The organism is Legionella massiliensis (assembly GCF_000756815.1).
Lineage (GTDB): Bacteria > Pseudomonadota > Gammaproteobacteria > Legionellales > Legionellaceae > Tatlockia > Tatlockia massiliensis.
In genome coordinates this window covers 230,686-461,371 of sequence record NZ_CCVW01000003.1, presented here as the reverse complement: position 1 = coordinate 461,371, position 230,686 = coordinate 230,686, and the positions used below count along the sequence as shown (strand labels likewise).

Genomic DNA, 230,686 nt, shown 5'->3' with positions numbered 1-230,686 from the left:
TCATTATCTGGCACTTGCTGCCAAACGAAAGGGGTCCAAATGGAATATTGTTTATCATACTCAGTATAAGGAAGCTCGGTTAGATTCCCAGTCACACGATCGTTATATAGCCCCATTAAAAGAAGGGTTGGAATAATAATTACTAACAAGGAAACACGCATATTTTTGGCCAGGAGAGGAAGCTTTTCTTTATACCGTCCATGCCATTGAGCTAATACATAGCCAGCACATCCTAGTAAGAACACAAGTCCCTCAAAAGGACGACTATTCGCTAAGATACAACTTCCTAGAGAAAAAATAGCCAACATGCCAGAAGTTGACTTCTCTACCAGACGCTTTACAGAACCTAATACTAAGGCACCACCTATCGCTGCAGCCCCTCCCCCCCAATAACTATCGGTCCAATAACTTACTATGCCAATTTTATAAGTAGCTAATAAGGCTCCTAGCATTGCCCAATTTACTGTAGTCCATGCTCTGAATACCCAGGGAAGCAACCCGCAAAAAATAGCCATGCTGATTACTACAGCTACCCATGGTGAGCCAAAAACTAACTGTCCTAGAGCTAAGATAAGGCCTTGCATAGGTGGATATTTAGACATATAGCTAGGTTTCACAATAAGATGAATACTCTCGAAATGTTCCCAAAAAGCATGCATAGGATTTGTCATCCGAAATGATGCAAAGGTATCTCCTGCTAAAAGATAACTAAATTCATCTTCAATCAAGGGCTGTGGTGTTGGAATATCGCTAAAAATGACGAAACGCCCGATTAAAACCATTAAAAACGGAATGAGAAAACAAAGAACAAGATTGGAGGTAAGCTGATTAAGCTTAGAGCTAAAAAGGTATAAAAATCCTCTAATTCTTTGCGAATCCCAGCGACTTGATCGCGGGGTCGATGCAGCTTTATCAACACCGGATCCCGCGGTCAAGCCGCGGGAATTCGAGTCTTTTATGGGATTACACATTTTTGTCCCGTACAAAGGCTAATTTATACGCATAAATTAAATTGATTTTTACTGCTAATAAAGATAATTTTATCTCAGCACTGTAAATTGGATATTTGATGATACAACATTTTTTCCCTGATACTCATAGAGCAGACAATCCATTAGTAACCTTACTCATACCCGCCCTCAATGAAGAGCTCACCATTGGTGAATTTGTCGACTGGTGCAAAGAAGGCTTATTAAAAGCAGGTATACCAGGTCAAATTCTCATCGTTGACAGCTCCACGGATAAAACCAAAGATATCGCACTTGCTCATGGTGCTGAAGTATTGAGCGTCCCTCAAAAGGGCTTAGGCAGAGCCTACATCGATGCTATTCCCTATGTTCAAGGACAATACATCATCATGGGCGATGCTGATTTGACCTATGACATGCGTTTTATCCAGTCTTTTGTGGAAAAATTTGAGCAAGGCTATGAGTTTATTATGGGATCACGATTTAAAGGGACCATTGAACCTGGGGCGATGCCTGCACTACATCAGTATTTTGGGACACCGGTAACTACTTGGATGTTAAATCGCATCTATAATTCTCGTTTTTCAGATATTCACTGCGGCATGCGAGGTCTAACCTTAGATGCCCTAAAAAGAATGAAACTCCAATCTCAAAGCTGGCAATATGCCTCTGAAATGATTATTAAAGCCATCCATCTCAACCTTAAACAAACAGAGGTTCCTATTGTTTTTCATAAAGATAGGGATGGTCGCCAAAGCCATCATAAACGAGTTGGTTGGTATGCACCCTGGCTCGCCGGTTGGGTAAATTTAAAAGCCATACTTACCTTTGGTGCAGATTTTTTCTTGTTTAAAATTGGCATGATCATGACCTTTATTGGTTTTTGTAGTACAGCCTTGTTATATGGCGGCCCAGTCAACGTCTTTAAGCTAGGTTTGCATTTGCACTGGATGATATTTTTTCTACTTGTTTTTTTAGTGGGATTACAGTTTTTTTTCATGGGGATACTTGCCAAAGGCCTTTACGATGTGGAGTTGCAGCGATCTGAAAAATGGAAGAAATGCTTGTCGCTTGATCGGGTTATTCCTAGTTGCATCCTATTGATATTATTAGGGCTATTCAGCATGTTGCCCATAGTAAAAGAATATATCAATACGGGCTGGATACTCTCAAGCACCATCAACCAATCCTCATACCATGCAGTTGGTGGTGTAGGATTAGTTCTATCTGGGGTTATTTATTTTACTTCTGCGCTTTTATATAACGCGATTATCCTAAATCATTCTTATCATAGTGATAATGCACAATGAACTACTCTCAAAAAGACGATTGGAATCAGCATTGGCAAGATTTCGGTCATGCGACAGCTTTCAATCCAGCTCATCATTATCGAACATCTCTCATCATTAATGCCTTGCAAAAAATATACAAACCCTCAATAAAAATACTGGACCTCGGCAGTGGCCAGGGTGATCTGGTGATGGAGTTAGAGTCTTTATTTCCTCAGGCAATTCTTTACGGCGTAGAACTAAGTCACGAAGGCATTAAAAAAGCGAGCGAAAAAGCCTTATTTTCCCAATTTTTCCAAATGGATTTATTGGATATACATATTCCCGACACATTAAAAACTGGCGTTGATGCTGCAATCTGTTCAGAGGTATTAGAACATTTAGACGACCCTGTTTTATTTTTAAAAAACACAGGAAAGTTACTTAAAAAAAATGCCAGCTTGATTATTACTGTTCCCAGCGGTCCTCGCTCAGCCTATGATAAATATCTGGGACATAGAAAGCATTTTAATGCAGCGGAAATGCGAGCTCTTTTAGAGAGCGCGGGCTTTGAGGTCGATTCTATTTTTCGTGCGGGGTTCCCCTTTTTCAATCTATACAAGCTACTTATTATTTTAAGAGGCAAACGCTTAGTCAAAGATATTAATCAATCCGACCTATCGTGGCTTGCTAAGTTTATTATGTACTCTTTCTCTATACTCTTTAAAATTAATCTTAAGAACACATCCTGGGGATGGCAATTATTTGTTATTGCAAGAGTAAAATAAATGGTAATAGATCACCCCTGCCACCCTAACATAGCCCGTCATCCTGAGCACCCCAACCCCTTTGGGGCAAACATCGATAAAGACCACGTCATCCCGAACATAGTGAGGGATCTCCGGGATTAGCACAGTGCTACACTCAGGAGATGTCTCTCTACGTTCGACATGACGTAGGTCTTTGGGAGCGCAGCGAAGGATCTCCTAAATGAGGCACCGTGCTAATCCCGGAGATCCTTCGCTGCGCTCTGGATATCGGCGTAAAGAGACGAATTGCGTGAGAGCTACAGACTGATCTATTTATTTTCTAACTACAGCAAACAAATTTAATCCAAATTTGTGATATTTTAATTTGATTTTACTGGGTATAAAGCCTGCCTTAACTAGCAAAGGCCACAGGTCGCGCTTATCGTAATACATTTTGTGATCATCCATCTCCGAGCGTGGACTAAGACCTAAATTAAATGCCGAAAACTCTAAAAAACCCTTCCCGCGCCAAGTTGGTACATTTATTAAAAACACCGCATTCGGCTTTAATAATTGAAAACATCTTTTCAATATCCATTCAGGCTCAGGTAAATGTTCCAACACTGAAATCAACATAATCACATCAAAGGTATTTTCATTAAATTGATTGATCCCTTCTTCAAGGCTTGACTCTACAAACGCTAGATTGCGGTTGGCTTTTAAGGCTGGATTAACTTCATAATCAATACCAACTCCTTGCTTAATCCTATGCTGGAATGCAGATAATAAGGTGGCGTTGTAGCCACAACCTATATCTAACAAAAGGGATTGATTATCTTTGAGGAGAAATTTTTGTATTGCTTTATACGATAAATACACACCAAATCGATCAACTAGGCTTACACCCTTTTTACCAAAAGGCAGTCTATTTTGTATCTCTGTCATTCTGATCCTAAAATCACATTCTATAATATTGGGTGTTAAGTATAACTTAAGAATAACGGAGTATTATTTTAATTGTCTTCTTAAAAATAAATAGAGAAGGGGTACTTAGTATGCAATATAAAAAATTAACTAGTATTACGAGTCCTTTGTTACTACTACCAATACTTGGCTTTACTCAACCTGCAATAGCCGATCCCAACAACCACCAAGTGATTATTTATAATAATAGTGATACTACCATTTACCCAATTGCCGAAGTTAAACACGGTCCTGGTTTGTACCATTCTTATTTAAGCACAAGCAATCCAGTAACTTCTAACGCTGATGCTGGCTTAGCACCTAATACAAGCTGTGTGTTTACCTTACCCACTGCTGAATGGGACAGGGGAGGGCGTGTTTATTTGTATGATCAACCACCTCTATCGATGCAAAAAGAGCAATTAGTCCCTGGTAGTCAAAATACACCTGTTCAACCAGTGGACGGCGTACCTGCTTGTTTCCCAAATGTCTACTACGGAGAAGCCTTGCCCTTAGATAACCCTAGCCAGTTAGTTGAATATACCTTTGACCCTGGTTTTGTTGATTATGATATTTCATCAGTGGATCATATGTATTTACCTGTTGCCGTTGAAGTATCGGATGGCAGTATTGGTTATAACGGTACTGGAATGGATATTCAAACATTCCAAGGTGACATAGCGGACTTTATTGCTGATTATAATTGGCCTACTTATCGTCTACCCCCAGGTTCTACTAATATAAAAATCCCTGGATCATATAATGTCTTTGTGCAACAACCCAGTCGTTCTAGCTTTGATCCAAGTAACCAACAGTATATGGAGCAAGGCCAACGCGATGCTAACAATAATTTAGTCATAGCAGATACGTTGTTTAATAGATGGAATGCATGGAAAACGGGCAAACTGAATGGTAAGGACATTTGTACAAAAGATGATGCAGAATGCTTAAAATTCCAATCACAAGTCAAAGAAGTTTGGGATGAATTTGCTGCTAATGCAGAAGCCTATAAAAACCAATACGAAAAACCAATCACGGATGAAGATATAGTTGCGCATATTTTAGGTTGGGTAACCTTTGATAAGAGCCAAGTACCCCAATGGGCAGGGATAACAGGCAAAGCGCAAACAACATACATGGCCTTGGAATATGCGTATAAAACTCATCCTGATGATCCTAAATATAACCTTAATCCCTATGTGCAATTCATACATGATCAACTGAATGCCAATGTATACGCCTTTTCAGTGGATGATGAAGTGGGAAATGCTAGAAGAAAGGGAAATAGCTTTACAATTGCAGTTGCTGGGTTAAATGGAATCAAAAATAAATCACAGTATACCCCGCCGCAAATGAGTAATTTTATGACAAATTATGGCCCAGGATGGACAAGCTTGAAATTTTGCCAATCAAATGACTCTACACAGTGTCAGGATAATAAATTGGATCCTGAGACACCTCAGTCTTATCCAATTCCTTATGACAATAGCACTATTATCTACACAAAGAGTGACGGCACAAACAAACCGCAAACCTTATCCTTCAATGTAACCAAGTTAACGGACTCTACGGCTGAAGTTAAAAATTGCCAGCAAAACGGTGCGGCGGTTCCATGCTCGGGTTCGGATCCTACAAGTGCGCAAATCAACGTGGACTTTAACAAGACCTCGTCTATCTTATACATTGATGCCCCCTCTCCAGTTAATTTACCACCTGCTGGTAGTAACGCCTTAAGCATATATACTGGAGCACAATCAGTGATAGTAAATGGCCAAACGATTAATGCACATAATCACGCCAAAGTCCCTGTGCAAGCAAATGTAGCGACAACCATACAATTGCCAGCAGCAATTTGTACGGTTACCGTAACCGATCAAGGCATTTCTCAGGGTGCAAATTGCTCAGGTAGCGGTGTTTATGTCTCTGGTAATAAAGATGCTGATGGTTGGCAGATTAATACACCATAGGCTAAGCAGGCTGGGCTTTTCCGCCCAGCCTACTTTTCTTAGGCAAAAGCCAATAGTTTTACTCTTTATCTGATAAACGAATTCCTGATGATTCAATAACGATTTTTCCATGCTTATAAAGTTGCCCAATTGCACTTTTAAAACTTTTTTTAGACTCGCTAAAAATACGGGCAATCTCTTCAGCAGGGCTTTTGTCATGCAGCGCTAAGAAGCCTCCGGCGCGCGCCAGCTCATCAAGGATACGCTGAGCCAGATCGCCAATTTTTTCTTGACCCATTTTTCTTAGGGCAACATCAATTTTTCCATCATCTCGCAGATTTTTTATATACCCCACTATCCGCTTGCCGTAGCTAAGTGGTTGGAAAATATCATCAGAATGAATGAGCCCCCAATGCGCATTATTAATGATTACTTTAACTCCAAGCGTAGTACGTTCGGCAATTAAAAGCCCAATCTCATCACCCTTCTTGTAATTAGCAGGGGTTTTATCCAGAAAATGTTCAATCTTTGAGCTCGCAATAATCCGCCCCTTATTATCTAGTTTCAGATAAACAAGATAGGACTTACCATTCTCCATAGGACGCTGTTGTTCTGGTCCAGGAACTAATAAATCTTTATCCAGCCCCCAGTCAAGAAAAGCACCGACGCGATTGACGTCGATAACCTTTAAAAATGCACAATTGCCTACCATTGCGCGAGGAATCTGAGTTGTTGCAATCAACTGATCTTCAGAATCAAAATAAACAAAGACATCAAGCATGTCAGTGACTACAGTGCCTTTAGGTAAGAATTTTTTCGGTAATAAGATTTCACCTAAATCACCGCCATCAAGATATACACCAAAGGGAACCTCTTTTTTTACCATTAGCCGGTTAACTTGCCCAATTTTAATCATGACTTTTCCCGCTCATAATATCCAAAATTACTGCCTCTTTATCCTAGGAGTGGCTACTATGGTCGAAGTTATAAGAACTTTCAAGTAAACCTAACCCAATACTAGGGAGCCATAGGATTCTGCTCTACATCAGGTTGAGTTAAGTAGGCCATGGTAATTTCTCTCATTACATCCGAATTAAGTAAATAAGAAGAATTTGCCTCATCACTCCCTAATGAAGAAGAAAATAAACCATGAGCTAATAATGGTTGTGATTGAACAAGTTTTTTATGCAAGAATGCGATCAACATCTTTTTTATTTCTAAGCTCTTTTCTTCCTGAATAAGGGAATAAATTTCTGTCGAAGTAACGCCTGCTTCTATACGCGGACTGCCCGATAAAAGTTGAACTACAGCGGTATGACTGTTTTTACAGGCCTTGTTTAAGGCGTCATAATAAGAGTTGGAGGGATGTTCTATACCGTCACTTAAAAGAAGTTCTACAACGCCTAAGTATCCTTTTTCTGAAGCATTCTCAAGAGCCGTGGAATTACTACATTCGAATCCTTTAGATAACAAAAATTCTACAATCTCCTTATTTCCTTTGTGTGATGCCCATGCAATGGCATGCATCTTTTCAACTACTTTTGGAGCCTCAGCAAAAGCTTTTACTGAATCTAAATCATTCTCTCCAATTGCATCAAAAAGCTTGCAATGTTTACTATTCATAACCTTCTCGCGATTAATTAATATGAAATATATGAGTAAATTCGATACAAGAACTGAGCCTGAAGACTAAGATCAGATGACTTTACTTATTTGAAGCCGCGCAAATATTCAACGAATGCACGGTTAGAAGTGGGATATTTTTGAACAGTTATTTAAATAAATCCAACCATATATATCGATATGTCATATTCACTTATTTAATATCAATATATTATTCAATCGGTTATATTCAGGTATTATTAGCCAAAGAGTTAGACCCCATTGATATTTAAAGAATTGAAAAAATTTAAGCAGTAGTCTAAATTCAAAATGAACAGTTTCGGTGGTTATTCCGCACACCCCCTTTTGGCGCCCGATCAGTTGTTACTGGAGTGGAATTTATTTTATGAAGATATTACTTAGTTTGCTTATCTCTTGTTTGATGAGCTCAACCTTATATGCTGAAAATCTTGTAATTGGTACCTCATCCTTTAATCCCCCTATGGAAACACAGGTTACGAAGAATGATGTGTTTACAGGGTTTGAAATTGATCTTATGAATGAGATTTGTCGGAGAATCAATGCTAATTGTGTCTATGAACCTATGAGTTTCGCGGGAATTATGGAAGCAGTGGCTGCAGGAAAGGTTGATTTAGGTATAGATGGCTTTTTTATTACGAAAGAAAGACTAGCTTATTATTTGTTCAGTTCTCCTTATTTGAGAGCAAAGGCTCAGATGTTTTCTGCAGCTGACTCCGATATTAATAGTGATAATGTTAATACAGGTAAACGCATTGGTGTTGAGGCCGGTACCGTATACAAGTCTCTTCTCCAGCAAATGTACGATAATGTTAAGGTGGTTGAGTACAATAACCAACCAGATATGCTACAGGATTTATCCGATCATAAACTTGATCTTATTATGTTTGACTTCATTGGCGCATCGTATTGGGTTAATGACAACCCTAAAGAGTTTAAGCTAGTCGGCAAGCCAATATCTTTTGACATGGGTTACGGTGTTATGGCTAACCTCAACCGACAGGAACTTATTACTCGGGTTAACAATGCCTTGAATTCTATGGAAAATGATGGGACCTATTTAGCTATTTACTCTCGTTATTTCGAGGGTTTTCAGCATTAACAAAAATCAAAACAAGAACAGGGATAGTTCTATCCGATTAAGTAATAATGCTAAGTAGTCTATAATTAGTAAGCTGCCTATTTGAGAGACTTATGACTAATACAACTTTTCCATGGTTCCTAGCTTTTTTGTTCTTGTCTATTAGCTCATCTACTCAAGCTGAAGAGCCTACCCTTCCTGCTCCGGAGCCATGTGCATCTTGTCCTTATCAGATTACACAGGATGTAACCTGGAATTATGTACTTAAAACATCCCCTGAATTCTCGGTCAAAGCCGCTATCTATAACATTGATGCCTTTGAAAATAGTGAAGCGAAGGTGGCAGAGATTCATAACCAAACTGCAAAAGCAATTTGCTATATCGATGCAGGAACTTGGGAAGAGTGGCGTCCTGATGCAGCTAATTTTCCTGAAGCACTTAAGGGTAAAACGAATGGCTGGCCGGGAGAGAAATGGTTAGATATTAGGCAGCATTCAATCTTAGAGCCTATTATGCAAGCTCGAGTTGATCTCTGTAAACGCAAGGGCTTTGATGCAATAGAGTTTGACAATGTCGATGGTTATGACAATAAATCCGGGTTTCCGCTCACAAAGACCGACCAGCTAAACTATAATATTTTATTGGCTAATATGGCGCACCGAGCAGGCCTTGCAGTTGGTTTAAAAAATGACCTCTCCCAAATAGAGCAATTAGTACCTTATTTTGATTTTGCAATTAATGAGCAATGCTTTCAGTACAAAGAGTGTGATAGGTTAGTCCCCTTCATTAATGCAAATAAAGCTGTTCTAAATGTTGAATATAGTCTTAGCCCTGAAAAATTTTGTTCTAAAGCAAATTCAATGCATTTTAACTCGATTAAAAAGAAGACTAGCTTAAACGAAATGCCAGTTACCTTTTGTAAGTAATTCAGGTGAAAAATGACACTTTTTGATGAGATTAAAACGCGATTAATTATTATTGCTGCAACAACCTTTGTAGTTATTGCCATCATTCTTCTTATTTACTCAATTCACTTAAAAAACCAACTCATTGATTCTTATCAATTATCTTTCAAACTTTGGGAATCTCAGAAACCTAATAACTATTTATTAAATTACAGTAGTCGTGGTTGCGAATATACAGTCAAGGTGACCGATGGAGTTCCTAAAATTATCAAGCCAACTGCCCTGAATAACATCAATTGTGTCTATACACCGCAATGGTTAGAAGCAAAGCAACCGATGACTGCTTTGTTTAAGGATTTGCTCCAATTAAATTATCCAAACTGTGGTCCTAATGGTTGTATTTGCGACAATATTAATTATTTAACCCTTAGTTTTGATAAGAGCTTAGGGTATATTCAGTCCTGGAAAGAAACTAACTCAGGTCGTTTCAATCCTTACCTTACTGCGGGTTCCCTAAGCCTGGCATGCACGTTAATCTATGCTGAGCCTATTGATTTTTCAGTCGATATAAGGCCCATATAATGAAAACTAACAGTATATTATCGGTCCTTTTCTGCAGAAAAAACTTAAGCACCATAGATAGCGGGATTATTCTATTATTGCAGCTTGTATTGCTTATAGAACTCCGCCTCTTCCTTCTGGCACACCAACAGCAATTATTTGATAAGGTACTAATTTTTATCGCTTTTGTTATTTTGTTTAATCTAATTTTGGTTTTCTGCTCCAAAGCTCGTTATTTTTTTGCCTATAACAATGCTTTTTTTATTAGCCTTTGGATATTTACCCTTATTATTGCTTTGGAGCAGCTATTGTTAATGCTCATTTCGCCCTATCTCATATCAGAAAAAATAATTTCCTTATGGACAATCTACTTTTTATTTTACTCAGCCTTTGCTTTTATATGGGGAATAATGATGTTTTTTAATATTTTAGTCTTTTTTATTTCCAAACCACCTGGACGTTAAAAGTGAAATCCGTAACAAGGCATGTCATAATAATTGACTGAAATGATGCGAAATTATTCAAAAAATTTACAAATAGGATCTAGGATAGCCAATGAGTACCGCTAAAAAAAATATTCTTATACTTATAGTTGAAGATAATACGATAGCTGCAAGAACAGCCAAATTTATTTTTGAAATGCTTGGATGCCAAGTTGAGATTATCGAAAATGGTGATAATGCAGTCGATATGGCCAAAATAAATCATTACGACGCTATTTGTATGGATATTGGATTGCCCACAATATCGGGAATACAGGCTTGCTCAATGATTCGTGAATATGAGGCAAAAAATAACTTACATTCTGTGCCCATTATTGCTGTTACTGGGAATTGTAGTCCTCATGAAATAGAAGAATATATAGCAGTTGGTATGCAAGAAGTTATCGCTAAACCTTTGACAAAAGAAAAAGCGGAGCATCTGCTGTCGTTTTGTAGGGAATAGATCCCCCAAGCATAGTCCGTCATCCAGAGCACAGCGAAGGATCTCCTGAATGAAGCACCGTGCTAATCCCGGAGATCCTTCGCTACGCTCAGGATGACGGGTATCCGTTCAGGTAATGGCGTCAACTTAAGTATTTTTGCCGCATCTCCCCCTCTCTAACTCTCTCCCCAAGGGGCGAGAGGACATACTGTAATAGGTCACCCCTCTTCCGCCATCCTGAGCGTAGCGAAGGATCTCCGAGATTAGCACAGTGCCACACTCAGGATGACGGAAGGGGGGTGACCTATTACTTGCGACTTAACTATGGGGCTTAATTGGTATAGTGAGCGTGAAGATTGACCCCTTTCCCTCAGTGCTCGTTACGAAAATTTTGGCATCGATTAATTTAGCCCGTTGCTTTGCAAGGAATAAGCCCGCACCAACACCCTTAAAATCAGCGCCATGCTTTTGAGCCCGTGAAAGCATAGTGTATTGCTCAAAAATATAATCTGACTTATCTGCTGGAATACCAATTCCTGTATCAGCGACCTGAATACTATAGCAATTGTCGTCCTTTGAAATAGAGACGGTAATCTTGCCTTCTTCTGTGAATTTAATCGCATTAGAAATTAATTCTATTAAAATCAAATGAAATTTTAGAATATCTGATTCAATCAAGTCTTGATTGATAGGCTTAAAAGGACGAATAACTAATTTTAAATTTTTAGCCCCTGCTGATGGCTTTAGAATACTCTCAATTTTTTCAACTTCTTGATTAACAGAGAAAGATTCAATCTTTACTTCGATTTCGGCAAGTGAGGTTGCTTTGATGACTTGTTGATATCCCTTTTCCCAAGCCGCACAACCATGCATAAGTTCTTCAAATAGTGGTTTTAATTCAAGATATCTATCAGCATAGCCATAGAGAAGCATAGTTGCGATACCAGTAATCGTTGAAAATGGAGTGACAAGAATATGTCCCATATTCGATATAAATTCCGTCATAACATAACTAGCAGCCTCAGCCTTTTCCTTCGCTAAGATGAGCTCTTTTTCTATTTTTTTCCGTTCGGTAATATCCGTCGCAATGCCAAGAATACCAATCACTTCACCCTTGGAATTACGCAAAGGAACCTTATTCGAAATAACAGTAACTTCCTGCCCATTACTTAATAATACGGTATCCTCAATATTAATTTTTGGCTTTCCAGACTGAATAACCTCCGCATCATCAAGATTATATTTTTCCGCCCTATCTCCCCAAGCGCAGTCATAGTCTGATTTACCAACCATTTCTTCGCGATTGTTAAAGCCAGCAACTCTTGCAAATTGCTCGTTACATCCTAGGTGAATGGAGTGAATATCTTTCCAATAAATCCAATCGGGAGCATATTGGAGAATATTATCCAGCATAAGAAAATCGGATGAGGTTTTATCCTGATGGGTAGCCATTCATTAACGCCTGATAAAAATAGAGAAACTTAATAACGTCAGTTATTACTGGGTTTTGCCGGTAATGCCCTAATTTTAACCTTAATAGAAGAAATATGCTATAATGCCGCATTTATCCAATTGAACTTTTATGAAACAGATAAAGCTTCAACATCTTACTGAATTATCCCAATGGAACAGTACCCATCAGGTCTATCCCGAAGATAATCTAATTCAGTTATTGGAAAAAAAAGCAGCTGAATATCCTGATAATATTGCTTATATTTTTCAGGACACAGCTATTAGCTTTGCTGAGCTAAATCAGCGCGCCAATCAACTCGCGCATTTCATTTTAAGTCAAGAAAAAAATAATCCTTCACCGATTGCAGTTTATTTTGAACGCTCAATCGAGTTAGTTATTGCTTTTTATGCAGTGATGAAACTGGGACGTCCCTACATCCCCATAAATAAAGAAATTTCAACACTGCAATTAAAAAATATTCTCAAAGATGCTAAAGCAAATTTAATACTTACAACTGATCGCTATGCTGAAAACATAAGGCCGTCTTTAAATGCAATCAGCGAATTAATTGTTATCGATGCAAAAGACAAGAAAATTCAAGACGCAGCTGATTCGAATTTGCCCTCTTTTCCAGCCACAGCAACCGCCTATATTTTATACACTTCAGGAACTACGGGAAAACCTAAGGGTGTTCAAATTTCCCATAAAGCCATTACTAATCTGCTCTTTTCAATGAGCGATATAACAAATATCAGTGAAAAAGACGTGATTTTGAGTATCACTCCCTTCACCTTTGATTTATCAGTCCCCGATATCTATTTACCCCTGGTGATGGGTGGCACTAGTGTTTTAGGCAGCCCAATGGCTCGCTTTAACCCTCACGAAATTATGCAATATATTGCTAAATATCATGTCACACTCATGCAAGCCACACCGACAACCTGGCAAATGCTCGTCGCCTGCGGATGGAAAAATGAATCAGATATCAAAATCATTACCGGCGGTGAGGCATTAACAAACCAACTGGCGAGCAAACTGCGATTACTTTCAGAAAACGTATGGAACTTTTATGGCCCAACAGAAACCACAGTGTGGTCAACCTATCATAAAATTGAAGAGATCGATAAAAACAAACCCTATATTCCTATAGGGAAACCCTTGGCTAATACCCAGATTTTTGTTTTAGATGAAGACTTAAACCCCCTTTCAGCGGATATGCCAGGGGAATTGTATATCGGTGGTACAGGCGTCTCTTTAGGCTATGTGAATAATGATGAATTAAATCTTAATTATTTTATTGAAGATCCTTTCAACTCTGGCGCAACTAAAAAGAAACTATATAAAACAGGCGACCTTGGAAAATGGAGTCCTCAGGGTGATCTCTATTATTTAGGCCGAATTGATACGCAAATTAAACTGCGTGGCTATCGTATTGAAGTCGAGGCTATAGAAAATGTGCTGCTTGATTACCCAGGCATTCATGAGTGTATAGTCCATGATCAAACACCAGAGAATACCAAAGAGCTTGTCGCCTATATAACGCTAAAAACAAAGTCTATCTCTCCCTCTAAGGTTCAAGAATATCTAAAGAACCATTTTCCTGACCACATGATCCCTAGTAAATTCATCGTGGTTAATCAGTTTCCCTTAACCTTCAATGGAAAAATTAATCGACAAACGATCTCGTCTATTCGCGAATACACCAATTTAGCGGATGAAATTATCTCTTTACCCCATCAAAACCCGGTCGAAGAAATCATTGTTGAGCAAATTAAGTCACTAGTGAACAGGGATATTATTGATCCAGAAATTAATTTCTTTAATTTAGGGTTTCATTCACTATTACTGATCGATCTCGCTCATAAGCTCAATAAGACGATGCCTCAAACGATTAGCGTTGTCGATTTATTTACCTACCCTACTGTACGTTCCTTAGCCCAATTTTATGCCCAGCTCGATGATAGAGCCTATGAAAATAACCTAACGACTCCATCTGAAAAAAAGCTAGAAACGAGCATTGCTCTAATAGGCATGGCCTGTAAATTACCAGGAGCTAACAACCCAAATGAGTTTTGGCAAACTATTTTAAATAAACAAGAAAATATCCATTTTTTTAATGAAGGGGAATTGCTTGATGCCGGAATCCCGCCTGAGCTAATCAATCATCCTGATTATGTTCCGGCTAGAGGCGTACTAAAAAATATTGATCAATTTGACGCCTCATTTTTTGGCTATACCCCCTTAGAAGCAGCTCTGATGGATCCCCAACATCGCATTTTTTTAGAACAAGCATGGATTGCACTCGAAGACTCAGGTTATTCCACCGATAAATGCAAGGGTAGTATTGGGCTTTTTGCTGGAATGAGTGATAGCACTTATTTGACGCAGAATATTTTAAAAAACCCGGCCTATGCAAACTGGGATCAGCAACAATTATCCTTAGGTACTAGCAGTCATTATTTATGCACCAAAGTAGCCTATGCAATGGGCTTAACAGGACCAGTAGTGACAGTCAACACAGCCTGTTCTACATCCTTAACGTCGATAGCTTCTGCATGCGATAGCTTGCTCAATCATAAATGTGATATGGCTCTAGCGGGAGGTATCACTGTTATTGTTCCCGAATGTTCAGGCTATTTATATCGTGACATGGGGATTTTATCGCCTAATGGCCACTGTCGTGTATTTGACAAAGAATCAAAGGGAACGGTCATGAGCAATGGCTGTGGCGTTGTGGTCCTAAAACGATTAGCTGATGCCTTGAGAGACAATGATAATATCCTTGCAGTAATTAAAGGCTGGGCAATTAATAATGATGGGGCTAACAAAACAGGCTTTACTGCACCCAGTGTAGCTGGGCAAATCTCTTGCATACAAGACGCATTAAGCAATGCCAATATAAATCCTGAAGACATCAGCTATATTGAAGCGCATGGCACAGGTACTTTCTTAGGCGATCCCATTGAGATTGAGGCACTTTCTAAAGGCTATTCCTACAATAGTCATCAAAAAAATAGCTATTGTGCTATTGGCTCAATCAAATCCAACATAGGCCACACCGATGTAGCCTCTGGTATCGCCGGATTTATTAAACTTGTGCTGGCCTTACAGAAAAAAACGCTTCCACCGCAGATTCATTTTTCTTCTGCCAATGAACGAATAAATCTTAACCAGTCTCCTTTTTACGTCAACTCTGAAATTAAATCATGGGAAAGTAAATCAAAACGGCTTGGTGCAGTCCATTCGCTTGGCTTTGGCGGCACCAATGTTCATATGATTCTTGAAGAAGCACCAGCTGTCAAAACCTCAGAATCAAAACCGGGTAATCTATTTTTAATCTCAGCAAAAACGCCCTACTCCTTAGAAGCTATAAGAGCAAAATTACAGGATTATTTAGAAAATAGTTTGACGGATTCAGACAGAGAAAAATCCTTAGCGGATATAGCTTACACCTTACAGGTCGGCCGCAAACATTTTAAGCATCGAATGGCCGTGACTTATTCAGATTATACTGATCTCTTAAAAAACCTAGTAAATTCATCGAATAGATCAGTCATGCACTCTGATGCAAGTCCATCTAATCATCGAATAATCTTTGGTTTTAGTGGTCAAGGCAGCCAATATGTCAATATGGCTTTGGACTTATATCAAAACCAACCCCTGTTTAAGAACATTATCGATGAGAGTTGTGAAAAGCTAAGAAACCATCTTAATTTTGATTTACGCGAGCTTCTGTTTCCCAAGCAAGCAAGTTCTGAGACAACTGAAAAATTAAACAATACCCTCTATGCGCAGCCAGCCTTATTTATCATTGAATATGCATTGGCACAATTATTAATCGAATTAGGCATAAAACCCGATGCAATGATTGGTCATAGCTTAGGTGAATTTGTGGCTGCAACCCTATCTGGCATTGTTAATCTTGATGAAAGTTTGCAAGTCATTGCAACCCGCGCCCACTTAATGGCTAGAACAAAACCAGGCGCTCTTTTTTCAGAAGACGTACTTAACTTAAAACTATCCGCGAATGATATTTTTATAGAAATTGGGCCGGGCTCATCCTTAACCCAACTAATAAGGCAGCACCCTTTTCATGGAGAAGAACCAAAATTCATCAATACAGTTCCTAGCGCTATCCAGGCATCACAAAATAGTTATTTATATTTTTTAAAATCGCTTGGAACACTTTGGCTTTTAAAGCAAGAAATCCAATGGGAACGTTTATATGTGAAGGAAATTAGAAAAAGGGTTCCTTTACCAACCTATCAATTCGAGCCACAAAGCCATTGGATTCATCCTATAGAAAATCAGGTCTTAGGAAAAAATAACCAAGATAAATTAGGGCTGTATACACCGTCTTGGAAAAGGGATGCGACTTATATCTTAAATACAACTAGAGATAAATCGCCTAAAACCTGGTTTATTTTTGCAAATGAGCAACAGCCTTATCTTGAACAATGCATTAGAGATGCAGGGCATTTCTTGTATACAATCAAATCAGGCAAGGAATTTAAGCAATTAACAGATAGTTCCTTTGTTATTGATCCCACTCAAAAAAGCCATTATGGAAAATTATTGGGATTGGTAAAAATACGAGGAGAACAAGGCGTTATTCTGCACGCTTGGTTGCTTGAGAATGGAAACTCCAAAACCACACTCTTCGATGGGCCCTTTAGTATTTTATATCTATCGCAACTGCTGTCTGAATTGCATCCTAAGATCCAATTCAATTGTTTAACTCTAGCCTCTAACCTTTACTCCGTCTTTGGAAATGAGCAAATCATCCCTATAAAAGCCGCTGTATTAGGTCCCTGCAAAGTCATACCTTTAGAGCAAGAGAATCTTTTTTGTAAAGTCATTGATTTAGATCAAAAGGAAAAGATAACAGCAAAACTTGCAAACGCCCTTTTCCATGAAGCACTAGATATGACTCGCGACTGTGCTAAAGATGAAATCGCTTACCGTGCTGAAAATCGGTGGATTAGGGTTTTAGACCCCTGCTCTGATTACCTCGAATCGCTTAATAGCCCTCGCATTAAAACCAAAGGCGTTTATCTCATTACCGGAGGCTTAGGCGGAATTGGCCTTAGTCTGGCACAGCATTTAGCTACAAATTATCAAGCAAATATTATTTTGCTATCCCCCAATCTTCTGTCCTTAGAACAGGATGAAAAATTAAAATTATTGGCTGACATCAGGTCTAAGGCAGAAAGCTTAACTATTGAGCAGGCTTCTGTTGAAAATAAATCACGAATCAGAGGCATTGTTAAGTCAATCTTAGAAAAATTTGGCCGCTTAGACGGTGTCATTCATGCTGCAGGTCTAGCTGGTGGTGGTGTTGCTCAACTAAAAACCCTGGATGAGTACAATCGTGTCTTAGAACCTAAATTACAAGGCACGGAAACCATTTTGAAGGCTCTATATGATGTTCCGCTAGATTTCATAGTATTCCTCTCATCGACTACCTCAATACTTGGATACCCAGGGCAAATCGATTATTGCTCTGCGAATCGAGTTTTAGATGCTTTTGCAAATACTAACCCCTTTAAACATCCTGTATTTTGTGTATCTATGAATTGGCAGGCCTGGCGTGATGTCGGTATGGCAGCAGAATCTGAGACCAAGCTTTTTAGTTTGAATGAAAGCAATAGTTATACCGCTCGCGAGGCTGTTATCCTTTTTGAAAAAATAGTAAATAGTGATCTCAACCAGGTTATTATTTCGAAGTCAGACCCAAACAAGCTTCATATCAGCATAAATTCTCTTGCGAAAGACCCCCTTCCATCTATTGAATCTAGTGTTGATGACAATGGGATTACCTCCCTCGTTCTACAGATATGGCGTGATATCTTAGGCATTAATGATATTGGACTAGATGATGATTTCTATGAGTTAGGCGGCCATTCATTACTGGCGATAACTTTGTTAGCAAAAATAAAAAAACAATTTAATACCAAGATTCCGACCGCTGCACTCTTTGAGGCAAAAACTATACGTAGTTTGTCCGAGCTTATTCAAACCTATACCCAACAAAGCCTTTCTCCCTTGGTTGTTTTAAAGCAAGGCAAATCGAATAACAAACCACCTCTATTTATAGTTCATCCTATTGGTGGAACGGTGTTTTGCTACCTGCCTTTAGTAGAAGCCTTAAACGATGATAGAACCTATTATGGATTACAGGATCCAAGTTTAGAGCTGGAGAAACCACTATTCTCTAATATAGAGGAAATGGCCACAGCTTATCGAGAAGCGATACAAAAAGTGCAGCCCCAAGGCCCTTACTACCTTTGCGGAGCTTCCTTTGGCGCAACTGTTATTACTGAAATTACTTATCAATTGTTGGAATTAAAGGAAGAAGTGCAATTTATAGGACTTATTGATGGATGGGCCTCATTCTCAGATAAGCAACTTGCATCAAATTACGTTGAAACCTTACAACAATACCATCAGGAACATTCCGAGATCGCCGCAATTATTCCTCCTAATCTTGAAAATACCCAATTATGGGAAACCATGTTACAGCATCGCTTAGATATGATGAGGTCTTATCCAATAAAAAAAATAAATGCCAAACTCTCGTTGTTTAAAGCCTCTGAAATTTTACCCGAATATCAGGAAATTGACGCAGGCGATAATCATTGGCTTGACTATTCAACCTCTTCAATCAATTGCCACACGATACCTGGAAACCATAATTCAATACTAGAAAAACCTAACGTATTAGTCTTAGCCAACAAAATGCAAGAATATCTTACAGTAGCATCAACCCCGTCAGTAATAGGTCACCCACATCACCCTAACATAACCCGTCATCCTGAGCGCAGCGAAGGATCTCCGGAATGAGGCACTGAGCTAATCACGGAGATCCTTCGCTGCACTCAGGATGACGAGGGATCGAGCTAAAACCGCCCCTCATCCGTCGCTTCGCTGCATAGCAACTACATTCAACCCACGCAACAAGGCCTCGTGAAAACGATATAATAAAGAATTTAGAGTTTTTATAAGAAACTCTACCTTCCTAACTTATCAATCAGTGGATAAATTAAACATCCCCATAAGACGATTCCAATAACCAAGGAAAACTGAATAGAATACCGATTTCAAATTATGAGTTTTTGGTTTTTTAGAAACAATTAACCTCTCAAAGGTACTCTCACAGACTGGCTTCGCGCCGCGTGTTTCAAAATAGCTTAGTGGGGTAAGAATAGCGATATCCACATTTAAATTGGGGCACAAGGTTACCCACTGGGCAAAACATTTTGCGTCCACTTCATTTTTACCATAGCCCTTCTTTGCATCACCTACTGTGCAATAAGCAATACTGGCCATAGCCTTTCTCAGTTTTCCCTGATTTGGGGGGGTATCAAACATAAATCGAGTACCACAATATAAAACAGCCATTCTTAAACCTTCTAGGTATCGACTATTCAGCTCCGGTTTATAAAGTTCTCGTTGATGAATGCGCTCCATAGTTTGCGAGAATCGGCCTTGAGTAAAGTCCTGGTAAAACCAAATTAATCTTCGAATTGCAATTGCTGTATTTAGCTTTACCCTTCTTTGCGTTAAGGAACCTTGCTTTCCTTCTAAAAATTCCGTATTCAGATCCTTGTTCTTTTCTATTTGAAAGGAATTAAACAAGCGATCAGATGAGGTTTGTGTTAGCCCAAAATTCGTTTGATAGTTTAATTTAATTCGAGTTTTTGCAGTGAGCTCTAAGATAGATCGCCACTGACTTAAACTGGTTAGCGATCGATAAGTTGATTTTGAATGACCTTTCATATCCGTAATATTTGCTGCATCGCCGCTGCTTTCTTTAAGAATCATCGCTAGAACATGAGCCCATTTACGCGCTATTTTTTTATTAAAATAAATATTTTGCTCATTAGCCATATATTGATGTATGACAAAATGTTGGAATACCAGCATTCGCAGCCGGGGATTAATTGCCCTGCATTGCTTTTCATCCTCATTAGCAACCATGCTAACTAAAGGTTGTGTAAGTTCTGTAACTATTTCTTCTGAAGGCAAACCAGTAAGATTTGGGAGCCAATGACCGTCTACATGATCTTTTTTTGTCCCATACAATTCAATCTCATCGATTCCTGCCGAAGATGATGCTGTGGCTATGCTAGGAAAGCTAAAAGCCATCAATAAAAATAGTGATAAAGTTATCACTAAATGACTAAGATCTTGTTTTTTCATATGCACTAACAACTGCTTTTACTTAGATGCGGAGGTATAAGAGCAAAATCCCTAAAGCGGTTTCAAATGACTCATAAAATAGTATAGACCCCCGGCCAAAAATGCTCAATTTTTTTACAGACAATGCATCTTGATAGCAACAATTAAAAAACAATCTAAACAAATAATAATCTCTTAATTTATCGTTTTTATAATGATTACTAGTACTTATAGATCGGTAGTAATCATGCCTAAACGAAACGCCCCTGACTCATTAGAAGAGAACTCAAAGAAATCTAGGACTCTCGCAGCAAGTTCCTCATCCAGCTCCTCAGCAACACAGGATAATGACGAGCATCCCTGGGAAGCGCTTGTACATAGCCATTTTCCGGATCAGTACGAGCTTGATGATCAAAAAACTGATATGGAATGGCGAGATTTTTATCAAAGCCAAATTAACAATTTGCTAGACTCCTTCGCTGATCCGAGAGCAAAAAAGATTGGCCGTAGGTTATTTTCCTCTATGACTATAGGCTCGATAGTTGACCTTTCAGATTCGGAACAAGAGATACTTCTAACCACAATAATTGAAATGCTTGAAGGACTAATGAGGAGTGATGATTATCAAAGCACCAGAAATTTAGCAACGCTTCTTTATCAGCGATTGCCGATGGATTTAGCAACGACGTTGTATGAGCGGGCAATACAAAAAAATACTAGCTTATCCAACTTGCATTGGGCGATGATTTGCCGCCAACCTCTTAGCAGTGACCTAGCTGCCAACATCAACGAAGTTTCATGTACTCCAGCGATTCATCTGGCCGCCTTTTTCAATAGTGCTCAGCTAATACATGCCTTAAAAAAGTTTGGCGCTAATTTAGATCTTAAAAACTCAAGGGACACAACAGCTAGTTATCTTGCAGCACGAATGGGGCTTGTTAACGCAATAAACGCATTAATTACAGAAGGTATAGATGTTGATCTAGGCATGGAGGAGCTTAGCCCACTTTATATCGCTGCTGCCAAAGGCCATCTTAAAGTTGTTAAGTCTTTGATTAAAGAGAAAGCTGATGTTGACCAGCCTGATGTTGATGGTCTAAGCCCCCTTCTTAATGCAGCTGCAAACGGCTATTTTGAAATAGTTAAGTCTTTGTCTAAAGCAGGTGCTAATGTTAAAAAACCTGATAATAAGGGTAATACTCCCCTTATTTATGCCACCAATGAGGGACATTGCAATATAGTTAGTTTCCTGTTGCAAGAAGAAGGGAGTATTTACACAACGAATAATGATGGCGCTACTCTACTTATAATAGCCTCAGTGTATGGCCATTTGGATGTAGTTAATGTCTTATTAGAAAAAGGAGCAGGAGGGCTTATTAACAGAGCCGTTAAGAATGGCGCTACTGCGTTATTTATAGCAGCTAACAATAACCACCCTGCAGTAGTTGAACGCTTATTGCAAGTAAGAGGTATAGATTTTAACCAACCTGATAGTAATGGCTCTACTCCCCTCTATACCGCCGCCCTTCGTGGCAATGTTAAAGTTATTGAGCATTTGTTGAAAATAAATGGGATACAAGTTAATCAGCCAAATAACAATGGCGCTACTCCGCTTCATGCAGCCGCTCAAAATGGCCATTTTGAAGTTTTGCAATCGTTATTAGCGGCAGGAGGACTGGCTAACCAGCCAGACAATAGAGGTCGTACTCCTCTGTGGATAGCTGCCGCAAACGGTCATCTTAAAATTGTGAATCATTTATTAAGGGCTGGGGGGCTTGTTAATCAGCCAGATAATGATGGATTGACCCCGCTTCATATAGCAGCCAGAGAAGGCCGTATCGACGTTGTACAGGCCTTATTAGGTTCTGGGGGAAATGCTAACCAGCCAAACAACAGAGGTAATACCCCGCTTCATTTAGCAGCTACAGCAGGCCATACTGAGATTGTAAAGGCCTTACTAGGTTCAAGAGGAGATGCTAACCAACCAAACGATAGAGGTGATCTGCCGATTTTTAATGCTGCTCTGAAGGGGCATTCTGAGATTGTTAACCTGTTGTTGCATGAAGGGAACTCTTATAATCGCCCCAATAATAACGGTGAGACCCCGCTTTATGCTGCCACCTGGAAGGGACATCTCGACATTGTAAATTCTTTACTGCAGGCAGGAGCGCTTACTAGCCAAGGTGATGATCTAAAAACCTCCCCATTGCTCGTAGCAGCTAGAAAAGGACATATTGCGGTTATAAAAACATTAATCGCTCATGGTGCAACCGATCCTGGGATGCGTGTCTTAGAGTATGCAGTTAAAGCAAAAAAGGCAGATGTCATTGACGCTTTTTTTGAAAGCGGCCTCAATGTTTTTCCTGCCAAGCTGGATAGAGCTCCATGGTTAGCAGAAGAGTTATCCAGCCGCAGCCAAGCTAATATTAAGGCTCCCAAGTCTTCCCTATTAGGTCTTTCCTTGTTTGCTCATATGAATGGATTGCGTGCCCCCAATGAGATTCCCAAGGAAATTCTTGCAGCCACCCCTAAGCTTAATATCATGCCGATGGGCTACGCCCCTGACGGGAGGTGGCTTATTAATGAGGCGATTAAGGGCGACAAACATGCCCTAGCCTATCTGCAAGCCTACGACGATAAAACACCAGGCTCATTGGCTAGCTGGTTTAAGCAACTAGGTTCAGGGGTTGGCCCTTTTCGTTTAGCCTTAAAGCTGGTAACCGCAAGAACAACTCAAACCATTGAGCTTAGTGATGAAGAGCAGCAAGCCTTTTATTCAGGCCGCATAGATAATTTGGACGACCTCTGCAACAGGTATGATTGCGAATTACTGATAGACTGGATTAATAACCTAATTGCTGCGCCGGAAATGGCTGCTTTTGATAACTCTTGTTTCAAACTATCTAACAAAATTTTGCGGCATCAACTAAATCAGAATGAACTTCGAATAACTGCATTAGAGAAAACTGTATCTCAGCTAATCCCTGCTAAGACAGAAGAAAAGGCAATTCGAGGTCAACAACAAATTACTGATTTTTTCAAGCCCAAGAGGTCTGAACTTCGCTTTGCATCTAGTAGCAGTAGTTATTGTCCACAGACGGAACCGTTAGGCTGGGCTGACAAACCCAATGGCATTTAGAAGTGCTCTGCCATTAAGTGGTTTTATAACCGTTCGCGCTGAGCAGCTCAGCCTCTTTGGGGCAAATATCGGGAAAGAACTTCGAACCAGCAACCTCTCTCCTTGTAAGGAATAGTCCCAATCCTTTTGTGGTATGCATCATGACCTTTCTATAAAAGTATAGAAAAGTCCCGATTTTCCGCAAACCTGCTTCCTAAATTACTAACCAAGGGGGCAGATTCAATTGGTTTTTCTTACTATTGAAGCAATTGATTTTGATCTCATTGATATTAAAAAAACAAATATCCAAACAGATCGTGTTGTAATATTTTTAATATCAATGTACAATAATCAATCATTTTGCGCATACATGATCTTTCCCGCATTTATATTGCGAGATTTAAAAACGCAGCTTTTACAAGCTAAATTACAGGGTGTTTTATGAATATACAAAATTTACTTAACGAACTCGTTTTATATACGAATACAGGAGATTCACCTATTAGTCGTGAAGCCAAATCAGTATTACGAATATTACGAAATGAATTTGAAAAACTACAAAGAGGTACTGAAGCTGATAAACAAAAAAAAATGATAACCTTGTTTTTAGGCGGGGTTATTTTGGCATTAGCACAAGATGAGATGAAATATCACGATAAACTCGGTGCTCTCGAAATCACTCAAGAAGTATGGAAAAACATCGAACCGTCTTCGGAGCCAGGTGAAGCAGGTATCTTAGCTAACATTTACCACATCGGAAATCATATACTGATTAAGCTACCTGATTCTCTTTCAAGCGATATTTTTGACAGGGAAATAAAATTCCCTTTCGGTGGAACAAAACCTTTTTTCCCTGAACTGTCTGCAAATAAGAATAGAATTAATTTGCTCCTTAAATTTTGTGAAAAAAACACTGCTAATCTAGAAGACACTTATTATTTGCCTGGGCAGCACGCTATAAGATTCCTTTTAACACTCAATAACAGAAACACCAAAGCTTCAGAAGCAACAGTCCCTACCGAAACTAATGGAGTTAGTCTTGGGTAGAATCATAACCTCCTCTCTCCCGTATTGAATTCCCGCGGTAATTCGAGATGGGGGAGGCCTATTACGTTATAATGAACAGTAAGGGGATTATTTGGAGACAGTTGTAAATCAGGCGGGCTCTTACCCAAGCTATTTCGATCAGATAAAAATACGGCCTTAACACAATCAGAAAGCTTTTTGTTTTTCCATGCACTAATATCTGAACCACTACTACTTATAAAAACAATAGTGCCTTTAATCCTGGCATGTTGGTTTAGATAGTATTCTGAATAAAGAGTTATTCCTGGTTCGATGCTAGTCATTGTTCCAACCGCAAAAACCTTAAAAGAAATTAGAAAAATAAAAAGATATAAATGTTTTCTCATTGGCGCATTCTTTTTGATGCGCATAGCAAAGCCATCTGGTCGTTGACAATTAAATGCAGCAACAGCATAATATTTGCCCAACTCGAGCAAACGCAAGCAATTTAAAAGAGATTAACCCTATGAAGATAAAGGCTGGATTTTTTAAAAAACGTAATACTCAGCCTAATCCCCCAATACTTTACCTGCCTCTAAGCCCCTTAGATAATGAGGATAACCTAATCTTTGAAGTGGCAGTGATTGGGTACACGCTTAAAAGCTACTTATATGAAGACTATGAAGAAAAAGAAAACGCCTTTTTAAGGCAGATAAAAAGAGATTACTCAAGTGAATATTACATATCAAAAACCTTCGTAGATCTTGCTAAAGATGCCAAGGTAACTCTTAATTTTTTATCTGACATGGATCCTTTAAGACGGTATGAATGCTCTCGACCCAATGGTATAAGTATTCATTCAAAGGCCTGTATTATTTTTTACGATCCAACACTAGATAACTGTTTATCTAATTTAAAGAAGTATTTTTGCAATTTGCTATATCTCAGAAAAGGCCACCGCGCTGAGGATGCAATCATGTGTTTTGTCGGAATCAATGGGGATAAACCAGAGAAACATAAGTTCAAAAAAACTGAGCTCTTAGACCTAGTAGCAAAACACTATGATAGAAACAAAATATCAATCTATTCGCTAAACTTAAATCCTTCCCCCAATTGCGCTGAAAACATAGAAATCATCCTTAGAAATCTGACAATAGCCTGTCTTAAAGAGTATCAGAAAAGACATAGTGATCCATTTACGATAACAGCAACAGAGAGCAAATTACGCCCTTTATCACTACCTAAATCATGGGAAACGATATATACCTTCTATACAGCGCTAGGAGAGGGAAATAAAAGGTCTAAAGAGATTTTTGGCAGTTATCTTCCTAATGAAATAATAAAATATATGACCCTAATTTTTATGACTAGCATTTTTCAAGACTATGAGAATCCTCAACTACAATTTGATATCTATAGAGAAATATTTATGGATGAAAGTGCTCATCTATCGGAAAAGCTATTAATAACTTCAAAGGAATCAGCTGTTACATGCAATGAAAAAACAAAAGGCTCAAATGAAAATTGCTCTATGATGTAGCCTATATTGGTGGTTATAAACAATGAAAAAATTAATTCTAATCAGCCTGTTAATTACTCTCAGCGCAGCAGCTTTCTCTAAAGGCACCTTAGTTACTATCAACAACGAACGAAAATTATTTTTGAATTGCCAGGGACAGGGCTCACCCACTGTATTGCTGATTTCAGGCTACCTTGACCGCGGTGATGCCTCATGGGAAACGCCCCTATCGGGCTCCCTCTTCTCCAAAGTGAGCCAGTTTACAAAGGTTTGTGACTTTGATCGCCCCGGCACAATAAAAGTTAGAGATAACCATTTCTTAAAAAGTCGCAGCGATCCGGTTCAGCAACCCGTTACAGCTGAAGACCAGGTTAAGGACCTACAAGCCTTAGTTAAGGCTGCAAAAATTAAAAAGCCCTTTATTATTGTCGCCCATTCCGCTGGCGGTTTGAGTGCTAGGCTTTATGCCTATAAATACCCAAGTGAAGTATCAGGACTCATCCTTATTGATGTAACCAATGAAAAATTATTGGATACCTGGACAGATAAGGAAATTGAGATTTTTAATTTCAGCACAGAGAAGGGTTCTAAGGAAATTCGATCACTGTATAAAAATGTTGAGCGGATTAATTTCATAGAAAGTTTTAAACAACTCCAGCAATATAAGGATCAAAAATTGAACCTGCCCGCCATTCTGCTCACAGCTGGAAAAACTCCTGATGCAAATCAATTAATTAAGGATGGTCTCTGGCCAAATTTTGCTACTCAAGATCTCGCTAAATCAATTATGAGCGGAATCTATCAAGCAAATGAGTTAGTTGCTGAATCCTTTGTTCCAAGAGCTAAGCTACTTAATGTAAAAAACAGTGGGCACTATATACAAAAAGAACAACCTGAATTAATCCTCGAGTTAATACATACGATGGTTGAACAGCAAAGATCGTAATAGGCCCCCTTCCGTCATCCTTCGCTATGCTCCCAAAGACGTACGTCATGTCGAACGCAGAGAGACATCTCCTGATGTGTAGCACAGTGCTAATCCCGGAGATCCCTCACTATGTTCGGAATGACGGGCTATGTTAGGGTGACGGGGGTGACCTATTGCCAAAGATCGTAATACCTAAGCAAAATCTAAAATGACATTTCCATCGATGAAACTACGTCATCTAATTCGTCAAAAATACCTCCTGCACACAGCCCTTGTTCAAAGGCTTCTAAAATTCTCTATTGCACTGAGACAACTTCGTTTGAAAACATCATAACTTTATCGCGAAACAGGATTATTGAAAAAAGTATTACGAGATCGATGGGTACTCTCTCCCTTATCAATCAATCCAGGCAACTGCTGAAAACATGCATTTTGAAGTTACTTGGGTATACACTAAGAGTTAAGCCTATTAACCCTAATATTAAATCATGCTTCTCTTATCCCTGGCATCATTGATATTTGTAGGATTTACTTTATTTTACCTAAGAAATTCGTCTGTTATTTACTTTGAATCAGCCTTAGTTGTTTTCTTATCGTTACTCATGGTTACAATCTTTGTTCTTTCAAATCAATACAGTATGCTCGGAGAAATTTACTACCCTCACTTTTATTGGGCTCTCTTAAGTGCACCACTGATTTTATTTTCTCGAGTACGAGTGGTAAGTTTTATCTGGGGCTTAGTTTTTTTTGTAACTCTTTGCTATTGGCTTCCTGACCAAGAGTGGTTTGAAAATAATTCACTGATTGAGTTAAGAGCGCTGCTTATCTATTTAATGCCCTCTCTGCTTGGACTAATTTACTTAGGGTCTAAACGAGCAAAAGTTGATATATCAATACAAAAATCCATGCAAGCTTTGCTGTTTTTAAGTGTCTTAACTTGTTTTCTTCTGATTTATTTTTCTAATCTTATACCGCTGCTCCCCCTAGGCCAGTTTAAGCTCTATATAATACTCATTAATATTGCAGCCGCTGTTGTCATTATGTTTTTAAAAAATCTTAAGCCTAAACAAAAACGCTTTTTAATCCTTGCAATTGTGACGGTGGTTTCTGCTATATGTTTGAAGGCTCTTGTGCCCATTGGCTATCTTGGCCTACAGAGTTTTATTTTGATCCTAGGGCTAATCAATTTATTACTCTTCTATGCCTCTAAGCAATTTTTTTGGACTGCTGATGCGTTAGCGATTGTTTGTAGCTTTTTGCTAAGCCTAACCTTATCTCTTTATTTCTATTCACCCTATCTATTGGTTTTTTCTCAAAATACAGGTCTTATCTTTGTTTTTTTCACGATCTTTATAGCGCTGTATTTCCTTATTTTACGAGCGAGAATCAAATGAGAAAGAATACCTTCCTTGCATTCGCAATTTTAATACCCATAGTAGTCATTATTATTTACGGACTACAAAACCAATACGACTATAGACATCGCCAATCTATAGTTCTGCCAATTAGTTGGAAGATGGATGAAAAGGGGGAAATTTTTGGCTATGACTTGGATTTTGGTTTCAACCCTTGCAGCGAGCTAGCAAACACAAATTTTCAAACACTCGCTGTCTGCCTTAAGCCTGAGCGGAGGGTCTATTTCATGAGTCAATTACCCTCTAGCTGTACTCTGTTCATTAAGGGCTTTTGTGCTTGGAATTATTTTTATGCCCGCTATTCTCAAAATCCCTCTGTCGATTTAAGTTTAGCAAAAACAACAAAATCAAAGGTAGAGGCTGTCGTTAAGGTTAGCAATGGGGGTTTCGCCGAGATTATTCAGTTACGTTAAGTTAAGGGCATTTGTCATTCCCGCGAAGGCGGGAAACCATCTCTACATTGGCACTATACTTAGCTAGAAATAGTTTCCCGCCTTCGGGGGAATGACAAAATCTTCCTTAACTTAATGGCAGTGCCGCAAGCCTGGGGCAAAGGGAAAAATCGAGGCTGATTATAAATCCCTTCCTAGCGAATCAATCGAGCCCGCTCTCCTTGATCCTCATCTACATCCTGTGGTTGACTAATTTTTTTCTGTTCCTTCTCTATTTTATAAGCAACCATAGCCCATTGTTTCATAAATAGCCTTGGCTCGTCGTTAATGAGGAATTCAAAGACTGCATCTGCTTCTGCACTAGGAAGAGTAACTATTCTGGGTTTAGACTTATTTTTGTGTTCTGCCCTATCTGCTAGTTTTATAAAATACTTTCTGTCTTTTTCCTTTAACCTTTCGTTCTCCGGCAAATTTCTTTTAAAGAATTCTTCACCTAACATATTGCCGTAAAATCGTCTAAGCTGTCTTAAACCTTCATGGGACTCTTTAAATACTCTTATAACGCTTCTGGTTCTATAGGCTGCGATAATCGTTTCACCCTCAGCAAGATATTGTCCTGTAATTAAAGAAAAATGCTCCTTTTTGGCAGCCATTATATACCCTCCAGTTTTATTAGAAGGCGGTAATTTAAAGGCAGTTTATTAAGAAAAGCTTAAGATGAACTATTAAATCTTAATTGTTGGTATTAACAATCTGCCTCACAGACGGAAATCAATCGATAAAACAAAGCCTTACACCCCTGCTCGCAAGGCATTGTTGCGTGAATCTCGTTGCTGCTCCGATTAGTCCGTAGCCTGGATGCAGCGAAGCCGCGCAGAAGTAAGGCAAAAAAGCTTGAAGCAAAGAAACCACTTACCCCAATTTTTAACAACTACCTTGTTTTTAGTTTCAGATCGCTGTCGGTTATGTCGGTTATGTCGGTGCTAGCCGATGGTTTCTTCAATTTTGCCCAAAACTGACCTGAGGCTTCATACTGACTTTTTTCAGGCATAGTCTTAAACGCTTTATCTTCCTTTTCTATTGTAGACAACATACTGAGACTAGAACTTGCTGTTGATGGCTCCTCCTGCTTTTTAGCTAGAGGTTTACTCTCATTAGCCTCTTGTTGCATGCTAATTTTCGGCGTATCTAAACTTCCCTCGACCAATAGAGATTGCTCATTTTCTAGCTCCACTATCGATTTATCCTCTTGAATAATTCGGTCAAGATAAAAAGCTATCCTATCCTCTCTCTCGCGTTGTCTTGAGGGTATAGATGTCTTATCTAGAATTAGCAGCAATTCTTGGCGTGTTTTGCCAAGGCGAGACAGGAAAGAGTCTGGAATCCAGTAACTAGGGTAGCCCGAATTATAATGCTCACCCTGGAAGACTACGAAATTTGATGATTTGGATGCCTTATAAGCCCCGTTAAATCCTTCAAAATTTAGTTCAGAAGATCCAGAGACTAAGGCATGACACTTTTTACAATTTTTAATGCCACTAGCCACATAAAGATAAGGGATTTCTTGCTTATTTTTATTAAGTACCGGTAATTGATCAACTAATTTCTCAGCAAAAGTAATTAACGTTATTTCAGGGTGCGGATGCGCGTTTTTTAGATCTTCGCTATGCACCTCTCTATTAGCAACATAAGAAATATCTCCCTTAGATAACAGCTTAACCAACTCTTTTTCAACACTTGAATCTTCTTCAATAAGGTAGAGGGCGATTACAGCAATATCGAGGTCATCTTGAATAGCTGTTATTGTCCGCTCGAAGAATTTATAGACATCATCGAGTGTACAATGCGAACCATCATTACGTCTTTTATATTTCCATTTATTGTTAAACTCCCTATGAACATTCTTGTGAGAAAATGACTCAATACTTTCTTGAAAACGTTTCCTTTTTTCTTCAATGCACGCAGTTAACCACTCGCTACCACGTGAGGTATAAGAATCTAATCTGGCAACTATAGATTCCCTCACTTCTTGGATAACACTATCCTCGATATGATTTTCAGTAGCAAAAAACAATCTATCGCCTACAGCAATTACCGCTGTAGAACCAGGTTGTTTTTTTTTGAATGCTACTTCACGATGTATTAGCCTCGCAAATCGTTGCAGTAGAACCTCATGTTTTTCAAGGGGTTTAGTGATATCAAGTTGTGGATTTTCATTAGTGTGAAGAATTTTAGGCATCGGAGTGATCTCAGTGAAACAACCGCGCAATCATAGCAAAGCTTATCTTAAGGGAAGCTTAACACTTATACGTTTCAAACATTAAAATATCGCTAACCACATGTTTTTTTTAATGCGGATTATAGTGAAGTTGTACGCTGGGCAGGGAAACCCAATGACACTTTCATCTATTGAGATAGGGCTGCTTGACCTAAGTTTAAATCGGTAACTCTCATCTTGCTCGAGCCATTCATGACTTGCTCATTAAAAAAATGGGGCGTTTTAGAGTTTGTAAACAAGAATGGTGGGTCTTCCAAGTCAAGATAGCCATGTTCGGCTATGATTTCTAAGGAGGCTTTTAGTGCAATCTTGGATTTTGAGCTGAGTCTTTGTTGAACCTGGTTCATCACTAATAAAAGATCGCCTGACAAATTCGCCTCCTTTTTTAAGGCGCTAGCTAAGCACTGAACAAAGTTGAATATGATTTTTTCTTTTTTAAGTGCTATTTCTTTGTCACTATCTAGGGTATCGGTTAAAGCAATACTTAGAAGTTCAATCCCATCTCTTAGTTCACCAAGATTTTTATAACAGAGCATTAAATTGGAAACCAGGGTCAGCCTATCCAAGGTAATGGCGTTTTCTGGGATAAGTTTTAATGATTTTATATAGGTCGCGGCGGCTTCTTCGTAAGATTTTTTTTGGAAAAAATCATTCCCTACTACTTTGTAATATTGCGCTAACTTTGCCCTCATTTCAGGAAGTTCTGCTCTTAAACCAGCATAGAGTTCAGTGAGGTGCTCCTCAGCATTAGCAATATCCGCTTGAACTTTATCTAGCAACGCCAAGTCATTTGCACCAAGTTTCTTAAATAGGCTACTACCGCAGAGAGCTAGCGCATCAATCGCAGCCTTATGTGAAATTCTAGCCTCAATAATAAGCAAAGTATCATGTAGGTTTAGTTGCGTGTCGGCATCAGCGGCAGCATGAAAGGCTTTTGTATAATGCGCCTTTGCCGAACTAAGGATATCTTCGGCTTTTGTTTTCTGCCGCTTATAGTGTCTGACCAATTTCTCTTGGTGAGCTGTCAACTCAGGTTCTACACTAGAAGCGAAAGTAGATCCATCAAAGTAGATAACACCATCAATGATATCGAGATCCTTAAGAAAGGTTTCCACACGCTCAAGTCCATCCTCAACACCATGTGCCAATCGATGATTAAAATCGATTTGGGCATCACCTTGGGCTACAACTGTGGGTAGTTGCCTGGATCCCGCAAATGAAAGTGGCGATAGCACCTTAGGATCGACGGTAAAGGCATTAAAACGAGGCTTTTTCTTATCCCCTTTAGGAACACAGAGCTCATATCTAATCGAGGGATCAATCGAGTGAAACTCAAGCACCGTTTGCAACCATTGACCGTATAGCTCGGGCGCTAAAGAATCGGGCTGTTCGATATACATACAGACTTTATTATTGGTAAAATCTTTTTCATAAAAATAGGGATGAGTAAATTCCTTCCATCCCATCGCACGAAATTTTTCCATGTATTCAACATATTGTTCAGCGCTATAGAACTCGAAATTAGAGTCTCTTAAAGAACGATAATGTTGGGGTTGCATTTTAACATAGGCTAAAAAATGCCTTTTTATTAGCAGATCTTTTTCTTGAATAATTGGTGTTAAAGTAAATGCACCAGGTTGGCGAATATTAAGGGCATGAACAGCCTCGCGCCGCGAGCCGGTACAATCAAAGGTGATATAAGATTCAACTTCTGTCTGATTTTTATCAGAATCTTCAACAATAACACCTTTCTTACCGGGCTTATTCATATATCCAACAAAACGCTTTTTCTCGATCTTTATACCTAATTTGCAGGCTTCTGCATAAAGTGTCTTTTCCAGATCTTTTATGTGCCCTGTTTTACTATGATCCCAAAGGGGTATCTTAAGACCTTGCTCTGCAGTGATAAATACGGTCCTGTTTAAATGCCCAGGCCGTACATATTCACCAGCTCTGAGATCATAAACAACAATGTCTTTGACTCCCATTTGCTTAAGACGGATCGCTAAATACAAACCTATAGGCCCGGCACCACAGATAACTACTTTATTCATTGATCTACACATATATTTTGGAGTGATGGGGCAGAAATATAGACTAGAAAGCTTAAAAGAATATTAAGAAGCATGTAAATTGATTTTGTTCGCGATATCCTCCACCACTTCTGAATCCCCGCAGTCAAGTCCATAGGTATCTACACAGGTGTAGCCTTGATGCAGCGCAGCGTAATCAAGGTTTTCATTAGATGAGTGACGTTTGCTTTTTTTGTGTAGATACTTATGGGTCATCCGCCCAACTAATATCAAAATCATTAATAAGGTATATCAATATTTTTAGTTTGGATTAACTATGAAAAAAAGGTAAATTCGCGCCTGCTCTTTGATTTTCCAATGACGTAGACGGGAGTATGAGATATTAGATTCTCCTAAGGTTAATAGAGCTAATATCTTTATGCTACGTCATTATTTTTTTCTATTTCTTAGAACTATAAATAATTAATTTTATGCCATCTCATTTATCAACTACTCTCATCACTCTAACTTCAATTATCTCTGTAAGGGACAAAACATAGGAATCCACTAACTAGCTCCGAATCCCCGTGACCAAGCCCATAGCTATCTACACAAGTGTCTGTAATAAGGTCACCTCCTTCCTTGTTTCGACACTACGTCATCCAGAGCGCAGCGAAGGATCTCCGGGATTAGCACCCTGCTGCGCTCTGGATGACGTGTCTTAGGGGGACGCAGGGCTCATCTATTACAGACACTTGTGTAGATAGCTATGGGCTTGACCGCGGGAATTCGAGTTTTCTCTGAGATTACACATTTTTTGTCCCGTACAAAGTTCAATTATCTCTGACCAATAAAAACATAATAATGCCTTAATGTTCATGTTTTAAACTTAATTAAGCAACTTAATAAGGTTTACCATGAACTATACTGAATTTCTTGAATGGTTATATAAATTAAAAATAGCTAATCCTAAGAATGAAAAACTGCTAAAACAAATAGAACGGACTAACAAGTTTCTTGATACCGCAAACTTCCAAGAAGCTCGTCCTCATATCTTAGAGTTGCTTGGGGAAATGATTAAAGTTGATTCAAGTTCGATAAGAATCTCTTATCCAGATGGCCTAACCGCGGGAATAGTCCTTGAAAACTTAAGAGACAAACCATCTAAACAAAAGAAATTTGAGTCAAGTTATAGCCAAAGTCGGAAAATAGAATTTGATCAATCTCACCCAACTGTTCAAACTAGTCCAACTGTTCAAACTAGTCCAACTGTTCAAACTAGTCCATCTGTTCAAGCTAGTCCATCTGTTCAAGCTAGTCCATCTGTTCAAGCTAGTCCATCTGTTCAAGCTAGTCCATCTGTTCAAGCTAGTCCATCTGTCCACACTACTAGTAACTACACATTATTTAAAGAAAATTTCAATAAATTAAGAAAAACTATTGATCAAAGTGAAATTGCTAATCCAAAGGAATATGCTCAATTATCCCCTGAGGGAAAAAATGATTGCTTGGTCAATCTAGCCTGGTTAATTGCAAATGAAGCTGTTATTAACTGTAATAAGCAACCCTTATTTAGTCCACAGTTAATAGAAGATATAAAGGGATTTAAAACTAAAGCCATCGAAAATGTAGAGAACTTTTTGCTAGCACAAGAAGATGATGATAGTGAAGAATCATATGATGATTATGATGTGCTCGTAGCAAATGAATTTAAAAAGTTATTAACTACTGAACCTGAGATAGGTACGGGTATTTTGCTAACTGGACCACATGTAGTAAGGCTAATGGACGCGAGCCTATTAGGCATAACTAACGGAAATCAGGTTTTATCTAATGAGTTTTATAAGTTATTCCGTGAAAATAGCCTCATTGGTGCTGGTGAGCGCTCCTTTAGTAAACTTCTTTTAGAAAATCGAAACATCTCTGATGAGGAACAACCCGAGATTCAAACAGAAATTAATATTTCCTTAAATCAAAGTGGTAACGAAATTTATATCGAAGAAACAAATAAACTAATGTCCTATTACTTTGATAATGACATAGACTCTCCAATTGAAATGGAAAATGATGGTGAACCCTATGCTAAAGCGCAAACTAAATTTCATCTACGCATTGAAGATAATCATTTGGCCTATACAAATACAACAATGGACATAGATATCTATGACGATTTGACAGCAAAAATTATAGATAAGCGCAATTTCTTTGAGAAAATGTGGGACTGTATAAAATCGATTTTATTTGAGAATGATATTCCGGAATTAAGCGAGGAACAGGAACAAACTTTAACTCTTTAAGCATTATAAAATGTCGTTCCTGCGTGATGACTTCTACATTCTATCCACGCAGGAATGACACAAGGTTATCCCCCTTTAATACCCAACAATTCCTTATAGAAAACAGGCTCAGGATAGCCTTAGCTGTTAGTGCTCCCGTATCAACTCAATAATTCGTACTTGCAGAGGCATTAATAAGCCTTAGGCGAACTGTAGTTCCAGGGGTGACCTTAATTATTTGTGGATCTTGTAGGCTATGGCGATTCGCTAGGTAAGCATCAAATTTAACATCATTCAGATCCATTCCATTAACCATCGACATACCTTTCATATCCATAGGAGGCTATTCTTGAGCCTATCCCTGCTTTCATAATTGCTATCCTTATAATATTGCCTCTCTACCCCATGTAGCGTGACGGAGAGGGTTAATTTTATAGCCGTTCGCGCTGAGCAACTCAGCCCCTTTGAGGCAAATATCAGGAAAGAACTTCGAACCAGCAACCCCACATCTATCCTTCAGATAGCTATTACCCAATTTTACGAACAAAAGTCTTGCGCCCTTTCAGTTTTCCATTTTGTAAGTATTGCTGAGCTTTGTCGGCCTGGCTACGGTGAATTGCAACATAGGAGTGCATGGCAGTGATGTTAATTTTGCCAATAGAGCTCCCTGCTAAGCCTGCATCCTTAGTTAATGCACCAAGAATATCTCCGGGTCGAATTTTATCCTTTTTACCAGCCGCAAGGCATAGAGTAACCATTTCGGGGACTAATGGACTAGGAGAGCTGTTTTCAAATTTATTTCTGTTTCCCCAGATAATGGGCTGTGACAAATTATCTTCAATAGCGCAAATTCGTTGGGCATCTGCTGGTGTTGTAATACTTAAGGCAAGGCCTTTATTTCCAGCGCGCCCAGTTCGGCCAATACGATGAATATGAGTATCTTGATCAAAGGCAAGATCGAAATTAATAACAGCAGGAAGCTCTTTAATATCAAGCCCCCTCGCCGCAACATCAGTTGCAACCAAAATTGAGCAACTTTGGTTAGCAAAACGCAAGACCGCCAAATCACGATCGACTTGTTCCATATCCCCATTTAAGGAAATCGCACTAAAGCCTTCATGGATGAGTTCCGCGGTCACATCATTTGTCTGCTGCTTGGTATTACAGAAGATTAAGGTTGAAGCGGGTTTAAAGTGAAACAATAATGATTTAAGCAAGGAGAATTTTTGGGCTTGATTGGTTACTTCATAAAAACATTGCTCAATATCAACTTCACTATGAGGGGTTTCAATCAGGACTTCTTTGGGGTTAATCATGAACTGTTTTGACAATTGCCTGATTTCCTCAGGATAGGTCGCTGAAAAAAGCAAGGTTTGTCGTTGCTTAGGGCAAGCCGAAATAATGCTTGTGATATCTTCAAAAAATCCCATATCTAACATTCTATCCGCTTCATCTAAAACTAAGGTCTTTAGATGGCTTAAATCTAAGGAGACGTTATTTAAATGCTTAAGCACCCTCCCTGGCGTTCCTACAATGATATGGGCTCCATGCCTTAATGAATCCAGCTGAGGCTTCATTGGCATACCGCCAGACAAGTTAATAATTTTAACATTGGGCATCAAACAGGCTAATCGACGGATTGCCTGACTGACTTGTTCTGCCAGTTCGCGAGTAGGGCAAAGAACCATGCCTTGTACCGCAAAAAACGGAATTTTTAAATTATTTAAAAGGGATAAACCAAAGGACGCAGTTTTGCCACTTCCAGTTTTTGCTTGAGCAATAATATCTTCACGATTAAGGATTATTGGCAGACTTTGCATTTGAATGGGCGTCATACTTTCATAATTTAATGAAGCAAGGCTTTTTATCAACTCTTCACGTAAGGGTAACTGGTGAAATGATAATGATGGGCTGGTGGGTTCAGAGTGAATCATTGAAAAGGCTTATATTTGAGAATAGGCGGGTAGATTAACATTTTTTAGTTCAATATTGAATCAATTGTTTGGGCTCCAGTTTTAATTCATATTTAGGTGAGCCCTGTCACCTTAAGGCACGTCATCCAGAGCGCAGCGAAGGATGACGTAATGTTAAGACAAGAAGGGACTTGACCTTTGTGTAGCTACCTATGGGCTTAACCACGGGGTCTCGGATCTTTTTTGGGGTTTTTATTTTATCCACTGTTAAGAATTCATATAATCCCCCCCTTAAGCTCAGTGTTATTTAATCTAAATGTGTTAATATTTCACCAAAATATAAACAACCTGGGCAAAATATTTATATTCTCAGGGTTAGCTCTAAGGTAAGACGAGGCAAAATCGATGTTAGATGTAAAAAATATAAGTATGCAGTATGGACCAAAATCCTTATTTCAAGAGGTAGATTTGATCTTATTGCCTACACAACGCTATGGCGTTGTTGGTGCTAATGGCACAGGAAAATCTACTTTTTTGAAAATTTTATCAGGCGAAGAGCAAGCCTCGCATGGCTCCGTTGAAAAAGCCAAAAATCATAAGATAGGCATTCTGAAACAAGATCATTTTCGTTATGAAGAGGATCGTCTTATTGATGTTGTTATTCGTGGAAATGCTGTTTTATGGGATGCGCTCACTGAAAAAGATAGCTTATATTCTAAGGAAACCTTTACCGAGGAAGACGGTTATCGCCTGAGTGAATTAGAAGAAATAGTGATGAATCAAGGCGGTTATGAAGCAGAATCGACAGCAAAAAATTTATTACTAGGCTTAGGTATTGCCGAAAAATTTCATTATGGTCCACTAAGCGCCCTATCCGGTGGCTACAAATTACGTGTTTTATTAGCTCAGGTTCTTTATCAGCAACCTGATATTATGTTGCTCGATGAACCAACCAACCACCTGGATATTTTATCCATTGCCTGGTTGGAAGAGTTTCTGAAAACCTCGTTTAAGGGTCTGCTAATTTTTATCTCCCATGATAGAAGCTTCCTCAATAATGTCTCTACCAACATCCTCGATATTGACTATGATACCGTCCTGGACTACCCAGGAAATTACGATAAGTTCTGTTTTGCTAAAGAAGAACGATTGCGACTCAAACAATCTGAGTTAAAAAACCAGGAAAAGCGAATTGATGCCTTGCAAAGTTTTGTTAATCGTTTTGGTGCAAAAGCAAGTAAAGCTGGTCAGGCTGCTTCACGCCAAAAAATGATAGATCGCATCGAGTTGGTTGAGATCAAGGATTCAAATATTTTTAAGCCCTATTTTAATTTCCAGCAGAGGAAATCATCAGGTAAATCAGTAATTAAAGTGGAGCAGTTGCATAAAAAATTTGATGAACGAGTACTCTTAAAAAACGTATCTTTTAGCATACAACGCGGTGATAAATGTGCCATTGTTGGACCCAATGGCATTGGAAAATCCACCTTACTGAAAATTTTATTAAGCGAATTGCACTCAGACCAGGGCCAATTTGAATGGTCTGATACAGTCAATGTGGGTTATTTTGCTCAAGATTATCGAACTCAGTTAGAGCCAGAACAATCTGTATTGCAATGGATGGAAGATAATATCGCTGCAGCTGGGCAAGAAATCAGGAAAGTGCTTGGGCAGGTATTATTTCGTGGAGAGGATGTAGACAAAAAGATTGGGGTTTTAAGTGGTGGAGAATCTGCCCGGTTAATTATGGCCAAGCTAATTTTAGAAAAACATAATGTGCTGATCTTTGATGAACCAACCAACCATTTGGATCTTGAGTCTATAGACGCATTAATCGAAGCAATTCAGCTGTTTCCAGGAGCCGTGTTATTTGTCAGTCATAATCGCTATTTTATTGATGAAATTGCATCCCGGGTCATTGTGTTAACCGAACAGCATGGTGTGCAGAATTATCTTGGTAATTACAAGGACTACTTAGAGCAGTATGGCGAAGATTACCTGGCAAAAGCATAGAGAACTCGTAATAGGTCCCCTCCTTCGCTACGCTCCCAAAGACATACGTCATGTCGAACGTAGAGAGACATCTCCTGATGTGTAACACTGTGCTAATCCCGGAGATCCCTCACTATGTTCGGGATGACGGCGTCTTTATTGATGTTTGCCCCAAACGGGCTATGTTAGAGAGACGGAGTGACCTATTACTGATTGAAACTCAAACAGATTTTAATATTTCCTTAAGCTTCCAAAACTAAAATATAAAACCGTTTAATCTGCCAAGACCACTCTTATGCAAGACAAAACCTTCGTATTTTTTTCTAGAACAAGCGCTATTAAAGATAACCAGCAAGAAGCGCCAGTCGAGAGAGTCAAAAAATATATAGATGCAGAAATAGCCTATAAAAAAGTCATAGCCGAACGATTACTTAAGGGCAAACAAGACGAAATCTGGGAAATTATACTTTCCAATACCGTGCATTTATATGATAGGCCCTTACAAATTCAAAGCAGACTTCAAAACGGCGAACTGATTCAGAGTGCCAAAAAAGAATTTACTACGAAAACTATTGACGATATAAAAGATTGCACTCGGCTTAAAAATTCTGCAGAAAAGGATAGCACTGACTATCTTTATTTGAATATTTATTTTCAATACTCCATTGGCTTGATTGATATTGAAACCACAGCGACTAAAAAAAATATCCAACGCTTATTAAATAATCTTTATAAAAAAACGGATGCGAAAAGGTTACTAAGAGACATTACTAAAGACATTAATACTAAAAATATAAAATCACCTATTATGGCTAGTACTCACCTAAAAAAAGAAATGCTAGCTATTCTAAAAACGGAAATTAGCCCTAGTTGCTTAAGGTTTTTAGAGGATGTGGAGATCAATTGTGTATCCGACAAGTATGCTTGTTGCCTAAGCGCTGAAGCTGACGCAAGACTTAGAAAGAATAAATTAGTTAACCAGCTAACGAAAACCTTACCAAATAGTGAATCGCAAAAGTTAATAGACGAATATTTTGCTGCTCAAGATGCTCTGTCGCAAGACTCCCTGGTCTTTGGGCATATGATTTTGAATGATAGCTATCTTAAGATTTTTGAGCGCATGAAGGTACTGTATCAGCTGGAAGATAAGATGACTGATTTCTTGCATAACTTAGAAAAGTCAAAGCATGAAGCGAAAGCTCAATTAGTAACTCAGTCGCTTGAGTTAGTCACGCCAGTTGAGATAACAGAGCTCCCCACAGTAGACCTTGATGACAGCCAACATACACAGACTTTAGCAACTGTGTTAAATACTGCTAACGATGTTCTTGATAGCAATACAACAACTCAAGAAGCTGAAATTCCACAACTAACGCCTAGATTGCCAGACGACTCTTCTTCAATACCAACCGCAGGTATACAACAATCAATAGCAGACTCAATCGTTTTTACAGAAACTTTAGAGTTGCAAACAGCTTCCGCTCCTCTGGAAACCAATAATTGTGCAAACGCTGAAGAGGATGAAGCAGAGACAACATCAGTCTATACCACTATTTATGCCCCTTCAAAACACAAAAAGTCAAAGAAAGAAGAGGATGGAAGACCAAAAGCTGTATTAAGTAAAGCAGAGTATGGAATGGAAGAGAAAGAGGAGGGGGAAGAGGATGAAGCAGAGACAGCATCAATCTATACCACTATTTATGCCCCTTTAAAACACAAAAAGTCAAAGAGACAAGAAGCAGCACAGCCAGAAAAACCTCAAGAAAATACGCTAAACCTCAATAAAGATCATCTAGATACTTTTATGAAGGTATTTGGTTTAATTCCTTATGATTCAATCAATTTGAGAGCCTTAGTTAACCTCACTCTCGAATTTGGTGGTGTAATTAAAAAAACAGGCGCCAATAGATGTCGTATTGAGATGAAAAATATTTATGCCTTTATTTTGGCTCCCATAGAAGAGGTAGCCCCTTCCACCACAGCCACCGTTACCATGCATGGCGGAGGGCATCGCAGTACTCGCAGTCAGAATCATGATAGAAACAAAGCACCTGATTATCTTATTGAACAATTTAGGGAAGCCTTTACTCGTGCAGGATTTACACCAGCTAATTTAGGGTTGGAGAACAGTGCGAATTATGTGAGCTCTCTCTAACCTATTACAACTTAGTTGATGATTATTCTTCTCTAAGGAAAACCTTGATTGGCTGCGCTACATCAAGGCTACGATTTGTCAAATATGTGTAGCCTTGATGCAACGCAGCGCTGAGTGATCCTGACATTTTTTTAATCAAAGTATCATTTATATACCTATGTGAACATTAATCAGTTACTTTGACTTATATGTGTGTCGTTCCCGCGTAGGCGGGAATGACACACAAAAGAACAGAAAGAACTTATATGGCACATGCTTTCTGTTTAAAAAAATGCCAGGACTCCTCAGAGCGCAGCGTAATCAAGGTTTCTTTTAAAATGCAACAAGGTCTTGCAAGCGAATGTAGGCTCGGCAAGACGCCTAATCTATAACCTTTATCAATTATCAAAGCTCAAAGAATGAGGGGTAGGAAAGGCCTCTTCGTCCAGATCCATCAGTACAACGTTTTCATTGGCTGAGAAAAAACCAGGGGAGTGCTTAGCCTGTACTCGTTTTTCAGGCGCTAGCTCTTTCATCATTGGGAGATAAAAGACATTATCCCCAAAGACATCTTTGCTTAGACGTTTCACCATTGATGCAAATTTATAATGCTCAGTCAGATTTAATAAGATGGGATTCCCTTCTTTGGTCTCGCCATTGTAGGCCTGAGCATCTACATAGACTACCTTATCCCTGGTCGCATAATAGACAAGCATCGGTTTTATTTACTTTGTTTTATCAATTAATTGCCGAGGTTTAAGAGAGGAGCTGCGCCAGAAAATGCCGCCTTGTCCAAAGTCATCAGCAAATTTGATTTATTCGATTGAAAAACACAGGAGCGTTATTGGCTTGGTTATTTCAATAGGGGATCTATGTTAATCCGTTCTAACTAAGGCTTTCTTGAATCAACTACGTAAAAATTGCAATAACCGGTAGTGTTTAAATGTTAGGTGCTGTATACACTGCCATTCAGTTAAAGAAGGTTTTGTCATTCCCGCGAAGGCGGGAAACTATTTCTGGCTAAACACAGTGCCAATGTAGAGATGGTTTCCCGCCTTCGCGGGAATGACAAATGCCCTTAACTTAATGGCAGTGGGTACTGTATAGATGTCTTGCCTTTTTCTAATCAGTAAAATAGAGGTGTTTGGTGAGAAAATTTAAGGTTTTTATAATAATTTCTTTATTTGTTATTCATTCTTCCTGCTTATTTGCCTTGAATAAACAGGGAAATTCATTAAAAAACTTCAAATTATCACATACTCATATTGATAGTCTTATCTCTCATTCCAACGGAGTTAATTACAATTTATATATCCATCTCCCCCCAAATTATGAGAGTAACAATAAGCATTATTCTGTTATTTATTTACTTGATGCTGATTACAGCTTTTTATTAGCAAAACAAATTATTGGACATTTATCAGAAAGGAAACGCCTTGATGAGTACATTATAGTTGGGATCGCTTATCCTGATTTTGAATATAAAAAAAATAGAACAAGGGATTACACGCCTAGCCATGTAAAAAATGGCGGGTACGGCCCAGAATATCAGCAGTATTCAGGCGGTGCTTCAAAGTTTTATCAGTTTATACATAGAGAGCTGATGCCATACATGGCAAGTCATTATCAAACAAATAAAAACTCTACCTTTGTTGGTCATTCTTTTGGTGGACTATTTGGTATCTATCTATTATTAAATCACCCTGAAACCTTTAATAATTATATCGTTGTTAGCCCTTCACTTTGGTACGATAATCATTTACTTTTAAAAGCAGCTAAAAACAAACAAACTTTTTCTGTAAAAAAGCCTATTCAATTGATGATTTTTATCGGAGAGAATGAGAATAAAGGTGATTATAGGATGGTTGACGATGTAAAAGATTTGAATGTCATTATCAACCAAAAATCGCATCCAAATTTGAGAAGTACTTTGAATATAATCCCGCAGATGGATCATGATACTGTATTCCCTAGTGCTTTAACGTTAGGGCTTATGTCTAACCGTTCTTAAATTGAGGCAATTGAGCCTGAATCGCCCCTCATCCGTCGCTTCGCGCCACCTTCTCCCCTAAGGGGAGAAGGGAGAAATAAGAACATTAGGAGAGAGAATGCTGTTTAAAAGTGAAAATATTCCTACTATTAAGGTTGTGCTCATTGGTGATTCAGAGCAAAAGAAAAATTTCAGAGGTGAATGCATTAAGCAGAGCCCTTCTAATCAACCACCTGCAATTGGTTTAGACTTCATCATAGTGCCTGGAAAATCTGAGAAACTAAATTTTCAAATTTGGGGTACAGGTGGTCAAGAACGTTTTCAGACCTTAAGCGAGGGTTATTATAAAAATAGCGATATCTTTATTCACTTTGATAATGCTAATAATTACGCTAATCATGCTGAGAGAATAAAAAAGTATAAAATCAATGTGTTTGAGTTTAATTTATACAATCTAGGGCCTATTGAGTTTCTAGGTCAATTAGAAGAGTCTCTTATAAACTACCCTAGCTTAAAGGCAGGGGCCATAAATCAGGCCATTACAATTCAAAAAGGACTCCTTGATAAAGACTCCCCGCTATCCCAATTGCCTAAAGAGATCTCCTATGTCATCGCTGCAAAGCTATTTAATCAATATGCTTTTTTTGCCTATCCATTGCGGCTTGCTAGGGAAGGTTTGGCAGTACAAGAACCTCTACTAGAGTCAAGTACAGCACGTCTTTAGATGTCTGGGGAGAAGGGAAAAATCGAGGTGCTCTGCAATCTTCTATACTTGAATCAAAGATATAATGACAAACAAAGGAATTTCTCAAGGAGCCAGGGGTATTAGATGAACATCTTAGATCTAAAAACATTCCTTAAAGTAATTGAGTACCGCTCTACTCTCTTAGCTTCAAAACATATGCATGCTTCGCAGCCAACGATAAGCAGGCGCATCAAAAAAATAGAGCAAGAAGTAGGAGCGCAACTCCTTTTTAGTAATCATTTAGGTCTAGAGTTAACTGAGAAGGGCAAAGCTTTTCTTCCCTATTTTCGACAGCTAGTAAATATTTATAATGAAATGATGAAGGCTGAGCACAATGACCGAAAAAGTCAGCCTAAATTAAATATTAATGTCGGGGTTAATCCCTATGTTTCCTTCTCAGTATTGCCTGAATTTATCAACCACATGCATGAGCATCACCCGGAGTATTTTATAGTAAGCAAAATTGCTCCGGGTAAAGATCGTCGGATCAATTTAGAAAATGGCAATTTTGACCTCGTTATCTTACCTAAAGCGGGCGATAGTTCTGTTGACAGTATAAGCACCACCGCTTTATGGCAAGAAAAAATCTTACCCGTTGTTTCCGTAAATCATCCTCTTGCCAAGCAAGACTCGCCTATTTCTCTAGCTGAATTAGTCAAATATGATGCGATTTTGCTAGGAGGCCAAAGCTTATTGCGCCAAAATTTTGACGCCCTGGTCGCACAGAAGGGACTTTCACTGAAAATCGCTGCGGAAGTAAATACTATATATAACAATATTAAAATGATTGAGTTTGGCAAGAGTTGGGGCTTGATTAATGAACGTCTGCTGAATGAACAACTTAGAATAGTTCAGCTTAGTGATTTCTCAATGGACCTTGAGTTTCACGCTTATTATCAAAAAAAACGGAGTGAGGAGCGTTTGATTTGGATGTTTGTTGAACATTTAAAAAAATGGCTCCACAACTCACCTGATTTCAGAAAGTATTTGATTAAAACGAAGAGTTTATCAATTCAAAATGATTCTTAACATAGCCCGTCATCCCGAACATAGTGAGGGATCTCCGGGATTAGCACTCTACTACACTCAGGAGATGTCTCTCTACGTTCGACATGACGTAGGTTTTGGGAGCACAGCGAAGGATGACAGAATGTGGAGCGTGACTTATTACTCAGCACTAGCTACAACTTGCAGCTTGGTTGTATTAACTCTACTATTTAATCAATACTTAAAATTAAATATTTCCGTTCAGAGTGTATGTTGAAAGTTTGGATTTGAGCACAGATTGCAACTAATGCAGACTTTCGGTGACTAGAACGTGAACGCTTAGAATTAAATTTATAAAATGGATGAATACCAATTAATCTATATCAGCTCTTTAGACCCTGGCTCTAATAGCCGAGAGTTCAATGAGATTTTTGAACAGCTTAGCGCTTATTCCTTAGAACATAATCTCAGTGGCTTTTTATTGTACTCTGAACACTCTTTTCTCCAGATCCTCGAAGGAGAACGTAAAGATATTCATATAGTATTCAATTCCATCTCAAACTATCTAAGGAAAAGTGAGCACTTAATCCTATCTGAAAAACCAATAAAAAGAAGAAACTTTCAAAACAGCTTTATTCGTTTTAAGCAGATTGAGCAATCGGTATTTAATGACTTATACAGACTCAGTTTATTAGGCATCGAAAGTTTCATAAAAAGATTAGTGACTCTTGCGGAAGAATCAACTGCTAAAAAGCCTGCTCAGAGTTCAAAATTTGAGTCTAATATACCGATTAATAATAAGTTTTTTCATTATTCAACAGAGGTTTCTTCTGATGAGGTTTTTTTGATGAACGATGAGTCCCAAATCGTTTATGCAAATAATGCAGCTTGTGAATCATTGGGTTATACCAACGATGAATTGGTTGGGATGTTTGTATGGCAATGGGATCCCTTTTTTCCACAAGAGGTTTGGCCTGCATTTTGGCATGAATTCATCGATAAAAAACAATTACATTTTGAAACGCAGCATAGGAAAAAAACTGGTGAAGTTTTTCCAGTTGAAATTCGTGCGCATTTATTTGTTAAAGACAATGAAAATTATATACTTGCCTTTGTCAATGATATCACTCATCGTAAGAAAACTGAGTCTGAATTACTTGCCCATAAAGTTCATCTCGAGCGAATTATTGAATCAAAAAATGAAGAGCTAAAAAAATCAATTGAACTACTAAAGCTTCATAAAGAATTAGTGGATATTCACAGTAGTCTATGCATCACCGATGCCTCTGGAAAAATAACTTATGTTAACAATCTTTATTGCCAATTAAGTGGCTATACGAGAGATGAGCTCCTTGGACAAAACCACAGAATCCTTAAATCGGGTTTACATGATAAAGCCTTTTATCAAAACCTGTATCAAACGATTGAAGCCGGCCATGTTTGGCGTAGAGAGCTCTGTAATAAAAGAAAGGACGGGAAACTCTATTGGGTTGATGCCACCATTGTTCCAAGAGTTGATGCTAATGGAAATCCTATCGAATACTATTCAATTAAGACCGATATAACATCCCGAAAATACACAGAAATAGCATTAATAGAAAAGGCTGAACAAATTAGGACTATTTTAGAGCTAGCAGGCGATGGGATACACATACTGGATGAAGATGGCAATGTGGTTGAATGTAGCCAATCTTTTGCAGAATCCCTCGGTTATACAAAAGCAGAAGCCTTAAAACTCAATGTAAGAGACTGGGATGCCTGTATACCCGGTGATGAAATGGCAGCCATATTAGAAAAATTATTGGCCTCCCCAGCAACCTTCGAAACGAAGCATAGACGCAAGGATAACTCTATCTTTGATGTTGAAATTAACGCAAAAGGCATTAGTTTAAAGGAGAAAAACTATATTTATGCCTCGTCCAGAGACATTTCAGATCGACTAGAAGAACAAAGAAAAATAAAAAGAATGGCCTCAACTGATCAACTCACTGGACTGGCTAATCGATATAAATTTGTTGAGCATTTTGAACATAACCTTAATTTAGCTCAGCGAGAAAAAGAAAAATTGGTTTTAATCTTGGCGGATCTGAATAAATTCAAAGGAATCAATGACCAATATGGTCATATGACAGGAGATGAGGTACTAAAGCAGGTTGCAGATTTGCTGACTGAAAACTGCAGGCAATACGACCTAGCCGCCAGGATTGGTGGAGACGAGTTTGCTATCTTGCTTATCCATACTGATGCAGCCAGTGCAATCCGATATATTGAAAAAATCTTATTATCCTTGCAAAAACCACTTAAAATCAATGAAGATGAAATCTTCGTTGGATTGAGTTTCGGGATTGCTTTGTATCCTAAGCAGGCGCAAACCATAGTAGATTTATTTAAAAAAGCAGATTTAGCACTTTATAATGCAAAAAATAAAGGCAAATCTGGATATTTCTATTAAGATACATTCCCGTAATAGGTCAGCCCCCACCCCAGACTGGGGTGGGGGTGACCTATTATATATTCCCGCCGTTACAGGAGCATTGAATGAAAACTTTGACTAAAAAAATGCAAGAGGCGATTACGCCTACACTCGCCTTAGAATTATTACAAGAAGGAAACAAACGATTTATCAATAACCTAAAAATTAATCGCAACCTCTTGCAGCAAGCCAACGAAACCTCTGATGGGCAACACCCCTTTGCCATTATTTTGAGCTGTATCGACTCACGTACCTCAGTGGAGTTGATTTTTGATCAGGGTCTAGGCGATGTTTTTAGCGTACGCATTGCAGGATCGATTATCAATGAAGATATCTTAGGTAGTATGGAGTTTGCCTGCAAAGTAGCAGGTGCCAAGATAATAGTCGTTTTAGGTCATTCGAAATGTGGAGCAATAAAAGGTGCTTGTGATCATGTAGAAATGGGTAATTTAACGGCCCTACTATGTAAAATTCAAAATGCTGTTAGTGCCGAAAAAACCGTAACTGAAAATCGTACCTCGACTAACGAGGACTTTGTTGAAAAGGTGACTAGTATCAATATCCATAGAGCCGTCCAGGCTGTTATGGAACGTAGCCCTATCCTGAAAGATCTTATAGAGGCAGGGAAATGCGGAATTATTGGTGGTCATCATGATATCTCAAGCGGTGAGGTTATCTTTTATGAAGACGCTAAATTCGGTTTTCACGCTGAAGCTGAGGACATGGGTTAATTGGTAACAGCCCGATAGCTCTTTATCCTCACAGTAATAAGGTCACCCCCGTTACCAGTCATCCAGAGCGCAGCGAAGGATCTCCTGAATGAGGCACTGTGCTAATCCCGAAGATCCTTCGCTGCGCTCTGGATGACGGAATGCAGAAGTAGAGGGCGCGCGACCTTAAACAAATCGGGTGCAAAACAAAAAAAAGGCAGTTTATGGAAACCTATATCTTTACCTTTAATAACCTAAAAACTTTTAGAAAATATGAGGAGATAATTAAAAGACGAGTTCGAAACTATGGGCTTCCTCCAGACCTAGTCTCCTTTGATAGTAATCAGCTGCAAATGAAATTTAAATTTCTTTCCTTAGCTGAGATCCATTACATTTTTGATTTAGGGCATCCTCCAGGAAAATCAAAGGCGCTACAATTCGCCACTACCACAGGGTCTTACCAAGAAACGCGAGACTATAGAAACTACAGAGAATCCAAAACTGATGAAATAGCCGATACCTTTCAACACTACAAAACTCGTTATAGCCCCCAACAAGCACGCGTTGCGGAAATAGACTTAAAAGAAAACTGGTCCTTGCAGGCTATTGCGGAATTCCTAGAGGCCTCCAATGAAGAACTACCTTCAGATTGGCTTATTTCCGAAGATCATGCTGCCTTCGAACCTAAGAAAATAATTATTAGTAGTATCGATTTCTTAAGAGAGCACAAAGGTATTCTATTACTGGAGCACTTATGTTTTGAGTCTATGCAAGCAGAGCTTGATGCATCTTTGAAGCGACTCCAAGTCTCTGCTGCTTTGAAAAAATATCTAAACAGCCTGGATCAATCCTTTTATCGGCCAAACAAGAATGGAGAAGGTCCCTTTTATCAACTTGTTAACCAATTAATTACTAATGGCATTAAAGTGGTAGCACTAGACTCTCAAATAACCTATGCAGCTACACCCAATCCTAATGGGCGTGAGGGCATTTCAGCCGAACGCCGCATGGCAAATATCGAATGGAAAAAAAGAAGAGATACTATTCGAGAGGCATTTCCAGATAGTTTAATCCTATCTTTAGTTGGGGACGCGCATACAAGCCAAATTAGTTCTGGGCATGATGATGGTATTATGCAATACAATGAATTAATCGGTGGTCTTCACCTTCCAATTCGATATGGTCAATGCCGGTCTTTATACTTACAACCTGTACAGCCCTCTTTCAACATCGTTGGTCCAGAATCCAGCAGCTTCCTCTTATCATCCTTAGAATATCAAAAATACTCCATCTTCTTTGCATTAATTGAACAGCTAATTTTTACCAATCTAAAAAATGATACCCAGGAAGAGGCTAAGTTTGATATTTTGAATTATCAAAATATTGATAAAGATGAATTTAGTCTTGGTCGAATGCCAGCAACACTGCTCCCTACCTTTCTGCAAACCTTCAGTTTAGTCCCCGACGAAATAACTACTCTACCCTCTAAATATAAGGGTCCGTTTAACAATGACTGCTATCTAAAAGTGATAATCAAAAAAGAGGCTTTGCAAAAAATACTTTCTATGGACATCGAGAGTATTTACCTGAGCTCTAAAAACTTTGTATCTAATTTGCAAGATAGACTTAAGGGCCAAGAGAATGTGCATAAGGCCTCCCATAGTCTAGGTTCTCAGCAGAGAGCATCTTCGCAAAAAAAGGAAGATTTAAGACAACCCACTTTGCTAAGCAATACTAGTTCTAGTAATAATGAAGAACCTGCCCAAGCAGCAGTAAACACCGAAGAAAGGAAAAAACATAAAAATAGAATGCATCGTTTTTGGTCATGCCTTAGCTCTAATAATCGACCCGAGTCCGAAGAAGATAAAGAAGAACAAAGACAGGGTTTAATTAAAACGACCGCTTTATGAGCTGGCTTGTTGAAAATAGGAATTGGTGAATTATTTTGAATGATGAAAAAAGCGCAAATCCAGAGGAAATCCTAAAGCTCTTGTATCATACTTCCTCGCCATCCTATTTTAGGTTGCTTCCAAAAAAAGCGTTACAGCCGTCCTTATTGAAAGCGATTGAAGAAATCGATGATCTAAATATACTCTTCCATTTTATTCCGCTTTTGTTTGTTAAAAATCAACAGGTTAGCGAGATTGCAAGACAGAAAATTAGCGAATTATTAGAGTGCTTTCCTCTTAGTCGCCTATCAGGTTTGGATGAAAAAATACGCAAGCTTTATTACTCTAATTACTTTAAGGTCGCCGAAAAATATTGGTTTGATTTGAGCCCACATCTCTTAGATGAACTTAGCTGCGATTCTATGAAGAATTTAGCCGCTATAAAAATTCTATGTTGCCATCCTAATGGCTTTATTCGCTCAAATGCGATTAAGTCCCTGGTAAATCTAAGCCTTATAGATGCCTTGCCATTCCTCATTTTGCGAGCCAACGACTGGGTCGATGAGATAAGAAAATTTTGCTCTGCCACTTTGTTTAATCTCATAGATAATAATAAGGCTTCTCTGTTAATTGAAAACCTCCCTTTGATAAAACAACTGAAAAACAAGGGAAGATATGATCAAATTAAATTAATCCAGAAGATAGAATCAGCCTTGATAACTGATTGCCAAGCTGTGCTTTTTGAGACGCTTGAAAGTCGAGAAACCATCGTTTCTCGTTATGCCTTTTCTATTCTTGAAAACTCCAAAAAACTAATAGAAAAATTATTGTCAGAAACGATAAACAACAAAGATATTATTATCAAGTTTAGTGCTTTTAATCTTGCAAAAAACGAATTAAATTCCGAACAGTTTTTTGTTTACTTAGTCAAATTATGCAATGATAAATTCATGCCTATTCGCAAAAAAGTACTTTATGAAATGATAGAGCTCTACCCTAAGCAAGCAATAGGATTTTTAGAAAAAGGGTTATTAGATCGCAGCTACTCTATCAGAAGTTTATGCCGATTTTATCTTAAGCAAAGAGGTATTCATGCATTCACAAGTTATTATATTAATGCCTTAAACAACCAGGAAATCACAGCCACCCTATTAGTTGGGCTAAGTGAATCTGGCAATAAAACAGACTTTGAGCTTATTCGATCATTTATGGGGACAAAGAACCCTAGTTTGCAAGCCGCCATCATTGTTGCAGCATTCAAAATGAAGCCTGATGATTGGGAAAATATTATAAAAAACCTACTAGAAAACCCGAGCCCCCTAATATTGAAAACCTTTGTAAATTGCATGACAGTCTTTCCAGAAAGTTATTCTCTTACTGAACTCATAGAGCTTGTTTACAGAAGGAAGGTTCCCTTGTATGTTCATTATTTTTTAAAAATAATTTCCTGCCTTAGCTATGATAGATGGATAGTCTTAAATTTTATACTTGATGAACTAATTCTCATTGAAGGCGATGAAACTAAATTATTATTTGAGAAATATCTTGTTCAGTGGATAAATCATAACTCCCCTAATAAGAATTTTGTGCATTTATCAGTAGAAGAGTCTGTAATAACCAGTGATAAGCTCTCTAAAATTATTGCAATGAATCCAACACATTTAATTTATCAGAACTTAAAGGCAAATATTAAAAACTTTCTTAGTCCCTAGCCTTGATGCAACGCAGCATAATCAAGGTTTTCCTTAGATAAGGATAATTATCAACCAAACTTTTGCGGGTTGGATTTTGGTGAATTTTAAATAAAACCTTGATTACGCTATGCTGCATCAAGGCTACATTCAATCCATGCAACAATCTAATAATTATCAGTAATTACGGCTGACAAGCCCAATACTCTCCAATTTGTTTGCATTCAAAATCACCTTATGGCAACTTTTATTGACCTACTGTTATTAAGGCATAAAAGAAAATCATATGGATAAACATCTTTTGCTTGGTATTTCATCCTGCTTGCTTGGTGAAAAGGTTCGTTTTGATGGTGGACATAAACGAGATAATTTTATTTGTGATTTTTTGGCGAATTATGTCGATTTTTTGCCTATCTGCCCTGAGGTTGCTATTGGTTTAGGAGTTCCTCGCCCCGCACTTCATTTGCGAGGTAACTGTGAACATCCCAGGCTTGTTGAAGCAAAGGATAGCAGCCGAGATTACACGAGCAATATGGTTGAATTTTCTATTCAATGCATGAAGGGGCTCAATGAGATATGCGGATATATTTTAAAGAGCAAATCGCCTTCATGCGGTTTGAAGAATGTCAAGGTTTACCAGGACGAAGGACAACGACCTCTTGCAGGGCTAGGATTATATGCGCGAGTTCTTAAACAAACCTTTCCCAATTTACCTATTGAAGAAGAAGGACGGCTTAATGATCCCCGGCTTCGCGAGAATTTTGTCGAGCGTATCTTTATTTATAATGAGTGGAAAAACCTAGTAAAAACTGGGCTAGATGCGAGTAAATTAGTTGAGTTTCATACTCGTCATAAGCTTACTCTCTTAGCGCATTCGCCCTCCATCTATAAAGTTTTAGGGAAAATGCTTAGTAATATAAAACTGCATAACTTAGAGCAACTCAATGAGGCTTATATTAGTATTTTTATGCGAGGCATGAGTTGTCTTGCTACGCCTAAAAAGCATGCTAATGTACTTCAACATTGTCTTGGTTATTTCAAGAAGCAGTTAGATTCGCTTGATAAACAAGAGCTAGTCCAATCAATCGATAATTATCGTTCTGGTTTACTTCCGCTAATAGTTCCTGTTACTTTATTTAAACATCATTTAAATCGTTATCAGCAACCCTATTTAAGTATTCAGAGCTATCTTGATCCTTATCCTCAAGAATTAATGCTGCGTAACCACATTTAGAATAAAAGGATACTATGACTACTGCGCTTATATGGTTTCGCCAAGATTTAAGGTTGGTAGATAATCCTGCGTTTATTGAGGCTTGCTCTCAGCATCAATTTGTAATTCCCCTCTATATTTATGATAAGCAAAACAGTGTATTAGGTGCAGCGCAAGCATGGTGGCTTCATCATAGCCTCATTGCTTTGCGTAATTCTTTATCTAATCAAGGATTAGATCTTGTCTTGCGCAAAGGGAATCCCTTAGAAATTATTTTAGACTTAGTTAAACGACTGTCTGTGGAATCAGTCTATTGGAACCGCTGTTATGAGCCACTGGTCATTGAACGTGATAAAAAGATCAAAGCGGCCTTACTGGAAAGTGGGATTAACGTTCAGAGTACCAATGGAAGTTTACTTCATGAGCCCTGGACTATTAAAAACAAAAGCGGTGATTTTTTTAAGGTGTTCACTCCTTACTGGAAACAATGTACACAGATTCTTCATATTCCATCGCCAATGCATTTGGCGAGTCGCCCCAAAGGCATTGCAATTCAAAGCGATGAGATTCAGCAATGGGGGTTATTACCAAGTCTTAATTGGGCTGCACGATTTCCTGAGTTTTGGAGCCCAGGAGAAGAAGGGGCGCAAAAGAAACTTAATGAGTTTATTGATTATCATCTTAAGGGTTATAAGAAAAATAGAGACTTCCCAGCAAAAAACGCGACCTCAAGGCTATCACCACATTTGCACTTTGGTGAAATCAGCCCATGGATGATTTTAAGGGCTGTTGAGATAGCCAAATTAGATCCCAGCTGTGATTTAGCATCAGCTCAGCATTTCATCTCAGAATTAGGGTGGAGAGAGTTCTCCGTTTATTTGCTCTATCATTTTCCAAAGCTTGCATCTGAAAATTTTAGAAAAGAATTTGATGGCTTTCCCTGGCGAAATGATGAGCATTTCTTAGCTTGTTGGCAAAAAGGACTGACTGGCTACCCAATAATCGATGCGGGGATGAGGGAGTTATGGGCTACAGGTTATATGCATAACCGTGTTCGCATGATTGTTGCCTCATTTCTTACTAAGGGAGGGCTAATTAATTGGCGTTTGGGAGCAGATTGGTTTTTAGACACGCTAGTTGATGCGGATTTAGCAAATAACAGCGCGAGTTGGCAATGGGTAGCAGGATCTGGCGCAGACGCGGCACCCTATTTCCGTATTTTCAATCCTGTCTTACAAAGTCAAAAATTTGATTCTGAGGGTACTTATATTCGTCAGTGGGTTCCCGAGCTTGCTAAATTAAAGGGGCAATCCATACATGCTCCTTGGGAGGATGGGGATTCTAGCCAGGTTTATTTGAATAAAACATATCCTAGACCGATTGTTAACCATCAGGAAGCAAGGGCAAGAGCATTGGCTTGCTATCAGCAACTTCGAAAGTAATAGGTCAGCCCTATCACCCTGATGCAACGCCATCCAGAGCGCAGCGAAGGATCTCCGGGATTAACACTGTGCCACATTCAGGAGATCCTTCGCTGCGCTCTGGATGACGTAGCGCTGAGACAAGGAAGGACGCGACCTATTACATTTTTAATGATTAGGCGTCACAATATTGAACCAAAAATCGAAATTATCGATAAAGCTGAGTAACTGCTTCAATCCCTCTTGATTGCCATCAATTTTCAGCTCTTTGTTTTCTTGTACACTCGCTATTGTTTTTTGTTTCATGATAATTTGATTTAAGGTTTCCCTATCTAGGGTGATTGTTGCGTCAGCCTTATTGACTTGATATCCCTGGATATGGTGCAAGCTACCATTGTTTAGTTCTACGACATATTTTTCATTAATATCAGGGAAGACAAAATTTAAGCTAAGTACCGTGTTAGCTGCCTTTTCGCCATTGAGCTTAACTGCCAGAAAATCAAAGAACAAATCAGTGCTCATCGCTCGAATTGTATCTGCGCTTGCGGTATGGGGTGTTGAAAGTTTTTGTACTCCATTACGTAATTCTTTAGCTCCACTCAGATAAAAATTACGCCAAGGCCCTGATTCAGCTTGATAACCTAATTGTTCTAAGGCATCTGCTTCAAGATTACGTGCTTCTTGGTTCTCTGGTTCAGCAAAAACAACACGATTCATTACCTCTGCAACCCAACGATAATTACCCTGCTCATAGTCTTTTCGAGCTTGTTTTATAATTTTTGTAGCGCCCCCCATGTAGTCAACATATTTTTTGCTTGATTCTACCGGCTCAAGAGGATGCAAGGTTGCCGGATTACCACTAAACCAGCCTAAATATTTTACATAGGTTGCTTTGGTATTATGATTCATCGTTCCGTAATAACCTCTATTTGACCAGTAATGACTTAGGGGCTCTGGAAGTTTCACCTTTTCTGCGATTTCATCCATAGTGAAACCTTGATTTGCATAATGCAAAGTTTGGTCATTGATAAAACGATACATATCCCGCTGTAATTTTAAATGTTTAACAATGTTGTCTTTTTCCCAAACAGGCCAATGGTGGGGTGCAAATAAAACTTGAGCATCATTACCCCAAAGATACATGACTTCATTTAAATATTTTGACCAGGCTAAAGGATTTCTGATTGCGGCGCCCCTTAATGAATAAGTATTATGCAAGGTATGAGTAGAATCTTCCGCAGTACATAGAGCATGATACTCTGGTATGTAAAAGAACATTTCAGAGGGTGCTTCCGAATCAGGCGCCATATGAAAAACAAAATCTAGACCAGCAAGATTTAAATATTGTCCGCTTGTCTTGATGAGATCGGTAGGTGGTATAAGTGATACTGTTCCCGAGGAAGTAGTCATACCCAAACCAGCACCTACCTGCCCTGTTGCTGACATTGGGAGAAGATTTCCATACATGTAACTAGCACGCCTGCTCATCGCATTACCAGCCATCACATTCTCTGCTACAGCCGCTTCTATAAACCCAACTGGCGCAATAATTTTTACCTTCCCTGATTTCACCTCGTCTTCAGAGACAACGCCTTTAACCCCACCATAATGGTCTACATGGCTATGCGTATAAATGACTGCAACAATTGGTTTTGTAGGTCTGTGCTTAAAATATAAATCAAGGGATGCTTTGGCTGTTTCAGTAGAGATAAGCGGATCCATAACGATAATACCTTGGGGTCCTTCAATAAAGGTTATATTGGAAAGATCTGCTGTGCGTACTTGATAGATATGCTCGTGGACTTTAAATAACCCTCCCATCGCAACTAATTGCGCTTGACGCCATAAACTCGGGTTTACCGTGTCTGGAGATGGACTATTTTCTTTTATAAAAGAAAATAGTCCTAAATCCCAGATAACCTCGCCCTCAGCATTTTTAATCACTCCATTATCGGGTAAAGGGGCTATAAATCCTTTAGATGCATTGTTAAACGATTCCTTATCATTAAAGGGGAGTTCAGTTAATAATTGATTATTTAAGGTTTTCGTAGCTACAGAAGCCTCTTTGGGGGATTCACCTGCCTCAGCCACTTGAGAAAAAAAAACCGGAGAAGCGGCTAAAATGCATAAAGCAAGTTTCTTTAATTTCATATCCATCCCTTGATTATGTTGTTATTTAGTTGAATCAGGGTACAGTAAAATATTTATTGCTTAAACCCCTTTGAAAGAACACTCTATTATCTTTTATCTTTGCCGATAACTAGATGGATAAACAATTATTAAGGAGACTAAAATGAGATTGTTACCAAGTATACTCGGTGTTGGGCTTGTGCTGGGTTCCCTTTCTGCCTTTGCGGATGAAACTAAATCCTGTAATGAGCAACAACAAACAAGATGTTCTGAGTTTTGTACAGGACACCAAGGCATGAGCTCTTGCGTTCTCGATGAAACAACGCTATCTGGAACTTGTACCTGCACCGATGGCACATCGCATACCAAGCAGAAATAAAGCACTGTTTTCCTAGGTTTTGCTATCCTTCGCGCACTCTCAAAGGTGTATATCACCAGTGCGCGAAGCTGGCCTACTCAACCCTCATATAAAATTTATCTCCTAGCTTGGAGAGAATTCGCTTGCTGATTAGAAGGCGAGGAAGTATTAGCTCCCTGTACTGAATTATTCTTATTCGCAGCCTCTTCATAAGAAGATAAACAGTTGATACTAGTGTTTTGGCTGGTTTGACTTCTTCCATTGGATAACGATTGGTTATGGGCATTTGAGGCTTGTTGATAGTTTTTATCAATAACAGCATGCATTGGCCTAGAAGAATCTGAGAAACTGATTATCCTATCAGGTTTTACTTGAAAATTTTCTCTTAAACTGTCCATCTTCTGCTGAGTTGTTTCTTTGACTTCTGCAAGTTCCTTATCTAGACTTTCCAATTCACTTTGTAGAGACTGAAGACGCTTTTCAAAAGGAGTAATGTCATGCCACTTATCCCTCCTTTGAGAGAGCTCCTTATGAGCATCCAAGTCTTTCTCGTAAACGCTGATTAATTTTAATAACCCCTCTTTTTTAGCCATTAACTCTTGTCTTTCAATTTCACCATCAAGCTCTATCAAGCTTAGATTTTGATTTAAGAGCTCATTTTCAGCCTTATTCTTTTTGTGTTGCCAGGTATTAGGTTTGTTTACGCGATCATCAGAGTCTAGCAAATGATTAATCTTTTTCTCAGTATGTTTAATATCGCGCTCAAGGTTATGTCGCTCTTTTTTAGTTTTTCAATAGATGTAGACATCTTGGATCCCCCGACTACAGTGCCACAAGTTAAATATAGAACAAAAATCGAACAATTTCTGCGAGGACTTGTATTGACCGCTCATCGGGTACCTTTTTCTTAAAGGAGGTTTTGAGTAACTGACGTTAAATACTTCGAATTACCCCCCCTTCCGTGCGAATTGCAGCACCATTGATTGCAGAAGCTAAAGGACTGCATAAAAAGGTTGTAAGATTAGCGATCTCACTAGGTTCTATTAATCGTTCAAGTAGAGAGCTGGGGCGATTTTCTTTTACAAAGCGTTTTTCAGCCTCTTTAAAGGAAAGCTCAGGAAAAATATCTTTTACAAATTTTTCTACCCCAGGAGTCTTCGTTGGACCTGGCAGAATGGTATTCACAGTCACCTCGGTTCCCTTAGTTAACTCTGCAAGGCTGCGAGAAATGGATAGCTGCATTGTTTTTGTAGCGCTGTAATGAGCCATTTCCGGGGCAGGCGTAATACCTGACTCACTTGATACAAAGAGTATTCTACCAGTATTTTTTTCCAGCATTTTTTTCAGATAATGGCGGCTCAAGCGAACACCACTCATAACATTTACTTCAAATAGCCTTTGCCAGTCCTCATCAGTTTCATCAAAAAAGCCCACGGCTTCATAGATACCAAGGTTGTTTACTAAAATATCAATCTCTGGATAAATAGCTATAGCTAATTTTGAACCCTCCAGTACTGAGTTATCAGCAACCAGCCGTTCAAATTTTCCATTGGGAACAGCCGTTTTTAGTTGCGATATAGCCTTAGAGACATTCTCTTCAGTGCGGCCATTAACGATTACAATTGCGTTCTCCTGTGCAAGTGAACGAGCAATTTCAAAACCAATACCCCCTGTTGAGGCTGTAACAAGAGCCAGTTTGTTATCAAGTTGCAGATTCATTATTATGTCCTTATAAAATTTCAAGCTGTAATAACTATAGACCACCTAGGAATTTCTAATGTCATCTAAACAAAGTACAGTCGATTATATTCTCGAACAAATCACAAGGGCAGGAACAATTCGCGCAAAGAAAATGTTTGGGGAATACGCTATTTACTGTGAGGACAAAGTAGTTGCTTTAGTCTGTGATGATCAACTGTTTGTGAAGCCTACCCAGGCAGGCAAGGCCTTTATTAGTAATTATATTGAAGGGACTCCCTACCCTGGCGCAAAACCCTATTTATTAATTTCAGGAGAAATGTGGGATGAAACTGAGTGGCTAACCGAACTCATTAAAATTACTACCTCAGAGTTACCCTTGCCCAAAAAGAAGGCGCCTAGTCGGAATTGAATGTAGCCTGGATGCAGCGAAGCGAAATCCGGGAAGTCGGATCACTACTGCTCCCGGACTTCGCTTCGCTCTGAGGAATCCTGGCATTTTTTTAAACAGAAAGCATGTGCCATATAAGATCTCTCCGTTCTTTTGTGTGTCATTCCCGCGTAGGCGGGAAACCATTTCTCAAAGTGGTTCCTCACTTTGTTTGCACGATGGTTTCCCGCCTACGCGGGAACGACACACATATAAGTCAAAGTAACTGATTAATGTTCACATAGGTATCTAAATGATACTTTGATTAAAAAAATGTCAGGATCACTCAGCGCTTCGCTGCATCCAGGCTACGGATTTTGTTAAAAAAGTGAGCAGCAACGGATGTTTATAACTATCGTTTCTGTATTATCTTCCACTGAGTTGCCACCCTCTTTAGTTTGAGCCGGCAAATTACTGTTTTCATTTGACTGTTTTGGACTAAAAAAAGTTGCAGTTCCATTATCAACACTGGATGCTCTTGAGCGACTTTTCTCAACAGGCTCATCTTGACGGGACTCACAGGAACCAGAACTGTTCTCGGTAAAGTTAGTTTTTTCCTGCATCTGATTATCCTATTTATTTAAAACTGAAGGGCTTCAAATGTTAATGTAGAAATTTAATTCAATCAATATGGGCCCCTAAGCTTATTGGTTGCCAAAGCCATCTCTGATTGTGTAGTATCAATTTTTACTTCTGGTCAGCTATAAATGAACAGCCTCAAATCACGTTTATTGGCAAATACTTCCCTTAAAACAGAGGTATTAGCAGGTATAACAACCTTTCTAACGATGGTTTATATTGCCTTCGTCAACCCCTCGATTTTGCATGAAGCCGGTATGGATCAGGGCGCAGTTTTCACTGCAACCTGCCTGGTTACCGCCTTTGCCTGCGCCCTCACCGGACTTCTGGCTAATACGCCAATAGGGGTTGCTCCGGGCATGGCGCTTAATATTTATTTTACCTATTCAGTTGTCCAAGGGTCGGGGATTGCCTGGCAACAGGCCTTAGCAATGGTTTTTATTTCAGGCTTACTGTTTTTATTTTTGAGTTTAACCCGCCTGCGTCGTTTGTTGATTGAAGCGATTCCCCATAACTTGCAAATCGCCATCTTGATTGGCATAAGCTTATTGATTGCGCTAATCGCCCTACAGACCAATCAGATCATCATAAGTGATAACCATACCCTAATGCGCTTAGGCCAGTTAGCAAGACCTGAAACCTGCCTATTCTTTCTAGGTTTTTTGCTGATCCTTGTTCTCGATTATTACAAAGTACCTGCTGCAATAATTTTAGGCATCCTAACTATAAGTATTTTGAGTCTAGTGTTTGGACTTACAAGCTGGAAAGGCTTGATAGCGCTACCGCCCTCATTAGAGCCAACCTTGTTTAAACTGAATTTTTCCCAACTGGACCTAGTGCCTGCGCTGAAAGCAACCTTCACTTTCTTCCTTATCGCAGTCTTCGATGCAACCGGCACGCTCATTGGCCTCTTAAACCCCACCCTCTTTCCACATTCCAGTGAATACAAGCAGACTTTAAGTAAAAGCTTAACTGCCGATGCTGCTGCTTCTGCCTTGGCCGGTTTATTAGGAACAGCAAGTACCTCACCTTACATCGAATCTGCTGCTGGTATCCAAGCTGGCGGCCGCACGGGTTTAAGTGCCTTAGTCATTGCCTTAGGCTTTATTTTAATGTTGTTTTTCTTTCCACTCGCACAAATGATCCCCAACTATGCCGTAGGTCCGGCTTTACTTTATGTTGCTTGCTGTATGATGAAACATCTAGGGGAATTAAAACTTGAAAATATTGGCGAAACTGCACCAGCTATGCTAACCATCATGCTAATTCCTTTCACAGCTTCAATAGCGAACGGCATTGGCGGGGGCCTTATCCTCTATACCCTGCTCAAGTTATTTGCAGGTCAGCGGGTCAATTCTCTCCTTGTTAGTTTAAGTTTGGTTTTTATGGTTTTCTTTGTAATCAGCTAGGAAGGAAAACCTTAATCACTCAGCGCTGCGCTGTATCAAGGCTACGATTTGTCAAATAAGATCACCCCCATCCCGAAATTCCGTGGTCAAGCCCATAGGTATCTACACAAGTGCCTGTAATTGAACGCCACGTCATCCTGAGCGCAGCGAAGGATCTCCGGGATTAGCACGGTGCCACATTCAAGAGATCCTTCGCTGCACTCAGGATGACGTAGTGTTGAGACCAGGAGGGACATGACCTATTACCAAATAAGTGTAGCCATGATGTAGCGCAGCGTAATCAAGGTTTCATTTTAAAATCAACTATTGTGAATCGCTTTCTTTAACCGTTTCCATATTTCATCAATCCAATCCAGGTGTTCAGCTTTCATTAGCGCCGAGCGTAATAAGGTAACATGGTTATCCTTCCACTCCACTTGCTTCCAGTAAGGTTCTAACACCACTTTTGGTATCTTTGTCAGAGCTAAATGTAAATCTAATTTTGCGCTTTGCTCAAAAATTTTTTGACTCAGTGCAGAGATTTCTTTGCTAGTTGCCGCTCGTGGTGCCCAGACAAGGACGTCTAATTCAGGGGGCATTGCTACTAAGAACTCAGCATCATTGGCTAGCCTGTTATATAGCAAAATAGCGGCTTGTCGGGATTTTTCCAGACCTAAGGCAAATTCTCCGCCTCTTACCAGGGGTAATAACTGATGTGTTGCCCATAAGGCCACGGCAGCAGCCCCAGGCCTTGAACATTCTAAGCTAATTTCGCCAAGATGCAGTTCAGACGAACTGAAATAGGTATAGGGTGATTCATGTTTATAAAATTGCCCTACTGAGGCATCCTTAAATAAAACAGACCCACAACCATAAGGTTGTAATCCATGTTTATGCGGATCGACCACAATCGAATCAACTTCTAGGAGATGGTCAAAATTCTTTCTCGCTGATTCGGATAAATTATTACAGAGTGTAAAATAACCACCATAGGCGCAATCTGCATGGATACGAAAAGCATAGCTCGATCTAAGTCTCAGAATTTCAGCTAGGGGATCGATAGCCCCTATACTCGTAGTTCCAAGCGTAACAACAACTGTTCCGACATTTCCCATTTTTAATTTGTTTTCAAGATCTACCAGATCCATTTGTCCCTTAGAGTTCACCGCTACAGATTCATAGGGAATTTGCAGAACTGAACAGAGGCGATTATGGGTATAGTGTGCCTGGGAAGAGGCTAGAATTTTTTTCCCAGGATTAAGTTGTCTTGCTATCCATAATGCCTCCAGATTAGCTACTGTTCCCCCACTACAAAGATGGCCTAAATGGGTTCCCCAGCCAAACATCTGCGCCAATTGGGAGACCGCTTCTCTTTCCATGTGTGAACTGGCTCTGCCACCATCCAAGGCATGGTTATTCGGGTTTATCCATAAGGCGATCGTGTAAGCTAAACGAGCGATAGGATGCGGTGGTTTAAGCATTTGGCCAGCATAGAGAGGATGGGGATAGGGAAAATTATCGTGCAATTTATTAGCCACTTTCAGCAACACATCTCGCATTGCAGCTAGATTGATTTGTTGTTCGGCGCTCGGTAAATGATCAAACCCAGAGTCAAGAGAATTAAGAATTTCTGACAGGAGTAATAGCGATTTTTTTTCTAGCATGCTGTATCCCTTTTACAAAACCCTATTAAATCTTATCACGCTTTTTTCTAATGAATGACGTGGTTTTCAACAGTTCTCACTAATAGTAAAGACTACCGTATTTCCTACGGTACTCACCAAAAATAGATTAGATAAAATACAAACCGTTTTCATTATTATTTTACAGAATGACCAAATATAAATCGAAAATTAATATAGATGGAAAAGAGTTCAACCTAGCATTGAACATCGGCGTGGAAAAATCCACCTATCCCCTGACACAGAGTAAAGTATTGGTTGCTCCAAGTGTCGAATTTCAATCCTTATCAGGTCCAGAAGACATGGACCTATTTATTGTTTTAGATGTCAGTGGAAGTATGGGAGCTGGCGAAGGCTCTGCTAAACACACTGCACAAGTTATTTTTAAACCCACTCAACTAGTGAATATTAACAAGGCAGATATTTATTCCAAGCTTGACCGAATAGCCCAAGAGAGCGGTGGCGGTACTTCGCTGACAAAGGCAACGAATATTATTGGCTCAGCAGAGCTACCCTTCAAAGGCAATCAAGACTTAAAAAATACCTTTGTCCTATTTATAACTGACGGTCAAGACAATAATTTCGATGCAGAAGTAGCGCTTGAGGGATTAAAAAGCCGAGCAGGTGGCAAGTCCTATGTGTCTATTATCCCCTTTAGACTTCACATTTACAGATATTAATGATCCGGCGCTTTGTATGATGCAATTTTTTTCACAATCTCAAATAGGTAATGTTGTTTTGATACCCCTAGGCTTAGAGAACGCTGCCGTGAAACATTTCGCTGGGTTAGACTCCCAAGAGCTGGTGGATTCAGAGATGAGTTATACCTACTAGAACTACCTCAAAGTCGTTCTGTCTCTTGTGCACAATTCAGGGAAAAGTCAGTATTAGGTCATTCACACTTCGTCATTGCGAGCAAAGCGAAACAATCCAGGGTTCGAACCACGGCACTTGGATTGCTTGACTGCGTTCGCAATGACGGCTGTTCTTTGAGAGGAACTCAACACGCACAGCTATTCCAAATGAGAATAAAGCATTCCGATTTTTCATACATCGCTAAGAAATCTTTAATACATGGCTTCTAAAATAAGGTCGCCTTTTAGGCTGGAGTTCTAGCAATGACTGGAACCTAATAATTGACGTTAACAAATAGAGGCAAGTTAATAATGCAACATTTTATTCTATGGGGTTATAACATTGAAGATGGCCTTGGTGATTTTAAGCACCTTATCGATTTTTTCAAATTCACTAAGGCGCAGCTTTCGTCTAGTACTCAAGAATCAAAATTAAAAGCCTTTGCATTCGTAAATACCAAACAACTTCCAGCTATAAAAAATTTAACTACCTTATTAGATAATGAGGATGATTGTTATTTTTATGAAGGCGCCCCCTTTGATCGGGATAGATTTGAACACTGTTCTCTATTCGTATATGCACACCAAGATGAGCACTTCCTATCATTTCATCAGGTTATTTTAGATTTAGGGATTCAAGATTATTTTGCAAGCGCCAATTTTTTATTAAATATTTCAACGCCTATTGATGAAACAATTAATAACCCCTTAGCCCTTGTACCTCATACCTGTCATGTTCATTCATTAGCCGAATATGGCAATCTTAAAAATGAGTATTTCGACGCGCCCCTATTCAAAGGCTATACTGCCGCCGCCATGGGTGTTGGGACAAATATGGTGGGTATTAAGTTTAATGAGGCATCTTTCCCTGAAACACTAAGGCCAGACCATGACGAGTTGCTAGCTTCCCTATTACAGGCTAGCGATAATAAAGGCGCTAAATTTGATAGGCAAGCCTATTTAGACAATCAAATACTCAGCTTTTCTTATTTTAAAACACAAGCAATAACAACGCTGTTTACTCTTTTTAGCCTTTCTCTTTGCGAAAGAAAAGATATAACAAATCTTGATATGGTAATAAAGCCGAATACTTTCGATGCCTCATTGTTAGATTTGTGTAAAAAAAGATTTACACAAATTGAATTTGTTAAACTTAATACTGAGAATAAAGTTGCAAGCAAACTCATAACCCAACATCCAAGCAGTAGTCATGACGCTATGAAACGCTTACGACTTATCGATATCAATACGCTAACCCAACCACTTAAATTATTATTATTGCCACTTTCTAGCTTAAGAGGCGGCTGTGGCGATAACTCCTATTCCGAGCTTATGATTCCAAGTGAGTTAAACCCCAATTTAGGTTTTCCATTATTTGAAATACCTGGCTATAAATTGACATTTTTCTATTATTTATTACAAAACCTACAAGAAAATTTCCCTGATTCACACCTACTCTTACAAAGGTATCTTCATCTCTTAGTAGAAATTTCATTTTTGGATTATAAGGTTATCAATCAAGCTAATTTGCTTGCATTAAACGAGTTGATGACTAGGCCTGAGCTCTATAATGAAATTTTATGTTCCTGGCAGACTGTAAAAGTCTATTTGTTTGAAAACTATAATGTTCATGATTATTTTCAAAAGACCATCCAAGCTATATTAGCAGGCGACCCATCTAATCTATCAAGCCAGACACCTACTCGTCTTGCTCATAGTGCATTACCATCAAGCCCAATAAGTCCCTATCAACAATGGATGCTGCAAAAATTGAAACCGCTTTGTCTTGATGAAAATCTTCACAAGATGTTACAACTAATAAAGTTTAGAAAAGAACTCAGTGAGGATGAATTTCTCAAAGTAGGGAACTATTTAGATAAAAATGGCTGGCTTAGGCAAGGTTCAGCACAAATTATTAGCTTACTTAACCCTCCCCTATTGCCAACTGATCGCTTGCCTAATATCCATGGATTTTTTAGTGATTCGAAAGATCCCCATGCTTTATTGCTCCAAGAGATTAATTCCTTATTTAAATCACCTTCGGAGAGCATTAAAAATCTTATTCAGCAAATTGAAGGAAAAAACTATTCCCTTGCCCTGCGTAATGCCTGTAATCGTGGCGAATTCCAAGTCATACAGCTACTGATGAAGTATCAAGCTCAATTAAATATAAATATTAATGAACCCTCAAAGAATGGAAATACTGCGCTGGATTGGCTAAATGCTTTTCAGGGTAATGGGCCGGAAAAACAAAAGGCTATCGAGTTATTACAGGAGAGTGGTGCTCTTTGTAAACTAGCAAAAAATGAGGAGCAGTCTAGTAACTCTTTATAAACTCAAATTAATAATTCTCACAAGGTTCTGTCATCCAGTGCAACCTGGTTTCTGGAAGGAACCACTGCCATTTATGGATTTTATAACCGTTCGCGCTGAGGTCTACCCTAGGTATCTACACAAATGAAACCTTGATTACACTGCGCTCTGAGTGATCCTGACATTTTTTCAATCAAATGATTGTTTAAATGTCTATATGGGCATTAATCAGTTACTTTGACTTATATGTGTGTCGTTCCCGCGTAGGCGGGAAACCATTTCTCAAAGTGGTTCCTCACTTTGTTTGCACGATGGTTTCCCGCCTACGCGGGAATGACACACAAAAGAACAGAAAGAACTTATATGGCACATGCTTTCTGTTTAAAAAAATGCCAGGATTCCTCAGAGCGCAGCGTAATCAAGGTTTCATTTAAATTCACTACTCTGGGATTTCGCTTTGCTAATGAAATCAAAAAGCTAAACCATTCATTGCCCTCTGCTCTTCACGCTGAGCTTCCTTTTCCAACGGTAATAAAAAATCAGCCATATAGATAATACGCCTTGCTAAAGAACCCTTAGGATTTAGCAAATCGATTTGACTCAGGCGTGCTAACAATTCTTCCAAGCTTTTATACCTACTTTGTAAAATAAGAGACACCTCATCAACGTGATGCCTGTTCCAGTGCCCTGTGAAAAACCGTTTTATTGCTGAATCCGATTTAGTGTAATCCTTCAGAATAGCCTGGGCCTTAAGTAAGGGGAAACTTGAGTATGAAGAAACCTGCCGATAGTCTTTAAGTGCCTTGAGTTGCTCAAACCAATCAACAATAGGAGCATGCCCATTTTCTCTTGCAAGTTGCTTATAGTTATCAACATTGAGTGCCTCGGGTGTTCTGGAGGCAACTGCAGACACAATTGCCTTAACCTGCTCTAACCTACCCTCGGACAAGACCTGTTCTAATTGCGGAGTCCAATTGGATACCAATCTAAATCGTTTAGAATGACAAATGAAATTTACAGCAGATGACTTATTTAACTCTACGGCCTTTTGAAAGGACCACGTCCAAAGCTCAGGATCAGCTCTACAAAATTCTTGAAGCGTTTCATATTGTTCATTATCTATTAAATCAGCTAAAAATCGTATGTTCTCTTCAGAAGACAGGGTGTATTTCTTAGCAAGTTTTACAATAAATTTGTTTTGTTTCTGCGGTAATGCAAACTCAAAAACTGTTGCTATAAGGCCCGGTTTTTCTTTAAGTTGAGGCGAGTCAATCAAGATAGAAGCCATACCAAACTGCCCTGTGACTGCGCATTCATAGAGAGCAACTTCGACTTGATCTGCTGTTAAGGCTAGTTGACCCTTTAGTTGAAGAAGTGTGGATAGCCCCGCCTTATTTTTGTCATCTACATAACCTTCAAAAATACCGCCTACCTCAGTACCCACAAGCTGCTTAACGTCTACAGCCCTTGTCAGCGCCTCTCTAAGCTGTGACTCAGGCTCCTGTTGCTCTATAGCTAAGAGCTTAATCAGAACATCATTATCTAAGTCTTGCGCAGAACGATCGCATAAGAGCTTGATAATTTCAAAAAATTTACCTCCTGCTGCAAGCCTAAATATTTCCCCCACCGTGGTCGAATCAGGTAGTAAATCTGCGCGAAAATTATCGTAAATGAACGTCAGCATTTCATGATTTGATTCGGGGACAATAATTTCAGTAATTGCTTCTGCCACTGCTTCTCTAGTAAGTGCACCAGGTCCAGTAATTTTACTCAGATAGAGAGCAAACTCAGGCCAGGATTTGTTAGCCACTACAACACGAAAAACTTCTACTAAATCTGCGGCAGTGACCTCTGGTTCGCCTTTTATCTCAAGCAATAATGTTATGCCGGGTAAATTCGCATTATCCATATAATGCTGCACAGCCTTCCAAATCATCTTTCTGGTAAAGTAATTGGAATATAATTGAATAAACCGCTCTTGTTCTTCCCAGGTATACTTCTGTAAAACAACTATCCAGCCATCCAAAAGCCCATCGAAGCTTGGTCCTGCAACTTGAATTAATTCATCAATACATTTCCAATGTTTATTCTCAATAGCGAGCATTAAGGCTTTATCGATTAGCTCTGCATCGGCATGAAAAGGACTCTGAGGACCACATAACTGGGAAAGTGCTTGTCCGAACCCTTTTTTAGCAGCCTCTAAGATTAATGTAGAATGCGTTTTTGGTCTTAGACTGAGTAGCTCGTGTTGACTCAACAAAAATTCAAAGATAAGCAAGGTATCTTTGTTTAATGATTCGGTGTAAAGCTCCCTAAGCTGGCCTTCATTTAATTTCGAAATGACTTGTGGTCTAACAAGAAGCTTGAGCATTACCAGGTTTTTAGCCTTAATTGCAGACATTAGAACCTTGAAATACACCTCATCGTCAAAGGGATCCAACTCTAGCTGATTCATTAGCTCTTGGGTTAAACCAAGATTATTATGCTTTACGGCTTCTTCGAGTATTGAAGTCCCTTCAAGTATTCGCCAAGAAACAAGGAACCAATGGCGGTTTGTTTGCGTGAGTACCTTAATTATTTGCTCTCTAAGTGGTGGGATATCCAGTTTGAATAAAACTCTAATCAGGACTTGTTGACAGTTATACAACTCCTTGTCTTGGGATAAATCAAACAAAATGAGGAGAAGCTCATCCAGAACTAGCTCGTAGTTTCGCAGGCTAAATCGCTTACTAATAATGAATTCTTCTAAACTAGGCTCATTATCTTCTGTTTTATCAAAACGTCGAGCCAACCCCCTTTTTTTCTCTACTTCACGCCAACCGTCTTTTAATTTTTGATAATCAGAACTATCAACGGTTTCCCCTGAAAGCAAATTAGATGAGAAAGCCTCCCAATTATTTTCAAAATCAAGCACAATGTTGGTTATAAAATCAACAGTGCTTTGGCTATGGTTTACCTCCATATCAGAATCAGAATCTTCCTCAACAGTGTCTTCCGCAACGTCTTCAACACCATCAGCCTCGCTCTCACTACTCTCCTCTGTGCTAATAATTTGTTTATATTCACGTGAAAGGGCTTTTTCATATTCATGATTAAACACCTCAGGAGGGGCTTGATAGTACAAAGCCACTAATTGACGAAAAAGGTAATGTATATGGTAGGGTAATTCGTTTACTTTGGCCCACTGTAGTAAAAAAAAGAGGAGTCTAAATTTATTAATGGGATCGACAGCATCTAGGCTAATAAATTCTTGTATGTAAAGTATAAACGCGTCTAGAGTAAATACCTCCTCCATCTCCTTAGAGCATAATAAATAGAACATCAGCCATTGCTTATTTGTTACTAAATGTCTTAACAAGGCTTCACGAGAGACTAATTCGGCGAGTGTTTCTAGACGACGCTCAAGCGCTCCTTCACTATGAGAATTTAATAATAATCGTATCAGCTCAGGCAAGGCTTCAAAGGCAATCCCCTCCAGATTCAAAGCTGCTTGCAAAACCCCATCGTCTTGCCCTTGATGATCATGACAGTTTTGAAAGGCGCGATAGAGAAAGGACATCCCAAATAGATCATAGAGATGCATAAATAAATCTGAGTCGTAATCTGCTGTAAAATCTGGACTGGATATCGGAAGAGTTTCAAATTCTTTATCAACATCTACTTCCGCTTTGAGGTTATATTTTTTAAAGGTAGGATCGTCGACTCTGATAGCGCTTGCTAAGTTAACTAACATCTCTGCTTCAGGTCGCTCTGCCAAGCAGTCATAAAAGTCTTTAATGGGATTTTCTGTTTCCGTCACAAGATGCAAGTTATGCAAAAAAAATTTTTGCAAGACGCCACTTTTTAGAATGGTAGATTCACAGACCCCTCGCCTACGTAGCCAGATAATACATGCAGCAAGCGAGTTAATATCCGTGTAGTCCATATATAAAATCAGGGACAAAGGGTTTTTCAGCTCGGCCAGTTTTTCTGTCATTTGACCGATATAATCATCGATTTTGCGAATCTCAGAGGTAGCTTTTCTTTCTTCCTCAAAGGATTGAATTATAAACGTGCCATTGGGATTGATTTGCTGTAATTGCAACTCGGTTCTGTAGAAACTAATTGCTTCATCAGGCTTAGAATCCAGGTAATTTTTAAACAAAGAGCCTATTTTTTGCTTGGATCTGTGCTGATGTATCTTAGAATTGTTTAAGGAGGGATAAAGGTCAATAAGCCAATGGATAGACGATTTATAAACATTAAAGGCTTCGTTTCTCTCACTGAGTTGCTGTAAAAACTTACTAATATCGCTGAGAAGCTCCTCTGGTTGAGGGGCTTCTGAGGAAAGATTGGCTTGTATTTCCGCCTGCAGTAAGGGGATTTCTTTATGAGGAAGATCTAGCTCGGAATTAAGAGGGAATGGTTCACCATTTTTGTCAAACCAACGAAATAGCTTAAGTAAATCCGCTAAGGTCATTCTTGTAGTCACTAAGGAAAGCTAAAAAGACAATCATTGTACATTATGTTTTTCAAAGTGCTCAATATAGCTGCGGCACTGGTTTTTCTAATTATTTAAGTCCTTTTATTTATAGTGACGTTATACAAAAAAAATCAATAACTCATCAACGGGTTAAAATTTCCTGTAAAACCAGAGCCTGGTTATGCTCAGTATCTTTAGCGCTATAAAACAAAGTAACTGGTGATTTCATCGCCATTTTTTTTATTTCGTTAACCAGTTCCTGTTTATCAGCCAACTCATCAACATAGCGTTCTTTAAATTCAGGCCATTTATCAGGCTCATGATGAAACCATTTTCTTAACTCAGTGCTTGGTGCGATTTCCTTAAGCCAGCTATCAAAGGGAATGCTCTCTTTTTTAATACCACGCGGCCATAATCTATCAATAAGAAGCCATAGCCCTTCTTTATGTGCGGGGGGATTGTATACTCTGGCAATTCTTATATCTGGTTTGTTCATGCTTATTATTCCTTTTGTTTTACTTGATACCGCACGAGGCCCCGAATTCCCGCGGCTTGGCCGCGTGCTCTGTTTTGCACCACCAGCAGCCCCCGCGGTCGATGCCATACAAGTGTCTGTAGTAGGTCAGACCCTCCTTGTCTCAGCACTACGTCATCCTGAGCGCAGCGAAGGATCTCCTGAATGTGGCACCGTGCTAATCCCGGAGATCCTTCGTTGCGCTCAGGATGACGGGGCGTTAGGGGGACTGGACTGACCTATGCACCGAATTCCCTCGGCTTACCGCGGATCTAAACCTTCAACTTAGGTAATATTTAATTAAGTATTAGGTGCTAATATTAGAAATAATAGATTGAAAATTAAGCTTTAAGTACAAGACAGCTGTCTATACTAAACTTAATAACGCGTTGCCATAGTGAGGTTTATCATGGCTATTAAACTGCGTAATGTTGATAGTATCAATCGAGCAATTCAAGCAGAGCATAAATCTTGGGTTAGTGAAAATGCTCCTTCTACGCTTGACCGTTCAAAAATAACAGAAAATCAATATAGTATCCTTGATTATCCCGAGCTCTGGTCAGGTGCTCGACTTTTTGAAACTAAGATTGAAAAAGCTGGCAAAGGCAGTCCTGCCAATGAGCAAATAGAAGAACTGATTAAAAAAGCCAAAAAAGAAAATAAGAAAGATCCTGAGAAACTCAAAGAAATTGATGCCTTTGAGAAGAAATATACAAAATATCTAAATTCATTAAAAGAACGCTGTTTACTACAAACTATCAAACAAATCTTAGATGAAGAACTTGCTGCGCCCAAAGATCCAAAGGCTAAAGACGAATTCATGCGAATTCAAAAGGATTTTAACGAAACCCTAAACACCTCTTCCCTGCTGAATATGCAGACCCGCCAGGATTGTCTTGTTGCCCATCGAAAAATTACCGAACTATCATATAGCCTGAAAAATAAGGTAGGCGAAGACCAACATGAAAAGGTTGAGCTGCTCTCTGTTCTATCTAAACGCCTCCTTGATGTGCACTATGAGGGCGCAAAAAAAATGACAATGACCGAGGCTATCAGTGGAGATCTTGCCTCTACTACCTCCTTTATTGGCTTAGCAACAGGGATTCCGGCGGCAATTTTGGCGATTATAGGGATTGCTGTTCCTGTGCTAGCCCCTGTATTACTTCCTATCTCAGGTATTTTAGGTAGTATCAGCTTCATTTCTTATACGGCGACCGCCGTTTCTGCTGTGAAAATGGCTAATGAAGCAATTAAATATGGTCGTGGCCCAAGTCCTGGGGATGTTAAATGGATGGTTATTGATATTGTTTTATCACCTTTGTACATTTTTGGTGGACAAATTTTTGCAGGCATAGCGAATCTGGTACGCCCACTGAAACATGGTTTCTTTGTTGCTAATCTAATTGGAAATTTATGGAACAATGCTGGCTCCAACGTTTTTCCAGATATTATCGATACAGCTGAAGTGGGCAAGGACATGCTTAGTGTAGGTTCAATCCATACAGCCAAAGGCATGCTAAAAAATACTCAGTCTGCTACCTCATGGAATAAAATGAGAGGTGCTCTGGCCGCTCATCATGATGATGCTCATGAAAAAGTTTCTCAGGTCAAAGAAGAAATTAGTCGCTTAAATAAAAGCAAACCTCGCCCTTCTCTGAGTAAAGAGCAAAACGGGGATTATCAAGAATTAAAAGAACTGGCTATACAGATTGCTGATAAGCCACTAATGAAAGAGATTGAATTAGCCTTGGCAGACTATTTTAAATTGCAAGACAACTTAGATCATGAAAAATTTGTTACACCAGAAAAGTATGAACGAGAGATCTATAGTCTTGATCAGGCACTAGATAAGGTTGAGCGTGCTTGTGAGCAATTTAATAAGGCACATAAGGATGGACCACTTCATGAGCTCAGCAAGAAGATTCATGATCTAACAACTAAGATGGATGTGCACCATATTGATAACTATATTGAGTTTAATAATTCCATCTCCCAAAACAGTGTAACTGCTTTAAATGGCCGAGATTTCGCCTATACAATAGTTAATAAAGATGGCAAGGCAAATAGCTCACTTGCTGTGACTAAAAGTTTTCATGCTCATATTCTTTTGTGGAAAAATGGTTTCATAGGCACTGGAACGTCTAAAGAAGCGCAAAATATTATTGATGCTGTTGGTGACTATGAACAACTAAAACCCGATGAAAGAGCGGATAAAAGAGTCGACACCTTGCTTCAGATTCAACATCATTGCAATAGATACTTGACTGTTTATGAAGGTGACAAATCTAAAGGGCGTTATAACTATGTAGATAATCTCGCCAGAAATGTTCAGAAAGAATTGGCTGTTTTATTAGATTTTGTAAGTTCAGCGGAAAAGGCTGAGCAGGCAATACCAGTGTTGGTGGGTTTTAAAGCGCCTTAATCAAGGATGAAATCATGCATCTTGAAGTTACTTGGGTATACTATACTCAGACTGATTCTTAATTAAAAATCCACGTGTTAAGATCGTTTGCTTGGAATAAATCGTTGAGTGCTGAAATGCCTTTTAAACTTTTAAATCAATGGATTGCAGAAGAAAAAGATGCTGGTGCCCCCAATCCACAACATGCGGTTCTGGCGACCGCCTCACTAAAGGCTGTGCCGAATAGCCGAGTTATTGCTATTCGGGAAATTAGCGCACATGATTTAGTCTTTTTTACACAAAAGGGAACCAGGAAGGTAAGCGAATTAACTGATAATCCTCAGGCCTCCCTAACCTTTTGGTTTGAACTATTGCAACGGGAAGTCATGCTTGAAGGCCAGGTTAAATTATTATCAGAGGTGGAAACGAGCGATTATTGGCTTAGCTATCCGCATTCAGCCCAGCTCAGGTTTGCTGCTTATGCGCCTACTTCTATGCAAGTGATCAGTTCAAAACAAATTTTAGAAGATAAAAAAATAGCCATAGAAACTGAGTATATGAATAAAAAACTACCCTTAAACCCCTATTATTGTGGTTTTCGCTTCCTTCCTAAGCGATTTGTTTTTTATGCTTTTCGCCTTGATGAACTATCTGATGTTAACGAGTACTACCTAAATGATTATCAATGGAACATGAGAGTTCTATCTCCATGAGCCAGGGAATTAACAGGAGATTGTAAATGACCGATTTAAAGGACAAGATTATTTTAATTACAGGCGCCTCGAGTGGTATAGGGCAAGCCTGTTCACGGCTTTTCGCCAAACAGGGTGCAAAACTTATTCTTTGCGCACGCAGACAAGAACGTATAGAACAGCTTGCCAAAGATTTAGAGGAAACACATGGTACCCAATCCATCCCCCTCATTTTAGATGTACGCGATAAGGCTCAGGTTCACTCAGTTTTAGGTAAGTTGCCTGAGGGCTGGCAAAACGTTGACATCCTAATCAATAATGCCGGGCTTGCCCTTGCCAGTGATCCTATACAACAGGGTTCTATAGATAACTGGGATACTATGATTGATACCAATCTCAAAGGATTGCTCTATGTCACCCGCACTATTTTGCCAGGCATGCTAAGCCGCGATCGGGGTTATATTATTAATATTGGCTCGATTGCCGGACAAGAGGCCTATACAAACGGTAATGTTTATTGTGCTACCAAACATGCTGTTCGGGCGCTAACAAAATCGCTGCGCTTGGATTTGCTAGGTAGTGCAATTAGAGTAACGGAAATAGCGCCTGGCGCAGTCGAAACAGAGTTCAGCGAAGTGCGTTGGAATGATAAAGACAAGGCGAAGGCTTTTTACGAAGACTTTAATCCCTTGTTTGCAGAGGACATTGCTGATGCGGCGTTGTATTGTTTAACCAGACCACAACATGTTGATATTGCCGAAATGACAATAATGCCCACTGCGCAAGCGGCTGCAGCACACATATATCGCTCGGGTAAGCGACTACAATAATTCTCGGCTGAATTATCACCGCCGCGCTATTCTGACTTATTGAATTCCTCTACTTCGCTCCAAATCCCCGCGGCTTGACTGCGGGGTATATCGAGCTTTACTACAGCCAGATCCCACGGTCAAGGCCATAGGTATCTACACAAATATCTAAAAGCCCGTAGCAGTGAATTTTAAATGAAACCTTGATGCAGCGTAATCAAGGTTTTCCTTTCTGTTAAGGCTTTTAGACATTTGTGTAGATACCTATGGGTCAAGCCACGGGAATTCGAGTTTTCTTGGGATTGCCTGGTTTTGTCCCGAACAAAGCTGCGACTTCCCTCACTAATGCAAGAAATATTTTCCTTAGTTTCTATAGTTGTCACAGCGAAACATAATAAACCATTTTGTTTTATATTTGACTAATCATCACTATTGAAAAGTCAATAAGAATCTTAAAAATTAGTTAAGTTTACATTGAGATAATTAATGAAATTGCAGGAGTTACTGCGATTGAATTAGAGCTATCACTTTGACTCTAAGAGACTGGCATAAAAACCTTGTGTTGGTTTATATCTTATCAATAAAATGGAGTAGTAAATGTCAAAATTTAAAGTTGCTATTGTAGCAAATGTAGTTGAAGAGCCGGTTTATGAATGTTTTCTAGCTACGGCTGAAGTGGATGATCAAGAGGATAGTTATAGTTACTATGCAATGCAGAATACTATTGAACAACATTTTCAAATGGATTATTACAAATTAACAGCTTCATTATTAGGTCTCGCATTAGTAAAAGAAATTGAGTTGGATGCTGATATAGAACCAAAATATGAGGACTTGACAAATTATAAGCTCGAACAACTCCTTTCTGAAGATGAAGATATAAGACAAGAGCTTGGGCTTCAGGGCAAGACAGTTGTGGATGTTACACAAGTTGAAGATGGGTTAATTATAATGGCTATGGATAACGGATATTTAGCGAAATTGGAGGAGTATAGAGCAAGAGCTACAGCAAGCTCTATTTCTTCAACAGAAACTAATCAAGAACCTAGAGAGGAAAGTCGATTGGCTATGTAGCAGGTCGTCAAAGATCCCGCGGTTAAGCCCTGAGGGTTCCTCACAAAAAATAGAGATAAGAGCTGATTTATCCTAATTTAAAAAAGAATGCCTACGTACCGCGCTTTATGCGCGGTATCCAGGCTACATCTATTCACACAACAATCCCAAGCAAACCATGGAAAGGCTTCAAGATCAAAGCCGGTAACTTGCCTCAGTTGTTGACTCAGCAATAGACTCTTCTAATTCCCTTTTTTCCCTAATCTTCCGAAACTTGTCTGATAATTGAGTTATCTGACTTTCGGCTCGCACCATATTCTCACATAAGACATGAGTGGTTCGAGAGCGCGGTGTTTGATGATTACTCTTCCTCTTGATTTTATTTTCTTGCAATAAAGTCTCATAAGCGAGATTTAACGTTGCTATTCCTTTGCTATGTTGATTAAGCATGACTTGCTTCCACGCCTCAGAAGGCATAGTTTCCAGCAACGAGACAATATCAGCATCGATGTTAGCCTTCGCAATGGCGCCTGAGGATTTAAACCAGCGCTGTCGATCACTCTCACTACATCGTTGGAGATACTGCATTTCTAGTTCCTGTTCTTCTGCTACAAGCACCAAAAGGTCAAAATCATTCATTATTTTTCCGAGGTTGGGAAACTTATCAATAAAGTCTTTTCTAGCTCTAATATCTTTGAGGTACTTCCTGCCAGCAGCAGAGGTTTGCATATATTGAGTCCAGTTAGCTGCTGTTTTCTTGAGAAAATAGAATTTAATTGAGGCTTCCAATGACTCTCTTTCTTCTTCACTCATTTCTGGATGGCTATTGATAAAAACAGTCAGTGCACTGATCAAATGATTAAAAAATGCAGGGCAATAATAGGTACTATCAGGATAGCGATCCAATGCACCCATGAGCGTCGACTGTTTCCTAGATAAAATAATATGGCCAATGGGTAAGCCATTATCAAATCGTTGCAACATGGATGCCCCATATTTTACTAATACAGCCAAACAATCCTGCATGGGGCTGCTCGATTTATCCAAGCCGATACAGGCGTGAACGGACGAAGGAAAAGCAAGATCCTTAACTTTTACAGGTCTTTTAAGTAGAGATTTATCACCGTATTGCAGGACAAACTCTAATAGAGGCGCTTTTCTTAAGTGCAAGGCTAATTCCATATATTGGTCGGATAACAAATAGTGAAACATCGTCATTGTTGCGGCCGCTTCAAAATATCCCAGCAGTAGAGCTCTCTTATACACCTGCTCACCAAAAATCCTCATGTCCTGATAAAACTGATGCAACCTTGCCAAGGTATTTCCTCTAGCTAAAAGAGCTAAGGAATTTAACTTAGCAAACAAATAGGTAAACTGCTGAGCCTGCTCCTCTGGTTTTGCAACTTTCAGATTAGCAAAACGCAAGGATAAATCTTCGAGCGCCTGCTCATCTAACTGCCGCCCTTTCTTTGGTTTTATAGGTGCCTGAGAGAAAAAAGACAGGGATTGATGATCAGCTGAAGAGGAAGAGGAAGAGGAAGAGGAAGGAGAGGACATTGATATAGGTTCTTCCTGAATAGGCTCTAGCGGAGATAGGTCGGTTTTTATGCTCCCCAATAAGCGCTCTATAAATTTCTGAATAGCCCAATAATTAGAATGCCTGACCAAAGGGTCGAGCTCTTGAAGCACCTCACAAATCTCTGCAAGCTTTGTCGGATAATGTGGACATCGCGGGTCCTTTGATAGCTCAGCTGCCTCTTGCTCTAAGCGCTGATAGGCCTCGCAAAGCGATGATACCTTGTGATTAAACCTGGCTCGTATAATGCTCATTACTGGCTTACAGACTGATTCTACCAGTGGGAACATTTCTTCATCTCTACATGGCAACTTTGTTGGTTCATGACTAATGGTGTCAGTAGAAGAACTAACCACCGAACTCTTAACCGGAGTGTAAGAACTGTGAATTATCAGATCCTCTTCGTTAAAATAAAGATGCGCCTTCCATGTATGGCCGTGCTCATCCATAAACATCCCGGTATAGTGATATTGACTCAGGAATGGATTTGATTCACTTTCACTCGCATAAACACTGATATGATGAGCTAGTAACTTCAAGGGTGTGCTATCTATTTCCGGTAGAGAGATTCGAAGATAAGGAACCTGTTTTCTATTGCTATCCTGTTCAATTCGAATGCTACGTTCCGCCGCTTCTTGTTTAAAGCTAAGGAGAAACTGATACAAGGTATTTTTTGCCACAATGACCACTAAAAGATTAAATATTGCACGGAAAATATCACTTTTAAATATTATGAGCAAATAAAGATCTTTTTATACCTGGGTTTACAACTGATTTTACGAGCTCTCTTGCTGAACCTTAGTTGCTTTGAAACCTACAAAGATAACTTATTGTTATTAAATGGTTATATTTGTATGTCAACTCTTAATTTATACATTATTTCTTTCCTATCTCTTACGAAGATATCAGGCTTTTTTTCTATTTTTTTAATATTATCTATTAATAATTACCCCTCAAGTCAGAGAATTGTCATCTTGAACAACCGTGAGGTTTTATGAATGCCTAAACGCTTGTTTGACTGAGTTTAGTTTATCTATGCCACTTATCATAAAGCCACCTCTTAATATCATCGAGGATATAGGCTAAATTAATGGCCTGTCTTGGTCACGCACTCTTCCCGCAAGCTCAGGGTACAACCTAATATTCTTAGATTTTCTCTGCTCATAATACTCTTTTAATAATCACTTTGTATAATTGTTATTATTATTAGCTATAGATTGAGTGGATTTATGCAAAAGAAAACTGATTCTTCAATAGATCTTCAATACCAAAATGCAGTTCATTCTTTGGTGCATTCTTTTAGAAAAAACAAGATAGCCAATGTCGTATCTAGTGCAGGAAACTTTGAATTAGTTAATCGAACTACTTTGGAATGGCATAAAAATGCCGTTTACAAACTTCGTTGTGAACTCGGTGAATTGGCTGATCTGATGGATTCCACAAATGAAGATAGCAATGACTATAAGGAACTTCTAAAAAGAAAGACGGCACTTAGAGCTGAGATACAGGCTTTAAAGCCTCAGGATAGATCTACACCAGGATTTGTATTCGCCAGTGGTGGATGTAAACGAATATATTCAACTACTGCGGGTGATGTCATTGCCCTACCTAATTTAGATAATTTTATTGACGCTTACTCAGCAAGAACTAATTTCAATTTTGTCTATGATAACTGGCAACGAGTTGTGGCAGATGAAATGCAAATGACAACAGCCCTAGCCGGGCTTGGTTTAGAGACACAAACACTAAGAGAAGTCACTCTTAGCCATGAAGGTCATCAGCTATCAGCCTTAGTGATGCCAAGTTTCCAAAAATTGGCTATAGAAGGTATTCAAGCACGGGATAAAAAAAATGAAGATTGCTTTGGCAGCTCTATGCTATTTGCTCGTCTTGACAATGTGACTGATGAAAAGCATTTAAAGGGACTAATCAAGAAACCTTGTGATGATATTATTCAGCTTTTAACCCATGGCATTATCCTTCCAAGTGATTCCTTTAATCTTGTAATTAAAGATAGTGCTGATACACCGGAGCATGATCGAGCTGCACCACAGTTATACTCAGATCTTAACCAAAGGGTATCCCTGTTTTTTTATGACTTTAGCGATAAAGAGTCTAGTCTAAGGCCTAGAGTCGAGTGGAAATTTGCCAATGACAGCTTTGCTGATGAAACTAAATTAAGAGGCTATGCCAATGAGTACCTGGAAAGTGCAATCCAGGCAATTGCCGCAGCTCTAACTCCCGTTGAAATCGATGCAATCTGCAAAGATTTAGGGGTAACACCTTCAAAACTTACCGTAGATAGGCTGATAAAAACACAATTTAGCCCTTTAAAAGAAGAACTTGTTGAACATATTGTTTCGCAAACTCGAGCACAATTAAGCTCTCGGTTTGCTCATGAGACGATCGATCTTGAGGTGCCAGTGATCTCAACTGAAAAACTGGCTAGAAAAACCGAGACACTGAGTAAGATAGGTCTATTTAAAGAACCAACTCTGACACCTATTAGTGAAGAGAAGATTGACAGCAAAGTCGATGGGGCTAAGATTATAGTTTCCTAGACTCTGGCAAAGAATTATCATTGGGCTCATGTTGAATCCAGTCAGTTAAAAACTTTATAAAAGAGTCAGGCATAAGTTTCAATGAATTGCTTTCCTCAAGCCCCTTCCCGAAACTAGCATTATGAATTGAAAAGACACTGGCCTCAGAAAAGTCATCGGCTGCCATACAGCATGTTAAAGCAGCTTTGACCATAACTGGGACTAGATCCTCTTTGCCCTGAGCCCTAAGCCACTGTGCATAATTATAATAGGTCTCTGCTAGCATTAGATAAGCATAGCTTCCATATAGTTCAAGGATTGATTTACAATTTTTAATCATATCCCCAAAATAAGCTGCTGTTTCGGCTGAAGAAAATACATTGCTTTCAATTTGTTGGTTAAGATAGGCATGATAGCGTTGGATGGCATGCACTGATTTGTATTGTATGGCCTCTTGAAGAAATAGCCGTTCATCAAGTGAAAAATCTTTCTTCGACTTTATTAGCTCAAGTTGAGAATAATAAAAAAACAACTCCCCTCTCAGCAAATCAAAGCAATCGGAGTCGTGTGTATTAAATGATATGGGTTTTTCACTATTAATTGATATTAAATTACCAAGTATCTGATATTGTTCATTCCAGCAATCGTTGTATTGTTCTTGTCTGCAAATTTCTTCAAATTTTTTAGATGCTTTGGCAATTTTTACAATAAAATTTAAATCACAATCTACTTTAAATTTTTTTAAATAATCCTTTTCACTATAGAAACCACTATTGACCCGTGTAATGAAAAGATAGTCGGCACTATTGAGCTTTAATAAATTATCAAGCGTAAAAATCCGATTGAATTGATACATAGGCTCAAATCCATTTTCTTATAAGCCGGGCCGACAAGCCTAGCCTACGATGGTTCAAAGTTAAAGCACGTGATGATATAGGATCGTTAACTTCAATACAAATATAAAACAGCTTTTCCCAATGAACCTGAAACATTTTGTATTCGCATGGAGCGGATATTGAGAATGCTACAGAATCTGCTTTTAAGTGGTTTCAAAAACACCTAGTGGAATGTTCTGCAAGCAAAGAACTTGATCGCTTTCAATGACAGTATTTCCTAACTCAAAGTGTGACGGAGGTATCATATTTAATGCGAGTTAAACAAAAATTACTTCTGAAGGACTTAATGTTAGGAATATTAACAAAAACCCGCCGAATGAATTCATTATAGGCAGAAATATCCTCAACATGGACCATTAATAAATAGTCGACTTCTCCAGAAATAAAGTAACATTGTTTAACCTCCTCACACTCATTCATCTTGCGTTCAAAATTAGCTAAGAAATCATCCCCCTGCTTTTCTAAAGAAACGCTAACAAAACAAATCAGATGTTGCTTTACTTTAAAAGGATCAACCAGAGACACGTCATGTGAAATTACTCCTTGCTCCCTTAGCCTGCGTACTCGCCGTAAACAAGGGGGAGGAGATAAATTTATCAGAGCTGCTAATTCCAAATTAGTTACCTGATTGTTCTTTTGTAAGATGTTAAGAATTTTTTTATCTGTACTATCCAACAGTGTACCTTCAGCGCTTTCAATTTGGTTTCCATTCTTTGTCTTATGCGAATTCTTTTTCATATATTGCTCAAAAAATTAAAATTTAAGAAATCCATGAAATTATAACAAACAAAATTAGAAATTTCTTTTTGATTTTAAAATGCTAGCATTTTCACTCGGTTAAAAATCTGGTGAGAATAAAATTGAAGAAGAAAACCAACCTGGAAGAAAATTATCCTCAACATAAATTGGTAATCATTGGCGGCGGCATTGTTGCAGCGATTGAAGCATACTTTGCTTATCTCGACGCAAAGGATAAAAATACACCTATCCGAGTCATAATTTATGAAAAAAATAAAGCTCTGTCGGAAACCACAACTAGCCACTTGGTACCCAGTTTAACGCCTGATGAAATATTTGTAGTCCCCAGAGGCCAAGAACTTGTCAAGTTATTACAAAGTAACGAGATCTGCGTTGATGATGAAGAAGGAATATACAAGTCAGAGGTGGCAGAGCAATTTATAAAAAAACTAAAAGAATATAGTACTGATGAGGAAGGCCATCAGATACGTACAAAAACCCTGCTCGAACTTGGAAAAATGAGCATGAAACTATGGCAGCACATCTATGATAATGCTGACAGTAAATTAAAAGCTATTTTAGAGGAATCGAATTTTAACCCTTGCCGTGAATCCAAAACAGTGGAAGGAACTTTACATGATGGATATCGGATTGACCTTATTTACAAAGATCCGAATGCTAAACGTAAAGCAAGTACCATGATAAGTAATTATCAAGAGCTAGGTTATATAAACAGCAAGGTACTATCTCCAAAAGAAGTGATGGAAAAAGACCTCTTCCTTACCGATTTTTGTAAAGCAAATTCAACTATTGGGGAACACCAATGGAAGGAAGATGTTATTGCACTATGGCGCCCAGGTGGATGTATTGATACTCAAGTATTTTTACCAAAGTTTTATGCCTATCTTAGCGATGTAATGGGTAGGTACACCAATCAACATGGTGAGCTTAAACCTTGTTTCCATTTGAAATTTGATAGAAATGTTACAGGAGTAACCTATAGTTCTCCTAATACAATATCTGGTGTCTTATTTTTTGATAGGCCTGCGAAGGCCCATAAACACCAATATGATAGAGAAGAGTACGTTTTTTGCCCAGGAGAATCTGTAGGTACCTTAAAGAAACTTGGATTTGATGAACCCGCTTATTCTGGTTTTGCTGGTGTTTCTCTAAAACTTAATATTAGGGTTAATGAAAAAATTCTAAGTAAGTATAAACAATTTAATCACTATATGGAGATCCATCAAGAAGGGCTGACGCTTGCTTGGCAAGGAAGAGTTATAGACAACATGATTTTTATCGGAGCAGCAGGTGCAAAATCCTTCTCTAGTGATCAGAAACCGCATAAGGATCAAGCCTTTGCAAGAAACAATAATTTATTACAACTTAATGTGATGAATGAGATCTTGCCTCAAATCATTTCTATCGCATTGGGCAGAAATACTGAAGGACAGCAGTTAACAGCCGAAGATCTGATCCAACTAGAGCAAAATGGCATTGCTGAACGTTGGGTTGGCATACGTGCTGTAGCGTTTGATGGGTATCCAACTATCGGGGCGATATCCAACTCAAATGGACTAATTTCTAATGCACGGTGCACAACCCATCTCGGTTCTTGCGGTGCATCATTTGCTCCTGCTGCAGTTCATGTAAGTCGCAGCATATTTAGTCAGCAAGCTGATATAGAAGATTTAACCAACGAAGTATTAAGCTTTGGAAAAACCATGCGCTGAGTTTCCAAGGAACCTATCAGCTAACTTATGCATCCCTGAAATACAATTAATTTGTCTGAGCCTCTGGGCTCGGCCATAGGAGTAAATAAAGTGATTGATAAAACAAATCTACGAAACGAAGTAAACCGCATTCTAGATCAAATGATTACAAGATTTTACGAGGTTGCCCCTCTAGGAAAATATCAAAAGGATTCGGAACAAATCAATTTAGACTATTTTGTGAGACATACGATTGAAACAGTTTTACGCATACGACATAAACGTTTGATAGACGCTCTCGTTATTCACTATTTTGCGAAGCATCAGCCCAAACTAGCAAAATATTGGGCTAGGTATACAGAAGATGAAATGCTTCATGGTCATATGTTCGCACGGGATTTACAAAAATTAGCTGGCATCAACCTGGACGATATCTATACGAAATATACCCCGTTTTTCTCTACCAAACTTTTAAACGGCTATTTTCACTATACCTTAGAACATGAAGGCCCTATGGCTGCTATTGCTAGCGCTTACTTTCTGGAATATACCACGGGTATGACTCAACCTGTCTGGCTAGATAATTTGGAAAAGGTTTTTGGGAAAGAAAATCTCAAAGGAGCCAGAAGTCACGTGAATCATGATATCAAAGAAAGCCATAACGATCTTGTCTGGGAAGTTCTTCAAGCCCTTATTGAAAACGAAGAGGACAAACTAGTTTTGTTCCAGCACCTACACCATATCTATGGTCTTTTTTTAGCCTATTTCCAGGAATTATTTCATTGTACATTTGGCAAAAACACCATCTGTGAATTTGAGAAAGTAACCAATATTGCAGTTAATGAATCAAATAATATTAAATCTATGCAAAGGAATGGGATATGAACAGTGATATTGCATTATTTAATCCTATGTATACAGAGAGAAAAACGCTGTCTTTGACAAGTGATACTATGGAATCAATTGCAAAAACCATCTCAGGATATAGTGATCCCGGGATGATTTCCTTCAGTAAAATCAAAACAACTGAAGAGTTTGAGCTTTTGGGACGCTTTAGACTGAAAAACTACTCACTAAAAAGAACATACATGGTCGCGGAACTTGATAAGAAAGGCTTAGATTATCTTGATAAGAGCTCAACAAGTTACGCTGCCTGGTTCGAAGGTGAAATGGTCGCTACAGTAAGGCTTACGCCTGCACCGTTCGAGAGCCCTCAACTTTTTGATTCAGACATACTTAGAGATTTTCTTGGCAATAACTATGATTTGCGCTACCTGGAATGGTCGCGCCTCCTCATTAAACATCACTCAACATCATTACAACTTCTTCCCGCCCTCATCACATACGCGGGTTTATTTACTTTAGCTTCGAGCCCCTATCAGCAATACTTTGGTTATTGTACACCTACTGCTAAAAAGCTGTTTTCACGCTTTCTCATTGTGAACTGCCATCATCCTTTCACTATTCAGCGTCGTAGAGGGAATATCTATCAATTGATAAAAGGAAATTTTTTAGAGGATTTTCTGAATCTAACGAACCATGGTTTCAATTTTGAAATAGCGAATAGTTAACGAATTTATAGAGACAACCTAGGAGAATAAATGATAACTTCCCCATATCCTTGGCATTATACTTTGCGCTGGCCACTCTATTATAATTGGCCAAGTACTCGTAATCATACGCAACTTCAATCAGCTCCTGATAGATTCCAATTTGTTGACCCAAAACCAGATGATCTTAATTTACTTTATTGTGGTGATATTATGGTTCAGCCCGGTGATCAAATTCCTGAATTGCATACCGAACTCTCTAATCTAATTCAGTCTGCCGATCTATTCATAGGAAACTGTGAATCGCCTCTCAGTACTGATGATTTAAATCCAAAAGCCAGATATAAATTTAACTTCAAGATGCCACAAGCTTATCTTAGAGGCATCATGGAACAAACCAGCTTGCCAACTAGTCAATGGTTACTTTCCATAGCCAACAATCATTCTGGAGATCAGGGTTATCTTGCTTATTTGAAAACCTATGAACTATTGAAAGACATGGGCATTAAGCCGCTGGGACGATATGAGCCAAATAAAGCACCTGTTCATATTATAAAAATTAAAGAGATGAATATAGGTTTTACTGCTTGGACTGAATGGATGAATTGCGAGGTTTTTCCCTCACATGATCTCGGTACGCTTCGAAGTGAGCACATCAAATATTATGACTGGGAACAATTCAAATCATCTACCAAGATTGATTATCTATTTGGTATCCCACACTGGGAATTTGAATTTCAGCATTTTCCATGTCATATGACCAGAAAATCGGCAAAAAATTTGATCGATAAATTAGGTATAGATTTTCTGGTAGGTACCCATACCCACATATTGCAACCGATAGAATGGTTTAGTCATGGAATTTGTGCTTATAATCTTGGTAATTTTTGTGGGCTTGGTCATGCCTGGCCAGTGAAGTTAATTTCTCTATTAGAAGTTAGACTCAGGCCAGATAAGCTACGTGCAAAGCTGGTAAGTTATAAAATGCATTACTTCTTCCAGTATCATAACAAAAATAAAGTAAGCATCATCCCCCTTCATCTGGCTCCCAAACAAATGAGAGAAAAGCTGATGCAACGGATTAATCTAATCTTTCAAAATCATACCCCTGTACTTGGACTAAGTTCTTAAATTTTCTGGAAAAACAAATTAGCTGAATCATAGCTCCTTCAAGACATTAACTAAGATATCAACAGAGTTAGCGAGATTTATTTGTTCGTATTCAGCTAAATCCTGAAGGTTATCATTAAGACGATTATGCAGAAGATACGGTGAGGAACAAACAAACTCTGTCCCTTTTTCTGTTATATTAATAAAAATCATACGCCTATCTTTAATATCCCGCGTACGTTGAACAAATCCTTTTTCCTCCAGCCTATCAATGACACCTACTAGAGTACTCATTGATAAATGAACGTTCTTGGATAATAGAGAAATCGTCATGACGCCTTTTTCATAAATTTCATATAAGCATATAAGCTGTGGCACGGTAAGGCCGTAACATTTATTTAAGCGCCTTGAGTGATTATCCATATGCTGCATTATTTTCCGCAGAGCAAGTAGAATCTTCTTGGCTCGTTTTTCAGACTGCGTATCATCGGTTATTTTTTTTTCAAGCTGGCTTTGATCAGTAGAGTTCATGACTAAGGTCTTATAATAATTTATTGAAATTGATTACTATTGCTATTAGTATAACAAAATAGTTCGTGTACAAATTATATCTGTAGATATGAATTTACTAGAGACAATTACAATTGTACTTAACTATTTGCAGCAACTGTAGAGGCCTTTTTAAATTTTGAGATGACCTTTTGTAATGAGAGGGATTTTTTGAAACATTAATTTAATAGCAAGGGAACTGCCGATAATAAAATAGAAGGATTAAATGATGCCAAATCAACTTAATGCATCCTCATTAATATCTAATAGTTATACTAATTCAGCATTATTAACTCCATTGTCAAATGAAGAAGAAATTTCTTTTCGAAGTAACGGTGTTCTTACTTTAGGAGTAGAAATTGAACTGCAATTGATTGATTCTTCAACCTATAATTTATGTTCTCGAGCAGAAGAAGTATTGCAAGAAACTGCTCATCTTAAAAAAATTAAACCTGAGTTTTATTTAAGTACTATAGAGATTAATACTGATATATGTAGCTCTGTGCGCCATGTTGAAGATGATCTCTATCAAACACTGAGATCATTGCAGCTCGCTACAAAAAATATGGGTATCCAATTTGCAACTAATGGTTCCCATCCTTTTTCCAGTTATTCTGATTGGATTATTTCTCCTACGGAACGTTATCTGGATCTAATTGATCGTAATCAATGGCTAACTCGCCGGATGAGTGTTTATGGATTACATGTTCATTTGGGCATGTCTACTGGTGAAGAGTGTATTCGTTTTAATAATTTTTTTATGTACTTTTTACCCCATTTATTAGCCCTGTCATCAAGCTCCCCGTTTTGGCAAGGAATTGATACGGGCCTTTCCTCCTGCCGCCCGACTACCTATGAATCGTTACCAACTGCTGGCCAACCTTATCATGTACGTAAATGGCAAGATTTTGAGCATTTATATAATACACTAAAATCATGCGGCTCTATTAAGACGCTTAAAGATTTATGGTGGGATTTGCGACCAAGCCCTGGTTTTGGCACATTGGAAATTCGGGTATGCGATGGAGCAGCAACATTATCTGAAACCGTAGCCATAGTTGCTTTTATTCATACTCTTGCTTATTGGTTTAGTGACAATGGGAGTTGGCTTGAATCAGTAGCCTACCCGCCCTATTGGCTGTCTCGAGAAAATAAATGGAGAGCGATGCGTTATGGTTTAAACGCTGAGTTAGTGATGAATACGGATGGTAAATTAAAGTTAATGCGTGAAGATATTCAAGAATGGTTTGAAAAATTACAACCATATATCGAAAAGCTTAATTATCAAACCTATTTTTCAACTCTTAATACCATTATTGATAAAGGCACAAGTTCTGAACGGCAACAAAAAGTATTTGAACGGGCTGGCTGTCTAAAAGATGTCGTTAAACACAATGTCAGTGAATTTTTACTACAAGTACCGCTTTATAGTTATGAACAAATGGCTACATGAGTCGATAAAAGAAGAAAAATAAGAATTTTTATGCTTACTACCTTGAAGATTAGAAAAGCGTGCCGCAATGGCAATTTTCATATTGTGCAATTACTTACAAACGCTCCTTTATAGTTGGTCCCCTCATCCCGAAATCCCGCGGCTTGAGCGCGGGATCTATGGGCTCAGAGTGAACACCGGATCCCGCGGTCAAGCCGCGGGAATCCAATACTGGGGGGAGGATGACCTATTACTTTTAATCACGTTTTTCTCTCGACCTGGACTCAAAGTTGAACTTTCTCCAAAATTTTTACATCCCACGTGAGCTATTACAAGTTGTATCTTCAATTCAACTTTTTGCATACAGTTTAGTCAACCCTAGCACCCTAATGCAACCTCATCCAGAACGCAGCGAAGGATCTCCGAGATTAACACTGTGCCACATTCAGGAGATCCTTCGCTGCGTTCTGGATGACGTTGCGCTGAGACAATCTATAAACACTTATTAGTTTAAAATTCAAAACTCACCTTGTAATATTCCATCTTTATTCATTTTTTATATATCATACATTAAATTGTCAGCACATTTTAAGGCATCATCACCTGAGGTATTACTCCTTAAGTTGATGCCATTGCCCGGTCACTACCCCTTATTCTGCATAACCTCTTCATGAACTAATTTTATCTGTTGCTGCAAAGTTGTCTGCACTTGTTTGATTTGATTTTGTGCCATTGTATTCACTTTTTGAATTTGATCCTGCAATTGGCTTTGCATTTGTTTTAGTTGATTTTGAACTTGGGAATTAAGCTTATCTATTTGAGCTTGCTGGTCAGCCTGCATTTGTTTTAGTTGAGTCTGTATCTGAGAATTTAATTGTTGAATTTGATTTGATGAGGAACCTGATAACTGCTCGGGTGATGCAGCAATAGCGGCGAAATTTGCCGAGATACAAGAAGTAAATAATACAGCAACCAACTTTTTCATACCCAACTCCATTTTTAGTAACAATTTAAATATCTAACTTTAATCAATTTTTAGTTGAATGCAAGCATCTTTGCATCTTAAAGCCCGATCGACTACCAATAGATCCCGCGGTCAAGCCCATAGGTATCTACAAAAGTGTCTGTAAAAGTCCCGTTCCGCCTTGTCCCAACACTACGTCATCCAGAGCGCAGCGAAGGATCTCCTGAAGGTGGCACAGTGCTAATCCCTTAGATCCTTCGCTGCGCTCTGGATGGCGTTGCGTTAGGATGACAGGACTGATCTATTACAGACACTTTTGTAGATGCCTATGGCTCAAGCCGCAGGATCTAGCAGTGGTGCAAGAACTAAAGGCTGTTTTGAATAACCTGCTCAGTAAACCCAGCTCGTAAATAAAACCCACGTGGCAGGGTTAAAATTTTTTCCCCTTCACTATTAAAGCCATAGCACAGTGATTTTGCATTTGCTGCCTTAGGTCTAACCTGTAAATACTGCCCAATGCTTGCGTTAATTTCCTCTAGATGTCCTGTTGCAATCATCATTGTTAACTCATTCCAATCTTCGGCAAGAATAGTTGCCTCAGACTCCTTGGGTGACCATAAGAAACCCCTGCCAATACGCCGATGTTCGAAAGGAATAGCCTTATCGCCTTCAATTGGTAGCCATAAGACCCGTTTTAATTTTGCGTAGCATTGCGAGGATAACCAATTTTGTTGATGAATAGTAAGCAAAGGAATGGAGGTTACAAAGGTTGATTCCGCCGGTTTGCCATTTTCATTAAGGGGCAAGGTCTTCAGCTCAATACCAAGATTGGCAAAATCAGGAATGGCTTTGTTGCCCGCCGTGGTTCCCAAGGCCATTTCAATAGCCAGCCCTGTCCACCCTTTTCGTTTCTGGCTTTCTGCGGGAATTGATAATTGCAAAGAGGCTGCCAATTGAAGAAAACTTACGCCCTCAATCATCTGACAGTTGGCTAAGAGCTCCTCTTCATTGCTCAGTAATTTTCTTGGCAATGACAGGTTCATGTTGATCCTCTTTTAATTCAATACTGATTGGCGGTATCGGTGGTTTCACTCCTGCGGCCTTAAATTGCGCCATAATTGCAAACAAAACCTTTGAGCGAACCTCAAAACGGGTATGAATTTGTACATTGATAAAATAACGAACCTCAAATTCAATAAGCGCGTCATCAATTTGTTTGAGAAAAACCTGTGCCGGCGGATCAGCAACAATTTCAGGAATAATGGCCAGCACATCTAAAATGAGCTGCTGGATCATCGCTGGATCATCTGCCCTGCTTACCTTAATAGGCACAACTGTACGGACAATGCTGTCTTGATGGGTCCAGTTAGTAAACGGTTTATTAAAGGTTTCAGCGTTGGGTACCAGTACTTCCGTATTATCCCAGGATGACACCCTCATAGAACGAATACCGATATGGGCAACACGCCCTTCATGCGTGCCAATAGTAATTAAATCACCCTCACGTACTGGTCGTTCAATGAGGAGCATAAGTCCGCCTACAATATTTGAGGCGAAATCACGCAAACCAAAACCCAGCCCGACAGCAAGACCGCCAATAACCATTGACATGCCGCTAAAATCAAGACCTAGCACACGCAAGGAAATAAAACCGCCAATAAGAATAACCGCATATTGTGTAAAAACGGAGAGACTATTACGAATACCGGCATCACGGGCGTCGCGATAGAGGCGGCGATAACTAAGCTCTCTGGTCCATTTTGAGGCCCAAACAAAAACAGAGGATAAGATAAGGAATTCAATAATGCTAAGCACAGTAATATAAATTCCAGACATATTGACCAAGGGATATTCGGCAAAATCACGTAAGCCGATCATTACTGCAGAATCCCAATGCCAACCAAAAAGCTGGAATAACACATAAAGACTGGCAGTAAATAAAAATACCCGCAAAATCTTATCTAAGGGCTTTAATACAACCTCAATCCATAGCCAGCCATTTGAGGAACTGGAGATCATCCATTCACAAACAAGTTCCAGCGCATCAATAAATAAACCGCGAAGTAAAACATAGCCTGAAATTATCAATAGAATCTGAACCTGATAGCGGCTCATCGTCCATGCCAGATTAATATAACCAATCAAACCAATAATTGCTGTGGTAAACAGGGTTAAAGGGATGAGTACCGCTAATAGCATAACCGCATTGCGAAAATAGCGTTTCTTCGTTTTTAACAAGGGATGTAGTAAATGGGCGATTACATCTCTTGACTGCCAGAGAACAAAGGAGACCAAGACTAAAAAGAGCATAAATAAACGGCTAAAAATGTCTTGTAATAATGAAGACAGCGGTAATTCATCAGAAATTACCATTAATGCGGTTGTCCATCCTCCAGCCAGGAAAAGCCATTTAAGTCGATAAAACAAGGAAACATCATAACCTGTAGAATCACTTACGCGCTCAAATAAGGCGAGGCTTGCAATTTGAATCAGCACGCGGAAGGTAAGCCAAACAACGATCAGATTAACGAGTAATTGATAATTCGCAAAAGCAACATGATTTAAGTAGAGCGACAGGATTAAGGCCGTTGCTATTGATAAATGAGTAATATTACGACCTATCAAAGTTAGGGCAGCGCCATAGAGATGCCCTGCTAAACGGGAACGCTCTTTATTACTGGTTAGCCGTTTAAGAATTTTATGCATACCAAAGGCGATTAGCACTACAAGACCTAAAGATAACCATACAAACATTGCAGGTAAGAGGTCTTGCCATAAATAATTGTCTTTGACTTTTAAAACAAGCGATTTGACATAGCTATAAAGTTGGCTAGGAATATGGGAAATTTGCTCGATAATAACAGGCCAACTATCAAAGCGGTATTCAGATAAGCTTTGTCGGACAGACAATTGTTTTTTCAATTCCTGCTCATGATTTTCCAGATCTTCCTGCAGTGTTTGTTGCTGAATAGTAATCCCTTCTAACCTGGATTTGACAATACGCAATAAGCTTGTAAATTGACGTTTGACATTAGCATCTGTCACCTGCTGCTGCTCATCGCTCAGCATGGTCATCATTTTCTTTAAGGATTGCTCCATTTCTAATAACTGATTAATCGCATCTTTGTAAGTTTCGGTCACAGCCTGCAAGGTACGTATATCAGGGCTTTTTTGTAATAAATAATCCGCTTTGACTAGCTTTTTCTGTAAATCAATTTCTGCAATTTTATGCTGAGTTAAATTAATAACTTGGTTATTTAATAATAGTTTTGCTTCCAGATTAAAATTCGGTGAGGTGCTCAGATGAGCTTTTGATTCTTCCTGAATTTTAATGCTGTACTCATAATAGTTATCCAAGGAGGCTTTGAGCTTATCATCCTGAGTACGTAATTTTTCCAGCTGTCCATGCATTAAATCCTTGGATTTCCACAACTCCAATTGCTGATTTTGTACCGTTAATGCCTCTTGATATTTAGAGGCTAAAGACAGGTTTTCATTAATTAACTGAATGGTTTTCTTATTAATATCACTCAGGGTATTAAGCTGGCTTATACGCTCTTGCGAACTGATATCTGAGACCGGTTTTTGCTGTAGGCGTTTTAAGCGCACAATATAATCTTGCTGTTGCTTATTCTGATTAGTAAGGAAATTATCAAAGCTGATGATTTTTGCCTGATTTAAGATTGCCATCGCCTTATTTTCACGCATAAAGCGGAGATATTCCTCATAACTAGCCGGGTTTTGTTGCAATTTAACTTCATTTAAAGCCAGGCTTAGATTATTTTTTTCCTGAACCAGGTATTCGATTAATTTGTTTGCGCTAGCATCAGATTTGGCAAACAGAAGCCCTGAAGCCATCATGAGTGCAGCTAAAAAAAAGATTGAGAGCCAACCTAAAGAACCCGCGGTCAAGCCGCGGGAATTCGAGTCTGTTTGGGGGTTAGACATTTTCTCCCCATACAAAACTATTTGTTTTGTGTTGTCGGTGCAAGACGGATTCCTAGCTCATTAAGTTGGGCATTACTCACTGCTGTTGGCGCATTTGTCAGCAAGCAAGATGCAGACTGTGTCTTTGGAAAGGCAATGACATCACGGATTGAGCTTGAGTTGGTTAGCAGCATAGCTAAACGATCCATGCCCAAGGCGATACCACCATGCGGCGGACAGCCAAATTGCAAAGCATCCAATAAGAAACCAAATTTTTCTTTTGCTTCTTCTTCGCCAATACCCAATAAATCAAATACGGTTTGCTGTAAATCAGGATTATGAATCCTGATTGAGCCCCCGCCAATTTCATAGCCATTGATTACAATATCGTAAGCCTTAGCAAGTGTCTTTGTTGGATTTTGCTTTAAAGAGTCTATTGATAACTCTTGTGGTGATGTAAAGGGATGATGCATCGCCATTAACTGGTTTGTTTTCAGATCCCGTTCAAACATCGGCCAATCAACAACCCACAGCAAACGCCAGCCTGGTTCTATAAGATTTCTATCCTGTCCTAATTTAACTCTCAGGGCACCCATCGATTCATTAACGATTTGTACATGACCAGCACCAAAGAAGACAACATCACCGGTCTGAGCAGAAACCCGCTCGAGAATTGCTGTAACAGCTGATTCATCTAAAAATTTAATGATAGGCGATTGTAACCCCTGCATACCCAGGGATTTATCATTGACTTTGATGTAGGCCAGACCTTTAGCACCATAGATACCAACAAATTGGCTATAATCATCTAATTCTTTACGACTTAAGCTGCAACCCCCTGGTAATTTTAAGGCAACAACCCTGCCCTCTGGATTTTCAGCGGCATCCGCAAAGACTTTAAACCCGCTGCCCTTCACTAAGTCAGCAATATCCACCAGCTCTAAGGGATTGCGTAAATCAGGCTTATCACTGCCAAAACGACGCATTGCCTCGGCGTAGGTCATACGAGGCAAAGTATCGGGTAATTCAACCTCTAAGATCTCCTTGAAGACTTTTTGCAGCATCCCCTCGATAATAGTCTGAATAGTGGCCTCATCAATGAAGGACATTTCCATATCAAGCTGGGTAAATTCAGGTTGTCTATCGGCACGTAAGTCTTCATCACGGAAACAGCGCACTATTTGATAGTATTTATCAAAACCTGACATCATTAATAGCTGCTTAAATAATTGCGGCGACTGCGGCAGCGCATAAAACTCCCCAGGATGTACCCGCGATGGTACTAGGTAATCACGTGCTCCTTCGGGAGTTGCTTTAGTCAGCATCGGCGTTTCGATATCTATAAAGCCCTGCTCATTGAGAAACTCGCGTATGCAGCGAACCAAATTATGGCGAAGTATCAGATTGTGCTGCATGTCTGGTCGTCTGAGATCAATATAACGATAGCGATAGCGTAAATCTTCATTAATGGATTGATGTGCATCAGGTAAAAAAGGTGGGGTTTGTGACTGATTGAGTATTTCCAGTGCTGTTCCCAGTATCTCAATGCGACCTGTCGCCATTCTATCGTTGATCATACCCTCAGGACGTAAACGAACTACTCCTTTAAGAAGCACAACAAATTCATGACGTAACTTTTCAGCAATGGCAAAAATATCGGCAAACTCTGGCTCATAAACAACCTGAACTAATCCGCTACGATCTCGAATATCAAGGAATATAACACCGCCATGATCGCGACGATTATGTACCCAACCGCAAACCGTTACCGATTGTTCAGCCATTGTTTCATTAACATTTGCACAATAATGTGATCTCATAAAGCCACCTGTTTTTTAATTAGACTTTTATTTCTCAATCTGCAATTGTGGCGCAGACTGCATAACTCCTAAGGAGATAATAAATTTTAACGCTTCATCAATCGTCATAGACAATTCAACCGTTTCGCTTTTAGGAATCATCATTAAGAAACCAGAAGTCGGGTTTGGGGTTGTAGGTACAAAAATCGTAAGCATCTCTTCCCCCATTTGCGATGCTAACTCAGGATGTGGTGAGCCAGTAAGAAAGGCCAACGACCACAATCCTTTTCGCGGATACTCTACTAACAAGACTTTACGAAAGGCCTGGCTGTTCGTTGCAAATATAGCCTGAATAACCTGCTTTGCGGTGTTATAAATTGAGCGGACCAAGGGAATCCTAGCTAAAAACGCTTCTCCCCAAGCCATTAGCCGTTGCCCCAGTAGGTTTGTTGTCAGAATGCCTGTTCCCAATAAGAGCACAAGTGAAATAACAACGCCAACCCCAGGAATTTGCACGCCTAAAAGCTGCTTCGGCTGGTAGGCATAAGGCAACAAAGCGATGGTTCTATCGAGAAGATCAACGATAAAACTTAAGACACCAAAGGTTACCAAAACCGGTAACCACACGATCAAGCCAGTTAAAAGATAACTGCGCAGGGATTTAGACTTCACTCTTTTTCGCCTTTTGTACTTGTTGATGAGCTACTTGATTCACCTGATTTACTACTGCTGTCCCCGCTATTTTTCGCTTCTGGCTTAGACTTATTTTTAAAATCAGTCGCATACCAACCACTGCCTTTCAATTGGAATCCAGCTGCAGAAATAAGCCGTTTTGCGGTATCTTCAAAACATTTGGGGCATTGTTTTGTAGGTGGGTCACTGATTTTTTGCATTAAATCAAAATGGTGATGACAACTTGTGCATTCATATTCGTAAATTGGCATCAAAAATCTCCGTGCAACTGTTTGTTCATAGTGTTATCAAAAAAGAACTAAGGATTATATCTAACAAGCCCTTTGTGAACAATGGTTGTAGATTAGGGGATATTTATATCCGTTCGCGTTGAGCAACTCGGCAAATATAGGGAAAGAACTTAGAGCTAGCAGCTCCTCATCCGCCCTTCGGGCACCTTCTCCCCGCAAGCGGGGAGAAGGGATTCTTAGATCTCCCTTCGCCCCTCAGGGGAGATGGTAGCGCGAAGCGACGGATGAGGGGCAGTTTTAGCACAACATCCTCTCCAAATTATCCCCCTCAAACTTCCCCTTATAAGGCAAAACACCAAGCAAAGGGATCTGCATTTTATCTGTTAATGTTGCCAGGTTCCCTTCCAAAGCCAGCATAGAGCTATCGAGGCAATTCGCTATCCAGCCAACAGTTTCAATATTATTCATTTTTAATACGGCATCAGTTAACAAAGCATGATTGATACAACCTAACTTCATACCAACAACAACGATGGCAGGTATTTTTGTAAAGGTTAAAAAATCCACCCAGGTTTCCTCATCATTAAGAGGAACCATCAAACCGCCAGCCCCTTCAATCAATAAGGGGGAAAATGATTGATATCGCTCATCTAAGCAAAAGCTTGCGAGCTCTTTAACTGATAGCGAGCTATTGACTGCCTTAGCAGCCAGATGCGGGGAAATGGGTGGAGCATATTGCCAGCCATTGATAGGATAGGCAGTGGGGCTATTGTGTTTGGTCAGATGCAAAACATCCTCACTCTCCAATTGCCCGTTATTTTCCCGGCATCCACTAGCTACAGGTTTTAAAGCTAAAGCAGGTTTTTCTCTGTTTTTAAAATAATCTAGCAGCTGACAAGAAACATAGGTTTTTCCGCAATCAGTATCAGTGCCTGTTATGAAATAAGGTCTCATTAAAAAATTGTTCCAAAATTGTTAAAAATTCATCCTGGTGCGACAAAAAAGGCATATGTGCAGCCTTGTTAAACATGACATAGTCGAAGGTCGGATACATTTTTTGCATAGCAGTCATGGTAACACGCGGAGTGATTGCATCCAGGCGGCCAAACATGAAACAGGCGGGTTTCTTGAATTGATGCAGCTCTTCTCTTAGATCCCAGCTAGCCAATATGTCCAACCCGGCCTTTAAACTGGCTGTCTCAGGCATATGTTGATTTTGATAGCGATTTGGTTGTTTACCTAATTGTAGGGTCACAAACTGTGAAATAGTTTCCCCTGGATCGATGGCCAGGTTACGGAAAAAATTATCAAAAATGGCTTTATCAACACCAGGCCAAGACTTCTCTTTAATAAAACGCGGTGAGGACGCAATATTGACTAGATGACTTACCCGCTGCTGCTCTTCCAAGGCAAGGCGGGTTGCAAAGAGCCCTCCCATAGACCAACCAGCAATTGCAAAATCAGGAGGGAGCTGCCTTAGCAATTTTTCTTTGAACTTCTCCCAACTCATCAAAGGACTCATGCCGAAGCCAGGTAAATCGACCAGGTAAAGTTGATAATCCTTGGCAAGAGCAGAGGCAAGGTCTAACCAAATGCGGTGATCAAAACCCCAGCCATGGAATAAAACTAAGGGAAAACCTTGGCCTTTAATTTCAATGTGCAGATTCATAGCGTTGCTCTAATGTCCCTGCAGCAATGAGATTCAAGAAATAAAACAATTTATCCAGGTCTTCCGGCTCATGCTGATAATTCAAAATCACCCTTAATCCCGTGTCTTTCCTAGAGACTGTTGGCTCGCGCATCGCCTGACAGAAGATCCCTTTTTCACGCAGAAAACTCGCATAACTAAGTGCTTTATGAGGGCAGCCGAGTTGCAGTTGCTGAATAGGTGTTTTTGAAGCCCGCCAGGTTAAAGACGATGATTCACGCAGCTTTTGAAAATAATCGATTAAATGAAAAAGCTTCTGCCGTCGTTCATCAGCAGATCGAATAAAGGTTAAAACCTCTGTCATACCATAGGCTAGCGCGGGACTAACCGCTGTTGAATAGCGGTGTGAACGGGCAAATTGCAACAAGGCATCAATCCACTCTCCCCTACCCGCAACAATTGCACCTTGAAAGGCGAAAGCCTTGCCCAGAGGAAAGACTCTTAAGGGAATTTGCTCCTGCCCCAAGCCGTGTTGCATCACAGCCCCTAAACCCTGGGGGCCAAATACGCCAAAGGCATGAGCTTCATCAACCAGGCAATCCGCTTCATAACGCCAACAAAGCTCAGATAAGGCGCTAAGATTGGTTGTCTGACCACTCATACTAAATACGCTTTCTGCGATTACAACGGGATTTACCGGTCTTTCATCCAGCTTAGTTTGCAAATTGGCTAAGTCATTATGTAGATAACGGCTATAACTAGAGTCGTTTAAGTGCAAGCCATCATAGAATGAAGCATGGGCAGCCTTATCAATAATGATGTGGCTGTTAAAATGGGCTAATAAAGAAACAAGGCCTAGATTCGCTGCATAGCCTGAACTGAATAAAAGCGCATCATCAACACTCAAGGCCTCCGAAAAGGCCTGCTCGAGCGCTCGATGGCTCTTGTGATAACCACAGATTACCATCGAACCTCCACTGCCGGAGGGGTATTTGCTAAACCCTCTTTGAAAGGCTTCTCTAACCTGTTTCTCTTGGGTTAGGGATAGATAATCGCTTGAACTAAAACTAATGCCTCTATCAGAAGAATCAGCAAGCATGCGTTCTCGATGCAAGCCTTGCTTTTTTAATAGAGACAAATGCTCAGAGAGTGCGGAACTTATCATGCTTCGGCAAAGGCCTTTAATCCTAATTTATCGAAAAGCACCCTATCCTCATCACGCTCAGGATTAGCTTCAGTTAACAGTTTCGTCCCGATAAATACAGAGTTAGCACCGGCGAAGTAGCAAAGAGCCTGTAACTCATCACTCATTTCTGTACGCCCTGCAGTCAGACGAATAACACTGGATGGCATGGTAATACGCGCAGTAGCAATTGTACGTACCAATTCTATTCCCTCAACCTGCTTAGAATGCGCAAGCGGTGTACCCTCTACAGGGATTAAACGATTAATAGGAACGCTTTCAGGGGGCGACGACATGTTAGCCAGAGTATGGATAAACTCAATCCGATCGTCACGAGTCTCACCCAAACCTAAGATACCGCCACAACAAACGCTTATCCCTGCCTGACGCACATTTTCTAGTGTTTCTAAACGATCTGAAAAGCGACGGGTTGTCACGACTTTGTCATAGTAGGAGGGTGAAGTATCAATGTTGTGATTATAAAAATCCAAGCCAGCTTCTTTTAACTCCTTTGCATGCTTAGGCTCAAGCATTCCTAAGGTCATGCAGGTTTCAAGCCCCATCGCTTTGACACCGGCAATCATTTGCTTTAACTCAGGCATCGCCTTATCGGGTGGACAACGCCAGGCGGCTCCCATACAAAACCGTTTTGCACCATTGTCTTTAGCTTCCGCGGCTTTGGCTAAAACCTGATCGACAGCCATTAGTTTTTCTTTTTCAACATGGGTTGAATAGTGCCCGCTTTGTGAGCAATAACCACAATCTTCGGGGCAGGCGCCAGTTTTGATACTTAGCAATTTTGCCAACTGTAAGGCATTGGCATTATGGTGTTCTTTATGAATACTATGTGCGGAATAGAGAAGCGTATTGAAAGGTTGTTCATAAACTTCTTTTATTGCATTCAAGGTCCAACGTTCGGTTAAATTAGTCACTTCATACCTCTTTTTTTTATTATGTCGAACATGATAGAGTCACGTCATTTCTTGTCAACCAAAATTTGACGTAGGGTTAACAGAATGGGCTTAATAGAAAAAGATTTAAAACACATCTGGCATCCATGCACCCAAATGAAGGACCTTGAACTTTGCCCGCCGATTATTGTCAATCATGCAAAGGGTTCTTATCTTTATACCGATAAAGGTCCCTTAATCGATGCCGGTTCGAGCTGGTGGTGTAAATCGCTAGGCCATGGTCATCCAGCGGTTATCGCTGCCCTCAAAGAGCAATTGGATTCTTTTGAACATGTGATAGCTGCTAATACAACCCATTCCAAACTGGCTGAATTTGGTGAAAAGCTGATGGAAATCAGCAGAAGACAACATGTATTCTTCGCCTGCGATGGCTCATCTGCTGTAGAAATTGCCATGAAAATGGCTTTACACGCGAAACAATTACAGGGTCAAGCCGAAAGGAATGAATTTATTTCCTTAGAAAATGCCTACCACGGTGAAACCTTTGCAACTCTAAGTATCAGTGACCTAGGCCTCTTTAAGAAGCCTTATGAGGGCTATGGTGTCAAATGCCATTTCCTAAGCTCTCTTCCCTATGTCGCTGACCAAAGCGATCCCCTATGGTCCGATGCTAGCGCCTATTGGCCCCAGACTCTGGAAAAACTGGAAACTATTAAGGCAAAGGTCTGTGCACTGATTGTCGAGCCTATTGTCCAAGGGGCAAATGGCATGCGTTGCTACAGTGCTGACTTCTTAAAAAGATTAGCAAATTGGGCAAAGGCCAATGATATCTATTTGATTGCTGATGAAATTATGACCGGTATTGGACGAACTGGTGAATGGCTAGCCTGCGATCATGCGGGTGTTGATGCCGATCTAATCTGTTTATCAAAGGGCTTAACTTCGGGTTCTGTCCCTATCAGTTGTGTCCTGATTGATCACCCAATTTATAGGCTTTTTTATGATGACTATGACAAGGGAAAATCCTTCTTACACTCCCATACCTTTAGTGCAAATGCCATGGCAGTCAGTGCGGCCTTAGCAACAATCAAGGTTATGGAAACTGAAAAAATGAATGAAAAAGCACAGAAACTTGGCTCATTGATGTATCAGAATTTTCAAGAAATCGCTGAATTAAGCGGCAAATTTAGCAATCTTCGTTCAATTGGCGCCATCGTTGCCGCTGATTTAATCCCCAATGGCAGCAAACGCCTTGGTTATCAGCTTTATCAGGCAGCCCTTGAGCGTGGTGCCTTGCTAAGACCTCTGGGAAATACCCTATATTGGCTACCACCTCTTAATACAGACAAGCAGACAATTGAGAATTTAGCCGAAATTACCCTAAACTCTATAAAGGCGATTTATTAAAATCAGAATTCAATGAAGAAAAGCAGAAACTATAGAGAATATATCAATGCACATTTGGCATTAGATCTAATCTGGCTATCTCTTACGATTTTGCTATTAGTCGTTACACTTCATTATCAATGGCAGCTCTATCACCAGCAAAAGAAAAAGCTGATGCAACTCAGCGCTAATCAAATAGAGCTGCGTTTTGCCGCAGTTATCGACTCCTTTCTTCATGAGGTTTATTCCCTGCCCTTGTATGGCCGGGAACTCAAGACCTGTGAAGGTGATTTATTACCCATTCTACAAAGCGTATCGAAAAAAAATCCGGCTATTTTAGGCGCTGTTCTCTCAGATAATAGCAATAAGATAATTTGCTCGACTATCCAAACTGGCTATCCTCTGCCCCCGCCTTCTGAGCAAAATCCAACACTTTATGGACCTATGGCAATTGGCTCAAAGGATAAGAGTGTATTTTTGTTAGAGCAACAACTTGGGCAATATTATCTGGGCGTCTACATCTTGGAAAATGTATTTCTCGATATTCTAAAATCATCACTGACACAAGATCAACTAATCGCTTTATATAAGATAAAACAGCATGAAAATGCGCTGATTGTCGGAGATAGTAATCTGGTTGTGTCTTTAGGCAATATTTACTCTACAGAAAGCGTCAATTCACCAATAAAGAATTTAAATAACTATGGGATAAGCATCAAAACACTACCCTTAAGACCCAATGCTTCCTTTTTTTATCATGAGCTTCCCTTTATTCTCGGCATTTCACTGCTTTCCTGTATTCTTTATCTTAAATTTAGATCGATTCTAAACAATCGTTTTTCCCTGCACTATGCCTTGGTCAATGCATTAAAGCGTAATCATTTTCAACCGGTTTATCAGCCTGTAAAGGATCAAGCAGGAAACCGATATTGCGGTGCAGAGGTTTTATTACGCTGGCAAACGGATGCTAATGAAATTATTATGCCCGATGTCTTCGTTGCTGATGCTGAAGAGTCTGGCTTAATTGTGCCGATTACCTTGCAACTTATCGAAAAATCCTTTGTAGAATGCTCTGATTTACTAAAAAAATATCCCAATTTTCATTTAGCCTTTAACTTATCAGCAGGTCATTTTGTTGATAGGGATTTTTTTAATCAATTTTACGAGCTCTGTGCAGCCTACAAAATTCCTGCCAGACAGCTTATGCTTGAACTGACTGAAAGGCAGCTTTTAGATCAGGATGATCCCAAGTTAGTGCAAAAGATGAATGACCTGAGACTTAGAGGCTACTCTCTGGCTATCGATGACTTTGGGACAGGACATGCAAGCATAAAATATTTGCAACATTTTCCCTTTAATTATCTTAAGATTGATAAAATTTTCGTGCAGGCGATAGGCACAGGAGCGATTACAGAGACGCTTAATCACGCTATTATCCATATGGCGAGGTGCTTGGAGTTAAACATTATTGCTGAAGGTGTAGAAACTGCAGAACAATTGCATTTCCTAACCACCAGAAATGTCAATTTTGTGCAAGGCTGGTTTTTTGCAAAAGCGATGGGCTATGAGCAGCTAACAAGGATTGTGGAGGAGGATTTAGGATGACTAATAGAAAACTAGGGACAGTATTTTTTTTCATTGCCTATCTTAGTTCCCAACTTAGCCTTGCTTCAACAGATGGCTTAGCAAGCGGCAATTTTTGGCGTTGCTCTACAAGCGATGCGGAACAGAAAGAATGGACGGTAGATAGCAGTTACGAAATTTCAGCAATCAACAAATCCTACGACGATTGCAAAAAATTAAGTAATGTTCCAACCAGCTGTAAAAGCTCAAAAGAAGCCTGCGAAATGTTTCTAAATGGTCTCACAACCCGTCCTATGTGGCGCTGCACTGCGCTCGACCAGATGGCCAAAGTATGGGCAAGCAACATATATAAACATCGTGACGACGCAGCTATTGCTGCAAAGGCCTTTTGCCAACAAGGCAGTTCCTTTCCAGATACCTGCTATATCAATCTGATGACCTGTAAAAATTTAAACTCCAGAGAGTAGCTATGTTCTGTATTGGCCTAACCGGCACTATTGCTAGTGGAAAATCAACTGTCAGTCATCTATTCCAAGAACAAGGTGTCGTGGTTATCAGTGCAGATGAGGCTGCCCGCGCATTGACCGCCATTAATCAACCCGCCCTAAATGCTATTGCCAAGCATTTTAGCCAAGCAGTTATTAGCCCCTCTGGTGAACTTAATCGCGCAGCTCTGCGTGAAATCATCTTTAGAAAGCCGCAAGAAAGAATATGGCTAGAACAGTTATTACATCCGCTGATTAGACAATATATGAAGGATAAAGTAGTCACTTCAGTTGGTCCTTATGCCCTCATTGAAATCCCCCTGCTCAATAGCCGCAGCGATTATCCCTATTTGGATCGTGTTTTACTTGTTTTAGCTAATCGCGAACAACAAATTGAACGTGTTATGCAACGTGATAATTGTAGTAGAACACAAGCCGAGTCAATTCTAGCTGTACAAAGCAATGAAGAGGCTAAGAAAAAATTGGCCGATGATATTATTCTTAATGATAGTACTTTGGATGACTTAGCAAAAAAAATTGAAATTTTACATGGTCAGTATTTACAATTGGCAAGTCAAAAGTCATGATTAACAAAACTTTTTTTGATTACAATACCAGCTAAGGACAGCAATTTTAATGCGCGATGACACAATTACTTTCGAGCTAGCCACACATTTTCTACCCAAAATTGCTTTGCGACTGGAATGTCTTTACCAAACAATCAATCAATCCTGTGAAGAGATTCATCCAGTTATTCATCATTATGCCTTAAAAAATCTTATTGAAATCCTAAGCTTAGTTGAGAAACCTGAACTTAAAAGTCGTTTTTTAAAAGAGTTACTGCGAATTGAGCATGCGCTAATTAAATCTGGTGCAAAGACCTCGCCTGAGCTTTTCAGCCGTCTCCATATTCAAATTCAAATTCTCACACATTTTGTTGGCCGTTTTGGAGACAATATTCACACCAACCCCTTTTTACAATCAATAAAACAAACCCAGCAAACGCAGCTTTTTGATTGTGATTTCCATTCACCACAACTGCTTTTATGGTTGGAATCTGATCCCAGATTAAGACAAAATGACCTTATTAGGTGGTTGGAAACGCTAAAACCCTTGCAAACAACTGTTAGCCTTTATTTAACTCTATTAAGAGATACAGCTGAATTCAACGAGATAGAAATGTTTAATGGCTACTATCAACGCTCCTTACCTCCCAAAACATCCTGTCATCTGATTCTTTTAAAAATTGAGAAATCGTTCGGAATAGTTCCGCGCATGCAATTGGGTCATCATGGTTTAAGCTTGAGGCTCTGTGAGATTTCTTCAATGCGTGAGGTGCGTGAGACAGAAGCAAGGCTTGATTTGGCTTTATGCCAGTTGTAAGGGTTGCCCCTCATCCACCCTATGGGCACCTTCTCCCCGCGAGCGGGTAGAAGGGACTTTTATTTTCCCTTCGCCCCTCCGGGTAGAAGGTGCCCATAGGGCGGATGAGGGGTTTCTAAATTCGAGAAATAACAACAATTCTGTTAAAATCGCCGAACCCTATTTTCAGAGGCTATCCCCTTGTCATTAAAAAGCAACGGCGCTTTTTTTGCAGCACTATCAGGTTTGTTTTTTGGGCTAATTGGCTATTTTGGTATTAGTGTAATAGATGCCAATATTTCTGTGCCAAATATGTTGTTTTGGCGTTTTATGGTGTCCAGTCTTTTTATATTTATCCTATTAATACCCCAACTAAATAAGCCCAAAACAAAACCCATTGAATCAGTAAAAGTAATATTCTACGGGATTGCCTTTTATGGCACGACTTCTATCTGTTATTTCATCTCAGCACAATATATCGGTTCAGGGTTAGCCATGGTTGTTTTTTTTACCTATCCAGCAATTGTCATGCTTATTGATTTTTTACTGTATAAGCAAAAAATCTCTAAGGTTTACTATTTGGCACTTGTCGTGATTTTAATCGGCATGATCTGTCTTGCGAGCGGTAGCAAATTAACCTTTAATTTCATTGGGTTAGCTGTTTCTATCTTGTCAGCGCTCTTATATGCCCTTTATATCATTGCCAGTAAAAACAGTCCTGTGAGCCCCTTAGTTTCAACCTTTTGGGTTTCTATAGGTTCTGCCTTAACCAGCCTTATAGCTGCCTTGATCTATCATTCCTTTACTATTCCTCAGAGTCTATCTGTTTGGCGGAATATTTTAGGGATAGGAATTATCTGTACTGCTCTGCCTATTGTCTTGCTGCTTCAAGGACTGAAACACATCAGTTCTTTGCAAGCTTCAATCATGTCTGTCCTTGAACCTGTTTTTGTAGTGATCTTCGGCATTCTTCTCTTAGGGGAAAAAATTAATTTAATGCAAGCGCTAGGTATAGTTATTCTATTATCTGGTGCTTTACTTAGCCTATTAAGTAATCGTTTTGATAAGTAAGTGCATTAAAATTTTTATATTTTCTTAAGATTTCCTTAACATAAGAAAGTTATATTGGTGCGATAATCCAACTTGGTAAAAATAAAAGCATGAGCCTGAAGCTAAAACAGAAAGGTATTTTCGATGGAAAAATTCTATATAAGGACGTCAATAATCCAGGGGAAAATGATTGTGGATTTTATTCCTTTGCAATGGGTTTAATTAACATTATCCAAAGAGATCTAGCTAAAGGAAATAATGCTCCTGAACAGCTTAGGATCTTAAATGCGGTTAGTAACGCAAAAAATAAATACACTGCTGATGATTTTACAAATTTTAGCTACAACTTACGCAATAGAGCCGATCGAGCCCTGTTATCGAAGCTCAAATCTGATTTAAGGCAAATATTACACAATCAATATCTGCAAGAAATTTATCACAACAGCGTCTATATTGAGGGCCGTGCTGATGGCTTGAGCTCCAGCATGCCTTTTGTACAGTTTTTAGAAGTCTTTAACAGTTATCATCATAAGGCTCGTATCGCAAAAAAATGGAACTTGCTTTATCAGAATGAAGAACTCAAGCATTTTGCCAAACAACTTGCCTATGACTTAGCCGATGAGCGAGATCCCTTCCTGCTTAATCGTGCTGCAGAACGAGCTTTCTTAGAGGATCTCTATGGTGAAGATTACCTTGACCAAACGATGGTTCCTTGGAAAGAGACTTTAGCTGTTCAACCAAATGAGCAATTAGAATTAGCTCAAGCAGATAAAGATCTACTGGCAAAATTCAAAAAATTTCAAATGGTTGTGGAAGACTTTTACACTAGCCGCCTCTCACATCGACATTTAGAACAAGGCTTTCCGTATAAGCGAGAAGCTCTTCTTTATGCCAGAGAATTACGTGAGCGTAAACGAGCACTAAAACATCAGCAAGTCAAAATCCTCCTTGGTGACGAGCTCTTAGATCAAGACGATCTTGAAGCTGAAACTCTTTATTATCAGATTGTCGATGCTGAAAATAATGTGGTCCGAGTATACTCGCCCTACTTCGAACAAAGCTATCAATTAGCTGACGCCAAAGCACAGGATTTAATTAAGCAAGTAAGTGCTCACTTAAGCGTAGATGAAGAATTAACTATTGATAATGATATTCCTGATTTATTTAAACAACTGCTTGCTAAAGCAAATGATACGATTGATCAAGAAATTATACTTAAAAGTGTTCCCGACAAATTCCTTGAACTTTATGCTAAGTCAGAATTTAATTTAGGCCTCGACCAGCTTGATGACGAACAACAACTTCGTATTGGGGAAGTTTCTCGCTTATTAAATCTAGGGCTAACTGTTCCTCTCAGCTACCCTGCTAAAGAGAACCTGCGCAGCCTCAAGGCAGTAGAGCTTCAAATACAAGAGACGTCAATCATTGCCAACGCCTTAGCCTATATAAAAGAAGACAGAGAATGGTTAGCCACGGATCATGATCTGAAATATCTAGCAGATCTTTTCAAAGTACATTTAGAAATCCTTGAGAATGGCCGCAATACAGAACGCTCCCGGGGAGCTAATCCCTTTGCCAGACCGAGGATAACAATTAATAACTTAGGCAATTATCATTGGACCACCCGCCTTAGTGTTGGCTACCAGACATCTAAGGATAGTTTGAAATATGCAGGCTGGGTTTATAAGAAAGCAACTCTTGATAAAGAGGAAATAAAAGCCTTGCTGCTAACCTATACCACTGGCTTTATCTCGTTTTTTGGTAGAGCCCATCTGCAAAAGGCGAATGAGCTTATCGCCAGATGTAATGATGAGCAAAGCAGTGTTGCAGATATCATGACAGATTTTCGTGGGTACATGTACGCCCAGGAATATATTCCAGGCGACAGCTTTTTAAAACGATTTGAATACCTGGATGCTCGTCACCGTACTATAGAAGATGTTCTCTTGACTAAAAGAGATATTGAACGAGTTTTTGCAAATTATATTCATAGTGGCTACATTAGAAACCACCTGGTTGAAGCACGAAGAATCATTGGTGATTGTAGGGATCCAGAAATGGACATTAATGAAATCTGTTTAGCAATAGAAGACTATGTTGAAAAAACTCAATTTAATAGCGACAGCAGCTTTATGGACTGTGTCAGAGAAGTCCGAGACTTAAAACAATTCGCGGATAGACATGAGGTTGATGATGAACACTCTCTACCACTAAATTCGATATTCTAATAGTACTGTAGCCTACATCTCGTCATCCTGAGCGTAGCGAAGGATGACGGGCATTGAGTGAAGTTTCTGTAAGCTTACAGAAACTTCACTGGGTTATTTGACTCACCGTAGTTGTGCCCCTCTTAGAGAAGGGAAATCAGGTGCAAGTTTTTGCATGTCTCCTTTTAAGAGTCGAGCCGCACTACAATAAAAACCTTGAGCATTATCTTGGAAAAATAAGGAGGTTTTATTAGTTGAATTAGTTTGAGCCTCTTGAAGAGTCGAATTAATTGTATTAATTAGATCCATGTCATAGGTATCTGATTTTTGCGCCCGGTCAATAAGTTTGAGAATTTTACTAATTGGACAAGGCAGTCTTAACTCCTCTTTATTTGCATCAATAATAAACTTAGAGTCTTTATGTTGTTCTTTTAGTATGGAAGTATTTTCTGAATATATTCAAAAGAAGAATCATCTATAACGCTATAAACTAAAATAAATACTTCATTACCATTACGCCCCTCATTCTTAGTGTTCTTCTCGATGTGATCCTCTTGTGCTAAAATTGGGCGAATTTGGATAATTTCTCGTTGCATTAGGATCATTTTCTTTGCGTCTTAAATAGTCTTCTTCAAGTACCCTTAAGTGCTCTGACCATTGAGGTTTTTTTACTAAGGTTCATACCCCAACACCATCTTGGCCTACAAATCTTACACTTATTGGTTGTGCTTCAGTTTTGTTCAACATAATTAAGTCCTTATCAATAAACTCTCGTTTATCATGACAAGGCTAGCTTAGAGAAAGCTTAATAGGCCTGCACATAGTTACTATGTTAGAGATGGCGCTTGTGAATTTTTAATAATGCTGAACACTCATGATTTATTCAACAAAGCCCCTGAAGGGCAAAAGGAGGAAAAAGAGTCCCTTCTCCCCGCGAGCGGGGAGAAGGTGCCCGAAGGACGGATGAGGGGCTGTTGGTTCGAAGTTCCTTTCTGATATTTGCCCCAAAGGGGCTGCGTTGCTCAACCTCTTTGGGGGCATGTCTAGCCGCAGTACGTAGGCATGAGAAACTTAGCCTGACGGCTATGGCTATTAAGCCCAGCATGTGTGTTTAGATTAAAGGCTATAATACAATTCAAACTCAAATGGATGTGGCAGCATGCGTAACATTTGAATTTCCTCTTCCTTCAGTGCAATGTAAGAATTAATAAAATCTTTCGAGAACACATCGCCCTGTAATAAGAACTCATGCCCTTCTTTGAGATATTGCATCGCTTGTTCCAGAGAATTACAAACAGTCGGTACATCAACTAATTCCTCTGGTGGTAAATCGTATAAATCCTTATCCATCGGTTGACCAGGATGTATTTTCTTTTGAATTCCATCTAGTCCAGCCATCATCATTGCCGAGAAAGCCAGATAGGGATTAGCCATTGGGTCAGGAAATCGGACTTCGATACGGCGAGCTTTGGGGCTACTAACGTGTGGAATACGAATGGCAGCTGAACGATTACGTGCTGAATAGGCTAATAAAACAGGCGCCTCAAAACCAGGAACCAAGCGCTTATAACTGTTAGTTGCAGGGTTAGTAAAAGCATTTAATGCCCGCGCGTGTTTAATAATGCCACCAATATAATAAAGAGCAGTCTCAGATAAACCTGCATATTGGTCGCCGGCAAAAAGATTCACGCCATCTTTCATTAGCGATTGATGGCAATGCATACCATTACCATTGTCACCAACTAAAGGCTTGGGCATAAAGGTCGCAGTTTTGCCGTAATTATGCGCCACGTTTTGCACAACATATTTTAAAATCTGTAATTCGTCTGCTTTCTTGGTTAAAGAATTAAAGCGGGTGGCGACTTCACATTGGTTAGCTGTTGCTACCTCATGATGATGAGCCTCAACAACCATTCCCAAAGCTTCCAGGGTCAAACAGATAGCTGAACGAATATCCTGTGAAGAATCAACGGGTGGAACTGGGAAATATCCCCCTTTGACGCTAGGTCTATGGCCAATATTACCGCCTTCCATTATTTTCCCTGAGTTCCAATGCCCTTCTGCAGAATCAAGCTGGTAAAAGGCACCGCGCATGCCGATTTCAGAACGAACATCGTCAAAGATAAAGAATTCTGGCTCAGGACCAAAAAAGGCTTTATCAGCAATCCCTGTTGACTGCAGATAAGCCTCCGCACGCCTTGCAATAGATCGAGGGTCGCGATCATAGCCAAGGGTTGTTTGGGGATCGACAACATTACAACGGATGATCAGGGTATTATCTTGATAAAAAGGATCAGGAAGAATTGTATCTAAATCAGGAATAAGTGCTAAGTCTGACTGATGGATTTTTTGCCAACCTTTGATTGAGGAACCATCAAACATTTTGCCATTTTCGATGAAATCATCATCAATAGCCGATATAGGAACCGTAATATGCTGTTCTTTTCCACGCGTGTCGGTGAAACGTAAGTCAATAAATTTAGCATCATGTTCTTTAATTGCCGCATGCACTACACTGTTACTCATTGATCATCTCCAAGATTGACTAGTAAGCAAGTCTGGCCCAAGTGACTTGTGAAGTTTAATAGATTAAACTAAATCTTATTAAAACTGAATGTAATTCTTATGGGTGCCTACCAGTATCAAGCGTTGAATAAATCTGGCAGTTCTAGCAAAGGGGTCATCGAAGCCGATTCCGAACGACAAGCACGACAACTATTGCGTGAACAAGGTCTCGTTCCTACTCATATTCGTCCTCTGGCTAAGCAACAACAATCCCGTAAAAAAGATAAGATCTCAGCACAGGACCTGGCTTTGCTAACTCGCCAATTAGCAACCCTGCTCGCAGCAGGTATTCCTGTTGAAGAATCTCTTCGCGGGGTGAGTGAACAAACAGAAAAAGACAGGGTTCGTGGTTTGATCATTGGTGTTCGCTCAAAAGTGCTTGAAGGTTATGCTCTGGCGCAGGCTATGGGTGAGTTTCCCAATGCCTTTCCTGAATTGTATCGGGCTACAGTTGGTGCTGGTGAACAAACGGGGCGCTTAGATTTAGTCTTGGAAAAACTTGCTGATTATACGGAAAACCAGCAAGGTACAAAGCAAAAAATTCAACAGGCACTAATCTACCCTATTTTAATGATTGTTGTTTCAACAGGCATTATCAGTTTCCTGTTAGCTTTTGTAGTACCAAAAATCATTGAGGTTTTTAGCAGTAGCGGCCAATCGCTTCCGGCGATGACCCAAGTTCTTATTACCCTGAGTGACCTGATTAAGTCTTATGGACTCATCATCCTAGGCGTTTTTGTTGCCTTGCTAGCAGGCTTCAAAAAAAGCCTGGCTAATCTAAAAGTACGCACCGTCTGGCATAAGATTTTACTCAAGCTACCTATCACTTCCTACCTGGTACGCTCGGTAAACGTCGCCCGCTATATCCATACCTTTGGAATATTATTTGCTGCAGGTGTGAGTGTTCTTGAGACGATGCGCGTTTCCGCAAGCCTGCTTACCAATCTAATAATGCGCAATGCCTTTGACATCGCAGCTAACCGCGTTCGTGAAGGTGCTGCAATCAGTCAGTCTTTAAAGGATACAGGTTTCTTAAATCCAATGGCGGTTCATTTGATAGCCAGTGGCGAGAAAAGCGGACAAATTGCCTCGATGATGGAAAAAGCTGCTTCCCACATGGATAATGAAGTGAAACGCTTGATCGACACGGCCTTAACCCTTCTTGAGCCGTTAGTCATACTTTTCATGGGGGCTGTCGTGCTGTTTATTGTTTTGGCTACACTCTTACCTGTTTTCTCCATGGAACAACTGGTTGGATAGTAGTAGAATCGACAGCGATATTATTTTTGGATGAGGTTTTTAATGAGTAAGCAAAGTGGTTTTTCTTTAATTGAAATTATGGTTGTTGTGGTGATTTTAGGAATTCTTGCATCCATCGTAGTTCCCAAGATTATCAGTCGTCCAGATGAAGCGCGAGTTGTCAAAGCCAAGCAAGATGTTCTCGCTATTCAGAACGCGCTCGATCTTTATAAACTTGATAATGGTGTTTATCCCTCTACCGATCAGGGTCTAGTCGCTTTGGTAGAAAAGCCAAACTCTAACCCTGCCCCACGCGATTGGAAGCAATACTTGAAATCCTTACCTAAGGATCCCTGGGGACGTGATTATTTATATTTGAATCCTGGTGAGCATGGTGATGTTGATGTCTTTACCTATGGTGCTGATGGTCAGCCTGGTGGAACCGGTATTAATGCGGAAATAGGTAATTGGGATGCGCGCTAAGCGTGGTTTTACCCTGATTGAAATTTTAGTTGTAGTGATTATTATGGGCATTACCGTTGGTTTTGCCCTGCTTGCTTTCGGTGATTTCGGAGCAAGCCGACGAGCTACTTTAGCAGCAGAACAATTCTCATCGTTTATCAAGCTCGCCCAGGAGCAGGCAATCATTGAGGGAAGCACGTTGGGGATTGATATCAATAATTCTGGATATTCAAGCTATCGTTTTGTACAAGGTCGATGGCAGCAAATATCCGGCTCTAATGTTTTCCGCAGCCATAATTTTCCTGACAATGTGACAGCCAACTTGAGGCTCGGTATTAGAAAATCTAATAGTAAAGACCCTAGTATAATTATTAGCGCCTCGGGCGATGTATCTAGCTTTGTCATTGATTTTGGCACGAACAGAAATTCAGTCGTTACAAGCTTGAGCAACCGAGATGGCCAATTAAAACTACAACAACCGAAAAATTAAGATGACTAACCAGCAAAAATTAAAGGGATTTACGCTTATAGAAGTTTTGCTAGCCATGGCCGTTATCGCAATTGCCCTAACCGCTTTATTGAAAGCAACCGCACAGAATGTGGTCAACACCCAACGAATAAAGGAGAAGGCGATCAGTCATTGGATTGCTATGCAAGGGGTGGCCATGGTTCAACTAGATGTAGTGCAGATTCGCTCTAATCAGGAAGTAACAAAACTTACCTCAATGCTTGGCCAACGATGGTATTGGCGTGCCAAACTCAGTCGTACCCCTATAAAATCTTTAGAACAAATTACTATCACTGTCAGTAAAAATCAGGCTGGCCCCTTCCAGGATCCACTGATTGCCTTTAGGTATCATCCATGAAGAAAATAGCGGGTTTCACACTTCTGGAAATTTTAATAGCCCTTGCGGTTTTTGCGATTATTGCAACGATTACCTCATCGACCCTTTACCAAACCTTCAATACCAAGACCCGCCTTACCGAACAAACAGAGCGGCTCAATTCTTTGCAATTAGCCCTCATCTTGCTTGAACGGGATACACAACAAATTATTTTAAGAGATGTCCGTAACGATGAATCGCATGTCTATCCAGCCTTTATCGGCGAGTCGCAGTATTTTGAATTTACTCGAACGGGGATTGCTAACCCCGGTAGCATTAACAAGCAAAGTATTCTCCAACGGGTAGCTATCTTATGTAAAGGGAATAAACTTGTTCGACGTAGCTGGCCTACTCTCGACACGACAAGCCGTAATTCCTATGAGGATAAGGTATTAATTGATCAGATTTCAGGCTGCGATTTCGCTTATCTAAATAATAACTTACAGTCTTTAAAAGAATGGCATGCGAATGCCGTTCAAGCTAATCAAAAAGTAGAACCCATGCCCAAGGCTATTCAAATGAATCTTAAGTTGGAATGGGGAAAATTGAACTATCTCTTTGTCATTCCGGGGGCCTTATATGCAGGTTAAAAGAAGAGATAAAGGAACAGCCCTCATTTCGGCCTTATTCATCATGACGCTGGTAGCCATCGTAGCAACAGCGATGAGTACCCGCTTGCAATTAGATATTTATCGCACAAGACTGACTATTAACGGTGATAAGCTGAACCTTGCCTCGCAAGCTGTTGCATTTTGGGCTCTAACTGAGATATCGGCTCCTAAGCTCAAGTTTACACATAGCGATAACTCAGGGAAGTTAGCTGATTTTCCCAAAAAACTACAAGGCATTTATCCTGATGCTACTATAGATGGTGCACTTTACGATTTACAGGGGCGCTTCAACTTAAACGATGTTAGTGATAAAAAATACCAATTTACCTTTCAAGAACTCCTTAAAAATATTGCCGCAAAACTGGAACAAAATCAGCGGAATGCATTGACTGCCTCCCTGATTAGTTGGATAAGCCCTTATCAACCAGGGCAGGCTGATGTCGATCTTAGCTACTATCTAAAACAAAAACCGCCCTATTATCCTGCTCATCAATTTATGGTAAATATTTCTGAGTTCAGACTGCTTTCAGGGGTAAGTGCCAAACTTTATCTGAGCTTAAAAGATTATCTGACCACCCTACCCGAGGTAACACCGATTAATATTAATACAGCCTCCAAACCTGTTTTGATGTCCTTAGGGATGGGTTTAACTGGCAGTCAGGTTGATGAGTTAATTGCCGCTCGCGGTAAAAAAGGCATTCAGGATCTCACTAAAATTAATCCTCTGTTAGAAAAACTGCATATCCGTAGTGAACAAGTCACTATTGAAAGTAAGTACTACCTGAGTATTTCCAACGTCCACACAGAAAATTTAAGTCTTACTAGATACTCAGTACTCAAGCGCGAAAAAGATAAACAAGGCAAAATTACAGTGAGTTTAATTAGTGAAGGTTTGAATTCTTTTGAATGAGTAGTTGTTGAATGAAGCTTTTATTAACCCCTCATCCGCCCTTCGGGCACCTTCTCCCCTCCAAGAGGAGAAGGGAAAAATCTGGGGACTTCGACTCCTTGGAGGAGAGTGAGGGCGATGGCAGAGGTATTCTTAAAAGTCGTAGAAATTCGGATTAGGATGATTTTAGTTTATTCTATTTAAAAACAGTCATAGGGATGATGAAAAATGAGACATGGCATACAAGTTCTATTAGCCTCAATCCTGTTAACGCATAACTGCAGCAGCTATTCTGAGGACGAACCTGTAGTACTACCAATGTTTTTAGTAACTCCGATAGTAAAAGCCCCAGCAGTAATTTATTCTGGGCAGATCGTTACAGCAAGTTATCGCATATCTAATAATTCGCCTAATCTTCTAAAAAACAGTGGTTTGGTTAATGCCCCCTTTGGCTTAACTCAGGCTACAGGACCCGGTTTATGTAGCAAACCCTTTACTCTAAAACCAGGATCTAGTTGTTTACTTAAATTGCAAATTGTGGCTAATGAATTAAAGACCAATCTAATTGGGGGGCCTCTTATTTGCAGCAGCCCAGCCAATCCACTTTATTGCGCAGGCCCATCTGCTGGCAATGAGCTCAATATTATAAAAGAGAATAATCCTCCGCCGTCCACTGTTAGAATAACTGTTAGTGGTGATGAACATGAGCATTTCTTGCCTAATACCATACAAACTGTCTCCTATGGAGCGACACAAACTTTCATAGTAACTGCCAATCCAGGTTATACCCTTGACCAAGAGACTGGCGGGAATTGTATGAAAGGCTCTTGGTCTGGTAACAATTACACCACCGGAGCAGTGACTTATCCCTGCACCTTGAATTTCAAAGCCCTAATAAACAGTTATGCTCTATCAACCTCTGGCGAGAATCTAAAAGTAAGTCCATCATCAGTCTTAGTCCAATATGAGGGGAAACAAGCATTCACAGTCAGTGCAGACTCAAAATACAATTTATCGCCAGAAGTTAGTGGCAACTGCCCTGCCGGCTCTTGGCATGAGAATACTTATACTACTGGGGCGATAACAACAGCCTGCTTAGTGATCTTTAGCGCAATTGCTAAGACAGTACCTAATGCTCCAACCAATATTACTACTCAGCCAGCAAATTCAACTGTAACCCTAAGCTGGACACCGCCGGCAAATGATGGCGGCTCTAAAATTACAGGCTATATTGCTACTTCATCACCAGCAGGCCTAACCTGCTCAGCAAAAGATGCTACTAAGTGTGCAATTACAAACCTAACAAATGGCACAGCTTATACGTTCACAGTTAAGGCAATAAATGAAATTGGTATGGGACCTGACTCCTTTCCTTCTGGTCCAACAACCCCCGCAACCCGGCCAAGTGCTCCTGAGAGTGTAACTGCTGCAGCAACTAATGCTGCGGCTCTTCTCAATTGGACCAAGCCAACAACTGATGGCGGCGCAGCGATTACTAGCTATCTAATTACTCCCTATATCGGAACGAAAGCTCAGGTAGCAATAACCTTCAAGAGCAATGCTTTAACCACTACTATAAAGGGGCTTAACAATGATACTGCTTATACCTTTACAGTCTCTGCAATTAATGCAATGGGGGCGGGGGGGCCCTCAACTCACTCAAATGAGGTTACTCCTTTGGCACCAAGTACAGGAAAAAATAATTAGTTTAATGCTGTCATTGTGCCGAATCTGGCAAGATCGAGGGGGTAGACCAGCCATGCTTAAGTTGTAATAGTTCAGCCCTATCACTCTAACGCAGCGACATCCGGAGCGCAGCGAAGGATCTCCGGGATTAGCACGGTGCCACATTCAGGAGATCCTTCGCTGCGCTCTGGATGACGTAGTGCTAAGACACGGTTCTATCTAATCATCGTCCTCTTCATTCTCAGAACCAGGAGCAGGTATTTTAGATTTCAATTGATTAAAATAAGCATCGCCTGCTTGAACATCCTCCAGGCTTAAGGTCGGTTCAAGTTGCGATAGCTCTTTAGCGGCCTGCTCATTTTTATTTTGAGCAGCGATTTTTAACCAAGCATAAGCCTTAGGTAAGTCTTTACCAACACCTAAGCCTGCCATATACAAATAGCCTAATTTGCCTTGAGCAAGAGGATTACCCCGCTCTGCTGATTTTCCAAACCAAAAGGCTGCTTGCTCATAATCTTTATCAACACCCTGACCTGTCAGAAACAGTTGCCCTAGCTCTTCCTGAGCAATATTATTGCCCTGTTCTGCCGAAGCCTGATACCAATATGCTGCTTTCTGTGCATCAGCATCTACACCTAAGCCATTGAGGTATTGATAGGCTAGATAAGCCTGAGCATTTTTATGTCCTTGATTGGCGGCATTTGTAAACCAATAGGTTGCTGCGCGTTGATCGGGAGCAACCCCGTATTTGCCTGTGTATAAAAGTGCAAGACTATATTGACCCTTTGCATCGCCTTGCTCAGCCGCTTTTTGGTACCAGTACTGAGCTTGTTCCACATTCTTGCTGGTTCCGACACCCATCATATATTGATAAGCGAGATTAACCTGAGCCCTTGCATAACCTTGTTCTGCGGATTTTTTAAACCACTCATAAGATTTAGGGTCATCTTGTGTTACCCCATCACCAACCGCATACATGAGGCCAATATTTCTTTGGGCAATTGGATTACCCTGTTTGGCCGCCTTCATGTACCAATCAAAAGCCTGACGCAAATCACGTTTGACTCCCTCACCATTATCGTAAAGAAATCCCAAACTTAATTCTGCCAAGGCATTGTTCTTATCGGCTGCCTTACGGTACCAATCAGCAGCTTTAGAGGTATCTTTATTGACACCATAGCCATATTGATACATTCGCCCAAGCACATACATTGCATCATTATTGCCGTCTTTTGCAGCCTGTATGAGATGAGGATAAGCAGTTGTGTAATCACCGTTTTCGTAAGCTGAAAAACCAACTATTACATCCGCGAAAACTGAGTTAATGTAAAAACATGCAGCGAGTATTAGTATCCGCACGTTTTCCCCTTAATAATCCCTTCTACTTAAAATAGTAGGATATTTGCACAGCAAAGCAAATAAATAACCATATAATTTTTAGGAAAATATTCGTCTTATACACTAGATTACATCTTTGTACGGGACAAAACATAGAAATCCACTAACTAGCTCCGAATCCCCGCGGCTTGACCCATAGGTATCTACACAAGTGTCTGTAATAGATGAGCCCTGCCCCCCTAAGCCACGTCATCCAGAGCGCAGCGAAGGATCTCCTGAATGTGGCACGGTGCTAATCCCGGAGATCCTTCGCTGCGCTCTGGATGACGTAATGTTGAAACAAGGAAGGACGTGACCTTATTACAGACACTTGTGTAGATACCTATGGGCTTGACCGCGGGGTCTATGTATCTTTAGCCACAGGCAGATCCCGCGGTCAAGCCGCGGGAATTCGAGTTTTCTCTGAGATTTCACATTTTTTGTCCCGTACAAAGAGGTTACATATTTAACGTCAGTTATTTAATAATGTAATCGATGGAATTGAAGTGACACTGTTTTTTTCTCTTATGTTGTTTATAAGCGTTCTTAATTCCTGTTTATTATTGAGTAACCGCTCGTATTTGACATGTGAGACTATCTCATAGGGTAAGTAAATGTAATCATCAGTTCCTACAATTTTGTGACTAAGAAAAATTAAGCGTCGGCCCCCAGCTTGCTTGCATTTTACACTTAGGCAATTCAGGCCATATATTTTTATCCCATTTTGACCAAGACTGTCTTGCGTTAGAATTTTTTGCCTTAACGCAACTTCCTTAAAAAGATCAAATTCTTCTTTAGGCTCTATTTCAATATCCAAACTAATATATAAGTTACTGGTATTATTTAAGCAATATGCTGAAATATCAATCTCTTGGCTGTTATATTGAACCCTTAAGGAAAGTGAGGTTTGTTCAGAAGGATATGTTGCAACGGTATTCTGATGTTCGTTGCTATGTGTTTCTGAACTCGCACGATTTCGATGTTGTTCTAACCGTTTGTTAGCCGCTTCTATTTGTTGTTTTGCCCTGCTTTTATATTCAGCAGTAACATCATCTTTATTCGGTAGTGTTTCTTCAGCAAAAAATCGAGATGAATAAGTTTGGATAGTTTCTGAGGAGTTTTTAGAAGATGATAAAGAGAGGGCCGTAGTAGTTTTATTTGTATTATCAACAGAACTGCTATTGTCTTGAGGAAAGACAGAAGAGGAATGGGATTGGGGAACAGAAGATAAGGATATAGGTACTGTATAACTCGGTTTCGACTGAATGGATAGCAACTCAAGTTTTATCTTCAAAGAGGCGCAAGCATTTGTGAGGGTTTTTCTATTTAATGTGTAAATTTGCTCAATCTCATCCCCCTCTTTAAAATGATTTTCTATATTATGTAAAAAAGTTGAAACTTGATGAGTTATTATTAAGTTTTCTGCGTGTTCCTTTCCCATTAATAATTGTTGAGAAGTTTCATCGATTTCTAAGAATGCTTCTGAAATTTTATTAAGCAAAACAATGACTGTTTGACCGCGCGCGAATAACTGTTTATAGAGAGGTAATTATTCCTCAAATGAGTCTAATGCATCTTCAAAAAGGCTGAAACAACTTGAGTACAAGTTCCAAGCTTTAATAGGGGAAAGTTTATTTTCCTTTATCTTTTCTTCGATTAATTTCAAGTAAAAATCTACATCCACTCGTAAGGTATTTATCTCATCTGCTATCTCAAGTTTCGCAAAATCCGATGTTAAATAACTTTTCCTTGAATATTTACCAATTATGAATTGGTTCATTCTATTAGTAAGTGTGATGAAGCCAGCCTTATCCTCAGATTTTATTTTACAATATTCAGCTTCTAGGAAACTCATTAGCTGATTTAAAATAGAGAACATAGGCTGCGAATAGTCAATAAAAGGGAAAAGCTTTTTAAATTCATCATGAAATAGTACTTTATCTATAAGATAAGCACGTAAAAATACTATTTTTTCATTCAAATAAGGCTTAGGCTGTATTGCTTCAATCAAAGAATTATTGTCACTTAAAGCCATTAAATTGCTGGAAAATTGAAACACAATTCGTTCGTCAGACGTTTTTTTATCTGAAATGTTGAGAACCTTTTTGAGATCAGTTTCAATTGTAATCACAGGGATTTTTGGTTTTTTATCAGCTTTATACCCCATGTTTTTTTTGGCTGCTTTAGTAAAAAATTCCTTTGCAGTGCTCTGGATCCATGCTCTTGTATTATTCGGAATCTCTACTTCACATGAGACGATGATAGTAACTTTCTTGCCACTATCCTCAACTAAAGATTGGAATTTAGATGGATAGGGTGCCCTGGTGTTTTTTGTACAGGATAGGGCTAATCCAGTGCAAAGTTCGTCTGCTAATCTGACTATCTCATTGAATGTGTTTGCTGGGTTGAAGGAATCAATCGATCTCTTATTTTTCATTAAAATTGTTCCAAATTTACTAAATGGTTATCGTATTAGTGAAAAGGGGTAGGAAAACAAAATCTGTCACAATCACGAGCATGTTGCCCGAGCAAATATAAATTGAATTGAGCATAGATTAACAGTGAATTGTTTTCATGGGCTATTCCATGATGGAATGAGATTAGTGGGAGGGATGATTCATTAGGTTAAAACTGGAATGACTCATTCCTAAAATTCAACGCGTCTTAAATTGGTCTGGGCTGGTGAACTCCCGAATAATAAAATAATTGATGAGCATTTCATTAATGGGCTTAGTCTGCTGTATAAAATATATATTTCACGAAGAGTGGACTTAATCGTGCTCTAGAATCTATTGCGACAATGATTAGTGATTCTGAAAACCAACATTCTAGGTCACTACAAAATAACTAATAAGTCTGGTAGGAGTCTAATATGTCGAAACCCTATTGGGAAAGGGTATATAATCGCAAATTTTAAACCGTTTAAGGACAACTTAATGACTAAGCTCCCACAATGCCCACAGTGTAATTCAGAATATACCTATGAAGATGGTGAACTTTATATTTGCCCTGAATGTGCTCATGAATGGACAAAAAACTCAACTGAAACGATGGATGACACAGGATTAGTCATCAAAGATGCGAACGGTAATCTTTTACAAGATGGTGATACGGTTACGGTTATAAAAGATTTGAAGGTAAAGGGTTCATCACTTGTCGTAAAGGTAGGTACGAAGGTTAAGAATATTAGACTGGTTTCTGGTGATCATGATATTGATTGTAAGATTGATGGCATTGGCCCAATGAAATTAAAATCAGAATTTGTGAAGAAGACTTAAGGGTTTAAGAACCCTCATCCGCCCTTCGGGCACCTTCTCCCTAAATTCCCTTCGCCCCTATGGGCTTTAGCCGCTGCCATTAAGTTAAGGGTATTTGTCATTCCCGCGAAGGAGGTAAACCATTTCTACATTGGCACTCTGCTTAGCAAGAAATAGTTTCCCGCCTTCGCGGGAATGACAATACCTTCCTTAACTTAATGGCAGCGGGGGCTTTAGCTACCCCACAATGCTGGATTAAATATGATCAACATGATAATGTGCCGCCCGTTTTTAATCCAGGAACGAATTAATGCTCTCAATCGAAATCATAATCAACAAGATTATTGCTCTCTCTAACACAGATACATCCCTTGATCTAAGTCAAACTGACTTTTATGCTGTGGCGCATGCAGATTTATTAGCAACCTTGATCACTATTTCAGAAACCATCACTGATTTGGATTTAAGCTGGAATTTTCCTGGCGATAAAAGCCTCGCTGAATTAAAAGAATTATTTCGATCTCTTCCTAAAGGACTAAAACGCATTGACTTAAGTGGTCAGTCCCTTCATCTTCGCCCCTATTCAGATTTAATCCAACTCATTGAATGCATTTCACCTGAAATAGAGATTAGAGTGGAATATAAACCCTTACAACTCTTTATCCGCTTTCTGAGGAATGATAGTAACTTAGGCAACGCAGAAAAAGCCCGTGCATTTTTAAGCGCTCTGGGTATAAAAGACAACGATGAGGTATGGGTGTTTTTTAGTAAGCATATTGATGGCCTAACTCAAGCTAGTCCAGTTGCTCAACCCTCTTCGCCTCCAGAACATCAAACCAGCCAACAATGGGATCAGATGTTAGAGGAGCTCAATATCCCCACAGCCAAGGTCTACGTTCCAAAGAAAATACAGTCTGAAACCCCAGTCAAATTAAGGCAATTATTGGAACAGTATAAGGCTCAGCCCAACATGTCTCAGATTATTGATTTAATGACTAGTATCTGCGATGAAATAGACTATCTGTCTCAGGATTTGGTTTTTTATCCCTCAATTGACAGCATCTATATTATTAATCCCCAAGAAATTGGTTCGAATAATCCTTTACAGTTTCGCTTCTGCCCTTCAGCACGGAAGCTGACAACTGAGTTAGCCTCAGGTATTGAGCGCCATGTCGTTCATCGTCGTATGCTTGCCCAGCTCTTTTTACTAGTTGGCGCTCAAACTACCCAATTAAATGACCCTAAACTCGCAGCCAAAATAAAGCATGGCTGGTCACATTCACCAGCATTTATGACCCTCTTTTCTGAACTTTGGAAAGCAGGTACCCACAATGGCACAAAAAAAATAATAGAGCTTTCCCCTAGCCTTCAAGCCCTAGCTCAAATCAGATCACAAGAGAAAAATAACTATAAGATAGAGCAAGTACCCGGCTTAATTTCTGGGCTCACTTGCCATGGCAGTAGTACCATGCATAAAAATGCTGTAGATGGTTTATGGCGTTTTTTCCTAAGCGCGACAAAGAAGGAAAAAGTACAAACCATTTATCTGCTTAGTCATTGTATTGAGCTTCTTGTTCCCCAAGTATCAGGCCCTACTTCAATACCAGATCCAGCTTCCGCAACCCGGAGTGCATTTTGGATTCAGCGGATGCTACTCATTGCAGCGGTTTTACAGGGAATAGAACAAAGCGGTGATTATGAACTCTTACAACAAGTCCAACAACGCTTGATAGAAGCCGATATCGGCAAACAACTGGATGGCAGAGTTGCTAGCAATAATAGCAAGTTCAATCTAAAGGTCCTCTTAGCTATGACCCTTGTTACTGTGCGGATGGCTTTGCAAAATAACACCATGCGCTCAAGATTCATTTTCGACTACAGTGTTCGTAAAATGTCATCATTTCTCTTGCAAGCCATACCTAAAAGCTATATCCAAGAAAATGATGCTTATCGCTATATCCTAATAATGCTGGTTATGTCTGATTTTAGTTCTTGGTTAAACATCAAGGATCCTATAGATAATAAACTGCAAGCAATCTGGTCCAAGGCTAGTGAAGAGCTATTTTTGCAGGATGTACTGCCTGCTTGCCCCACATCGCTTTCACCAGGCACAGCCAAAGCTATTGTTTCTAAACTGGAAGCGATTGTAGTCAGAATGATTCAACAGAAGGAGTATGGAACTGAACAAGGCCTGAATAAGCTACAGTACTGCCTGGATCATCTCTCCACTTTTGCCTGGAATGGCCAGGAACAAGCTGCTCGCCTCTCATATAAGTCCCTCTATCAAAGCCATTTTACGTCCTTAATATTTAGGAATCCGCGGCATACGCTTTTCTATGATGGCAGCCAACAGCAGTTTCCGGTTTCACCTAGCTTAAATTTTTTATGTGAGTGGATGGATAGCGCAGCATTTCAGCCTAATGTTTTGCAAGCACCGGTAGTGCGCCGACAATTTAAATCTAGTCTCAGAACACATGATTTTGTCGGAATTGTAGAAAGCCATAAGCTTTCAATAATGAGCATGCCTGCCCCCTTCAAAGCTGGCGCTCCTCTGAATAAGGATGCTGTCTTCTTAGCGCTTCCAGCAAATAGTGGCGTGGCCTATTACGCACCAGCGGGGGTGCCAAATCTCAATTTAGTGCAATCCTTAGGTGAAGAAGAACTCCGAGCCCGAGGTATCCAGTTTAGACCACTAAACTTAACTACAACTCAACGTATCTGCTCTGTTGTCGATCCTAAGGAACACATAGGAACCCAAGGTTTATTTGAGGTGCGTGTTTTCGATGCAGGAGAGCATCGAAAACTGCTGATTGGTTTAACCTGGGACAAGGGCTTAGATGGAGACCCTTGTTTGCCCGGTAGCACCGCTACCTCCCTTGCTCTTGATTGTGCAACAGGGCATATCAAATACCTGGATGACGCAGGAAAACAGCTTGAGTTGCCTTATACAAAGCCAATTCATAGCGGCGATAAGGTTTGGATAGGCATCTGTAACAACCAAGTCTATTTTGCTGTTAACGAAACCTTTTATCCGCCTATCCCCAATTTAGAGCTTCCTCTTGGTGCCGACGTTCATCCTTTAATGCGTTTTGCTGATCTTGGTATCAAAATTTCAACCGAGGTAATGACTTCACCTTGGGATCTGAGGGTTGATGCGAATAAGGTTTCAATCCATGCAACTACAAATCCCCTTGCCTATGCCTTTTACTCAGCAGGGATTAAAGTCAAATTTTGTCCTCATTATCATGCTAAACAGAATCCACGCCAGCAAGAGCCATCTCAACTAACCAAGCTCTTGCAAAGTCCTCAGCAACTTGCAGACTTGCCTGATGAAGCCTTGCGAGTGATTTTGATGATTGTTCTTGCTCATAAAGAATGTATTAGGAATAGCTGCCCTGCAACAGAGACTCTACGGGTTACAAAAGCGAATATTATTGCCGCAGCTCAACCTAATAAGAACTCTTCTGCTAGGGACTTTCGTCAAACTCTCGTTACTCTGGCTCAAAAGCTTGATTTGCCCGAATTAGCGACTCTCTTGCAAGCTGAACCATCGACAAGCTCCTCATTTTTACCCAATTTTTCTATGTTCAATGTTAAGCAAGCGGATACTCATCCTAAGGCTGCACCTTCAAATGCCCATGCTAGAGGTCAGTCGCTCTCTTAATCATTGAGAAACGCGGTTTCTGGGATTGCCCAAGGTCAATTCTATTCACAGATAGGATATAATTTCGCGCACTATGTTTTATTAATGGAAATAAAGAATGCGTTACAGCGATTTTCGAAAAATGCTACAAACCATTGTTGCGGTACAATTAAATGACAATCAATGCCCTCAACCCTTAGTTGTATTAAAGGAACTACTTCAAACCTATCTTGCCCGCCTCCCTAAAGGCCAAACACTTTTTGCTCCCGAGATTAGGGAAATACTAGTTTTTAAAGCGCAATTAACCGATAAAACATCTCTTGAAGAGCTGTTTAAATTAATTGAGGACTACTATCGAAGCCAGGATAATCCGCGAAAGCCCAATGCCTTAAAAGCCTGTCTTATGGCTTTTTTTCATTACTATCGCTTTTCTTTTGATAAAAAATTACTGCTAGAGTCGGAAGTTATAGCGAAATACATCCTGCTTCCTTTGAGTCTGCATAGCAGGGATAAAAGAGACAGCGTCATCAATGCATGGCTCGATACACAAGGAATGTTCAATATTGGGCGCTTTATTATTCCAGAAACTAGCCGTAAGGCTGTTATGGATAGATTAGGTGAGGAATTGGAAGATATAAGGTCATTGCAGGGTACCTTTCCTACCTTATCCGATACAGAGCAAGAAGCAATTATCAAGGCCTTAATTACAAAATGCGAAACAGGAAAAAACAAAGATAGCAATTACATTTATCGTAGTATTTTAAGTGAAATAAGAATACCTACTAGATGTTTAGAAACAGTAGCTCAGCATCTTCTCAAAACTTTGCGTGACCATAAAGAGGTTAAATATATAGATAAGGTTCTGTTTCGTCAGGATATCTTAGCCATCGTTCGTGAAGAGTTAATTCAGTTTTTGCTAGACGAATTGGATAGTAGAGATCATGAACGACTAAACTCTGCAGTGAGGTTATTAACACAATTGCGTTCTAAATCCCCTCTTTTGCCAATCGAAGTTCATGCTAAGTTGCAAGAAAAATGCCTCGCGCTCTTGCAAACTTATAAAGAACTTGAACCTAGTGAACTGATAGCCCAAGCAGATTCTGCGACAAACCTATTCCTGCTAATGGAGAAGCTTAATTTTTCTGAGCCTCAGTCTCAGGAGATAGTATCCACTCTTTTCACTATGCTTAGCATAGACTCTCCAGTACTAAAAGCTTATGCCTTACGGCTTCTAGCTGCATCTATGCAAGGCCGTTTGCTTTCTTCAGAGCGATGCCAGTTGCTCATCGACCTCTATTCAATTGAACCAAATGGCTCGGTTAGTCAAGCTCTAGGAAAGGTTTTGGTTTCAGCAATAATACCGGACGGCATGAGTAAAGAACTTCTAGCTGTATTGATCAAATCGCTTGAAGAATTTGAAATTGGTTACTCTCCTGCTAAGGTTTTAAATAATTTTTTATCATTGACGAGAAATACTAAGCTTAAGTTAGATTTCTTAGAAGAATGGATAGCTTGTTTACAGTCAGAGGATCAATCTTTACGAGCTAAGGCCTGCACCATCATAGAAGATATGGTTGATATTCCTGCCTCACTAACCCAGCCTTTGCTCGATATCGCAGAAAACGAACTCTACCCGGATGCACAAGACGCTGCTCGTGAAGCTTTGACTCGTATAACCACAGTTCCAAACGAGTTGCGCCCCAGTGTTTATCATGCTGTAGTTATTGACCAAGCTGGTATTCCGTTGAGCACATTAAGTCGCTTAGTTATTCCTAAAAACAGTCATCCTTTTGTTATTAAATATTGCATGGAACAAATAATAAGGGGTATCAAAGCTCGGCATTTTAGCTCAAACACTGAAGATGGCTGGTCGATTTTCACTCAAATTGCGAATACTACTAGAGATGAAAATGTGCAGAAAGAGATCGTGGGAGCTCTTTTCAAGATTATAGGGTTCTTTGATCTTAGTTCTACCCTAGACGCCCTAAGTTGTCTGAGTTCTATTCAGCCTCTATCTATACAATTGAGATACGATACTATTTTTGCACTGTTAAAATTAATAGAACATAGTTGCGACGATCCTAAGCTAAGTAAACTATTAGAGAGTCGACTTTTATTAGAGCATCAACTTGAGGCTTTAAATATGTCCTTATTACAGTGTAAAGATCCCGCCATGCATGCCTTTGTCTTAGCTTCTCTCGAAAGAATTCAGGCTAGCCTAGAGCAAAATTCAGAGTTGTGGTTTGAGCTGGAAACATTCATCCAAGGGATTGAAGTTGAAATGCCTATCTTACCGGAGATGTTTCGTTTGCTTCCTGATGAGGTCAACGAGAGAATCATCGCGTCTCCAAGTGGGGCTTAGCAAGGAACCCTCATCCGCCTTGGGCGGATGAGGAGTTATAAAACTCTACAATTACTTCTTATCAATAAATTTTAAAATGAAATCCGCAACCTTTTGCGGCTGTTCCACCGGGCTGGCGTGCCCCCCTGGAATAATCTCAAGTGGTGTATTATGACCAATCTTTTCTTGAACCTCTTTAGCGCCAGCTAAGGGAGCAATAATGTCATCTTCCCCTGCAATAATTAAGGTTGGCGTTTTGATTTGGTTCAACCATGCCTGTGAATTAAACTTTTTTAGGGCATCTAATTGGCCTTCATAACCAACTAGAGATTGGGGATAAGGGTTTTGTTCCGCTAGTTTAATTAGGTTTTCCAATTGATTGGGTTGTGAAAGAAAAGCGCTTGAAAATACCCAGGGAGCAATGGATTGAACTCGATAGCGAAGAGGCAAATTCCTACTCTGTAATTCACCAGTTAATTCAAAAGCCATTTCTGGTGCCTTTGTTAACTGATCAAAGGTATTAATTAAAACAATTTTTTGAATTTGATCAGCGTATCTTTTGGCAATATTCTGCGTAATTGCTGTGCCCATTGATTGGCCAATGATAATTGGATTTTCTAATCCCAACTTTTTACTCAACCCCATGACATCATCAGCCATCATTTCGATTGAATAAGGGGTCTTAGGGCTATCTGTTTGGCCGATGCCGCGGTTATCAAATATTAGGACCTTATGATTTGCGGCTAATTGCTTGAGAATTCCAGACCAAAACGTATGGTCACAGGTAAATCCGGCAATTAAAATCACCGGTTTCCCTGTACCATGGATTTCATAGTAGATATTAATATCATTAACCTTCATCTTTCCTGAATCTGCCGCAAGGGCTGTTGACGAAAGAAAAAATTGACTAAGAATTAGCAGACTTATCGCCTTTACCAACTTATTTCTAATTATTTTTTTTAACATTTTGTAATTTCCCAAATATAAATAATAACTTTTATGCAGAATAATCTTTTAAGATATTTAAGGCAGGAGCAAAAAATAAGCTTCCCGTACGCGCCGTACTAAAGTCTAAGATCCTATCGTAATTACCAAGAGGTTCTCCTAGAAACATGCGTTCTAGCATCTTTTCAGTCGTACTAAATTTATTGGCGTAGGCAATAAAATAAGTGCCTAACTCGTTGGTAGCTGAGTTTCGAAAAGGCATATTATCTCTGACAACTTTGAGCTCGTTGCCATCCTCATCTTCAATATTGGCCAGCGCGCTGTGGGAGTTATTGGGTTTTATCTCATCTGGCATTTCAATATCACTCATCTTATGGCGACCAAAAACCTTCTCTTGCTCCTCAACTGTTAAGTTTTCCCAAGCCTGCATATTGTGTAGGTATTTTTGCACAAATAGATAACTTCCTCCCTCATAAAAGGAATCTTCTTGTCCGACAACACCGAAGCGCTCGCGCGCTGCACCACTAGGGTTTTCAGTGCCATCTACAAAGCCCAGGATAGAGCGTCCATCCCAATATCTAAATCCATGAATCTCTTCCAAACAATCAGCAGCTAAAGACAATACCTCATTGATGGCAATTAGCATGTCGATACATATAGAGACATTGGGCGCTCGTAGATGAAAGTGCAAGTCAGCAGAAGTAGCGACTGCTGTATGCTTCTGCCCCACAATAGGTTCAAAGTTTTTTAACTCTTTGGGAAGAGGACTAGGTAAGCCTAGTTTTATCCAAGCATCATGACCAACACCTAACACGCAACTGGCTTTGCCATCTGGGATTCGAGTGCTAAAAGAATTATTAAGATTAATGACCAAGGCACAGATTCGTTCAAAAGCAGATTTTATTGTTGCGTCACTCGCTTTAAACGTCCAAACACTAAAAATAGAATGGATGTTTGGATAGTCAGTGACGTTTTGTGATCGATTCATCTTAAAGCGCTCCAAAAGCAAATTAAAAGAAAAGATACCGTAGATCTAACTTTTTATGAAGCACTTAAAATTGCAGTGGGAATATTATATAAAAATCCTAAGTCTATTGATTTTTCAACTAGTTCAGATTTTTTACTGCAACCTAGTTTGTTTTTTAATTGTTCAATATGGTATTCAATAGTTTTAGGTGATAAGCCAAGCCGTTGTGCAATTTCTTTCGCGGTGTAGCCGCGCATTAAATAAAATAAAGACTCTGTTTCTCTTTTATTTAAATTGTATTCGCCATATTGCCTGGCAATCGTGTAATACAGAGGAAATTTGATATTTAGTGATTTATCCAATAGTTTTTTTAGAATGGATGATTTTAATTCAACTCTTGAAAAAGCGGTGCCAATAATCGCTTGATTGGCGGCCAAAATGACTTTTTTAGTGCTTAGGGTCGCTCGTAACAGCCCATCGTTATAGCGTCCGATATCAATATGTTGCCGTTCTCCTGTTAACATCACCTCTTTGTCTTCTTTAACAAACTTGTCAGCAAAGACAACCATTTCTGATTTTATATCAGTATCTTTCATACCAACGATATCCTGCGGTTTGGCAAAACCCATGGTGCTGGCAAGCAGTTGATTTCCCCCAAGATAAACTGAGTTCTTATCTTTAAAGCCGATAGCTCCGGGGATCATATTGAGTAATTCAAAATCAATAATCATTAGATAGTGTGCTTTTATTTTAAATTTTGATTATTTATTTTACCAGAAAGACTACGCCCTTAGGAATTTTCCCGGGGTTTAGGGCTAAGCCTTGGGCAATAATGAGGTTTTAGGAGACCTTCAAATGTTTAGATTTATTGCCATCCTTATTATTGAGATTTTATGCGGTACGGAAATCGATTTATTTATTCCAAGCCTACCTGAATTGCAGACGATTTATTCGCTCTCCCCTGCGTTGATCCAATTAACCCTCAGTGTCAACTTTATTGCCTTCTGTATTTGTGGTTTATTTACAGGAACTTTGGGCGATCGCTACGATCGACGGCATGTCATTTTAGTCAGTTTATTCATCTTCGTGCTAGGAAGTGTTTTCTGTGTAAGCGCAAGCAATTTCCCGCTACTTATCTTCGGCCGTTTACTTCAAGGTATAGGTATTGCGGGCCCTTCAATCCTTGGCTATGTGGTGTTAGCCGATGAATACCCCGTTGATAAGCAACCCGCTCTGATGGGAATACTGAATGGGATTACTACCTTATCGATGTCCTTTGCGCCAATTATTGGAAGCTTTGTGAACCTTTATTTCAACTGGAGAGCAAATTTTATCCTGTTATTAGGGCTAGGTCTTATCACCTTCATTAGCTCTTATTTTGCTATTCCGCATAAGAAAGGCGTTCCCACAGTTTCAATCTCTCTCAAAGCCTATATTCCGCTTCTTTTCTCGCCAAAATTGCGATCTTATTTGCTTTGTATAAATTTCTTAATTGTTGCTTGGTGGGTTTTTGTCGGTATGGCGCCTATTTTGTACATGGAAAATTTAAGCGTTTCGTTAAAACATTTTGGTTACTATCAAGGAAGTGTCGCGCTTGCCTTTTCTGTGGCAAGTATTATGAATTTAAAGCTCATAAAATTATTTAAGCAAAAAAACATCTTTAATTTTGGCAAATGGCTATGCTGCCTCAGTGCAATACTAATAGGCCTTATTTCGCTATTGAGGTTGGCAAATCCGCTATTAATTACCATGTCCATTATTTTATTTTCTATCGGCCTAGCATTTACCTTTAATATTCTATACCCCTATTCTCTTGAGGTGCTTGAGGATGCTAAAGGGAGAATAGCTGCCTTGCTACAATCCTCTCGTCTGCTTATGACCGCATTTTTACTGGAAATTGTCAGTTACTACTATCAGGGGCAATTCCTAACCATCGGCATAACTATGTTTGCCATCATCTTGTTTTCGTTTATTAGCATGCAGAAGCTTTTAGCGAAAAAATGGCTGGTGCTGGGTTAGGCTAATGATGAACACTGATTGCCTACGTACCGCGCTTTATGCGCGGTATCCAGGAGATCTTGCTATGAGCAATGAGCTCTTTGTGTACTCTAGACTCCGCATGGATACCGCGCATAAAGCGCGGTAGGTAGGCTTTAGGCGCCTATATGCTTAATAGCACAGCTTATGTTCGTTATAACGGGGATGAGCTATTACAAAAATACTTCAAAGGCTGCCGTAAAGCCGCAATTTTTCTACGATATCGTTTTGCTTGTCAGTCAAATAACAACGACTCATTAAATTAATGAGCCCCTCTTTTGAATAAAGACTTAATCCTTTGGATTTGAAAAGCGCCAACTCTTCTGCCGTTGGAAATGAGTAAAATCCCTTTTCAGTGGCATTTTGAGTTAAGACCGATAGTTGTTCTTTTCTAGATATTTTGCGTAAATTGTCCGTGATTAGTTCAACCCCTGCAGGGATCAAATCCAGCGCATTTTCAATCATGGATTTAGAGTAATCCAGCGTACAGGTCCGTGAATCAATTATGGTGCCTTCATCAAGCTTTTCGGATACTCGAAGCAGGCTAATACCATAGTGTTTTTCTTGGTTAAACATGGCGCCAAATATCGGCATAATCCCCCTGTATTGCGGCAATAGACCAGGATGAACATTCCATAAATAATTTTCCTTTTCCCGCGTAAAATAATGAATAAGCGGGGCATCAAGTTTGATAATGCATCTTATCGATATAACAACATCAATCGCCCAATCCTTGGCCTGTTCTGAAATAAATTGTGATGCTTTTTTGTTATCGATGGAGGGGCAAAAGGCATAATTGCAAGCATATTTTTGAGCTAAGGCATCTACGCCTAGATATTTGCCTTCATTAGGATGATTTTTGAGGAATTGGAGCAAAATTTCGCTAAATAGCGTTCGCTCATAAAAAATTAAGCGCTTTACTTCCTCTTGTATTTTTTCTGGATTAAAGGCCATTTCGTTCTTAAACACCAAGAAAGACGCTTTAAAAGGATGTTTTGCGAAATTAAGGCAGATCTCATTTGCCATATTATAAGAATATAAATCGCTGCCTATTAGAAAGAGTATATTCATCGGCTTCTCTTTAAAGGGTCTATACTTGGGCGGATAGACTATAATTCATCCATAACCAGAGGGATTTGCCCATGGATATTGCAGCATTAAAAATATATAGGCTGAAATACAAATTGGCACAACCCCTTTCTATCGCAACACATACTTGGACTCACTTAGAAACGATTATAGTTCAACTTCATTATCATGGTTTGGTTGGTATTGGCGAAGCAGCACCCTTTGCACTGATGACCGGTGAAACTTACGCTGAGGTTGTTTCTCAGTTACAGAATTTTAAACACCATCCAATTAATCCCAATGCTGCACCACAGGTTTTTTATCAGTTAGTTCAAAACCAGGTTAAGAGTGTTCATGCCTCCGCAGCCTTAGATAGTGCTTTTCATGACTTATTAGGAAAGATAAGAAATAAACCTGTATACGCGCTTTTTGCTAATGAAAAAAAGTGCACAGCAAACAGCTTAACCATTCCTGTTTTAGATGAAGAACAAACCAAAGAATTTGCCTTGGACATTGTTAGAAATCATCCAGAGGTTCAACTCATAAAAATTAAATTAGATAAGACGGTTAATCTCAAAATAATAAAAACAATTAAAAGTCTGTTTGCTAAAGAGATCGCTTATGTGATTGACCCTAATCAAGGTTTTAACGATTCACGCCAAGCGATTGAAACTTTAAAAGAAATACAAGCGATTTTGGGAAACGTAATTGCAGTCGAACAACCCGTTAAAAAGGATGACCACCAAGGATTATTGGATATAAAAAACCAGCTTAATGGCATTCATATTTATGCTGATGAAAGTATCGTTAGTATGGCTGATCTAGAAGAGTTAGTTCGTATGAAAGCCGTCGATGGAATTAATATTAAAATCCAAAAAGCCGGTGGAATTTGGCAGGCAAGAGTTATGGCACAAAGAGCTTATGAAGCAGGATTAAAGGTGATGGTAGGATGTATGATGGAAGGCCCTTTGGGTGTAGCAGCAGGGATTCATTTTGCAGCATCAATGCCGAATATCGCTTTTACTGATTTAGATAGTGATTTATTTTTATTTCAGGATTTAAAAGAACCTATTTTTACTCAATCTCCTTATATTAAGGGCATGAGACTACCCTTTGAAAAGCCTGGTTTAGGTATAGAGATTCATGAGTCTATTCTCGAGCATTTGGTGAGAGAAAATGAGTTGGTTTATGAGGAACTGTAAGCTGTATTGCGAACAGGTATTGTTGCATGGCTCTGGTGAAAGCTACATGGCCCCCCGCGGTCAAACCCACAAAGCTTAATTAATGATTATCCTTCGAGAAGAGGCATAGGTATCTACACAAGTGTCTGTAATAAGGTCACGTCCCTCCTTGTTTCAACACTACGTCATCCAGAGCGCAGCGAAGGAGCTCCTGAATGTGGCACGGTGCTCATCCAGGAGATCCTTCGCTGCGCTCTGGATGACGTGGCTTAGGGGACAGGGCTCATCTATTACAGACACAGGTGTAGATACCTATGGGGCAAGCCGCGGGAATTCGGGAGCACTTAGAGGCTTTCTATTTTTTGTCTTGCGCTAGGTGCATTGTTATCAGCTGTGCTTTTTTCAAGCTAAGGAAGTCTTCATAGAGCTCATCAAAACTAGGATTACTTAAGATAATTGTCGCCGCAATATGAGAGGGTTTTACCAAAATATCGTATTCACCTCTGGGCTCTAGTTGAATTAGATCCCCAGGCTTTATATTCCATTCAATACTTAAACTGCTGTTAAATTTAGGTAAGTCCATGCTCAAAACAGTGCCATTTTTTTTAGGAACATAACAGAAAAAAGAAAAATCTGTGATTAATTTGCTTTGAAAACTAATTGGCCTTTGGAGTCTTAACTCAAAATGGGCTAATTCAATATTCACTCCGGTAATACGTTCAATCATGGAAACAACCAAAGCGCCGGAAGGCCTTGCCGCTATTTCCAAAAAAACAACTTCATTGTGCTTTGTAAGAAACAACTCACAATGAGTGGCGCCATCAGGTGGTTCTAAGGCTGCGATGATCTCTTGATGAACAGCATTCAATTGATTCCAGCGCGAATCATATTCAGGCAGCACAATGCTGCCTATAGGATAGCCCTCTTTAAACAATGCCATAGGCCATAGGTATTCTGAAATGGAGATAAAGCGAATTTCCTTATTTTGCACAATCGCATCACAATGAAATAAGGTTCCCTCAATAAACTCTTCAATTTGAAAGGGGATTTCAGAATCGGCTATTTGCTCGGCATAAGCAAACCAGTCCTGTCTATTATGAATTTTCTTAAAACTGGCAGAGCCATATAAGGCAATTGGTTTGACAGCAAAGGGATAGTTGAATTTTTTTTCGAGCTCTGTCGTGTAAAGCACTTTATTTCTGTTGTATTCATTTTTATTAAAACTTTGGTGATATGGCGTACGAATCCCTTGAGCGTCTAATAGTTTTTTCATGACGATTTTATCAACAAATTTGATTAAGACTTTTTCTCCCTCTCCGTCCAATCCTAAATAATCAATTAGTTTTCCAACAACAAGGGTACATGCTTCATCATTGGTTACTAATCTTAATTGGTCGCGACTTCGATTTTTCAAATAATATTCAGCTAAGGGCAAGGCTGTATCGAAGGTTAGCGGATCAATCACATGAATTTTTTCAAAAAAATCTTTTTGCTTTTCATCCAATTGAGAATAAATAGTTGAATTGATGAATAAAATATTTTGTGTATCAGAGCGCTTTAATAAATTCAAATCACTTTTGAAAGGCGTTATGGCATTAAAAAAAATGGCTACTGAGTTCATTTGAGCCCTCGAAGACTGTGCGCCTATTTTAAGTATATGAAAGGGTTACTCACTTTCCATATCTTCAGGTGTTCAGTTTCAATAAATTGTTGAAATTCATCTAAGATATGACAAATACTTATCCATGAAAATTAAGGTAATTGTCTTTTAAGTGTTAAATGGGACAAAAATGTGTAATCCCAGAAAAACTCGAATTCCCGCGGCTTGATCTTCGGGGATTCGAAGTGAGCTGGAGTTTTGTCCCATGCAGAATCCTTTAAAAGAGAGCTATTTATTATAAAAGCAAAGGGAAAATGGTATGTCTGCTGCAGTCTATATTCTTCTGATTGTACTCATTGCAGTTGCATTACGCAGAATGGCGAGAGTTGTTATTCCTATATGGGCAATTATGGCTTCAGGTGCTATCACCACTATATTGTTCCAACAAATAACTCCATTAGATGCTCTTTGCGCCATTGAGCCGGATGTAATGTTTTATTTATTTGGTGTTTTTCTTATTTCTCAAGCAGCAGAAGAAAGTGGTTATCTGGAACATTTGACGGATCAGATTTTTTATTACGCCGACACCGGGAAACAAGCATTACTAGTGATTATTTTTATACTTGGTCTAGGTGCAGCACTGTTAATGAATGATACGATAGCCATTATTGGTACCCCCATTATTTTGCAGCTCTGTAAATCACATAAAAATCTAATCAAGCCCTTACTCTTTGCATTAGCATTTTCAATAACTATTGGAAGCACCTTAAGTCCAATTGGCAACCCACAGAATTTGTTAATAGCGATCAAGGGGGAAATGATCTCCCCCTTTGTTGTTTTTATTAAGTACTTGAGTATTCCAACCTTATTAAATCTGGCAGTAACTTACCTTTTTATTTATTTAATCTACAAAGACAGCTTAAATACATCTATTGAAAAACCTACCCCTGCACCAATCAATGATTCTCATACCGTTAGGCTCGTTAAAATAAGTTTGGCAATGATGATTATTTTAGTGCTCATCAAACTTGTAATGGATTTTTTTCATTCAAAAATACAAATAAATTTTAGCTACATTTCCCTTCTATCAGCTATGCCTATCTTATTGAGTAATCAACGATGGATTTTTATAAAAAAACTGGATTGGGGAACCTTGGTTTTTTTCTTAAGCACATTCATATTAATGCAAAGCGTATGGGATAGTGGTTTTTTTCAAGTGAATATGAACCATTTCCACATTTCTGTGACACATATTGCGGTTATTTTGCTAACTAGCATTATTCTTAGTCAGTTTATTTCAAATGTCCCATTAGTTGCATTGTATTTACCTATGCTAATGCAGCATTCACATTCTAATTTGAGTTTATTATCTTTAGCCGTGGGTAGTACTATTGCGGGTAATTTATCTATTTTAGGTGCAGCTTCTAATATCATTATTATCCAAAATAGTGAAAAGCGAGGGATTAGAGGCTTTGGATTTTTTGAGTTTATAAAAATAGGAGTCCCACTTACGTTAATTAATTTTTTAATCTATGCTTATTTTCTTCAAGGAAAATGATCATAAAACTCGGTGCTACCTAAAGCGAATTGTAGGAATAAATACAATTCCTTCCCTTAAGTTTACCCTCGTAAAGCGCCTTATCTGCGTACTCAAAAATTAATTCAAAGTCATCTTCACGTGCGGGGATCATATTGGCAAAACCAATAGTAACAGTTAGCTTATCGGAGATAGGTGAATAACCATTTTTAATGTTCAAATTATTAATAGCATTCTGTAAATTTTCGGCAAATTCTTGTGTTTCTTTCAGGGGTGTATCATAAAGAATAATAACCATTTCATCACCGCCATAACGCGCAGCTAGATCGGTTCTTCGTTTAACAGTTTCTGAAATTACTTTAGCAACTTCTCTGAGACATTCATCTCCATATAAATGACCATAATGATCATTGATAGCCTTAAAATAGTCGATATCAATTATGAGGAGAGACATAGGTAACTCAGCACGTTTGGCTCGTATCCAATCAGCGATTAAACGCTCTTGAAAATATCGCCTATTCGCTAGATTTGTGAGCCCATCGGTAATAGAAGCAATACTCAAGCGATGATTGAATTGCGTGAGCTGCTCGTTTAACTCGCTTTGCTTAATCCACAATTCAATATTTGTTTTCAGCATTTGTCGATTTATAAGATAAATCATACAAAGAAAGCCCATGTAAATAATAATTAAAAACGCAACAATTTTTGAATCATGTGTTATATCTAAAAAATTCCTACCTATTATGGGAAGATAAATAGGTAGTACAAAGGTTGAAAAAGCGAGGGGCGAAGCTGCCATCGAGATAGTACTTCCCGCTGTTAATCCAACAAAAAACAATAAAATTATCATTCGTTGAAACAAGCTCATCTCGTAATAAAAAGACCAATAAAACAAGCCAAAAACGCCGCCTAGAATGAAACCACTAGCTATTAGTAAACAATAGATAAGCGATCTATTGGCGTTAGGTTTTTGGCCTAAGGTTGCAATAATCAGACGAAAACAAAGAATGCTGAACAAGGCAATTTCCCAATACAGGGTTGTTCCAAGGGAAATACCATTGAAATTTAAGTATCCCAAGGTAAGAAAAACAAGAAACATGGTAAAGAATATAGCTCTTGCGGTGTTAACGAAGAGGTGCTCCATCAATCCATGATTTATTTTTTCTTGACGTGCTTCCATAACATTCTTAAGGGTCTTTTATTCCATACTAGACTCTGAAAAATAGGACTTCAAGTTAATTTACTTAAACCTGACGCATAACTCCTCACTATCTTCGTCGCCCCGAACGCAGTGAGGGATCTCCAGAATGTGGCTTTGTCCCGGCTTTTGGAGATCTCTCACTGCGCTCGAGATGACGTTTAACTGGGAGTACACTCACATAAGGTGCCTAATTGTTTTTGATATAAAACCGTATCAATTAATACTCTTTTTTGCTGACCATTCAAGACAAGGATTCGATCCAATCCCGCTTTTAAGGAAGCGATAATCGCTTTAACCTTCACGAGCATCCCACCACTCACAACCGCCTGATTAATTAGTAATTGCAGATGAGCCTTACTAAGCTGGGCAAATAACTGCCCTTGCTTGTTATAAATTCCATCCTGATCGGTAAGATAAATTAATTGATCAACATCTAATGCATTGGCAATATGGCAAGCAGCCATATCAGCATTGATATTCAGGGCATGGCCTTCCTTATCAATACCTAGTGTTGCGATTACTGGTATAGCACCCTCTGATAAATTCTTTAAAAATGTTGTATTAACCGATTTAACTTCGCCAACATAACCATGTTGCTGACTATATAAATCACAAAATAACATCTGATTTTGCGCACCTGATAAACTAATTGTGCTGAGCCCAGTTTGATTTAATTTCCTAACCAGCAATTGATTAACTTGGCCACAAAGAACCATTTCTATAACCTTTATTGCCTCTGAAGAAGTGACTCTCAAGCCCTCGATAAATTCAGATTTAATGCCATAAACAGCTAAGGCTTCATTAATTGCCTTGCCCCCACCATGTACGACAATGACCCTATGCCCTGCTGAGGCAATCGCTTTAATATCCATGCATAGAGAGGAAATGAGTGTTTCGTCTTGCAAAATTGATCCCCCTGCCTTTATAAGGATAAGTTTGCTGTTCATGATAAATACTCCGCGTTGATTTTGACGTACTTCTCAGTTAAATCGCAGCCCCAGGCTGTTGCAGTGTGCTTGCCTTGAGGGAACAGGATTTCAATCAGGATATAATCCTTTTTTAAAGCCTCTTTCAGATTTAAGGCCTCCAGATCATGAACAGCAGTTCCCCGGGAAAAAATAGTTATCCCTTGAATGACTATTTCACAACTATTCAACATGCTGAGGCTAAGATTTTCATTACCAATTCTTGCAATAATCCGTCCCCAATTGGGTGATTCTCCGTATATAGCTGTCTTTATAAGAGGGCTGGTAATGATTGATTTGGCAACCGCTTTAGCCTGCGTCAAATTTTCTGCCCCAGAGACCTTTGCCTCAATAAGCTTAGACGCGCCCTCTCCATCTCTGGCGATACTTTTAGCTAGAATGATTGCTACCTCTAATAAGGCTTCATAAAAAATGGCTTCATCCTCAGCATTATTGAGAGACACGCCACTCATCCCATTGGCCATTATGAATACGCAGTCATTGGTTGAGGTTTCACCATCAACGCTGATCATATTAAAACTATCATCACAGGCTTGCTTTAACAGGCTTTGCGCCTGATCGCTGTGTAATTGCACGTCGCTAAGCAAATAACCCAACATCGTAGCCATATTGGGATGAATCATGCCTGAGCCCTTGCAAATGCCTGTAATACAGACTTGCCCACCGGAGAGTTGTACATCTTTATAGACTGTTTTAGGAACTAGATCGGTCGTTAAAATCGCTGTTGCAAAATTTTCTGCAATATCCGTTGTCTTTGCGACTAATTGCGGAATAGCTTCCTTAATTTTATCTATGGACAAAGGCTTGCCGATCACGCCGGTAGAGGCTGTAAGTATTTGTTCTGGTGCACAGCCCAGAGTCTCTGCCAAACAAGAAGCCATGGCTAAATTTGCTTTAACTCCTTCTGCACCTGTTGCTGCATTGGCTTCACCACTGTTAGTGATAATTGCCTTTATCTTCTCAGAAGGAAGTATCTTTTCACAATAAAGTATAGGGGCAGCCTTATAATGGTTTTGGGTAAACACAGCTGTAGCCACAGCAGGTTCTTCAGAAATAATGACGCCCAAATCAGGACGATATTGTCTAACACCACAGTTAATTCCGCCGGCTGTAAAGCCGATAGGTAGCTTTGTTCTAAAAATTCCACAACCTAGGATCATCATGGTGTCTCCTTAACAGCGATTAAACCTGTATGCAGGGGTAATTGATAAATGGCATTAATATTCTCGATTGCTTGGCTAGCAGCACCTTTAAGCAAGTTATCAATGCAAGAATAAATGGTGATTTGCCCGTCTTTAACAAAATAGGCAATATGGCTAAAGGGAGTTTGCACTACATTTTTTAAGGACAAGATAAATTGGTCATCCCCCTTCCCAACTTCTTTAACCTTAACTAAGGGATATTCTACATAGGCCTGCTGAAAGGCATTGCCGATTGCCTGCGCAAGCTCATCATCTGAGTCCCAGGCTTGTTCTGTTTCGAGATATATTGACATCGCAATGCCTCTGATAATCGGGATAATCGATGTTGTTAATCGGAGTTTCGCAGTTTTTCCACTCAGATCGTTTATAGCTTTTAAAATTTCCGGAATATGCTGATGTTTACCAAGCTTATAGGGATAAAAGTTGTTTGCGATTTCACAAAACATCAAATCAGCGTTCACTTGCTTGCCGGCACCAGATACGCCTGATTTTGCATCAATAATTATCGAATCAGTCTTTATTAAATCTGCTTTGCATAGGGGTAAAATTGACATGAGCACACAGGTTGCATAACAACCTGGATTGGCAATTAAGCGATAATTAGCCTGTGTTTTTACCCATGGTAATAAACCATAACAAGCCTCAGAGATATATTGTGCTGCGCTATGGTTGCTCTCATACCAAGTGCTAAACTGCTCTTCGGGCAGACGAAATGCGCCGCTAAGATCAATAATCAGAATATCTGCCTCAGCCAGTGCTGAAACGATTTCCATCGATGCAGCTGCTGGTGTCGCCAAAAGTAAAAGATCAATTTGATTAGCGTTATCAATGAGATCACTTAAAGAAAAAACGGGTATTTGTTGTAATTGTTGTTCTTGTCGGTTGTGTACTCCGAGCAAGTTCAAATGAGGATGATGGTTAACAAGACTCAGTAATTCTTTACCAATATACCCCTGGGATCCAGAAATAACGACATTATAAAACTGACTCATGGATTCTTATCCAAATATTGAATATAAATTCATAATAACTTGGATAGTCAATTTTCTCAAGGTATTTTTGGCTGCAAATTCAAAATATGCATTACTATATTCATATTATGGAATATTTAACGCTTGATCCCGCGGTCAAGCCGCGGGATTTCGAAAAAAATAGATGGAAAAGAGCGGCTTCGCTACAAAAACACTCATCCTTTGATCTATCAATATATTTTGAATAATTTTACTTTGCTCGCAGACTTATCAAATCCAACCTTCCAGATTTATAGGGCTAACAATCCCGCCTCTTTAGCGAGCCAGGGATAAAGGTACCCGAAGCCCTATCACCCTAATGCAACGTCATCCAGAGCGCAGCGAAGGATCTCCGGGATTAGCACTGTGCCACATTCAGGAGATCCTTCGCTGCGCTCTGGATGACGTTGCGCTGAGACAAGGAGGGACGTGACCTATCAATGGCGTCAACTTAAGTATTTTTACGCCGCATCTTCCCCTCTCTCTAACTCTCTCCCCAAGGGGCGAGAGGACATATCGTCTTCGAACTAGGGGTATTGCTCCTTAAGTTGACGCCATTGTGTGACCTATTACGCTTCTGGCTCGAAGTACTTTCCTGATATTTGCTCCAACCCCTTAGAGGCTTAAAATACTTTCCCCCTCCTGTTCAAGTACATGAGAAGAATTAGGTCTCTGGCCTGAACTCCCAGATAAAACACCAAAATTATCCATACCTCGAACCATCTCTCTTGAACTCGCAGGCTTTGTTTTCCAATTGGCAAGTGGAACCGGAGTTTCTTCGAGCGTTCTGGGCGGTGTTGGTATTGGACGTCTTTGTGGGTTAAGTTCAAATTCTTCTCGTTCAATCGCCTCACGCTCTGCTTCGCTCAAGGGTTGAACTTCGCCTTGATAAATAAAGGATAGCAACCTTAATTTACAGACTAAAACAAAGGCTTCCCATGTAGAGCTTAACTCTGTGTAACCATTTTCCAGTGGCGACTCATAGGTTGTCTTCCATTGGCTTGGTGAAAGGATACGTATTTTACTTAGCTCGGTACGATAATAAACTTTATTATCTGCCCCTAACACAAACAGGGGCTGATGCTGCCGATAGTTCTCATCGATATCTGGTAAATGAGCTAGGCCCGCATATTCAGTTTGATTCGGCAGAGGGGAACCACCAAAGACTCGTCGCAAATCGCCGACCGAAGACTGCATTCCGGCAACACAAGCTTGTTTGTTGTAATAATTTCTAGACTCGTCAAAATCACCATCACCGGTCATTTCAACCGGAGGATCGTTTTTATCGAGATTGGAATCATAGGGTCTGGTGGTATAAATCGACACATTATTGCATTCATCATGAATATTATTCACAAGAATGCTACCCCAGGTACCGAATTTTTCAGGTAAGACTTGGCGCAAATCGCCAACAGGTTGGCAATGACCCGCAGCATAGTGGTCGGAATAATAGTGAAAGCAAAAAAGTTCCATACCTAAGGCTAAGGCTTGGTAACGATGGGCAAGATCACGACAATTATTTGCGCTCAGACCACCTGGTGTTAACTCAATATATGCTCTTACCTTATTAAACTCTTCGTTATTTGATTCATAGTCTGGATTTTCAGCTAATTGTCTAAATTCATAAGAGAAGGACGCATATTGCAGGGCAAGATGATGTCCAACAACATAAGCTCTCACAGACCAGGGGGTAAAATGCGATAAATTACGCGTTAACATATCGCCGTAATTTTTTACACGAAGGGCATACATTAACTCTTGTGCGTAACCATTCAACGTATTAGAAAAAGGAATGTAATTGGCTCCATCAATTTCGTAGATCAGATTGATCTCGTCTTGTGAAACCTCAAGATTAGCCAGTCGTCGATAAGAAGCGACGAATTTGTGCTCATCTTCGGGGAAAACAGGTTTATTAATCAAATAATGCCCAAGGCTTATCGAATCATCATAGGCACCAGGATTCCCTCTGAATTCTGTCATTGAAGGCAGATCAAACTCTACTTCACGACCACCAAAATAATCGCCGGACATGGCTACCATGTTGCCGCTGGTGAGGCGTAAGTTGGTAGACTTTGGCAGATTGTTTTCATCAATCCTTTGTAAATCTAAGGATAAAATCCCCGTTTCTTCATCGATGTGTATATAGGGATTGTCCTTTAACTCTAACCAATCACCAAAACGCAACTGATTACCCACTTCCGTATGTTCTTTTGTATCCACGAAGATCTCCTTATGCATTAATTTTGTCAATATTAATCAATTACCAAATAAATAGATCAAATTTAGCACCACCATTAAATCATGCAGTAAACGATTTGTATATATTGAGATCATACCGGACTGGAAATTCACTGCTGTTGTTTACTGACCCTAAGTGTTTATAATTAAGCCCATAACTCACTGTTTTATAGCGACTATGAAAAAAACTGACCTGACGGTTTACCTGTCAAAAATTCAAGCACCCTCCCCTGATTTAGAACCATTATCTGCTGAAGATTATTTGAAAAATTATATTTTGCTCATGTGAAGACTTTTGCTTACACCAACTTTGAGTTACGGCAAATTGCCCGCCAGCATCGTATTCAACGAGAAGCTTTATCCTTGTTTAGTTATAAAGACCTTCTCAGTCCCTGCCAAGCATTGGACTGTTGATTTTCCCCTTGATTATGATGAATTGGAAAGAAATTTGACCTCCTCGGGCCAGCCCTTTTTTGCTATCCTCAATAAAGAGAGCCCTTAAATCAGTCTGAGATTTTCATGCAACTTTCAACGCTGTTAAAACTAATACGATTTTGGCCTCCCTTCTGGGGAGCTGGCATAAGTGTCAGAGAATTTAATAAGGATTATTCCCGTATAACAGTGCAACTGAAAATGCGCTTTTGGAATAAAAATTATGTCGGTTCGCATTATGGCGGGTCGCTATATTCAATGACTGACCCCTTCTATATGCTCATGCTAATGAAAGCCTTAGGCAGGGAGTATATTGTTTGGGATAAATTTGGAACTATCCGTTATAAAAAACCGGCACACGGCAAGGTTTTTGCTGAGTTTGAGCTTAGCTCTGAACAAGTAAAAATGATTAAGCAGCAAGCGGATGAAAATGAAAAGTCTGAGCCTGTTTTTGAAATTAAAATAGTTGATTCTTCAGGTACTATCGTCGCTGAGATTGTTAAGACCTTATATGTGAAGAGGAAATAATCCCCCTCTCCCCCAAGAGCACTGCCGTTAGGTTAAGAAAATCCTTACGTCCCGCGGTCAAGCCGCGGGACGTAAGCAATGGTGTAGGGCTTAACTTAATGGCAGCGTCCCCCAAAGGGACAATATTTAAATGCTTATCAGCATATATGCTGCGATATGAAAATTAAAAAACCGGCACCATCATCTCTTCTTTGGCAATATTTAATAATTTCTCAGACTTTGTCTGATGAGAAAAAAAGAACTGTCCTGTGAAGCAATAATTTGCAATTAGTGGTATTCCAAGACAACAGATGGAGACTAGATTTAAAAGAGCCATCCCTGCTTTAGTAAGAAGGTCTCGCTCTGTTCTAAGATCTGGATTATCTAAGGCATCAGTTAGTATTTGCTCAATTTCTAATTTTTTATTATTGAAAATTACTTGGTTATTTGAAAAATCAATATGTGTTGCCGCTGCAATTTTTAGATCAAGGTAGACTTTAAATAGTGCGTTGATTTTTCGATTTTCTAGAGAGTCATTTGAAATTACTAGTTCATGATTAACTATATCAGCACTTAACATTCTTCTAATTACATCATCATTTAAAACTAATTTTGGTGAGACATAGTGGACATACAAATCTTTTGCATGATTATATATTGGTATTAATACATTATTTATTTTTTGATTTAAGTCATAAGATGACTTAAAAAGTCCCGCATCAACGATGATTTCTTCTTGGGATAGCAAATTTGATAAGGATTGATAAAAAGTACCGCTGGAATCAAAATTTTCCCTTTCTAAAGTAAAGGTATAATCCCTAGGACCTCCTGTCATAATTTCTAATCGATTTAATGCCGTAGGGAAATCTAAACAACAAAAATCTAATGGAGTTTGGCCATTAGAATCCCCAATATCCAAACTTGCACCATTCTGAATTAAGGTTCTAATCGCATCCAGATTTCGGTGGAGGCAGGCATAGTGAAGAGCAGTCCGACCATAGGCATCCACAGCATTTACTTCCGCTCCTCTCTCCAATAGTTTGGTTGCGATTGCTCTTTGAGCTAGCTTCTCGTTTCCCGAGGTAGGAAAATGGTTCCAACCTTTTGAAACTGAAAGGATTAAAGGGCTGTTTTGCCTATGCTGATCTGTTGACTTAAAATTAACCTGCTCTAGATCAGGTAGGTCTAACAACCTTAGAGTAAAAGATACGCTACTATTAGCAACGCCCCACATTAAGGGACTATTTCCAAGATAAGTTGCGAAGAGGTCATCTGAAGTTATAGGGGTGTTCTCAGCATAAGAGATATCATTTTGCATTGCTGCTTTGTGCAATCTTGTTTGATTTTCGGGCATATTTTCTATCGCTTCGTTGATAAATCTTTTCCTGCCATCATCGGAAAGAAGTTATCATCTGTTCTAAAAAGCAGCAAGTTTAGTAAGTTTGAAACTTAAAATCCATCAATTTGTCCAAGTTCTTTATCATTTGCTCGAATTAGATGAATTGAAGCACCATGCTAATCCCGGAGATCCCTCACTATGTTCGGGATGACGGGGTCTTTATTGATGTCTGCCCCAATGGAGCTGGGATACTCAGGATGACGCGCTATGTTAGAGTCATGTAAAAGAGACTTATCCTCTCTCTCGTTTTATTTTGCTCTAGTTTATTAGAGCAATTTAATGCCTTATGAATTTTTATCTTTAATGAAAAATAATAACTCAGCCCCTTTTCACTCATGATATTGAAATACCAAATATGACTTAGCAATATAACAAATTGGTAGGCATTTAATTTGTTGTATATATTTCTCTCATTTTATGTTATTTGGATTCAAAAAGGCTTACAGAAAGCCCAACACTGACCACCTTAAGCGTACTTTGAATTAGGAAATTATTTATGCAAATTATTATTCAGAAGTTAATCAAAGAGCTATTTTCATATACTGGTCTTCTCGGCCCTACTAGATATGAGGATGTTGGTTTATATGATACAACTATCTATTCGGGCTCAAAGACGATCTTGATCGCTGTTCATGAAGAATATCAACGTTTAGAAACAAGTAACGACCCCGAAAAGCAAAGAAAAATGATATCTTTGCTTCTTGGAGGAACCGTTTATACGATGTTACAGGATGAGCTAAGATATGGCTATAACATAGGCGCACGTGCAATTGCCCAAGAAACATGGAAGCATGTAGAACCATCCGATGTTCAAGACAATGGAGGTTGGTTACACAATATCTATGCCATTGGTGATTACACTTTAGCTAATCTATCAATTATCCCAGAGGATTTTTATACACGAGGAAGAAAATATCTAAGGCGAAACACCGATCCCTTTGCCGCTCCCGAGCATGAAAGAGCCTATTTCTGGCCTCTCGCATCAAATATAGAAAAAATGAAGCTCTTGTTACAGTTTTGCTTTAAATATAAAGATAATTTAGAGCTTCCTGAAATAGACTCTGAAGATGTGGCTGATGTACAAAAAAGAGATACTCTTGCTAAAACTGAGGGGAATACCTCAAGTAAAAATAGACCTGTTGGCAAGCCTCCGCTAACACTAAATGATATATACAACAACCCTACAGCAACTGTAACGACAAAAGTTATTCGTTTGGAAGAGTTTAGCAATTCCTCCCCTCGCTTTTTCCCTTCTAGCTCAGAAGAAGAACAAGAATCACAAAGCTGGGATTTTGCTCATCCCTCTACTGGAATGATAATTCTTGCTGCTTGTGTACCAGTAATTGGTTGGGCTTATTTAATATACGTGCTTTTTAATGCACTTGCTGAGTCTTGTTGTGTAAACGAAGAAAATTCTAATAGTTACAGAACTTTCCCCTAAAGGGGAAAGCCCTTTAGGGGCCGGGTGTCAGCGATGACCTCTTAGACATGTAGCCTGGATGCAGCGCAGCGGAATCCTAGAGCAATGATTAGACCGCTCGGATTCCGCTGCGCTGCATCCAGGCTACGGTTTTTTTAAACAGCTTCAAAAATAGCCGCAGCACCCATCCCTGTTCCAATGCACATAGTCACCATCCCATAGCGGCCTTTGGTGCGCCTTAAGCCGTGGAGTAAAGTCGCTGTACGAATCGCTCCTGTTGCACCAAGAGGATGACCAAGAGCAATAGCGCCACCTAAGGGATTAACCTTATCGCGTGGCAAATCCAGCGTTTTGATAACAGCTAGCGCCTGGGCGGCAAAGGCTTCGTTAAGTTCGATCCAATCTATTTGATCCAAAGTTAGACCTGCTCTTTTAAGGGCTAAAGGAATCGCATTAATTGGTCCTATCCCCATCACTTCAGGAGGTACTCCGGCAACCGCATAACTCAAAAGCCGACCCATAGGCTGTAAATCATATTGCTTAAGCGCTTGCTCTGAGGCTAATAAAGCGATACCAGCACCATCACTAGTTTGTGAGCTATTCCCTGCCGTCACTGTTCCCTTTAAGGCAAAAACAGGGCGCAAACGCGCAATCACTTCGTAAGAGGTATCTGCACGTGGGCCTTCATCTTGGCTGATTACTTTCTTAGTCGAAATGAGCTCTGAGGTCTCCAGATTTGCTCGACGAACATTAATTTCAACAGGGCTGATTTCCGCATTAAAATCGCCACGTTGTTGAGCGGCAACAGCTCGGCGATGGCTTTCCGCCGCAAATTCGTCCTGCTGTTCACGAGTTACATCCCAGCGCTTTGCTACATTTTCTGCAGTGATCCCCATACCATAGGCAATAGCAACATGCTCGTCATTAAAGATTTCTGGATTAGCCGTATATTTATTGCCTCCTAAGGGAACCATCGACATACTTTCAACGCCACCCGCTAAGGCAAGTGACATCTCCCCTTGCTGGATAGAGGCTGCTGCTGTTGCAATACTCTGTATGCCTGAGGAGCAAAAACGATTTATCGTCATTCCTGGTACAGATTGTGGCATCCCGGCAAGCAGCGATGCAATTCGCGCGACATTCATCCCCTGTTCGGCCTCTGGCATGGCACAGCCGATTACAACGTCACCAATAGCCTGCCAATCAACCTGTTGATTGCGATTTTTCAGCGTTCTTATAGTGTGTGCCAACAAATCATCCGGCATGGTGTTTTTAAATACCCCTTTTGGCGCTTTTCCAACAGGAGTACGCAACACATCAACAATATATACATTTGTCATAGCTAAAATCTCCTATTAATTGCGCAAGGGTTTACCAGTTTCTAAAAGATGGGCAATCCGAGCCTGCGATAAGGGCGTTGCCGCCAATCTCACAAAGGCTTGTCTTTCCAGATGAAGTATCCAGTTTTCATCGATCAGTTCACCCTGATTTACCTCGCCGCCACAAATTACCTGGGCAATCTGTTGGGCTATAAAATAATCATGCGGGGAAATAAAACCTCCTTCTAACCAATTCACCAAGCCAGCTTGGAGACGAGCAATACCCTCTCGGCCTGCCGCTTTGAAACGGGTTTTTAATGGAGCCTGATAGTTTGCTGCTTGCATCGCTTTGATTTTAGCTAGCGCAGCATAAAGGACTTCGTTGCCATGCATAACCCAATAATCGTTCTCACGTAGATAACCCTTTTGTTGGGCATCTGTTGCACTACCAGCCACATAGGCCGTCGCGACTTGTTTGTAATAAGGCGCTAGGAAAACAAGCAAGTCAGCATCCTGAGCCTTAGCTACAGCTCGCATCGCCAGTTCTTTACAGCCACCGCCAGCAGGCAAAAGGCCAACACCAACCTCAACTAGGCCAGGATAGGATTCAAAGGCAGCCACCACTGAGTCACAATGCATCATTAATTCGCAACCACCACCCAGGGCACGTCCACGAAGGGCTGCAATCACGGGAATGGGCGAATATTTCAAACGCATTGCCGTATTTTGGAATTGATGAATCATCGCATCCAAAGCGTCCATCTTATTGGCCTGAATTAAGCTGGCTACACCGCGTAAATCAGCACCAGAACAGAAATTGCTAGGGTCATGTTGATAAATAATTAGTCCCTGACATTCTTTTACAGCGATGTCGATTGCCTGCTCAAGGCCGTCAAGAACAGCTTGTCCTACAGTGTTTGCTTTTGATTTGAAATTAACCACTGCCACATCATCTTTAAGATGCCATAAATGAACACCCTCATTTTCAAAGATTGTTTTTGTAGGATGGCTTTTTTCTTTTAAAACTCGGTCAGGAAAAAACTGACGATGGTAAACCGGCAATGCACTGCGTGGGCTATATTCATTTTTCAATGGCGCATAAGCCCCTTCAGTCGTGTAAAAATCACTAAGCTTAGGCAGCCAATCAGGTAGTTTTGCCTGGCTCAGACTTGATTTGTTAGCCATAGCATTTTCAATGATCGCCTGCATCTCAGCTAAGCCTGCTATTTGCCAGGTTTCAAAAGGTCCTTGCTGCCAACCAAAACCCCAACGAATTGCCAAATCCACATCACGAACATTATTGGCAATACTTTGTAAATGGTAAGCGCAATAATGGAAAAGATCGCGATAACAGGCAGTTAAGAACTTAGCCTGCATATCATTGGATTTAACCAAGAGTCTCATTCTCTCAGAGGGGTCGGCGGTTTTCATTATGCCTTTCAATTCATCACTAACCTCACCCTTAGCTGGTCGATAGGTCGCAGAAGCAAGATCAAAGACTTCAATAACCTTCCCGTTCTTACGATAAATACCCTGACCACTCTTCTGTCCCAAATGCCCTTCTTTGATGAGATTTAACAGCCATTGGGGGAGTGTATAAAGTGCATGCCAGGGATCATCTTTTAGTTGTTCTTCCATGGTATGAACCACATGTTGCATCGTATCTAAACCAACAACATCCATCGTTCTGAACGTTGCTGATTTTGGCCGGCCAACCAAGGGTCCTGTTAAGGCATCAACTTCGTCCAAGCCAAGCCCCATTGCCTCAGCATGGTGAATAATAGCCAATAAGGAGAAAACACCAACCCGATTCGCAATAAAATTGGGTGTATCTTTGGCGCGGATTACCCCCTTACCTAGAGAGCTGGTTAGCCAGGTTTCAAGATAATCGACAAGCTGTGGCGCCGTTGTTTTAGCTGGAATCAGCTCAGCTAAATGCATATATCTGGGGGGATTGAAAAAGTGGACACCACAGAAATTCTTATGAAGTGACTCGGGTAAAACCGTGCATAAGGAATTGATGCTTAGGCCGGAAGTATTGGATGCAAGGATAGTATCCTTTCTCAGATGAGGAGCTATTTTTTTGTATAAATCTTCTTTCCAATCTAAGCGCTCTGCGATTGCCTCAATCACTAGATCACATTCAGCCAGATCAGCTAGATTTTTTTCATAATTTCTTGCTTTTAAAAAAGCAGCTGTTTGCTCTGTCGCTAGGGGAGCGGGCTTTAATTTGCCAAGATTTGCGATGGCTTTGTCGACCAAAGCATTAGCTCCACCCTCTTTAGCAGCTAAATCATATAATAAGGTTTCAATCCCTGCGTTCACGCAGTGCGCCGCTATCTGTGCCCCCATAACTCCAGCACCGAGAACCGCGACTTTCTTGATGGAATAAGTTTCCTGCATGATCCTTGCCCTCTGTAATTTTCTAATCCTAGATCCCGCGGTCAAGCCGCGGGAATTCGATTGTTCGTATACTCTTTATTCCTCTCCACCGCGCACAGCGTGGGGGAGAGGGTTAGGGAGAGGGGGTTAAAATTAACTTGCGTAAGCAACCCTATTGGTTTTGTAGTCGCTACGCAACACGCCTATATCCCCCTCACCCACCCTCACTGCCATTAAGTTAAGGAAGGTTTTGTCATTCCCGCGAAAGCGGGAAACTATTTCTAGTTAAGCACAGTGCCAATGTAGAGATGGTTTCCCGCTTTCGCGGGAATGACAAATGCCCTTAACGTAATGTCAGTGTCCCCCCACGCTGCGAGCGAGAGGGGAACCTTAGATAGCAGCAATGCTTACAAACTACGACAAATTAAAACGTATACCCTGGGCTAAAGGCAAAGCATCGCCCCAATTGATAGTATTAGTTTGCCGTCTCATATAAGCTTTCCATGAATCTGAACCTGACTCACGACCACCACCAGTTTCCTTTTCGCCACCAAATGCACCACCAATCTCTGCACCAGAAGTACCAATATTGATATTTGCAATACCACAATCACTTCCAATCGCACTTAAATAACGTTCAGCATTCTTCAGGTTTTGGGTAAACATGGCTGACGATAAGCCTTGAGGCACGCCATTTTGTAAGGCAATTGCTTCTTCCAGACTACGATAAGACATCACATAAAGAATAGGAGCAAAAGTTTCTTCTTGTACAATTTCCCAGTCATTTTTTATTTCAGTGACTAAGGTAGGTTGTACAAAATTTCCTGGCACAGAGATCGCTTCTCCACCAAAAACAACCTGCCCCCCCGCTTCTTTGATGCGCATAATGGCTTGCTTGAATTGTTGCACGGCCTTTTCATCAATTAGCGGTCCCATTAAATTTTTATTATCTAGAGGATCCCCGATAGTTATTTGTTCGTAAGCATGCTGTAAGCGTTTGGTCACCTCGTTGTACATTGATTCATGTACGAAAAGACGCCGTGTTGAAGTACAACGCTGTCCTGCAGTACCTACTGCACCAAAAACAATAGCAGGAACGGCCAGATTTAAATCGGCTGACTCATCAAGAATAATCGCATTATTACCACCAAGCTCCAGAATGGTCTTACCAAGCCGTGCAGCAACCTTGGCAGCAACCTGTTTTCCAACTGCTGTTGAACCTGTGAAGGAAATGAGTGGTGTACGAGGATCATTGACCATTGCTTCCGCAACGTCGTGCGAATTAGGAATTATCAATGAGAAAATTTCTGGGCAATTATTCGCTTGTAAAACCTTATTACAGATATGCTGTACCGCAATTGCACAAAGAGGTGTTTTTGCCGAAGGTTTCCATAAGGTTACATTGCCACAGATGGCAGCAATAAAAGCATTCCACGCCCAAACAGCAACAGGGAAATTAAAGGCAGAAATTACCCCTATAATGCCATAGGGATGCCATTGCTCGTACATGCGATGATTGGGGCGCTCTGAATGCATGGAGTTACCATAAAGCATCCGGGACTGGCCGACAGCAAAATCAGCAATATCGATCATTTCCTGGACCTCGCCATCCCCTTCTTGTTTAGACTTACCCATTTCAAGGGAAACTAAACTACCCAGAACATCCTTATGCTCTCGCAGGGTTTCACCCATTTGTCGGATTATTTCACCACGCTTTGGAGCAGGAACTTCCCGCCAAGCAAGGGCGGCCTTTGTGGCTCGCTCCATAATACGTTGATAGTCTTGCATGGAGCAGGTTGCAACTTCAGCAAGTCGCTCACCATTTGCGGGGTTATAGGAAACCAGCCTGCTTGACCCGATTTCACTATGCCACCCCTGTCCACTAAATGCTCCGGGGTTTAAATCACTAATATTTAAACGCGTTAATAAATCCATTAGCTTCTCCTAAGCGTAATAACGACCAAAACGGTTCACCAGTACATCGGCTAAACGGAAATTCTCTTGTAATACAAGGCCATGATATTCATTCGCTTGGCCTAAGACCAAATCAACAACCGCGCAGACACCCGCTGCAGTACTTACCTGGATCGCTGACCATTCAAGATCGCGAATTGTTGCGGGATAGACTTTTTTAACATAGCTTTTCTCGGTTAATTCGCCATGCTTGATACCTTCAACGGTCACATAAACAATGACTATGTCCTGATAGGTTTTGGGAATAGCTCGTTCAAGAATCCGCTTTAAAGTTTCACGATCCTCGTTCAGCTTGAGATCATTCATCAATAAGCGCATTTTTTCACAATGGCCTGGATAACGCATGGTCTTGTAGTTCAAGCTTTGAATCTTACCGGTATAAAGCTCAGCTAAACTTCCCAGACCACCAGAAGTGTTAAAGGCCTCATACTCACAACCATCAATTTGAATAGCTTCTCTACCCTCTAAAGGCTTGAGAACTATGGGTTTGCCAGCTTCAATACCATAGCAAGGATTGCCATATTCATTAATTACGCCATCAGTCGACCAGGTTAAAGAATATTGCAAGGCATTGTTTGCTCGTTGTGGTAAGGCGCCGACACGCAATTTTGCATGATGACAAACCTCAAATTCCTTCATCAGGCTATTCGCTGCAATGCTAATAAAACCAGGAGCAAGGCCGCATTGAGGAACGAAGGCTGTTTCAGCATTGTTGGCAATAGACTTTACTGCTTCGGTAACTGAGGTATCCTCGGTTAAGTCGAAATAGTGGGCTTTGGCAGCTTTGGCGGCTTTGGCAACATGAACGTTAAGAAAATATGGCAGGCTTGAAATAACTGCAACAACTTGATTTTCAAGTAAATATGACTGAACTGAGTCTTGATCTTTGACATCAAGAGCAACTGTTTTAATTGTCGGTATAGCCTCTAATAAACGAGTTACGTCTGTGCCTGAGAAATCCAAATCGGCAAGATGAACCTCATAATCCCCTGTATCGGCTAGTAAGCAAGCAATTAAACTCCCAATTTTGCCTGCACCGGTAATCATTACGTTATACATATCTTCCTTTCTCCATTGTAAAACAAGACGTCATCGTACACTAAAAAAATGACCCTTTAAAAGACCCTAATGTTTTTTGTAGGAATCTTGACCTTTTTTAATTACTGCCTTATTGTCCATTTCATTTGATTGCTTAATAGTTCAATGACCCGCACAACCACTGTTGATACGCTCACTCTGAATTCGGCAAAAACGCTAAAATATAGCTATATATTGCGCGCCTTTTTATCTGGTTTGCTTTTGCCTCTGGGCTTCGCTCCCTTTCATCTTCCCTGGGCAACAATTTTGGGTCTTGCTCTTTTTTACGCACAATTACAGCAAGGGCATAAACGCCATGCTTTCCTAAATGGCCTTTTTTTGGGCTTAGGATATTTTGGTTTGGGAATCTCTTGGGTCTTTGTCAGTATTCATGAATATGGGCATCTCAACTCTTTTCTTTCTGCTTTGATTACCCTGTTTTTTTTACTATATCTCTCCTTCTTTCCTGCGCTAATGTCTTTCATTTTTAGAGTAATTAGCAAAAGAGAAAGTAAAATTTCCTCCTGTTTACTCTTTAGCGCGCTGTGGATTTTGTTTGAATACCTGCGTTCAACCTTTCTCAGTGGTTTTCCCTGGCTGCAATTAGGCTTTGGGCAATTTGATGCACCTAATAAATACCTCTTACCCATCATTGGCGTATACGGTGTTGGTTTTTTAACTTGCCTAGCAGCAACCTTATTAGCTTACGCGGTTCAATCAAAAGTTAAGCGCTTATACTTTATTGCTGCCTTTGGCTTTCTTCTCTTTTTCCCTTTGGTGTTCAAAACCGTTGAGTGGTCAAAAGCGAGTACAGAGCCTTTATCAGTCGGCGTAATTCAAGCCAATCTGTCCATGCGGGATAAATGGGATGAAACCTTATTTTGGCAATTACTTGAACGTTACAAACAGGATACCGAACAATTACTTGGCACTAGTCTTATCGTCATGCCTGAATCGGCTATACCACTTCCTCCAAGTTACATTCTTGATTTTCTTACAGATATAGACAACCGTGCTAAAGAGACCGGTTCCGCGGTAATGTTAGGTATACCAACACCAACAACCGTTGATGAAAATTATTATTATAATGCGCTAATCACCCTAGGCCAGGCAAAAGGCTCATACCAAAAACAACATCTCGTTCCTTTCGGTGAATACATCCCTGAGCCCTTTCAAGCGATTAGTAATTTGCTGGATATTCCAGAGGCTAATTTAAAACCAGGCAAAATAAATCAGCCTTTGGTTAAAGTCCAGCAATATACTATAGCCACTTTGATTTGCTATGAACTTGCCTACGGTGATTTGCTACGCCGCCAACTTCCGAAAGCACAGTGGATAGTATCTATTAGTGATGATGGTTGGTTTGGACATTCTCTGGCCATGTATCAGCAATTGCAAATGGCTCAGGTTCGTTCACTTGAAACGGCGCGTTATCAAGTTGTTGCAAATAATGACGGTCTATCTTCGATAATAAATTCTCGTGGCGAAATTACCTCTACTCTCCCTGCTTTCACAGCTGGAATCCTCAGAGCAGAGCTATTCCCAGCAACAGGAATGACTCCATGGGTTTATTGGGGAAATTCACCTACTCTTATATTTTGTGCATTAATTGTACTGATTTATACCGGATATCGTATCATCAAACAGAAAGTAAGCGATTAACCTATTGCTGCAAAGCACGAGAGGCGCTATTCTTACCAGCCTTACTGAAATTTAACTTATGACTATGGATAACAGCTATATACCACGTGAAATTGAAGAACAAGCCCAGCAATATTGGCTTAAAAAACAATCCTTTAATGTCTCTGAAGACCTAAACAAGGAAAAATTTTACTGCTTATCCATGTTCCCCTATCCTAGTGGCACTTTGCATATGGGACATGTCCGTAACTACACCTTGGGTGATGTTATCGCCCGCTATCAACGTGCATTGGGGAAAAACGTTTTACAACCAATCGGTTGGGATGCTTTTGGCCTTCCTGCTGAGAATGCAGCTATTAAACATGGAATCCACCCTGCTGAATGGACGAGAAAAAATATTGCTTCAATGAAGGAGCAATTCCTGAAGTTAGGAAATGCCTATGATTGGCGACGCGAAATCGCTACCTGCGACGCTGATTATTATCGCTGGGAACAATGGTTTTTTATTAAGCTCTTCGAAAAAGGCTTAGTCTATAAGAAAAATGCCGTTGTAAACTGGGACCCTGTTGACCAAACTGTTCTTGCGAACGAACAAGTTGTTGATGGCCGTGGCTGGCGTTCAGGAGCGCTTGTAGAGAGGCGTGAAATTTCTCAATGGTTTATCAAAATAACAGCCTATGCTGACGAACTCTTAGACGAGCTTGATAGACTCGACGAATGGCCCTCTCAGGTCAAACAAATGCAACGAAACTGGATTGGCCGCTCAGAAGGCTGCGAAATCAATTTCAAAGTGGCAGGCTATAACAAACGTTTAAAAATATATACAACCCGTCCAGACACCTTTATGGGTGCAACCTATCTTGCCGTAGCTCCGGATCATCCTTTAGCTAAAGAAGCCGCAAGCCATAGTGTTGATATTCAGGCTTTTATTGACAGTTGCCAAGGCGTACGCATGGCAGAGGCTGATATTGCAACCATGGAGAAACGTGGAATAGATACGGGGATGAAAGCCATTCATCCTATTAGTGGTGAAGAGCTTCCTGTATGGATAGCCAACTTTGTTTTGATGCAATATGGATCAGGTGCAGTTATGTCAGTTCCTGCCCATGATCAACGTGATTGGGAATTTGCACAAAAATACGAATTATCTCTTAAAGAAGTCATTAAACCCGCAGATGGCTCTACCCATGATTACTCAAAAGCAGCCTTTACAGCTGAAGGAATCCTGACTAATTCAGCTCAGTTTGACGGCCTGACCTCGGCAAAGGCAATGAAAGAAATTGCTTCTTATCTGGAAAACCATGATGCAGGTAAGGTAACCATTAACTATCGTCTACGCGATTGGGGCGTTTCACGTCAGCGCTATTGGGGAACCCCTATCCCAATGATTCACTGTGAGGAATGCGGTATTGTTCCGGTTCCAGAGCACGAATTACCCGTTACTTTGCCTGAAAATATTGAATTCACCGGTAGCGGATCGCCTTTAGCTCAATGTAATGAGTTTGTGCAAACCTCATGTCCAAAATGTGGTCAGGATGCAACTCGTGAAACAGATACCTTTGATACCTTTGTCGAATCGTCTTGGTACTACGCACGTTTTGCCTGTAAGGGACAAGATAACGCGATGCTAGATGATCGCGCAAAATACTGGACTCCTGTTGATCAGTATATTGGCGGGATTGAACATGCGGTTATGCATCTGCTTTATGCCCGTTTTTTCCATAAATTAATGCGTGACGAGGGTCTGGTCAATTCCGACGAGCCTTTTAAAGCCTTATTAACTCAAGGAATGGTACTTAAAGATGGCCATAAAATGTCGAAATCCTTAGGCAATGTGGTTGATCCAAACCATCTGATTGATACCTATGGAGCCGATACAGCGCGTTTATTTGTGATGTTTGCTGCCCCACCAGAGCAATCACTGGAATGGTCAGATACAGCTGTAGAAGGAGCGCATCGCTTTTTAAAACGTATTTGGGCCTTTGCTCACCAGCATCAACAAACAATGTGTGACATTAATGACCTTATTCTAGGTGGTAATGGACATATTGACTGGCAAAATACCGAAAATCGCTTGAAAAAGTCTCGCTTGGTTGTCCATCAGACTCTTATGCAGGCAAGCAATGATTATGAGCGACATCAATTTAATACTGTAGTTTCTAGCTGTATGAAGCTTTTTAATGAAATATCCGGCTACGAAATTATTACCGAAGAAGACAAACATTTCCTTCACTCGGCCCTAAGTATTTTGCTGCGACTTTTAGCACCAATTACACCACATATTTGTCACTACCTATGGCAAGAGTTAGGCTTTGATAAAATTATTATCGATGCACCTTGGCCAAAGGTTGATAAAAGTGCACTAAAAAGCGATGAGTTAGATTTTGTCGTGCAGATTAATGGTAAGTTAAGAGCTCAGTTTACGGCTGATAGCGATACAACTGAAGACGTTCTAATAGAATTAGCTAAGCAACATGCAGCTGCTTTCTTAAGTGATACATCGGTCAAGAAAGCTGTTGTGGTTGCTCATCGTCAATTGATTAATTTGGTTGTTGGCTAATGATTAGGAAATTGCTACTCCTTGGATTGATAACTTTACTTGCCAGTTGCGGTTTTCACCTGCGCGGTTTTAATGATATGCCCAGATGGTTGAATAACATCTCAATTGTCATTGAGAATGCGCATCGCGATTTGGGTCCGATAATCAAAGATCAGTTAGAAGCATACAAGATTCAAGTTAATCCTGCCCCTGCTCGGGCAGACTATATTCTTGTTATCGAATCAGATGGCATCCAACAACAAATAACCAACATTGCAGCAAGCACTGCCCCACGGCAATACCTGCTAATTTACGTAGTGCAGTTTAAGCTTATAAAAGTTAAAGGTGGCGTGATTATTCCACCGACCTCTGTTTCGGTAACCCGACAGTTAACAGTAAATAACGATAGAATCTTAGGCTCTAATTCAGAAGAAACCTTACTGAGTAAGGAAATGCGTAATGATGCTGCCATGCAGATAATGAATCGTTTGAGTCGAGAGAATAAGAGCCTTTCGGCGGCTTCGTAATTGTGCTAAAACAGCCCCTCATCCGTCGCTTCGCGCCACCTTCTCCCCGCTCGCGGGGAGAAGGTGCCCGAAGGGCGGATGAGGGGTTGCTGGTTAGAATTTCCTTTCCATCTAAGCCGCAGGGCGTTTTAAAAATTTTTAAGGCGAGTCAATGCTTATTAAACAACAAGCTCTGGCAGTACATCTTCGGCAAAAACAAGCCTCAGCTTATATTCTTTTTGGCCAGGATCCCTACCTTTTAAACGAAGCAGCAGAGAGCATTAAACTAGCATGGAAAGAAACCTATGCATCTGAAATGGAACAGGCATTATTACACCTTAATGCCCCTTCAGATTGGGCTTTGGCTTTTGAGCAAGCCAATAGTTATTCCTTATTTGCCACTACCGTCTTACTCGATCTCCGCTATGAAAAAAAGACTCTCGAGACAGCTGGAAAAGATTTTTTAAACAAGCACTTACAAGACTCTGCCCCCTCAAGCCTAATCTTGCTGCGTGCCCCTAATTTAACGCTAAAGCAATTGCAAAACTTCAGCAACCATCAAAATTTACATCTTGTGCAGGCAATACCACTTCAACCGACTGCCATGCAACATTGGATCGCTGAAAAATTACAAAAGAAAACCTTAACCTTTGTGCCAGAAGTTCCAGCTTTAATCCATCTTTATACCCAAGGAAACATGCTTGCTTGCGCGCAGGCCATAGATAAGCTGGAATTGGTCGCTGAGCCAGGGACAAGATTAACAACTGAGTTGGTTAAAGAGCAATTGGTCGATCAGTGTGATTTTCAACTCTTTGAGTTAGCCGATGCCTGTTTATCTCAGCAGCCAGACAAGGTGATTCAATTACTACGCCACGCTTATCACTCTAAGGCAGAACCAACCTTGGTATTATGGATCCTTAGTCAAGAAATACGTATAGTTCTGCAGTTGATTGAATTGACAACCCAGCAAGCCCTGCCTTTCAATACAGCCTGCAGCCAATTAAAAATATGGCCGCAGCGAGCCAAACTATACCAATCAATAGTAAAAAAGATACAAGCAAAAACCTTATTGCACTTACTACAATTTTGTAAAACTATCGATGAGCGCATAAAATCAACTCAAAATAATCAAATTTGGCTAGCACTAGAGCAGGTAGCACTTTCTCTTTGCTTAACAAAACAGGTAGGTAGTTTTGCATAACTTTATTATTTATGGCGGAACCTTCGACCCCATCCACTATGGCCATATAAAAACTGCTTTAGATGTCCAGGGCTTTTTCCATTTTGAGCGCTTTGTATTCTTACCCTGCAAAATTCCTGTCTTAAAAAATCAGGCTCTAGCAACCCCAGAGCAACGGGTTAGTATGATGGAGCTTGCACTTGCTCCCTATCAACAGCAAGCTAGATTTTCAATTGATTTATCGGAATTAAATCGTGATACCCCCTCATACATGGTTGATAGCTTGGAATATTTCCGTAAGCAATTTGGTGAAGAGCTCGCAATTACACTCTTAATGGGAATGGATACCTTTAGTCAGCTCCATCGCTGGTATCAATGGTCCAAACTTATAACACTTTGCAATATTCTGGTTATTGATAGAGCAGGCTTTGCTAAACAAGCCCTTCCTGATTTAGTTCAAGACCTATTAGATAAGCAACAAACCTTTGATGCGAATGCACTAAAGCAAAAGTCGCATGGGCTTATTTATCGCTATAATGCGGGGCAATTTGACTTTTCATCCAGTTGGATAAGAGAACAACTTAGTAAAAACAATGAGTTAGAAAATTATCTACCAATCGCCGTTCTCGAATATATAAAGAAAAATAATCTGTATCCCTGAGACTCTTCTCAAAATTTAGAGTAATCTGTTTTCTGTGATAGGCCTATCCGGATAAAACTATAGTGAGTATTTATAAGCTTTATAAAAACTTGTTTAAATATCAAAAGAAACAGCCTCTGCTGTTTAGCCTATTGTGCCTCGCGGTTATTTTTTCTGTGATATTTCAATGTATCCAACCCCTGCTTGTGGAATGGCTAATTAATGTTGTATTGAAGACTCAGCAGATTTCATTGTTAATCTGGGGGTTGTCTCTTTTGTTGATCAACTTTTTATTGTTTGTTTTCATCTACTTGATGCGTGCAAAAATCCTATCTTCTCTAGGGGCAAAGATAATTGCTCACTTGAAATATCGATTATTTGTCACGATTCAAAACTTAGATCTGAATAGCTATTACAAGAAAAATAACACCCCGTTGATATCCTATTTTAGTGAGCATATTTCTCTGGTTGAAAGCACGACCCTGTTTGCAGCCTGGAACCTTATAGGTGATATATCACTCTGCCTGGCTGCTGCAGTGCTTTTCTTTTATTTTAATTGGATGATTGCTTTGATTATTCTGCCCTGTCTGGCACTCATTTTCATCTTGCCCCGGTATTTTTTTAAAAGAAGCAAATCGGATATAAGTGAAAAACAAGAGCTGGATGCACAACTAATAGAATGTGTTCAGGAAAACATTGCGATGCAAGATGTCATTCGCTTAGGCTTGCTTAAAAACTATAGAAAAAATCAATTTCAATCGCTAATAAATCAATCGGCCAAGATCAATTATCGTTATAACTTTGACTTGGGCTTTTCCAGTGCCTCTCTATTATTGGGTATAAATTTTTCTTTGCTTTTGATTTATATCCTGGGTGGAATATTGATTTTCTTGAACTTACTAAGTCTCGGCTCATTTATAGCATTTATTATACTCTTCAGAAACTTTTTATCAGCGATTAATAGTATTAGCAACACCCTACCTCAAATTATGCGCTGCGCCTTCAGTTTTAATCTAATTGAAGATTTATTAGAGATGGAAACACCAGTGATTAAAGAGTTTGATCTCCCCAGATTTGCAAGGGAAATTTGTTTTAAGAACGTCTCATTTAATTATAATAATGTCATGGTGCTTAAAGCACTCAACTTTAAGATAAAAGCAGGCCAACTTGTTGGGATTGTTGGTTTAAGTGGCTCCGGAAAAAGTACCCTCTTAAAGCTTTTATTAAAAGAAATTTCCTCTACTTCAGGTAGCATTTTTTTTGATGGTTATAATTATAGTGATTTCCCGCAAACATCGCTGCTTTCTCAAACCTCAGTGGTCATGCAAGAGCCTAAATTGTTTGAAGGTAGCATCATGGAAAATATTGAAATGGGGTGTTTGGGAGCCTCAAAAAATGAGATTTTTGAGGCCGCAAAAAAAGCCGGAATTCATGATGAAATTATGCAACTTCCTGAACAATACGACAGCATAATTGGTCATAAAGCTACAGATTTATCAGGAGGCCAGAAGCAAAGAATATGTATAGCCCGTGCTTTAATTGCTAATCCCGCCATTCTTTGTCTTGATGAAGCAAGCTCAGCCCTGGATCCTTTTGCCACATCAATAATCGATGAAACTGTTAGAGCCTTAACCAAGGATCATACTGTTATTTCCATTACTCATAGACTTGGCTCAGTTATCAATGCCGATTTAATTTTGGTGATGAATCACGGTGAAATTGTGGAAACTGGAAGTCATCTTTCCTTAATAGAGCAAAATGGATTTTATAATCAGTTGTGGAATAAACAGCAAGGATTTACATTAATTCCAAAACAAGGTTTTATAAGTGTTTCTCCTCAGTGGCTTAAGCAAATTCCCTTGCTTGCAGAGTTTGATAGCGACTTAATGCATGAAATAGCAGACAGTATGATTACTGAAAGATGGGACAAAGGTGAAATTGTATTTAAAAAAGGGGATCCTGGAGATAAATTTTATATCATTGCCATCGGAATGGTTGAGGTTTTTTCAGCTAATACGGGCACAGAAACAGCTATTGCAAATCTAAGTGATGGAGACTTTTTTGGCGAGGTTGCATTGCTCTACAATTGCGAACGAAATGCCACTGTTAAAACAAGTTCAACCTGCTTGTTTTTATCACTTGCTTCTGATGTTTTTTATAAAATAATTCAACGCTTGCCTAAACAGCAAAAAAGCGATCTACTTGAAAAAGTTTATGCTCGTTTGAGTGAAGAACAAAAGTTAAAAAATTATCAGACCCGCTTTATAATTTGATCTGAGTTTTGTGAATATGTACTTCCCACAATAGCATGCTGTTACCATCAGTATTTTATTATTTTTCAGAATTGATTCGTCAGACTATTTGTACGGAACAAAAAAGTTTAATCCCAGGAAAAATTAGAACTCCCGCTACTCGACCCTGAGAGATCCTCACAAAATTTTTCCGTCTACGTACCGCGCATAATAGGCATTCTCTTTTAAACCAGTTTTTGTCCCATACCAAGCATCAGCATCACGACTATTCCCCAAATTCAAAGAACAACTCACTTAGCCTAAATTCATACAAATAGTAAATTTACGTATTAGGTCCAAGAAATCCTTAAGCCATGAGCTGCATAATTCCAGCGCAAATGACACAGAGGATAGACTCAATGAAAAAAGTTAATGGTAGGTATCAGTCTCTATTTGAATATCTAGTTGAGAAAAGGTTCCCCTTCGCCCGTACCATAGATGCTTATCTGTATCCCGTGGAGCATGCAACTTTAAATTCGAGCTCACCTTATAGTCGTAGATATGACGATGTATCACGGGGATTTTGGGCTGATCATTTTATCGGATCCGTACAGCCCCTAGCGTCAATGCTGAATGACGTTGAATATACCTTTAAGCCTTATAAATCTGGTTGGGAATTGCTAATGGATTTTGCGCAACCCTTTCGTGGAGTTAGCAATATTCTACGAGGGCTAGCTAATGTTATTGCTGCACCAATTATCTTCCTTGGGAATCTCTTTAGATACACGTTTATTGAAACAAATAGTCCCCTTGACGATATACAACAAGAACTAGGGCAGCCAATATTCTGGTTTATTGATGGCCTTTCTAGTCTATTAAGAGGTGCGACTCAAATTATTAGTACCCCCCTAACCTGGTGTATAAGAACCCATTTGCGAAGTGTTATCACCAACATAGTCGGCTTTCCTGATATCAGGGAAAACGAAGAGATTCAATATTTAGTTAGCCGAGGTACTGAGGCTTTTGACGAGAGTGATGCTAATACCATGAATTGTATTAAACATCGATTGCATGAAGAGTATCAAAAATCCTTAGCTAAAGGACAATCCTCGGTCATTTCTCCTAAGCGTGAAGAAGCAGTTTTCAGAAGTACGGAGGTTAGCTATAAGGATTATTTCGGTTTATTCAGAAAACCAGAAGGGCCAAGAGCAACGACTATGGTTGTGGACCAACCAACAAACCTTGTAATAGGTGACGTCCCCCCACCTCTTATCTAAGGAAGACCTTGATGCAGGCTACAACTAACTCATTAAACAACTGCAAACTCTAGCCATCCGATAACTCATAATCACCCGGCATATAAACCATAGAAGTATTCCCCACCTTTTGAGGAGTACTCTTGGTTGGGGTGGCTGCAGTGGCAGGAGTATGTTCTTTTTCAAATAGTTTAGCTTTCTTGATAAAATCAGGCATTGAAGCTGAAAGCCAACCAACAAGCGGATCAAATTTGGCATAGAGCTTTGATTCTTTCGAATATTCTTCATGTGGAAGTGAAGTCAGCTTAATCACCACCATAATTAGAGCAACAATAAAAACTCCACGCACAAAGCCAAAGCCCATACCCAAAATTCGATCAGTTCCACTTAAACCAGAACGCTTTAAGATAAAACCAAGTACAGCATTGACAATACCGCCGGCAATTAAAGTACCAAGCAGGACTAGAATAAAGGCTGTAGCCATTATCGCAGTTTTATCTTGGATATATTTTTGTAACCAGGGATAAAGGCCTTGCGAATATTCAAAAGCCAACCAAAAAGCTAGAATCCAGACAGCTAAGGCGATTAGCTCTTTAACAAAACCACGAACCAATCCGGTGAGTACTGATAAGCCAATTATCGCCAGAATAGCAAGATCAACCCAATACGCCATCTAAATTAACCCTCTCCAGTGGTAACAATAAACCCTCTTATCTGCACTGCACTGGCTAATTGTTGCTGTAATCTTTGTGCCTGCTCTTTTTTGTTAAGTTGACCAACGAGAACTTTATAGACAATGCCTTCATTGGTTTTTACCTTGTTATAGGTCGCTTTATAACCTTTGTTTTTCAATTTTGAAATTAGAGAATTGGCATTAATTTGACTACTAAAGGTCGCTAACTGTACTGCATAACCATTTTTTGGAGCTTTATTGACAACCTTTTTGGCTGCAGGTTTAGCGGCTGGTTTTACCTGTACTTTAGTAACCTTGTTCGTTTTAGCAACTGCCTTAGATTTGGAGCTCGCTGGCTTAGTGGCTAAGGATACACTTTTTGCTGCTTTATTCGCTGGAACAACATCGACCGATTTACTTGCCGGTGCAGACACTTCCTTGGCGAGATCAGTGTCTGAATCAGCAAAACCTGCAGAATCAAAGTTGGGCTCTTCGTCAGCCAAAGCCAAGGTTTCCCCAACAAGCTCACCAGTTTTAGCTTTTTGATCTTTGACCTGGCTAATTGATTCAGCCTTGGCAAGGGTCGTTAGAGGTTGTTGCTCAGAAACTTGCGGCAATTCAACGTGCGCCACTTTTACAGAGTCAAACATTTCTTTCTTTTCAACCAAATCAACGTCAGGTTGCTCCGGTTTCGGAGGTAGTTTCACAGCGACACTGACATTACCATCGAAGCGCTGATTGGATTTTTTCATAACTGCCGGTGCAAAGATAGCAGCTATAGAAAGGATAACAGCAAGACCTATAAGCCGGTGTTTAACCCGCTCATCTAACACTATTTTCATATTGTCTCCTCAGAACTGTAAGCCTTTCGCAATAAAACCTCAGCAGCTTAGGCTTCAAACCAACATCTTGTCAACATAACCGTAATAATTTTAACCAACTAAAATTAGATCGCTCACTGTAATAAATGAGCCATAAACAACAATTAAATCATCCATACTTGCCTCTTCACAGGCCGACTGATAAGCCAGAAGCGGATTATCATAGCAACTTGTATTTATCCCAAACTGGTCGAAAGCCTTAATAAACTGTTCTTTTGAAGCAGCACGCTTAGTTTCTAATAATGCAGGGTACCAATTTGTTACACAGCTCAACAAGGGAGCAATCAATCCTGGAATATCTTTATCCTTAAGTGCTGAAAAAACAGCATGAATACGCTTTTGAGGATAATGATTACCTAAATACTCAGCAAGGTGTCTAACTGCTTGCGGATTGTGTGCAACATCAAATAAGGTCATTCGCTTTGAATTAACAACTTGCAGTCTGCCTGCTAGAGAAAGAGTTTGTAGCCCCTGCTGCCAATGTGCGTGAGTGAGTGGCAAACCTTCCCCTAACAAAATGCTGGCTATTATAGCAGCAACAACAGAATTTGGATGTAACTTAGGTTTCGGCAGCTCTGTCCGCTCACCTTGAAAATGAAGTTCAATACTATTTTCACCTAAGCTGAACTCATAATCCCGTCCCTGAATAAAAGACGAGGTTTCAAGTGATATTGCTTGATCAATGATGGATGCTGTTGGGTTTTTATCAGCATAAACAAATAAGCACTTAGGCCGTAAAATCCCAGCTTTTTCAAAACCAATCTCTTCCTTCGTATTTCCCAGATAATCTTGATGATCTAAATCAATGGTCGTAATAATTGCCAGATCAGAATCGATTATATTGGTTGCATCAAGACGCCCACCAAGGCCAACCTCAAGAATGATTAGATCCAAAGTATGTTGCTTGAAATACCATAAGGCAGCCAAGGTTGCCATTTCGAAATAGGTTAATGGCACCTCTCCTCTACTCTCTTCAATTAGTGAAAATGCCTTACAGAGATCATTATCGCTAATCAGCTTTTTATTAATCTGGATGCGCTCATTGAACTTTAATAAATGAGGTGAGGTATAGCTTGCTACCTGATAGCCTGCCGCAGAATAAATTGCTTCTAAGGTTGCAACGGTAGAACCCTTACCGTTGGTCCCAGCTACTGTAATAACTTTTGCTTGTGGTGAGAGTAAATCAAGAGATTCAGCCACTTTCTTGATACGTGCCAAACCAAGCTGAATCTCTTGTTGATGACGATTTTCGAGAAAATCTAGCCATTCTGTTAGGGTAAAATCACTATGCTTCATCAGTTTCGATCAATAGTTCGCGGTGAGATAATTTTGCCACTAATTCAGCAAGGGTTGATCTTAAGGCTTTGCGTTCCACAATCATATCGATATGCCCATGCTCAAGCAAAAACTCGCTACGCTGAAACCCTTCAGGCAAGGTCTGTCTAACAGTCTGCTCAATAACACGGGGACCAGCAAAGCCAATTAAGGCATTGGGTTCTGCGACAATAATATCACCGAGGCTTGCAAAGCTAGCAGAAACACCACCCATTGTCGGATCAGTAAGCACAACAATAAAAGGCAGTTTCGCTTTGGCAAATTTAGCCAAAGCCGCTGCGGTTTTCGCCATCTGCATAAGAGAGAACAAGCCCTCTTGCATGCGCGCCCCACCGCTTGCAGTAAAGCAGATATAAGCTCTTTTTTCGGCAATAGCAACGTCTACAGCACGAACAAACTTTTCACCGACTGTTGCGCCCATTGAGCCACCCATAAAATTGAATTCAAAAGCGCTCACAACAACAGGTAGCTGTTGTAAATTGCCTTTCATAACGATTAGTGCTTCCTTTTCACCTGTCGCTTTTTGCGCTTGACTGATTCTATCCTTGTATTTTTTAGAGTCCTTAAATTTCAGACGATCGATAGGCTCTAACTCTTCGGCAATTTCTTCTTGTCCTGCCTCATCAAGAAATTGAGCCAGACGCTCCCTTGCTGATAAGCGATGATGGTGATTGCAATTCGGACAAACAGAGAGGTTTTTAACAAGCTCAGAGCGATAAAGCACAGAGCTACAACCTAAACATTTAACCCAAAGCCCCTCAGGAACCCCTTTTTTTTGAGAGGTCTCGGTTCTAATTTTCGAAGGTAATAATTTTTTCAGCCAACTCATACACAAGGATCCATTAATGCCAAGGCGAAATAGTATAACCTGAAATTTATCTCAGAGCTTGTTTTATTAAAATGAATTCGTCGTATTTTTGCTAAAAAACTACAAATTAAATAACCAATACCTTTATATGTTTATTCGAATAGACAAATTACAAATATTTTGTTTATTTTAAGCACATAAAGAGCTAAAAAAGGTCCTTTTTGAATGTTAGATGATGATTAAAAACCAATAAGTGATTTATTTTTATCCATTATGACTTATTTTGCAAGATTGTGATTAATAATGATATTTATTCTGCCCTATAAGTGTTTTTTTCAATAAAAATCGCCTCATTCTCTAAAGTTTTTTTGCTCTTCACCGATAACTAGTTTGGGTCCGATAAATTTAACAAAAATTTCTAATTTATCGATAACAAGGTAAATCCCACTACCAGGGATTCAGGTCGAGGAGATTTCAGTCATGGCTGAAGTGATAAATACGAACGTGATGTCGCTGAACGCGCAACGCAACCTAACCACGTCACAAAAAATGATGCAAACAGCAATTCAGCGCCTTTCATCTGGTTTGAGAATTAATAGTGCTAAAGACGATGCAGCTGGAATGGCTATTTCAGAAGGTATGACAGCACAGATTAGAGGTATGGATCAGGCAATTCGAAATGCGAATGATGGTATTTCATTATCGCAAACAGCTGAAGGGGCTATGCAAGAAACTACTAATATTTTGCAACGTATGCGCGAACTAGCTTTGCAATCTGCAAACTCAACAAACAACTCAGATGACCGTCAGGCTATCCAACAAGAAATTACCCAATTACAAGCGGAACTTAACAGGAACGCGCAGAATACTCAATTTAACGGTCAACGTATTCTGGATGGTTCATTTTCAAATGCGAGCTTCCAAGTCGGTGCTAATGCGAACCAAACGATTACTTTCTCTATCGGTAGTATCATGTCTTCTGCTATTGGTGGTATTGCAAGCCAAACTGGTACTGCCGTATCAGCTAACGCAGCAACAGACATTACTATAGGGCTTGGTGGTGGTGCTCCAGTATCAATTAACTCTAGTGCTGGTTTCGTTGGACCTAATGCCAGCCAAGATTCTAGTTCAGCTTATGCAAAAGCAGCGGCAATTAATGCAGCTGGTGTTGCAGGTTTGCAAGTTACAGCAGTTACCGCTGGAACTCAAGCAGTTGGTGCAATTGGTGGTACAGCAGGTAACACCTATAACCTGACTATCAATGGCGTATCAATATTTACCAACACTGACGTTTCAACTGCCTTATCCAATACTCAGCTTCGTGATGGTATAAACAGCGTTTCTAGCCAAACAGGTGTTGTTGCCAGCCTCAACGGCGGTAATATGACACTGACTGCTGCTGATGGGCGCAACATTACTGTTACCGAAAGTGGTACAGGCTTTACCGCTGGTACTAATGGTCTGTCTGTTACAGGTGGCCCATTCGCTGCTGTACTACGTGGTAATCTATCCATTAGTGCAACTAGCTCAATTGCTATCGGCGGTACTGTAGCAGATTTAGGCTTATCAGCTGCGATTGCAAAAGATACGCTTGGGGTAGATACAATTGACGTTACGACTGCCGCCGGCGCACAAGCAGCTCTTCTGCGTATCGACTCAGCACTAACCTCAGTTAACTCGAACCGGGCTTCCATGGGTGCTCTGCAAAACCGCTTCGACCTAACGATTGCAAACTTGCAAAACGTGGAAGAAAACCTGTCAGCTGCACGAAGCCGCATTCAAGATGCCGACTTTGCTGCGGAAACAGCTAACTTAACCAAGGGTCAAATATTACAGCAAGCTGGTACAGCCATGCTTGCTCAGGCAAATAGCCTGCCACAATCAGTACTAAAACTGCTTGGATAATATCTGACTAGTTTTACCCCATCATGCAGGCTTTCCTGCATGATGGCTTTTATGCCTGCGTCTGCAATTTAGATGGCATAAGGAGATTGAGATGATGGAAATTGATGTAGGAAACAGAATCAATATTGTCTCTTTTGATAAGCCAACCCAGTTGGAAACAGTTAAACCGGTTGATTCTATGACTAGTTCACCGCCGGTAACTGCAAAGGATGATTCAACAGAAATAACGCGTACCGTTAATGATGCAGCTTTTTTATTACAACTGGTTACATCAAAATTATCAGGTGCGGTTATTCGTAATGTTTCTAGCAGTGAATACATGCAATTGCTTGCTATTCTTGACCGGATTGTAAGTGGTTCAGTGGATAAGCACGTGTAATTGGCATTCTTTTTGCTAGAAAAAGCGCTCATCTTCAGGATAAGGAATTCAAAGTGTCAGGTATATCATCTCCAGGAATTGGTTCAGGCTTAGACGTTAAATCAATTGTTGACGCTTTAGTAAAAGCAGAAATTACACCAACAAAAAATAGACTTGATCGCCAAGAAGCTGATTTAACAACAAAATTATCTGCCTTTGGCCAGATTAAAAGTGCGCTGGCAAAGCTACAAACCTCGATGATGAAACTTGCTGATCTCAGTCAGTTTAATACCCTCACAACCTCTGTGAGCGACAACTCTGCCCTAACGACTAGCATTAGTTCTTCTTCTGCCGCTTCACCAGGAAATTATCAGCTCCAGGTTCAACAACTTGCAACCCAACAAAATCTTGCATCTGCAGCTTTCGCAAGCTCAGCAACAACTGTGGGGGACGGTACCCTAACTATTAATTTTGGAACCTATAGCAACAATAATACGGTTTTTACCGCTAATCCAAGCGCTCAGCCTTTAACGATAACAATTAGCCCCGGACAAGACAGTTTAGCCTCAATAAGAGATGCTATTAATAATAGTGGTTCGGGTGTACAAGCCTCTATTGTTCAGGATAACACCGGCGCAAGATTAACCTTAATGAGTACCAACACAGGACAAGCTTCAGCAATGCAGATTACAGTAGCTGACAGCGACGGGAATAATACAGATGCCTCAGGCCTGTCTGCCCTGGCCTACGACCCAACAACAGGCGTCAATTCGCTAACACAGACTGTCGCAGCAGTAGATAGTCAGGTTTATATCAATGGGCTTTTACTAACTCAAAGCACTAACCAGCTACAAACAGCAATCCAGGGTATAAATATCAATCTCTTGAAAGCCCAACCAGGGGTAAATGTTAATTTATCCGTCAGCACTAACCAAACTCAGGTTACATCGATGGTTAATGATTTTATCAAGCAATACAACGACACTATGAGCACGCTTAATTCACTAACCAGCTATGATCCCAGCACTAAGAAAGGAAGCCCCTTACAAAGTGATGCCGGGGTGCGAGCCTTAAAATTTAGCTTATCAAGTCTACTTTCCCAGTCGATTGGCAGTAACTCTGGCTCGATTCAAAGTCTGGCTGATCTTGGCATTATGTCTGATGATAAGGGCTTGTTATCTATGGACAGCAATACCTTTAACAATGCCCTCAATACCAATGCTAATGCAATCGCCACTTTTTTTGCCAAGTCTGCAACCACTACCGACCCCAATATCAGAGTTCAATCGGTCGGCCTTAACGTTGCTGCTGGTTCTTATGCTATAGCCATTAACAGTTTCACTCCCGGATCAACCCTCTCTGGGACTATTGGCGGCATTTTTGCTTCATCCACAGATGGCCGCACCTTAAATGGTAGTGGCATTTACGCAGGGCTAAGTCTTGATGTTTTAGCAGGAAGTACTGGAGATAGAGGATTTGTACAGGTTACTGATGGTCTTGCAGCTCAATTTAATAACCTGCTATCCACCTATCTTGATACTGGCGGTACTCTGGAAAGTAGAACCGATCAAATCAATAGTGGTCTTGATGATGTCTCTAAGCAACGTGATCAATTAGCCCTTCGCGCGCAATCACTGGCAGATCGCTATAGCAAACAATTTACCGCACTGGATACTTTGCTTTCCAGTATGCAAAATACGAGTAATTTTTTATCACAACAACTTGCTAATTTGCCATTATCTAATCAAAAAAGGAACTAAGATGAAAAATCCTTATCAACAAGCGCATGAACATTATAAAGCGATCGGATTACAAACACAGATTGAGGCTGCTTCACCACACGAGCTAATTCATTTGTTACTGCAAGGTGCCCGTACTCATATTGCAACCGCTCAGGGTAATATTCAACGCATGCAAATTAGCGAGAAGGGAAATCATATAGGTAAAGCAATTAGCATTATTGATGGATTAAAAGTTAGTCTTGATCATGAAAAAGGCGGAGAAATTGCTGCCAATCTTGATCAACTTTACAACTATATTCAGCAAATTTTATTAAAAGCAAATTTGCATAATGATATTGAGTTATTAATCCAAGCAAACCTGCTTCTTGCCGATATTCATCAAGCTTGGCAAGACATAAAAAACGTCGAAGCCCCTTTCTCTAATTAAATCATTTTTCAAATTAGGCTCTGGCCACTATTGTCTGAGCCTTTTCATGCAAATCACTTAATAAATTTATTAATTATTATCGCAATATTAAGAATTGTTTTTTCTTTAATTAATCCTTAATTTTTAATTAACATTTCATTAATTTTACTCCTGTATATTTAAATAAATAGTCCACTATTTAGGTGATATATCATGAGAAGTAAAATCGTTAATACTAGAGCAACTGATAAAGCACTAATTATTGGAATAACTAGGGATTTAGACAACATTGCCAGAAATGAAAGGCAAGAGATTATTAATGAAACGGTGAGTATTATAAATAAAGCTGTTTTTCCCAGAGCTAATGCATACAATGAAGAGCCACTAAAAAAATTATTTATTGATCTTTATAATGAAAGTAATTCATCGGAAGAAAAAGCATTAATAAAGGAAACCTGGAAAAGCAAGATTAGTCCGCAAGAAAAAATTAATTTTATCGCTGCTATTGCCAATAAAAACAGTGAAATTCCATCGAGAAAATTTATCGAAAAAATCAATGATTTTATTAAAATAATAAATGATGATGAAAATTTGCAATCATTCCTAGCAAACCCACAGCATTATATCTATAACAAAGCTGGCTTATCAGCTTATCAACAACAATTTTTAAAACAATTATTAGAAGATCCTGAGTTTAGCAGTTTACCTTCTATTCGAGGGAAAGCTGTAATCAGCACTGAGATTGAAACACCGATTACCTACTATACCAAAGAGATCGATTTTCCAAGTTATGGTTCATCAGATGCGGCACGTTTTAAACAATGCATCAACAAAGAGGTTGAAAATGAGGTATTAGCAAAAGGTAGAAAACAATACAACGGTCCACCAATCGGTGGTATGGGAGCTCTTGTCAGCTATAACCGTACATCTATCGAAAAAGCAGCTAAGGGCATGAAAAAAATGGGAACAGGAGCTTGTCAAAACTTTGCTCAGCTTGGTGCCGATCATTTATTAAAGTTAATGGAAGAAGGAAAGATCGCGCAGCAGCATATAAAAATGGTTAGCCATAATAATAAGTTAGGCTCACACACCTTCCTTTTGTTGGGTCATAACTCCGATGATTTAACTGATTTATCAAATTGCCTGATTATTGATGGCTGGGCAGTCGCTATGGGACACAAACCATCCTCCGGCGTATTCACCCTAGAAACCTACCCTTTTCCCAGTATGACTACAAACTTGGTTCTCTGCTACGACAACCAGGCTCCGGTCTTATCGCAATCTAACAGCGAAAATGATGCTCCTTCTCTTAACCATGAACTTGGTCAACGATTAGCGCAAGGCGGTTTATTCTCAAGAACTTCAGCTATTCAGAGAGAGGAAGCTGTCTCTTCAAAACAAAAGGCTGTTATTGACTTTTTAAATGGACTGAGCGGCCTTACAGGAAATTCGACTAAGGAAGCTTTATTTAAAAACCTTATAGACTCAGTGATAGATAAAACAATAACACCAGAACAAGGGGCTAAGATGGCTGCCTTAGCGTTTCATGCACGCAGTATTGAAGTTGAACGGGGTTGTTATACCTGGAGAGGCGTTGGTCCTGCCAATGAAGCAGTCCTCGATTACATGAATAATCCAGCTATTGTTAAGCTGTGGTCAAATTACGCGATGAAACAAGGGATTACAAGTGAATCGGCTCCTCAGATCAATGAGACACTATTAAGTAAAATAGTAACAAGCTTAAATAAAACAGAGGATCACTCTTATGGGAAAGACGTAGAAAATTCCTATGATCTTTGATTATATTACTTTATAATTTTGGTCAAAACGAACAATTAATGGACTTTCTAACTATGAGTAAGATACCGTCGCCAAATGAGAGTATTAGAGACACTCTTCCTGTCGAGCTGCTTCTCCAGATCTTTGATAGCTTGCCCTTAAGTGATATAGCCAAATTTCGGCTACTCAGTAAAGAAGTGAAAGCAATAGTTGATGACTACTTTACTAGGCAGTTGAAAATAAAGGAGATCGCTTGCGGGCAAGATCACAGTCTTATTCTTTTAGAAAAGGGTCGCGTGTTGGCGATGGGCTCTAATGAGGAGGGGCAGCTTGGTTTATCAGATAAAACGAATCACTTTGTTGCTAAAGAGATCGTTAATATAGAGCCTATAGAGCATCTAAGTGCAGGCTTTTCGCATACCCTAATGCTATCAAAAAATAATACCCTTTGGGCTATGGGCAGCAATGCGGATAAACAGCTGTCGTTTGCCAATCAAGGCTCTAAACAAGTTGAGCTACAACAATTTTCCACTACAAGGGGAATTCAAGCAGCAATTGCTGTTGATTTTACAAGCGCCTATATCGATACTGATCAAGTTATTCATAGCTGTGGGCATGAAGGACTTAAGCCTCATCTAATTAACGGCGAGTTAAAGTTATTGCCCGACTGGGTAAAATTTCCTGCTAGTCTTAAAGTCGCTGATATTGCCGTAGGCAAGCAACATGCGCTGTTACTTACGACAGAGGGCGAGGTTTATGGCATTGGTTCTAATGAGCATGGTCTTTTGGGCCTAGGTAGTAAAATAACAACCTGCGAGGATTGGACACTTTTACCTATCAATAAAGCCAGACAAATTAAAGCAACTTCCCTAGGTAGTCTGGTTCTGACAACAAATAATGAATTAATGGTTACAGGTACCGACTCTAAGGGGCAATTTAAACAATCCTCGAGCGATTTTGTAACCCTTGCAACTGATGTAAAAACCTTTGACGCTAATGATTTTCATACGCTCTACGTCAACAACGCTGATAAACTACATGCCTTAGGTTCAAATGATAAAGGTCAGCTTGGTATAGGCAAATTGAATCCTGATGGGCAGCCTGAGTCAGCATTGCTTTTAGCCGTTGGCGATCAGGCTACAACAGAGCCCCCAGCAGCACCGCAAGCTACATCGCAAACCCTCTCCCTATATTCTATGATTTTCAAATCTAAAAAGGCCCCACCTAAGCCTACGGAAGAAGAACTCCTTGATTGGGATAGTGAAGATAGTCTCAGCCAGTCTTTTTAATGATCAACTCACCCCCTTTTGAGTAAATATCTAAAGGGGGGGTTAGATAGTAAATATGCGTAGAACGTCTAATTTTCTCATCACATAGCCTCTTTAGAATTACGTTCGGAAATTGATATTTCCAATTAAAAATCTGTAATTTTACTAAGGAAAAATTAATATGGCTTATGATAGAGGCTTAGGACTTTTTAAGCACACTGGGATTAGAAAGCAAGAATTTGAAAAGTATAGAGAAAAGTTAGATATCAAACATCCACGTAACTCAGACGACCCAGCAAACACTGCGCCTGCATCAATTGCGGAAACCAAACTAAGAGCAAAAGGCAAAGATGATATTGCTGAAAAAGTAAAAAAAGAATTTGCTCCACGCTGGTTACAAAGAATGGCTATGTATGACTATTTTTTGCAGAACTATGAAGATTTGGTTAGAAATACAACAATAAATACCTTTGGCCAAGGTACAGATGCCAGTCCATACACAGGGCTTGACTTTGATACCTTAAGTTCTAAATCACCTAAGATCAAAGAAGTTAGAGAAGATGGTGGTTTATATACTTCTAAACTAAAGAATCCATTAATGGTTATTGCTGGTAATGAAGAAGCTGTTCCAGGATCAGCATACAGAGCCTTTGCTGTTGATAAAAAAACAGGAAATCCCAAAGGTGTTGGTGATGCCCAAGAAGAAAAAACAACTCAAACACTTTGTGGCGGCCTTGTAATTGCTGCAATTGCAGGTAAAGAAGTTACTGAAGAAGGCGATTTTAAATATGCTAATGACGTTTCAGTAATATTAGACAAGCACGCTGCTTTAGTCGCTACAGGCCTCTTTCATGGCGAACAGAAAAGTCCTTATGGGATGGTTATTTCTTGTGCTCCTGCAATGAACGATGAAGAAAAAGCTTACTATAACCTGGTTGAAAAAGAAGTGGCTGATGTAGGTCTAACCTCTACCTTTTCTTCTAATGAATTATGGAATGATTACATTAAAGAAATCCACCAAATGTATCAGAATTTAGCTGTTGCTTTGAGCAAAACCTCTGCGGATAACATTGTCCTGACTTTGCCAGGCTCTGGTGTCTATTCGAGAAATAGTATGCATGCCAAGTTAATCCAAGGTATATGCTTAAGAATGGCTTTCGAAGTTAATCCTGTATTATTGGAAAAAGCTCAAGCTGACCAAATTCACTTACCCTTCGCCGATGCTGTCGTAATGGCTGGTTTTCATTTGAGTAAGACAGAATTAGTCAAAGCTTATGCGAGTAATTCTTCTCCGGAAGTTAAAGCCATGGCTGAGTCAATCGATATGCAAGAAATGTTTGACCGCGTTAAGAAGAATGTTCCTGGCATCGTTCTCAACACTGAACCAGCCCTAGCCCTCTAATTTTATTCTTCAGCACCTATTTTAAAAAAATGGGTGCTTCTCCCGCCCTAAAAAAACTCAAAACGTAAAGTTTATTTTCAATGTGCCGCTACAATAAATATAAGAGTCCTAACTTGGGGGCATCGTGAAACCTTTAGCGCGATCTATAACAATAATAACTATGATCCTCTTTGCTTCATCTGCTTGGTCTTACGTCCTTTTCGGTGAAACTCTCTGTAATTCCCCTGATTATTATTGCATCAAGGTAAAAAACGGAGACACCTGGGCTAGCCTTTTCCCTAATGATGAAACCAGGGATATCATACGCCGTGTTAATCGAATGAATGTAAGATTACGCCCAGGAATGACTATCGCAGTTCCCAAGAATATTGACCGCTTGACCATCTATGATGTCTCCCCTTTCCCACGCTACATAGAGTCTGATGGCGAAAAAACAATCTATATCAGTCAACAGAAGTTAGCCTGGGGCGCCTATGATGAAGATGGCGAACTCTTGTGGTGGGGACCAATTTCCTCTGGTTCAGACTCCTGTAAAAGCGTGATTGGAGGCTGTACAACCCCAACAGGCTCATTTCGAATAGTTCGCAAACAAGATGTCGATTGTATTTCAACAGCCTTCCCTAGACGTGCCGACGGAGAAAGCGGCGGCGCACAAATGCCGTTCTGCATGCATTTTTTCCGCGGCTATGCGCTGCACGGTAGTGAGGATGTTCCTGGTTATCGAGCAAGCCATGGTTGCATTAGAATGTTCACTGAAGATGCCCGCTGGCTCAACGAGGAGTTCGTAGACTTACCAGGAGGAGGCATGAAAGGAACTCGAGTAATTATTGACGCAGTACATGATAAAGACTACGCCAATCAGTAATAGCTACTTACTACTCGCAAGGCATAGTTGCATAAATTGAATCCTTTGCCTGTTTTTGGAAATCTATTCCAAACCTATTGCAAAATTGAAAACGAGCCTTTTACACCATTTGAAGCCAATTTAATGCGCAGATTGTCAGACATGGTTTTCGATGGGAAAGGTCCTACTTTGACAATATAGCGCTTTGAATATCTCTCCACTTTTACAGGTGAAGGAGTCAACTTTGTCAGTTTAGCTTTTAATACCGCAGCTAATTTTGCAGAACTAAAGGCACCAGCTTGTACATAATACTGAGCTACATGTTTTGCAGATGAAACGGCTTCAATCTCAACCATTGCTGTACCAGAAGGGAAAACCCCTAGTTTTGTTGCAGCAGCATAGGACAAATCGATTAGTCTATTTGAATGAAATGGACCCCGATCATTCACTTTTACCACTACAACACGACCATTATTTAAATTTTTAACTCTCACATAGGTTGGTAAAGGTAGTGTTCTATGAGCAGCGGTCATTGCATACATATCATATTTGTCGCCACTTGAAGTTCGTTTTGCATGAAATTTTGTACCATACCAAGAAGCAATACCACGAGCCTTATATCCCCCTGAACTCTTCATTACTTTGTAGGTTTGCCCAGCTACAGCATAGGAACCTGGATTGCCATAACGGCTATAAGGTTCACTTTTTGGTTGTGGTTCTTTAAAAAATCGAGGTACCGGTCCTTTAGGAGCACCGTCTTTAACTTGAGTAGCAGCTTTGGACTTCTTGTATGACTTATTGTATGTCTTCGAGGTCGTGAGCCTGGATTGGGTAGGTTCTATTGCGCAGCTTGATAGAAAATAGGAAGCAATTAGGATAAAAATAAAACGCATTATTCTCTCAGACCATTATTTTTTCCCTAATATAATACAAAGCGAATTAACATTAAAACCTTTAATTGTCAGTTTGTCGCATTCCATGGTCTGATCTTAAGCTCTACTTTTCACCTCCGCTAGACCCCGAGGGATCTCAGGAGCTTGCTTCTATCTTAGAAGTTACCAGCGTTCTTGCACTAAAAAATATTAAATTTAAACCTTTTTGTCCTTTTTAGATACTTAAAGTACTAATATCACTCTCGTAAAAAATTTAGTATATTCGCCATTTGGTGCAAGAATCCTGCTGTGGTAAGATGTTTGGATTTTGTAATAATGAGTATATAAACCATGAAGTTATCCTTATTGCGTTGCAAGCAGGTTTTGCTGGCAGCTTTAGTTGTAAAGACTAACCTTTTTTTTGCTTCAGCAGGCGTATTGCCTACGGCAAATTTATCACCCACTGTGAGCCCAACTACTCCAGTTTCTGCCAAGCCACTCATTACTCCCTCACCACCAGCTCTGAATGCAAAAGCTTATATCCTAATTGATGTAAATAGCGGGAAAATCATTGCTGAAAAAAGCAGTGAAGAAAAATTACCTCCTGCCAGTTTAACAAAGATGATGACGCTCTATGTTATCTCCAATGCTCTGCACAATGAGCAAATACATTTGGCTGACAATGTTCACATCAGCCGTGATGCCTGGAAAACTGGCGGTTCGCGAATGTTTGTGAAAGAAGGACAGCAGGTTCCGATTGAAGATCTTTTAAAAGGGATTATCGTTGACTCTGGCAATGACGCTTGTGTTGCAATGGCTGAACACTTAGGCGGCAGCGAGCCTGGTTTTGCTGAAATTATGAACCAACAAGCGCAAGAGCTTGGCATGAAAAGCAGTCATTTCACTGATAGTACTGGTTTGCCTGATCCCAACCACTATACCACTGCCAAAGATTTGGCTATTCTTGGTCGTGCTTTAATCAATAACTATCCTGAATACTATCATTGGTACAAGCAAAAATGGTTTACCTTCAATGGGATACGACAACCTAACCGTAACCGCCTACTCTGGAGAGATAGCCAGGTTGATGGTGTAAAAACAGGTCATACTAATGAAGCAGGCTTTTGCCTTGTTTCTTCAGCAAAACGAGAAAACATGCGTTTATTAGCCGTTGTCTTGGGCTCTCCTTCTGAGTCTTCGCGTGCTGATGATAGTGAACGCTTACTCAATTATGGCTTCCGCTTTTTTGAAACTCATGAGCTTTATAAAGCAGGACAAGCGATCACTGAAATTCCTATTTATAAAGGTGAGGCTGATAAACTCTCTATCGGCATGCGTGATGCGCAATATATCACTATCCCAAGCGGGCAATACCAGCGTCTTAGCATCAATACCAAGGTTCCCAAAGACTTGCAGGCGCCAATTGCTAAGGGTGACAAAATTGGTGAATTAGTTATTCAATTTGATAATAACATTATCGGCTCCTATCCGGTCTATGCACTCCAGGATGTTCCTCAAGGAGGTATTTACACTAGAATGAAGGATTCCATTCGCCTGTGGGTTAGCTCTTAAGGAATATAAACAGCTATGACTCAAATCGTTTATCTAAATGGTAGTTATTGCAAAGCTTCCGAAGCGAAAATATCTATTTTCGATCGTGGCCTGACCTTTGCCGATTCCATTTATGAGATTATTCCTGTTTACAAAGGACATCTCTTTTATGCTGAAAAGCATTTAAAACGAGTTGAGTATAGCTTGTCTAATGCCAAGATCCCTTCACCAGATCTTGACTGGTATAGCATCTTTAATCATTTGATTGAGCAAAATGGCAAGGGGGATATGCAAATCTATTTGCAAATTACCCGTGGCAACCAAGGAAATCGGCAATACGATATTCCTTCAGCAATAGAACCTACAGTCATAGCCTATACCATCCATACCCCCTATCCCACCATCGAAGAAAAGATGAGAGGATTGCAGGCACAACTTATCGAAGATATTCGCTGGTTACGCTGTGATATCAAGGCTACAACCTTGCTGGCAAATGTCTTGCTTCATGAGGAAGCCAGATCCCAGGGTAACAAAATAGCGCTTTTATCGCGCAATGGGTGTTTGACTGAGGGTAGCGCAAGCAATGTTTTTTTAGTGGATGCTAAAGGAACCCTTTTAACACCGCCTTTAAATAATTTATGCTTATCTGGTATTACACGTCAGATTACTATTGAATTAATTAACGCCTTATCCTGGCCTTTACGCGAAGCGCCTATCCCTACCGAAGCCATTTTTAGCGCTAAAGAAGTCTGGATAACCAGCACAACAAAGGAAATATATCCGGTAACCCATGTTAACGACTCTGTTATCGCTAATGGTCAAGTCGGGGATTACTGGAAAGAGATTAATGAAAAATATCAACAACTGATTGAGCACTTATGACTAATAATGAATCGCAAATACAATTTCCTTGCCACTTTCCAATAAAGATTATTGGTACGAACACTGCGACCTTCGCTGAAGAAATTACAACAATTACTCGTAAGCACTTTCCAGAAACGCCAGATAACGCCATTGTTCGCCAAGAAAGTACAAAGGCTAATTATTTATCAATTACAGTGACTATCTACGTTCATACGCAAGAGACTCTTGACGAGCTTTACCGCGAGCTAACCAAACACCCTGATATCAAAATGGTGTTGTGATGATAAAAGTTTCTGAGTTAGGCATGCATCCTTATGTTCCAATTTGGGACAAAATGAAAAATTTTACCCTAACAAGAACGGAGCACAGCGACGATGAGCTCTGGTTACTTGAACATCCACCAGTCTATACACAGGGACAGGCAGGAAAGGCAGAGCATGTGCTCAATCCAGATGCAATTCCAATCGTGCAATCGGATAGAGGCGGACAGGTGACTTACCATGGGCCTGGTCAATTAGTCGCTTATGTATTAGTGGACATTCGTCGTAGAAATCTTGGTATTAGGACTCTGGTTTCACAACTGGAACAGATTTTAATTGCTGTTCTTGAGCGCTTTCAAATTAAAGCCTCAATACGCTGTGGTGCTCCTGGCGTTTATGTTGATGACAAAAAAATTGCTTCAATCGGCTTACGCGTAAAAAATGGCTGCACCTATCATGGTATTGCCCTTAATGTAGCAATGGATTTAGCTCCTTTTCAGGGAATTAATCCTTGTGGTTTTGCCAAGCTTGAGATGACTCAGATCAGTGATTTCATCCCTGATGTATCTATGGCAGAGGTGCGTAAAGTATTTGTTGACAGTTTTATATCTCGATTTGAACGATAGACTATGCATTTATTTACTGACTACATTCAACCCCTAACTCTCTGGCTCCATGACCACCCGAATTTCGCCTTGCTTATCACCTTCCTCATTTCGCTTACTGAGTCACTAGCAATTATTGGCAGTATTATTCCTGGTTCAGTCACCATGACTGCGATTGGAATTCTTGCTGGATCTGGAGTAATGCGGATTGATTTAACGCTGATAGCCGCCGCCCTGGGTGCAATTGCAGGCGATGGCGCAAGTTATTTATTGGGTTACTTTTTTAGCGATCGTCTCACCTCAATTTGGCCTTTTAGCCATTATCCAGCGCTGTTGAGCTATGGAAAAGACTACTTCGCAAGGCATGGGGGAAAGAGTGTGCTAATCGGGCGTTTTGTTGGACCTCTGCGTTCAATAATACCGGTTATCGCGGGCATGATGCATATGAGTCATTTGCGCTTTTATATCGCCAATATTATTTCCGCAATTGCCTGGTCCTTACTCTATGTAATGCCTGGTGTTTTAATTGGCACGGCAAGTAATGAATTATCGCCAGAAGTAGCGACTCGATTATTCGTTCTGATCTTGTTTGTCCTGGCTGGAATTTGGCTAATTTCTGCCGGCGTCAAATGGATATTTATTAGGATCAATCGCATCTTACGTACTAAATTACATAATTGTTGGCTATGGGCATTAAATCATCGTTATCTAGCTAAGCCTGTCAAATTTATAACACCAACCGATGAGGTCATCCATTACCCTACTGCAACCTTATTTTTTCTTTTGCTTTTAAGTCTTTTGCTATTTTTTCTCATAACCGTCTTTATTTCTAACGGTGATTGGGTTAGCGACCTAAATCAAACAATTCATCTTTTTTTTCAAAGTTTAAGAACTCGTTCCTTTGATGTATTTTTTATAGTTTTATCTCAAATCATCAGTCCCTTAACGCTTAGTACTCTATTCATAGCGATTTCACTCCTTACTATTTACTATAAAGACTGGCGCGCCCTTAGCTACTGGCTAAGTTTGACGCTAAGCTCTGTGATAGTTTTAATAGTATTTTATTGGGGTATTGATAGCCCTAGGCTACAAGGGCTTTTAGACCTTGATACCAGTAGTTCCTTTCCCATTAGTCAACTGACTTTTGCTACAGCCTTCTTAATGAGCCTTTTGCTCTATGTTAATGCTTACAGCCAAACTCGCTTTAAACATCTCTTAAAAATTGCTATCGCATTTAGTCTATTAGCAGTTGGCTTTGCGCAACTCTACCTCGGTGATAGTTGGTTTACCGACATTTTCGGCGCTTTCTTATGTGGCTTAAGTCTAAGTTTGGCGCATTGGCTATTGTATCGACGTTATAAACCCCAAGGGCATTACAGCCCCTATATTCCATTCACTATTTTAATTTTGCTATTTATTGCCAGTATTCTCTCCGGTTTGTGCAATTACCAAAGTTCCATGCGTAGTCATCAACCTTATTTTGTGCAGTATGTCTTTACCGATGAACTCTGGTGGAATCAAGATAAACCTCTCCTGCCAATTTATCGTACAAACAGGATTGGCCGTCGTATCAGCCTCTTTAATCTGCAATATGCAGGTACACTGGCTAACCTTGAAGATGCCCTGACTACCTATGGCTGGCAAAAACAAAATGATTCCTTATTAAGCACAATAATCAACCGTGTCAGTGGTCAATCCACCGCTCCCAAATTACCCCTTATGGCGCAACTTTATTTAAATAAAAAACCTGTTTTGGTCATGACTTATAACCCCAAAGATGGTAACCCCACACAAGTATTAAGAATTTGGCGTTCTAACTATCATCTACAGAATTTTAAAGAGCCCATATGGCTAGGTTCGGTACATCCACGCCTACTTACAGCACTTACGGGAATAACTAGTCATCCTAAATCGATTACTTATGTAAGCCCTGCCTTATCCCCTGTTTCTTTTTTACAGCGCCGCGTCATTTTCCCAGTGCAAGTAGCCCAACAGAAGCTCCCTGCTCAGGTTGAGCCAGTTCTTTTGTTGTTAAGAGAGAAACCTAAGGTGGAAGATGATTTGCAGCAAGAGCAATAGCTCAGCCCCCGCTCTAGTATTGAATTCCCGCGGTCAAGCCCATAGGTATCTACACAAATGTCCCTCCTTGTCTCAACATTAGGTCATCCAGAGCGTAGCGAAGGATCTCCTGAATGTGGCACCGTGCTAATCCCGGAGATCCTTCGCTACGCTCTGGATGACGTGCGTCTATTACAGTCACTTGTGTAGATACCTATGCGTCAAGCCGCGGGAATTCGGGATAGGGGTGACCTATTAGGTGAGCCTATCTAGAGATATTGATACGCAATCCCGTTTTTATCGAAAGCGTTGCTAATAGCTTGTTTTAGTTCTGTTAAAACAATTCGTTTATCCTCAGCTCTTTTTAATGAATAGGATAAAGTCAGGATAATTTTTGTTTCAGCATGCTCATCGGGCTTTAAGAATGCTAGTTGAGGCTCTTCATCGAATTTACCAATGATCTCAGGATTGTCCCGACAAACTTCGTGTACTAGCTTATGAGCTAGCTCAAAATCGACCTCAGATTCCAGTTCAAATCTGAGTATGCAATTTGGCACCATAGAATAGGCTGACTCATTGCGTACAAGTTCTCTGGCAAGATAAGAGTTTGGCACATAAACAATGTTGTCATCATCAGTAATAATCATCGTTGATAACAGATATACCTTATTAACAACCCCAGACAGCGTTTTTTCATCACCGTGAAGAATAGTAATATGATCACTGATTCGGATTGTTCTATTGAACATGATAGTAATCCCACAAATCACATCCTGGGTAAGGCTTTGCAAACCAACACCAATTCCGAAGCTTACTGCACCTATTATGACGCTTAACTGAGCAGAACCCACCCCCATCACCAGCATCATAATCACAAAGGCAATAGCAAAAAATATATATTGGATAATCATCGTGATCGAGGTACGAATATTGACGTCATATTTAAACCTGGGTAGTTGGGAGATGCTATTAGATAGATATTTTCCAACTAAAACGATGCAAGAAAACATTAGCAGGGCGAGTAAAATATTGATTGGTAAAATCTCTATATATCCAATGCTAAAGCCATCAAAAATAATTTTTCTGTATTCATATTCATAAAAACTCGGCAGTCTAAATATTGGAATAACTAAGAGTATAAGAAAAACCACTATAAACCCTTGCAAGGTTATTCGTAACATATTGATTTCAAAAATATCCTGGCCATTTCCTGCAACCCCTAAAATTTTTCGAATATGGTTAGATATTCTATTGTCATCGTTTTGAATGTATCTTCCGAGTTGTTTTAAAACATAAAACATCATCTGAATAAGTAAAATAAGGGCTGTAACGGTTACCATTTCTATGTCCATGGTCATCACTACCCGCTCATAACCATAGATTGAGGCAATGATTCGGGTCAGATAGATCAAGCCAAAAATTAGATACAAACCATATCGCATTGGTTTAACAAACCAATGCCGCGCTGCAGAAATATACTGTTCGTCAAAGCAGGCTTTTACTACCTTACAAGTAACAAAGTAGAATATCGGACTAATTACAATGTTCAAGACTATGATTAAAAACATCGTGAAATGGTTTTTAACAAAAATATCGATAATTAAAAAATCAAAACTTAGATTAATAATCATTATTAAATTAAGTAAGGAGTAATTTCGCCTAATGTTATCCATCCATTGTTTAGGCTGATTTAAGAATACATAGAGATAAATATCGATGATGTATTTTGCAGTTATTAGCATCAGTAAGAATTCCATAACAATAACGATATGGGTCCGATGCTGTAGCTCGAGAGTCAAATAACTCATATAAATAATTTCCGCTAGCAACAGTAAACTCATCGGAAAATAATGCCTGCTTTTCCTATAAAAAAATTTCCATTTGGGCAAAGTCGTTTTAACTTCAAGACGATGAAAAAATCGTGCGATAAAAAGGCTTGTCAGGCATACAAACAGGGCAATATAAAGAAAATTAGTGCGTTCTTCATAAGTAAACACATTAAAATCTAAAATGTTTTCAGCATTATTAATGCTAATCTTCTTGTTAAATAAATTGGGATATGCCAGCAAAAACCAAATATCCGATTCGGCGTGCACATATTTCAACTCGTGTAAACGCAATTGGATAAAGTAATTAACCTTGTGAGTTTCATAGGATAACGCCTGACAGGAGGCACGCTGATTTTCAAATAGGGACTTATCTCTATTATATTTCTTACCTAAAGGCGAATTTTTATCCAAATTACTAAGTGATTCCATAAGGGGTTTTATACGTTCGATACTGTCTGTGCTTATTTGCAAACATTCAGTAGCAATATTTTGAATTTGGGAAATATCAGATAAGGCTCTATCCAAGCCATAGATTCCTAGTTTATTATCCTTAACCTTGCTTTTAATTTGATCAAGCTTCTCTATACTGCTTTGAACCATTCGATTATAAGAACCACCTAAGGTTTCAGGGACTTCCGCTGAATAGCTTAAGTTACAAATCAAGCCCAGCAGAAAAAAAGCTAGCTTCAAGCGCCTAAGCATGGTATCTGAAACTCCTTATCTAAATATCCTTGGTCTGTAGATAAACAAATTAATTTAATTATAGATTTAAATCAGCTAATTCAGTAAAAACACTTATATAGTAATTCAAAGAAAAACCTGGTAGTTTCTAGCTCAAAAACTAAGAAAGGGATTTGAAAAGAACTATGCTTGCTCGATTTTGGAAAATCCTCTATGTGTCTGCAACCCTAATACTTCTTTCAAATTGCAAAACAATCGGACCTGCTGTTTTACCTCAAGATCGCTACGCATTTAATGCAGCCATGCTGCAAAGCGAAGAGCAACAAATTCTGATAAACCTAGTACGGATGCAATATGGCGATAGACCCTATTTTTTAACTGTAGATAATATTACATCCAACACCGTGCTAAACGTCTCTTCTGGCGGCTCCAATTATAACTATACTGCTGAACGAACAAATGCCGTCGGGCTCATTACAAAAACCTTCACAAATTCTGTTGGAGTCACAAGCCCCTCAGCTTCTCTTACCGAATCACCAACTATTATTTATAGCCCATTACAAGGCGATAAATTTACAACCCAGATGTTGACCCCTATTCAGTTAAAGAATGTTTACTTACTGGTGCGATCAGGATGGAGCTTAGCAAGGGTTCTACGTATTACTACCGAGGAGCTAGGAAAGTTTCAGAATGCAATGAACGCTTCGCGACCTACCTCAAGCCATGTTCCAGAATATAAGCCCTTTGTTAAGATGATCCATTATGCAAGAATGCTTCATCTGGAAAATAAAATTAAAGTTCGTGCAGAACTAATAAATAACAACTTCTGTTTAAGCTTCGTGTTCCTGCGTAAATATCGCCATACTGCGCAAGTAAACAAATTGTTTTCCATGTTATGGCCACATGAAAATACACAACATATCAACAAAATTATCATTTCGGAAAAGCCTTTACCACACAACTCCAAATATAAGACCCTGGTTATCGTTACGCGCCCTTACATCGGTTTACTCTATTATCTGGCCAAATCAGTACAAGTTACCCCAGATGATATCGCTAGCGGAAGAGTACTACAGATAAAAACCAAAGATGGAAAGCCTTTTGATTGGGGTAAAGTGACGCATGGTATCTTAACTGTTTACATTTCAAACCATAGACCAGCCAACGCCAACGTTGTCGTTTACTACCGTAACCATTGGTACTATATTGCTGACAACGATAGAGACTCAAAAGAGACCTTTGCCCTGATCCAACAACTATTTTCATTACAAGCAGGAGACATTACAAAAACATCGCCATTAATAACAGTTAATGTCTAATTCAATTAGAAGACATCTCAATTTCTCTGAGTTACACTAATTAACTAAATTCTCCTTTTAACGAAAAGGATTAATAAAATGCTCAATCTATTGGAATCAATACATCTATTGTTCCCACTTCTCGGGGCTTTAATCCTGTTTTTCGGTTTAAAATTACAGCGCAAAAATTATATTGTCGTTGCTTTGTGGTTAAGTTTGATTGCACTAATTCTGCACTATCGTGCCTCTGGTGGTGAGATTTTAGGCAGCTATTTTAATTATATGCATGCATCCATCTACTCCATAAACCTGATTGTTCTTATTTCTGCAATTATTTGTCTTTTACTCACTTCAATACATGAAATACAAAGCAAGTTCATCCGCTATGCCTCAGGTTTTTTATCAGCTGGCTTAATTACAGGTGGAGCGCTTTTATTGATTAACTTATGGGTTAATGCTGTTTTTGTTGAAAATCGACTCGCTGGTACTCCGATTTTGCAGGTAGCAACCTTTAATAAACAGCCTTATTGTAGTTATAAGTATGTATTTTATAAGGTTGACCCTGATAGCGTGGTGCAATTCATGTGTCCAAACCACTACGGCTTATTACCTTCTGTCGGCCAGCTTCGCACCGCACCAAGTTTTATAATGAAACAATTACCCACCCAACTCCAAGCTAAGTTTGAAAATAAGCAGTTATAGCCTTTGCTTTGTGAGTACAGAGTTGACAAAAACAATTGACTTTTTTATTGTAAAGAACGACTTAAGCTAAAGTCTGATAGTTTGTCCCATTAACTGTTTTTTGCTACTATACCGGAAATTTTTTTGCCATTATGACTATGCGCAGTTTGTTTTTTACTTTGCTAATGTTTGTTTTTGTCCCATCGTTTAGTATGGCTCCCAAACTAAATTGGGATACAGCAGTTGATAAGGCGATAATCAAATATGGATTACGCACAGAACCTGAACTCAAACGGTATTTTGCCAACGCCCATGTTAACTATCCCCCCAAAGAAGTAGCGTTATTAGCCTTTAAAAAAGAAAGACATATGGAGTTATGGGCTAGAGATGAAAATCAATCCTGGCGTTATATACATACCTACCCCCTCACTGCCTTTAGTGGTCGTTTAGGTCCGAAATTGAAAGAAAGAGATGGACAAATTCCTGAGGGAATCTATCGCTTAACAACCTTTAATCCTTTCAGTAGCATGCATTTATCGATGATGATTAATTATCCTAATAACTATGATCGTCTGCAGGCAAGCAAGGATGGACGTAGGAATTTAGGAAATAATATTTTTCTACACGGTAAATCAATGTCAGTTGGCTGTTTAGCAGTTGGTGACCGAGCAATTGATCAGCTTTTCCTACTGGCTCGCCGCGTTGGATTAAGTCAAATCAGAGTAATTATTGCACCTAATGATTTGCGTAAAGATAAGCCAGCAACCGCTACCTTTGCACAACCACGTTGGCTCCCAGATTTGTATAAACAAATTTCCTTAGCATTGAACTCATTCCCAAAGAGTAGAGTCGCTTAATTGTAAGGAAGATGCTCAAGGAGTACTACTAATGCGAGAGCGCTTACGGCGATTATCACAATATATTAAAGCTCTTTATGCTTCGTTCTATTCTTCTGTTTTATATGTAGATGTAGTAAAGCGTTGGCAGGGATTTGGGATGGGATACCTGCTATTCCTCATTATTTTGGGATCCATTCCCTTATCTGGGCGGGTGATCGCAGAATTTAATCAATTTTTTAGGGAGGAAATTTTATTTCCCTTCCAAGCCCTTCCTCTACTGGCCATACAAAATGGTGAGATCATCTACAATCAACCAATGCCTTATTTAATAAAAAACAACAAGGGCGAAGTTGTCTCAATAATAGACACTACAGGGGTAGTGTCTGAAATGAACCAGGCCTACCCCCAACTCACCATTTTAATTACTAAAGATAAGACGCTTTTAAGATTACCGAGTTATAAGCAGTTTTTAGGTTTAGCAAAAGATAACCTTGGCAATCCCATTTATACACGTACCTTTGACAAGGGGTTGACTGGACTTCTCTCGGGCACAGAGTGGATTAACTCTTCGGGGATTTCCAAACTAAATACACTGATACAAATCCTTGTATTTCCCTGTGTGACTCTATTTTATTTTGGTGTTTTTGCGATTGTTTTACTCCTGCTATCCGCATTGCTACAGCTCTATGGAGATATTTTTTTCAGCTTTAAACTCCCATTTAAAGCCTCATGCCGTCTATTGGCTGTCACAGCAACGCCAGCCCTAGTACTATTCTTTGTGATGCGAAGCGTTAATTTTTCTGTGCCAGGTATGGGTTTAGTTTATGGGGTACTTGTTCTCAGCTATGTTTCCTATGGGTTGTATACCCTCAAACGGGCACCTGCTTAATTTTATATACTCTAATAGGGCATAAGCCCCAGCTCATTAACTCTACGCTCTGATAAATTGATTCAAATTGCTCGTGCTCTATCGTTTTAGTAGTCACGATAATTCGACTCCCTGGTTTTAGGCGAGCCATCTTTGAAATTAAATCATTCCAGCTAGTATCACTAAGGCAAGTTGCCGCTACGTAAACGATATCGGCATCGCTAAAATCATAATGCAAAAAACTGTCGTTGATAAATTGAGTACGTTCTATTTGAGGTAGATATTCCTTCTCTGCGTTATCTTGTTTAAAGCGTTGGATTGTCTTTTTAGACTGCTCATACAGCGGCGGTAGCAACTCAATACCAATAGCTTTGCGAACATTAAAAAATACTATTGCAGATAATACCGCCCTTCCAGAACCCGAACCTAAGTCATAAAAGACATCTTTTGTAGAAGGCGAAGTTCGCTCAAGAATGGTATAAAAAGACAAAAAATCGATTTCTCCATAAATAAACTCTTTATTTTGAATTAAATGCAAAAATCGATACCTTATCGAGGAAGATTTTGCATGAACTTTTTTGTAAACGGCCTCTAAAATATCTGTCTTTTCTTCTATGCTTGGCCAATCAGCTCGTTGGCTTAACTGCTTTATTTGTTCCTTTTTTTTGAAATGAGGAACAACTATGTTGGTTAATAGAAGTCGTAAGATCACTAATAAAAACGGAATGGCGATAATAAAATAGAACATTGGACGTTTCAGTGTTTTAGAGAGCTTTAATATAGTATTACAGGTTCCTTCGTAAGGATATTGTAAATATTTCATTAATAGGGAGCAAACAAGTCAATTTCCCATATAATTTTTTTATCTTAACAGACTCTAAATTGGTTTTCCTCATGAACAAAGACAAAGAAAAGCAGCAACTCGTTTCTGAACCAATCACAGCAAACCCTTTAGCTAGCCTATTAAACAAAGAAAAAGAAAGAATTAAAGAGGCTCAAGATAAAGAAGCTGCCGCTGAAGCAGCGAAAGTGCGTTGTAAGACTTGTTTTAGAGAAGTGGCACCTAAACGTGTTTGTTCCGGACATGGTGGAGGAGGCGGCGGTGGCGGTGATAGCGCTTCTTCTGATAAGGGTTCTGCGCACACACCAAGCCAAGATGACGATCTAACTAAATCAAGCAAAGATGATGAGGTTGAGGATGAATTGCTAGGTGACTTTGGTGCAATAGAAGATAGCGAAGCACTCAATGCAGAAAATTTTGACTCCGATCTAATCGCAGACATGATCGCCAAAGGACTATTAATGGTTGATAACGACCGCGAGTCAATGACCCTTACCATAAAACTGCTTTGTGAGCCGAATGAATTAACAGAAGAGCAAAGAGAAGAGTTAGAAAAATTCTTGCAAGCAATTATCAAAGAATTCAATGAATTTAAAGAAGAAAATGATCTTTCCGATGATTGCATAGAAATACTTCAAGATGAGAATGGCAAAGTAATTTCTCTTCGTATTAGCATGCCTAGTCTCACCTTATATGATGCATTTATCCAACGGCTAGCAAATAACTTAGTTCCAACCCCCAGTCCGAAAGCACAAGAAAGGGATACAGCCACTCAAGAGCGAAGTCCTAGCCCAAATCCGTTTTCTATGGAGCCTAAGCCCACTAAACAAGAAGAGGAAGAAGAGATAGAAGAGGAACAAGTGAAATTTAACCCTTCTCCTTTTAATACAAAACCTTGGTAATAAGTGATAGGTCGGTCCCATCCCGTCATCCTGAGCGTAGCGAAGGATCTCCTGAATGTGGCATTGTGCTAGTCTCGGAGATCCTTCGCTACGCTCAGGATGACGGAAAAGGAGAGTGACCTTACGGTAATAAACCAGGGCTTAATTTCTCAAAATACGAAAGCAAGATAATTTTTAAGTGCCATTATTGTCCGAGTCTTCAGCGATTTTGCAGAAACCTTAGACTTAGGATCGAAAATTATGCAGTCAAAAATTGAGAATATTGACCTGGGCGATTTGTCTGGTGAGCACTGGAAAAAGGCCAGCCTTATACTTAGAAACGCTTGTCTATCTATTGCTGATGAAGCAGATAGGCAAGAAAAGCTTGCTTGTTTAGATATGCTCGAAACAGAATTAAAAAACAACAATAGCAATATGGACAATTGCTGTTTATTTTTCCCAAGAAACCATTTTGAACTTTAGAGAGTTATTAGATCAATGGATTTATTGGCAACATATACTCCACATAGATATCCACAGTTTTTGTGGATATCTATTCGATTTATAGGTTAGACAAAAGGGAGCTAGATTATTCATGCTCTGGTGAAACTACGAAGATTCCAGGCGCATTACGAAGATATTCGTTATAGTCCATGCCGTAACCAAAGATATAGTGATCGTCAACCTGTAAACCAACAAAGTCTGCGTTCTTCAGTCCGTTAGGTACGCGCTTATGGTGTTTATCGACTAAAACTGCGCTATAAACCTCACCAGCACCCATTGCCTTTACTTCATCAATAATCGCAGCCAGAGTCACCCCGCCATCTAAGATGTCATCAACTACCAATACCGTTCTATTTGTTAAATCCAGGCTGGGTTTTACCTTCCAGAATAATTCCCCACCCTTAATATCACCACGGTAACGTGTTGCATGAACGTAATCGACTTCCAGAGGAAAATCCAATCGGGGAAGTAAATTGCCCATTGGCACTAAGCCACCGATCATTACACAAAGAATGACAGGATTTTTATCATGGAGGCTGGCGTGAATATTAATCGCCATTCGATCCAAAGCTGCTTCTACCTCTTTTGTTGTGAACAAACAGCTTGATTTTTCATAGACTTCTTGAATTTTTGATGGAATAGACATGTGTTACCCTAACAATTTGATTGTATAAATTAATTATTCCTTTCGCTTACTTGGCACCGGAAACATGCTTACCTTAGACTCATCCCTTGACTTATCTCTGACCTTCGCAACACCTTGTTTTGTAACCTCATCAATACGAAATACGGCATGCATAGGAATAAAGGTACGTTTAACACCATTAAACTCCAGTTTTAAACGTTCTTCGGAAGGATCAACAACCAGGGAGCAATTTTCTCCAAAGATAACCCCTTCAACCTCAAGAAAGCCAAATATTTCACTCTCACAAATTTTATGAGCATAAATCTCATAAACGGCTTCCTGATTAGCAAAGGTTATACGATATATTGATTCATTTGACATGCACATCACCCAGAAATAAAGCAGGCGCTATTATAACGTATTCAATCTTAAAAACATCCTTTAGCGTTTATTTTCCCTTGGGTAGGGGACAGAAATACGTAATCCCAGGAAAAACTCCAATTCACACAGCCTAACACCACGTCATCCAGAGCGCAGCGAAGGATCTCCTGAGTGTGGCACAGTGCTAATCCTGGAGATCCTTCGCTGCGCTCTGGATGACGTAGTGTTGAGACAAGGTATTTCCCAATTGGCAGGTCGGTTGTAAGATTCGTCCCTGCCTCCAAACACGCTCTTCATCCTCATTCAATAATAAATTCGGGTGGGCTTCCAGATGTTTTTGCATAACAAGACAATAAAACCCGGCTGGGCATGGGGAAATCATTTTCCCCAGTTCATTAAGAATTTCTAATTTATCGAGCCATTCTTTGGTTGAAACTGGTGGAATGTAATAAAACGAGGAAAAATAATTTTGCGAATAGCCACGATGCATCATGGCACGTTGTATAGACAAGACCGATTTTGATTTTGCTCTTAACAGGCCAAACAGGGTTGAGCGTTTGATGCGCAGATGGAATCCCCAAAGGCTAAAGGGATTAATCCCAAAAAAAACGACATAGCCCATTGGTTTCAAAATTCGGTCAATTTCATCAAGTGGGCTATTGGATAAATCAAAGGCCTCCATAACCAAGGGTGCAATGATGCAGTCAACGCTATTTCTATCTATTGGTAGTTGCTTATAAGAGCTGACAAAGGTGCTGGAAGAACTTGGGAAACAGGTTGCCTGCCATTTGTGACTATAGTGAAGTGCTTGTAACCAGGAGTCTTTACCAGAACCGCCTAACTGCAAAACCATTTCACCATAGAGTAAATCTTTCAGATGGCTTAGTTCTAAGGAAAAATAATCGCTGACATCAAGTCCTTGTGGCGTATGAAACCAATCGTCAAGGGCACGAAATTGAGTTTTCTGATTATCGAAAGACAAAGCACGCGCCCCACAAGGTGGAAGAACAATTTCTTTTTTGTACCATAGAGTTAGGGTAGGCAGCAAGAAGATGAGTAGCTTCAATTGCTTTTCTAGGATAATTTTTTGCACTTTCCGCTTTTTTTCTCTATAGTTAGCCCACCATTAAAAATGGATAATGGAAATGCCAACAATCGTACAGGAAATTAATTATTTATCCTCCCCCTTTGCATTAGATTCAGATACCCCACCCCTTTTGGCTGAGGATTACGATACCACTGTTGTTAAATACCTTAATCAGATTCTTAATACTGCAATCCAGCAAGGTGCTTCAGACATACATTTTGAGCCTTATGAGCAAGAATACCGTATTCGTTATCGCCAAGATGGCCTCTTAATAGAGGTTGCTCAACCACCATTAAGTCTGGCTAATCGTATTAGTTCTCGTCTTAAAGTCATGGCCAATCTTGATATTGCAGAGCGTCGAAAACCTCAGGATGGACGCTTTCAGCTCAGCCGCCCTAGTTCTCACAATGTAGATTGTCGGATAAGTACCTGTCCGACAATTAATGGTGAAAAGGTTGTGGTCCGTATTCTTGATACCCGCGCGATTCAGCTTGATATTGACTCGCTGGGTATGAGCTCCTTGCAAAAGGAGCATTTCCTTAGATGTCTTCATAAACCCCAGGGCTTAATTCTAGTATCAGGACCGACGGGTAGCGGCAAAACAGTTACGCTCTATACGGCGCTGCAACTTTTAAATAGCAAGGAAAAGAATATTTCAACTGCAGAAGATCCGGTTGAAATCAAGATTCCTGGTATCAATCAAGTCAATATGAATTCTAAGGTTGGCCTAAGTTTTAGCAATATACTACGCTCATTTTTACGACAAGACCCAGATATCATTATGATTGGTGAGATTCGTGATCTTGAAACGGCTGAGTTGGCAATCAAAGCAGCCCACACAGGCCATTTAGTCCTTGCTACCGTTCACAGTAACAGCGCAGCTGAAACTCTAACGCGACTTAGAAACCTCGGTGTCCCCTCATTTAATCTTGCAAATTCAGTCAGCCTTTTGCTAGCCCAACGTCTAGCAAGACGGCTTTGCGAACACTGCAAACCCCAGCTAGGCTGCACACACTGTACTAATGGCTATAGTGGGCGTCTTGGCTTATTTGAGGTGATGCCCATCTCAATACCGATAAGGCAACTTATACTGTCTGAGGCTAACTCTTTGGATATTTTGGAGTTGGCTCAGGGCGAAGGGATGCAGAGTATTTATCAATCAGGGCTTGAGAAAGTTAAACAAGGATTGACTACCCTAGAGGAGGTTAATCGTGTGGCCCTTAGCTAATAATATGGATAAAAAACCACAACGCTATTATTGGCAAGGCATAAATCACAAAGGTAATACTTTTGTTGGTATTAGAGAAGCAAGTTCTATTACCAGCCTTAAAACAGAATTAGGCAAACAAGGAATTCTTGTAAGAAAAATCAAAAGGGCGAATTATTTCTCTGCGATGCCAAAGCTAAGCCAAAGTGCTATCACTATTTTTTGCCGACAACTTGCTACCATGCTTAAAGCTGGAATCCCTTTAACGCAATCCTTTGATATTGTAGCGAATAGCCCAACCAGCCTTTGTATGCGCTCACTCATTGAAGAGCTTAAAAAAGAAGTGGAATCTGGCCGCCCTTTTTATGAAGCCCTTCAGCAGCGGCCTTACTATTTTAACGAGCTGGTTTGTAATCTGATTGCCTGCGGCGAAAAATCTGGAAAACTTGAGCATATGCTTGATAAGGTCGCAAGTTACAAAGAGAAAATTGCCTCACTTCAACAAAAACTACAAAAAGCGCTTAGTTATCCTCTTATTGTTGTTTTTATTGCTTTATCAATAACCATCGCTTTATTAGAGTTTGTAGTTCCGCAATTCCAAGCCCTGTTCACAAGCTTTGGCGCCGAACTCCCTGCTCTTACCCAGTTAATGATTAACTTAACATCCTTGCTGGAAAGATACTGGCTTGCCATGCTAATGACTATAGCCCTACTAATCTGGGGACTAATTCTGGCTAGGCGCTATGCACCCTGGTTTACCTTAGCAAGTGATCAGTTTATTTTAAAACTCCCCTTGATTGGAGCGATTATTAGCAAAACAATTATTGCTCGTTTTACACAGACCCTGGCTCTTTGTTTTAATGCCGGCTTGCCTATTGTAGAAGCCCTGGATGCTGTTAATGGCATTAGCAGAAATCAGGTTTATGTGAGAGCAATACACTCAATTAAAGAAGAAGTACTCACAGGGCAACAACTGCATCTTGCCATGGCCAAAACGACAGCCTTTCCTTCTATGGCAATACAAATGATTAAGATTGGAGAAGAATCAGGGACCTTGGAATTGATGTTAATTAAAGTTGCTGATTTTTATGAGGAAGGAGTGAACTCTAGTATAGATATCTTAATGAATTTGCTTGAACCAATTATTATGGTGATACTAGGTCTAATAATTGGTGGCCTGGTCATTGCGATGTATCTTCCCGTTTTTAAACTTGGTTCAGTGGTGTAAAACCTATGATTGCTCAATTTGAAATAACTAACCTACCTGCAGCCTATGCTCTATTAGCCCTTTTTGCTTTGGCTATTGGCAGTCTGTTGAATGTCATAATTTATCGCCTTCCCCTAATGCTTGAGGCTGATCTTCGTAGAGACTATGCACAAATTAACAATTTGCCGGAACCAAGAGAGAAGGCTGTAAACTTATTTCTCCCTCGCAGCTTTTGCCCTTCTTGTAAAACAACAATTCCTACACGATTTAATATTCCTATACTAGGTTATTTATTGTTGCACGGACGTTGTCGCGAATGTAAAGAGCGAATTTCCCTCCAATATCCTTTGGTAGAATTGATAAGCTGCTTGCTTGCCTTATTTGCTGCCTGGCATTTCGGCTTTAGCCTAAGCCTATTATTTGCCCTACTGTTTATTTGGATCTCAATCCCTCTCTTTTTTATCGACCTAGAGCACCAACTATTGCCTGACAGCTTGACCCTAAGCTTGCTTTGGCTTGGATTAATTGCAAATACGCAAGACCTATTTACTAGCTTGCCTGACGCCGTACTCAGCGCTGCAGGAGCCTATCTCTGTTTATGGCTTTTTATTCAATTGTATTATTTGATAAGAGGGAAAATAGGAATGGGGAATGGCGATTTCAAATTATTCGCCGCCTTTGGTGCATGGTTCGGCTGGATTCAATTACCCTTTATTTTGCTTTTGGCGTCGCTTACAGGCGCTGTTACAGGGATTGTTTATCTTAGACTCCAAGACAAAACCAAAGAAACCCCTATCCCCTTTGGACCCTTTCTCTGTATCGCTGGATTAGCATCACTTTTTTGGGGTAAGAGTCTGATGGATTGGTATTTGAGGCTTTGGTTTTAATGGGTGGCGTGTTGGGCTGGGGATAAACATCAGGAAAACCCCTATCATCCTAGCATAGCCTGTCATCCTGAGCACCCAGCCCCATTGGGAGACCCCGCGTCATCCCGAACATAGAGAGGGATCTCCGGGATTAGCACTGTGCCACACTCAGGAGATGTCTCTCTACGTTCGACATGACGTGCGTCTTTGGGAGCGTAGCGAAGGATCTCCGGAACTAGCACAGTGCCACATTCAGGAGATGTCTCTCTACGTTCGACATGACGTGCGTCTTTGGGAGCGTAGCGAAGGATCTCCTGGACTAGCACAGTGCCACATTCAGGAGATGTCTCTCTACGTTCGACATGACGTGCGTCTTTGGGAGCCTAGCGAAGGATCTCCGGGACTAGCACTGTGCCACATTCAGGAGATGTCTCTCTGCGTTCGACATGACGTGCGTCTTTGGGAGCGTAGCGAAGGATCTCCGGGACTAGCACAGTGCCACATTCAGGAGATGTCTCTCTACGTTCGACATGACGTGCGTCTTTGGGAGCGTAGCGAAGGATCTCCGGGATTAGCACAGTGCCACATTCAGGAGATGTCTCTCTGCGTTCGACATGACGTATGTCTCGGAAAAGGCAAGAAGACTCTATTTCTTCGCCGGAACCAAAGAAGCGACAATATGCATAATTCCTAAGTCACCAGAGGGTTTTCTGCCTATTACTAAATCGATATTTAATCCCTGAACAACACGTTCTTTTTGGTTTTGATAAGTGACTTGTAAAGGCAGTCTAACCTTCCATTCCCCTTCTTTTACACTAACTAGCTGAGTCTGCCCTGCAAGTTGGCTGGTCATGATAATTTTACCTTCCTTAATAGCTACAATATTGCCAGACTTAACCATAGCCTCTTTAAACTCATTCCATCCCTCATTGGTGTAGCAAGCTTGTAATTTATCCAATTGCATATTGATTGAGTCAGCATTAAATATAAAGGATTGCACTGCAGCATGTTCAGCCCAGGTTTGCACAAGAGCATTGCCAATTGTCTTAGTACTGCTAGGAATTTTATAGTCACAATTGATTGGTGCTGGAGGCGTAGAAGGATTGTTTTTTTGACGCTGTTGCTGCTGTTGCTGCTGTTGTTTCATGATTACAACACTGGCAAGTTGTTGCTTATCGCCATCCAGAGAAGCCACTGTTACTAGTTGGTTAGGATGATGCCATTGATTCTCATTCGTTCTATCAAATAACTCCTGTTTTTTGCCAAAATTATTGACTAGCAACTCATGACTAACCTTTGCAGATTTTTCCATATTTCTTTGTAGTAAGTCCCATTGATTTACCGCCTCGCTTTGTAAATTAGCAAGGGTGTTTTGCTTCATTTCAGCATATTGTTTAGCTAGTGGTTTTGTTCTATTTAAGAAATTATTTTGGATGCTTTGTGCTTCTGTGCCTAGGATTGATAATTGCTTGCCATAGCTCAGCAGCTTGTCAGAAACTTGTAAAAATTGTCTCCAGCTTAAATCCTGTTTGCTCAGCTTTTCAGGTTGTGCTTTATCCGATAAATAAAGAGAGGTAATAAGCTGATGCACACTTTGCTGAACATTGATTTCTGCTAAAGAGGAATAAATTTTTTCAACCGCAACTTCCAGAGGGGTATATTTCGTTGGAGAGAAACGAGGCGTAGCAATCATTTGCATGATTCCCAATTCACCGGTCACTTTTCTACCCACAGTTAAATAGACATTTAAATAATGAGCAACAACATCACCATCTTTTTGGTAAACAATCTTTATGGGTAAGTTAATTTTCCATTGATCAGCATCTGTGCGAATTAAATTAGACTCGCCATCCAGCCGGCTACGCACGATCAATCCTTCATTTTTGATAACTGCAAGATTACCTGATTTATTCATAGCATTCATAAATTCAGCCCAACCCAACTCTGTATAACAGGATTGCAAGGCCTCTAATTGCTTATCGATGGAATCTGCACTCAAGGCAAAGGATTGAATAGCTGCATTCTCGGCCCAGGTTAAAACCAAAGGTTGTTCTACTTTTTCAGTTTCAACGGGTATTTTATAGTCACAAGAAATAGCCGCAGTTGGTGCGGCTTGGGCTTGTAGGCAAAGGACATTAAGTAGCAACGCGTAGATCATGCTTTTTTTCATGAACATAATTCCTTTTAAATGATCGTTCCAATTGTGAGATATTAATTAAAGCCCGTCTATAGATCTTAGGCTAATTACTATGCACGTATTTGGAAATATAAGTTTTCGCAGCTTCTTCTGCTTCCTGCCGTTTATCCGTACTAATTAAAGGATAAATATCATCCTTAGCACGCTGAAAATTTTTATTCCCTGGCGCCGATGCAACAGCAGCGGAATACCAGGCATAGGCTTGTACATTGTCCGTGGTTACTCCTAACCCATCTTCATATAAATGGCCAATGTTATATAAGGCATAGCTATTACCGCTGGTCGCGGCTTTCATATACCAAATCATTGCCTGGGTATAATCCTGTTTGACACCCTCTCCGTGATCATAGGCATAACCCACCAGATCCTGGCCTGTTGCTGAACCAAGATCAGCAGCCTGCTGATACCATTTTAAGGCCTGTGTGTAATCTTTGGCGATTCCATTTCCATTATAGTAAAGATCGCCTAAAGCAATCATGGAGGTAACATTGCCTTGATTAGCTGCTTTGGTATACCAGACAAAGGCCTTAATATAATCCTGAGGAACACCCTCCCCTTGTTCATAGCCATAAGCGACATACTCCTGCCCCTTTGCTGAACCCTTATCCGCTGCCTTTTGATACCACTCCAAAGCCTTAGTGAAATCTTTAGGAACACCAATACCGTTGTAATAGAGATCACCAAGCCCCATCATTGCCGGTACATTTCCCTGATTTGCAGCCTTCAAATACCATTCAGCAGCCTTAGTGGGGTCTTTATCAACACCGCTTAAGCCTTCATCATACATATCAGCGAGATTAAATTGAGCCTCAGGAACACCCTTAGTTGCCAGGGGCTGACAGCTCTGCAAATCAGAACATAGATCGTAGGGTAAGGAAAAACTAATTGTGGGAAGTGTTAAACTTGTGCCTAAAATTAAAACCTTCACTAACAAAGCGCTATCTCTATCCATAATCAATATCTCTGCTAATGGTTCATTGATTGCAGTATAGACTATTTCCAGGGTACTGATTATACCCAAGTAACATGCATCTTGAAGTTACTTGGGTATATATACAATTTACTTAAAATACCTTATCGTAGGCCGTTTCGATTTTAGTTGGGCTAAAAAATGCGGGCAAAATTTGAGCGATATTTTTTCAAATCTTATTCAGTTGGTTTCGGTGGCTTTGCTAGCTTAGCTTTTATGGGCTCGGATCGTGGCAGCTTGAGCACTATTGTTGACGACAGAATTTATCTATCCAATATGTCTAATGCAAACCAATCTCAAGCTTCATTAATTGTTTCTTGTGTAGATATTGTTGAGTTGGCAAGGTCGGACCTGTTATTAGAGCCCAATAGGGGGAATTCTCGTTATCATGTGCTTGCCATGGAAGATAGAACTGCGTTGACCGGCTGTATTGACCAAATTGTTGATACTATTTTACTGATGTCTGAGTATGCAGATAAAGAACTGCCGATTCATATCCATTGCTATGCTGGAGTTGGTCGCAGCGCAATGATGACAGCGATTCATATCGCTTGGCGATATATGAACAATGACCCGCTTATTAAAAAACTTGTTAATAGCAGCTTAAGCAACCCCCTAGATCCAAACTCTGAAAAATATATTACTCATCTTTATACAGAAGCTTGTCGTTTTGTTAAATTTAAACGCTCATCTTGTCAGTTTGATGATCATGGTCGTGCTGAGCTTGCAGAATTAGTACTAAGTGAATTAAAAATCAGAAAAGAAGCAGCCCCAATCAATGATGAAAACTATAGTTTTTTAGCAGAATTGGTGCAGTCAATTGCCTTTAAAAAGCTACAGCACAAATATTTTAATCAATCATCGCTTTATTCTTATATTTCTTATACAACCCCACCCAATTTATGCGATTTTTTTGATGGTTTTTTGTCAAATAATGAAGGTTGGTATAAACAATTATTTGATGCGCTTTATTCAGAGGATGTTGATGAGACTAACCCGCTCTATGCTTTCTCTTCAAATACTGAGTTCTATGATTGTCTTGAAGCGGTCTTTTTAACAATGACTAAGCTTGCAGAGCGTTATCCGAATGCTCAGTACAGCCAAATGATTCGCGAAGGGCTAAGTCTGCATCAACAAAAGGAAAATACATCAACTATTAGCCTTTAATCTTTTTTCTTTCTTAATTTCCCGTAGCCTGGATGTAGCGAAGCGAAATCCGGGGAATCTGATCACTGCTCCCGGATTTCGCTTCGCTACATCCGGGCTACATAGACCCCCTAATGCAACGTCATCCAGAGCGCAGCGAAGGATCTCCGGGATTAACACTGTGCCACATTCAGGAGATCCTTCGCTGCGCTCTGGATGACGTAGAGCTGAGACAAGGAGGGACGTGACCTATTACCATTCAATCCACACAAAGAATAGTAGGATTAAAGTTACCCCCCCATTTTAGGGCTTTGCGCCACAACTTCATCGGATAGCTTTGCTAGATGCTTAGCTTCTTGCGAGAAAAATGTTCTATATATAGGCTTTATACCCAAGCTTAGTACATCAGTTAGTTTTTGGAGAAAGGGTCTTTCTGACCAATCGGGTTGGTTCGCTAAACAGGTTTTGAAAGCGCTTGTTGCATCTGCAATTAAGGGCTTAGTATTTGCACTCTCTTCGCTTACTCTAAGAAAAGCTTCGAGAGCTTCCGCTCTATTAACTAACTTCTCTTGTATTGGTGATAAATCTTGATCATCTCTGTTAATACCCTCTTTTTCAATTTTAGCCTGCAAAAAACCGCTGTAATCTTCTATGATTTCAATTAGTCTGCGATTTTTTTCGAGTATTTTCGGATCCAACTCTGGTTGCTTATTTGCTTCTTTAATGTCAACTTCTAACGGCTCTGGATTATTTTCCTCTCGAGCATCTACTTGAGCATCTACTTGCTCCATATATTGGCTAAATACAGGTACATCACTTAGCTTTTGAAGAAATAGGATTTCCGCCGAATCTGGTTCATTCTCAAAACACGTATCGTAAGCAGCTTTTGCAGCCTCTATTAGGCCCTGCCGCAATAAAAAGTATTCGTAGTTGTTAAGGAAGGTTTGTAATGCTCTCTCTCTATTAACTAACCCTCGTTGTGCTGATGATAAATTGGGATCATCTCTGTTAATACTTTCTTCTTTAATTTTAGCTTTTAAGAAATCTCTGTACTCTATTATGGCCTGAATTACTGGGCGATTTTTTTCGCGTAATTGCTCCTCTAATTTTGATTGCTCATTTGCTTTTTCAATGTCGGTTTGTATTTGTTTGATATTCCTTTTAAAATTGGCAGATTCAGAAGGCTTCATTTTCTTAATATTTTTAAGTAAAGCTTGCTGATTTAACTGACTATTCATCAACTCATCAAGATGCCTTTGAGGCCGTTTCGTAGCTCTGACGACAAGCTCAGAAAAAGCTGAATTATTTCCATTAAATAATTCATATTCCTGCTTATTCGTTATCCTACAAGAAAGTATTGTTTCTCGGAATTCTTTATCCTCTTTCATACTCAGGACTAACTGACAGGCACCTTTGATACTTGTAAGAGAGTAAGCGAACTCTTCAGGGGGATTAAGTCCAGTGACCCGAAGATATTCTGAGAAAAAATGTAGTTTTTCAAGATCTTTTTTAGCCAAATCTGTTTTACAAAGCTCATAGTGAATTAAAGATATTAATTCATCAGCGCCTATAGCTTTTTCCAATATATTAGAGTATTGGTTACGAACAACATTAAGTAATTGCATGGCCTCATAATATTTCCCTTCTCTTAGGGCATTAACAAAGTCTTGCGCGCTTTCCATGATTACTCTCCGGATTCTGTTATTAATTACCATTATCCTGAAATCAAATTAAGCTTCGCTGATTATTGTATGAATTATTCGAATAGTGAGATTCGATTTTGGAATAGATTTGTCCTTTACTATTACAGGCCGCTAATCAGGCCAATACCAAGAAGGCAGATCTAACATTGATTGTCCAAGAATTTTTGTTTGTCCGACTTGTTTCTCAAGCTCTATCAGCTGACATCCTGGGTATTGTTTTAAAGCATCGATGAGTAAACTTGCATGAGAAACAACCCAAACCTGCGTTTTCTCGGAGGCGTGCAATATCAGTTTAGCTAAGGCAGGTATTAGATCTGGGTGCAAGCTGGTTTCAGGTTCATTGAGAATCAATAGCTGCGGTGGCCGTGGTGTTAATAAGGCTGCAACCAATAATAAATAGCGTAGAGTTCCATCGGATAACTCAGAACAACTAAGTGGCCGCAATAGTCCTTGCTGAGAAAGCCCTACAGAAAGATAACCGCCGTTGTGTTGCGTGATAATTAATTTTGCTCCAGGGAAGGCATCACTAATCGCTTTATCAAGTGCCTCACTATCGCCAATTTCTTTAATGGTTTGTAAGGCTGCTGCTAAATCATCCCCTTCATTACTCAATACAGGTGTACGAGTAGCAATTTGTGTTTTGCGAGCGGGAGCATCTCGGTCGCTACGGAAGTGATCATAAAACCGCCAGTTACGAATAGTTTCTCGCAGGCATATAATTTCTGGTGTCTCTTTTATATTGCCAATTTGCGAAAAAAGACTATCAAAAACATTTAAATGGTGGTCAATGACTTCCCAAGTCCGCGAAGAGCGAATTTTGACTATAGGACCGACTCGGTCAACAAGCAAATTCGCCGGCCTAAAGGAAGGGCCAGCCCAAATACATTCACGTTTAATTTCTGGATCTAATGAAAATATTGTTGGTGCTGGTGTAGGTAAACCCAGTGAAATAGCATAACTTAATTCTGGCGTTGAAAAGCCTAGCCGCATTCGCACCACTTTTTTACGCACCGAGCCTTCAATTGCGGCCTCACCTTTTAGCATCGCCTTAGACAAGGTTTCAGGTCCAGCCCAAAAAGTCGAGTTTAACCCCCCTTCTTGGGCTAAGGCTTTAATTACTCCTCCGCTTGCTGTTTGTGAAAGAAGGCGAAGAGCACGATAAATATTAGATTTACCACTCCCATTAGGTCCTGAAATCACATTGAGCTGCCCTAAAGGCATTTTTAAATCCAAGATGGATCGATAATTGTTTATTGCTAATACGGAAATCATTTAAGTACTTCGCCTCAATCTGAACAACTAAGCTAACATGTTTTTAGGTTGTCTGCTCAACTTTCCGAAAAGCGCCGAGGAAGCTCTAATACAAAAGAAGCCCCCTGCTGTGGACCATTAGATTGCACATAAAGCTTACCACCCAATTCATTGGCCAATATAGCGCAATTATGTAAGCCGTATCCATGTCCTTCTAATTTGGTACTAAAGCCAAAGGAGAAAATCTTTTCTAAGTCATCTTTTGCAATGCCCATGCCATTGTCATTAACGATAATCCCTATATTTTTCGCAGGGTTGAGCTCTTCTGTTTTAATCACTAGACGTCTTTCCTTGAGCTTTGATGTCATTAACGAATCGATGGCGTTTTTTATTAGATTGATCAGTATTTGCTGAATCTTGGCTCTTGTTGATAAAAATAGAGGCGTAATTGAATACATACGCTCTACCTTAATATCTAATTTACGGAGCTGGCTTGCATACAAAAGCACTATATCTTCAATTAGCTCTTCCAGCTCAATGGGTTCAACGATAAGCGAACTGGGTTTGCCAGAAAGTTGCTGTGCTGCAATCACCTGGTTGACATGGATCAGGTTTTTAGTGAGATGCTTTAATTCCTCTTGCATCTGCTCCTTTTCATTTTGTAATTGAGCAACAAGTTTTTCAAAATAAGGGATAAATAATTTGCCGCGCTCATCCTGGTTAAAGTAATAATCCAGACTCGTCTTATTTTCTTGCAAAATTTCTAATAGCCTATGCAGCTGGTTCAAATGAGAATCCCTGTGGTTTTCTGAAAGTATAGCGACGGAGGTATTAATACTATTTAATACATTACCAATATTGTGCAGGATAGAGGTCGCAATTTCGGCAATCCCCGCTGAGCGTGAAGTCTCAATTAGCCTTGCTTTTGCTTTATCTAGCTTAATCAATGTTGTATTTAAATGGGTCTGCAATTGTCCAATTTCATCCTTGGTAAGGATGGGTAAAAGGGGCTTTAGATCTTTATAATCAATGTTAGAGGCAAAATCACTGAGTTGAATAATAGGTTTTGAAATAACTCTCATAAGAAACAAACTAAGAGCAAGGGTGATTAAAATAATAATTGCGTTTAAAAATACAATAAGATTTCGCAGCTCAACAGAAGCAATAATTGTTTTTTCTTTTTCAGCATCTAAGCTTGTCGATTCTTGCAAAAGAATGGCCTTGGTAAATTCATTGAGTTTAGCCCCCTTTGCTTCAAGCACCACTTTCCTTTGTTCAACTATTTGTTCCGGCGCATCATTCTCTTTTACAGAAAAAACATCTAAGGCAGTTAAGATAACATCATCACGCAGCTGATTAAGCACCTGCACATTTCTATTTGAAGTACTGGCATATTTTTGATAGAGCTTTTGTTGATCACCTAATTCTTCAAGCAGAGATAAGAGCTCATCTTTTACAGCGCCAATTTTATTGGGTGTATTCGAATTAATTGCGGCCTTTTGTAATTCTCTATCAAAATTTGTAATAAAAAGATTAATACGGGTAATGATATTCTGCATGGTGAGCAAGGCATCGAACCTTGGAACAGTTTTATCAACGATAGTTAAAAAATTCTGTTTTACTTGCAAATAACGGGTAAGCAAATAAAGATTTACGGGAATAAAAAGCAGGGCAACAATCAGAAGGCTTAGAAAAATTTTATAGCGAATACTCATTTTTTTTCTAACTCATAATAGATTGCGGTTGAGCCTGGATAACAGCATTGCCAATTTTTTCCCCCAAATTCAAGCCCTCCTCGGTATCAATAGGAAAATGAATACCACCCCAAACACGGCTGGAACTGGCCTCTTGCGCTTTGTTCCACCAGACTTGCTTATTTTGTGGGAAATAATAAGACAAAATGGCTGCTGCTGCCGCTGAAATAGTAGAGTGCCCTGCAGGATAACTGGGATGGTTAGGCGTTGGCATTATAGTATGCAGTTTTGGATTTAACATAAAAGGACGCTTCACCCAATAGACATATTTGGAATAAAACACAGCAATAGCCGCATCCGCCATTCCCATAGCCAGAACCGAGCGAACAAATAAAACCTGAGCTAAGGGGATTTGTTCTGACTCGATATAGTCATTAGAAAACTTTAGCCAGATCCCAGGTGGTGTTATTGTTGATGGGTTACCAGCCCAAGAAACAACACCCTTGGTTTGTTTGGCTGAGATATGGTGTAAGGCATTCTCTGTATCCTGAAGTTGTCTCTGCCATGCTGGGCTGTTAGGTGCGGGTGGCTTTGCTGCCAAAAAATCCTTGGTTGAATTAATAGCCCAAGGCATCCACGAGCCTACCTCTTGGCCATAGTAGGGTCTTACGCCAGCCCAATAGTCAGAACCAGATAGTTCTGTCGCCAAATGTTCTTGCTTCTTATCTAATTCTCTTCGTTCTTTTACCTTAGCTAATACAAGTGTTGCCAATTGTTCTGAATAGACGTCTTCTTTAATTTGCAGCTTAATTTTCTCGCAATCATTGACGAAAAATAAGCATAAAACACCTGCGGAAACCTGATCAAAACTGCCCATAAATTGATGTTTTATATTGTAGGACAAAAAGGCCGCATCACGTTGAGATGTATAAACATAGGCATAGATTCTTGAGGCCGATGCGTCACCAACTTTGTTTGATTTAATTAAATCAAACATAATGCTATCCCATTTTTTTAACAAACCTTTGGTCATAGATTGTTTAGAGTTTAGCGAGGCCAATGAGCCCTCTGCCCCTTCGCTATATTGAAAATAGGTAGGGAACTCTGTTTTGAGGGTATGACGATAGGAGTAATAAAAAATAGATGCTACGAAAATTACCAAGAGAACGCTCAGCGTAATTCCAGGGTTTCTCATGATTTTTCTTTTTGCTCCTGCTTAACTATCCTAGTTACTATAAGAGGATTTGCCAGTAGCTTAGCAATTTCCTGTGAAGGTACGGGTTTACTAAAATAAAAGCCCTGCATTTGATTACAATCATGTTCTTTCAAAAATTCAAGCTGTTTCTGCGTTTCCACCCCCTCAGCAAGAACATCTAAATTCAAACTGCGCGCCATAGCTATAATCGCATGAATTATGACTTCATCGTTACGATTATATTGGATGTTATAGATAAATGATTGATCTATTTTTAGCCGGTCAAGGGATAGATTTCGTAGATGATGCAAGCTTGAATAGCCTGTACCAAAATCATCGAGCGCAATTTCAATACCTAAGACCTTAAGCTCATTGACTTTATGACTAATTGTCTCATTAACAATCGCTGTCTCACTGAGTTCTAATTCAAGATATTTGGCATCTAATTTTGTCTCAATGAGGATGTTCTTCACTGTTTCCACAAAGCCAGGCTGCATTAGTTGCTGCGAGGTCACATTAACTGCCATTCTAATGTGGGGTAAGCCCTTGTCTTGCCAGGATTTATTTTGCTGACATGCCTCTCGTAAAACCCACTCCCCTATTGGAATAATTAACCCGGACTCTTCGGCAAGGGGAATAAAATCGAGCGGTAATAGCATGCCTTTCTTTGGATGATTCCAGCGGATTAATGCTTCAACAGCCTCTAACTTACAATCTGCCGTGTGGAATTGGGGCTGATACCAGAGTGTTAACTCATTCCTGGCAAGTGCCTGGTAAAGCTCAGACTCAAGCACTAATTGCTCCAAAGCCTTGCTATTCATCTCATTTGAATAAAATTGAAATTGGTCACCACCTAATTTTTTAGCATGATACATCGCCGAGTCAGCATTCTTTAACAGCTCCTCAGCGTCACGACCATCTTGCGGATAAACGGCAACTCCCATACTAGTACTAATATTTAGTTCGTGGCCGCTAATATCTAGAGGTTCTTTAATCACATTAAGCAGCTTGTTGGCAACAATATGAACATACTCCGGATCGCTTAGTTCGGTGATTATTAATACAAACTCATCGCCGCCAATCCTAGCCAAGGTATCAATAGAACGGACTGAAGATGATAAACGCTGAGCCATAATTGACAGTAAGAGATCACCAGTAGCATGTCCTAAACTATCATTAACCAGCTTAAAACGATCCAAATCAAAAAACAAAACGGCAAAACTAAAACGGTGACGTATGCAACTTGCAATAGCATGTTGCATTCTATCGTATAGCAGAGCTCTATTTGATAGACCAGTGAGGGTATCGTGGGTTGCTTGATACTTTAATTCTTCTGTTCGTTTTTCAACGGCCTGCTCTAAGGACTTAGTATAAATACGCGACTCTCGCATAAGTTTCCATTTACGTGTTAGGGCATAGGCTAATTGGCGAACTGCAATATGGTCAAAGGGTTTCTTTAACAGCAGGAAATTATCATTATGTCCTAATTCCTTGATAGTCTCTTCCCATGAGTAATCGGAATAGGCTGTACAAATAACAACGTGAATATCAGGATCTATTTTCCAGATTTTCTTGATAGTCTCGATACCATCCCAGCCTGGTGGCATACGAATATCAACAAAAGCCAATGAATAGGGTTCTTTTTCTGTCATCGCTTTGCTAATAAGCTCAATTCCCTCTTTGCCTTGGGTGACCGTGTCAATTTTAAAACGGGGTAGAATAAGATCTTCAACATAGATCACTGGTGTATTAAATAACTTTTGTTCCAATTCAATGAGTTCATTCGGAGGCGGCTTTGTTAAAATTTTTATAAAATCTCTATGTATTTCAACGTTATCATCAATAATGATGATGCGAAAATCATAATTCTTTTCATCCATAAATCTGCTCGAAGAATTTGCGTATTTTTGTAATTATAGTAGGGTTTATTTACAATAATTTACTGTACTTATTAAAAAGCTTATATAAACCTAATAATCCATAGTCCACTATGGGCTGCCCGATGTATTTTCCACGAGAGTTTTTACCGCTACGCCAGCCAATAAGAAAGGCAGGAATTAACATGGCAGTTAACAAAAATTGATGCTGTTTGCATAGATTTTTAAAGTATTGTTTGTCAGTTTGTTGCTTGCTTTTTGCCAGTTTAATCCTTGTTTCCAATTCAGCGATCGACATCAGCAGCTCTTTCTTCTTCTGGTTCACATTCACTCCTTTCTTGATGTATACGAATACAATCCCGAGTTCTTGCAAAACTCATCTGCTGCAAACGATGTTTTAAATCCCTTGCAAGTATTAGAAATGCAATAAGATTCACAAACAAAATCACAAGGATAGCTATTAGGGGGTTTTTAGTGACGATATAAACTAAATCACCGGCCAGTAGCATCACTGTGAACCATAGGGTTATAGCAAAGGCTATAAGCAAACTAAAATCAATTAGTAATGGATGCAGATTTAAGCCCGCCAACTTTGCTTCTAATTTAAAAAGCTTAAAGAGGTCTCTAGCAAGGGCATACTTGTTTGAAAATATTCCTTCAAAATGCTCTAAAAATTTCATTATTTTTTTAACAAAGAAGAAAGAATAAATCCTATTCCGCCAGCAATTAAGAGGGAAGAAATCGGCTTTTCTCGCACATGTTTAACAAGACTATCAGTGCAATCTTTAATACTTTCATGGGCATCACAAACCGTTTTTCTACCTTCCTCATACATCTCGCTAGCCTTGTCTTTGACATGCTCGTAAAGAGCCTCCGCATGTTCTAAGGTTTCCTTTGTTTCATTTTTAACTTTTTCATCTTCTAAATTTAATTTAGGTGTATTCGATTTCGCCACGATTTACCTCCTAGTGAAAATTCTGCTATGAGTATAGTCTATAAATTGACCCTTGCTTAAATCCGCAGCCTGGATGCCGATTCTATACCCGATCACGCTGAGCAACTCAGCCCCTCATCCGCCCTTCGGGCACCTTCTCCCCCAGGGGGCGAAGATGCCCGAAGGGCGGATGAGGGCTACACTTCACTTATTATGAAACTGCTCATGCTCAGTACTGCCATTTAAAGCAGTTGTTGACGATTCACCCTGCATGATTGTGTTTTGCACGGCATCAAAATAACCTGTACCAACGAAGGCTTGATGTTTAGTTGCCCTAAATCCTTCGCTTTCCTTCGACATTTCCTTTTGCTGCATGCGTGAATAGGCAAACATTCCTTCTTCATTATAGGCTTTTGCAATTTCAAACATACCCAAGTTGAGGCTATGCCAACCGGCTAAGGTAATAAACTGATATTTATAACCCATCTCATATAACTGCTCGCGGAAAGTTTTTAAATCATGCTCTTTAAGATTGGCCTGCCAATTGAATGAGGGGGAGCAATTATAACAAAGAGTTTTTCCTGGGAATTTCTCATGGATTGCCTGGGCAAACTGACGAGCTTCGGCAATATTGGGTTTCGATGTTTCACACCAAATCATATCAGCATAAGGTGCATAAGCTAATCCCCTGCTTATTGCTTGCTCTATACCACAATTTACATAATAGAAGCCTTCTGAAGAACGTCTACCCGTTAAAAATACCTTGTCATTCTCATCAAAATCGCTGGTTATTAAAGTCGCTGAATCAGCGTCAGTTCGCGCGATTATCACTGTAGGAACACCACAGACATCAGCAGCAAGTCGTGCAGCAATTAATTTATGAACCGCCTCAAAAGTAGGGATAAGTACCTTACCGCCCATATGGCCGCATTTTTTTGCAGAAGAGAGTTGGTCTTCAAAATGAACACCAGCAGCTCCTGCTCGAATCATATCTTTCATTAATTCAAAGGCGTTCAAATTACCGCCAAATCCTGCCTCAGCATCCGCTACAATGGGTGCGTACCAATCGATTGACTGATCTTCTTCAAGACGATGGATTTCATCTGTACGTTGTAAGGCGTTATTAATGGATTTCACTAAATTAGGAACAGAATCAACGGGATATAAACTTTGGTCGGGATACATTTGTCCAGCAGAGTTGCGGTCACCAGCCACTTGCCAGCCAGAGCAATAGATTGCTTTTAATCCAGCCTGAACCGCTTGAACCGCTTGATTTCCGCTTAAACAACCCAGCGCAGTCACAGGAGAGTTTTGCTGAAGCATCTCCCATAGTCGCTCAGCACCATATTTCGCAAGGCTGTGCTCAATATGAAGGGACGGTCTCAATCTCACGACCTCTTCAGCACTATACGGACGCTGAATTCCTGCCCAGCGAAGATTAGATTTCCAATCTTTTGATAATTGATTAATTTGTTCTTGCTGGCTTTTGTTCATGATATCTCTTCCTGTGATTATTAACTAACATTAGGTAAGCAGGTAAAGTTAGAAATTCATCAAATTCTTCATTTCTAATCATGTCTACAAATAAGCGAAACGCCTCTTCGTAAGCTGAATTTGCGAATGATTCTTTATCAGTACCTTCTTTTATTTTAGTAAATTCGCTGTCTGCAAATTTGCTAAATAAAGTGTTATCCAACTGGCGCCCATCATTGAGCGTTGCGGAAAATTTTAGCCATTGCCAAAGTTGAGAACGGCAAATTTCTGCCGTTGCTGCATCTTCCATTAAATTATTGATAGGAACACAGCCATTTCCCATAAGCCAAGAATTTAAATAGAGGACACCAACACTGATATTGTTCCTAATACCCTGCTCAGTGATTGATCCATCAGGAACTTCTAATAAATCAGCTTGGGCTATAGAATAAACAGGTTGGGGCTTATCGATTTGGTTTGCAGTAGGCATCAGTTCATCAAAGGCTTTCAGTGCAATCGGTATTAGACCTGGATGTGCAACCCAGGTTCCATCATGACCGGCTGAAGCTTCGCGCAGCTTATCCGCATATACCTTTTCTAAGGCTGCATTATTTGCCGCCTCATTACCTTTAATTGGGATTTGCGCGGCCATTCCACCCATTGCATGTACGCCACGGCGATGACAGGTTGTAATTAATAAACGAACATAGGACTGCAGAAAATGCCTGGTCATTGTCACTTCCTGGCGATCAGGCAGGACACAGTCAGCATGATTCCTAAATTTTTTGATAAAACTGAAAATATAATCCCAACGGCCACAATTGAGTCCCGAAGAATGTTCCTTTAATTCAAAAATAATCTCATCCATTTCAAAGGCAGCACTTATTGTCTCGATCAAGACTGTTGCTCTGATTGTTCCTTGTGGAATATCAAGGAGTTGTTGAGCTCGAGAAAAGATATGATTCCATAATCTGGCTTCTAAATGAGATTCCATTTTTGGCAGATAGAAATAAGGACCACTGCCCTGTGCAATCAATTTTTTGGCATTATGGAAAAAATAGAGAGCAAAATCGAAAATTGAGGCAGAGACAGGCTGGCCATTAATGACCACATGGGCTTCACTGAGATGCCAGCCTCGTGGTCTTACAACCAAGGTTGCGCAACTAGGATTAAGCTTGTATTCCTTATTATTTTCGGGGTTTAGGAAGCTAATTGTTTTATCGACCGCGTCGCAAAGATTGATTTGTCCTTGTATGCAGTTATCCCAAGTGGGCGAGTTAGAATCTTCAAAATCAGCCATAAATACTTTGGCACCGCTATTTAAAGCGTTAATAATCATTTTACGGTCAACAGGACCTGTAATTTCAACTCGACGATCCAATAAATCGGCAGGGATTTCGGCCGCCTTCCAATTTGAACTGCGAATATGTTCTGTTTCTTTTAGAAAATCTGGAAACTTGCCTTGATCATAGATCTTTTGTTTTTCATTCCTGAGCTCTAAGAGTTCTTGACGCTTATGGCGAAACTCAAGTTCTAAGGTAGCAAGAAAATCCATTGCTTCCTCTGTCAGGATTCTTTCATAACCTTTTGATATTTCTGGTATTACTGAGAGTTCGTATTTGCTCATTATTCTTATAGCCTTATCTAAATATGCTCTCGTCCCTTCTTCCGGGCCCCTTCGTCCTGAACCTATTAAGACGTTACAAAATTATCTCTAACCCTATTATTAATTTAAAAATTTACTATTAGCAAGGCAATAACCATGCCATGACTTATTAGTAGACAGAAACACGGTAATCTAAACATTTTGATTACATAACTGACGTTACTTATGTACGACATAGGCAAGTACCTCGCAATGTTCTACAATTAAGGATGAAAGAATTACCAAAGGGAAATTATGTCAAGCACGAAGCAATACACTATTGGATGTATTATTGGCACCAGGCCTGAAGTGATTAAAATGGCTCCGATAATCTTTAAATTAAAAGAAAGCTCTTGGGCAAAAGTTATCGTCATTAATACTGCCCAACATAGAAATCTCTTGGATGATATGTTGCAGCTTTTTGGTATAGAACCAGATTCTGATCTGGATATCATGACCTTTAATCAATCGCTCGGTGAGTTGACTGCAAATTTATGTACTAAGTTGGAAAACTTACTGCAATTACATCATTTTGATACCTTATTAGCCGCGGGTGATACCACAACAGTCTTTATTTCATCGCTAATAGCCTTCTATCATCGCATTCCTTTCGGACATGTAGAAGCGGGCCTTCGCTCTTATAACATCTATGAGCCCTTTCCTGAGGAAATTAATCGAGTATTAGCAGCCCCCCTTTCCACCTGGCATTTCGCCCCTACTATGCTAGAGAAAGAGAATCTTCTTCGTGAGAATATCAACCAAGAAAAGGTCGTTGTCACTGGTAATCCAGTTATCGATGCCCTTTACTGGGTTTTAGAGCATAGAAAGGTTAATGATTTTATGAAGGATTTAGACAATATTGTTCTTGTTACCACACATCGCCGCGAGAATTTTGGGGAAAATTTGCATAATATTTGCTCTGCAATCATTGAGCTCACCGAACGATTTACACATCTTAATTTCGTTTTTCCTGTCCATCCAAATCCTAATGTACAACGTGTTGTTCATGAGTTATTAAAAGACAAGCCAAGAATTCATCTTTTAAGCCCATTAAAATACGACCAATTTTCACATCTCATGCAACGCGCCATATTACTCTTAAGTGACTCTGGTGGTGTACAGGAAGAAGGTCCAGCCCTTTCTAAGCCTGTTCTCGTTTTAAGAGATGTAACCGAGAGACCAGCAATCTTAACTGAGGGTGTTGGTTTATTAATTGGCACAGAGAAAAACAACATTGTTTCTGCTGTAACTCATCTACTAACTGATAAAAATTTATATACAAGCATGTCTCGTGGCGTCTCACCCTATGGTGACGGCCATGCGGCAGAGCGTATTGTTGCAAGCTTGGAATATAATTTGATAAATAAAAATGAGAAAAAACTCAAGGCGAAAGAATCGCTTGTTGCTCATCCTAAAGGAAAGTCAGTAAGGACAGGGATTCAACCCTAATCTATTGTTGTAAAACACTGATTATCTTTTCTCCCCCTTGAGGGGACACTGCCATTAAGTTAAGGAAGGTTTTGTCATTCCCGCCTTCGCGAGAATGACAAATGCCCTTAACTTAATGGCAGTGAGGGTTTAAAATATTGAGCCTACCCTTCATTATCAATCAACACAAATTGCGCCTTATAAGGTTGAATATGATTAATGATTTTCTCAATTAGCAGTTCATTTGTCGGATCCTCAATAGTAAGAACAAGTGTATTATTGGGCTCATCAAAAGAAATGACAGAGGTTTCATGCTCTTCAAGCCATTTAAGCAATTTCTTCGGGACTAAGGCACTACAACTTTTCTTAGCCTCAGCAATCTTAGATTGTGGGAATAGTCGTAAATTATATTGTGTCGATAATAATTGCAGTAATTCTCTATTACTAATCATATTTAAACGGAAAAGCACCTGACCTAGCCGTTCTCCAGTTCTTTGCTTTTCCAAAATAGCTCGCTCTAAGTCTTTTTTGTTGACTAATTTGTTCTCAAGTAAAAGATCGCCTAAGCGGCGCCGGTAGGGTGTAAGAATATGACTGCCAGGAAATTGATGGTCAGTTTTATCCCAGACTGGCCCCTTCCCTGTTGGAGCTGCTGGTGCTGCAGCAGAGTTAGCAGCCGGTGCTGGCTGTGGTTTAGAAGCTGCATTAAAGACTTGGACGGCACGAATAATCGCATGTAGGTTGAGAACATTGCCATAAAAGGCACGTGGGATTGATAAGAAGGCAGGCAGCCAATATTGATAAACACGCACAATAGCGATTGCACGTTGCATTAGACGTTCACACATAACAATAGTAACAACGATTATTAACCACCAAACCCAAGTATGTATGTTTAACTGTTCTTGTAAGGAAGGATATTCAGGATTTTTATAGGTTGAGAATGAGTAAATCACCCAAAATAGGAAAACGATATAGCCAAAACCGTTGATAAAGTGAGTTACCAACCCTTTGCGATCATGGGCTAAGGTAAATCTAAGGCTCCATTCTTTTGGCCATTTTATATGGCTCCATTCTTGAAAAATGATGCCAATTATCCAGCGTGATTTTTGCCGGACAGCCTTGCTATATTCCATAGGAAACAAGGCTCGAGTAGCAATATATTCTTTCACAGGCCTTTGCACATAACCTTTGCGAAAGAGCCCCTTTCTTTCCCAGCGCATACGGGTAATCGATTGACTAACAAAAATTTGCTTTAATTTTTTGATACGGATAGCAAGGGAGGTATGGTAGTCCTCTGTCAAGGAATCAATCGAAAATGGCCCTCCGGTTGCAGGATCCTCAAGCACCTGCAAAACATGTCTTGAAAAGGCCGTTCCCACTCCGGCAGAAGGGACATGGGCCCGTATCGACTCTCTCACAATAATGTCTTTAGTATGATTCTCAGCAAATTCATCAGCATAAAGCCAATGAGTAAAATTCCAATAATTAACTTCTAGGGGAAATACGGGAATTTGAATCATATCCTTGCGGGGAATCAGATAGTTATAGAGTTTAAATGATAGCGGATGGATAACATCCTCAGAATCATGGAATACAAAAACTTCAAATTGCTGGCCAAGCTCTTTTTCAAACTCTTTAACCCGCCGGTAAACGCCATTTAAATTTGCAGCCTTATTGGTTGGCCCGGGGTTTTCGCCAATTATGCACTGAACATTAGGAATAATATTGGCAACGGATTGCACTGCGTTAATAGTTGCTGGATCGTTAGGATAGACCCCAACAAAAATATAGTAATTCCGATAGTCGATCGCATAACAATTATGCTTAAGCATGGTTATTATTACATTATCCTCATGCCAGCAAGGGACTAATATCGCTATTAATTGCTCTTCTTTATCAACCAACTTTTCATAAGTTAAGGGCTCATAATGTCGGGTTTTCCATAAACGAACAAAGTATCTTAGCCAATAATAAATATCGATAAACAGATCATCGATTGCAGAAATAGAATAGAGCACGGCTAGCCCTACCAGGAAATACCACATGACAAAATACAGCATTAATATAATTTCATTTGGCATCACATTTTCACGTATAAAAGAAGTTGAACTGTTCTGTTAGTGTAGTATTTACCATAAGGATTTGTGGAATTACCAACAGGAAGGTACATGCCCTTGATTGCTTCAAAACGAATCAGTGCATTAAAACGATTCGACGGTTGAATACTAAAGCCCGGGCCAACTTCAGCAATATTGTTAAAAAAATCGCGATTCGTATCAAAGAGAGTGCGGCCAGTCATATAAAAATTCAACATAGAGCTGTGATATTGCAGTAAACGAATACCCTGATTAGTCTTTAAAGTGGTAATCACATTATTCCTAAAACGTGAAAAATAAGAGGTATCCGCATAGAGAGTACAATAATACTTAGCTCCTAAGGTTAACTTATCATAATAGGCTGGCCTTGCTCCCAATTCATTGTAATACATAAAACCACCTCTTAGGTCACCACGCCAGCGGGTCCTATTCCGAAAAACCAAATCATAGGCTCCACCAGCTTCAACAAAACCTACGAGTGGTATCTTTTTAAAGGGAGTAACTTGTAAACCGATACTAATAATACGAACATTATCTTCATAAATTTGTGGAATCTGTCCAAGATTAAGTGTTTTATTATCATCAGTTTGGCGAAAAGCGATATAGGATTTAGTCTGAAATCGATCATTCAGCTCAATCCCTAAGCGTGCAATTAAGGGTCTGACAGTTAGGCCAAAACGACTTTGCTTAAAGGGAGTAAAAAAGAGTTCGCTAAAGTAAGGAGCGGGTAAAAACTTTGTCTGTACACCGGCAAGGTTAGTCATAGCGTTCTGAGCGCGTAATTCTAGCTCTTTATCTTGTGTCTTGGTGGCAAATTTAAAATATTGGTAAGCCCGATAATTATCTCTCACTTCGCCATAAAGATAACCTAATTGCATTGCCAAATCGGCCTGATAAGTCAATTCATAAGCGCGCTTGAAGAAATCAATAGCATCTGCAGTAGACTTTTCTTCGATAGCGAGAAAGCCCCCCTCTTTCAAGGCTTGGACATTATTAGGATATTCGCGAATGATTTGCTTGATTAAAACCCAAGCCGCCTGCTTATTTGTTTTTTTCAACAAATAATATTGGTCAAGCATTAATGATTCCCTGGTTGCCTGCATAGCCTGAGCCTGATTCTGGGGCTGCAAAGTTGGTTTATAACTGACAATTTCATAACTTTTTAAGGCTTTTTGCCGTAACTCCTTATCCTTTGACATAGAGGCGAGCAAAAAATATGAAGCAGCATCTTCATTTTTTTTCTCAAGCGCATAAAGATAACCGAGTTGTAAAGCAAGCTTGTCTGAAGGCTCCTCATTGAAAGCAAGGCTCAAATAAAAGATCGCAGTATTCGTATCCTTTTTTTGCAATGCAAGATAGCCAATTTCTTCATTAATCAATGGCTTATTAGGAGATAATAAATGTAATACAGCTAGGAGTTCATTCGCTTTATCTGCTTCGTTATCACGGGTTTTATAATATAAATCTAAAAGAATTTGGAGGACGGTAGATTCTTTAAATTCGATTTTTGGTTGAGCTATTTCCCTATAGGCATAATTGATATAACTAGGTATATAAGATGCCATGGAATTGATCATTAGCTGGGCATCAATTTTTAATTTTGTACCTTTTTGCTGTTTTTTAAGCTCAGTAAAAAGCTGAAGAGCCTTATCCCAATTACCAAGTTCATAATAGGTATAAGCTAATTGCCCAGCATATTGGTTATTTTCAGGTTGCAATTGATGAAGGCGCTCTAAAAGCGGTAAGGCGTCTCTATTATTTTTTTCTTTAAGATAGATATCCGTTAATTCTTTCAATGCTGGGAAATAGTTTTCATCTTGTTGGAGAATAATTTGCAGCGCTTTTTTTGCTGCAGCAGGATTATCTTGCTTGAATAAATAATATTTATTCATCAATACAGTTGGGTCTCGTTGCAGAGAAAAGGTCTGCTTATGAGCAATAAATATCAAAAACCCTATAACAAGAGCCGAAATTGATACCGCGATAATAATTTTACTTCGCTTTGCCATAATTATTGGTTTTATAGACAATAGCTTACGTTAACTTAAATTAAACCACTAAACCAGTAGTCTGCTAAGGCTGTATTCTCATAATGTGCCAAATAATTAGTAAAAACTCGTTTCGCCTCATCTTTTTTCTTACAACCCAGAAGACTCAGAAGATAAGTCTGGGTAAATAATTCGTCCTGTGCATCACTTCCTCCCATTTGAAAACAGCTATCAATGATCGGCGACAAAAGCTTGCAAACATTTTGATGGTCTGACTCGACAAAATAACTAATTGCTTTGCAAAAAGGTAAATTAACAGTTAGCCATAGCTCGCGAGAGTACCCCTCAGCTAATGAATTCGCATAGCTTTGAATCGCCTTTAAAGCCTTTTCAACTTGTTTCTTTTCACCTGCCCGCGCCAAACAATAAATAAAATGAGCGGAATTAAAGCCCGTGTAGGGTTCAAAAGGATGAACGCCAAGGTAGTTAGCGATTGACTTGAATAAATTATCTTGTGGCATTCCCGCCATATCCATTCTCCATAGCAACGAGATGGCGTCTAATTGCTCAAGAGCAGTTTCAGGAAGCGTTCCAAAAATCCCCTGGTTAAACAGAGCAAGAACCTCAGTCTCATCACGATTTGCTAAATAGAACAAAGCCAAATGCCAGCTATTATGGCCTTTTAGCAAAGGAAGAATTTGTTCCCAACTCGATTGAAACCGTCGCAAACATGCAATTCCACCACCGAGATCACTTTCAAATAAATAAGCATGTGCCAGACAATGATGAGCCCAGGGAGTAATTAACTCCATATCTATAGCCCGTTCAGCTAGAGCCATTGACGCTTTATGTTTACCGCTAAGCTGCAAAGCAAAAGCATGTATTGCTAAAAAATGAGATTCGTCTTGGTTGTATTTAGCCATTTTTTCACAGAAAGCTAAAAATCGCTGGGACTGATAAACTTGCCCACTGCAGTAGAAAAGCCATTCGGCAAATTTAGCAGCCAAGGTATCACGTGGGAAAAGTTCAGTAAGCGCACTAAAAAGATTGAGTGCCGCTTGATAATCCAAGCGAAGCCATGAATGAACAGCTTGATAAGAGAGCTGCTCACGTAAATTGGCCTTAGGCAATTGTTTTTCTGCTTTAAGTAGATGTGCTGCAGCTAGATTAGTTGTCACATTTTCCTGAGCGTATAAATAAAATGCAGCGGCATAGGTTTGTATTAGCAAATTATCTGGATGATGCTCAGCTGCACTTAAAATATCTTCAGCAAATTTACCAGAACCTACTATTTGATGGTGGAAATGATTAATGCTTTGGATAACTTCTATAGAGTTTGTACTGACCTGCAAACCTCTTTGTGTTTCCATGGCTAATGCTCTCATCCCTGCTGAAAAATTATTGAAAAATAATAGCATACTACTAACTAAAAAAAGATCTAGCCTACCAACGCTAAGGGAGTGTTAAGCAGAGCTCATTCGGTAGACTTGATATAGAACCATTTTTATCATGAACATCTTTCTTCGTCAGCGAGTGTAATATTTTGTTTTCTCGCTCTAAATTTTCAATAAAGGGGAATCTTGGCCTGAGTCTCTTTTTGTCATTACTCAACACTATTGCATGACTGTCAGCATCGTCTTCAGAAGCCTCAGCATCTTCAGCTAAGTCTTCATCCTCAGTATCATACACCTCACTATTTAATTTGCTGAAATCCGTTACTTTTTTAGCATATAAAGTCGGGGCAAATGGCAATAAAGTTTCAAATGCGTCAAGAGCCATTTCATTAAAGCCAAAACTACGATAAAAATTCTTACCTGCTGCTGAAGAGATTAATGACATTGAGGAAATATTTAACTCCACAGCAATATCATGCAAAGCTAACAATAACATCGAGCCTATTTTTTTATCACGGAAATCCTTGTCTACAGCTAGAGTATGCAAATCCACAAAATCATCCTGTTCCCTAATAGAACCTATGATTACACCAACTACTACCCCCTTATTTTTACAACTAATACATAGGGTATTGCTTGTTGAATCGAGTAAATAGCCTGCCTTATAACTCTCAGCTTCATTTTTTGGGAAGGTATCTTCAACTAGAAGGTCAATTTCATCTACATCAAGATCATCACTTTCAGTGATTAATTCAAACTCAAAGCCTGCTTCTGCAAGAGTAGATTCTAAGTTTTGTGAAATCAGCTCACTTAGCGCTGTTTCACCATTTAGGATATCTTGAAGAGTTGACATGGGTTCTAAATGCTCATTTAGGTATAAAATGAATCATTATACACCAAATTAAATCTATTTCCAGGGTTGGATTCGAAGATCTTCCCGCCTGGGTATGCTCCGTTTAAGTTGAGGAAGCGTGTAGCGCTGTCTCGAAGCCTTCAAGACCGGAGGTATCCCCACGAATTTTCAACTCAAAAAAAATAGTTATTTATTAAATCATTATGCTCTTTCTTATGTCGTTCCCGCGTAGGCGGGAATCCATTTCTCAAGCAAAGGTAATCACTCTGTTTGGAAGATAGATTCCTGCCTGCGCAGGAATGACAGAAAAATAGATCAACTTAAGCGATTAACATACATTTTTTTAGTCATACATCTGAATTTCAAATTCGTGGGGATACCTCAGTTCGAGACGTGGCTTGCGCCCTCTCAGAGGTTTGCCTCAGAACGTCTGGAAAATTCAAGAGCTGTAGTTTTAAAATTGCTGGCTTGTGTTTTTGCCAGTCCATCCCAGTCTAATAGTTCGACGATTAACAGCTCTGTACTCTTTTCAAACTTAAGACAAGGTCTAAAATCGTTTAGAAGTGATAAGAGCTCGCTTAAACGGCAAGACTCCTCTTGGCACATGCAACTAACCAAATTTGAACAACTACTCAACATAGGTTCAATGCTCTCATTAGGTAGCCTTCTCTCTTTTTTACCCATGACTTGCTCCATTTTTAGTTTATCTAGACAGTATAGTTCAGAATTTGGACTCTACGCTCGGCTTACTTTGAACTTCTTATTATACTTTTGAGCAAAAAACGGGATGGTACCAACGATTGGATCATTGCCTGAGGAATTAAACTTGGTTCCATATTAATTTCAGAAGCAAGCCATTCTGCACAGAGTGGCACGCTGGTTAGTCCTCTGGAGCCAAAACCAGCACAGAGATATAAACCAGGAAGATAGGCACCAGAGCTTGGAAGCCACCGCCTGGCGTTGGTTGATAGTGAAGAAAAACGGGCTATAAAGCTGTTTTCATCTGGAACCGGTCCAACCAGGGGTAAATAGTCAGTTGTGGCTGCCCTAATCCCTACCCAATTTTCTTTAATTTGCTCAGACCAGTTAATTCTAGCTGGCATAGCAGCTAAGCGATTTAGATTTTCAATATCATCAGCAGAATAACTGTTTTTATCGCTAGCACCTAAATGATAGCTGGCACCAAAGGCATGGATATCGTTATGAACAGGTAGAATATGACCATCACCACAGAGAGGAATCTTTAGTTCGGCACTCTGTTGGTTAGCGCTGATCATGGTCATTTGCCCACGGATTGGCTTTATCGGTAAATAAGCAGTTGTACTAAATTGTTTGGCTTGATAACCATTGGCAATGACCAGCACCTCTGCACTCTGCCCCGCTGCATGCCAGAAGCCATCCTGATGTATAAGCTCAGACACTCTTGTGTTGGGAAACCATTCGACACCTGCGGTATTTGCTAGTAATTCACATAAGTTTACTGAGTTTATCCAGCCTGAATCCTGGATGAATAAACCGCCCACATCCAGCTTGATCCCAGCTATAGACGAAGCCTCCTGCGCATTAACATAAGCTGCAAGCTCAGGGTAGGCAGTCAACCATTGATACAAGCTATCCTGGGATTGACACTCTTTCGCGTCAAAGGCAAGTTGTAAGATACCTGACAATTCACCGATTGGCTCAGATGCAAGCAGGGTTTTGTAGGCACGGCTTGCAAATTGAAAAGCAGAGAGCATAAATGCACTAAGGGGCGAACGATAAGCGGAAAACATGGGATAAAGTACAGCCTGTCTGTTACCTGAGGCACCCTGGCCAACTTTAGAATTTTCATCCAGCAATACGACCTGCCAACCGCGTTTAGCCAAGGAATGAGCGGTATAACAACCTGCCAGACCAGCACCAAGGACAATTGCTTTCTTGGTTTTATAGGAGGTTTTAGAGGTATGCCAAGGGGTTGTACGTCGTTTTTTAGAGAAGGTGGTTAGCTCTTGAAATTCTGCGACCACCATATCGCGCTTAGGTCCAAAGCCCTTCATTTTTTTTACTAAAAAGCCGGAATCCTCAAGATGAGTTTTTACAAGGGAAGCCGCAGAATAAGTGGCTAAGCTAGTGCCTGGTTTCGAGAGCAACGCGATTGTTTCAACTAAGTCACTTGACCACATTTGCTGGTTTTTTGCAGGAGAAAATCCATCTAAATACCAGGCATCTACAAAGTGAGATCTTAGCTGACTTTCCAGCTTTGCATCACCACAAAGCAACATCTGTCTATAACAATCATTGGCCTCGCCCAGCATTAGAGTCAAATTGACTCGCCCTCCTGCAAATTGCAAGCGGTGATAACCAGGGGTTAATACTGGATATTGTTCAACTAAAGATTTTGCCTGAGTGGATAACTGCGGCCATAAATCAAGACAACGTTGCAAATCAGCCTTTGCTAAGGGGTATTTTTCACAGCTAAAGAAATGCAGCGTGACATTTTGCGGTGCATGTTCCATCCATAGTGCCCAGGTCAACAAAAAATTAAGCCCTGATCCAAAACCAGTTTCAGCAATAATGAACGAGTCCTGCGACTCATCATGCAAGGCTTGCCATCGTTTGATTAATTGGTTGCCTTCGATAAAAACATGCTGGGTTTCGGCCAAACCATTTTCTGCCGAAAAATAGATATCATCAAAAACCTGCGATCTAGGCAGCCCCTCTTGCCACAGGAGCTGTGCTTTCTCAATGGGGATAAAAGGATGACTCATAGGCTAGCTGAAAATTAACGACTGAACGGCATTATAGTCAATTCTATCGTAAAGAGAGAGTACATTTTTTGTGGGCTAAGCCGCGGGAATTCGAGAATACTTAAAAGACAACGCCTTATCCTTCTTCCCTTCAATCCAGACTGTGAGTTTCGGACTTATCAACCACAATACTAGTGCCGCTCCAAGAGAAAATAGACCTAACTCCAGGAAAACTCGGCTGTAACCACTATTAGTTAGAAGAGGTGAAAGGCTATCTTGTCCGGCTATCATCAAGTTTGAACTATAGCTGGATAAGGTAGCGCCAACACCAGAAGCCAACATCCACATGCCCATCATAACCCCTTGCAGCGACTGTGGTGCCAAGGCCCCTATCATGGCATAACCAATCGGAGAGATAAGTAACTCCCCTGCACTTTGCAAGATAAAACTTGCAAGGATCCAACCTGGTGAAACCATTCCTGTTGCGCTTGCCCGCATAATTCCCCAAGGCAAAATCACGAAAGCCAAACCGATTAATAATAAAGCACAGGCAAATTGCGTTGGAATATGAATCTTTATACCGCGTCCACGCAGGTGATTCAGGAGCAAACTTAAGACTGGCCCCCCAATGACTATGGAGAGAGTATTAATGTTTTGAAACCATTGCGGTGGAATATTGATAGTCAGTAAGCGGCGATCAACATTATGGGCAATGAAGTTGGTCAGCCCCATTGGTCCTATTTGGTAAAGTGTCCAAAACACCGTGCTTACAACCATTAATACCGCGAAGGCCAAGATTTTTTCACGAGCAAGCATTGAGTTCTGTTGATAAGCCAGCCAACAGGCAGCTCCCACCATGAGCAAGCCAATAAGGAGAATCAACCTGCATACCCAATCAGAAAAATGCAAAGCCTGACTTAAGAATATCGCTAAAAAGAATACAATTACCAAGCCGCGCTTCCAGATTTTCTTCTGTTTGTCTTTGGATAATTGTGAATAAAAGCTATTTTTATCCGCCAAACTTTGCCAAAAATACAGACATAAAAATAAGGCAATCATATTACCCAAAGAACTGAATAAAAATAAGCGCTGATAATCTTGCGATAATTGGAAATATCCACTTAGACTAAAACCAATAAAAAAGCCTAAATTCATCCCTGCATAATTCCACAAAAAAGCCGTTTCCCTGCGACTATCCTTAGGTTGAAACCGTTGGGTTAACATGCAATTAATGCAGGTAATATTTAAACCGCATCCAGTTAGAAAAGCCGCTAAACCGTAATAAAGAAAGGCTTTATTTTGATTGGCCAATAAGATACAGCCTAGAACCTGAGCGATCATGCCTAGACAAAACAAAGCTCTATTTGAAAAAAACCGTCCACCCAAATAACCGCCTAGCAAATGCAAAGCAAAATTCATAGCGATAAATACACCGGTAATTGAGTTTGCTAGAGTGAGTGAAAAACCTAATTTGCTGGTCATAAACAAGACTAGAGTTGAGTACAGCACGCTAAAACTTAGAGTCGAAAAAAGCTGGATAAAAAACAAGGCTATCGTACCCTGGGGAAAATAACTTTCTAACCGTTTTTTGCTATCCACTCTCGACATTAGATGTTTCCTTTGTTAGCTGTTTTTCCGACTATGACACGCAATTTTTTAGCTGTCTATGCATAAAGGGCAAGTAAATAAAGTTCTTACAAAACCCTGCAATTTCTTTACAAATATTGAAGTTAATTAACCAGTAAGTTCTAATTTTACTTGATTCATGCGATATTTATACAAATGAAACATCAGCTATATTTAATAGAGCTCAATAGGCTATAGGAGTTTGCTATGCATAATAAGATTTATCTAACAGGAATAGAAAAAAGACCAGGCAAATCCTTTGTTTCCCTTGGCTTGCTCTCTCTTCTAAAAGAACATCAAAAGTCTTTGCGTTGCTTCAAACTCTTTTCTGAATCTGATGAGTCACAAGCTCCTTTATTAGAAGAGATTAGTCAGCAAAAACTGATTCCCTTGATGGATGTCAGTAAAGCAATCGCTCTAATGCATACCCAACCTGATGACTTAGTGGCCTCAGTTCTTGAAGCAACTAAAATGGGGAATGACGAATTTGCCTTTTTTGAGGGAACTGATTTTGAAAGTGACAATGATGTCTTTGAATACCAGTTTAATTTGACTCTTGCCTACCAACTCAATTGCGAAGTTGTCCTGACAGTCTCCGCAAAAGACCGAACGCTAGAGCATACGCTTGCCCTGATCAATACAGCCTTGGAAATGAGCAAAAAAAGCCATACTCGTGTTGTCGGGGTTGTTATTAATCGCGTAGCAAGCTTTGACCAGGACGAAGCCCTTAAACGTTTTCAAACTCAATTGCCAGCTATGTTGCTCATTGCTGTTATTCCTGAATTTGAACCTTTGGCCAATCCCACAGTCCAGGAAATCGCATCAAAGCTACAGGCAAAGGTTCTCTTTGGGAAGGATGAGTTAAATCGCCCAGTCAGACAATTTACTATTGCCGCAAAGACTATCGGTAATTTCTTAGAATCACGCTTAGACCGCGGTGGTATGCTCATCATTACCCCTGATGATCGCATTGATATCCTGTTAGGAACCCTCTTAGCTGACCAATCTGCCTTTTATCCTAAAATTGCTGGTATTGTGCTGACAGGGGGCGAGCTTCCTGGGCCTATCATTCGAGATATTATTGCAGGGCTTGAACGTCCCTTCCCCGTTTTGCTAACTCATCTTACAACCTATGGAACGGCAACAACCCTTTATTCAGCAAAATATAGCCTGAATAAAAATTCTCCTCTGAAGGTTCAGGCAGCTATTGACGCAATGCGCCCCTATTTTACTGAACCCTTAATGAAGTTACTGAAAGATAAGACCTATAAACCACAACTCAGCCCCGCCGTTTTCCTTTATGAGTTAATCAACAAAGCTAAACAAGCCATTCAGCATATTGTTCTTCCCGAAGGCGATGATCCACGAATTTTACAAGCAGCAGCTCACCTAATCCAACGTGGTGCGGTAAAACTGACCTTATTAGGCAAGCCAGAAAAAATTTTCTTGCAAGCCAAACGTCTCGATATCAATTTATCGGGAATTAATATCATCGAGATCGAAAAATCCGATAAAAAAGAAGTTTATGCCCAACAGTATTACCTATTACGCCAACATAAAAATGTGAATCTGCCTATTGCTCTTGAGCGCATGACTGATGTCAATTATTTTGCGGCAATGATGGTCTATTGTGGCGATGCCGATGGCATGGTTTCTGGCGCAGAACACACCACTGCCGATACCGTGCGGCCTGCACTGGAAATTATCAAAACAAAACCAGGTGCTGCGAAGGTTTCTTCGATTTTCATCATGTGTATGCCCGCTCGTGTGCTGATTTATGGTGACTGCGCCATAAATCCAGAGCCTGATAGCCAAACCCTTGCTGAAATTGCTATCCAGGCAGCGCAAATCGCTATAAGTCTTGGGCTTGAGCCCAAAGTAGCCCTTTTATCCTATTCGTCAGGCGATTCTGGTAAGGGCGAAAGCGTTGAAAAAGTTGCCAAGGCAATGGAGCTTTTAAAAAGCTTAAAACCAGATCTCTTAGCCGAAGGTCCTATGCAATACGATGCGGCCGTTGACACCCAAGTTGCTGCAAAAAAATTACCTGACTCCAAGATTGCAGGCAATGCCAATGTGCTTATTTTTCCAGACCTGAACACAGGAAATAACACCTATAAAGCGGTTCAACGTGAAAGTGGCGCCTTGGCAATTGGTCCGGTATTACTTGGTTTAAATAAGCCGGTCAACGACCTTAGTCGGGGCTGCACACCAGATGACATAATCAATACCATTTTAGTGACCGCAATTCAGGCACAAGGAGATAATTCATGAGCATCCTAACTCTCAATGCCGGTAGTTCCTCAATAAAATATAAGGTCTATGATGAAACATTGACTCCTCTTGTTTCCGGCTTAATAGAAGGAATCGGTGAGTCTGAAAGTGCCTGGCATCATAGCAGAGAAAGCAAAGAAACTAGTTATCAGCAGTTTAAATCACATGAAGAAGCCTTTAGAGCTTTGGCTGATAAACTGAAGCAGGAACTAAAAGATCATCCAGTTAAAGGAGTTGGCCATCGTGTCGTACATGGCGGTAATAATTATTTTTTACCCACGGTAATTGATGCAAAGGTCCTCGCAGAAATAAAAAACCTCGCAAAACTCGCACCAATACACAATCCTGTCAATGCACTAGGCATCGAATTTGCCCAATGGCATTATCCAAAAGCTACCCATGTAGCAATTTTTGATAGCGGTTTTCACCATAGCATGCCACCACATGTACGCCATTATGCAATCAATACGACAATCGCTGATCGCTATCAAATCAGGCGTTATGGTTTTCATGGCATCAATCATGAGTATGTTGTCAAACAAGCAGCTAATTTTTTAAACAAGCCTCTTGAGACCTGTAATTTTATTACTTTGCACTTAGGCAATGGCGCTAGTGCTTGCCTAGTTAAAAACGGAAAATCCTTCGATACCACAATGGGTATGACACCGCTTGCTGGTCTGGTGATGGGTACGCGCTGCGGTGATATTGATCCGGCAATTATTTTTTACTTGCAAGAACAAGGCATGTCAATTGTTGAAGTTGATAAGCTGCTTAATAAACAAAGTGGTTTGAAGGGTATAGCCGATGAAAATGACATGCGTAAATTAATTGCTCGCGCCCAGGCTAATGACGAAGCCGCAATCCTAGCCCTTGAAATCTATATTTATGCGATCCAAAAAACCATCGGCGCCTATTGCAGCCAACTTGCAAAGCTCGATGCCTTAATTTTTACTGGCGGAGTTGGCGAAAATGCAGCACTTATTCGTGAAAAAACACTATTGCCTTTAGAACATCTAGGTTTTGAGCTCGATCAACAACTTAACTGCATTCGTAGTGATAACAGCTGCCATCAGATTTCCCAAAGAGGTAAACCTGTTTTGGTTATTCGTGGGGATGAAGAAGTGCTCATGGCTGAAAAGGTTGGTGATCTGATCAATCTCAGAGTGGATTGAGTACAGTATTTTATACGGTACTCAAAAAAATGAAATGCATTTAAACTAACTGTTAATTAATGTACCATGCCCTTTAGGGCACTTAAGAGCATTTGTCATTCCCGCGAAGGCGGGAATCTATATCTAACTAAGCACAGAGCCAATGTAGAGATGGTTTCCCGCCTTCGCGGGAATGACAAAATCTTTCTTATCCATAACTGGCGTTAACTTAATGGCAGTTCTCCCTTAGAGAAGCACCGTCATTAGCCTAAGCATCAAGAACATAGATCCAAATGAGGAGAGTTCAAATGACTTATTGTGAAATAGAAAATAGCAATACTCTATCTATCCCTGCTCTACTTGCCATCCCTAAAGAGCTTCGTTTATCTGCTAGAATCTCTCATGTTATACCCTCTACCTCCTTTAAAACACTTGCCTTGCCACCCCAAAACATAACCTCGCTTGATCTGAGTGGATGCATCGACATGGATGCTAATGAATTCGCCACCATCTTCAAAGTTATTCCCCAAACTGTCACTTCACTTGATTTGGGCTATAATGACTTTTTTAGGTTATCTATCAATGAGCTAAGCAAAGCCTTAAACGCTATCCCTGAAAATGTCACCTCTATTGATTTAAGATGTAATCAACTTTCGCAATTTAGAGGCTCTGAGATCACCAAGCTTATAAAAGCGCTTCACAAAAATCTAACTTCGCTTAATTTAGGAGGCAATAGTCTTGGCGAAAAATCTAGCGACCAATTTGTACAGATCTTAAAAGCTATTCCTGAAAACCTTAACTCACTTGATTTGGCTTATAACCACTTCAATGAATATAGAGGCACACAATTAGCCTCAGCCTTTAAAGAGCTTCCTAAAAATGTAACCACCCTTAAATTGACAGGTTGTTTTCCTCTCGACCTCAATAACTCTGAACTATATGAAACACTCCAAGCTATCCCCGAAAATGTCACTTCTCTTGATTTAAGTGACAATTATTTTGGCGAAGTTGATAGCTTTTCTATACTTGTCGAAGGCTTTAAGGCGCTTCCCCAAAACCTAAGAACGCTAAATTTGAGTAATAATTCTCTTAGTTTAATTTCTGACGAGAGTTTAGCCAAAGTCTTTGCGGCTCTTCCAAAAAACCTGAGGTTTCTAGATTTGAGTAATAATTCTCTTGGACTAATTATTAGCAAGGAGTTTACTGAGGGTGATTTAGCCAAAGTTCTGGCAGATATCCCCCAAAACCTCAGCTCACTGAATTTGCGTGGAAATAGCCTTTTCAGCATATCAGACCAGGAATTGACGCAAATACTCAAGGCTATTTCGAAACATGGGACAGTTCTGGATTGGAGTTAAGTGAAGATAAAAAATTGACAAGCCCAATGGCACTTAGAAAGCTATACAAAAAATGACCGATGAGGTCTAGCTCATGCGCCAAATGTTCCCCTCTCCCTAACCCTCACTGCCATTAGGTTAAGGAAGGTTTTGTCATTCCCGCGAAGGCGGGAAACCATTTCTAGCTAAGCACAGTGCCAATGTAGAGATGGTTTCCCGCCTTCGCGGGAATGACAAATGCCCTTAACTTAACGGCAGTGTCCCCAACCCTCTCCCCCACGCTACGCGCGGTGGAGAGGTGCACAAAAGCATTTTTTACACAGCTTTCTAAGTGCCATTGAGCTGACAAGCCCAGCCGACAGCAAACAATTCTCTTAGAAGAGAGAGCTCTATTCAACCACCTCAAGCTCAGCCGCCTTTGCAGCTTTGTTATAAGTTCGCTTAGCAAAACTATAATTCGAAGCAATAAAGGCTTCCCTTACCGATACAACCTTTTGCTCACTTAGGCGTGCGCCATACTGACTAACAACTTCAGCCGCCGCCTTATTAGCAAGCTCCACTGCTTGCTGTGGCGCATAACCATGAGTAATCGCATAAAGGTAAGCGCCAGCAAACATATCGCCTGCGCCAACAGTATCTATTGCTTGAATTGCTTTAGTTGGAATGGCTATCACTTCGCCATCGATAGCTAATACGGCTCCTTGGCTTCCACAGGTGACCACCAAATGATTCGCAAAAGGTTGTAGCAGAGCAATTGCTTTTTCTAAATACTCTGCGCCGGTAAATAGCAAGGCCTCTTCTTCATTACAAAACAAGAGATCAACCTTACCATCTATGATCGTTAATAGCTCCACCTTAAAATAACGCACCATATTGATATCAGACAGCGTCATAGCTACCTTTGTCTTAGATTCTTTAGCATGTCTTCTAGCGGCTAATAGCGCCTTTCTTGCTGTTGGTGAAGTCACCAAATAGCCTTCAAGATAAACATATTCGGAGTCTGCAATAGCCTCTAAATCCAAAACGTCTGGACCTAGGGTCTCAGAAATACCTAAATGAGTATTCATTGAGCGTTGCGCATCTTCCGTTACCAAAACCAGGCATTGCCCTGTTACCCCAGGAGATAAGGTTTCAAAGCTTAGATTGCAATCAAGTTTTAAGGCTCTTAACTCACGTAAAAATAAACGCCCAGCTTCATCATCAGCCACTTTACAACTGTAATATCCATGTCCGCCAAACTGGCTTAGGGCAATCATG

At 39.8% G+C, this 230,686-nt stretch carries 181 protein-coding genes and 1 pseudogene (2 of these 182 running past the window's edge); 98 read left to right on the top strand and 84 right to left on the bottom strand.

Annotated elements, in window-relative coordinates; all coding sequences use genetic code 11:
* On the bottom strand, nucleotides 1-971 hold the 5' portion of the coding sequence (locus BN1094_RS13570) for a hypothetical protein (RefSeq protein ID WP_044011632.1). It extends 787 nt beyond the left edge of the window; the window shows 971 of its 1,758 coding nt (coding positions 1-971); its start codon is at nucleotides 969-971; its stop codon lies beyond the left edge, outside the window.
* Between the two features lie 98 nt (nucleotides 972-1,069).
* Between BN1094_RS13570 and BN1094_RS13565 the strand changes: the two genes are divergently transcribed.
* Nucleotides 1,070-2,278 (top strand): glycosyltransferase family 2 protein, encoded by a 1,209-nt coding sequence (locus BN1094_RS13565; protein ID WP_044011631.1) that lies wholly within the window; start codon nucleotides 1,070-1,072, stop codon nucleotides 2,276-2,278.
* Complete coding sequence (locus BN1094_RS13560; RefSeq protein ID WP_044011630.1) at nucleotides 2,275-3,024, top strand: class I SAM-dependent methyltransferase; 750 nt, start codon at nucleotides 2,275-2,277, stop codon at nucleotides 3,022-3,024. The genes BN1094_RS13565 and BN1094_RS13560 overlap by 4 nt, the downstream gene beginning before the upstream one ends.
* 294 nt (nucleotides 3,025-3,318) lie before the next feature.
* Here the strand turns inward: BN1094_RS13560 and BN1094_RS18935 are convergent, their stop codons facing one another.
* Nucleotides 3,319-3,930, bottom strand: coding sequence for a class I SAM-dependent methyltransferase (locus BN1094_RS18935; protein ID WP_052403296.1), 612 nt, complete (start codon nucleotides 3,928-3,930; stop codon nucleotides 3,319-3,321).
* A gap of 110 nt (nucleotides 3,931-4,040) precedes the next feature.
* Between BN1094_RS18935 and BN1094_RS13550 the strand changes: the two genes are divergently transcribed.
* On the top strand, nucleotides 4,041-5,915 hold the full coding sequence (locus BN1094_RS13550) for a hypothetical protein (RefSeq protein ID WP_044011629.1): 1,875 nt from the start codon (nucleotides 4,041-4,043) through the stop codon (nucleotides 5,913-5,915).
* Between the two features lie 58 nt (nucleotides 5,916-5,973).
* On the opposite strand, the gene BN1094_RS13545 is transcribed toward BN1094_RS13550, so the two are convergent.
* Together BN1094_RS13545 and BN1094_RS13540 are read right to left on the bottom strand one after the other, a co-directional pair.
* Nucleotides 5,974-6,810 carry a CvfB family protein gene (locus tag BN1094_RS13545; protein WP_044011628.1) on the bottom strand — a complete coding sequence of 279 codons (837 nt, stop codon included), beginning with the start codon at nucleotides 6,808-6,810 and terminating at the stop codon, nucleotides 5,974-5,976.
* Between the two features lie 101 nt (nucleotides 6,811-6,911).
* Nucleotides 6,912-7,517, bottom strand: a complete 606-nt coding sequence (locus BN1094_RS13540) for an ankyrin repeat domain-containing protein (RefSeq protein WP_044011627.1) — start codon at nucleotides 7,515-7,517, stop codon at nucleotides 6,912-6,914.
* Nucleotides 7,518-7,902: 385 nt separating this feature from the next.
* Between BN1094_RS13540 and BN1094_RS13535 the strand changes: the two genes are divergently transcribed.
* The 5 genes from BN1094_RS13535 to BN1094_RS13515 all read left to right on the top strand — a co-directional run bounded on the left by BN1094_RS13535 (nucleotide 7,903) and on the right by BN1094_RS13515 (nucleotide 11,027).
* Nucleotides 7,903-8,637, top strand: coding sequence for a transporter substrate-binding domain-containing protein (locus tag BN1094_RS13535; protein WP_044011626.1), 735 nt, complete (start codon nucleotides 7,903-7,905; stop codon nucleotides 8,635-8,637).
* 92 nt (nucleotides 8,638-8,729) lie between these two features.
* Nucleotides 8,730-9,542: an endo alpha-1,4 polygalactosaminidase gene (locus BN1094_RS13530; RefSeq protein ID WP_044011625.1), complete on the top strand. Its 813-nt coding sequence runs from the start codon at nucleotides 8,730-8,732 to the stop codon at nucleotides 9,540-9,542.
* 12 nt (nucleotides 9,543-9,554) lie between these two features.
* A complete protein-coding gene (locus tag BN1094_RS13525) occupies nucleotides 9,555-10,103 on the top strand; it encodes a hypothetical protein (protein ID WP_044011624.1) in 549 nt (182 codons plus the stop codon).
* Entirely contained in the window at nucleotides 10,103-10,546 is a 444-nt protein-coding gene (locus BN1094_RS13520; RefSeq protein ID WP_044011623.1) for a hypothetical protein, read from the top strand. Before BN1094_RS13525 ends, BN1094_RS13520 begins: the two co-directional genes overlap by 1 nt.
* Before the next feature lie 91 nt (nucleotides 10,547-10,637).
* Nucleotides 10,638-11,027, top strand: a complete 390-nt coding sequence (locus BN1094_RS13515) for a response regulator (RefSeq protein WP_044011622.1) — start codon at nucleotides 10,638-10,640, stop codon at nucleotides 11,025-11,027.
* 297 nt (nucleotides 11,028-11,324) lie between these two features.
* Here BN1094_RS13515 and BN1094_RS13510 read toward each other — a convergent pair whose 3' ends face one another.
* Complete coding sequence (locus BN1094_RS13510) at nucleotides 11,325-12,458, bottom strand: ATP-binding protein (RefSeq protein ID WP_044011621.1); 1,134 nt, start codon at nucleotides 12,456-12,458, stop codon at nucleotides 11,325-11,327.
* A gap of 130 nt (nucleotides 12,459-12,588) precedes the next feature.
* Here BN1094_RS13510 and BN1094_RS18930 point away from each other — a divergent pair, with 130 nt between their 5' ends.
* A complete protein-coding gene (locus tag BN1094_RS18930) occupies nucleotides 12,589-19,302 on the top strand; it encodes a type I polyketide synthase (RefSeq protein WP_052403295.1) in 6,714 nt (2,237 codons plus the stop codon).
* A 183-nt stretch (nucleotides 19,303-19,485) separates the two neighbouring features.
* Here the strand turns inward: BN1094_RS18930 and BN1094_RS13500 are convergent, their stop codons facing one another.
* Complete coding sequence (locus BN1094_RS13500; protein WP_245614333.1) at nucleotides 19,486-20,661, bottom strand: hypothetical protein; 1,176 nt, start codon at nucleotides 20,659-20,661, stop codon at nucleotides 19,486-19,488.
* 226 nt (nucleotides 20,662-20,887) lie between these two features.
* Here BN1094_RS13500 and BN1094_RS13495 point away from each other — a divergent pair, with 226 nt between their 5' ends.
* The gene (locus BN1094_RS13495) at nucleotides 20,888-23,779 is read left to right on the top strand and encodes an ankyrin repeat domain-containing protein (protein WP_044011620.1); all 2,892 of its coding nucleotides are present in this window, start codon (nucleotides 20,888-20,890) and stop codon (nucleotides 23,777-23,779) included.
* Between the two features lie 420 nt (nucleotides 23,780-24,199).
* Nucleotides 24,200-24,805, top strand: a complete 606-nt coding sequence (locus BN1094_RS13485) for a hypothetical protein (protein ID WP_044011618.1) — start codon at nucleotides 24,200-24,202, stop codon at nucleotides 24,803-24,805.
* A gap of 2 nt (nucleotides 24,806-24,807) precedes the next feature.
* Here BN1094_RS13485 and BN1094_RS13480 read toward each other — a convergent pair whose 3' ends face one another.
* Nucleotides 24,808-25,170, bottom strand: a complete 363-nt coding sequence (locus BN1094_RS13480) for a hypothetical protein (protein ID WP_141650488.1) — start codon at nucleotides 25,168-25,170, stop codon at nucleotides 24,808-24,810.
* A 53-nt stretch (nucleotides 25,171-25,223) separates the two neighbouring features.
* Between BN1094_RS13480 and BN1094_RS13475 the strand changes: the two genes are divergently transcribed.
* From BN1094_RS13475 to BN1094_RS13460, 4 genes are all read left to right on the top strand, one after another.
* The gene (locus BN1094_RS13475) at nucleotides 25,224-26,303 is read left to right on the top strand and encodes a hypothetical protein (RefSeq protein WP_141650487.1); all 1,080 of its coding nucleotides are present in this window, start codon (nucleotides 25,224-25,226) and stop codon (nucleotides 26,301-26,303) included.
* A gap of 22 nt (nucleotides 26,304-26,325) precedes the next feature.
* Nucleotides 26,326-27,228: an alpha/beta fold hydrolase gene (locus tag BN1094_RS13470; RefSeq protein WP_044011615.1), complete on the top strand. Its 903-nt coding sequence runs from the start codon at nucleotides 26,326-26,328 to the stop codon at nucleotides 27,226-27,228.
* Between the two features lie 620 nt (nucleotides 27,229-27,848).
* Complete coding sequence (locus BN1094_RS13465; RefSeq protein ID WP_141650486.1) at nucleotides 27,849-28,604, top strand: hypothetical protein; 756 nt, start codon at nucleotides 27,849-27,851, stop codon at nucleotides 28,602-28,604.
* Nucleotides 28,601-29,038, top strand: coding sequence for a hypothetical protein (locus tag BN1094_RS13460; RefSeq protein WP_044011613.1), 438 nt, complete (start codon nucleotides 28,601-28,603; stop codon nucleotides 29,036-29,038). Before BN1094_RS13465 ends, BN1094_RS13460 begins: the two co-directional genes overlap by 4 nt.
* A 173-nt stretch (nucleotides 29,039-29,211) precedes the next feature.
* Here the strand turns inward: BN1094_RS13460 and BN1094_RS13455 are convergent, their stop codons facing one another.
* The 3 genes from BN1094_RS13455 to BN1094_RS13445 form a co-directional block, all read right to left on the bottom strand.
* Nucleotides 29,212-29,670, bottom strand: coding sequence for a hypothetical protein (locus BN1094_RS13455; protein WP_044011612.1), 459 nt, complete (start codon nucleotides 29,668-29,670; stop codon nucleotides 29,212-29,214).
* A gap of 278 nt (nucleotides 29,671-29,948) precedes the next feature.
* Nucleotides 29,949-31,256 (bottom strand): hypothetical protein, encoded by a 1,308-nt coding sequence (locus tag BN1094_RS13450; protein WP_044011611.1) that lies wholly within the window; start codon nucleotides 31,254-31,256, stop codon nucleotides 29,949-29,951.
* Nucleotides 31,257-31,423: 167 nt separating this feature from the next.
* Nucleotides 31,424-33,349, bottom strand: a complete 1,926-nt coding sequence (locus tag BN1094_RS13445; RefSeq protein WP_044011610.1) for an NAD(P)/FAD-dependent oxidoreductase — start codon at nucleotides 33,347-33,349, stop codon at nucleotides 31,424-31,426.
* Nucleotides 33,350-34,224: 875 nt separating this feature from the next.
* Between BN1094_RS13445 and BN1094_RS13435 the strand changes: the two genes are divergently transcribed.
* Nucleotides 34,225-35,604 (top strand): hypothetical protein, encoded by a 1,380-nt coding sequence (locus BN1094_RS13435; protein WP_044011608.1) that lies wholly within the window; start codon nucleotides 34,225-34,227, stop codon nucleotides 35,602-35,604.
* 145 nt (nucleotides 35,605-35,749) lie between these two features.
* Here the strand turns inward: BN1094_RS13435 and BN1094_RS19690 are convergent, their stop codons facing one another.
* Complete coding sequence (locus BN1094_RS19690) at nucleotides 35,750-35,920, bottom strand: cupredoxin domain-containing protein (RefSeq protein WP_141650485.1); 171 nt, start codon at nucleotides 35,918-35,920, stop codon at nucleotides 35,750-35,752.
* Nucleotides 35,921-36,110: 190 nt separating this feature from the next.
* Nucleotides 36,111-37,517: an ATP-dependent RNA helicase DbpA gene (gene dbpA, locus BN1094_RS13430; RefSeq protein WP_044011607.1), complete on the bottom strand. Its 1,407-nt coding sequence runs from the start codon at nucleotides 37,515-37,517 to the stop codon at nucleotides 36,111-36,113.
* Between the two features lie 384 nt (nucleotides 37,518-37,901).
* Here dbpA and BN1094_RS13425 point away from each other — a divergent pair, with 384 nt between their 5' ends.
* On the top strand, nucleotides 37,902-39,509 hold the full coding sequence (locus BN1094_RS13425; RefSeq protein ID WP_044011606.1) for an ABC-F family ATP-binding cassette domain-containing protein: 1,608 nt from the start codon (nucleotides 37,902-37,904) through the stop codon (nucleotides 39,507-39,509).
* 274 nt (nucleotides 39,510-39,783) lie between these two features.
* Complete coding sequence (locus BN1094_RS13420; RefSeq protein ID WP_044011605.1) at nucleotides 39,784-41,643, top strand: hypothetical protein; 1,860 nt, start codon at nucleotides 39,784-39,786, stop codon at nucleotides 41,641-41,643.
* Nucleotides 41,644-42,020: 377 nt separating this feature from the next.
* Here the strand turns inward: BN1094_RS13420 and BN1094_RS13415 are convergent, their stop codons facing one another.
* Entirely contained in the window at nucleotides 42,021-42,338 is a 318-nt protein-coding gene (locus BN1094_RS13415; protein WP_044011604.1) for a hypothetical protein, read from the bottom strand.
* A gap of 431 nt (nucleotides 42,339-42,769) precedes the next feature.
* Between BN1094_RS13415 and BN1094_RS13410 the strand changes: the two genes are divergently transcribed.
* The 9 genes from BN1094_RS13410 (at nucleotide 42,770) to BN1094_RS13370 (ending at nucleotide 54,762) form a co-directional block, all read left to right on the top strand.
* Nucleotides 42,770-43,633 (top strand): alpha/beta hydrolase, encoded by an 864-nt coding sequence (locus tag BN1094_RS13410; protein WP_245614331.1) that lies wholly within the window; start codon nucleotides 42,770-42,772, stop codon nucleotides 43,631-43,633.
* 97 nt (nucleotides 43,634-43,730) lie between these two features.
* A complete protein-coding gene (locus BN1094_RS13405; protein WP_044011602.1) occupies nucleotides 43,731-44,336 on the top strand; it encodes a P-loop NTPase family protein in 606 nt (201 codons plus the stop codon).
* 105 nt (nucleotides 44,337-44,441) lie between these two features.
* Entirely contained in the window at nucleotides 44,442-45,386 is a 945-nt protein-coding gene (locus BN1094_RS13400) for a LysR family transcriptional regulator (protein WP_044011601.1), read from the top strand.
* Nucleotides 45,387-45,702: 316 nt separating this feature from the next.
* Entirely contained in the window at nucleotides 45,703-47,796 is a 2,094-nt protein-coding gene (locus BN1094_RS13395) for a PAS domain S-box protein (RefSeq protein ID WP_044011600.1), read from the top strand.
* Nucleotides 47,797-47,882: 86 nt separating this feature from the next.
* On the top strand, nucleotides 47,883-48,548 hold the full coding sequence (locus BN1094_RS13390) for a carbonic anhydrase family protein (protein ID WP_044011599.1): 666 nt from the start codon (nucleotides 47,883-47,885) through the stop codon (nucleotides 48,546-48,548).
* 203 nt (nucleotides 48,549-48,751) lie between these two features.
* The gene (locus BN1094_RS13385) at nucleotides 48,752-50,437 is read left to right on the top strand and encodes a TraB/GumN family protein (RefSeq protein WP_044011598.1); all 1,686 of its coding nucleotides are present in this window, start codon (nucleotides 48,752-48,754) and stop codon (nucleotides 50,435-50,437) included.
* A 35-nt stretch (nucleotides 50,438-50,472) separates the two neighbouring features.
* Entirely contained in the window at nucleotides 50,473-52,128 is a 1,656-nt protein-coding gene (locus BN1094_RS13380; protein ID WP_044011596.1) for a hypothetical protein, read from the top strand.
* Between the two features lie 265 nt (nucleotides 52,129-52,393).
* Complete coding sequence (locus tag BN1094_RS13375; RefSeq protein WP_044011595.1) at nucleotides 52,394-53,341, top strand: YbgA family protein; 948 nt, start codon at nucleotides 52,394-52,396, stop codon at nucleotides 53,339-53,341.
* Between the two features lie 14 nt (nucleotides 53,342-53,355).
* Nucleotides 53,356-54,762 (top strand): cryptochrome/photolyase family protein, encoded by a 1,407-nt coding sequence (locus tag BN1094_RS13370; protein ID WP_044011594.1) that lies wholly within the window; start codon nucleotides 53,356-53,358, stop codon nucleotides 54,760-54,762.
* 147 nt (nucleotides 54,763-54,909) lie between these two features.
* Here the strand turns inward: BN1094_RS13370 and BN1094_RS13365 are convergent, their stop codons facing one another.
* Entirely contained in the window at nucleotides 54,910-56,892 is a 1,983-nt protein-coding gene (locus BN1094_RS13365; protein WP_044011593.1) for an alkyl/aryl-sulfatase, read from the bottom strand.
* A 142-nt stretch (nucleotides 56,893-57,034) separates the two neighbouring features.
* Here BN1094_RS13365 and BN1094_RS13360 point away from each other — a divergent pair, with 142 nt between their 5' ends.
* Entirely contained in the window at nucleotides 57,035-57,250 is a 216-nt protein-coding gene (locus BN1094_RS13360; protein WP_044011592.1) for a hypothetical protein, read from the top strand.
* A gap of 95 nt (nucleotides 57,251-57,345) precedes the next feature.
* Here the strand turns inward: BN1094_RS13360 and BN1094_RS13355 are convergent, their stop codons facing one another.
* Nucleotides 57,346-57,954 (bottom strand): hypothetical protein, encoded by a 609-nt coding sequence (locus BN1094_RS13355; protein ID WP_044011591.1) that lies wholly within the window; start codon nucleotides 57,952-57,954, stop codon nucleotides 57,346-57,348.
* A gap of 208 nt (nucleotides 57,955-58,162) precedes the next feature.
* A complete protein-coding gene (locus BN1094_RS13350) occupies nucleotides 58,163-58,948 on the bottom strand; it encodes an SDR family NAD(P)-dependent oxidoreductase (protein ID WP_044011590.1) in 786 nt (261 codons plus the stop codon).
* A gap of 58 nt (nucleotides 58,949-59,006) precedes the next feature.
* Here BN1094_RS13350 and BN1094_RS13345 point away from each other — a divergent pair, with 58 nt between their 5' ends.
* Nucleotides 59,007-59,339: a TfoX/Sxy family protein gene (locus BN1094_RS13345; RefSeq protein WP_044011589.1), complete on the top strand. Its 333-nt coding sequence runs from the start codon at nucleotides 59,007-59,009 to the stop codon at nucleotides 59,337-59,339.
* A gap of 338 nt (nucleotides 59,340-59,677) precedes the next feature.
* On the opposite strand, the gene BN1094_RS13340 is transcribed toward BN1094_RS13345, so the two are convergent.
* A complete protein-coding gene (locus BN1094_RS13340) occupies nucleotides 59,678-59,920 on the bottom strand; it encodes a hypothetical protein (protein ID WP_044011588.1) in 243 nt (80 codons plus the stop codon).
* A gap of 144 nt (nucleotides 59,921-60,064) precedes the next feature.
* On the opposite strand from BN1094_RS13340, the gene BN1094_RS13335 reads away from it, so the two are divergent.
* Nucleotides 60,065-61,345 (top strand): NCS2 family permease, encoded by a 1,281-nt coding sequence (locus BN1094_RS13335; protein WP_044011587.1) that lies wholly within the window; start codon nucleotides 60,065-60,067, stop codon nucleotides 61,343-61,345.
* 299 nt (nucleotides 61,346-61,644) lie between these two features.
* Here BN1094_RS13335 and BN1094_RS13330 read toward each other — a convergent pair whose 3' ends face one another.
* Nucleotides 61,645-62,988, bottom strand: a complete 1,344-nt coding sequence (locus BN1094_RS13330) for a pyridoxal phosphate-dependent decarboxylase family protein (RefSeq protein WP_044011586.1) — start codon at nucleotides 62,986-62,988, stop codon at nucleotides 61,645-61,647.
* A 167-nt stretch (nucleotides 62,989-63,155) separates the two neighbouring features.
* On the opposite strand from BN1094_RS13330, the gene BN1094_RS13325 reads away from it, so the two are divergent.
* Both BN1094_RS13325 and BN1094_RS13320 read left to right on the top strand, forming a co-directional pair.
* Nucleotides 63,156-63,686, top strand: a complete 531-nt coding sequence (locus BN1094_RS13325; RefSeq protein ID WP_044011585.1) for a vWA domain-containing protein — start codon at nucleotides 63,156-63,158, stop codon at nucleotides 63,684-63,686.
* 486 nt (nucleotides 63,687-64,172) lie between these two features.
* On the top strand, nucleotides 64,173-66,194 hold the full coding sequence (locus BN1094_RS13320) for a hypothetical protein (RefSeq protein ID WP_044011584.1): 2,022 nt from the start codon (nucleotides 64,173-64,175) through the stop codon (nucleotides 66,192-66,194).
* 448 nt (nucleotides 66,195-66,642) lie between these two features.
* On the opposite strand, the gene BN1094_RS13315 is transcribed toward BN1094_RS13320, so the two are convergent.
* Together BN1094_RS13315 and BN1094_RS13310 are read right to left on the bottom strand one after the other, a co-directional pair.
* On the bottom strand, nucleotides 66,643-70,644 hold the full coding sequence (locus tag BN1094_RS13315) for a DUF5617 domain-containing protein (RefSeq protein ID WP_141650484.1): 4,002 nt from the start codon (nucleotides 70,642-70,644) through the stop codon (nucleotides 66,643-66,645).
* A 133-nt stretch (nucleotides 70,645-70,777) separates the two neighbouring features.
* Entirely contained in the window at nucleotides 70,778-71,131 is a 354-nt protein-coding gene (locus BN1094_RS13310; RefSeq protein WP_044011582.1) for a DUF488 domain-containing protein, read from the bottom strand.
* 427 nt (nucleotides 71,132-71,558) lie between these two features.
* Here BN1094_RS13310 and BN1094_RS13300 point away from each other — a divergent pair, with 427 nt between their 5' ends.
* The 4 genes from BN1094_RS13300 (at nucleotide 71,559) to BN1094_RS13285 (ending at nucleotide 76,125) form a co-directional block, all read left to right on the top strand.
* Nucleotides 71,559-73,571: a hypothetical protein gene (locus BN1094_RS13300; RefSeq protein ID WP_052403294.1), complete on the top strand. Its 2,013-nt coding sequence runs from the start codon at nucleotides 71,559-71,561 to the stop codon at nucleotides 73,569-73,571.
* Nucleotides 73,572-73,687: 116 nt separating this feature from the next.
* Nucleotides 73,688-74,263 (top strand): pyridoxine/pyridoxamine 5'-phosphate oxidase, encoded by a 576-nt coding sequence (locus BN1094_RS13295; protein WP_044011885.1) that lies wholly within the window; start codon nucleotides 73,688-73,690, stop codon nucleotides 74,261-74,263.
* A gap of 26 nt (nucleotides 74,264-74,289) precedes the next feature.
* Complete coding sequence (locus tag BN1094_RS13290; RefSeq protein ID WP_044011580.1) at nucleotides 74,290-75,072, top strand: SDR family oxidoreductase; 783 nt, start codon at nucleotides 74,290-74,292, stop codon at nucleotides 75,070-75,072.
* A 576-nt stretch (nucleotides 75,073-75,648) separates the two neighbouring features.
* A complete protein-coding gene (locus BN1094_RS13285) occupies nucleotides 75,649-76,125 on the top strand; it encodes a hypothetical protein (protein WP_044011579.1) in 477 nt (158 codons plus the stop codon).
* 174 nt (nucleotides 76,126-76,299) lie between these two features.
* Here the strand turns inward: BN1094_RS13285 and BN1094_RS13280 are convergent, their stop codons facing one another.
* The gene (locus BN1094_RS13280) at nucleotides 76,300-78,420 is read right to left on the bottom strand and encodes a hypothetical protein (RefSeq protein ID WP_043874926.1); all 2,121 of its coding nucleotides are present in this window, start codon (nucleotides 78,418-78,420) and stop codon (nucleotides 76,300-76,302) included.
* Between the two features lie 489 nt (nucleotides 78,421-78,909).
* On the opposite strand from BN1094_RS13280, the gene BN1094_RS13275 reads away from it, so the two are divergent.
* A complete protein-coding gene (locus tag BN1094_RS13275) occupies nucleotides 78,910-80,241 on the top strand; it encodes a hypothetical protein (protein WP_043874925.1) in 1,332 nt (443 codons plus the stop codon).
* On the opposite strand, the gene BN1094_RS13270 is transcribed toward BN1094_RS13275, so the two are convergent.
* Nucleotides 80,228-81,076, bottom strand: coding sequence for a DUF5630 domain-containing protein (locus BN1094_RS13270; RefSeq protein WP_043874924.1), 849 nt, complete (start codon nucleotides 81,074-81,076; stop codon nucleotides 80,228-80,230). The genes BN1094_RS13275 and BN1094_RS13270 overlap by 14 nt on opposite strands.
* A gap of 262 nt (nucleotides 81,077-81,338) precedes the next feature.
* Nucleotides 81,339-81,854 (bottom strand): Lrp/AsnC family transcriptional regulator, encoded by a 516-nt coding sequence (locus tag BN1094_RS13265; protein WP_043874923.1) that lies wholly within the window; start codon nucleotides 81,852-81,854, stop codon nucleotides 81,339-81,341.
* A 122-nt stretch (nucleotides 81,855-81,976) separates the two neighbouring features.
* On the opposite strand from BN1094_RS13265, the gene BN1094_RS13260 reads away from it, so the two are divergent.
* From BN1094_RS13260 to BN1094_RS13245, 4 genes are all read left to right on the top strand, one after another.
* Nucleotides 81,977-83,587, top strand: coding sequence for an FAD-dependent oxidoreductase (locus BN1094_RS13260; RefSeq protein ID WP_043874922.1), 1,611 nt, complete (start codon nucleotides 81,977-81,979; stop codon nucleotides 83,585-83,587).
* A 90-nt stretch (nucleotides 83,588-83,677) separates the two neighbouring features.
* A complete protein-coding gene (locus BN1094_RS13255; RefSeq protein WP_043874921.1) occupies nucleotides 83,678-84,451 on the top strand; it encodes a hypothetical protein in 774 nt (257 codons plus the stop codon).
* Nucleotides 84,448-85,137: a hypothetical protein gene (locus BN1094_RS13250; protein WP_043874920.1), complete on the top strand. Its 690-nt coding sequence runs from the start codon at nucleotides 84,448-84,450 to the stop codon at nucleotides 85,135-85,137. Before BN1094_RS13255 ends, BN1094_RS13250 begins: the two co-directional genes overlap by 4 nt.
* A gap of 30 nt (nucleotides 85,138-85,167) precedes the next feature.
* Nucleotides 85,168-86,247, top strand: coding sequence for a CapA family protein (locus BN1094_RS13245; protein WP_043874919.1), 1,080 nt, complete (start codon nucleotides 85,168-85,170; stop codon nucleotides 86,245-86,247).
* 27 nt (nucleotides 86,248-86,274) lie between these two features.
* On the opposite strand, the gene BN1094_RS13240 is transcribed toward BN1094_RS13245, so the two are convergent.
* Nucleotides 86,275-86,757 carry a MarR family winged helix-turn-helix transcriptional regulator gene (locus BN1094_RS13240; RefSeq protein WP_043874918.1) on the bottom strand — a complete coding sequence of 161 codons (483 nt, stop codon included), beginning with the start codon at nucleotides 86,755-86,757 and terminating at the stop codon, nucleotides 86,275-86,277.
* A gap of 247 nt (nucleotides 86,758-87,004) precedes the next feature.
* Between BN1094_RS13240 and BN1094_RS13235 the strand changes: the two genes are divergently transcribed.
* Entirely contained in the window at nucleotides 87,005-88,228 is a 1,224-nt protein-coding gene (locus tag BN1094_RS13235; protein ID WP_043874917.1) for a carboxylate-amine ligase, read from the top strand.
* Nucleotides 88,229-88,850: 622 nt separating this feature from the next.
* On the opposite strand, the gene BN1094_RS13230 is transcribed toward BN1094_RS13235, so the two are convergent.
* The 10 genes from BN1094_RS13230 to bioB all read right to left on the bottom strand — a co-directional run bounded on the left by BN1094_RS13230 (nucleotide 88,851) and on the right by bioB (nucleotide 99,583).
* Complete coding sequence (locus tag BN1094_RS13230; protein WP_052403293.1) at nucleotides 88,851-89,192, bottom strand: hypothetical protein; 342 nt, start codon at nucleotides 89,190-89,192, stop codon at nucleotides 88,851-88,853.
* Nucleotides 89,193-89,536: 344 nt separating this feature from the next.
* On the bottom strand, nucleotides 89,537-90,214 hold the full coding sequence (mutH, locus tag BN1094_RS13225; RefSeq protein ID WP_043874915.1) for a DNA mismatch repair endonuclease MutH: 678 nt from the start codon (nucleotides 90,212-90,214) through the stop codon (nucleotides 89,537-89,539).
* Nucleotides 90,177-93,119 carry a mechanosensitive ion channel domain-containing protein gene (locus tag BN1094_RS13220; RefSeq protein ID WP_043874914.1) on the bottom strand — a complete coding sequence of 981 codons (2,943 nt, stop codon included), beginning with the start codon at nucleotides 93,117-93,119 and terminating at the stop codon, nucleotides 90,177-90,179. The genes mutH and BN1094_RS13220 overlap by 38 nt, the downstream gene beginning before the upstream one ends.
* Nucleotides 93,120-93,136: 17 nt before the next feature.
* Entirely contained in the window at nucleotides 93,137-94,918 is a 1,782-nt protein-coding gene (gene aspS / locus BN1094_RS13215; RefSeq protein WP_043874913.1) for an aspartate--tRNA ligase, read from the bottom strand.
* A 27-nt stretch (nucleotides 94,919-94,945) separates the two neighbouring features.
* Complete coding sequence (locus tag BN1094_RS13210; RefSeq protein ID WP_043874912.1) at nucleotides 94,946-95,569, bottom strand: DUF502 domain-containing protein; 624 nt, start codon at nucleotides 95,567-95,569, stop codon at nucleotides 94,946-94,948.
* Nucleotides 95,566-95,841 (bottom strand): FmdB family zinc ribbon protein, encoded by a 276-nt coding sequence (locus tag BN1094_RS13205; RefSeq protein WP_043874911.1) that lies wholly within the window; start codon nucleotides 95,839-95,841, stop codon nucleotides 95,566-95,568. Before BN1094_RS13205 ends, BN1094_RS13210 begins: the two co-directional genes overlap by 4 nt.
* A 276-nt stretch (nucleotides 95,842-96,117) precedes the next feature.
* Nucleotides 96,118-96,774 carry a dethiobiotin synthase gene (bioD, locus tag BN1094_RS13200; protein ID WP_043874910.1) on the bottom strand — a complete coding sequence of 219 codons (657 nt, stop codon included), beginning with the start codon at nucleotides 96,772-96,774 and terminating at the stop codon, nucleotides 96,118-96,120.
* Nucleotides 96,746-97,489: an alpha/beta fold hydrolase gene (locus BN1094_RS13195; protein ID WP_043874909.1), complete on the bottom strand. Its 744-nt coding sequence runs from the start codon at nucleotides 97,487-97,489 to the stop codon at nucleotides 96,746-96,748. The genes bioD and BN1094_RS13195 overlap by 29 nt, the downstream gene beginning before the upstream one ends.
* Nucleotides 97,473-98,633: an aminotransferase class I/II-fold pyridoxal phosphate-dependent enzyme gene (locus BN1094_RS13190; protein WP_043874908.1), complete on the bottom strand. Its 1,161-nt coding sequence runs from the start codon at nucleotides 98,631-98,633 to the stop codon at nucleotides 97,473-97,475. Before BN1094_RS13190 ends, BN1094_RS13195 begins: the two co-directional genes overlap by 17 nt.
* Complete coding sequence (gene bioB, locus BN1094_RS13185; RefSeq protein ID WP_043874907.1) at nucleotides 98,630-99,583, bottom strand: biotin synthase BioB; 954 nt, start codon at nucleotides 99,581-99,583, stop codon at nucleotides 98,630-98,632. The genes BN1094_RS13190 and bioB overlap by 4 nt, the downstream gene beginning before the upstream one ends.
* Nucleotides 99,584-99,667: 84 nt before the next feature.
* Here bioB and bioA point away from each other — a divergent pair, with 84 nt between their 5' ends.
* The 7 genes from bioA (at nucleotide 99,668) to BN1094_RS13150 (ending at nucleotide 107,657) form a co-directional block, all read left to right on the top strand.
* Nucleotides 99,668-100,969, top strand: a complete 1,302-nt coding sequence (gene bioA / locus BN1094_RS13180) for an adenosylmethionine--8-amino-7-oxononanoate transaminase (protein ID WP_043874906.1) — start codon at nucleotides 99,668-99,670, stop codon at nucleotides 100,967-100,969.
* 12 nt (nucleotides 100,970-100,981) lie between these two features.
* On the top strand, nucleotides 100,982-102,553 hold the full coding sequence (locus BN1094_RS13175) for an EAL domain-containing protein (protein WP_052403292.1): 1,572 nt from the start codon (nucleotides 100,982-100,984) through the stop codon (nucleotides 102,551-102,553).
* Complete coding sequence (locus tag BN1094_RS13170; protein WP_043874905.1) at nucleotides 102,550-102,999, top strand: hypothetical protein; 450 nt, start codon at nucleotides 102,550-102,552, stop codon at nucleotides 102,997-102,999. The genes BN1094_RS13175 and BN1094_RS13170 overlap by 4 nt, the downstream gene beginning before the upstream one ends.
* 2 nt (nucleotides 103,000-103,001) lie before the next feature.
* Nucleotides 103,002-103,604: a dephospho-CoA kinase gene (gene coaE, locus BN1094_RS13165; RefSeq protein WP_043874904.1), complete on the top strand. Its 603-nt coding sequence runs from the start codon at nucleotides 103,002-103,004 to the stop codon at nucleotides 103,602-103,604.
* A 49-nt stretch (nucleotides 103,605-103,653) separates the two neighbouring features.
* Nucleotides 103,654-104,400: a cell division protein ZapD gene (gene zapD / locus BN1094_RS13160; protein ID WP_043874903.1), complete on the top strand. Its 747-nt coding sequence runs from the start codon at nucleotides 103,654-103,656 to the stop codon at nucleotides 104,398-104,400.
* 180 nt (nucleotides 104,401-104,580) lie between these two features.
* Nucleotides 104,581-105,450, top strand: a complete 870-nt coding sequence (locus BN1094_RS13155; RefSeq protein ID WP_052403291.1) for a DMT family transporter — start codon at nucleotides 104,581-104,583, stop codon at nucleotides 105,448-105,450.
* An 89-nt stretch (nucleotides 105,451-105,539) separates the two neighbouring features.
* Entirely contained in the window at nucleotides 105,540-107,657 is a 2,118-nt protein-coding gene (locus BN1094_RS13150) for a hypothetical protein (RefSeq protein WP_043874901.1), read from the top strand.
* A 410-nt stretch (nucleotides 107,658-108,067) separates the two neighbouring features.
* On the opposite strand, the gene BN1094_RS19900 is transcribed toward BN1094_RS13150, so the two are convergent.
* Complete coding sequence (locus BN1094_RS19900; RefSeq protein WP_176695306.1) at nucleotides 108,068-108,232, bottom strand: hypothetical protein; 165 nt, start codon at nucleotides 108,230-108,232, stop codon at nucleotides 108,068-108,070.
* 520 nt (nucleotides 108,233-108,752) lie between these two features.
* Nucleotides 108,753-110,162, bottom strand: a complete 1,410-nt coding sequence (gene glnA, locus BN1094_RS13140) for a type I glutamate--ammonia ligase (RefSeq protein ID WP_043874899.1) — start codon at nucleotides 110,160-110,162, stop codon at nucleotides 108,753-108,755.
* Between the two features lie 99 nt (nucleotides 110,163-110,261).
* On the opposite strand from glnA, the gene lspF reads away from it, so the two are divergent.
* From lspF to BN1094_RS18925, 7 genes are all read left to right on the top strand, one after another.
* Complete coding sequence (gene lspF, locus BN1094_RS13135) at nucleotides 110,262-111,461, top strand: GspF family T2SS innner membrane protein variant LspF (protein WP_043874898.1); 1,200 nt, start codon at nucleotides 110,262-110,264, stop codon at nucleotides 111,459-111,461.
* 42 nt (nucleotides 111,462-111,503) lie between these two features.
* Nucleotides 111,504-111,923 carry a GspG family T2SS major pseudopilin variant LspG gene (lspG, locus tag BN1094_RS13130; protein ID WP_043874897.1) on the top strand — a complete coding sequence of 140 codons (420 nt, stop codon included), beginning with the start codon at nucleotides 111,504-111,506 and terminating at the stop codon, nucleotides 111,921-111,923.
* Nucleotides 111,913-112,392 (top strand): type II secretion system minor pseudopilin GspH, encoded by a 480-nt coding sequence (gene gspH, locus BN1094_RS13125; protein WP_043874896.1) that lies wholly within the window; start codon nucleotides 111,913-111,915, stop codon nucleotides 112,390-112,392. Before lspG ends, gspH begins: the two co-directional genes overlap by 11 nt.
* Before the next feature lies 1 nt (nucleotide 112,393).
* A complete protein-coding gene (gene lspI, locus BN1094_RS13120; RefSeq protein WP_043874895.1) occupies nucleotides 112,394-112,768 on the top strand; it encodes a GspI family T2SS minor pseudopilin variant LspI in 375 nt (124 codons plus the stop codon).
* Nucleotides 112,765-113,376, top strand: coding sequence for a GspJ family T2SS minor pseudopilin variant LspJ (lspJ, locus tag BN1094_RS13115; protein WP_043874894.1), 612 nt, complete (start codon nucleotides 112,765-112,767; stop codon nucleotides 113,374-113,376). The genes lspI and lspJ overlap by 4 nt, the downstream gene beginning before the upstream one ends.
* The gene (gspK, locus tag BN1094_RS13110; RefSeq protein ID WP_043874893.1) at nucleotides 113,366-114,307 is read left to right on the top strand and encodes a type II secretion system minor pseudopilin GspK; all 942 of its coding nucleotides are present in this window, start codon (nucleotides 113,366-113,368) and stop codon (nucleotides 114,305-114,307) included. Before lspJ ends, gspK begins: the two co-directional genes overlap by 11 nt.
* A 207-nt stretch (nucleotides 114,308-114,514) precedes the next feature.
* Nucleotides 114,515-115,993 (top strand): fibronectin type III domain-containing protein, encoded by a 1,479-nt coding sequence (locus BN1094_RS18925; protein ID WP_052403290.1) that lies wholly within the window; start codon nucleotides 114,515-114,517, stop codon nucleotides 115,991-115,993.
* Nucleotides 115,994-116,191: 198 nt separating this feature from the next.
* Here the strand turns inward: BN1094_RS18925 and BN1094_RS13100 are convergent, their stop codons facing one another.
* The 3 genes from BN1094_RS13100 to BN1094_RS13090 form a co-directional block, all read right to left on the bottom strand.
* Nucleotides 116,192-117,331, bottom strand: coding sequence for a tetratricopeptide repeat protein (locus BN1094_RS13100; protein ID WP_043874892.1), 1,140 nt, complete (start codon nucleotides 117,329-117,331; stop codon nucleotides 116,192-116,194).
* Between the two features lie 490 nt (nucleotides 117,332-117,821).
* The gene (locus tag BN1094_RS13095; RefSeq protein WP_043874891.1) at nucleotides 117,822-118,850 is read right to left on the bottom strand and encodes a hypothetical protein; all 1,029 of its coding nucleotides are present in this window, start codon (nucleotides 118,848-118,850) and stop codon (nucleotides 117,822-117,824) included.
* A gap of 48 nt (nucleotides 118,851-118,898) precedes the next feature.
* Nucleotides 118,899-119,786: a hypothetical protein gene (locus tag BN1094_RS13090; RefSeq protein ID WP_043874890.1), complete on the bottom strand. Its 888-nt coding sequence runs from the start codon at nucleotides 119,784-119,786 to the stop codon at nucleotides 118,899-118,901.
* Between the two features lie 499 nt (nucleotides 119,787-120,285).
* Here BN1094_RS13090 and BN1094_RS13085 point away from each other — a divergent pair, with 499 nt between their 5' ends.
* The 3 genes from BN1094_RS13085 (at nucleotide 120,286) to BN1094_RS13075 (ending at nucleotide 126,611) form a co-directional block, all read left to right on the top strand.
* Nucleotides 120,286-120,627, top strand: coding sequence for a zinc ribbon domain-containing protein YjdM (locus BN1094_RS13085; RefSeq protein ID WP_043874889.1), 342 nt, complete (start codon nucleotides 120,286-120,288; stop codon nucleotides 120,625-120,627).
* A gap of 289 nt (nucleotides 120,628-120,916) precedes the next feature.
* Nucleotides 120,917-124,270, top strand: a complete 3,354-nt coding sequence (locus BN1094_RS13080; protein ID WP_043874888.1) for a hypothetical protein — start codon at nucleotides 120,917-120,919, stop codon at nucleotides 124,268-124,270.
* Between the two features lie 97 nt (nucleotides 124,271-124,367).
* The gene (locus BN1094_RS13075; protein WP_043874887.1) at nucleotides 124,368-126,611 is read left to right on the top strand and encodes a P-loop NTPase family protein; all 2,244 of its coding nucleotides are present in this window, start codon (nucleotides 124,368-124,370) and stop codon (nucleotides 126,609-126,611) included.
* A 51-nt stretch (nucleotides 126,612-126,662) separates the two neighbouring features.
* Here the strand turns inward: BN1094_RS13075 and BN1094_RS13070 are convergent, their stop codons facing one another.
* From BN1094_RS13070 to BN1094_RS13060, 3 genes are read right to left on the bottom strand one after another with little or no spacing between them, the layout of a single operon-like run.
* Nucleotides 126,663-127,556, bottom strand: coding sequence for an alpha/beta fold hydrolase (locus tag BN1094_RS13070; RefSeq protein WP_052403289.1), 894 nt, complete (start codon nucleotides 127,554-127,556; stop codon nucleotides 126,663-126,665).
* 31 nt (nucleotides 127,557-127,587) lie between these two features.
* Nucleotides 127,588-128,523: a Dyp-type peroxidase gene (locus BN1094_RS13065; protein ID WP_043874886.1), complete on the bottom strand. Its 936-nt coding sequence runs from the start codon at nucleotides 128,521-128,523 to the stop codon at nucleotides 127,588-127,590.
* Nucleotides 128,524-128,576: 53 nt separating this feature from the next.
* A complete protein-coding gene (locus BN1094_RS13060; RefSeq protein ID WP_043874885.1) occupies nucleotides 128,577-129,233 on the bottom strand; it encodes a helix-turn-helix transcriptional regulator in 657 nt (218 codons plus the stop codon).
* 124 nt (nucleotides 129,234-129,357) lie between these two features.
* Between BN1094_RS13060 and BN1094_RS13055 the strand changes: the two genes are divergently transcribed.
* Nucleotides 129,358-130,521 (top strand): MFS transporter, encoded by a 1,164-nt coding sequence (locus tag BN1094_RS13055; protein WP_043874884.1) that lies wholly within the window; start codon nucleotides 129,358-129,360, stop codon nucleotides 130,519-130,521.
* Between the two features lie 204 nt (nucleotides 130,522-130,725).
* Here BN1094_RS13055 and BN1094_RS13050 read toward each other — a convergent pair whose 3' ends face one another.
* Nucleotides 130,726-131,610 (bottom strand): formyltransferase family protein, encoded by an 885-nt coding sequence (locus BN1094_RS13050; RefSeq protein ID WP_043874883.1) that lies wholly within the window; start codon nucleotides 131,608-131,610, stop codon nucleotides 130,726-130,728.
* Nucleotides 131,611-131,681: 71 nt separating this feature from the next.
* On the opposite strand from BN1094_RS13050, the gene BN1094_RS13045 reads away from it, so the two are divergent.
* Complete coding sequence (locus tag BN1094_RS13045; RefSeq protein ID WP_043874882.1) at nucleotides 131,682-132,809, top strand: enolase C-terminal domain-like protein; 1,128 nt, start codon at nucleotides 131,682-131,684, stop codon at nucleotides 132,807-132,809.
* Nucleotides 132,810-133,143: 334 nt separating this feature from the next.
* Here BN1094_RS13045 and BN1094_RS13040 read toward each other — a convergent pair whose 3' ends face one another.
* On the bottom strand, nucleotides 133,144-134,409 hold the full coding sequence (locus BN1094_RS13040; protein ID WP_043874881.1) for an ATP-grasp domain-containing protein: 1,266 nt from the start codon (nucleotides 134,407-134,409) through the stop codon (nucleotides 133,144-133,146).
* A gap of 298 nt (nucleotides 134,410-134,707) precedes the next feature.
* Between BN1094_RS13040 and BN1094_RS13035 the strand changes: the two genes are divergently transcribed.
* A complete protein-coding gene (locus BN1094_RS13035; protein ID WP_043874880.1) occupies nucleotides 134,708-135,946 on the top strand; it encodes an SLC13 family permease in 1,239 nt (412 codons plus the stop codon).
* 19 nt (nucleotides 135,947-135,965) lie between these two features.
* Here the strand turns inward: BN1094_RS13035 and BN1094_RS18920 are convergent, their stop codons facing one another.
* The 5 genes from BN1094_RS18920 to BN1094_RS13010 form a co-directional block, all read right to left on the bottom strand.
* Nucleotides 135,966-137,105: a GGDEF domain-containing protein gene (locus BN1094_RS18920; protein ID WP_052403288.1), complete on the bottom strand. Its 1,140-nt coding sequence runs from the start codon at nucleotides 137,103-137,105 to the stop codon at nucleotides 135,966-135,968.
* A 179-nt stretch (nucleotides 137,106-137,284) separates the two neighbouring features.
* A complete protein-coding gene (gene argB / locus BN1094_RS13025; protein ID WP_043874879.1) occupies nucleotides 137,285-138,073 on the bottom strand; it encodes an acetylglutamate kinase in 789 nt (262 codons plus the stop codon).
* Entirely contained in the window at nucleotides 138,070-139,275 is a 1,206-nt protein-coding gene (gene argJ, locus BN1094_RS13020) for a bifunctional glutamate N-acetyltransferase/amino-acid acetyltransferase ArgJ (protein ID WP_043874878.1), read from the bottom strand. The genes argB and argJ overlap by 4 nt, the downstream gene beginning before the upstream one ends.
* The gene (gene argC, locus BN1094_RS13015; protein WP_043874877.1) at nucleotides 139,272-140,306 is read right to left on the bottom strand and encodes an N-acetyl-gamma-glutamyl-phosphate reductase; all 1,035 of its coding nucleotides are present in this window, start codon (nucleotides 140,304-140,306) and stop codon (nucleotides 139,272-139,274) included. Before argC ends, argJ begins: the two co-directional genes overlap by 4 nt.
* Before the next feature lie 633 nt (nucleotides 140,307-140,939).
* Nucleotides 140,940-142,544 carry a hypothetical protein gene (locus tag BN1094_RS13010; RefSeq protein WP_043874876.1) on the bottom strand — a complete coding sequence of 535 codons (1,605 nt, stop codon included), beginning with the start codon at nucleotides 142,542-142,544 and terminating at the stop codon, nucleotides 140,940-140,942.
* Between the two features lie 537 nt (nucleotides 142,545-143,081).
* On the opposite strand from BN1094_RS13010, the gene BN1094_RS13000 reads away from it, so the two are divergent.
* A complete protein-coding gene (locus BN1094_RS13000) occupies nucleotides 143,082-143,522 on the top strand; it encodes a DUF4442 domain-containing protein (RefSeq protein WP_043874874.1) in 441 nt (146 codons plus the stop codon).
* Nucleotides 143,523-143,685: 163 nt separating this feature from the next.
* Here the strand turns inward: BN1094_RS13000 and BN1094_RS12995 are convergent, their stop codons facing one another.
* Nucleotides 143,686-144,819: an ankyrin repeat domain-containing protein gene (locus BN1094_RS12995; RefSeq protein WP_176695305.1), complete on the bottom strand. Its 1,134-nt coding sequence runs from the start codon at nucleotides 144,817-144,819 to the stop codon at nucleotides 143,686-143,688.
* Between the two features lie 577 nt (nucleotides 144,820-145,396).
* Between BN1094_RS12995 and BN1094_RS12990 the strand changes: the two genes are divergently transcribed.
* Nucleotides 145,397-146,341: a hypothetical protein gene (locus tag BN1094_RS12990; protein WP_043874872.1), complete on the top strand. Its 945-nt coding sequence runs from the start codon at nucleotides 145,397-145,399 to the stop codon at nucleotides 146,339-146,341.
* A 134-nt stretch (nucleotides 146,342-146,475) separates the two neighbouring features.
* On the opposite strand, the gene BN1094_RS12985 is transcribed toward BN1094_RS12990, so the two are convergent.
* The 4 genes from BN1094_RS12985 to BN1094_RS12970 form a co-directional block, all read right to left on the bottom strand.
* Nucleotides 146,476-147,660, bottom strand: coding sequence for an acetyl-CoA C-acyltransferase (locus tag BN1094_RS12985; protein WP_043874871.1), 1,185 nt, complete (start codon nucleotides 147,658-147,660; stop codon nucleotides 146,476-146,478).
* A gap of 15 nt (nucleotides 147,661-147,675) precedes the next feature.
* Nucleotides 147,676-150,042 (bottom strand): 3-hydroxyacyl-CoA dehydrogenase/enoyl-CoA hydratase family protein, encoded by a 2,367-nt coding sequence (locus BN1094_RS12980; protein WP_043874870.1) that lies wholly within the window; start codon nucleotides 150,040-150,042, stop codon nucleotides 147,676-147,678.
* Nucleotides 150,043-150,435: 393 nt separating this feature from the next.
* On the bottom strand, nucleotides 150,436-151,956 hold the full coding sequence (amaB, locus tag BN1094_RS12975) for an L-piperidine-6-carboxylate dehydrogenase (protein WP_043874869.1): 1,521 nt from the start codon (nucleotides 151,954-151,956) through the stop codon (nucleotides 150,436-150,438).
* Nucleotides 151,957-151,965: 9 nt separating this feature from the next.
* Nucleotides 151,966-153,054 (bottom strand): saccharopine dehydrogenase family protein, encoded by a 1,089-nt coding sequence (locus BN1094_RS12970; protein ID WP_043874868.1) that lies wholly within the window; start codon nucleotides 153,052-153,054, stop codon nucleotides 151,966-151,968.
* A gap of 144 nt (nucleotides 153,055-153,198) precedes the next feature.
* On the opposite strand from BN1094_RS12970, the gene lnt reads away from it, so the two are divergent.
* The 7 genes from lnt (at nucleotide 153,199) to BN1094_RS12935 (ending at nucleotide 163,086) form a co-directional block, all read left to right on the top strand.
* Nucleotides 153,199-154,734 (top strand): apolipoprotein N-acyltransferase, encoded by a 1,536-nt coding sequence (gene lnt, locus BN1094_RS12965; protein WP_043874867.1) that lies wholly within the window; start codon nucleotides 153,199-153,201, stop codon nucleotides 154,732-154,734.
* A 64-nt stretch (nucleotides 154,735-154,798) separates the two neighbouring features.
* Nucleotides 154,799-157,273: a leucine--tRNA ligase gene (gene leuS, locus BN1094_RS12960; RefSeq protein WP_044011880.1), complete on the top strand. Its 2,475-nt coding sequence runs from the start codon at nucleotides 154,799-154,801 to the stop codon at nucleotides 157,271-157,273.
* Nucleotides 157,273-157,779 (top strand): LPS-assembly lipoprotein LptE, encoded by a 507-nt coding sequence (locus tag BN1094_RS12955; RefSeq protein ID WP_043874866.1) that lies wholly within the window; start codon nucleotides 157,273-157,275, stop codon nucleotides 157,777-157,779. Before leuS ends, BN1094_RS12955 begins: the two co-directional genes overlap by 1 nt.
* Nucleotides 157,780-157,930: 151 nt before the next feature.
* A complete protein-coding gene (holA, locus tag BN1094_RS12950) occupies nucleotides 157,931-158,959 on the top strand; it encodes a DNA polymerase III subunit delta (protein ID WP_043874865.1) in 1,029 nt (342 codons plus the stop codon).
* Entirely contained in the window at nucleotides 158,952-159,599 is a 648-nt protein-coding gene (gene nadD / locus BN1094_RS12945) for a nicotinate-nucleotide adenylyltransferase (protein ID WP_043874864.1), read from the top strand. The genes holA and nadD overlap by 8 nt, the downstream gene beginning before the upstream one ends.
* A gap of 62 nt (nucleotides 159,600-159,661) precedes the next feature.
* Entirely contained in the window at nucleotides 159,662-161,851 is a 2,190-nt protein-coding gene (locus BN1094_RS12940; protein WP_043874863.1) for an ATP-binding cassette domain-containing protein, read from the top strand.
* Nucleotides 161,852-162,228: 377 nt separating this feature from the next.
* Nucleotides 162,229-163,086, top strand: coding sequence for a hypothetical protein (locus BN1094_RS12935; protein ID WP_043874862.1), 858 nt, complete (start codon nucleotides 162,229-162,231; stop codon nucleotides 163,084-163,086).
* Between the two features lie 49 nt (nucleotides 163,087-163,135).
* Here BN1094_RS12935 and BN1094_RS12930 read toward each other — a convergent pair whose 3' ends face one another.
* The 4 genes from BN1094_RS12930 to accD all read right to left on the bottom strand — a co-directional run bounded on the left by BN1094_RS12930 (nucleotide 163,136) and on the right by accD (nucleotide 166,783).
* On the bottom strand, nucleotides 163,136-163,738 hold the full coding sequence (locus BN1094_RS12930; protein WP_081935152.1) for a CvpA family protein: 603 nt from the start codon (nucleotides 163,736-163,738) through the stop codon (nucleotides 163,136-163,138).
* Between the two features lie 5 nt (nucleotides 163,739-163,743).
* Nucleotides 163,744-164,580 carry an SPOR domain-containing protein gene (locus BN1094_RS12925; protein WP_043874861.1) on the bottom strand — a complete coding sequence of 279 codons (837 nt, stop codon included), beginning with the start codon at nucleotides 164,578-164,580 and terminating at the stop codon, nucleotides 163,744-163,746.
* Between the two features lie 90 nt (nucleotides 164,581-164,670).
* Nucleotides 164,671-165,915: a bifunctional tetrahydrofolate synthase/dihydrofolate synthase gene (gene folC, locus BN1094_RS12920; RefSeq protein ID WP_043874860.1), complete on the bottom strand. Its 1,245-nt coding sequence runs from the start codon at nucleotides 165,913-165,915 to the stop codon at nucleotides 164,671-164,673.
* A complete protein-coding gene (gene accD / locus BN1094_RS12915; protein ID WP_043874859.1) occupies nucleotides 165,905-166,783 on the bottom strand; it encodes an acetyl-CoA carboxylase, carboxyltransferase subunit beta in 879 nt (292 codons plus the stop codon). The genes folC and accD overlap by 11 nt, the downstream gene beginning before the upstream one ends.
* 459 nt (nucleotides 166,784-167,242) lie before the next feature.
* Between accD and BN1094_RS12910 the strand changes: the two genes are divergently transcribed.
* From BN1094_RS12910 to BN1094_RS12875, 8 genes are all read left to right on the top strand, one after another.
* Nucleotides 167,243-168,667 carry a flagellin N-terminal helical domain-containing protein gene (locus BN1094_RS12910; protein ID WP_043874858.1) on the top strand — a complete coding sequence of 475 codons (1,425 nt, stop codon included), beginning with the start codon at nucleotides 167,243-167,245 and terminating at the stop codon, nucleotides 168,665-168,667.
* Nucleotides 168,668-168,761: 94 nt separating this feature from the next.
* Nucleotides 168,762-169,046 (top strand): hypothetical protein, encoded by a 285-nt coding sequence (locus tag BN1094_RS12905; RefSeq protein ID WP_141650481.1) that lies wholly within the window; start codon nucleotides 168,762-168,764, stop codon nucleotides 169,044-169,046.
* A 53-nt stretch (nucleotides 169,047-169,099) separates the two neighbouring features.
* A complete protein-coding gene (fliD, locus tag BN1094_RS12900) occupies nucleotides 169,100-170,785 on the top strand; it encodes a flagellar filament capping protein FliD (RefSeq protein WP_043874856.1) in 1,686 nt (561 codons plus the stop codon).
* A gap of 1 nt (nucleotide 170,786) precedes the next feature.
* A complete protein-coding gene (gene fliS / locus BN1094_RS12895) occupies nucleotides 170,787-171,194 on the top strand; it encodes a flagellar export chaperone FliS (protein WP_043874855.1) in 408 nt (135 codons plus the stop codon).
* Nucleotides 171,195-171,386: 192 nt separating this feature from the next.
* Nucleotides 171,387-172,973 carry a hypothetical protein gene (locus BN1094_RS12890; protein WP_043874854.1) on the top strand — a complete coding sequence of 529 codons (1,587 nt, stop codon included), beginning with the start codon at nucleotides 171,387-171,389 and terminating at the stop codon, nucleotides 172,971-172,973.
* Between the two features lie 53 nt (nucleotides 172,974-173,026).
* Entirely contained in the window at nucleotides 173,027-174,241 is a 1,215-nt protein-coding gene (locus tag BN1094_RS12885) for an F-box protein (protein WP_052403287.1), read from the top strand.
* 160 nt (nucleotides 174,242-174,401) lie between these two features.
* A complete protein-coding gene (locus BN1094_RS12880) occupies nucleotides 174,402-175,622 on the top strand; it encodes a hypothetical protein (RefSeq protein WP_043874853.1) in 1,221 nt (406 codons plus the stop codon).
* Nucleotides 175,623-175,782: 160 nt separating this feature from the next.
* A complete protein-coding gene (locus BN1094_RS12875; RefSeq protein ID WP_044011877.1) occupies nucleotides 175,783-176,487 on the top strand; it encodes a L,D-transpeptidase in 705 nt (234 codons plus the stop codon).
* Between the two features lie 74 nt (nucleotides 176,488-176,561).
* On the opposite strand, the gene BN1094_RS12870 is transcribed toward BN1094_RS12875, so the two are convergent.
* The gene (locus BN1094_RS12870) at nucleotides 176,562-177,359 is read right to left on the bottom strand and encodes a septal ring lytic transglycosylase RlpA family protein (protein WP_043874852.1); all 798 of its coding nucleotides are present in this window, start codon (nucleotides 177,357-177,359) and stop codon (nucleotides 176,562-176,564) included.
* Between the two features lie 330 nt (nucleotides 177,360-177,689).
* Between BN1094_RS12870 and BN1094_RS12865 the strand changes: the two genes are divergently transcribed.
* Genes BN1094_RS12865 through BN1094_RS12845 form a run of 5 tightly spaced genes read left to right on the top strand, consistent with a single transcriptional unit; the run spans nucleotide 177,690 to nucleotide 182,697 of the window.
* Nucleotides 177,690-178,910 carry a D-alanyl-D-alanine carboxypeptidase family protein gene (locus BN1094_RS12865; protein WP_081935150.1) on the top strand — a complete coding sequence of 407 codons (1,221 nt, stop codon included), beginning with the start codon at nucleotides 177,690-177,692 and terminating at the stop codon, nucleotides 178,908-178,910.
* Between the two features lie 15 nt (nucleotides 178,911-178,925).
* Complete coding sequence (locus BN1094_RS12860; protein ID WP_043874851.1) at nucleotides 178,926-179,771, top strand: aminotransferase class IV; 846 nt, start codon at nucleotides 178,926-178,928, stop codon at nucleotides 179,769-179,771.
* Nucleotides 179,768-180,034 carry an HP0495 family protein gene (locus BN1094_RS12855; RefSeq protein ID WP_043874850.1) on the top strand — a complete coding sequence of 89 codons (267 nt, stop codon included), beginning with the start codon at nucleotides 179,768-179,770 and terminating at the stop codon, nucleotides 180,032-180,034. Before BN1094_RS12860 ends, BN1094_RS12855 begins: the two co-directional genes overlap by 4 nt.
* A 2-nt stretch (nucleotides 180,035-180,036) precedes the next feature.
* Nucleotides 180,037-180,639, top strand: a complete 603-nt coding sequence (gene lipB / locus BN1094_RS12850; RefSeq protein WP_044011875.1) for a lipoyl(octanoyl) transferase LipB — start codon at nucleotides 180,037-180,039, stop codon at nucleotides 180,637-180,639.
* Nucleotides 180,640-180,642: 3 nt separating this feature from the next.
* Nucleotides 180,643-182,697: a VTT domain-containing protein gene (locus BN1094_RS12845; RefSeq protein WP_043874849.1), complete on the top strand. Its 2,055-nt coding sequence runs from the start codon at nucleotides 180,643-180,645 to the stop codon at nucleotides 182,695-182,697.
* Between the two features lie 248 nt (nucleotides 182,698-182,945).
* Here the strand turns inward: BN1094_RS12845 and BN1094_RS12840 are convergent, their stop codons facing one another.
* On the bottom strand, nucleotides 182,946-185,207 hold the full coding sequence (locus tag BN1094_RS12840) for a mechanosensitive ion channel family protein (protein WP_043874848.1): 2,262 nt from the start codon (nucleotides 185,205-185,207) through the stop codon (nucleotides 182,946-182,948).
* A gap of 152 nt (nucleotides 185,208-185,359) precedes the next feature.
* Between BN1094_RS12840 and BN1094_RS12835 the strand changes: the two genes are divergently transcribed.
* From BN1094_RS12835 to BN1094_RS12820, 4 genes are all read left to right on the top strand, one after another.
* The gene (locus BN1094_RS12835; RefSeq protein ID WP_141650479.1) at nucleotides 185,360-186,505 is read left to right on the top strand and encodes a hypothetical protein; all 1,146 of its coding nucleotides are present in this window, start codon (nucleotides 185,360-185,362) and stop codon (nucleotides 186,503-186,505) included.
* Nucleotides 186,506-186,583: 78 nt separating this feature from the next.
* Complete coding sequence (locus tag BN1094_RS12830) at nucleotides 186,584-187,186, top strand: hypothetical protein (protein WP_043874846.1); 603 nt, start codon at nucleotides 186,584-186,586, stop codon at nucleotides 187,184-187,186.
* Nucleotides 187,187-187,323: 137 nt separating this feature from the next.
* The gene (locus BN1094_RS12825; protein ID WP_099909028.1) at nucleotides 187,324-188,022 is read left to right on the top strand and encodes a L,D-transpeptidase family protein; all 699 of its coding nucleotides are present in this window, start codon (nucleotides 187,324-187,326) and stop codon (nucleotides 188,020-188,022) included.
* A gap of 31 nt (nucleotides 188,023-188,053) precedes the next feature.
* Nucleotides 188,054-188,893, top strand: coding sequence for a DUF1189 family protein (locus BN1094_RS12820; protein WP_043874845.1), 840 nt, complete (start codon nucleotides 188,054-188,056; stop codon nucleotides 188,891-188,893).
* On the opposite strand, the gene BN1094_RS12815 is transcribed toward BN1094_RS12820, so the two are convergent.
* Nucleotides 188,874-189,695 (bottom strand): class I SAM-dependent methyltransferase, encoded by an 822-nt coding sequence (locus tag BN1094_RS12815; RefSeq protein ID WP_043874844.1) that lies wholly within the window; start codon nucleotides 189,693-189,695, stop codon nucleotides 188,874-188,876. The two genes, BN1094_RS12820 and BN1094_RS12815, sit on opposite strands and share 20 nt — an antisense overlap.
* A gap of 71 nt (nucleotides 189,696-189,766) precedes the next feature.
* Here BN1094_RS12815 and BN1094_RS12810 point away from each other — a divergent pair, with 71 nt between their 5' ends.
* Nucleotides 189,767-190,615 carry a hypothetical protein gene (locus BN1094_RS12810; RefSeq protein ID WP_043874843.1) on the top strand — a complete coding sequence of 283 codons (849 nt, stop codon included), beginning with the start codon at nucleotides 189,767-189,769 and terminating at the stop codon, nucleotides 190,613-190,615.
* A gap of 240 nt (nucleotides 190,616-190,855) precedes the next feature.
* Complete coding sequence (locus BN1094_RS12805; protein WP_043874842.1) at nucleotides 190,856-191,077, top strand: hypothetical protein; 222 nt, start codon at nucleotides 190,856-190,858, stop codon at nucleotides 191,075-191,077.
* 106 nt (nucleotides 191,078-191,183) lie between these two features.
* Here the strand turns inward: BN1094_RS12805 and BN1094_RS12800 are convergent, their stop codons facing one another.
* The 3 genes from BN1094_RS12800 to BN1094_RS12790 all read right to left on the bottom strand — a co-directional run bounded on the left by BN1094_RS12800 (nucleotide 191,184) and on the right by BN1094_RS12790 (nucleotide 193,197).
* The gene (locus BN1094_RS12800; RefSeq protein ID WP_043874841.1) at nucleotides 191,184-191,744 is read right to left on the bottom strand and encodes a hypoxanthine-guanine phosphoribosyltransferase; all 561 of its coding nucleotides are present in this window, start codon (nucleotides 191,742-191,744) and stop codon (nucleotides 191,184-191,186) included.
* A gap of 33 nt (nucleotides 191,745-191,777) precedes the next feature.
* The gene (locus BN1094_RS12795) at nucleotides 191,778-192,104 is read right to left on the bottom strand and encodes a DUF1820 family protein (protein ID WP_043874840.1); all 327 of its coding nucleotides are present in this window, start codon (nucleotides 192,102-192,104) and stop codon (nucleotides 191,778-191,780) included.
* A gap of 184 nt (nucleotides 192,105-192,288) precedes the next feature.
* Nucleotides 192,289-193,197: a methyltransferase domain-containing protein gene (locus tag BN1094_RS12790; protein ID WP_052403286.1), complete on the bottom strand. Its 909-nt coding sequence runs from the start codon at nucleotides 193,195-193,197 to the stop codon at nucleotides 192,289-192,291.
* 103 nt (nucleotides 193,198-193,300) lie between these two features.
* Between BN1094_RS12790 and BN1094_RS12785 the strand changes: the two are divergent.
* The 3 genes and pseudogenes from BN1094_RS12785 to BN1094_RS12775 form a co-directional block, all read left to right on the top strand.
* Nucleotides 193,301-194,419 (top strand): annotated as a pseudogene (locus BN1094_RS12785) (GspE/PulE family protein); the annotation flags it as partial.
* A complete protein-coding gene (locus BN1094_RS12780) occupies nucleotides 194,403-195,626 on the top strand; it encodes a type II secretion system F family protein (protein ID WP_052403284.1) in 1,224 nt (407 codons plus the stop codon). The pseudogene BN1094_RS12785 and the gene BN1094_RS12780, both read left to right, overlap by 17 nt.
* A gap of 5 nt (nucleotides 195,627-195,631) precedes the next feature.
* Nucleotides 195,632-196,492 carry a prepilin peptidase gene (locus BN1094_RS12775; RefSeq protein ID WP_043874839.1) on the top strand — a complete coding sequence of 287 codons (861 nt, stop codon included), beginning with the start codon at nucleotides 195,632-195,634 and terminating at the stop codon, nucleotides 196,490-196,492.
* A gap of 625 nt (nucleotides 196,493-197,117) precedes the next feature.
* On the opposite strand, the gene BN1094_RS18915 is transcribed toward BN1094_RS12775, so the two are convergent.
* Nucleotides 197,118-198,641, bottom strand: coding sequence for a DotI/IcmL family type IV secretion protein (locus BN1094_RS18915; protein ID WP_052403283.1), 1,524 nt, complete (start codon nucleotides 198,639-198,641; stop codon nucleotides 197,118-197,120).
* A gap of 70 nt (nucleotides 198,642-198,711) precedes the next feature.
* Nucleotides 198,712-199,689: an SEL1-like repeat protein gene (locus tag BN1094_RS12760; RefSeq protein ID WP_052403282.1), complete on the bottom strand. Its 978-nt coding sequence runs from the start codon at nucleotides 199,687-199,689 to the stop codon at nucleotides 198,712-198,714.
* A 90-nt stretch (nucleotides 199,690-199,779) separates the two neighbouring features.
* On the opposite strand from BN1094_RS12760, the gene BN1094_RS12755 reads away from it, so the two are divergent.
* On the top strand, nucleotides 199,780-200,805 hold the full coding sequence (locus BN1094_RS12755) for a protein-tyrosine phosphatase family protein (protein ID WP_043874838.1): 1,026 nt from the start codon (nucleotides 199,780-199,782) through the stop codon (nucleotides 200,803-200,805).
* Between the two features lie 269 nt (nucleotides 200,806-201,074).
* Here the strand turns inward: BN1094_RS12755 and BN1094_RS12750 are convergent, their stop codons facing one another.
* The 10 genes from BN1094_RS12750 to aceB form a co-directional block, all read right to left on the bottom strand.
* The gene (locus BN1094_RS12750) at nucleotides 201,075-202,466 is read right to left on the bottom strand and encodes a hypothetical protein (protein ID WP_043874837.1); all 1,392 of its coding nucleotides are present in this window, start codon (nucleotides 202,464-202,466) and stop codon (nucleotides 201,075-201,077) included.
* 132 nt (nucleotides 202,467-202,598) lie between these two features.
* The gene (locus BN1094_RS12745; RefSeq protein WP_043874836.1) at nucleotides 202,599-203,759 is read right to left on the bottom strand and encodes an AAA family ATPase; all 1,161 of its coding nucleotides are present in this window, start codon (nucleotides 203,757-203,759) and stop codon (nucleotides 202,599-202,601) included.
* A gap of 56 nt (nucleotides 203,760-203,815) precedes the next feature.
* Nucleotides 203,816-205,453: a sensor histidine kinase gene (locus tag BN1094_RS18910; RefSeq protein WP_052403281.1), complete on the bottom strand. Its 1,638-nt coding sequence runs from the start codon at nucleotides 205,451-205,453 to the stop codon at nucleotides 203,816-203,818.
* Between the two features lie 7 nt (nucleotides 205,454-205,460).
* On the bottom strand, nucleotides 205,461-206,627 hold the full coding sequence (locus tag BN1094_RS18905) for a vanadium-dependent haloperoxidase (RefSeq protein WP_052403280.1): 1,167 nt from the start codon (nucleotides 206,625-206,627) through the stop codon (nucleotides 205,461-205,463).
* Complete coding sequence (locus tag BN1094_RS12730; protein WP_043874835.1) at nucleotides 206,624-208,507, bottom strand: EAL domain-containing protein; 1,884 nt, start codon at nucleotides 208,505-208,507, stop codon at nucleotides 206,624-206,626. Before BN1094_RS12730 ends, BN1094_RS18905 begins: the two co-directional genes overlap by 4 nt.
* 49 nt (nucleotides 208,508-208,556) lie before the next feature.
* On the bottom strand, nucleotides 208,557-208,802 hold the full coding sequence (locus BN1094_RS12725) for a hypothetical protein (RefSeq protein WP_043874834.1): 246 nt from the start codon (nucleotides 208,800-208,802) through the stop codon (nucleotides 208,557-208,559).
* The gene (locus BN1094_RS12720; RefSeq protein ID WP_043874833.1) at nucleotides 208,789-209,184 is read right to left on the bottom strand and encodes a hypothetical protein; all 396 of its coding nucleotides are present in this window, start codon (nucleotides 209,182-209,184) and stop codon (nucleotides 208,789-208,791) included. The genes BN1094_RS12725 and BN1094_RS12720 overlap by 14 nt, the downstream gene beginning before the upstream one ends.
* On the bottom strand, nucleotides 209,184-209,459 hold the full coding sequence (locus BN1094_RS12715; protein ID WP_043874832.1) for an ElaB/YgaM/YqjD family protein: 276 nt from the start codon (nucleotides 209,457-209,459) through the stop codon (nucleotides 209,184-209,186). Before BN1094_RS12715 ends, BN1094_RS12720 begins: the two co-directional genes overlap by 1 nt.
* 183 nt (nucleotides 209,460-209,642) lie before the next feature.
* The gene (gene aceA, locus BN1094_RS12710; protein WP_043874831.1) at nucleotides 209,643-210,932 is read right to left on the bottom strand and encodes an isocitrate lyase; all 1,290 of its coding nucleotides are present in this window, start codon (nucleotides 210,930-210,932) and stop codon (nucleotides 209,643-209,645) included.
* Nucleotides 210,904-212,538, bottom strand: a complete 1,635-nt coding sequence (aceB, locus tag BN1094_RS12705) for a malate synthase A (RefSeq protein ID WP_043874830.1) — start codon at nucleotides 212,536-212,538, stop codon at nucleotides 210,904-210,906. Before aceB ends, aceA begins: the two co-directional genes overlap by 29 nt.
* Nucleotides 212,539-212,811: 273 nt before the next feature.
* Between aceB and wecB the strand changes: the two genes are divergently transcribed.
* Complete coding sequence (wecB, locus tag BN1094_RS12700; protein WP_081935147.1) at nucleotides 212,812-214,005, top strand: non-hydrolyzing UDP-N-acetylglucosamine 2-epimerase; 1,194 nt, start codon at nucleotides 212,812-212,814, stop codon at nucleotides 214,003-214,005.
* Nucleotides 214,006-214,148: 143 nt separating this feature from the next.
* Here the strand turns inward: wecB and BN1094_RS12695 are convergent, their stop codons facing one another.
* The 7 genes from BN1094_RS12695 to BN1094_RS12665 all read right to left on the bottom strand — a co-directional run bounded on the left by BN1094_RS12695 (nucleotide 214,149) and on the right by BN1094_RS12665 (nucleotide 224,652).
* On the bottom strand, nucleotides 214,149-216,068 hold the full coding sequence (locus BN1094_RS12695) for a glycosyltransferase (RefSeq protein WP_052403279.1): 1,920 nt from the start codon (nucleotides 216,066-216,068) through the stop codon (nucleotides 214,149-214,151).
* A complete protein-coding gene (locus tag BN1094_RS12690) occupies nucleotides 216,068-218,092 on the bottom strand; it encodes a tetratricopeptide repeat protein (protein ID WP_043874829.1) in 2,025 nt (674 codons plus the stop codon). The genes BN1094_RS12695 and BN1094_RS12690 overlap by 1 nt, the downstream gene beginning before the upstream one ends.
* A 35-nt stretch (nucleotides 218,093-218,127) precedes the next feature.
* Nucleotides 218,128-219,441 carry a tetratricopeptide repeat protein gene (locus tag BN1094_RS12685; protein ID WP_044011863.1) on the bottom strand — a complete coding sequence of 438 codons (1,314 nt, stop codon included), beginning with the start codon at nucleotides 219,439-219,441 and terminating at the stop codon, nucleotides 218,128-218,130.
* Between the two features lie 82 nt (nucleotides 219,442-219,523).
* Nucleotides 219,524-220,318 (bottom strand): GNAT family N-acetyltransferase, encoded by a 795-nt coding sequence (locus BN1094_RS12680; RefSeq protein WP_043874828.1) that lies wholly within the window; start codon nucleotides 220,316-220,318, stop codon nucleotides 219,524-219,526.
* 408 nt (nucleotides 220,319-220,726) lie between these two features.
* Entirely contained in the window at nucleotides 220,727-221,002 is a 276-nt protein-coding gene (locus BN1094_RS12675) for a hypothetical protein (protein ID WP_043874827.1), read from the bottom strand.
* A 62-nt stretch (nucleotides 221,003-221,064) separates the two neighbouring features.
* Nucleotides 221,065-223,065, bottom strand: a complete 2,001-nt coding sequence (mnmC, locus tag BN1094_RS12670; protein ID WP_043874826.1) for a bifunctional tRNA (5-methylaminomethyl-2-thiouridine)(34)-methyltransferase MnmC2/FAD-dependent 5-carboxymethylaminomethyl-2-thiouridine(34) oxidoreductase MnmC1 — start codon at nucleotides 223,063-223,065, stop codon at nucleotides 221,065-221,067.
* 75 nt (nucleotides 223,066-223,140) lie between these two features.
* A complete protein-coding gene (locus tag BN1094_RS12665) occupies nucleotides 223,141-224,652 on the bottom strand; it encodes a peptide MFS transporter (protein ID WP_043874825.1) in 1,512 nt (503 codons plus the stop codon).
* 225 nt (nucleotides 224,653-224,877) lie between these two features.
* Here BN1094_RS12665 and pta point away from each other — a divergent pair, with 225 nt between their 5' ends.
* The 3 genes from pta (at nucleotide 224,878) to BN1094_RS12650 (ending at nucleotide 229,450) form a co-directional block, all read left to right on the top strand.
* Nucleotides 224,878-226,941 carry a phosphate acetyltransferase gene (pta, locus tag BN1094_RS12660; RefSeq protein WP_043874824.1) on the top strand — a complete coding sequence of 688 codons (2,064 nt, stop codon included), beginning with the start codon at nucleotides 224,878-224,880 and terminating at the stop codon, nucleotides 226,939-226,941.
* Nucleotides 226,938-228,113, top strand: coding sequence for an acetate/propionate family kinase (locus BN1094_RS12655; RefSeq protein ID WP_043874823.1), 1,176 nt, complete (start codon nucleotides 226,938-226,940; stop codon nucleotides 228,111-228,113). Before pta ends, BN1094_RS12655 begins: the two co-directional genes overlap by 4 nt.
* Before the next feature lie 287 nt (nucleotides 228,114-228,400).
* Nucleotides 228,401-229,450, top strand: coding sequence for a leucine-rich repeat domain-containing protein (locus BN1094_RS12650; protein WP_043874822.1), 1,050 nt, complete (start codon nucleotides 228,401-228,403; stop codon nucleotides 229,448-229,450).
* Nucleotides 229,451-229,818: 368 nt separating this feature from the next.
* On the opposite strand, the gene BN1094_RS12645 is transcribed toward BN1094_RS12650, so the two are convergent.
* A protein-coding gene (locus BN1094_RS12645; RefSeq protein ID WP_081935146.1) for an adenosine kinase crosses the window boundary here: on the bottom strand, nucleotides 229,819-230,686 show its 3' portion. Its footprint extends 197 nt past the window's final position; 868 of the gene's 1,065 nt are visible here — the last part of the coding sequence; the start codon falls outside the window, past its right edge — the gene reads right to left on this strand; the stop codon is at nucleotides 229,819-229,821.

Excerpts from the sequence above, each read along its gene's own strand:
- BN1094_RS19900 (WP_176695306.1), bottom strand. The coding sequence starts at position 108,232 with ATGCAACGAGAAATTATCCAAATTCGCCCAATTTTAGCACAAGAGGAT.
- BN1094_RS12675 (WP_043874827.1), bottom strand. The coding sequence starts at position 221,002 with ATGGGTAAAAAAGAGAGAAGGCTACCTAATGAGAGCATTGAACCTATG.
- gspK (WP_043874893.1), top strand. The coding sequence starts at position 113,366 with ATGCAGGTTAAAAGAAGAGATAAAGGAACAGCCCTCATTTCGGCCTTA.
- BN1094_RS13235 (WP_043874917.1), top strand. The coding sequence starts at position 87,005 with ATGCCAAATCAACTTAATGCATCCTCATTAATATCTAATAGTTATACT.
- BN1094_RS12650 (WP_043874822.1), top strand. The coding sequence starts at position 228,401 with ATGACTTATTGTGAAATAGAAAATAGCAATACTCTATCTATCCCTGCT.
- BN1094_RS12690 (WP_043874829.1), bottom strand. The coding sequence starts at position 218,092 with ATGGCAAAGCGAAGTAAAATTATTATCGCGGTATCAATTTCGGCTCTT.
- BN1094_RS13465 (WP_141650486.1), top strand. The coding sequence starts at position 27,849 with ATGCTCGGAGAAATTTACTACCCTCACTTTTATTGGGCTCTCTTAAGT.
- BN1094_RS13405 (WP_044011602.1), top strand. The coding sequence starts at position 43,731 with ATGCTGTTTAAAAGTGAAAATATTCCTACTATTAAGGTTGTGCTCATT.
- BN1094_RS12845 (WP_043874849.1), top strand. The coding sequence starts at position 180,643 with ATGCATTTATTTACTGACTACATTCAACCCCTAACTCTCTGGCTCCAT.
- leuS (WP_044011880.1), top strand. The coding sequence starts at position 154,799 with ATGGATAACAGCTATATACCACGTGAAATTGAAGAACAAGCCCAGCAA.
- amaB (WP_043874869.1), bottom strand. The coding sequence starts at position 151,956 with ATGGATTTATTAACGCGTTTAAATATTAGTGATTTAAACCCCGGAGCA.
- BN1094_RS12980 (WP_043874870.1), bottom strand. The coding sequence starts at position 150,042 with ATGCAGGAAACTTATTCCATCAAGAAAGTCGCGGTTCTCGGTGCTGGA.
- BN1094_RS12910 (WP_043874858.1), top strand. The coding sequence starts at position 167,243 with ATGGCTGAAGTGATAAATACGAACGTGATGTCGCTGAACGCGCAACGC.
- BN1094_RS12985 (WP_043874871.1), bottom strand. The coding sequence starts at position 147,660 with ATGACAAATGTATATATTGTTGATGTGTTGCGTACTCCTGTTGGAAAA.
- pta (WP_043874824.1), top strand. The coding sequence starts at position 224,878 with ATGCATAATAAGATTTATCTAACAGGAATAGAAAAAAGACCAGGCAAA.
- BN1094_RS13540 (WP_044011627.1), bottom strand. The coding sequence starts at position 7,517 with ATGAATAGTAAACATTGCAAGCTTTTTGATGCAATTGGAGAGAATGAT.
- BN1094_RS13205 (WP_043874911.1), bottom strand. The coding sequence starts at position 95,841 with ATGCCAATTTACGAATATGAATGCACAAGTTGTCATCACCATTTTGAT.
- BN1094_RS13495 (WP_044011620.1), top strand. The coding sequence starts at position 20,888 with ATGCCTAAACGAAACGCCCCTGACTCATTAGAAGAGAACTCAAAGAAA.
- BN1094_RS12720 (WP_043874833.1), bottom strand. The coding sequence starts at position 209,184 with ATGAAATTTTTAGAGCATTTTGAAGGAATATTTTCAAACAAGTATGCC.
- BN1094_RS13245 (WP_043874919.1), top strand. The coding sequence starts at position 85,168 with ATGATAACTTCCCCATATCCTTGGCATTATACTTTGCGCTGGCCACTC.
- BN1094_RS13500 (WP_245614333.1), bottom strand. The coding sequence starts at position 20,661 with ATGAAAAAACAAGATCTTAGTCATTTAGTGATAACTTTATCACTATTT.
- bioA (WP_043874906.1), top strand. The coding sequence starts at position 99,668 with ATGGGCTTAATAGAAAAAGATTTAAAACACATCTGGCATCCATGCACC.
- mnmC (WP_043874826.1), bottom strand. The coding sequence starts at position 223,065 with ATGAGTCATCCTTTTATCCCCATTGAGAAAGCACAGCTCCTGTGGCAA.
- dbpA (WP_044011607.1), bottom strand. The coding sequence starts at position 37,517 with ATGATTCACTCTGAACCCACCAGCCCATCATTATCATTTCACCAGTTA.
- BN1094_RS13375 (WP_044011595.1), top strand. The coding sequence starts at position 52,394 with ATGGATAAACATCTTTTGCTTGGTATTTCATCCTGCTTGCTTGGTGAA.
- BN1094_RS13350 (WP_044011590.1), bottom strand. The coding sequence starts at position 58,948 with ATGAATCTGCAACTTGATAACAAACTGGCTCTTGTTACAGCCTCAACA.
- BN1094_RS13480 (WP_141650488.1), bottom strand. The coding sequence starts at position 25,170 with ATGAGAAAACATTTATATCTTTTTATTTTTCTAATTTCTTTTAAGGTT.
- BN1094_RS13415 (WP_044011604.1), bottom strand. The coding sequence starts at position 42,338 with ATGCTTGTCTATTATGCGACCAGGGATAAGGTAGTCTATGTAGATGCT.
- BN1094_RS12745 (WP_043874836.1), bottom strand. The coding sequence starts at position 203,759 with ATGATTTCCGTATTAGCAATAAACAATTATCGATCCATCTTGGATTTA.
- BN1094_RS13275 (WP_043874925.1), top strand. The coding sequence starts at position 78,910 with ATGCAAAAGAAAACTGATTCTTCAATAGATCTTCAATACCAAAATGCA.
- BN1094_RS13070 (WP_052403289.1), bottom strand. The coding sequence starts at position 127,556 with ATGTTAAAAAAAATAATTAGAAATAAGTTGGTAAAGGCGATAAGTCTG.
- lnt (WP_043874867.1), top strand. The coding sequence starts at position 153,199 with ATGACCCGCACAACCACTGTTGATACGCTCACTCTGAATTCGGCAAAA.
- aceA (WP_043874831.1), bottom strand. The coding sequence starts at position 210,932 with ATGAACAAAAGCCAGCAAGAACAAATTAATCAATTATCAAAAGATTGG.
- BN1094_RS18925 (WP_052403290.1), top strand. The coding sequence starts at position 114,515 with ATGAGACATGGCATACAAGTTCTATTAGCCTCAATCCTGTTAACGCAT.
- BN1094_RS13530 (WP_044011625.1), top strand. The coding sequence starts at position 8,730 with ATGACTAATACAACTTTTCCATGGTTCCTAGCTTTTTTGTTCTTGTCT.
- BN1094_RS12820 (WP_043874845.1), top strand. The coding sequence starts at position 188,054 with ATGCGAGAGCGCTTACGGCGATTATCACAATATATTAAAGCTCTTTAT.
- accD (WP_043874859.1), bottom strand. The coding sequence starts at position 166,783 with ATGAGTTGGCTGAAAAAATTATTACCTTCGAAAATTAGAACCGAGACC.
- BN1094_RS13310 (WP_044011582.1), bottom strand. The coding sequence starts at position 71,131 with ATGAACAAACCAGATATAAGAATTGCCAGAGTATACAATCCCCCCGCA.
- BN1094_RS13000 (WP_043874874.1), top strand. The coding sequence starts at position 143,082 with ATGCAACTTTCAACGCTGTTAAAACTAATACGATTTTGGCCTCCCTTC.
- BN1094_RS18935 (WP_052403296.1), bottom strand. The coding sequence starts at position 3,930 with ATGACAGAGATACAAAATAGACTGCCTTTTGGTAAAAAGGGTGTAAGC.
- BN1094_RS13170 (WP_043874905.1), top strand. The coding sequence starts at position 102,550 with ATGACTAATAGAAAACTAGGGACAGTATTTTTTTTCATTGCCTATCTT.
- BN1094_RS13535 (WP_044011626.1), top strand. The coding sequence starts at position 7,903 with ATGAAGATATTACTTAGTTTGCTTATCTCTTGTTTGATGAGCTCAACC.
- BN1094_RS13390 (WP_044011599.1), top strand. The coding sequence starts at position 47,883 with ATGAAAACTTTGACTAAAAAAATGCAAGAGGCGATTACGCCTACACTC.
- BN1094_RS13285 (WP_044011579.1), top strand. The coding sequence starts at position 75,649 with ATGTCAAAATTTAAAGTTGCTATTGTAGCAAATGTAGTTGAAGAGCCG.
- BN1094_RS18910 (WP_052403281.1), bottom strand. The coding sequence starts at position 205,453 with ATGAGTATTCGCTATAAAATTTTTCTAAGCCTTCTGATTGTTGCCCTG.
- BN1094_RS13370 (WP_044011594.1), top strand. The coding sequence starts at position 53,356 with ATGACTACTGCGCTTATATGGTTTCGCCAAGATTTAAGGTTGGTAGAT.
- BN1094_RS12830 (WP_043874846.1), top strand. The coding sequence starts at position 186,584 with ATGCTCAATCTATTGGAATCAATACATCTATTGTTCCCACTTCTCGGG.
- BN1094_RS12855 (WP_043874850.1), top strand. The coding sequence starts at position 179,768 with ATGACTAATAATGAATCGCAAATACAATTTCCTTGCCACTTTCCAATA.
- lspI (WP_043874895.1), top strand. The coding sequence starts at position 112,394 with ATGACTAACCAGCAAAAATTAAAGGGATTTACGCTTATAGAAGTTTTG.
- BN1094_RS12930 (WP_081935152.1), bottom strand. The coding sequence starts at position 163,738 with ATGGCGTATTGGGTTGATCTTGCTATTCTGGCGATAATTGGCTTATCA.
- BN1094_RS12990 (WP_043874872.1), top strand. The coding sequence starts at position 145,397 with ATGCAAATTATTATTCAGAAGTTAATCAAAGAGCTATTTTCATATACT.
- BN1094_RS13425 (WP_044011606.1), top strand. The coding sequence starts at position 37,902 with ATGTTAGATGTAAAAAATATAAGTATGCAGTATGGACCAAAATCCTTA.
- BN1094_RS12970 (WP_043874868.1), bottom strand. The coding sequence starts at position 153,054 with ATGTATAACGTAATGATTACCGGTGCAGGCAAAATTGGGAGTTTAATT.
- BN1094_RS13435 (WP_044011608.1), top strand. The coding sequence starts at position 34,225 with ATGAACTATACTGAATTTCTTGAATGGTTATATAAATTAAAAATAGCT.
- BN1094_RS12865 (WP_081935150.1), top strand. The coding sequence starts at position 177,690 with ATGAAGTTATCCTTATTGCGTTGCAAGCAGGTTTTGCTGGCAGCTTTA.
- BN1094_RS12730 (WP_043874835.1), bottom strand. The coding sequence starts at position 208,507 with ATGGATGAAAAGAATTATGATTTTCGCATCATCATTATTGATGATAAC.
- aceB (WP_043874830.1), bottom strand. The coding sequence starts at position 212,538 with ATGAGCAAATACGAACTCTCAGTAATACCAGAAATATCAAAAGGTTAT.
- BN1094_RS13150 (WP_043874901.1), top strand. The coding sequence starts at position 105,540 with ATGAGCCTGAAGCTAAAACAGAAAGGTATTTTCGATGGAAAAATTCTA.
- BN1094_RS12860 (WP_043874851.1), top strand. The coding sequence starts at position 178,926 with ATGACTCAAATCGTTTATCTAAATGGTAGTTATTGCAAAGCTTCCGAA.
- BN1094_RS12775 (WP_043874839.1), top strand. The coding sequence starts at position 195,632 with ATGATTGCTCAATTTGAAATAACTAACCTACCTGCAGCCTATGCTCTA.
- BN1094_RS13515 (WP_044011622.1), top strand. The coding sequence starts at position 10,638 with ATGAGTACCGCTAAAAAAAATATTCTTATACTTATAGTTGAAGATAAT.
- BN1094_RS13455 (WP_044011612.1), bottom strand. The coding sequence starts at position 29,670 with ATGGCTGCCAAAAAGGAGCATTTTTCTTTAATTACAGGACAATATCTT.
- BN1094_RS13050 (WP_043874883.1), bottom strand. The coding sequence starts at position 131,610 with ATGAATATACTCTTTCTAATAGGCAGCGATTTATATTCTTATAATATG.
- BN1094_RS12665 (WP_043874825.1), bottom strand. The coding sequence starts at position 224,652 with ATGTCGAGAGTGGATAGCAAAAAACGGTTAGAAAGTTATTTTCCCCAG.
- BN1094_RS13075 (WP_043874887.1), top strand. The coding sequence starts at position 124,368 with ATGCGTTACAGCGATTTTCGAAAAATGCTACAAACCATTGTTGCGGTA.
- BN1094_RS12925 (WP_043874861.1), bottom strand. The coding sequence starts at position 164,580 with ATGAAAATAGTGTTAGATGAGCGGGTTAAACACCGGCTTATAGGTCTT.
- BN1094_RS13450 (WP_044011611.1), bottom strand. The coding sequence starts at position 31,256 with ATGCCTAAAATTCTTCACACTAATGAAAATCCACAACTTGATATCACT.
- BN1094_RS13195 (WP_043874909.1), bottom strand. The coding sequence starts at position 97,489 with ATGAATCTGCACATTGAAATTAAAGGCCAAGGTTTTCCCTTAGTTTTA.
- BN1094_RS13300 (WP_052403294.1), top strand. The coding sequence starts at position 71,559 with ATGGCTATTAAACTGCGTAATGTTGATAGTATCAATCGAGCAATTCAA.
- BN1094_RS12755 (WP_043874838.1), top strand. The coding sequence starts at position 199,780 with ATGCGGGCAAAATTTGAGCGATATTTTTTCAAATCTTATTCAGTTGGT.
- BN1094_RS12815 (WP_043874844.1), bottom strand. The coding sequence starts at position 189,695 with ATGAAATATTTACAATATCCTTACGAAGGAACCTGTAATACTATATTA.
- BN1094_RS13330 (WP_044011586.1), bottom strand. The coding sequence starts at position 62,988 with ATGCTAGAAAAAAAATCGCTATTACTCCTGTCAGAAATTCTTAATTCT.
- BN1094_RS13040 (WP_043874881.1), bottom strand. The coding sequence starts at position 134,409 with ATGAACTCAGTAGCCATTTTTTTTAATGCCATAACGCCTTTCAAAAGT.
- BN1094_RS12995 (WP_176695305.1), bottom strand. The coding sequence starts at position 144,819 with ATGCAAAATGATATCTCTTATGCTGAGAACACCCCTATAACTTCAGAT.
- BN1094_RS13345 (WP_044011589.1), top strand. The coding sequence starts at position 59,007 with ATGTCATCTAAACAAAGTACAGTCGATTATATTCTCGAACAAATCACA.
- BN1094_RS12655 (WP_043874823.1), top strand. The coding sequence starts at position 226,938 with ATGAGCATCCTAACTCTCAATGCCGGTAGTTCCTCAATAAAATATAAG.
- BN1094_RS13090 (WP_043874890.1), bottom strand. The coding sequence starts at position 119,786 with ATGAAAAATAAGAGATCGATTGATTCCTTCAACCCAGCAAACACATTC.
- BN1094_RS13445 (WP_044011610.1), bottom strand. The coding sequence starts at position 33,349 with ATGAATAAAGTAGTTATCTGTGGTGCCGGGCCTATAGGTTTGTATTTA.
- BN1094_RS13320 (WP_044011584.1), top strand. The coding sequence starts at position 64,173 with ATGCAACATTTTATTCTATGGGGTTATAACATTGAAGATGGCCTTGGT.
- BN1094_RS13365 (WP_044011593.1), bottom strand. The coding sequence starts at position 56,892 with ATGAAATTAAAGAAACTTGCTTTATGCATTTTAGCCGCTTCTCCGGTT.
- lspG (WP_043874897.1), top strand. The coding sequence starts at position 111,504 with ATGAGTAAGCAAAGTGGTTTTTCTTTAATTGAAATTATGGTTGTTGTG.
- mutH (WP_043874915.1), bottom strand. The coding sequence starts at position 90,214 with ATGAACCTGTCATTGCCAAGAAAATTACTGAGCAATGAAGAGGAGCTC.
- BN1094_RS13325 (WP_044011585.1), top strand. The coding sequence starts at position 63,156 with ATGACCAAATATAAATCGAAAATTAATATAGATGGAAAAGAGTTCAAC.
- BN1094_RS12695 (WP_052403279.1), bottom strand. The coding sequence starts at position 216,068 with ATGCCAAATGAAATTATATTAATGCTGTATTTTGTCATGTGGTATTTC.
- BN1094_RS12955 (WP_043874866.1), top strand. The coding sequence starts at position 157,273 with ATGATTAGGAAATTGCTACTCCTTGGATTGATAACTTTACTTGCCAGT.
- BN1094_RS12800 (WP_043874841.1), bottom strand. The coding sequence starts at position 191,744 with ATGTCTATTCCATCAAAAATTCAAGAAGTCTATGAAAAATCAAGCTGT.
- BN1094_RS13470 (WP_044011615.1), top strand. The coding sequence starts at position 26,326 with ATGAAAAAATTAATTCTAATCAGCCTGTTAATTACTCTCAGCGCAGCA.
- BN1094_RS18915 (WP_052403283.1), bottom strand. The coding sequence starts at position 198,641 with ATGAAAAAAAGCATGATCTACGCGTTGCTACTTAATGTCCTTTGCCTA.
- BN1094_RS13335 (WP_044011587.1), top strand. The coding sequence starts at position 60,065 with ATGAACAGCCTCAAATCACGTTTATTGGCAAATACTTCCCTTAAAACA.
- BN1094_RS13060 (WP_043874885.1), bottom strand. The coding sequence starts at position 129,233 with ATGATTATTGATTTTGAATTACTCAATATGATCCCCGGAGCTATCGGC.
- argC (WP_043874877.1), bottom strand. The coding sequence starts at position 140,306 with ATGAGTCAGTTTTATAATGTCGTTATTTCTGGATCCCAGGGGTATATT.
- BN1094_RS13290 (WP_044011580.1), top strand. The coding sequence starts at position 74,290 with ATGACCGATTTAAAGGACAAGATTATTTTAATTACAGGCGCCTCGAGT.
- BN1094_RS12880 (WP_043874853.1), top strand. The coding sequence starts at position 174,402 with ATGGCTTATGATAGAGGCTTAGGACTTTTTAAGCACACTGGGATTAGA.
- BN1094_RS12795 (WP_043874840.1), bottom strand. The coding sequence starts at position 192,104 with ATGTCAAATGAATCAATATATCGTATAACCTTTGCTAATCAGGAAGCC.
- BN1094_RS12725 (WP_043874834.1), bottom strand. The coding sequence starts at position 208,802 with ATGTCGATCGCTGAATTGGAAACAAGGATTAAACTGGCAAAAAGCAAG.
- BN1094_RS13220 (WP_043874914.1), bottom strand. The coding sequence starts at position 93,119 with ATGTCTAACCCCCAAACAGACTCGAATTCCCGCGGCTTGACCGCGGGT.
- BN1094_RS13475 (WP_141650487.1), top strand. The coding sequence starts at position 25,224 with ATGCAGCAACAGCATAATATTTGCCCAACTCGAGCAAACGCAAGCAAT.
- BN1094_RS13400 (WP_044011601.1), top strand. The coding sequence starts at position 44,442 with ATGAACATCTTAGATCTAAAAACATTCCTTAAAGTAATTGAGTACCGC.
- BN1094_RS12935 (WP_043874862.1), top strand. The coding sequence starts at position 162,229 with ATGAAAAAAGTTAATGGTAGGTATCAGTCTCTATTTGAATATCTAGTT.
- BN1094_RS13395 (WP_044011600.1), top strand. The coding sequence starts at position 45,703 with ATGGATGAATACCAATTAATCTATATCAGCTCTTTAGACCCTGGCTCT.
- BN1094_RS12750 (WP_043874837.1), bottom strand. The coding sequence starts at position 202,466 with ATGGAAAGCGCGCAAGACTTTGTTAATGCCCTAAGAGAAGGGAAATAT.
- wecB (WP_081935147.1), top strand. The coding sequence starts at position 212,812 with ATGTCAAGCACGAAGCAATACACTATTGGATGTATTATTGGCACCAGG.
- BN1094_RS12905 (WP_141650481.1), top strand. The coding sequence starts at position 168,762 with ATGGAAATTGATGTAGGAAACAGAATCAATATTGTCTCTTTTGATAAG.
- bioD (WP_043874910.1), bottom strand. The coding sequence starts at position 96,774 with ATGAGACCTTATTTCATAACAGGCACTGATACTGATTGCGGAAAAACC.
- coaE (WP_043874904.1), top strand. The coding sequence starts at position 103,002 with ATGTTCTGTATTGGCCTAACCGGCACTATTGCTAGTGGAAAATCAACT.
- argJ (WP_043874878.1), bottom strand. The coding sequence starts at position 139,275 with ATGATGATCCTAGGTTGTGGAATTTTTAGAACAAAGCTACCTATCGGC.
- BN1094_RS13485 (WP_044011618.1), top strand. The coding sequence starts at position 24,200 with ATGAATATACAAAATTTACTTAACGAACTCGTTTTATATACGAATACA.
- BN1094_RS13065 (WP_043874886.1), bottom strand. The coding sequence starts at position 128,523 with ATGAATCGATCACAAAACGTCACTGACTATCCAAACATCCATTCTATT.
- BN1094_RS12680 (WP_043874828.1), bottom strand. The coding sequence starts at position 220,318 with ATGTCAACTCTTCAAGATATCCTAAATGGTGAAACAGCGCTAAGTGAG.
- BN1094_RS13240 (WP_043874918.1), bottom strand. The coding sequence starts at position 86,757 with ATGAACTCTACTGATCAAAGCCAGCTTGAAAAAAAAATAACCGATGAT.
- argB (WP_043874879.1), bottom strand. The coding sequence starts at position 138,073 with ATGAACAGCAAACTTATCCTTATAAAGGCAGGGGGATCAATTTTGCAA.
- BN1094_RS13520 (WP_044011623.1), top strand. The coding sequence starts at position 10,103 with ATGAAAACTAACAGTATATTATCGGTCCTTTTCTGCAGAAAAAACTTA.
- BN1094_RS18930 (WP_052403295.1), top strand. The coding sequence starts at position 12,589 with ATGAAACAGATAAAGCTTCAACATCTTACTGAATTATCCCAATGGAAC.
- BN1094_RS13080 (WP_043874888.1), top strand. The coding sequence starts at position 120,917 with ATGCTCTCAATCGAAATCATAATCAACAAGATTATTGCTCTCTCTAAC.
- glnA (WP_043874899.1), bottom strand. The coding sequence starts at position 110,162 with ATGAGTAACAGTGTAGTGCATGCGGCAATTAAAGAACATGATGCTAAA.
- BN1094_RS12840 (WP_043874848.1), bottom strand. The coding sequence starts at position 185,207 with ATGCTTAGGCGCTTGAAGCTAGCTTTTTTTCTGCTGGGCTTGATTTGT.
- BN1094_RS12825 (WP_099909028.1), top strand. The coding sequence starts at position 187,324 with ATGCGCAGTTTGTTTTTTACTTTGCTAATGTTTGTTTTTGTCCCATCG.
- BN1094_RS12685 (WP_044011863.1), bottom strand. The coding sequence starts at position 219,441 with ATGGAAACACAAAGAGGTTTGCAGGTCAGTACAAACTCTATAGAAGTT.
- BN1094_RS13550 (WP_044011629.1), top strand. The coding sequence starts at position 4,041 with ATGCAATATAAAAAATTAACTAGTATTACGAGTCCTTTGTTACTACTA.
- folC (WP_043874860.1), bottom strand. The coding sequence starts at position 165,915 with ATGAAGCATAGTGATTTTACCCTAACAGAATGGCTAGATTTTCTCGAA.
- BN1094_RS19690 (WP_141650485.1), bottom strand. The coding sequence starts at position 35,920 with ATGGATATGAAAGGTATGTCGATGGTTAATGGAATGGATCTGAATGAT.
- BN1094_RS13545 (WP_044011628.1), bottom strand. The coding sequence starts at position 6,810 with ATGATTAAAATTGGGCAAGTTAACCGGCTAATGGTAAAAAAAGAGGTT.
- BN1094_RS13460 (WP_044011613.1), top strand. The coding sequence starts at position 28,601 with ATGAGAAAGAATACCTTCCTTGCATTCGCAATTTTAATACCCATAGTA.
- BN1094_RS12810 (WP_043874843.1), top strand. The coding sequence starts at position 189,767 with ATGAACAAAGACAAAGAAAAGCAGCAACTCGTTTCTGAACCAATCACA.
- fliS (WP_043874855.1), top strand. The coding sequence starts at position 170,787 with ATGAAAAATCCTTATCAACAAGCGCATGAACATTATAAAGCGATCGGA.
- BN1094_RS18905 (WP_052403280.1), bottom strand. The coding sequence starts at position 206,627 with ATGAGAAACCCTGGAATTACGCTGAGCGTTCTCTTGGTAATTTTCGTA.
- BN1094_RS12805 (WP_043874842.1), top strand. The coding sequence starts at position 190,856 with ATGCAGTCAAAAATTGAGAATATTGACCTGGGCGATTTGTCTGGTGAG.
- zapD (WP_043874903.1), top strand. The coding sequence starts at position 103,654 with ATGCGCGATGACACAATTACTTTCGAGCTAGCCACACATTTTCTACCC.
- BN1094_RS13295 (WP_044011885.1), top strand. The coding sequence starts at position 73,688 with ATGCCTTTTAAACTTTTAAATCAATGGATTGCAGAAGAAAAAGATGCT.
- BN1094_RS13385 (WP_044011598.1), top strand. The coding sequence starts at position 48,752 with ATGGAAACCTATATCTTTACCTTTAATAACCTAAAAACTTTTAGAAAA.
- BN1094_RS18920 (WP_052403288.1), bottom strand. The coding sequence starts at position 137,105 with ATGGAAGCACGTCAAGAAAAAATAAATCATGGATTGATGGAGCACCTC.
- BN1094_RS13055 (WP_043874884.1), top strand. The coding sequence starts at position 129,358 with ATGTTTAGATTTATTGCCATCCTTATTATTGAGATTTTATGCGGTACG.
- BN1094_RS13420 (WP_044011605.1), top strand. The coding sequence starts at position 39,784 with ATGCAAGACAAAACCTTCGTATTTTTTTCTAGAACAAGCGCTATTAAA.
- BN1094_RS13035 (WP_043874880.1), top strand. The coding sequence starts at position 134,708 with ATGTCTGCTGCAGTCTATATTCTTCTGATTGTACTCATTGCAGTTGCA.
- BN1094_RS13175 (WP_052403292.1), top strand. The coding sequence starts at position 100,982 with ATGAAGAAAAGCAGAAACTATAGAGAATATATCAATGCACATTTGGCA.
- holA (WP_043874865.1), top strand. The coding sequence starts at position 157,931 with ATGCTTATTAAACAACAAGCTCTGGCAGTACATCTTCGGCAAAAACAA.
- BN1094_RS13190 (WP_043874908.1), bottom strand. The coding sequence starts at position 98,633 with ATGATAAGTTCCGCACTCTCTGAGCATTTGTCTCTATTAAAAAAGCAA.
- BN1094_RS12885 (WP_052403287.1), top strand. The coding sequence starts at position 173,027 with ATGAGTAAGATACCGTCGCCAAATGAGAGTATTAGAGACACTCTTCCT.
- BN1094_RS13510 (WP_044011621.1), bottom strand. The coding sequence starts at position 12,458 with ATGGCTACCCATCAGGATAAAACCTCATCCGATTTTCTTATGCTGGAT.
- aspS (WP_043874913.1), bottom strand. The coding sequence starts at position 94,918 with ATGAGATCACATTATTGTGCAAATGTTAATGAAACAATGGCTGAACAA.
- BN1094_RS12875 (WP_044011877.1), top strand. The coding sequence starts at position 175,783 with ATGATCCTCTTTGCTTCATCTGCTTGGTCTTACGTCCTTTTCGGTGAA.
- BN1094_RS13250 (WP_043874920.1), top strand. The coding sequence starts at position 84,448 with ATGAACAGTGATATTGCATTATTTAATCCTATGTATACAGAGAGAAAA.
- BN1094_RS13270 (WP_043874924.1), bottom strand. The coding sequence starts at position 81,076 with ATGTATCAATTCAATCGGATTTTTACGCTTGATAATTTATTAAAGCTC.
- BN1094_RS13525 (WP_044011624.1), top strand. The coding sequence starts at position 9,555 with ATGACACTTTTTGATGAGATTAAAACGCGATTAATTATTATTGCTGCA.
- BN1094_RS13565 (WP_044011631.1), top strand. The coding sequence starts at position 1,070 with ATGATACAACATTTTTTCCCTGATACTCATAGAGCAGACAATCCATTA.
- BN1094_RS13560 (WP_044011630.1), top strand. The coding sequence starts at position 2,275 with ATGAACTACTCTCAAAAAGACGATTGGAATCAGCATTGGCAAGATTTC.
- lspJ (WP_043874894.1), top strand. The coding sequence starts at position 112,765 with ATGAAGAAAATAGCGGGTTTCACACTTCTGGAAATTTTAATAGCCCTT.
- BN1094_RS13230 (WP_052403293.1), bottom strand. The coding sequence starts at position 89,192 with ATGAAAAAGTTGGTTGCTGTATTATTTACTTCTTGTATCTCGGCAAAT.
- gspH (WP_043874896.1), top strand. The coding sequence starts at position 111,913 with ATGCGCGCTAAGCGTGGTTTTACCCTGATTGAAATTTTAGTTGTAGTG.
- BN1094_RS12890 (WP_043874854.1), top strand. The coding sequence starts at position 171,387 with ATGAGAAGTAAAATCGTTAATACTAGAGCAACTGATAAAGCACTAATT.
- BN1094_RS13045 (WP_043874882.1), top strand. The coding sequence starts at position 131,682 with ATGGATATTGCAGCATTAAAAATATATAGGCTGAAATACAAATTGGCA.
- BN1094_RS13085 (WP_043874889.1), top strand. The coding sequence starts at position 120,286 with ATGACTAAGCTCCCACAATGCCCACAGTGTAATTCAGAATATACCTAT.
- BN1094_RS12870 (WP_043874852.1), bottom strand. The coding sequence starts at position 177,359 with ATGCGTTTTATTTTTATCCTAATTGCTTCCTATTTTCTATCAAGCTGC.
- BN1094_RS13360 (WP_044011592.1), top strand. The coding sequence starts at position 57,035 with ATGAGATTGTTACCAAGTATACTCGGTGTTGGGCTTGTGCTGGGTTCC.
- BN1094_RS13340 (WP_044011588.1), bottom strand. The coding sequence starts at position 59,920 with ATGCAGGAAAAAACTAACTTTACCGAGAACAGTTCTGGTTCCTGTGAG.
- BN1094_RS13265 (WP_043874923.1), bottom strand. The coding sequence starts at position 81,854 with ATGAAAAAGAATTCGCATAAGACAAAGAATGGAAACCAAATTGAAAGC.
- lspF (WP_043874898.1), top strand. The coding sequence starts at position 110,262 with ATGGGTGCCTACCAGTATCAAGCGTTGAATAAATCTGGCAGTTCTAGC.